Below are 225,358 nucleotides of genomic sequence, written 5' to 3' on the forward strand. Positions count from 1 at the left end.
ACGGCGGCCGTATCCCGCGCCGTCTTCTTGACGAATTCGACGAGTGCGATGTCGTCGATGATGGGATCGGTGTCCGGCATCATGATGATCGAGGTGACGCCGCCGGCGGCGGCCGCCCGGCTCACCGAGGCGATCGTCTCACGGTGTTCGCCGCCGGGTTCGCCGACATGGACGCGCGCATCGACGAGGCCGGGCGTCGCGACAAGGCCCGTGCAGTCGCGGATGACGGCTCCATCAGGCGCGCCCTGGTTCTGCGCCTTGCCGCCGGCGGCGAGAATCACGCCGTTTTCGGCAATGATCGTCCCCACCTCGTCGAGATTGCGCGACGGGTCGATGATGCGGACGTTCTTGAGGACGATCGGGTTGCTCATGCCATCATTCCATCGCTTCGGGGGCCTTGGTTCTGCGAGACGAGCAGCGTCTCCATGACGGCCATGCGCACCGCGACCCCCATTTCCACCTGTTCGGCGATGACGCTCTGCGGCCCGTCCGCCACTTCCGAAGCGATTTCGACGCCGCGGTTCATCGGGCCGGGATGCATGACGAGCGCATCTTCCTTCGCCGCTTTCAGCGTTTCGGCGTCGAGCCCGTAGAAGTGATAGTATTCGCGCACCGAAGGCACGAAGGCGCCGGACATGCGCTCGCGCTGCAGCCGCAGCATCATCACCACGTCGGCGCCCTTCAGCCCTTCCTTCATCGAATGGAAGACCTCGACGCCCATCTCGGCGATGCCGGCCGGCAGGAGGGTCGCGGGCGCGACGACACGCACGCGGGCGCCCATGGCGTTGAGCAGCAGGATATTGGAGCGCGCCACCCGCGAATGCAGCACGTCGCCGCAGATCGCCACGATGATGCGCGAAAGTTTGCCCTTGGCGCGGCGGATCGTCAGCGCGTCGAGCAGTGCCTGGGTCGGATGTTCGTGCTGCCCGTCGCCGGCATTGACGACCGAGCAGGAGACCTTCTGGGCGAGAAGGGCGGCGGCACCGGCGCTCGAATGGCGGATCACCAGCACGTCGGGGCGCATCGCATTCAGCGTCATCGCCGTGTCGATTAGCGTTTCGCCTTTCTTCACCGAGGAATTGCCAACCGACATGTTCATCACGTCGGCGCCGAGCCGCTTGCCGGCAAGCTCGAAGGAGGCCTGTGTGCGGGTTGATGCCTCGAAGAAGAGGTTGATCTGCGTCAGTCCGCGCAGCGTCGACGTTTTCTTCTCTCTCTGGCGGCTGATCTTGACGGCCTCGTCCGCCTTGTCGAGAAGATAGGTGATATCCTGCTCGGTGAGGCCCTTGATGCCGATGAGGTGGCGGTGGGGGAAAAAGACCATGACCCTGCCTCTTGCTGTCTCTGGCGGGTCTATAAAGAGTGCTGCCCGCCGGGGCAAGCATGTGCTGTGGGCAAAGGCTTATGTCCCCATGCATTTTCGCCCGAATTCCGATAGAGCAGAATGAACCGAATCATAACTTCCGGTTTCCCTTTGCCGGGTTCTTACACTAGAAGCGAATTATGACCTCCGCCAACCGGACTGATGACAAACTCGCAGAACTCAACCAGCCGAGCCTGTGGTCCGGCATCAATGCCTATCGATCTGATCCGTTGATCGTCGATCTGACGGCGGCCCTGCCGCGCGGCATCCGCGAAGACCTGGAAAACATGGGCCGCTACGTCACCTCGCCAGAGGCGCAGGAGATGGCGCGCATGGCAAACCAGGGCACGCCGCAGCTGCGCACTCATGGTCCACGCGGTGAGCGCCTCGACGTCGTCGAATTCCATCCTGCCTGGCATGCGCTGATGCGGCGCTCGATGTCGGTCGGCCTGCATTCCTCCGTCTGGGATCCCCAGGCCGATACCGAGGCCAAGGACGAGGCCCACAAGGTTCGCGCCGCGCGGTTTTATCTGACGTCGCAGCTGGAATCCGGCCATCTCTGCCCGCTGACGATGACGAGCGCTTCCGTTGCGGCGCTCTCGGCTTCGCCCGCGGTCCAGAAGGACTGGGCGCCCAAAATTCTCTCGCGCAAATATGATTCGTCGAACAAGCCCGCCATGCAAAAATCCGCCGTGACCATCGGCATGGGCATGACGGAAAAGCAGGGCGGCACGGATGTGCGCGCCAACAGGAGCGCTGCCGAAAAGGTCAGCGAGGGCATCTACCGGCTGTCCGGGCACAAGTGGTTCATGTCGGCACCGATGAGCGATGCTTTCATCATGCTGGCGCAGACGAAGGAGGGCATGGGCTGCTTCCTCGTGCCGCGCCTTCTGGAGGATGGTTCCGCCAACGGGCTGCAATTCCAGCGGCTGAAGGACAAGGTCGGCAACCGCTCCAACGCCTCCTCCGAGGTCGAGTTTACAGACACGTTCGGTTTTCTGCTCGGTGGTCCGGATGCCGGTATCCGCACCATCCTCGACATGGTGACGCTGACGCGGCTCGACTGCGCGCTGGCCTCGTCAGGCATGATGCGCGCCTCGCTCGCCGAAGCCGTGCACCACACCCGCGGCCGCAGCGTCTTCGGCAAAATGCTCGTCAACCAGCCGATCATGACGCGCGTGCTCGCCGACATGGCGCTCGATGTTGCCGCCGCGACGGCACTGTCCTTCCGTCTAGCCGACGCCTTCGACAAGGCGCGCGGCAACGCCGAGGACGCGGCCTATGCCCGCGTCATGACGCCTGTCGCCAAATACTGGTGCTGTAAGATCGCACCGGCGCTGATCTACGAGGCGATGGAATGCATCGGCGGCAACGGCTACATCGAAGAGCGTCCGATCGCCCGCCATTACCGCGAGGCTCCGGTCAACGCCATCTGGGAAGGCTCCGGCAACGTCATGGCGCTCGACGTGCTGCGCGTGCTGAACCGCGGCAAGGATCTGTTCGAAACGGTCTTCGCCGGCCTTGCCCGCGATCTCGGCCCTGCCGGCAAGAAGACGATCGACGTGCTGCGCGCTGCAATCGCGCTTTGCGAACAGGACGAGGGCGCCGCGCGCCTGCTCGTCGAGCAACTGGCGCTCGCCGCCGGTGCAGCCGAACTCTATCGCCTTGGGGCAGGGCGCATTGCCGATGCCTTCATCGAGACGCGTCTTGCCGGCGGCTGGCGATCCACCTACGGCATGCTCGATTCCCGCTTCGACGCCAGCTACATCGTCGACCTGCTCTATCCGCCAGCGGCCTGACCGCAGCGGGGTAGGCGATCCCGAGGCCAAGACGCTCGGCCATCGGATTGTCCTACGGCGATCATCGTTTATCGTCCGGCCGGTCGCGACGTATCGCGCCGAGGTCGCCTTCCCAGCCTATCCCTGCAAGATCTACGATCGGATTTTTCCGGCGGTGCCTCTCAACGAGGCTTCGCAAAGCCTGGTCGACGGTGGCCTTTTTGTCCCGTGGTGGTCATTGTTGCGTCGAGCAAGGCATCATCGATACCGATATTCGTCCGCATGATCGCGCCCCATGAGTATGATTATCATAGAGATACACATCCACGTCACGGCAGTTCAAGCTCGGCGACGATGTCATCGCCATAAACGAAAATCCGGCCGCGTCGCCGCGGCCGGATTTCAGTGTTTACGTCCAAAAATCAGCGTTCAGAAGAAGCCACGGCGCTGCCACCAGCCGGCTTTCTTCGGCTTGCCGTCATCGCCTTCGACATTCTCGACGCGGGTGGATTTCACCGTCGGCTCGGAGGAGGAGATGTTGGATTCGCGGTTGGCGCGAACCGGCTTTGCCTCTTCCTGAACCGATGTTTCGAGATCGGCGGAGGCTTCTACCAGTTCGGGTTCGGCCTCGACCGCAGGGGCCGTCTCTGCAACCGGTTCCTCAACCGGCGCTGCGGCCGGTTTGCGGCGGCCGCGGGCACGGGCGGGCTTCACCTCTTCGGTTATGACAGGCGCGCTCTCGACGGCTGCCATCGCGGCCTGGCCTTCGTCGGCCTGTTCGGCAATCGCCTCGACCGCTACGGCTTCGCTCGGAGCGCCGTCGTTCGAAACGTCGTCGCCTTCGTCCTCGTCGCCGCCATTGTCTTCACCGGCTTCGCCAGCCGTCAGTTCCGAACCATCCTCGGCGCGATTGCGACGGCCGCCCCGCTTGCCGCGACGGCGCCGCTTGCGGCGCTGCGATTCCTCGCTTTCGGCACGTGTCTCGGGCGTGGCTTCGGTGTTTTCATCACCTTCGCCACCCTCGTCGTCGCCGTCCTCATCCTCGTCGCCGGCTTCGCCTGTCGCTGATAGCGGCTGTTCGGCATTGCCGTTGCGGCCGCGGCGGCGCCTGCGGCGCTTCCGCTTGCGATTGCCGTCGGCTTCGCTTTCCGCGCGGGCCGCGACGGGCCGCTCGGAAACGGCCGGCTTTTCCTCGAGTTCCTCGTCTTCCTCCTCATCCACTTCGATGACGATGTCGTCGTCGTCATCCTCGGGAATGGCTGCGAAGTTGAAGAGGGTTTCAATCTTGACCGGGTTTTCCACCGGCTCGCCGCGATCGATCGCGAAATGTTGCGCGCCGACCGAGCCGTCCGCATCGATGATGATCGCAACGCCGAAGCGGCTCTCATAATCGATGATCGTTTGGCGCTTGTGGTTGAGCAGGTAGAGCGCGATGTCAGGCGTGGTGCGCACGGTGATGTTGTGCGTGGTGTTCTTGAGCAGATATTCCTCGATGCCGCGCAGGACATGCAGGGCGACGGAGGACTGCGAACGCACATGGCCGCTGCCGCCGCAATGCGAGCAGACCTGCGTCGTCGATTCGAGAACCGAAGCGCGGATGCGCTGGCGCGACATTTCGAGCAGGCCAAAATGCGAGATCCGGCCGACCTGGATGCGGGCACGGTCGTTCTTCAGGCATTCCTTCAGCTTCTTCTCGACGGCGCGGTTGTTGCGCTTCTCTTCCATGTCGATGAAGTCGATGACGATCAGGCCGGCAAGGTCGCGAAGGCGAAGCTGGCGGGCGACTTCGTCTGCAGCCTCCAGATTCGTCTGCAGCGCGGTGTCCTCGATCGAATGTTCGCGGGTCGAGCGGCCGGAGTTGACGTCGATCGAAACCAGCGCTTCGGTCTGGTTCATGATCAGATAGCCGCCGGACTTCAGCGTCACCTGCGGCTGCAGCATGCGGTCGAGCTGAGCCTCGATGCCGGAACGCGAAAAGATCGGATGGATGTCGCGATAGGGCTGAACCACCTTGGCATGGCTCGGCATCAGCATTTTCATGAAGTCTTTCGCTTCACGATAGCCTTCTTCGCCGGAAACGATGACTTCGCTGATATCCTTGTTGTAGAGGTCGCGGATCGAACGCTTGATCAGCGAGCCTTCCTCGTAGACGAGGCAGGGAGCGGTGGACGCCAGCGTCAGCGTGCGCACGTTCTCCCAAAGGCGCATCAGATATTCGAAGTCGCGCTTGACCTCCACCTTGGTGCGGTTGGCACCGGCGGTGCGAAGGATGACGCCCATGCCCTGCGGCACCTCGAGCAGGCGCGCGATTTCCTTCAGGCGCTTGCGGTCGGCAGGATTGGTGATCTTGCGGGAAATGCCGCCGCCGCGCGCCGTGTTCGGCATCAAAACCGAATAGCGGCCGGCGAGCGAGAGATAGGTGGTAAGGGCTGCACCCTTGTTGCCGCGCTCTTCCTTGGCGACCTGCACGAGCAGGATCTGGCGGCGCTTGATGACTTCCTGGATGCGGTACTGCTTGCGCGGCTTGCGCTGCACGCGGTCCGGCACTTCTTCCATCGCGTCTTCGGCGCCGACGGATTCGATGACTTCTTCTTCACCGTGATCGTCATCATCGTCGTCGTCATCGTGGCGACGCTTGCTGGTATCGACGTCCTCGGAGATCGAGTCGGTTTCCACCATCGCGGCCATCGCGCCGCCGGTCGAACCGTCATCCTCATTGTCGACGCTCGACGCGCCTTCGGCTTCGACGTCTGTGGGAACAGCGTCCTCGGTCGCGGTCGTTTCGGCAACCGGTTCGGCTGCCTTCTTGCGGCTGCGACGCGGCCTTGCCTTCTTGGCCGGCGCTTCCTCGGCGGCCTCGGGCGATGCCGCGGCCTCTACCGCTGCGGTCTCTTCCGTTACGGCAGCCGCTTCCGGCGCGATGCCGACATCCGGCTGATCCTGCTTGGAAAGATCGACCATCGGCGCGGTTTCGACATGCTCGACGTCTTCGTCGCGGCGATGCTCCTCGGCTTCGGCCCGAAGCAGCGCCTGACGGTCGGCAAGCGGTATCTGATAATAGTCGGGATGGATTTCGGCGAAGGCCAGGAAACCGTGCCGGTTGCCGCCGTAATCGACGAAGGCGGCTTGCAGCGAGGGTTCGACCCTCGTTACCTTTGCAAGATAGATGTTGCCGCGGATCTGCTTCTTGTGCTGGGACTCGAAGTCAAATTCTTCTATGCGGTTCCCGCGAACGACAACGACGCGCGTCTCTTCCTCGTGAGACGCATCGATAAGCATTTTGTCTGCCATGTAAGCTGTGCTCCTCGGCGTGGCCGCGAGAGCGCATTCCCGACTGCTGTTGAGACAGAAAGAATGCGGTCCACTGTAGCCGCGCCGGATAATGAAAGTCGCGCCTGATGCGAGGGGGAGGGCAGCAGCCAGACCGCAGCCGGAACCATTTCGGTCCGGGGCCTGTACACTTCAGATAAAACCTGCTGCGAAACCATCAACAACCAAGCGTGATCGACAAATACGAAGACCCGTTCGGGTCCGATGAGTTTGCTCCCTGAGAGCGTGGTGGCTGATCCACCAATGAATTCCGACAATAAGCCGGAAAATCAGGATCCAGTTCTAGGGATTAAGCGCATGAGACGGCGGACGATGACCGGTGTGGCGCCAGGTCCTGATCTGGCTGGCAGCCTTTGCGGCGACTCTATCCCGTCAACACTTTACCCTGAAATTCGTTGTATGTTTTCTGTGTCACAATAGCAAGGGAAAAGCCAAATGTGCCATAATATTGATGGATTTCGCAACGCATAGAAGCTGGGGATAAAGTGATCGCGATTCGGCAGGCTGCAGCGGGTGTTTCGTCACAGGGACGTTGGCCGCAGCCGCGTCGGGTCCATCGCAATACAGATAGGGTGTGGCGGTTTATTGTTTAAGAGGGCTCGGATCGCGGCGAAATCCGCAGCGCGGCGATCGACATTCGCAAGGCGGGTTCTGGCGGCGCTTCTGGTCGTTAGTCTGCTGCCGGCAGCTGCCAGCTCCGTCGAGGCCAAGGATCCGCTGCTTGCCTATGGCGCGCGCATCGTCGGCGACGACGCAAGGACCCGCATCGTCATTGATTTCGATCGCGAGCCGCGTTTCTCCGTCCACTATATCGCCAATCCGGAACGCATCGTCGTCGACTTGCCGGCGACCGCCTTCGGTTTTGCGGCGAAGGATCTTGCCGCCCGCGGCCTGTTCAAGGATATCCGCTACGGCAAGATGGACGAAGAGAGCGCCCGCATCGTGCTGACGACGACAGGGCCGGTGAAGCTGGCGCTTGCCAAGGTGCAGGCCGATGAGACGGGCAACGGCCATCGCCTCGTGCTCGATGCAGAGATGATCGACAAGAAGGCCTTTGCCGAACTGGTGAAGACGCAATCCTGGAGCGACCGGACTGAGGCGGCTCAGACGACGAGCGCCATTCCGGCACCGCAAAAGGCTGCGCCCGGCGATTTCGTCATCGCCGTCGACGCCGGCCATGGCGGCATCGACACCGGCGCGATCGGCGTCGACACCAAGACCGAGGAAAAGCAGGTGACGCTTGCCTTCGCGAAGGCCTTGACCGACCGGCTGAACAAGGAACCGGGCATCAAGGCTTTCCTGACGCGCGAAGATGACGAGTTCCTGTCGCTTTCGCAGCGTGTGCTGATCGCCCGCCAGAATCATGCCGGCCTCTTCATTTCGCTGCATGCCGACACGCTGAAGCAGAAGGATATCCGCGGCGCGACCGTCTACACGATCTCCGACAAGGCATCCGACAAGCTCGCCGCCGACCTTGCTGAACGTGAAAACCTCTCCGACCAGATCGCCGGCAAGGAGACGGTCGCCGAGCCGCCGGAGGTTGCCGACATCCTGCTCGATCTGACGCGGCGCGAGACGCAGGCCTTCTCGATCTCGCTGGCCGAGAGCGTGCTGAATTCTTTCAAGGATCAGGTCGGCACCATCAACAATCCGCACCGTCATGCCGGCTTCCGCGTGCTGCAGGCGCCTGACGTGCCGTCGATCCTTCTCGAGATCGGCTTCCTCTCGAATGCCGAGGACGAGAAACTGCTGCTCGACGAGGCCTGGCGCGGCAAGATCGCCGGTCTCTTGACCGACGCAGTCAAGCGATACCGCGCCGCCGTCATGGCGAATGGCGGCTGACGGCCGCCGCCTAAAGATCTGTAGCGGTTGCAGTACGGCGACATGCATGAAAACAAAGATTTAAGTGCGCCGCATGAATCAAATTCTGAGCAAGATACCTCAGATTGACGGCGGCGCCGGGCGTTGCTTGGATGTGACAGTTCTAATGAAACGCGGCCGCAGCGGTGAATGCGGCGCAGACAGCCCTATTTTGCTCACATTCACGCCGTTACTCCGGCTTATGTTTCGCAGCCTGAGGCGCGGAATTCGGCTTGTGGCGGTAGCGCTCATAGAGTAAGCCGCGCAACGTGCAAATTGCCTTGATCTGTGCAATCGTTGCGGCTGCGCCGATTGAAGATCGAAGAGACCGGTAGCTGAAATATGGTTAGACTTCTTGGATATTTCTTCGGAATGGCCTGCGTCCTGTTTCTGGTCGCGGCGGCGGGTATTGCCATCTATCTCGCCAATGTCGCGAAGGATCTCCCGGACTATGCCGTTCTGAACAGCTATGCGCCGCCGGTGACCACCCGCGTGCACGCCGGCAACGGCGCTCTGATGGCCGAATACGCCAAGGAAAAGCGTCTCTTCCTGCCGATCCAGGCTATTCCCGACCGCGTGAAGGCCGCTTTCCTGTCGGCCGAAGACAAGAATTTCTACAATCACCCGGGCGTTGATCTCACCGGTCTCGGCCGCGCAATCCTCGTCAACCTGCAGAATTTCGGTTCCGGCCGCCGCCCGGTCGGTGCCTCGACAATCACCCAGCAGGTGGCGAAGAATTTCCTTTTGAGCTCGGACCAGACGATCGACCGCAAGATCAAGGAAGCGATCCTCTCCTTCCGTATCGAGCAGGCCTACAGCAAAGACAAGATCCTCGAACTCTACCTGAACGAGATCTTTTTCGGCCTGAATTCCTATGGCATCGCCGGCGCAGCACTCACCTATTTCAACAAATCCGTCACCGAACTGACCGTCGCCGAAGCCGCCTATCTGGCATCGCTGCCGAAGGGTCCTGCCAATTACCATCCGTTCCGCCATCCGGAAGCTGCGCTCGAGCGTCGGAACTGGGTGATCGACCGGATGGTCGAGAACGGCTATGTCAGCCAGCCTGACGGCGAGGAAGCCAAGAAGCAGCCGCTCGGCGTCACCGCCCGCACCACCGGCCCCTCGCTCTTTGCTTCGGATTTTTTCGCCGAAGCCGTGCGCCGCCAACTGATCGACCAGTACGGCGAAAAGGTCCTTTATGAGGGCGGCCTTTCGGTGCGCACGTCGCTCGATCCGCAGATGCAGCTCGCTGCCCGCAAGGCGCTGCAGGACGGTCTGGTCACTTACGACGAGCGCCGCGGTTTCCACGGCCCGATCAAGCAGATCGATGCGAGCGGTGATTGGGGCAAAGCGCTTGCCGATATTCCCGCACTGTCCGATGTGCCGGAATGGCGGCTTGCCGTGGTACTCGCCGTATCCGACTCGAACGTCGACATCGGCCTACAGCCGGGCAAGGATGGAAGCGGCAAGGTTGAGGCCGATCGCCAGCGCGGCACGATCGACGCCAAGAACATGCAGTGGGCCTTCCGTTCGGCCGACGGCGCCCGCAAGACCACGAAATCGCCGGTCGGCGCCGTGTCCCCCGGTGACGTTGTCTATGTCGCAAAGCTCGGTGACAACGCGTCGACCTCCTATCGCCTGCAGCAGCCGCCGAAGGTGCAAGGTGGTCTGGTCGCCATGGATCCGAAGACCGGCCGCGTGCTCGCCATGGTCGGTGGCTTCTCCTACGCCCAGTCCGAGTTCAACCGCGCCACCCAGGCGATGCGTCAGCCGGGCTCCTCGTTCAAGCCTTTCGTCTACGCGGCGGCGATGGACAATGGTTATACGCCGGCTTCGGTCATCATGGACGCGCCGATCGAGATCGTCTCGGGCGGCCAGGTCTGGAGGCCGGAAAACTACGGCGGCGAATCCGGCGGCCCGTCTACGCTGCGTTCGGGCATCGAGCATTCGCGCAATCTGATGACGGTGCGCCTCGCCAACGATCTCGGCATGAACATCGTCGCCGAATATGCCGAGCGCTTCGGCATCTATGATCACATGCTGCCGGTTCTCTCCATGTCGCTCGGCGCCGGCGACACGACGGTGCTGCGCATGGTCTCGGCCTATTCGGTCATCGCCAATGGCGGCAAGCAGATCAAGCCGACATTGATCGACCGCATCCAGGACCGCTACGGCAAGACGATCTTCAAGCATGAGGAGCGTCTCTGCGAGGGCTGCAACGCCGGCGACTGGCAGAACCAGGAAGAGCCGAATATCGTCGACAATCGCGAAACCGTTCTCGACCCGATGACCGCCTACCAGATCACCTCGATGATGCAGGGCGTCATCCAGCGCGGCACCGCTGCCGGCAAGATCGATCTCGGCGGTCGCGACGTCGCCGGAAAGACCGGCACCACCAATGACGAGAAGGATGCCTGGTTCGTCGGCTTCACGCCGGATCTGGTCGCAGGCCTCTATATGGGCTTCGATACGCCGGCCCCGCTCGGCCGCGGCGGCACCGGTGGCGTCTTGTCCGCCCCGATCTTCAACGAATTCATGCAGGCTGCCGTCAAGGACACGCCGGAATCGAAGTTCGTCATTCCATCAGGCATGAACCTGATTTCGATCGACCGCAAGACCGGCATGGCGGCCGGCGAAGGCGATCCGAACACCATCATCGAGGCCTTCAAGCCCGGCACCGGCCCGGCCGACAGCTTCTCCGTGATCGGCATGGACAGCACCATGGCGCCGGAGGAAATCCTGAAGACTTCGCCGCAGGCGAACCAGGCCGTCCAGACCGGCACGCCCGGCCTGTTCTGACCGAGGGCCTGAATTTTATACGCCCGCTGCGGCCCTTTACATCCGCGGCGGGCGTCTCTATGTCACCAGCACCTGAAGAAGACCGAGACAGAGAAGCAGGAAAATGCGAGCGGAAATCGAAAACGTGGTCGATGAAACCAAGCAGGCTATCACCCTGCTGAGGAGGCATCTTTGACTGGGACCAAGCGATAAGACGGCTGGACTGGTTGAACAACAAGGCAGAGGATCCGAACCTCTGGAACGACGCTTCCGAAGCGCAGAAGCTGATGCGCGAACGCCAGCAGCTCGATGACGGCATCAACGGCGTCAAGCAGCTCGAACAGCAGCTGAACGACAATATCGAGCTGATCGAGCTTGGTGAGGAAGAGGGCGACCAGAGCGTCGTCAAGGAAGCCGAAGACACGCTGAAGGCCTTGAAGGCCGAGGCCGCGCGCCGCCAGGTGGAAGCCATGCTCTCCGGCGAAGCCGATGGCAACGACACCTATCTCGAAGTCCATTCCGGCGCCGGCGGCACCGAAAGCCAGGACTGGGCGAACATGCTTTTGCGCATGTACACCCGCTGGGCCGAACGCCAGCGCTTCAAGGTCGAGCTTCTCGAAGTCCATGATGGCGAAGAGGCGGGCATCAAGTCCGCGACACTGCTCGTCAAGGGTCATAATGCCTATGGCTGGCTGAAGACGGAATCGGGCGTACACCGGCTGGTGCGCATCTCGCCCTACGACAGCAATGCGCGCCGCCACACCTCCTTCTCGTCGATCTGGGTCTATCCGGTTGTCGACGACTCGATCCAGATCGAGATCAACGAAAGCGACTGCCGCATCGATACCTATCGTTCGTCGGGCGCCGGCGGCCAGCACGTCAACACCACCGACTCGGCCGTGCGCATCACGCATATCCCGACGGGCATCGTCGTGCAGTGCCAGCAGGAGCGCTCGCAGCACAAGAACCGCGCCAAGGCCTGGGACATGCTGCGTGCCCGCATGTATGAAGCCGAATTGAAGAAGCGTGAGGACGCCGCCAGTGCCGAAGCCGCTTCCAAGACGGAGATCGGCTGGGGCCACCAGATCCGCTCCTACGTGTTGCAGCCCTATCAGATGGTCAAGGACCTGCGCACCGGCGTCGCCAGCAGCGCGCCGGACGACGTTCTCGACGGCGACCTGAACGAGTTCATGGAAGCAGCACTTGCCCATCGCATCAGCGGCGCCGCCGATGCGGTCGTCGAGGATGTCGACTGATCGGATTGACGATAGATTGAAGTAACAAAGCCCCGGAGACGGGGCTTTTTTGTTTTGGAAGGCTGGCAAGTCCGGCGCGCTTCAGCGGCTCGATCGTCGAGGCGATCATAGCTCTGGTTCGGCGTAAGAACTTATCGTTTCACCTCGAGACGATGGCGGAAGGTCCGCTGAGCCGCCCTCGCATTTATATGTTCGACACTGACTTGACATTTGTCGAGTCGATGTCGAATAATGTCATTGTCGATATCGGGGCTGGAGATCACCGATGTCGATCGGCTCCCGCCAATCGGTTGCCGGTGCATGTGTGGAGGAGAAAAGGGTGGAGCTTTTGCTGGATGTGGAAGGGCTGAAGAAGTCCTTTGGTGGTGTCGCGGCATTGCGCGACGGCCGCTTCGAACTTCGCGCCGGCTCGGTCCACGCACTTTGCGGCGGCAACGGCGCAGGCAAGTCGACCTTTCTCAAGATCCTCATGGGTATCCATAATCGCGATGCTGGCTCGATCCGCCGTCGTGGCAAGGACGTAGACTTTGCCAGCCCCGCCGACGCGCTCGCCTCCGGCATTGCCATCATCGAGCAGGAGTTGAGCCCGGTTCCGCACATGACGGTAGCGGAAAACATCTATCTCGGCCGCGAGCCCTCGACACGTTTCGGCGGTATCGATTTCCGGACGATGAACCGCTCCGCCCAAGGGCTTCTCGACGATCTCGAATTCGATATCCGCGCCACCCAGTACATGATGAACCTCTCCGTTGCGCAGATGCAGCTCGTCGAGATCGCCAAGGCGCTAAGCCACGATGCCGAGGTCATCTTCATGGACGAGCCAACCTCGGCAATCGGTGAGAAAGAGGCTCAGCAGCTCTTCGCGGCCATCCGGCGCCTGAAGGGGCAGGGACGCGGCATCGTCTATGTCTCGCACCGGCTTTCGGAAATCTTCCAGATCGCCGATTCCTATACCGTGTTTCGCGACGGTGCCTATGTCGGCAGCGGAGACCTCAAGCAGATCAGCCGTCCTGATCTCATCCGGATGATCGTTGGCCGGGAACTGGCCGAGGAATATGTCAAGACCAATACGCCGACATCCGAAACCGGCCTCGAGGTTACGGCGCTGAGTTGCCCGAACAAGATCGAGGACATTTCCTTCTCCGCCCGCAAGGGCGAGATCTTCGGCATCTACGGGCTGATGGGCTCGGGCCGAACCGAGATCTTCAATTGCCTTTTTGGCCTCGAAAAATCCTCCGACGGCAGGATCGTCGTCGATGGTGCCCGCATCTCCGTGTCGAAGCCGGCGGATGCGATGGCAAATGGCCTGGCGCTGGTGACGGAGGATCGCAAGCTGACGGGCCTCAATCTCTCCGACTCCGTTCGCGCCAACATCTGTATGGCAAGCTTACCGGAGATGAGCCCTTCCTTTGCCATGAGCCGCCGTCGCGAGGCCGAGGCCAGTCGTCGGATCCAGGCGCAATTTCAGATCAAGGCCGCCCGTGACACCATGCCGGTCTCGGGCCTGTCAGGCGGCAATCAGCAGAAAGTGGTGCTCGGAAAATGGTTCCTGCGCAATCCGAAGGTGCTGCTCCTCGATGAGCCGACACGTGGCGTCGATGTCGGCGCCAAGCGCGAAATCTACCGCATCATCTGTGATTTTGCCGCGGCCGGCGGAACGGTCGTGATGATCTCATCGGAAATCGACGAAGTTCTGGGCATGTCGGACCGTATCATGGTGATGCGCGCCGGTAGGAGCGCGGGAATTTACAGCCGGGAGGAAACGGATGCCCAATCACTCGTCCACCTATCGACCTGATCAGGATCAGGTCATCCTTACGGCGCCAGAGGAGCGAGCAAGAGTGTCAGAGAGCGATGATAGCAATGCCGGCGGCTGGTTCAGTTCGGATCGGCGGCGGCTGTTGATACAGGAATACGGTATCTTTCTCGCTTTTCTGCTTCTCGTGGTGGTCCTTTCGTTCTCGAACGAGTTCTTCCTGACCGGCGGCAATATTTCCAATGTGCTCCTGCAGACTTCGATCAACGGCGTGCTTGCCATCGGCATGACCTTCGTGATCCTGACGCGCGGCATCGATCTTTCGGTCGGCTCCGTCGTGGCGCTTGCCGGCATTGTCAGCGCCAGCTTCTCGACGACCTCCGCTACGGCGGCGATCGCCGGTGCGCCCTATCCGGTGGCCATCGGACTTGCGGTCGGCATCCTGGTTGGCGTTGCCTGCGGCGCGATTTCAGGGGCGATCGTCTCGCGATTTTCCGTTCCGGCCTTCGTCGCCACTCTTGGCATGCTTTCGGCCGCGCGCGGCTTGACGCTGATCTATGGCGGCGGTCGCCCCGTTCCCGCGCTGACGCCGGCCTTCCGGTGGATCGGCACCGGCGACGTCTTCGGCATTCCGGCCCCCGTCATCATTCTCGCCGTCGTTTTCGCGGCTTCGTGGTGGATACTCAGCCGGACGCGCTTCGGCCGCTACATCTATGCCGTCGGAGGCAATCCGCATGCGGCAAAGACCTCCGGTATCGACATCGGCCGCATTCGTTTCACTGTCTATGTCATTTCCGGCGGTCTTGCCGGTCTTGCCGGCATGCTGCTCAGCGCCCGGACGGGATCGGCCCTGCCGCAGGCGGGCATTGCCTATGAGCTGGACGCGATTGCGGCGGTCGTCATCGGCGGCACTAGTCTGTCGGGTGGTGTCGGCCGGGTGACGGGCACGCTGATCGGTGCGCTCATCATCGGCGTCATGAACAACGGCCTCGATCTGATGGGGATCCAATCCTACTACCAGCAGGTCCTGAAAGGTGCCCTGATCGTCGGCGCTGTGATGCTCGACCAGAAGCGAACTTACGGGGCCTGAGCCCCATCGGAAACCGTGCCGGCCCTTGCCGGCCTGTTGCAGAGGCGAGCCATGTCGGCCGCTAAAACTTAAAGTGGAGGAGATTGAGATGAGAAAGCTTATGATTGCGCTCGCTTCGGCGACTGCTTTGCTGGCCTCGTCGGCCGTGGCCCAGGAAAAGATCAAGATCGGGGCAGCCCCTTACGGCCTCAATGCGGAGTTCATGCAGATCTGGGCGGCGGCGATGCAGGAGCACCCGGCCGTCAAGAGCGGGGAGGTCGAGCTGACTGTTTTCGACGGTCGCTATGACGCGTTGGTTCAGCAGGATCAGTTCAAGACGATGGTCACGCAGAAATACAATGCGATCATCTTTGCACCGATCGACGTCGATGCAGGCGCAGCAGCCGTACAGTCGGCGGTGGATGCCGGCATTCCGGTGATCGGTTCGAACACCCGCGTCAATTCCGACCTGCTGACCTCCTATGTCGGTTCCGACGATACCATCTCGGGCTACATGGAAGCCAAGACCGTCCTCGACAAGCTCGGCTGCAAGGGCAATGTCGTCATCCTCGAAGGCCCGGTCGGTCAGTCCGCACAGATCTCGCGCCTGGAAGGCAATAAGAAGGCGCTCGCCGAATGCCCTGACGTGAAGGTCCTCGAAGACCAGACGGCGAACTGGTCACGTGCCGAAGCGCAGACGCTGATGGAAAACTGGCTGACCGCGCATCCGAAACAGATCAACGGCGTGATCGGCCAGAACGACGAGATGGCGCTCGGCGCCATCGAGGCGATCAAGGCTGCGGGGCTCGACGAGAAGAGCTTTGCGATCGCGGGCATCGACGGCATCACCGACGCTCTTCGCGCCGTCAAGGCCGGCGAGATGACGTCGATCCTGCAGGACGCACGTGCACAGGCTCAGGGCGCTCTCGACCTGGCCATCTTCCACGCCAAGAAGGGCGACTACAAGCCGCAGTCCGATATCTGGGCGACCTACAAGGATATGCCGTGGAACGACGGCAAGGACAAGAACTACAATGTGCCGTGGACGCCGGTGACGGCCGACAATGTCGACAAGCTGCTCGCAACACGTAAATAATCCATTGTGTGGGGCGGGTGCGCCCGCCCCATTTCTCAGACAAGCCGGGAAAAGATCCATGACCGATTCAAAACAGATTGATCTGAATTTTTCGCTGGGCGGCAAGGTCGCCCTGGTAACGGGCGGCGCCTCCGGCATCGGCGATGCCATCGCATCGGCATTTGCCGCCAAGGGCGCGGTCGTCGGCGTGATCGACATCAATGAAACGGTCGCGAAATCCAAGGCCGACGCCCTCGGAAATGGCGCGAAATCCTTCGTCTGCGACGTTTCCAACCCGCAATCGGTGGAAGCCGTCATCGCTGCGGCGCAGGCGGCCTTTGCCCATATCGATATCGTCGTCAACAGCGCCGGTGTCGCCATGCTCGCCCCCGCCGAGGATCTCACCCTGGAGGCCTGGGACAGAACCATAGACATCAATCTCAAGGGAACGTTCCTCGTCTGTCAGGCTGTAGGCCGGGTCATGCTCAAGGCGGGCAGCGGCGGCAGGATCATCAATATCGCCTCGCAGGCCGGCACGGTCGCCATCGATCAGCACGTGGCCTATTGCGCCTCCAAATTCGGCGTCATTGGCCTTTCCAAGACGCTCGCCGCCGAGTGGGGGAAATACGGCATAACCGTCAATACGATTTCGCCGACGGTGGTTCTAACCGAGCTTGGAAGAAAGGCCTGGGATAACCCGCGCGGAGAGGAGCTGAAGAAGCGCATCCCGACGGGACGCTTCGCCTATCCCGAGGAGATCGCTGCGGCGGCGGTGTTTCTGGCATCGAGCGGCGCCGAGATGATCAACGGCGCGGATCTTCTGATCGATGGCGGCTATACCATTGTCTGACACGCGGAAAACAGGAGGAACCATGCAGCGGTTTATCAACAATCCGGACGAGGTCGTCGAGGATACGGTCAAGGGCTTCGTCAAGGCGCATGCCGATATGGTCAGGCTCGGCAACGGCAATCCGCGCGTCATCGTTGCGCGCCATGCGCCCGTCGCGGGCAAGGTCGGCGTCATCACCGGCGGTGGTTCCGGCCATGAGCCCGCCTTTATCGGCTATACCGGACGCAACATGCTGGATGCCGTCGCGGTGGGTGAGCTGTTTTCGTCGCCGACGGCCAAGAGTTTTCTCGATGCCGCGCGCGAGGCCAATGGCGGCAACGGCGTCGTCTGCCTCTACGGCAATTATGCCGGTGACAACATGAACGTGAAGATGGCGATCAAGCTTGCCGCCAAGGAGGGCATCACGATCGCGACCGTCGTCGCCAATGACGATGTATGTTCGGCCGGACCGGACGAGCGCGAGAAGCGACGTGGCGTCGCCGGCGAGATATTCATGTGGAAATGCGCAGGCGCCAAAGCGGAGCAGGGGGCGAGCCTCGAGGAAGTGCAGGCGACAGCGCAAAGGGCGATCGACAATTGCCGCTCCATCGGCATCGGCCTCGGTCCCTGCACGCTGCCCGCCGTTGGGCATCCCAACTTCCAGATTGCGCCGGGCACGATGGAAGTCGGCATTGGCCATCACGGCGAGCCGGGGGTCCGGGTCGAGCCGTTGAAGCCTGCCGCCGAGGTCGCACGCGAAATGGCCAGGATCGTTCTGGACGATCACGGCCTGGCATCGGGAACCGAAGTGGCCGTCATCGTCTCCGGCCTCGGCGCGACGCCCTTGAACGAGCTTTATATCCTTCACGACACGATCGAAACCGAGATTACCGGGCGCGGACTGAAAATCTACAAGACCTATATCGGTAATTACTTCACCTCGTTGGAAATGGTCGGTGCGACGCTGACCGTCATGGCGCTTGACGACGAGTTGAAGACGCTACTCGACGTCGATGTCCACTGCCCGGCAATGCCTTGATGGGAGACCAAGCGAATGCAGCAATTTGACAACGCTTCCTCAGGCGACATCGTTTTCTCGCTCGCGGATCGGATCATCGAGAATCGCGCTTATCTCAGCGAGATTGACGGCAAGATCGGCGATGGCGATCATGGGGTTAACATGGCCAAGGGATTTGGCATGGCAGCCGAACGGATCAAGGGCGCAGACATGTCGCTCGCCGAAGCTCTCGACACGCTCGGCACGGTGCTGATGACGGAAATCGGCGGGTCCATGGGGCCGCTCTACGGCGTCATGTTCATTCAGTTCGCTGAAACGATCGAAAAGGCTGCGCAGATCGATGCGGGGATGTTCAGCGCAATGCTGCACAATGGTCTTGAAGGTATTCAGGCGATCGGGTCCGCAAAAGTGGGCGACAAGACCCTTCTCGATGCGCTCGTGCCCGCCATAGAGGCGTTCGATCTGGCCAATAGCGACGGAAAGTCGTTTGCGGAATCGCTGAATGTTCTCGTCGCAGCGGCGGAGGCCGGCCGGGACAGCACCCGCGATCTGGTGGCAAGGATCGGCCGGGCAAGCAGGCTCGGCGAACGTTCGCTTGGCGTTCTGGATGCTGGCGCCACTTCCTGCGCGCTGATCCTCCAGTCGCTCGCGCTTGGCGTAGAGGCAAGGCTTCGGCCATCCGCATAAAAACAGCGGGTTTTGGTGAGAGCCCCGTGATCCTCCCGAGTATCACCTTTCCGGCTGCGTTGGCGGCCGGAAATCATTGTGCGGAGAATGTTGAAAACCGGAGCCTTTGCGCTCATCTTCGCGGGCGATTTGAACATCGCAGGGAAACCAGGAAGCATGACCGTCAAGACATCATCAGCGCGGAAGAACGGTAGCGTGCGAAACAGCGCTGACGATGCGTCGGAACCCATCCCGCTGCGGTTTGGCGATGATCCCTATGTCTGGGCCTGCTGGCTCTATTATGAGGACGGCATGACGCAGGGCGACATTGCCGATACCATGGGAATTTCGCGGGCAACGGTGAACAGCTATCTCGCCGATGCGCGCGCCCGCGGAATCGTCAATATCTCCATCGAGCCGGCGCGCCTGAGTTCGCTGACGATTGCTCAGGAGTTGAAACGGCATTTCGGTCTGCAGGACTGTCTCGTCGTTCCGAGCGACGACAATACCCGCCCGCTCATCGACCGTCTCGGGCGCGCAGGCGCTCAAGCGCTGCAGAGGCTTGTGAAATCCGGTGATACGCTGGCCGTCGTCTGGGGCCGCACGGTCATGGCGGTCGGTGAGCAGACCTCGATAAGTGGCCTGCAGGACGTCACCGTGGTCCAGGCAACCGGCGGAACCAGTGCGACATTCGCCTATACACCCGAACTTTGCGCAGCCGCCTTTGCCGATGCCGTGGACGCGCGGCTGATCAATATCGCAGCTCCGGCAATCGTATCCGCTCCCGATGTCCGCAATATCCTGTTGCGCGAGCCATTGATCGAAAGTCAGTTCGAGGCGCTTTCACACGCCAACAAGGTGATTTTCGGTATCGCCTCCATGCGCCCCAATTCGACCATCCATACCAGCGGATTCTTCGAATCGGTATCGTTGCAGCAATATCTGGCAAAGGATGCCGCAGGCATCGTCGCCGGACGTTTCATCGACGGGCAGGGCCGCCCGGTCGCGGGGCCGCTTGACGACCGCACGATCGGAATATCACTCGACATGCTGAAGAAGATCGGTCTGCGTATCGCTGTCGCCGGCGGTTTCGACAAGGTGCCGGCAATCCTCGCAGCCCTTCGCGGCGGCTATGTCAACGTGCTGATCACCGACGCCGCGACGGGTCGCGGCATCCTGCATGCGGACGGTGTGACGGAGGTCGACCAGAAGCTTTTACAGCGCCCGAGGGTCGAAATTGGCACGCCGCCGTCAGCGACCGGTTTTCGCACTCACATCAAGAAATTTCTGAACAACCCCGACGAGGTCGTCGAGGAAATGCTCTATGGCGCAGTGAAGGCGCACGCTGCCTATCTCGCGCCGGTCGACAGTTCTCGCCGTGCGCTCGTTGCCCGGACGGGACCGCGCGCCGGCAAGGTCGGTCTTGTGATCGGCGGCGGCACGGGACACGAGCCTGCGTTCTTCGGCTATGTCGGGAAGGGGCTTGCCGATGCCGTTGCTGTCGGCAATATCTTCTCGTCTCCGCCTCCCGGCCCGATCCTTCAATGCACCAGGGCGGCGTCCGGCGGAGAGGGTGTGCTTTTCGTCTACGGCAACTATGCCGGCGACGTCATGAATTTCGAGATGGCAGCCGAGATGGCGGCGGAGGAAAACATCGCGGTCCGCACGGTCGTGACGACGGACGACATCGCCTCATCGCCGCTGGAAGACAGGGAGGGCCGGCGCGGCGTCGCCGGCAATTTCTTCATCTTCAAGGTCGCCGGAGCGGCCTGCGACCGCGGGCTGTCGCTTGCCGCCTGCGAAACGGCGACGCGCAAGGCCAACGCACGGACATTTACGATGGGCGTTGCATTGGAACCGTGCTCGCTTCCCCAGACCCGTCGCCACAACTTTGAAATTGGCCCCGACGACATCGAGATCGGCATGGGCATCCATGGTGAACCCGGCGTCATTCGCGAAAAGATGATGACCGCCGATGAAATCACCGATCGGGTGATGGATCGCATATTCGCGGAAATGAAGCCGGCATCGGGCGACCGCGTCGCAGTATTGGTCAATTCCTTCGGCGCAACGCCGCTGATGGAGCTCTATATTCTCTTCCGACGTGTCGAGCAGCGGCTGAGTGCGAAAGGCATCGCGATAGAGGCGAATTGGGTGGGACACTATTGCACCTCGCTCGACATGGTCGGTGCATCCATATCGATCTTGCACCTCGATCAGGAATTGACGGAGTTGTTGCATCATCCTTGCGATACCGCGTTCCTGCGGGTCGCGAACTGAAGGTATAAGCGATGCGCCCGGCTGACACGGGCCGCATCCTGCTCGAACTGGGAGGATCATGATGTCGGAAAGCGCGGCGCGCCACCTTAGCAGGATGTTTCATCGCATCTCCGTTGCGATCACGGCGGAGAAGGACCGTCTCTCGGATCTGGACGGGGCTATCGGCGACGCCGATCATGGAATCACCATGGTGCTCGGCTTCACGGCGGTGAACGGGGAACTCGCAAAACTCGACCTCGATCACATGCTTCCATCAGAGGTGTTCACGTCGGCGGCGACAGCCTTTCTGAATGCCGTCGGTGCATCCACGGGACCGCTTTACGCCACGGCATTTCGCAGGGCTGCCCAGGTCCTGAAAGAGGACCAACACCTTTCAACCGCCGATCAGGCGGCGATCGTCGAGGCGATGACGGCCGGCATCAGGGAGCGTGGAAAGGGCCAGCGCGGCGACAAGACGATGCTCGATGCCTGGATCCCCGCGACCGAAGCCGCCGTCACTGCGCGGGCGCGGGCGGCCGGAAGCCTCGAAATGTGGACCAGCATATTGGAGGCGGCCGAAACCGGTGCGAATTCGACCCGTTCCATGGTTGCAACTCGGGGAAGAGCGGCCCGGCTCGGCGAGAGGTCGCTCGGACATATCGATCCAGGCGCGGCCTCGGCAGTCATCATCCTTCGCGCGATGAAGGAAACCTTCGCCGGTGACACTGTGAAAGAGCAGGATCGGTGACAGCATTTGCATGCAGGGTCATCTGCGCGGAGCAAATGCGTCTTACCGCCGGGGGCTCCTCAATTCGTCGTCTTTTCCGCGATGATGCCGCTGTCTTGAAACAGCGCTGCCGACAGATCGGCAATCTCTTCATGAACGGCTGCGCGCTCGATGCCCGGGGGATCGGTAAAGAGTTCTGCCGCAAAGGCAAGGCCGAGCGCCGTGCCCTCTGGCACGAAGACATAATGCCCAAGGCCGCCGCCGAAGATTTTAAGGACGCTGCGCCGCAGCCGCGCATGTAGCCACGACGAACATTCTTCGGCCGGTGCTGCCTTGTCGGCATCACCGACCAGGATAAGGGCGGGCGCATCGACAGCGTTCAGGCTTTCCTCGCTGAAACCGAGAACGGACCGACCCGGCGCGCAGATGAGGGCGGCCCTGATTCTGTCATCTCGGTAGGACTTCGACATCCGGGACCACGAATCGCGAAACACATCGCTGGTGCGCAGCAATGCCGGGATATGATCGGCAAGGTCGGGAAATTCTCTCGGTCCGCGCGCGCCACCCGGCTTCATCCTCGATGGTTCGAACTGCGAGAACTGGGCGATAGCGCCAAGCAGCAGCATCACGCCATAGGCTCCGGCCGAAAATCCGGCTGCGAAGACACTGTTCGTATCGATATGGCCTGAGAGATCGCTGAGCCACGCATCCCGGTGGTCGAGCATGTAGCTGAGATCAGGCGCCCGCTCCCAGAGGCAGGCAAAGCCTTCAGCGCGATAGGGCTCGATGCCGGTATTGCCGTGATGGCTGACGCCGAGCGCGGCAAATCCGCGATCGACCAGGCGTCGCGCCAGCCACTCCAGCCCGGCCGCGGATCCGCCGGTGCCATGCGACAACAGGACAAGGGGATAGGGCCTGGCCTCCGGCCGGATGGGTGCATCGCGGGCGACGGCCGCTTTCTGGAACCAGCTTCTTTCCGGTATATCGCTTTTCCGCGCGTCATCGGCGGCGGGGTACCAGAGGGACCAACTGATGGGTCTGGGTCCGGCGGCGTCCCAGTCCGACCTCTTCTCGTCGTAGAGGACGCCGTCGCGAAAGCCCAGTTTCATCTCTTGGATGCCCCCCTGAACAATTCCCAGCCGTTCAATTCGTCGCCTTCTCAACGGTGATGTCGCCGAATTCGTCGATCAGCACGGTCCAGCCATCCGGCTCCGCGGCGGGGTCGGTCTTCAGATAGACCGTGGCGAAGAGCCCCGGCTGCTTGATGATGCCGTTGGAATTCTCGGGGCGGATATCGGTCACGTAAGGCTTCAGGTCGCTGAACTCCTGCAACTCGATGGTCGAGGCGATCGCCGGGCCGGCCTCGGTCTGGGCAATCTGCTGCAGATAGACCTTCGAGGTTCTGTCCGGCTGGCGCACGGCAAAGAGCTTGTAGTAGCCGTGGCGCTGCGTCCCTTCTCCTTCGGAGCCGGCAACGCTCTCGGCGCCCGTCGGTGCCCGCTCGACATCAGGTGCGTTGCCGTCGTCCTCCCAATAGCCGGTGCTGGTCGCGAAAATCACCGATGCCGGCAGGAGGGCATCCTGCGCCGGCGCGGCCTGCGCTGTGATGCTCCATCCCGCAAGCAGGAGGCTGGTCATCAATATCCGTCGCATTGCCATCGTCTCAATCCTTGAACTGCTCGGCGAGAATACGGTCGGACCAGGAGCGGTCGGGATCAGAAAGAATGCGCGCCGTCACATGCTCCGACTGGGCGATGCGGATATGCAGCACCGACTTGACCTCGGTATTGTCGGCCACCGCATTCACCGGCCGCTTCTCCGGCTCGAGAATGTCGATATCGACGGTCACCTTGTTCGGCAGCAGAGCACCTCTCCAGCGCCGCGGCCTGAAAGCGCTGACCGGCGTCATGGCGAGCAGCGGCGCCTCGAGCGGCAGGATCGGGCCATGGGCGGAAAGATTATAAGCCGTCGATCCGGCAGGTGTCGCCACCATCAGCCCGTCGCAGATCAGTTCTTCCAGACGCACGCGCCCGTCCACCATAACCCTCAGATTCGCGGCTTGATAGGACTGGCGAAAAAGATAGACCTCGTTGATGGCGAGCGCCGTCGAGTTGGTGCCGTCGGCGTTGGCCGTCGTCATCTGCAATGGCCGGAAGACGTTTTCGACGGCGACGCAGATTCGTTCCTGAAGCCGGTCTGTACGATAGTCGTTCATCAGGAAGCCGACCGAGCCGCGATTCATGCCGTAAACCAGCTTGCCGGAGTTCATGGTGTTGTGCAGCGTCTGCAGCATGAAACCGTCGCCACCGAGCGCGACGATGACGTCGGCTTCGTCAGCCGGTACGTCACCATAGAGGCCAATCAACTCCTCACGCGCGGCAAGCGCCTCCGTCGTCGGTGAGGCGAGAAAGGAAAGCGTCTGAAATGAACGGCCCATGCAATGCCCTTTATGATGCTACCCTAGCTAAAGGATAAAGCCCTTGTGCGACAAGGGCGTTTTCTATCGCCAAGCGTTTTGAGCTGCAGCCGACCAGTCGACGCAGACACGGATTTCCCCTTTACAGAATCATAGAATCTGCTAGTTGGGCAATTATTGCCCTTGTAGCTCAGTTGGTAGAGCACCTGATTTGTAATCAGGGGGTCCCGGGTTCGAACCCTGGCGGGGGCACCAGCCTACGCTCCGTGAGCTTCGGCTCGGCGAGCCGAAGAGAGCAGCTAAGCGGAGGCTGTCGCGTCGTAGTTCCGTCAGGAACGAAGGCGGACTGGTTCCAGAATGCTCTGGTTGGCTGCACCATCTTTCCCCTACGATACCGCCTTCTAAACCGTAGCCTGGGTTCGACGTTGCTTCGATCGATCGCACCAGCAGACTTTTCAGACAGCACGTATCGTTTGATGAACCGCGTGTGAAGGGCTGCTTCACCGCCAATTCAGCCGCGTCCGCTTATCTTCGCCTCATCATCAACGAGGAAACAGCCATGAAGCTCGCACATCTCTTTCTCGCCGCAACCATTTCCGTCGGTGCGGCTTTCGCGTCCGTGGCACCGGCCGCCGCCATGCCGGGCGAGCGGCCGACGGTGTCGACGCAGGGCGATATCGTTCAAATTCGTGATGGCTGGCGAGGTGATCGCGACCGTGATGACCGTGGCTGGCGAGGCGATCGCGGCCGTGACAATCGTGGCTGGCGCGATGGGCGCGATTGGCGCCGATCCGACTGGCGCGATGATCGCCGTCACTCGCGGCGGTGGCGTGCCGAGCGTTGGCAGGAGCGCCGCGAGTGGCGCGATCGCGATCGTGGTATGCCGTTCTGGCTCTACCGCAGCTGACGATAAAGGCCCGGTCATCCGGGCCTTACTCATTGAGTGACGGGTTCGTTGACGCTCGCCTCTATCCTGTCGCCATTGCCGGTCTGTCCAGCGCCGGAGGGCGACATGATCGCGATGCTGAGCACGGAGACAATCATGAAGGCGACGACGGCGATCATTATACGCATAGGCGTTCAATCCTCGTTCGATTCCGGGATTAACGCATGATCGCCGTCCGCGTTCCTGCCAGTATTATTGTACCTGTCCCGGCGTCGCGGGGCCGGGCGCCGTCGGCGACAGGGGATCGGGCTGGTGGATTGGGTGCGATGTGTCCACCCAGATGATGCTGATGATAATCACGACGAAGACCGCGATGAAGAGGATACCGAAAATCAGCGGTCGAATGGCCATGATAGGGATCGTTCCTTCTTGCTTCTGAGCTGGTCGCTACAACCGGACATCGCCCGATCATAGTGCCCCGGGGCGTCATTCCAAGGCAAAAGTGGATTTTTCCGTCATCGGAGCCTGGCTGCGGGTTAGCGGCGGACGAGCGAAAGCGGCTTACCACCTTCCTCCTTCGACTTATCGAAATTGCCGTCGGCGCGCATGTCGAAGCCAAGCGACGAACCGTCACGGCCCATCAGCGTCAGCCCGAAACCCTCGATATGCCAGACTGCGAGCTTCAGTCTGGCGACATTGGCAGCGCAATCTTCGGAAAGTGACAGCAGCGCGTTGCCGTCCGCATCGACATCGCCGTTGAGCGTCACGCCGCAGAGCCTTTCGCCGTCCGGTCTTTGCATCGTCCATGTCCCGGCAAGGCTGCTGACGGTCGGCAGGCGATCGACGCCGTCAGGGGCCGCGATCAGCAACAGCGCCGCACCATCCTCCGTCTTCATCGGCGAACCTTCGTTCTCGACGAAGCGAGCGAGCACCTTGCGCGTCGCATCGATCAGGATGACGCCGCCATTGCCGTCGAAATTCCAGGAATAGGCTTCGGCAAGTGCCGGCAGCGGCTTGATGCAGGAGTCCTGACCGGAGAGCGAATAGCCGCCGATCGCTTCGCCGGTTTCCAGCGTCAGCCGGCATCCGGCTCCTCCGTCTTCCGCGGCAACGAGATATGTCCCGGCCTGCGCTTTGAGAATATCGGGATCGATATCCTGCCCGTATGCGAAACCGCAGACGAGGAGTGCTGCCGCCGAAGCCGCGAGCCTAGGGACGAAACGGATCATGACAATTCCCCTTTGTCGCGACGACAGCGCTGCGCGTCTTTTCAGACGCGCATAGGACTCTGTAGCACTTTGAATGACTGCCTGCGGGCCAGCCTATGCCTTCAGGTGGAGCCGCGCCGCATAAAGCGCGATTGCCGCTGCGTTCGAGACGTTGAGCGATTTGATCGCGCCCGGCATGTCGAGACGGGCAAGTGCGTTGACGGTTTCCCGCGTCTTCTGCCGAAGTCCCTTGCCCTCGGAGCCGAGCACCAGCGCCACCTTCTCGCCCGAGAAGGTGCCTTCGAGTGGCGCCGGCCCTTCCGAATCGAGACCGATGGTGGAGAAACCGAGCTTGTGCAATTCACCGAGCGCATCGGCGAGATTGGTCACCTGTATATAAGGTATCAGTTCCAGCGCGCCGGAGGCGGACTTGGCGAGCACGCCCGATTCGGTCGGGCTATGTCTCTGGGTGGTGATGACCGCACCCGCATTGAAGGCGACGGCCGAGCGCATGATCGCGCCGACATTGTGCGGATCGGTCACCTGATCGAGGACGAGCAGGAGAGGGCTTTCCTTCAGCGCTTCGAGCCGGCGGACCGGAAGCGGCCGTGTTTCCAGCATGACGCCCTGATGGATCGCCTCGGGGCCGAGCACCTTGTCGATCTCCTGCGGCGAGACGATCTCGAAGGGCATGCCGAGCGCTTCGACGTCGACTTCGAGGCGCGCCAGTGCGTTCTGCGTTACGAACAGCTTGATCTTCTTGCGCTCGGGATTGTCGAGCGCTGCACGCACCGTATGCAGGCCATAGAGATGCACCTGGTCGGGCGCAAGCGCCGGCGGCTTCCAGTCGTCACCGCCGCGCTTTCGCTTCTGCGGTTGAGGCGTCGGAATCTCCCCGCGTTCGCGCTTGGCGTCACGGTGGGCGCGCCGCAGAGTGGCGTAATGCGTATCCTTGGCGGATGGGTCTGTCGCGGTCTTGCCGCCGGATTTGTTGTCTTTGCTCATGCAGCTTTATAGCCATGGCGCTCGCTGCCGCATAGGCTTTCTTTCATATGCCGGCTTTCGGCGGCGAATGAAATTTTTCGTGTTTTTTCCGTTGTCATCGTGTTGACAGACTGAAATGCTCCGGTCATATACGCGGCGCAGACGACGGGCGGCAACGCTTCGAAGTCTGACGAACTTGGTCTTGCGATCCGGACGAAAAACTGGAGAGATGCCCGAGTGGTTAAAGGGGACGGACTGTAAATCCGTTGGCTCAGCCTACGTTGGTTCAAATCCAACTCTCTCCACCATTCGTCATCGGATCGGACCACCCGCGCGGGTATAGCTCAATGGTAGAGCAGCAGCCTTCCAAGCTGAATACGCGGGTTCGATTCCCGCTACCCGCTCCAGTTTCCGCTACTCGACTTCATACGACCGCTGCCGCGGTAGTCCCGAGATGTCTCCGGCGCTGGCGGAGAAGCTGACGGTTGTGGCTGTCGGCGGGCAGGGAAGGGCGCTCGACGCCGAACGTCTATGGCGCGTCTCAGGCGGTCGATGCGATTTTCTCTAAGATTTCAGCGATTTTCGAGGGGGCTTTGGCGAATCGCCTTGCAGGCGGCGAATTGTCTCCCATATGCGCTGTCAGGCCAAGAATGGCGTCTGCAATTAAGTCTTGCGCAATGTCGCCGAAAGCCTTAAACGGCGGCACTAAACCGGTTCGCCGGGGCCACCATTTTCGTTCACAGGAAGCATTCAAATGGGAAAGAGTAAGTTTGAGCGCAACAAGCCGCACGTCAACATTGGCACGATTGGCCACGTTGACCACGGTAAGACGTCTCTGACGGCAGCGATCACGAAGTACTTCGGTGAGTACAAGGCGTACGACCAGATCGACGCGGCTCCGGAAGAAAAGGCGCGTGGCATCACGATTTCGACGGCTCACGTTGAATACGAGACGCCGGCCCGCCACTACGCCCACGTCGACTGCCCCGGCCATGCCGACTACGTCAAGAACATGATCACCGGTGCTGCCCAGATGGACGGCGCGATCCTGGTGTGCTCGGCCGCTGACGGCCCGATGCCGCAGACGCGCGAACACATCCTGCTGGCTCGCCAGGTTGGCGTTCCGGCGATCGTGGTGTTCCTGAACAAGGTCGACCAGGTTGACGACGCCGAGCTTCTCGAACTGGTCGAGCTCGAAGTTCGCGAACTGCTGTCGTCCTACGACTTCCCGGGCGACGATATCCCGATCGTCAAGGGTTCGGCGCTTGCTGCTCTTGAAGATTCGGACAAGAAGATCGGCGAGGATTCGATCCGCGAACTGATGGCTGCTGTCGACGCCTACATCCCGACGCCTGAGCGTCCGATCAACCTGCCGTTCCTGCTGCCGATCGAAGACGTGTTCTCGATCTCTGGCCGCGGTACGGTTGTGACCGGCCGCGTCGAGCGTGGTATCGTCAAGGTTGGCGAAGAAGTCGAGATCGTCGGCATCCGTCCGACGACGAAGACGACGGTGACCGGCGTTGAAATGTTCCGCAAGCTGCTCGATCAGGGCCAGGCCGGCGACAACATCGGCGCGCTGATCCGCGGCGTTACCCGTGATGGCGTTGAGCGTGGCCAGATTCTGTGCAAGCCGGGTTCGGTCAAGCCGCACAAGAAGTTCATGGCTGAAGCCTACATCCTGACGAAGGAAGAGGGTGGCCGTCATACGCCGTTCTTCACCAACTACCGTCCGCAGTTCTACTTCCGCACGACCGACGTGACGGGCATTGTGACGCTGCCGGAAGGCACGGAAATGGTCATGCCGGGCGACAACGTCACGGTATCGGTCGAGCTGATCGTTCCGATCGCGATGGAAGAAAAGCTGCGCTTCGCGATCCGCGAAGGCGGCCGCACCGTCGGCGCCGGTATCGTCGCGTCGATCGTCGAGTAACTTTCGAGTTATCCGCAATTATGAAGACCCCGCTGGAAACAGCGGGGTTTTTCATTTTGATGGCTTCCTGTAGGTTTAACAGGTGTTGTAAAAATATCGTTAAGTTGGCCTGTCACAGTATTTTGTTCATCTCACGTTCAGAAACCGGTTTGTGATTGGGTCAATGTAGTCCAGACTCCTCCTTGCAAAGAGGAGAGCCCGGATGATTCCAAAGGCCACATTCGCTGCGACGATATTCGCGATGTATGTTTTCACGATGTTTTTCATCGCTGCAATACCGCAAGAAGTTGTTCAGTCTGCCGTAGTGCAGATTGGCGAGGTAAGTGTCGTCAAGTGACGACCTTTGCCGAACATCGCAGGGTTCTGCGGTGATCGGAAATGATCGGTCAGGTGCTCCCGGATAGGATGCTCCTGGCGACGCGGGGGTGAACCCTTGCAGGACGCTCGCTTGCTCTTCGCGCGGAAGCGTCTATCTATGCCTCCGATTTCATGACGCGGAGGATATTCCATGAAGAGACGTATTCTATTCACCGGCGGTTCGGGCAAGGCAGGTCGCCATGCGGTGCCGTGGCTCGTCAATGCCGGCTACGAGGTTCACAACCTCGATCTCGTGCCGCTCGATAGCCCCGGCGTCACCAATCTCATCGCCGACATCACCGATAGCGGTCAGGTCTTCAACGCGCTTTCGATGCATCGCGATTTTCCCGATCTCGACGCGGGCAGGGGCGTACAGCCCTTCGACGCCGTCGTGCATTTCGCCGCCATCCCGCGCATCCTGATCAAGCCCGACAACGAAACCTTCCGTATCAACACGATGGGCACCTATAATGTCATCGAGGCGGCGGTGAAACTCGGCATCCGGAAGATCATCGTCGCATCGAGCGAGACGACCTACGGCGTCTGCTTCGCCGAAGGCCATCGCGATTTCCACCAGTTCCCGCTAGAGGAGGACTACGACGTCAATCCGATGGATTCCTACGGCCTTTCCAAAGTGGTCAACGAAAAGACGGCGCGCGCCTTTGCCGAACGTTCGGGCTTCGACATCTATGCGTTGCGCATCGGCAACGTCATCGAGCCTGACGAATACGAGAAGTTTCCGACCTTTTTCGCCAATCCCGAGATGCGCAAGCGAATCGCCTGGAGCTATATCGACGCCCGCGACCTCGGGCAGATCTGCCATCTCTGCATCGAGAAGGACGGCCTCGGCTACCAGGTCTTCAACGCCGCCAACGACACCGTCTCGGCCAATACGCCATCGAAAGAGCTTGCGAAGCGATTCTTTCCGAACGTGCCCTTCACCCGCGAGATCGGCGAATATGAGGGCCTGCTCTCCAACCGCAAGATCCGCGAGGTGCTGGGTTTTAAGGAAGAACACGATTGGCGGAAATATGTGAAGGTCTGAATGGACCGTGGTTCCGCGACTGAAAGGCCGATCGCTCGCATATCAGGAGAATGGCCTTGAAAATCGAAAATCGTGCTTGCCAATCCCGTGTCGTCGTCTTAAAGGGAGCGCCATGCTTTTCAGCAGCGATTTGCGGGCCTTGGCCCAGGCGCTGAATGATCGGTATGAAGGGGTATAGCTCAGTTGGTAGAGCGGCGGTCTCCAAAACCGCAGGTCGTAGGTTCGAGCCCTACTGCCCCTGCCATTTTCCTGGATGCGGGACAGCGCGGACATGCTCGCGGCATTTCCGGCCGGGGATTGATTGGTGGCAAGTAATTTCGTTAAACTTCGGTTTCCCTCTTGTGTATTCGGAAATCGGTGTTTATTTAGGGTTCAACAGACACGCGGTGCGTGGGGCTGATAGTTTCAGCTTTACGCGCCGTAATTGCGTGGGCAGTCGATGGCATCCAAATCCAATCCGTTTACGTTTCTGCAGCAGGTTCGCTCCGAGACGTCCAAAGTTACATGGCCGTCGCGCCGCGAGACCATGATCTCGACGGTCATGGTGCTGGTGATGGTGGTTTTCGCCGCGCTGTTTTTCTTTGCCGCTGACCAGCTGATTGGCTGGGCTCTGAGCTTCGTGCTGAATACCGGCAACTGATACGGGTGGAGATGAAAATGGCGGCACGTTGGTACATCGTCCACGCATATTCCAATTTTGAAAAGAAGGTGGCTGAAGATATCGAGAACAAGGCTCGCCAGAAGGGGCTTGAGCACCTGTTCGAGAAGATCCTCGTGCCGACCGAAAAGGTGGTGGAAGTGCGTCGCGGCCGTAAGGTCGATTCCGAGCGCAAGTTTTTCCCGGGCTATGTCATGGTTCGCGCCAATCTGACGGACGAAGCCTATCACCTGATCAAGAATACGCCGAAGGTCACGGGTTTCCTTGGTTCCGACAATAAGCCCGTTCCGATTCCGGACTATGAAGCCGAGCGCATTCTCGGTCAGGTCCAGGAAGGTGTCGAGCGGCCGAAGGCCTCGATTACCTTCGAGATCGGCGAGCAGGTCCGCGTTTCCGACGGCCCGTTCGCTTCGTTCAACGGCACGGTTCAGGATGTGGACGAAGAGCGTTCGCGCCTGAAGGTGGAAGTGTCGATCTTCGGCCGCGCAACGCCGGTCGAGTTGGAATACGCTCAGGTCGAGAAGGTCTGATTGCAGAAACTGGAGGCTGGCCCTTGCGGCCTGTTTCCTGCGGACCTTGTCCGCATCCGCGTGGAAGGTGAGGGGTCTTAGCCGGACCCTAATGATCCGCACCACGCAACCGCAGCCGCCGGAGAGATCCGGCATCACGGGCCGGGCGACCGGCCGTTCATGAAAGGCAGAGAGATATGGCTAAGAAAGTTGCAGGCCAGCTCAAGCTTCAGGTCAAGGCAGGATCGGCAAACCCGTCCCCGCCGATTGGTCCGGCGCTTGGTCAGCGTGGCATTAACATCATGGAATTCTGCAAGGCGTTCAATGCCGCCACGCAGGAAATGGAAAAGGGCATGCCGATTCCGGTCGTCATTACCTATTACCAGGACAAGTCCTTCACCTTCGCGATGAAGCAGCCGCCGGTCAGCTACTGGCTGAAGAAGGAAGCGAAGATCACGTCCGGTTCCAAGACGCCCGGCAAGGGTGCCAAGGCCGGCTCCCTCACCAAGGCTCAGATCAAGTCGATCGCAGAAGCCAAGATGAAGGATCTGAACGCAGCGGATATCGAAGGTGCAATGGCGATGATAGAGGGCTCTGCCCGCGCCATGGGTCTGGAAGTGGTGGGTTAAGATCATGGCTGGTAAGCGCACGCAGAAGATCAACGAAGGTGTTGATCCCACCAAGCTCTACGCTCTGACCCTGGCCATTGGCATGGTCAAGGAACGGGCTGTCGCCAAGTTCGACGAAACCATCGAAGTCTCGATGAACCTCGGCGTCGACCCGCGCCATGCGGACCAGATGGTCCGCGGCGTCGTCAACCTGCCGAACGGCACGGGCCGTACGGTTCGTGTTGCCGTCTTCGCTCGTGGCGCCAAGGCTGACGAAGCCAAGGCCGCCGGTGCTGATATCGTCGGTGCCGAAGAGCTTGTCGAAATTGTCCAGGGCGGCAAGATCGAATTCGATCGCTGCATTGCCACCCCCGATATGATGCCGCTCGTCGGCCGTCTCGGTAAGGTTCTCGGCCCCCGCGGCATGATGCCGAACCCGAAGGTCGGCACCGTCACTATGGATGTCGCCGGAGCCGTCAAGGCTTCCAAGGGCGGCGCTGTCGAGTTCCGCGTCGAGAAGGCTGGCATCGTTCATGCCGGTATCGGCAAGGCCTCGTTCGACGCCAAGGCTCTGGAAGAAAACATCCGCGCCTTTGCTGACGCAGTCATCAAGGCGAAGCCGGCTGGCGCCAAGGGCAACTACGTCAAGCGCGTGGCGATTTCCTCGACCATGGGCCCGGGCGTCAAGATCGAGCCCGGCTCGGTCACCGGTGCTCCGGCTGCGTAAGTTTATGGCCGGGCTTTAAGCCCGGCGACTGAATTTCCGGCCTCGCAAGGGGCCGGAATATTCCGGAGAAATCCGGAATCCTGTCCGAGATTGCAGGTGGTTTTCCCTTAATCACTGTGCCTGCATGAGACGGGTAAGACCCGAATTGCATGAAGTTCGCTTCTAGGAACTCGGTTCGAGCCTTGGATGCCTTGTGCCTCTTTAGCCTTGATTGGCGCGAGAGCGCGGGGGGACAGGATCCTCAAGCGTCGCTTGGGATCTCGCATGATCCCAGGAGGCAAAAGGCAACCGGCGGGCCCATTTTCGGTCCCGCCAACTGGAGATAGGCAGTGGAAAGAGCGGAAAAACGCGAATTCGTCACGGAACTGAACGAAGTCTTCAAGGCTTCGGGATCAGTTGTCGTGGCCCACTATGCTGGTGCCACAGTCGCGCAGATGAACGACTTTCGTTCGAAGATGCGTGCAGCTGGCGGTACCGTCAAAGTCGCGAAGAACCGCCTGGCCAAGATTGCCCTTCAGGGTACGGAAGCGGAAGGGATGACCAATCTCTTCAAGGGTCAGACGCTGATTGCATACAGCACCGATCCGATCACCGCTCCGAAGGTCGTCATGGATTTCGCCAAGACCAATGACAAGATCATTGTTCTGGGTGGCGCCATGGGAACAACCACGCTCAACGCCGAAGCAGTCAAGTCGCTTGCGACCCTGCCTTCGCTCGATGAGCTGCGTGCGAAGCTGCTGGGCATGATCCAGACACCGGCTACCCGCATCGCTGGGGTTGTTGCAGCACCGGCAAGCCAGCTTGCCCGCGTGTTTGCGGCCTACGCCAAGAAGGACGAAGCCGCGTAAGGCGGTTTTTCGCTGTTTATAATCAACCGGTTCGAACCGAACAAAGGAACTAGTAAAATGGCTGATCTCGCAAAGATCGTTGACGACCTCTCCTCGCTGACCGTTCTGGAAGCTGCAGAACTGTCGAAGCTTCTCGAAGAAAAGTGGGGCGTTTCCGCTGCTGCTCCGGTAGCTGTTGCTGCCGCTGCCGGCGGTGCTGCTGCTGCTGTCGTTGAAGAAGAAAAGACCGAATTCGACGTCATCCTCGTCGAAGCTGGTGCCAACAAGATCAACGTCATCAAGGAAGTCCGCGCCATCACTGGTCTCGGCCTCAAGGAAGCCAAGGATCTCGTTGAAGCCGCTCCGAAGGCTGTCAAGGAAGGTGTCAACAAGGCTGAAGCTGCTGACATCAAGAAGAAGCTTGAAGACGCTGGCGCCAAGGCCGACGTCAAGTAATCTTGAACTGCTTTGGGAGGCAGTATCTTTACTGCCTCCCATTTGCCGTTTTTCTGAACGAATTACCCAAAAGCCGCGTCGAAACGGCTTTTGGGTAATGGGTTCTTCAAAAGGATGGTCTCGCACCGAGGGCAGCACAGCAATCCGAGCTGAGCGTTTTCTGGGGTCGGACGAGATTGAATTACTCATTGATTGACGGGATCGACTGGCCATCGGTTCCCGTCCGTTGCAGGCCCGGGTGCAAGATTTTGAAGGAGCGACGATGGCTCAGACCCTTTCGTTCAACGGTCGTAGGCGCGTACGCAAGTTTTTTGGTAAGATCCCCGAAGTCGCAGAAATGCCGAACCTCATCGAGGTTCAGAAGGCGTCCTACGACCAGTTTCTGATGGTTGAAGAGCCGAAGGGCGGCCGACCCGACGAGGGTCTTCAGGCCGTTTTCAAGTCGGTTTTCCCGATCACCGATTTCTCCGGCGCATCCATGCTGGAATTCGTGTCCTACGAGTTCGAACCGCCGAAGTTCGACGTTGACGAATGCCGTCAGCGCGACCTGACCTATGCAGCGCCGCTGAAGGTGACGCTGCGCCTCATCGTGTTCGATATTGACGAGGATACCGGCGCGAAGTCGATCAAGGACATCAAGGAACAGTCCGTTTACATGGGCGACATGCCGCTCATGACCAACAACGGCACGTTCATCGTCAACGGCACCGAGCGCGTCATCGTCTCCCAGATGCACCGTTCGCCGGGCGTCTTCTTCGATCACGACAAGGGCAAGAGCCATTCGTCCGGCAAGCTGCTCTTTGCTGCGCGCGTCATCCCCTATCGCGGTTCCTGGCTCGATATCGAATTCGACGCCAAGGACATCGTCTATGCTCGTATCGACCGCCGCCGCAAGATCCCTGTCACTTCGCTGCTGATGGCGCTCGGCATGGACGGCGAGGAAATTCTCGACACCTTCTACACGAAGTCGCTCTACAAGCGCGACGGCGAAGGCTGGCGCATTCCCTTCAAGCCGGAAACGCTGAAGGGTGCCAAGGCGATCACCGAGATGGTCGACGCCGATACCGGCGAAGTCGTCGTGGAAGCCGGCAAGAAGCTGACCCCGCGCCTGCTGCGCACGCTGTCCGACAAGGGGCTGAAGGCCCTCAAGGCCGCCGACGACGATCTGTATGGCAACTACCTCGCCGGCGACATCGTCAACTACTCGACGGGTGAAATCTACCTCGAGGCCGGCGACGAAATCGACGAGAAGACGCTTGGCATCATCCTGGCGAACGGCTTCGACGAGATCCCGGTTCTCGGCATCGACCACATCAATGTCGGCGCCTATATCCGCAACACGCTGACAGCCGACAAGAACGAGAACCGTCAGGACGCTCTGTTCGACATCTACCGCGTCATGCGTCCGGGTGAACCGCCGACCATGGAATCGGCTGAAGCCATGTTCAACTCGCTGTTCTTCGATGCGGAGCGTTACGACCTCTCCGCCGTCGGCCGCGTCAAGATGAATATGCGCCTCGACCTGACCGTCGAAGACACCGTCCGCATCCTGCGCAAGGACGACATCCTGGCCGTGGTCAGGATGTTGGTCGAACTGCGCGACGGCAAGGGCGAGATCGACGACATCGACAATCTCGGCAACCGCCGCGTCCGTTCGGTGGGCGAGCTGATGGAAAACCAGTACCGTCTCGGCCTGCTGCGCATGGAGCGCGCGATCAAGGAACGCATGTCCTCGATCGAGATCGACACGGTCATGCCGCAGGATCTGATCAACGCCAAGCCGGCCGCCGCTGCCGTGCGCGAATTCTTCGGTTCCTCGCAGCTCTCGCAGTTCATGGACCAGGTCAATCCGCTCTCGGAAATCACCCACAAGCGTCGTCTTTCGGCTCTTGGCCCGGGCGGTCTGACCCGTGAGCGCGCCGGCTTCGAAGTCCGCGACGTGCATCCGACCCACTATGGCCGCATTTGTCCGATCGAAACGCCGGAAGGCCCGAACATCGGTCTCATCAACTCACTTGCGACCTTTGCCCGCGTCAACAAGTACGGCTTCATCGAAAGCCCGTACCGCCGCATCGTCGACGGCAAGGTGACGAGCGACGTGCTCTACCTCTCCGCCATGGAAGAGGCGAAGTATTACGTCGCCCAGGCCAACGCCGAGATGAACGCTGACGGTTCCTTCGTCGACGAATTCGTCGTCTGCCGTCATGCCGGCGAAGTCATGCTCGCCCCGCGCGACAGCATGAACCTGATGGACGTCTCGCCGAAGCAGGTCGTTTCGGTCGCAGCCGCGCTCATCCCGTTCCTGGAAAACGACGACGCCAACCGCGCGCTCATGGGCTCGAACATGCAGCGTCAAGCAGTGCCGCTGCTGCGTGCCGAAGCCCCGTTCGTCGGTACCGGCATGGAGCCGGTCGTCGCCCGTGACTCCGGTGCCGCCATCGGCGCCCGCCGCGGCGGCGTGGTCGACCAGGTCGACGCGACGCGTATCGTTATCCGCGCCACGGAAGACCTCGAAGCCGGCAAATCCGGCGTCGATATCTACCGCCTGCAGAAGTTCCAGCGTTCGAACCAGAACACCTGCGTCAACCAGCGTCCGCTGGTCACCGTCGGTGACGAGGTCAACCGCGGCGACATCCTCGCCGACGGCCCGTCGACCGATCTCGGCGACCTGGCACTCGGCCGCAACGCGCTCGTCGCGTTCATGCCCTGGAACGGCTACAACTACGAAGACTCGATTCTGCTCTCCGAGCGTATCGTTGCCGACGACGTGTTCACCTCCATCCACATCGAGGAATTCGAAGTGATGGCGCGCGACACCAAGCTTGGTCCTGAGGAAATCACCCGCGATATTCCGAACGTTTCGGAAGAAGCACTGAAGAACCTCGACGAAGCCGGCATCGTCTATATCGGCGCCGAAGTTCAGCCGGGCGATATCCTCGTCGGCAAGATCACACCGAAGGGCGAAAGCCCGATGACGCCGGAAGAAAAGCTTCTGCGCGCCATCTTCGGCGAAAAGGCCTCCGACGTGCGCGACACCTCCATGCGCATGCCGCCCGGCACCTACGGCACCATCGTCGAAGTCCGCGTCTTCAACCGCCACGGCGTTGAAAAGGACGAGCGCGCGATGGCGATCGAGCGCGAAGAAATCGAGCGTCTGGCAAAGGACCGTGACGACGAGCAGGCGATCCTCGACCGTAACGTCTACGGCCGTCTGATCGAGATGCTGCGTGGCCAGGCCTCCATCGCCGGCCCGAAGGGCTTCAAGAAGGGAGCCGAGCTTTCGAACGCCGTCGTCTCCGAATATCCCCGCTCGCAGTGGTGGATGTTCGCGGTCGAAGACGAAAAGGTCCAGAGCGAGCTCGAAGCGCTTCGCGGCCAGTACGACGAATCCAAGTCGCGCCTCGAACAGCGCTTCATGGACAAGGTCGAAAAGGTCCAGCGCGGCGATGAAATGCCTCCTGGCGTCATGAAGATGGTCAAGGTCTTCGTCGCCGTAAAGCGCAAGATCCAGCCCGGCGACAAGATGGCCGGCCGTCACGGGAACAAGGGCGTCGTCTCGCGCATTGTGCCGGTGGAGGACATGCCGTTCCTCGAAGACGGCACGCATGTCGATGTCGTTCTGAACCCGCTCGGCGTGCCTTCGCGCATGAACGTCGGCCAGATCCTGGAAACGCATCTGGGTTGGGCTTGCGCCGGCATGGGTCGCCAGATCGGCGAACTGATCGACGCATACAAGGCCAATGGCAACATTGAGCCGCTGCGCAAGACCATCGGCGATGTCGTCGGAGACGGCCCCAAGGCCGAACAGGTCCATGAGTTCGACGACGACTCTGTTCTGCGCCTCGCCGACCAGTGGAAGCGCGGCGTTTCGATTGCGACGCCTGTTTTCGACGGCGCGAACGAAGCCGACGTCAACGACATGCTGCGTCTGGCAGGTCTCAAGGATAGTGGTCAGTCGACGCTCTATGACGGCCGTACCGGTGAGCAGTTCGACCGTCAGGTGACGGTGGGCTACATCTACATGCTGAAGCTCAACCACCTGGTCGACGACAAGATCCATGCTCGTTCGATCGGTCCTTACTCGCTCGTGACTCAGCAGCCGCTGGGTGGCAAGGCGCAGTTCGGCGGCCAGCGCTTCGGCGAAATGGAAGTCTGGGCGCTCGAAGCATACGGCGCGGCCTACACGCTGCAGGAAATGCTGACGGTGAAGTCGGACGACGTCGCCGGCCGCACCAAGGTCTACGAAGCCATCGTCCGAGGAGACGACACGTTCGAAGCCGGTATTCCGGAAAGCTTCAACGTTCTCGTCAAGGAAATGCGCTCACTGGGCCTCAGCGTCGAGCTCGAGAACACCAAGCTTGACGAGGCGCAGGCAGCTCAGCTGCCCGACGCGGCCGAGTAAGCACTTGATAGGGCGTGCGCTGCCAATGCGGCGCACGCCGGTCCCACCGGGCGCCGTATCCGTGTCGGCCCGGGAGGGAAGTTTCGCCGCATCCAGCGGTTATTCTCGTTTAAGCGAGGGAGGCGGCTCCCGGGAAATTGCCGCCGACATCGCATTTTGAGGGCGCTTTAGCCCATGAAGGAGACAGGCATGAACCAAGAGGTCATGAATCTTTTCAATCCGCAGGTGCCTGCACAGAATTTCGATTCTATTCGGATTTCGATCGCGTCTCCGGAGAAGATCCTCTCCTGGTCTTACGGTGAGATCAAGAAGCCGGAAACCATCAACTACCGTACGTTCAAGCCGGAACGTGACGGTCTGTTCTGCGCGCGCATCTTCGGGCCGATCAAGGACTACGAATGCCTGTGCGGCAAGTACAAGCGCATGAAGTACAAGGGCATCATCTGCGAAAAGTGCGGCGTCGAAGTCACGCTGTCGCGCGTTCGCCGTGAGCGCATGGGCCATATCGAGCTCGCCGCTCCCGTTGCCCACATCTGGTTCCTGAAGTCGCTGCCATCACGCATTTCGACGCTGCTCGACATGACGCTGAAGGATGTCGAGCGCGTCCTCTACTTTGAAAACTACATCGTCACCGAGCCGGGCCTGACCGCCCTGAAGGAGCACCAGCTCCTCTCGGAAGAAGAGTACATGCTCGCTGTCGACGAATACGGCGAAGACCAGTTCACCGCGATGATCGGCGCCGAGGCGATCTACGAGATGCTGGCCTCGATGAACCTCGAAAAGATCGCTGGCGACCTGCGTGCCGAGCTTGCCGACACCACGTCGGATCTCAAGCAGAAGAAGCTGATGAAGCGCCTGAAGATCGTCGAGAACTTCATGGAGTCGGGCAACCGTCCGGAATGGATGATCATGAAGGTCGTTCCGGTCATCCCGCCGGACCTGCGTCCGCTGGTTCCGCTCGACGGCGGCCGTTTCGCGACGTCGGATCTGAACGATCTCTACCGCCGCGTCATCAACCGTAACAACCGTCTGAAGCGCCTGATCGAGCTTCGTGCGCCTGGCATCATCATCCGCAACGAAAAGCGCATGCTGCAGGAATCCGTTGACGCGCTGTTCGACAACGGCCGTCGCGGCCGTGTCATCACCGGTGCTAACAAGCGTCCGCTGAAGTCGCTCTCCGACATGCTGAAGGGCAAGCAGGGCCGCTTCCGCCAGAACCTGCTCGGCAAGCGCGTCGACTATTCCGGCCGTTCGGTCATCGTCACCGGTCCGGAACTGAAGCTGCACCAGTGCGGCCTGCCGAAGAAGATGGCGCTCGAGCTCTTCAAGCCGTTCATCTATGCCCGCCTCGACGCCAAGGGTTACTCCTCGACCGTCAAGCAGGCCAAGAAGCTGGTCGAAAAGGAAAAGCCGGAAGTCTGGGATATCCTCGACGAGGTCATCCGCGAGCATCCGGTTCTCTTGAACCGCGCACCGACGCTGCACCGCCTGGGCATCCAGGCCTTCGAACCTATCCTGGTCGAAGGCAAGGCGATCCAGCTGCATCCGCTCGTCTGCACGGCCTTCAACGCCGACTTCGACGGCGACCAGATGGCCGTTCACGTGCCGCTGTCGCTCGAAGCTCAGCTCGAAGCCCGCGTGTTGATGATGTCGACCAACAACATCCTGCACCCGGCCAACGGCGCGCCGATCATCGTTCCCTCGCAGGACATGGTTCTCGGCCTCTACTATCTGTCGATCCTCAACCAGAACGAGCCGGGCGAAGGCATGGCCTTCTCCGATCTCGGCGAGCTGCATCACGCCCTCGAAAGCAAGGTCGTGACGCTGCACACCAAGATCCGCGGCCGCTTCAAGTCGGTCGACGAGGATGGCAAGCCTTACTCGAAGATCTATGAGACGACGCCTGGCCGTCTGCTCATCGGCGAACTGCTGCCGAAGAACGGCAAGGTGCCCTTCGATATCTGCAACCAGGAAATGACCAAGAAGAACATCTCGAAGATGATCGACACGGTCTATCGCCATTGCGGCCAGAAGGACACGGTCATTTTCTGCGACCGCATCATGCAGCTCGGCTTCGCCCACGCCTGCCGCGCCGGCATTTCGTTCGGCAAGGACGACATGGTCATTCCGGATGCCAAGGCCAAGATCGTTGCCGACACCGAAAACCTGGTGAAGGAATACGAGCAGCAGTACAATGACGGCCTCATCACCCAGGGCGAGAAGTACAACAAGGTTGTCGACGCCTGGGGTAAGGCGACCGAAAAGGTCGCCGAAGAGATGATGGCCCGCATCAAGGCGGTCGAATTCGATGAGAAGACCGGTCGCCAGAAGCCGATGAACTCGATCTACATGATGAGCCACTCCGGTGCCCGCGGTTCTCCGAACCAGATGCGCCAGCTGGGCGGCATGCGTGGCCTCATGGCCAAGCCGTCGGGCGAAATCATCGAGACCCCGATCATCTCGAACTTCAAGGAAGGCCTGACCGTCAACGAGTACTTCAACTCGACGCACGGCGCCCGTAAGGGTCTGGCAGACACCGCCCTGAAGACCGCCAACTCCGGCTACCTGACCCGCCGTCTCGTCGACGTCGCGCAGGATTGCATCGTCACGCATGTCGATTGCGGAACGCAGACGGGCCTCACCATGACCGCCATCGTCGATGCCGGTCAGGTGGTAGCCTCGATCGGCGTCCGTATCCTCGGCCGCACGGCGCTCGACGACATCGATCATCCGGTCACGGGTGAGCGCATCGTCGATGCCGGCAGGATGATCCTCGAGCCCGACGTCGTCGAAATCGAGAAGGCCGGCATCCAGTCGATCCGCATCCGCTCGGCACTGACCTGCGAAATCCAGACGGGCGTCTGCTCGGTCTGCTACGGCCGCGACCTTGCGCGCGGTACGCCGGTCAATATGGGCGAAGCCGTCGGCGTTATCGCTGCTCAGTCGATCGGCGAGCCGGGCACCCAGCTCACCATGCGTACCTTCCACCTTGGCGGTACGGCAACCGTGGTCGACCAGTCGTTCCTCGAAGCCTCGTACGAAGGTACGGTGCAGATCAAGAACCGCAACATCCTGCGCAACTCCGATGGCAACCTCGTTGCCATGGGCCGCAACATGACCGTCCAGATCTTGGACGAACGTGGTGTCGAGCGGTCGTCGCAGCGTGTGGCCTACGGTTCGAAGCTGCATGTCGACGAAGGCGACAAGGTCAAGCGCGGCCAGCGTCTGGCAGAGTGGGACCCCTACACCCGTCCGATGATGACGGAAGTGGCTGGTACCGTTCAGTTTGAAGATCTGGTCGACGGTCTCTCCGTTCTGGAAGCGACCGACGAATCGACTGGCATCACCAAGCGTCAGGTTATCGACTGGCGTTCGACCCCGCGCGGCTCGGACCTCAAGCCGGCGATCGTCATCAAGGATGCTAGCGGCAATATCGCGAAGCTCTCCCGTGGTGGTGACGCCCGCTTCTTCCTCTCGGTCGATGCGATCCTGTCGGTCGAGCCGGGCACGAAGGTCTCCCAGGGTGACGTTCTCGCCCGTTCGCCGCTCGAAAGCGCCAAGACCAAGGACATCACCGGCGGTCTGCCGCGTGTTGCCGAGCTGTTCGAAGCCCGCCGTCCGAAGGACCACGCCATCATCGCAGAGATCGATGGTACGATCCGCCTCGGCCGCGACTACAAGAACAAGCGTCGCGTCATCATCGAGCCGGCGGAAGACGGTGTCGAGCCTGTCGAATACCTGATTCCGAAGGGCAAGCCCTTCCACCTTCAGGAAGGCGACTATATCGAAAAGGGTGACTACATCCTCGACGGTAACCCGGCTCCGCACGACATCCTGGCGATCAAGGGCGTGGAGGCTCTGGCCTCCTACCTCGTCAACGAGATCCAGGAAGTCTACCGCCTGCAGGGCGTCGTCATCAACGACAAGCACATCGAGGTGATTGTCCGTCAGATGCTGCAGAAGGTGGAAATCACCGATGCAGGCGACTCGACCTATATCGTCGGCGACAATGTCGACCGGATAGAGCTCGAAGACGTCAACGATCACCTGATCGAGCAGGGCAAGAAGCCAGCCTATGGCGATCCGGTTCTTCTCGGCATCACCAAGGCATCGCTGCAGACCCCGTCCTTCATCTCGGCCGCGTCCTTCCAGGAAACGACCAAGGTGCTGACGGAAGCTGCGATCGCCGGCAAGACCGACGGTCTGCAGGGTCTGAAGGAAAACGTCATCGTCGGCCGCCTTATCCCGGCCGGCACTGGCGGCACCATGACCCAGATCCGCCGCATCGCCACGTCGCGCGACGAGATGATCCTCGAAGAGCGCCGCAAGGGTACGGGTGCTGCCGTTGCCACGCCGATGCTGCAGGACATGGCCGAAAAGGCTCCGGCTGCGGAATAACCCGCAGCTGAAGTCTATGAAATTGAAAAACCGCCCGGAGCGATCCGGGCGGTTTTGTTTTATCTGCTCTTATTATTTGGCGAGGAGGGAGGCTGCTTCCGCTTATGCTGCCTTGGCAGCGTCAGCAGCGGCGCCCTTTAGTTGAACCGGATGATCGCGACTTCGCCTTCGACAGCGCCTTGGTAGGCAGAGGCGTGCGGCTCTTCGGCCGGGACCTCGGTCAGCATGCCGATCTGGTCGAGATCTGCCTCGATGAAGCCTTCCTCGGCAAGGGCGTTCAAGGCCTCACGTACGGCAGTGTCGTCGTCAGGCGCCTTCAGCATGATGTGCAGGTCGATGCCTTCGCTGGCGTCGGACTCGTAGCCCTTGCCGATGATGATGAAGATCATCGGCCCGTCGAAATTATTGTCGTTATCAGGTGTCGTGATCATCGCCTGTCCTTCGGCTCTTTGACGATTCGGTCGCTCGAATCCTGCTGGGAGGGCCGAACGCCGCATTTGCTGATTCCTTAACTGCTTTTGCTGCAATGCCCAAGTTTTTATCTTGGGGCACAGCCGTGAATTCGTCTAGAAGGATGAAACAGGGCGTTCGGCCGGCATATCAAGGCGATACGGCGAGTTTATTTCTTAACCGGCCTTGACGAGACGGGTGGAAACCAGTAGTACCCCGGCCATCAGATCCCATGTGAGGCTTGGCTGTTCGGGGCGACTCGCCCTGAAGTTCACCTCAAACAAGGTTCTAAACGCACGTTGAAGTCATGATGCTGCACGCATGACGCATATTCTATGCGTCCTCTGCTCCTTGTGGTCCATCTGCGGAAGCGGATCGGGCCATATTTTGCGCATTGACGGAAAGCGCGCGTCACTGCCGGAGACGGCGCGAGTTCAAGCCCGCAAGGGTACTGAGATAAAACGTAAGGGATGGTTGAATGCCTACCGTAAACCAGCTGATCCGCAAGCCTCGCCAGGCGAACGTAAAGCGTAACAAGGTTCCCGCACTCCAGGAGAACCCGCAGAAGCGCGGCGTTTGCACGCGCGTCTACACGACGACGCCGAAGAAGCCAAACTCGGCTCTGCGTAAGGTCGCAAAGATCCGCCTGACCAACGGCTTCGAAGTCATTGGTTACATCCCCGGCGAAGGTCATAACCTTCAGGAACACTCCGTCGTCATGATCCGTGGCGGCCGCGTCAAGGACCTTCCGGGTGTCCGTTATCACATCATCCGCGGCGTTCTCGATACCCAGGGTGTCAAGAACCGCAAGCAGCGCCGCTCCAAGTACGGCGCGAAGCGTCCGAAGTAATTCGGTTTTGAATAATCCGGCGCTGCGCGAGGTCCTCCGCGTCATGAAGCGCCTTAACGGTTGAAGAGACAAAATATGTCCAGACGTCATAAAGCAGAAAAGCGCGAGATCAATCCGGACCCGAAGTTCGGCGATCTCGTCGTCACCAAGTTCATGAATGCCATCATGCTCGACGGCAAGAAGTCCGTTGCTGAAAACATCGTCTACGGTGCGTTCGACGTTGTCCAGGGCAAGGCCAAGCAGGAGCCGCTCACGGTTTTCCATTCTGCGCTGGAGAACATTGCCCCGCACGTTGAAGTTCGCTCGCGTCGTGTCGGTGGTGCGACCTATCAGGTCCCCGTCGATGTTCGTCCGGAGCGCCGCCAGGCTCTTGCTATTCGCTGGCTGATCGCTGCTGCCCGCAAGCGCAATGAAACGACTATGGTTGACCGCCTTTCCGGCGAACTGCTCGATGCGTCCAACAACCGCGGCTCCGCCGTCAAGAAGCGCGAAGACACGCACAAGATGGCTGACGCCAACCGCGCGTTCTCGCACTATCGCTGGTAATTCCGAACGGTATCGAAAGGCAGTCCACAATGGCTCGCGAATATAAGATCGAAGACTACCGTAATTTCGGTATCATGGCGCATATCGACGCCGGCAAGACCACGACCACCGAGCGTATTCTTTATTACACCGGCAAGTCGCATAAGATCGGCGAAGTTCACGACGGCGCAGCCACCATGGACTGGATGGAGCAGGAGCAGGAGCGTGGCATCACGATCACCTCTGCTGCCACCACGACCTACTGGAAGGGTCGTGACGGCAAAACGCGCCGCTTCAACATCATCGACACTCCCGGCCACGTCGACTTCACCATTGAAGTCGAGCGTTCGCTGCGCGTTCTCGACGGCGCCATCGCGCTGCTCGACGCCAACGCCGGTGTTGAGCCGCAGACGGAAACCGTCTGGCGTCAGGCCGAGAAGTACAATGTCCCGCGGATGATTTTCTGCAACAAGATGGACAAGACCGGTGCGGACTTCTACCGTTCCGTCGAGATGATCAAGACCCGTCTCGGTGCAACGGCTGTCGTCATGCAGCTCCCGATCGGTGCAGAAACCGAATTCAAGGGCGTCATCGACCTGGTCGAGATGAACGCACTCATCTGGCGCGACGAGTCGCTCGGCGCCCAGTGGGATGTCGTCGAGATCCCCGAGGACATGAAGGCCAAGGCTGAAGAATATCGCGAAAAGCTGATCGAGACGGTCGTCGACATCGACGAAGCCGCCACCGAAGCTTACCTCGAAGGTATTCTGCCCGACAACGATCAGATCCGTGCGCTGGTTCGCCGCGGCACGATTGACGTCAAGTTTCACCCGATGTTCTGCGGCACTGCCTTCAAGAACAAGGGCGTGCAGCCGCTGCTCGACGCCGTCGTCGACTACCTGCCGTCGCCGATGGACATCCCGGCGATCAAGGGCATCGACTTCAAGACGGAAGCCGAAATCGAGCGTCATGCCGATGACAGCGAGCCGCTTTCCATGCTCGCCTTCAAGATCATGAACGACCCCTTCGTCGGTTCGCTGACCTTCGCCCGCATCTACTCGGGCAAGCTCGAGAAGGGCACTTCGGTCATCAACACGGTCAAGGACAAGCGCGAGCGCGTCGGGCGTATGCTGCAGATGCACTCCAACTCGCGTGAAGACATCGAAGAAGCCTTCGCAGGCGACATCGTGGCTCTCGCTGGCCTCAAGGAAACCACGACGGGCGACACGCTCTGCGATCCGCTGAAGCCGGTTATCCTCGAGCGCATGGAATTCCCGGAGCCGGTCATCCAGATCGCCATCGAGCCGAAGACCAAGGGCGACCAGGAAAAGATGGGCCTCGCGCTCAACCGCCTGGCTGCTGAAGATCCGTCCTTCCGCGTCAAGACCGACCAGGAATCAGGCCAGACCATCATCGCCGGCATGGGCGAACTGCATCTCGACATCATCGTCGACCGCATGCGTCGTGAGTTCAAGGTCGAAGCAACCGTCGGCGCGCCGCAGGTTGCCTACCGCGAAACCATCACCCGGACGCACGAAGAAGACTACACGCACAAGAAGCAGTCCGGCGGTACCGGCCAGTTCGCGCGCGTCAAGATCGTCTTCGAACCGAACCCGGATGGCGACGAATTCAAGTTCGAATCGAAGATCGTCGGCGGTTCCGTTCCGAAGGAATACATCCCCGGCGTCCAGAAGGGCATCGAAAGCGTTCTGTCTTCGGGTCCGCTCGCGGGCTTCCCGATGCTCGGCGTCAAGGCGACCCTCATCGACGGCGCCTTCCACGACGTCGACTCCTCGGTTCTCGCCTTCGAAATCGCATCGCGTGCCTGCTTCCGTGAAGCAGCCAGGAAGGCCGGCGCTCAGCTGCTCGAGCCGATGATGAAGGTCGAAGTCGTCACCCCGGAAGATTACGTCGGCGACGTTATCGGCGACCTGAACTCCCGTCGCGGTCAGATCCAGGGCCAGGAAAGCCGTGGTATCGCCGTCGTCATCAACGCGAACGTCCCGCTCGCGAACATGTTCAAGTACGTCGACAACCTGCGCTCCATGTCCCAGGGCCGCGCCCAGTACACGATGACCTTCGATCACTATTCGCCGGTTCCGTCGAACGTCGCAACTGAAATCCAGGCAAAGTATTCCGGTCAGAAGTGACCGGAATACCAATTGACCGATAACAAGAATTAGATCCCTTCGGGGACTAGCAAAACGGAGACCCGAAAATGGGAAAGAGTAAGTTTGAGCGCAACAAGCCGCACGTCAACATTGGCACGATTGGCCACGTTGACCACGGTAAGACGTCTCTGACGGCAGCGATCACGAAGTACTTCGGTGAGTACAAGGCGTACGACCAGATCGACGCGGCTCCGGAAGAAAAGGCGCGTGGCATCACGATTTCGACGGCGCACGTTGAATACGAGACGCCGGCCCGCCACTACGCCCACGTCGACTGCCCCGGCCACGCCGACTACGTCAAGAACATGATCACCGGTGCTGCCCAGATGGACGGCGCGATCCTGGTGTGCTCGGCCGCTGACGGCCCGATGCCGCAGACGCGCGAACACATCCTGCTGGCTCGCCAGGTTGGCGTTCCGGCGATCGTGGTGTTCCTGAACAAGGTCGACCAGGTTGACGACGCCGAGCTTCTCGAACTGGTCGAGCTCGAAGTTCGCGAACTGCTGTCGTCCTACGACTTCCCGGGCGACGATATCCCGATCGTCAAGGGTTCGGCGCTTGCTGCTCTTGAAGATTCGGACAAGAAGATCGGCGAGGATTCGATCCGCGAACTGATGGCTGCTGTCGACGCCTACATCCCGACGCCTGAGCGTCCGATCAACCTGCCGTTCCTGCTGCCGATCGAAGACGTGTTCTCGATCTCTGGCCGCGGTACGGTTGTGACCGGCCGCGTCGAGCGTGGTATCGTCAAGGTTGGCGAAGAAGTCGAGATCGTCGGCATCCGTCCGACGACGAAGACGACGGTGACCGGCGTTGAAATGTTCCGCAAGCTGCTCGATCAGGGCCAGGCCGGCGACAACATCGGCGCGCTGATCCGCGGCGTTACCCGTGATGGCGTTGAGCGTGGCCAGATTCTGTGCAAGCCGGGTTCGGTCAAGCCGCACAAGAAGTTCATGGCTGAAGCCTACATCCTGACGAAGGAAGAGGGTGGCCGTCATACGCCGTTCTTCACCAACTACCGTCCGCAGTTCTACTTCCGCACGACCGACGTGACGGGCATTGTGACGCTGCCGGAAGGCACGGAAATGGTCATGCCGGGCGACAACGTCACGGTATCGGTCGAGCTGATCGTTCCGATCGCGATGGAAGAAAAGCTGCGCTTCGCGATCCGCGAAGGCGGCCGCACCGTCGGCGCCGGTATCGTCGCGTCGATCGTCGAGTAATTCGCGGCTGGGCCACCTGGCCCAAGGAAAGGATAGGGACGCCGATCTCGGTGTCCCTCTCGATCTTTGAAACCGGTGGCCCGCTAACGTAACTGAAGGTAAGCCGTGTCCCTAAGTGGTGACACGCGGATAACAGACACAAGGATAAAGTCGAATGAACGGCCAGAATATCCGCATCCGCCTGAAGGCGTTCGATCACCGGATTCTCGACGCCTCCACGCGTGAGATCGTATCGACGGCTAAGCGCACCGGTGCAAGCGTCCGGGGCCCCGTTCCGCTTCCGACCCGCATCGAGAAGTTTACGGTCAACCGGTCCCCGCACATCGACAAGAAGAGCCGCGAACAGTTCGAGATGCGCACGCATAAGCGCCTTCTCGATATCGTTGACCCGACCCCGCAGACGGTAGACGCGCTGATGAAGCTCGATCTCGCCGCCGGTGTCGATGTTGAGATCAAGCTCTGAGACCTCGGGTCTTCGGGCTGAGTGAGAAGGATTGAACCGATGCGTTCAGGTGTGATTGCACAGAAGGTGGGAATGACCCGCGTCTATAACGACGCCGGCGAGCATGTCCCGGTAACGGTACTGCGTATGGAGGCCGTCCAGGTCGTTGCCACGCGCACTGTCGAAAAGAATGGCTATACCGCAGTTCAGCTCGGTGCCGGCCAGGCGAAGGTAAAGAACACGTCGAAGGCGATGCGCGGCAACTTTGCCATTGCCAACGTCGAGCCGAAGGCCAAGGTCACTGAATTCCGCGTTTCGGAAGACAACCTGCTGGAGATCGGCACGGAGATCAAGGCGGGCCACTTCGCAGCTGGCCAGCTGGTCGACGTGACGGGTACGACGATCGGCAAGGGTTTTGCCGGCGCCATGAAGCGTCACGGCTTCGGCGGTTTGCGCGCCACGCACGGTGTGTCGGTTTCGCACCGCTCGCACGGTTCGACTGGCTCGCGCCAGGATCCGGGCAAGGTTTTCAAGAACAAGAAGATGGCTGGTCACATGGGCCAGACGCGCGTCACGACGCAGAACCTGGAAGTGGTTTCGACCGATGAAGATCGCGGTCTGATCCTGATCAAGGGTGCTGTCCCTGGTTCCAAGGGTGCCTGGATCATCGTGCGCGACGCCGTCAAGTCGGCCGCGAAGTAAGGGAGCCAGATCAATGGAATTCAACGTCAAGACCCTCGAGGGAAAAGACGCCGGGAAGGTTTCCCTTTCGGACGCGATTTTCGGCCTCGAGCCCCGCGAAGACATTCTCGCCCGCGTCATCCGCTGGCAGCTTGCCAAGAAGCAGCAGGGCACGCACAAGGCTAAGGGCCGCGCGGAAGTTTCGCGCACCGGCGCCAAGATGTACAAGCAGAAGGGTACGGGCCGCGCCCGCCACCATTCGGCTCGCGCTCCGCAGTTCCGCGGCGGCGGCAAGGCTCACGGCCCGGTTGTCCGCAGCCACGAGCACGATCTTCCGAAGAAGGTTCGTGCACTCGGCCTTCGCCACGCCCTTTCGGCCAAGATCAAGGCCGATGACGTCATCGTCATCGACAACCTGGTTGCCGCTGAAGCCAAGACCAAGTCGCTCGCGTCCGTTTTCGAGACGCTCGGCCTGACCAACGCCCTCTTCATCGGCGGCGCAGAGCTTGATGGCAACTTCAAGCTTGCAGCTCAGAACATCCCGAACATCGATGTTCTGCCGATCCAGGGCATCAACGTTTACGACATCGTGCGCCGCGGCAAGCTCGTGCTTTCCAAGGCTGCGGTTGAAGCGCTAGAGGAGCGATTCAAGTGACCGATCTTCGCCACTACGATGTGATCGTCTCTCCGGCGATCACCGAAAAGTCCACGCTGGTATCCGAAAACAACCAGGTTGTATTCAATGTCGCCAAGCAGGCGACGAAGCCGGAAATCAAGGCTGCGGTCGAGGCGCTGTTCGGCGTCAAGGTCACGGCTGTCAACACTCTGCTGCGCAAGGGCAAGACCAAGCGGTTCCGCGGTTTCGTCGGCAAGCAGAAGGACGTGAAGAAGGCTGTTGTGACACTGGCTGAAGGCCAGACGATCGACGTCTCCACCGGTCTCTGAGGTATAAGAAAATGGCATTGAAAACTTTCAATCCGATCACCCCGAGCCAGCGCCAGCTGGTCATCGTCGACCGCTCGGCCCTCTACAAGGGCAAGCCGGTCAAGGCGCTGACGGAAGGTCTGACCAAGAGCGGCGGTCGTAACAACCTCGGTCGCATCACCGCCCGCTTCATCGGCGGGGGTCACAAGCGCACCTATCGTCTGATCGACTTCAAGCGTCGCAAGTTCGACGTCGAAGGCACGGTCGAGCGTATCGAATACGATCCGAACCGCACGGCTTTCATCGCGTTGGTGAACTATGCTGACGGCGAGAAGGCTTATATCATCGCTCCTCAGCGCCTCGCTGCCGGTGACAAGGTCATCGCTTCCGAGAAGGCTGTCGACGTCAAGCCCGGCAACACCATGCCGCTGCAGTTCATCCCGGTCGGCTCCATCATCCACAATGTGGAAATGAAGCCGGGTAAGGGTGGTCAGATCGCTCGCTCCGCCGGTGGCTACGCACAGCTCGTCGGCCGCGACCAGGGCATGGCGATCCTTCGCCTGAACTCCGGTGAACAGCGTCTCGTTCATGGCTCCTGCCTTGCTTCGATCGGCGCCGTCTCCAACCCTGATCACGCCAACATCAACGACGGCAAGGCCGGTCGTACCGTTTGGCGCGGCAAGCGCCCGCATAACCGCGGTGTCGTCATGAACCCGGTCGACCATCCGCACGGCGGTGGCGAAGGCCGCACCTCCGGTGGTCGCCATCCGGTGACACCGTGGGGCAAGCCGACCAAGGGCAAGCGCACCCGGTCGAACAAGTCGACCGACAAGATGATCATGCGCTCGCGTCATCAGCGTAAGAAGTAAGAGAGGAAGTCTCCAATGGCTCGTTCAGTATGGAAAGGTCCGTTCGTTGACGGCTATCTTCTCAAGAAGGCTGAGAAGGTTCGTGAAGGCGGTCGCAGTGAAGTGATCAAGATCTGGAGCCGTCGCTCCACGATCCTGCCGCAGTTCGTCGGTCTCACCTTCGGCGTCTACAACGGCAGCAAGCATATCCCGGTCAGCGTCAATGAAGACATGGTCGGTCACAAATTCGGTGAATTCTCTCCGACCCGCACCTACTACGGTCACGGCGCGGACAAGAAGGCGAAGAGGAAGTAACAATGGGCAAGGCAAAAGCCGAACGCCGGCTGAAGGACAACGAGGCGCAAGCAGTCGCCCGCACGCTCCGCGTCAGCCCCCAGAAGCTCAACCTGGTTGCTGCGGCTATCCGCGGCAAGAAGGTCGAGCGCGCACTCGCGGAGCTGGAGTTCTCCCGCAAGCGCATCGCAGGCGCCGTCAAGAAGACGCTTGAATCTGCGATTGCCAACGCCGAGAACAACCACGATCTCGACGTCGACTCGCTGGTTGTCGCCGAGGCCTATGTCGGCAAGTCGATCGTCATGAAGCGTTTCCACGCTCGTGGCCGCGGTCGCGCGTCGCGCATTGAAAAGCCCTTCGCGCACCTGACGATCGTGGTTCGTGAAGTGCAGGCAGCAGAGGAGGCCGCATAATGGGTCAGAAAATCAATCCAATCGGTTTCCGCCTCGGCATCAACCGTACCTGGGATAGCCGCTGGTTTGCGGACAATGCCGAGTACGGCCAACTGCTGCACGAAGACCTGAAGATGCGCAAGTTCGTCATGAGCGAACTGAAGCAGGCCGGGATCTCCAAGGTGGTTATCGAGCGTCCGCACAAGAAGTGCCGCGTCACGATCCACTCGGCACGTCCGGGCCTGATCATCGGCCGCAAGGGCGCAGACATCGACAAGCTCCGCAAGAAGCTGTCGGAGATGACGAATTCGGAAACGCACCTCAACATCGTCGAAGTGCGCAAGCCCGAAGTCGATGCGACGCTGGTCGCTCAGTCGATCGCCCAGCAGCTCGAGCGTCGCGTGGCTTTCCGCCGCGCTATGAAGCGCGCCGTTCAGTCCGCGATGCGTCTTGGCGCCGAGGGCATCAAGATCACCTGCGCCGGCCGTCTCGGCGGCGCTGAAATCGCCCGTACGGAATGGTACCGCGAAGGTCGTGTGCCGCTGCACACGCTGCGCGCAGACATCGACTACGGCACGGCTGAAGCAGAAACCGCTTTCGGCATCTGCGGCATCAAGGTCTGGATCTTCAAGGGCGAAATCCTTGAGCATGATCCGATGGCTTCCGAGCGCCGCGCGATGGAAGGTGACGCCCAGGGTCCGGCAAGCCGTGATCGTGACCGCGACAGAGACCGTCGCCGCGACAACGCTTGATAGCGCGCGTGGCAGAGAAGTTCGGAGAATAAGAAAATGTTGCAGCCAAAGCGTACCAAGTACCGCAAGCAGTTCAAGGGCCGCATCAAGGGCGTCGCCAAGGGCGGTTCTGACCTGGCATTCGGCGAATTCGGCCTGAAGGCACAGGAACCCAACCGCGTCAACGCGCGCGAGATCGAAGCGGCCCGCCGCGCGATCACGCGTTATATGAAGCGCGCCGGCCGTGTATGGATCCGCGTGTTCCCGGACGTTCCGGTAACCAAAAAGCCGACCGAAGTCCGTATGGGTAAGGGTAAGGGCTCCGTTGAATACTGGGCATGCAAGGTCAAGCCCGGCCGTATGATGTTCGAGATCGACGGTGTCAGCGAAGAAATCGCCCGTGAGGCGCTTCGCCTCGGCTCTGCCAAGCTCTCGGTCAAGACGCGCTTCGTTCAGCGCATTGCAGAGTAAGGAATGAGCTCATGAAAGCCTCAGACGTTCGCGCGTTCACCGCCGACCAACTCAAGGACGAGCTTGCCAAGCTGAAGAAGGAGCAGTTCAACCTGCGCTTTCAGAAGGCGACCGGCCAGCTCGAAAAGTCCTCGCGCATCAACGAAGTTCGCAAGGACATCGCCCGCGTGAAAACCATTGCCCGCCAGAAGGCGGCAGAAGTTAAGGCCTAAAGGAAGAAAAATATGCCGAAGCGCATCCTGCAGGGCGTCGTCGTTGGCGACAAGAACGAGAAGACGGTAGTGGTTCGTGTCGAGCGTCGTTTCGCTCACCCACTGCTCCAGAAGACCGTTCGTCGTTCCAAGAAGTACAAGGCCCACGACGAGAACAACCAGTACAAGATCGGCGATACCGTATCCATCGAGGAATGCGCGCCCATCTCCAAGGACAAGCGCTGGACGGTGATTTCCGCCCAGGGCAAGTAACAGAATTTTGCGCGAGGCCTTGCGTCTCGCCGAAATATCTGTATGAAGCAGCGTCAGAACGCTCGAATGCCGGGCGTTCTTTTGCTTTGAGCGCACGGAAGGTCCCGTTCGGGAAACCACCCTGGCACGATCGACCCCGCGCTATTCAGCTATTGCCGCGTCTGTGCTGCCTCACGGCAGCTCGGCCGGCGAAAATTTTCATAAGCCGGAGTAGGGGGCTAGCCCAACCATTCCGGTAAACCAAGAAGGCGACCTGATATGATTCAGATGCAAACAAACCTCGACGTCGCGGATAATTCCGGCGCACGTCGTGTCATGTGCATCAAGGTGCTGGGCGGCTCGAAGCGCAAGTATGCCTCGATCGGCGACGTCATCGTCGTTTCGATCAAGGAAGCGATCCCGCGCGGCCGTGTGAAGAAGGGTGACGTGATGAAGGCGGTTGTCGTTCGCACCGCCAAGGACATCCGTCGTGCAGATGGCTCCGTCATCCGCTTCGACACCAACGCAGCAGTCCTCATCGACAACAAGAAAGAGCCGATCGGCACCCGTATCTTCGGACCGGTTCCGCGCGAACTTCGCGCCAAGAACCACATGAAGATCATCTCGCTGGCTCCCGAAGTACTGTAAGGAGCGAAGCGATGCAGAAGATTCGTAAGGGCGACAAGGTCGTCATGCTCGCTGGCAAGGACAAGGGCCGTACCGGCGAAGTTGTCCAGGTCATGCCGAAGGAAGATCGTGCCGTTGTTCGTGGCGTCAACGTCGTCAAGCGCCACCAGCGCCAGACGCAGACCCAGGAAGCCGGCATCATCAACAAGGAAGCCCCGGTTCACCTGTCCAACGTTGCAATCATCGACAAGGATGGCAAGCCGACCCGCGTCGGTTTCAAGGTTGTTGACGGCAAGAAGGTCCGTGTGGCCAAGCGTTCTGGAGAAGTGATCGATGGCTGAGGCAAAATATGAGCCGCGGCTCAAGAAGGAATATGTCGAGCGCATCCGCAAGGCGTTGCAGGAGCAGTTCTCCTACGCCAATGAGATGATGATCCCGAAGCTCGACAAGATCGTGATCAACATGGGTGTCGGCGAAGCGACCGCTGACTCGAAGAAGCCGACGGTGGCTGCCGCCGACCTCGCAGCGATTGCCGGCCAGAAGCCGGTCATCACCCGCGCACGTAACTCTATCGCAGGCTTCAAGGTCCGCGAACAGATGCCGATCGGCGCCAAGGTCACCCTGCGCGGCGCCCGCATGTACGAGTTCATGGACCGTCTCGTGAACATCGCGCTCCCGCGCGTTCGCGACTTCCGCGGCCTGAACCCGAAAAGCTTTGACGGCCGTGGCAACTTCGCCATGGGCATCAAGGAGCACATTGTGTTCCCTGAGATCAACTACGACAAGGTTGATCAGATGTGGGGCATGGACATCATCGTTTGCACGACGGCGACGACCGACGACGAGGCACGGGCTCTTCTGAAAGAGTTCAGCTTCCCGTTCCGTCAATAACCGTAACGACGAGCGTAGAAAAGGAACCTGACATGGCGAAGACAAGCGCAGTTGAAAAGAACAAGCGCCGCCGTACTACGGTCGCTAACCAGGCCGCTAAGCGGGCTGGGTTGAAGGCGATCATCATGAACCAGGCTCTTCCGATCGAAGAGCGGTTCAAGGCCTCGATCAAGCTGGCATCCCTGCCGCGTGATGGATCGAAGACCCGTATTCGCAACCGTTGCGAAGTTTCGGGGCGTCCGCGCGCATATTACCGCAAACTGCGCATGTCGCGTATTGCGCTGCGTGAACTCGGCAATCTCGGCAAGGTGCCGGGTATCGTCAAGTCGAGCTGGTAAGGAGCAGGTTACATGACAATGACTGATCCGTTGGGCGATATGCTCACTCGCATCCGTAACGGTGCTTCTCGCCGCAAGTCGTCGGTTTCGACGCCTGCTTCGAAGCTCCGTGCACGTGTTCTCGATGTTCTGCAGTCCGAAGGCTACATCCGTGGCTATTCCGTTGTCGATTTCGGCAATGGCAAGTCGGAACTCAGCATCGAGCTGAAATATTATGAAGGCGCATCGGTGATCCGTGAGATCGGCCGTGTGTCCAAGCCGGGCCGCCGGGTTTATGTCTCGGTCAAGTCCATTCCGCAGGTCGCGAACGGTCTCGGCATCACCATCCTTTCGACTCCGAAGGGTGTGATGGCCGATCACCAGGCTCGCGAACAGAACGTTGGTGGCGAGGTTCTTTGCTCGGTCTTCTAAGATTGGGCAGGGATCTCCATAGCGAACAGACAGGATTGAAACATGTCTCGTATCGGTAAAAAGCCCGTTCAGGTGCCTGCTGGGATCACGGCTACGGTCGATGGCCAGAAGGTGACTGCAAAGGGCCCGAAGGGCGAGCTGTTTTTCGTTGCTAACGACGAAATCAGCCTCAAGCTTGAAAATAACGCCGTCGTCGTGACGCCGGTGAACCAGACCAAGGATGCGCGGTCAAAGTGGGGCATGTCCCGCACGATGATCGAAGGCATCTTCAAGGGCGTCAAGGACGGTTTCGAGCGCAAGCTTGAAATCAACGGCGTCGGTTACCGCGCCGCCATGCAGGGCAAGAACCTGCAGCTGGCCCTCGGTTTCAGCCACGACGTGATCTACGAGCCGCCGGTCGGTATCTCGATCGTTGTTCCGAAGCCGACGGAAATCGTCGTCAGCGGCATCAACAAGCAGCAGGTCGGTCAGGTTGCCGCCGAAATCCGCGAATATCGCGGTCCCGAGCCCTACAAGGGCAAGGGCGTCAAGTACGCTGACGAGCGGATCGTCCGCAAAGAAGGCAAGAAGAAGTAAGGATCACGCGAAATGGCTAGCAGGAAAGAAGCACTTGCACGTCGTGCCAACCGCGTGCGCCGTCATCTCAAGTCGGTGGCCAATGGCCGTCCGCGCCTGTCGGTTCATCGCTCCTCGAAGAACATCTACGCCCAGGTCATCGATGACGTGGCCGGCAAGACGCTTGCGTCTGCCTCCACCCTCGAGAAGGATCTGCGCGGTTCTCTGAAGACCGGTGCCGATACCGCCGCCGCTACCGTTGTGGGCAAGCTCCTCGCCGAGCGGGCCTCCAAGGCCGGTGTTACGGAAGTCGTGTTCGACCGTGGCGCCTTCATCTATCACGGCCGCATCAAGGCTCTCGCCGAAGCGGCCCGCGAAGGCGGTCTCACCTTCTGATCAGTTTCCGGCCGGACGCCTCAAGCGCCGGCCGGATTTTCGCCGGACCGCAGGCACTCTCCGAAAGGGGAGGCTAATGCGGTCCACATTTGTTTGCCGATTGCACCCGGAAAAGAAAAAGGAAGAGGACAATGGCACAGGAAAGAAGGCCGCAGCGGGACGACCGCCAGAGCCGTGAAGAGCGCGATAGCGAATTCGTCGACAAGCTTGTCGCGATCAACCGCGTCGCCAAGGTCGTCAAGGGCGGCCGTCGTTTCGGTTTTGCAGCACTCGTCGTCGTTGGCGACCAGAAGGGCCGCGTTGGCTTCGGCCATGGCAAGGCACGTGAAGTACCGGAAGCCATCCGCAAGGCAACCGAAGCCGCTAAGCGCGAACTGATCTTCGTACCGCTGCGTGACGGCCGTACGCTGCATCACGACGTTCACGGCCGCCACGGCGCCGGCAAGGTTCTGCTGCGCTCGGCCAAGGTCGGTACCGGCATCATCGCGGGCGGTCCGATGCGCGCCGTATTCGAAACACTCGGCATGCACGACGTCGTCGCCAAGTCGACCGGTTCGTCGAACCCCTACAACATGGTTCGCGCCACCTTCGACGCTCTGAAGCACCAGGTTCACCCGAAGGACATCGCAGCTCAGCGCGGCATCAAGTATGCAACGCTGCAGGCTCGTCGTAGCGCCTCCGGCAACGCCTCTGAAGAATAAGAGGAGTTTGACAGATGGCCAAGGCTACTAAGAAGGCTGAAGCGAAGACTGTCACGATCGAACAGATCGGCAGCCCGATTCGCCGTCCGGATGTCCAGCAGCGCACGCTGATCGGTCTCGGACTGAACAAGATGCACCGTCGCCGCACGCTGGAGGATACTCCTTCCGTTCGTGGCATGATCCGTGCTGTCCAGCATCTCGTTCGCGTCGTCGACGAGAAGTGAGACGGAGGAAACGCTCATGAAACTCAATGAAATCAAGGACAACGAAGGCTCGACCCACAGCCGCAAGCGCCTCGGCCGCGGTATCGGCTCGGGCTCGGGCAAGACTGGTGGTCGCGGCGTGAAGGGTCAGAAGTCCCGTTCAGGCGTCGCCATCAACGGCTTTGAAGGCGGCCAGATGCCGATCTATCGTCGCCTGCCGAAGCGTGGCTTCAACAACATTTTCGCTTCCGATTTTGTTGTCGTGTCGCTGGCCCGTATCCAGACGGCGATCGACGCCGGCAAGCTCGATGCCAAGACGACCGTTGACGCAGCTGCCCTCAAGGCTGCTGGTGTCATCCGCCGCGTCAAGGACGGCGTTCGCGTTCTCGCCGACGGCGAGATCAAGGCCAAGATCACCATCGTCGTTGCAGGCGCCTCCAAGCCTGCCGTCGAGAAGATCGAAAAGGCCGGCGGCACCGTGACGCTGCTTTCGGCTCCCGCTGCAGCCGAATAAATAATCTGATGATATATCGCCCGGAGTGCTTCACACCGGGCGATTTTGCTCCCATATGTGGGCCTCACAAAAACTTGGCTGGCGCGCCCGCGTCATGCCGGTAAGACTCGAAAACAAGGGTGAGGCAAGGGGTTGCGCCGCAATCCGTCCTGAGCCCGGTTTTGAATAATTTCATACTGATTCCGGGTCCGGTCTGTCCCCCAGAGACGCCGGAATTGGTAGCGCGGAGAAACGCATGGCTTCTGCAGCGGAACAATTGGCATCCAACCTCAATTTTTCGACCTTCGCCAAAGCCGAGGATTTGAAGAAGCGCTTGTGGTTCACACTGGCAGCTCTCCTCGTCTATCGACTCGGCACGCATATTCCGCTTCCAGGCCTCAATCCTGAAGCCTATGCCCAGGCTTTCCGCGGCCAGTCAGGCGGCATTCTCGGCCTTTTCAACATGTTCTCGGGCGGCGCTGTTCAGCGCATGGCGATCTTTGCGCTCGGCATCATGCCCTATATCTCCGCTTCGATCATTGTGCAGCTCATGACCTCGGTCGTGCCGGCGCTCGAAAACCTGAAGAAGGAAGGCGAGCAGGGCCGTAAGATCATCAACCAGTATACCCGCTATGGTACCGTTATCCTCGGTGCGCTCCAGGCCTATGGCATTGCCGCCGGCCTTGAAAGCGGCCAAGGCCTCGTCGTCGAGGCCGGCTGGTTCTTCCGCGTCTCCACCGTTCTGACGCTGCTCGGCGGCACGATGTTCCTGATGTGGCTCGGTGAGCAGATCACCTCGCGCGGCATCGGCAACGGCATCTCGCTGATCATTTTCGCCGGCATCGCCGCCGGCCTTCCGACAGCTCTTGCCGGCACGCTTGAACTCGGCCGCACCGGGGCGCTGTCGACCTTCCTCATTCTGCTCGTCATCATCGTCGCGATCGCCGTCATCGGCATCATCGTCTTCGTCGAGCGCGCCCAGCGCCGGCTGCTGATCCAGTATCCGAAGCGTCAGGTTGGCAATCGGATGTTCCAGGGCGATACCTCGCATCTGCCGCTGAAGTTGAACACGTCAGGCGTCATTCCGGCAATCTTCGCGTCGTCGCTGCTGCTGCTGCCGGCAACGGTCGCCGGTTTCGCCAACACCTCGGCAATGCCCTCCTGGGTGACATCGATCGTCGCGGCCCTCGGCCACGGTCAACCGCTCTATATGGCGCTGTACGGCGCGCTGATCGCCTTCTTCGCCTTCTTCTATACGGCCATCGTCTTTAATCCGAAGGACACGGCCGACAATCTGAAGAAGCATGGCGGCTTCATTCCCGGCATCCGTCCGGGCGAGCGCACCGCCGAATATATCGACTACGTGCTGACCCGAATCACGGTGATCGGTGCGCTCTATCTCGTCTTCGTCTGCATCCTCCCAGAGATTCTGGTGTCGCAAACCGGCATTCCATTAGCCCTTGGTGGGACTTCGCTTTTGATCGTGGTTAGCGTAACTCTTGATACGGTTGCACAGATCCAGGGTCACCTGATCGCGCAGCAATACGAAGGCCTGATCAAGAAATCGAAGTTGCGTGGAGGAAAGAGGGGGCGATGAGACTTATCCTTTTGGGGCCGCCGGGCGCGGGTAAGGGAACCCAGGCCCAGCGGATCGTGGAAAAGCACGGCATTCCGCAGCTTTCCACTGGAGACATGCTGCGTGCTGCTACCGAAGCTGGCACAGAGGTGGGGAAACGCGCCAAGGCGGTCATGGACGCCGGCAAACTCGTCTCTGATGAGATCGTCATCGCCATCGTCTCTGAGCGAATCGATCAGCCCGATTGCGCCAACGGCTTCATTCTCGATGGTTTTCCTCGCACACTCGTGCAGGCCGATGCCACCGAGGGGATGCTAAAGTCCAAGGGTCTTGACCTCTCAGTGGTTATCGAGTTTCGCGTCGACGACAAGGAACTCATCCGTCGGGTGGATGGTCGATATACCTGCGTTCAGTGCGGCACTGTCTATCATGACACTGACAAGCTCCCGGCCAAGGAAGGTGTTTGCGACAAGTGCGGTTCGACTCACTTCAAACGCCGTCCTGATGACAACGCCGAGACCATGATCAAGCGTCTCGAGGTCTACTACAAGGAAACCTCGCCGCTGATCGGCTATTACCATGCCAAGGACAAACTCAAGTCCGTGGACGGCATGGCAGAAATCGATCAGGTGACCGCCGAGGTCGAAAGCATTCTTTCCAAGCTTTAAGGCTTTGAAAATAAACTTGGCGGAACGGTTGCTTTTCAGCAGTGATTCCGCTAAACACCGCGCCAACTCGCGACATTCCATGCGATCGGCGCGGATTTCCCAGGGAAGTCCGGGTGCGGTCGTTTTGACATGTTACGGACGTAAATCTGAACGGGCGGTTCTCAAGACCGCATAACGAAGCCCACTTGCCGGATGGCAACTGGAATGCAAGGAGAATAGGCGTGGCACGTATCGCTGGCGTCAACATCCCGACTGCGAAGCGCGTTGTCATCGCGCTGACCTACATTCACGGGATCGGTTCGAAATTCGCACAGGAAATCGTCGAGAAGGTCGGTATCCCGGCTGAACGCCGTGTGCATCAGCTGACGGACGCAGAAGTCCTTCAGATCCGTGAAGCTATCGACCGCGACTATCAGGTCGAAGGCGATCTTCGTCGCGATACCGCGATGAACATCAAGCGCTTGATGGACCTCGGCTGCTACCGCGGCCTGCGTCATCGCCGCGGCCTTCCGGTCCGCGGTCAGCGCACGCATACCAATGCCCGCACCCGCAAGGGTCCGGCAAAGGCAATCGCTGGCAAGAAGAAGTAATTTCCGGGAAACCGGGGTGGGGAGGCTGGCGGTCTGCGCCGGCCTCTTTTGAGTTTGGAGCGGGACCATATAGGCGCCGTTCCGGTGTAGCCGCTGGCATTACGGCGGTGAAGAGATCAACGAAAGGAATACCATGGCTAAGGAAGCCGTCCGCGTTCGCCGTCGCGAGCGCAAGAATATCTCGTCGGGTGTCGCTCACGTCAACTCGACCTTCAACAACACGATGATCACCATCACCGATGCGCAGGGCAATGCGATCGCCTGGTCGTCGGCTGGCGCCAAGGGCTTCAAGGGCTCGCGCAAGTCGACCCCGTTCGCTGCCCAGATCGCTGCCGAAGACTGCGCCAAGAAGGCCCAGGAGCACGGTATGAAGTCGCTGGAAGTCGAAGTCTGCGGTCCGGGTTCGGGTCGTGAATCGGCTCTGCGCGCGCTCCAGGCTGCAGGTTTCATGATCACGTCCATCCGCGACGTGACCCCGATCCCGCACAATGGCTGCCGTCCGCGCAAGAAGCGCCGCGTCTGATCATCGCTCTCGTCACCGGTGAGCGCCTGCGCGCTCCCGGTGGTTTTCAAGCTCGGTTGCCACGATTGGATGGTGGCAACGAACGGAAGGCAAACTCATGATTCAGAAGAACTGGCAGGAACTGATCAAGCCGAACAAGGTGGAGTTCTCCTCGAGCTCGCGCACCAGGGCGACGCTTGTTGCCGAACCGCTGGAGCGCGGCTTCGGCCTCACCCTCGGCAACGCGCTTCGCCGCGTTCTGCTTTCCTCGCTGCGCGGTGCTGCCGTCACGGCGGTGCAGATCGATGGCGTGCTGCATGAATTCTCCTCGATTCCGGGCGTCCGCGAAGACGTCACGGACATCGTGCTCAACATCAAGGAAATCGCCATCAAGATGGATGGCGACGATGCAAAGCGCATGGTCGTGCGTAAGCAGGGCCCTGGCGTTGTCACGGCTGGCGACATTCAGACGGTCGGCGATATCGAAATCCTCAACCCCGAGCATGTCATCTGCACGCTCGACGAGGGTGCCGAGATCCGCATGGAATTCACCGTCAACAACGGCAAGGGCTATGTTCCGGCCGAACGCAATCGTGCGGAAGATGCTCCGATCGGTCTCATCCCGGTCGACAGCCTCTACTCGCCGGTCAAGAAGGTGTCCTACAAGGTTGAAAATACCCGCGAAGGACAGGTTCTCGATTACGACAAGCTGAACATGACCATCGAAACCGATGGCTCGATCACCGGCGAAGACGCCGTCGCTTTTGCGGCGCGCATCCTCCAGGATCAGCTTGGCGTCTTCGTCAACTTCGACGAGCCGCAGAAGGAAACCGAAGAGGAAGCAGTCACCGAACTCGCTTTCAACCCGGCTCTCCTGAAGAAGGTGGACGAACTCGAGCTGTCGGTCCGTTCGGCAAACTGCCTGAAGAACGACAACATCGTCTACATCGGCGACCTCATTCAGAAGACCGAAGCAGAAATGCTCCGCACACCGAATTTTGGTCGCAAGTCGCTGAACGAAATCAAGGAAGTTCTCGCTTCCATGGGCCTGCACCTCGGCATGGAAGTGCCGGCATGGCCGCCCGAGAACATCGAAGATCTCGCCAAGCGTTACGAAGATCAATACTGAAAAAACAAAAGGCAGGCTCTTTCGGCTGCCTTTCCCCGTCAAACAGCAGGCCGATCGCCTGCATGTGCCAGGAAACGGCAGGCCCACTTAGCGTAAGGGCACCTGCATTAAAGGAGAATAGCAATGCGCCATGGTAAAGCCGGCCGCAAGCTGAATAGAACTGCAAGCCACCGCAAGGCGATGTTCGCCAACATGGCGGCTTCGCTGATTACCCACGAGCAGATCGTCACGACCCTGCCGAAGGCCAAGGAAATCCGTCCGATCGTCGAGAAGCTCGTCACGCTCGGCAAGCGCGGCGACCTGCACGCTCGCCGTCAGGCGATCTCGCAGATCCGCGATGCCGCTGTCGTCGCGAAGCTGTTCGACACGATCGCAACGCGTTACGCCACCCGCAACGGCGGCTACCTGCGCATCATGAAGGCCGGCTTCCGCCAGGGCGACAATGCCGCGATGGCCGTGATCGAATTCGTGGATCGCGACGCCTATGCCAAGGGCGCTGCAGACAAGGCCCGCGTCGCTGCTGAAGAGCAGGCCGTCGCCGCTTAAATCCTCCGCTCCGGCGGAAACAGAACAGCCGGGCTGCGAAGCCCGGCTGTTTTTGTTTGTGCACGACAGCGCCACGCTTCTTTTCAGATCAGCCGTTCAACCGGCTGAGGTGCAGATAGGACAGGTTCATTTGGGCGAAGTCTTTGAAAATCGTCGTCGAGTGCAGTTCCTCCGTCTCATAGCCCTGCTTGCGGTTATTGCGCTCGGGCTGGCGCTCAGACGGTTTGGCTATGCGGCCGATCTGCCCTTCATTGTCGTCAAATATGGTGGATCGGCACTCTGGGGAGCGATGGTCTATCTGCTCGTGGCGCTGTTTGTCGCAAGGTCACGGCCGGCAGCAATTGCTGTTACAGCGCTTTTCATAGCGATCTCGGTGGAATTGTTCCGGCTTTATCACACGCCCTGGCTCGATGCGTTTCGGCTGACCACGGCAGGCGCCCTGCTGCTTGGCCGGGTATTCTCGCTTTGGAATATGCTGGCCTATGCAATCGGCATAGCCACGGCTTGCGCCTTCGATCCCGCACATCGGGCGGCCTTGTCTCCTCGCCGCTAACCTGCCGTCTCACGAACAGACGCCACTGCGCGATTGCGCGTCCGCCCTTTGCCCTTCTGCCTGTTGCGTGCGATCGGCCGGTAGGAGCGGTAGAGGATGAGCGCGATGATCAGCCCGACATAGATATATTGCTCGAGGTCGAGGATCTTGGTCGAGAGCGCGAAGTGCAGCGCCCCGCAGGCGGCGATGATATAGACGAGGCGATGTAGCCAGATCCAGTTCTTGCCGAGGCGGCGGATCGAGAGATTGTTGGATGTCAGCGCCAGCGGAATGAGCATCGCAAGCCCGGCCATGCCGAACATGATGAAGGGGCGCTTCAGCACGTCGTTGATGACGGCGGAAATATCCATCGCCTGGTCAAGCACCATGTAGACGGTGAAATGCATCAGCGCGTAGTAGAAAGTCAGCAGGCCAAGCGCGCGGCGATAGCGCAGATAGTTCCAGCCGAAGAGCTCACGGGCAGGGGAAACGGCAAGGGTCAGGATTAGGAAACGGATCGTCCAGATGCCGAGGAAGAGCTCGAAGGTCTTGACTGGATCGGCGCCGAGCTGATCGGTCGCTCCGAGATAGAAAGTCCAGGCCGCAGGCACGAGCCCGACGACATAAAGCAGCCAGACGGAGGCGGGTTGCCAGCGCTTCGGGATGGCGAGCGACAGTTCCGCCATCAGAAATTCGCCTTCAGGTCCATGCCGGCATAAAGGCTTGCCACCTCGCCGGCATAACCGTTGAAGGGCAGGGTGGGGTGGCGGCCGGCGCCGAAGAAGCCGCTTTCGCCGATGCGCCGTTCGCTCGCCTGGCTCCAGCGGGGATGGTCGACCGCTGGATTGACGTTGGCGTAGAAGCCGTATTCCTGCGGATTGGTGACCTGCCAGGTATTCTTCGGCTGCTGGTCGGTGAGTGTGATCCTGACGATCGACTTGATGCCCTTGAAGCCGTATTTCCACGGCACGACGAGGCGGATCGGTGCGCCGTTCTGGTTCGGCAGCGTTTCGCCATAGAGCCCGACGGCCAGCAGCGCCAGCGGATGGCGCGCCTCATCGAGGCGCAGACCCTCGACATAGGGCCAGTCGAGCGACTGAAAGAAACCTTTCTGCCCAGGCATCTCCTCCGGCCGCACCACGGTTTCGAAGGCGACGTATTTGGCGCTGCCGAGTGGCTCCACCTTGTCGAGCAGCGATGCCAGCGGAAAGCCGTCCCAGGGGATGACCATCGACCAGGCCTCGACGCAGCGCATCCGGTAGGTGCGCTCCTCGATCGGGAATTCCTTCATCAACGCCTCGAGGTCGAAGGTGCCTGGCTTTTTGACCATGCCGTCAACCTTGATCGTCCACGGCAGCGGCTTGAAATCGCTAGAAAGAGCTGCGGGATCGCCCTTGTCGAGGCCGAACTCATAGAAATTATTGTAGGTCGTGACGTCCTTGATCGGCGTCGCCTTCTCGTCGACCTTGTACTTGCTCTCAACGGCGGAGAGAGCCGCAGCACTCGCCTTGCCGGCGTTGTAGAGCGCCATGGCGCCAAGCGCTGCCGCACCGAGGAATTCACGACGGCGCACATAGATCTGGCGCGGCGTAATCTCCGATGACGCGATCTTCGGTGGGCGATAGCTTGGCATGTCGAAACCTCCTCGGCGGATATCCTGAAATATAGCCCTTAAACGAACCGCCGGCATGTCTAGATTAGTGTCTAAGCCTTGAATATTGCTGACGGGAAGCCAATTTTTTGTGTTCGGTCGTGATGGAATAGGCTGTAACAAAACACCGCGTCGAACCGTATATGATCGATGGGCCTCATGGCGCTTCTCCCCGGCGTACCGGATTTGGGCTTCCCGGTAGTGACAGCCCCCGTCGATTGGATTAGGACAATTCCAAAAAGCGGCGTTTGCCCGGCCCGCAGGCTCCATGTCGCCCGGCTTCGCCTGATAATTCCGACACGTTGAGGAAGACACCGATGCCAGTTTACCGTTCCAGAACCACGACCCATGGCCGCAACATGGCGGGCGCCCGCGGCCTTTGGCGCGCCACGGGCATGAAGGATTCGGATTTCGGCAAGCCGATCATCGCGGTGGTGAATTCCTTCACCCAGTTCGTGCCCGGCCACGTGCACCTGAAGGACCTTGGCCAGCTCGTTGCCCGCGAGATCGAGGCGGCCGGCGGTGTCGCCAAGGAATTCAACACGATCGCCGTCGATGACGGCATCGCCATGGGCCATGACGGCATGCTTTATTCGCTGCCCTCGCGTGAGCTCATCGCCGACAGCGTCGAATATATGGTCAATGCTCATTGCGCCGACGCCATGGTCTGCATCTCCAATTGCGACAAGATCACCCCCGGCATGCTGATGGCGTCGCTGCGTCTCAATATCCCGACCGTCTTCGTCTCGGGCGGTCCGATGGAAGCCGGCAAGGTCGTGCTGCACGGCAAGACGCATGCGCTCGACCTGGTCGATGCCATGGTCGCCGCAGCCGATGACAAGATCAGCGACGAGGACGTCCAGACCATCGAACGCTCGGCCTGTCCGACCTGTGGTTCCTGCTCCGGCATGTTCACCGCCAATTCGATGAACTGCCTGACGGAAGCCCTCGGCCTGTCGCTGCCCGGCAACGGCTCGACGCTTGCCACCCATCTCGACCGCAAGCGCCTCTTCGTCGAGGCCGGTCATCTGATTGTCGATCTCGCCCGCCGTTATTACGAGCAGGATGACGTCAAGGCGCTGCCGCGCACCATTGCCTCCAAGCAGGCCTTCGAGAATGCCATGACGCTCGATATCGCCATGGGCGGTTCCACCAATACGGTCCTGCACATTCTTGCCGCCGCCCATGAAGGCGAGATCGATTTCAATATGGCCGATATCGACGCGCTGTCGCGCCGCGTGCCGTGCCTGTCGAAGGTCGCACCCGCCAAGAGTGACGTGCATATGGAAGACGTCCACCGCGCCGGCGGCATCATGTCGATCCTCGGCGAACTCGACAAGGGTGGTCTCTTGAACCGCGATTGCCCGACGGTCCATGCCGAGACGCTGGGCGATGCGATCGATCGCTGGGATATTACCCGCACGAACAGCGAAACCGTGCGCAACTTCTATCGTGCCGCACCCGGCGGCATCCCGACCCAGGTCGCCTTCAGCCAGGAAGCCCGTTGGGACGATCTCGACACCGATCGCGAGAACGGCGTCATCCGCTCGGTCGAGCATCCCTTCTCCAAGGATGGCGGCCTTGCCGTGCTCAAGGGCAACCTTGCGATTGACGGCTGCATCGTCAAGACCGCTGGCGTCGATGAATCGATCCTGAAGTTCTCCGGCCCCGCCCGCGTCTTCGAAAGCCAGGATTCGTCGGTCAAGGCGATCCTTGCCAACGAGGTGAAGGCCGGCGACGTCGTCGTCATCCGCTACGAAGGTCCGAAGGGCGGCCCGGGCATGCAGGAAATGCTCTATCCGACGAGCTATCTGAAGTCGAAGGGCCTCGGCAAGGCCTGCGCGCTCATCACCGACGGCCGCTTCTCCGGCGGCACTTCCGGCCTCTCGATCGGCCACGCCTCGCCGGAAGCGGCAAATGGCGGCACGATCGGCCTGGTGCGCGAAGGCGACATGATCGACATCGACATCCCCAACCGCACGATCAGCCTGCGTGTCAGCGAGACTGAACTCGCCGCCCGCCGCGCCGAGCAGGACGCCAAGGGCTGGTACCCGGTCGAAGTCCGCAAGCGCAATGTCACGACCGCGCTAAAGGCCTACGCGGCCTTCGCAACGAGTGCGGACCGCGGTGCCGTGCGCGATCTGAACGCCCGCTGAGCAGCCTCAGCTTACGAGCCGTTGATGAAAAGTCAGCAGCTCTTCCAACCGGTCGATTCAGAGCATGATGCCGAAAAGTGTGAGCGGTTTTCGGACGACATCATGCTCTCACTCTATAATGTAGAACAGGATTCAGATTTTAGGCCGACCCGGCCTAAAATCATCCTGTTCTAGAGCGGCCGGTTGATGTTTTTATAGGTCTCGCCGAACTGCTTCAGCCGCTCGTCATAGGCAGCCTTGATACACGCCGCATCAGCTCCGCATTCCTGCCGCTTTTTCAGCCAGGCCGTCTGTTCGTCCTGCAATGTTCCGCGCGAACCCATGGCCAGAAGGCCCGAGAGCAAATCGAAAGTCGTCACCATCTTCACGTCGGCATCGTTGAGTGCGCGGTTGTCGCAGATCGCTTTTTCATCCGGCTTCAATTCTTTCGCATCGCAATCGAAGCTTGCTGCCTGTGCCAGGTTCGATGCAATGAGCAGGATCGCAAAGCCGAGGGCCGCTGTCGTCGTTCTTGTCGTGATCATTCATATGTTCCTATTGCTGCCGGTCAGGCTAGCTTCCGCAGTGCCAGAGCCAGGAAGATGATGCACATGAGCCAGACGGCAAGGATGAAGATCAGTCCGACCCGGCTGGAGGGATGCTCGATGCGCCCTGTCGCCTCCGTACGAAGCTCGTTCATCACCTCTATTGGCACGAGCCGGATCGCCAGCACGATGCCGAGCGGCACGATAAGGAGGTCGTCGAGATAGCCGAGGACGGGGATGAAATCGGGGATGAGATCGATGGGCGACAGCGCATAGGCTGCAACGGCGCCGGCCACCGCTTTGGCATGCCACGGCACGCGGGAATCGCGGGCGGCAAGCCATAGGGCGACGATGTCACGCTTCAGTAACTTCGCCCAGTTTTTGGCTTTTGATATCAGTTGCATGGCCAATCTTCCTGAATCAAATTCATAATGAGTTCAACCGGTTCCTAAGACGCCCTCTCGCCTTGTTCTTCCATGCTTCCGCCCTCTTTCCTTTCTAGCGTCGGGCCGCAGAACAGGATGGTTTTAGGCCGGTTCGGCCTAAAATCTGAATCCTGTTCGCAATAAATAGTTAGAGCATGATGTCGTCCGAAAACCGCTCACGCTTTTCGGCATCATGCTCTAAAACGTTCCTCAAGAGGATTCACAAGGGATACCCATGCAAGGCCTGTTCAAGCGCGCCTCCGTCTCGCTATTCGCTCTCATGCTCGTTCTGCCGGCTGCGGCCCATGCGCAGACGGCAAAGACCGTACCCGAGAGCCAGATGCAGATGCAGCTCTCCTTCGCGCCGCTCGTCAAACAGACGTCAGGCGCCGTCGTCAACGTTTATGCGGAAAAGACCGTCCAGCGGCAGTCGCCCTTTGCTGGCGACCCTTTCTTCGAGCAATTTTTCGGCCAGCAGATGCCGAACCGTTCGGAGAAGCAGTCTTCGCTCGGCTCCGGCGTCATCGTCGAGGCGAACGGCACTGTCGTGACCAACAATCACGTCATCGAGGGCGCCGACGATATCAAGGTGGCGCTCTCGGACGGCCGCGAATTCCCCTGCAAGGTGGTACTGCGCGACGACCGTGTCGACCTTGCCGTGCTGAAGATCGACGCCAAGGAAAGCTTTCCGACATTGCCGATCGGCAATTCCGATACGGTCGAGGTCGGTGATCTCGTGCTGGCGATCGGCAATCCCTTCGGTGTCGGCCAGACGGTGACGAGCGGTATCGTCTCGGCGCTTGCCCGCAACCAGGTGATCAAGAACGAGTTCGGTTTCTTCATCCAGACCGATGCCTCGATCAATCCCGGCAATTCCGGCGGTGCCTTGATGAATATGAAGGGCGAGCTGATCGGCATCAACACGGCGATCTTCTCGCGCGGCGGTGGATCGAACGGCATTGGTTTCGCCATCCCCGCCAATCTGGTCAAGGTCTTCCTCACCTCTGCCGATGCCGGCGTCAAATCCTTCGAGCGGCCCTATGTCGGCGCGAGCTTCGATGCCGTGACCTCGGAAGTGGCTGAGGCGCTGGGGCTGAACAAAGTCCGCGGCGCGCTCGTCGTCAAGGTTTCGGAAGGTGGGCCAGCCGCCAAGGCCGGGCTGAAGGCCGGCGAAATCGTCACCGCCGTCGACGGAATTTCCGTCGAGCATCCGGATGCGCTGCTCTACCGGCTGACGACGGCCGGTCTCGGCAATTCAGTCAAGCTCACCGTCATCGAGAATGGCCGCGAGGAGCAACTGCCGCTGACGCTTGCCCGCGCCCCGGAAACCTCGCCGCGCGACCAGCGCACCATCGGCGGACACACGCCGTTTACCGGTGCCGTCGTCGAAAACCTGTCGCCGCGTGTCGCCGACGAGCTGCGCATGCCGCCCGAATCGGCAGGCGTCGTCGTATCCGAGGTGAAGGAGGATTCGCCTGCCGCCCGTCTCGGTTTCGAACCGAAGGATATCATCGTCTCGATCAACGGTACCGATGTGAAGTCGACCAGCGAACTGTCCGAGATCGCCGATAGCGACCCCGGCCTCTGGCGGGTCGAGATCGAGCGTGACGGCCAGCGCATCCGGCAATTCTTCCGATGAGCAACGATCTCTTCGCGCCGCGCGTTCCGGAGGAGGTCGCCGCCAGGCGGCCGCTTGCCGACCGGCTGCGGCCGAAGACGCTTGCCGATGTCACCGGTCAGGAACACCTGACCGGCGAGGATGGCGTGCTGAAAAGAATGATCGAAAGCGGCTCGCTCGGCTCGATGATCTTCTGGGGTCCGCCCGGCACCGGCAAGACGACGGTGGCACGGCTGCTTTCGGGCGAGGCGGGCCTGGCCTTCGAGCAGATATCGGCGATCTTCTCCGGCGTCGCCGACCTGAAGAAGGTGTTCGAGACAGCCCGTTTGCGGCGTATGGACGGCCGTCAGACGCTGCTCTTCGTCGATGAGATCCATCGTTTCAACCGCGCCCAGCAGGACAGTTTCCTGCCCGTCATGGAGGATGGCACGGTCATCCTCGTCGGCGCCACCACCGAGAACCCCTCCTTCGAGCTCAACGCCGCTCTGCTGTCGCGTGCCCGTGTGCTCACCTTCAAGTCGCATGACGAGGAAAGCCTTGAGGAACTGCTGAAGCGTGCCGAGACGATCGAGCAGAAGCCGCTGCCGCTGACGGAGGATGCCCGCGTGAGCCTGATCCGCATGGCCGACGGCGATGGCCGCGCCGTGCTGACGCTCGCCGAAGAAGTCTGGCGCGCGGCGCGCGAAGGCGAGAGCTTCGATACCGAAGGCCTGACGCGCATCGTCCAGCGCCGTGCCCCGGTCTACGATAAGGCGCAGGATGGCCACTACAATCTGATCTCGGCACTGCATAAATCCGTACGCGGCTCGGATCCCGATGCCGCGCTCTATTATCTCGCCCGCATGTTCGATGCCGGCGAGGACCCGCTCTATCTCGGCCGGCGGCTGGTGCGCATGGCTGTGGAGGATATCGGTCTTGCCGATCCGCAGGCACTGGTGATCTGCAATGCCGCCAAGGATGCCTATGAGTATCTCGGCTCGCCGGAAGGCGAACTGGCGCTTGCCCAGGCCTGCGTCTATCTCGCCACCGCCCCGAAATCGAATGCCGTCTACACCGCCTTCAAGGCGGCAAGCCAGGCCGCCAAGCAGAACGGCTCGTTGCTACCGCCGAAGCACATCCTCAACGCGCCGACCAAGCTGATGAAGGGTGAGGGTTACGGCGACGGCTATCGCTACGACCACGACGAGCCGGATGCCTTTTCCGGCCAGGATTATTTCCCGGAGAAGATGGGACGCCAGATCTTCTATGATCCGCCGGAACGCGGCTTCGAGCGCGATATCCGCAAGCGGCTGGAATGGTGGGCGAAGCTTCGCAAAGAGCGTAATCCGCGCTGAAGCCCGGCGAACCTCAGGAGGCGCGCGGCGTCTTCTGATTTGCCGGCGCGGCGATCACCTTGACGGACGATTCCGCAAGCCCGTGATGACCTTCCATATCGACGATGACATGCCAGTGACCGCTTTCCGGAACGGCGATCTTGATCGGCGATTTGCGTGCCACGCCGCCGATATATTTGAAATCGAGAACCTCAGTAAACCGCTGAAAATTCGGGGCCGTCATCAGGCGGACATTGTTCACCGCATTCAACGACACCTCGATGATCGTTCCGGCGCGTTGTTCCTTGAGATCGTAATGGGTGAAGCGGAAATTCGGTTTCGGCATCGGTCTCGCGGCGTCTGAAGTCTCTGCGCCAGGATTTTACCAGAATGTGGGTTAAGGAAAAGTTGGAAATCGGCCGTTCAGCTCATGTCTTCGTACTCCCGCTGCATGAAAACAGCGGGAGTACGGCAAGATTTAGTGGATATTCGCCGTGCCGCGCGCAAAGGGCGCGAGTTCGAGCACCATGCCTGCGGCCGCCCTGTGGATATCGGCGGAGAGGCAGTTGCATTCCCCAGCTGCGAAATGGAGGGCGGCCGCTTCATTGATGAAGAGCCCGCCGACGAGGCCGTCGCGGTCGTGGACGATCCAGCGGCCGCTTCTGTTGCGGCCGACGGTGAAGCGGGCGGAAGGCGAAAGTGCTGCAGCGGGAAGGCTGCGGCGTTGCTGTGCGTTTGCCATTGTGGTGATCCTTCGGTCCTGATGCTTCAACGGGAGATGAGGTCGAACATCATCTGGACCAGGCCAGCAAAGGCCAGCGTCATCGCAAGGCGGGGTGCAATCGCGACAAGGCCGGAGAGTATCGAATGGGAGGGATCGGCGGCGAGTGTGCTGATGTGGCCGCGTTGCAGCGGGTCGCTCTCGGCACTCGGTTCAGTCAGGCGTGACATCGGTTTGTCCTTTCGAAGTCTCAACCGCCGCTTGATCGAGCGGCGGTGTCACGCTTCAAAAATAAGCTCCGGTGGATAGGGTTTCCATTTGGCGGCGAAAACGAAAATATAAAAATCTCATAGGGATAACGCCATCCCCGCGCTGTTTTCGTCAAGGAAGGGCGCAAGCGCCTTGCCGATGGCCAAACGCACCTCCGGCTCGGCAGCGACAAGCGGAAGGCGAAGCTCGGCCTCCAGGCCGCGCATCAGCCGGAGCGCGTATTTGATCCTCGACGGATCGCCCTCCGGCCCGTGCTGCCTGCTGCATCGAGGTGAAGAGCCTTGGCAGAACGTTGGCGCCCGGCGAGATCGCGCCGTCGCCGCCAGCGATGGTGAAGGCGAGCGCGGAAGGGTCATGGCCGGAAAAGAAGCGGAAGCGCTGTCGCAGGATCGGCGAAAGGCCGGCGAAGCGAGCGATGTCGCCCGTCGCGTCGCGAATGCCGACAATCCCCGGGGATGGCGGCCAGCCTGCCGAGCGTTTCCGTCGAAAGATCGCTCGCCGTCTGCGCCGGCGCGTGGTCGACGATGACAGGCAGTCGGCTCGCCGCTGCCACCTGTTCGAAGTGGTGGATGATGCCTTTCTGCCCGGGCTTGGAATAATAGGGCACGGTGACGAGTGCGGCGGCGGCGCCGAGCGCTTCCGCCTCTCGGGTGAGCGCGATCGTGCTTTCGGTGGAGTTGGTGCCGGTGGCGGCGACGACGGGCACGCGGCCGGCGGCCGATTGGATGCTGAGGTCGATCACCTCAGCGCGCTCCTGCGGCGAAAGCGTCGGGCCTTCCCCTGACACGGAGCAGACAGCAAGCCCGTCGACGCCGCTGAGGATCTGCCATTCTGCAAGCGCCCGAAACGCCGGCCTGTCGAGGCCGCGATGGCGAAACGGTGTGACAAGAGCGGTGATCGCGCCGCCAAGGCGCGGCATTCTCGCCGTTTCCATGGCGGATCTCAGAGCGCGCCGAAAACGATGTAGAGCTCGACGCAGGCGAGCACCACGCCGAAGACGATCAGCGCCTGGGCGGTGCGCTTCTCGCGCATCTGCTTACTGCCGCGGGTGATCCTGTGTGGACGAGGGAACTGAAAACCGGAAGACATGACATCTCGCATGGCATTTGACCTTTGCAGTGATGACGAAAGGCTAATGCCGCTTGCGATAGGAAATCCATTCGGAGCGAGGCGCGAAAATATAGGAATGACATAAAGACCAATGCGAGAAATTTCGAAGTGCGGTGTCGGAAAGACATGAGCGCCGCCGTCCTTGCGGTATCGACGCAAACATGGGAGCAAGGACATGTCGAAGATGACGCTGATTTCGATGATCGCAACCGCTGCCGCATTCCTGGCCGCGCCCGATATATCAGGCGCCGACAGCAGCACGCCTGTTATCGAGGAGAAGAAGGCTGCAGCGCCGATTGTCAGGAAGGGAAGTCTGCCGGTCAACGGCATCGATTATTATTCCGAGATCCGCGGCGAGGGCGAGCCGCTGCTGCTCCTTCACGGCGGCCTCGGGCAGATCGAGATGTTCGCGCCGGTCATGCCTGTCTTCACCGACCACCGGCAGGTGATCGCCGTCGATCTGCAGGGCCATGGCCGCACCCCCCTCGGCAAGCGGCCGATCGAGCTTCCGGCCATCGGCGCCGATCTGGCAATCCTGATGAAGCAGCTCGGTTACGACAAGCTCGATGTCTTCGGCTATTCCTTTGGCGGCGGGGTGGCGTTGAACATGGCGGCGAACGCTCCCGACCAGGTGCGCCGGCTAGTGATCCTCTCGGCACCCTATGCGCAGAACGGCTTCTTCCCGGAGATGCTGCCGCAGCAGGCGGCCGTCGGCGCCGGTATGGCCGACATGATGAAGGACACGCCGATGTTCCTCTCCTACAAGGCGGTGGCGCCTGACGTTTCGGAATTTCCGAAGCTGCTCGACGCCATGGGCGCGCTGATGCGCGAACCCATCGACTATAGCGATGCCGTCGACAAGCTCACCATGCCGGTTATGCTGATCTATGGCGATGCCGACATGATCCGGCCCGAGCATATGATCGACTTCTACCACAAGCTCGGCGGCGGTCTGCGCGATGCGGGCTGGATGCGGGAAAACATGTCGAAGAACCGGCTGGCGATCCTGCCCGATCTCACCCACTACGAGACCTTCGCCTCGCCCCTCATGGCGACTATGGCGATGACCTTCCTCGATGGTGGCGGCAAGGCGCCGAACTGGGCCGAGCAGGTCGGAAAGTAAGCGAAGACGGCCGGGTTTTCCCGGCCGCCCTTCCTCCGCAATCAGCCGCCGCGCTGGTTTTCCCGATCCAATTGCGTCACCAGCGCCAGGATCGTTTCCGACACCGGCGTCGGCACTGCGCCCAGGCGTCCGAGCGCCACCACCATGCCGACCAGCGGCGTGATTTCGAGCGCCTTGCCGCCGATCAGATCCTGCAGCATCGATGTGCGCACGCCGCCGATATGGCGCGATTGTTCCAACCGCTGCTCGACGGTCATGCTGAACCGCGCGCCCAAGGCCTCGCCGACGGCGTGGACTTCACTCATCACCTTGCCGACCGTAGCCGAAAGGGCGGGATCCGCCATGATGTCGGTCATCAGCGCCCTGGTCAGCGCGCTGATCGGGTTGAAGGCGGCGTTGCCCATCAACTTGCTCCAGATCTCGCCGCGGATATCAGGTGTCGTCGTAATGTTGAGACCCGCGCCGGTCAGCACCGCGGCGATCACCTCGAGATCGGGCGAGATGTCGTCGGAGGGCTCGCCGAGCACGAAGCGGCCGTTGTGGGAAAGCTGGATCTCGCCGGGGTTGATCACCTCGGCACCCTGATAAGCGACGCAGCCGATAACGCGTTCCGGCCCGATCAGCCGCCAGAGCCTGCCGCCGGGATCGAGCTCGTCGAACTGCAGCTCGGCATGCCGGCTCTGGGTATCGCGGTGAAAATACCACCACGGGATGCCGTTGAGGATCATGACGACGCGGGTGCCCTCCTTGAGGAGGCCTGCAATGCCTTCGGCAGCGGGTGCCAGCTGATGCCCCTTGAGGCCGGTGATGACGAGATCCTGCGGCGGCAATGTCCTGGGATCGTCGGTCGCGGTGAGGCGGACATTGAGCGGCCTTTCCGCATCGGCTTCGCGCAGGCTGAGACCGTTGTCGCGGATGGCGTCGAGATGCGCCCCACGCGCGATGACGGAGATGGTGGCGTCGTTTCCGGCCTGGCGTGCCAGCTTGGCGGCGATAGCGCCGCCAAGCGCGCCGGCGCCATAGATGCAGATGGACTTGATGGACATGCTCGCCTCTTCATGGTGGTGATCGAACCTAGATCTAGGTCATTCCAGAAGTGAGGCGAATGCTAATTTGCCGCATCATGCGTTTTCCTGCGGGCAGTGCCCTTCAGGCCGAGGCCTTTGCCTCGCTTGGAAAATCCGTGGACAAAGCGAGCTGGCGCCAGACGGCAAGTTCCTGTTCGACGCTGGCATGCTGCTCCTCGATCACGGCTACCGTATCGCTGCCGAACGGCATGCGCAGCGGCGGATTGGGCGAATTGGCGAGCGTCATGATGCCGGCGGCAAGCTTGGCGGGATTGCCGGGCTGGGCATGGTTTGCGTCGGCAGCGAAACTACGCATCTTGCCGGCCGGCGTACCCTCGTAGTCCGCGATGGAGGCCGGGCTGATCGCCAGCGAGGTGTCGGCGAGGAAGTCGGTGCGGAAGAAGCCCGGCTCGACGATCGTCACCTTGATGCCGAAAGGTTCGAGTTCGGCGGCCATCGATTCCGAGAGGCCTTCGACGGCGAACTTCGTCGAGCCGTAGACGCCCCAGCCGGGATAGCCGAAGTAACCGCCGATCGATGAGAAGTTAAGGACATGGCCGGAACGCTGGCGGCGCATATAGGGCAGCACGGCGCGCGTCACTTTCAAGAGGCCGAAGACATTTGTGGCATAGAGCTTTTCGACCTCTTCGGCGGTGGCTTCCTCGACAGCGCCGAGCAGGCCGTAGCCGGCATTGTTGGCGAGGACGTCGATACGGCCGAAGCGGGCGATGCCGGCAGCCGCTGCCTCCTTGGCCTGCGCCTCGTTGGTGACGTCGAGGGCAACGGCCAGCAGGTTCGGATGCTCGCCGAACTGCTCGGTGATGGTCTTCGGGTTGCGGGCAGTGGCGATAACGGCATCGCCTGACGCAAGGGCTTCCTTGGTCATCAGCGCGCCGAAGCCGCGGGATGCACCAGTGATGAACCATACTTTCATGACGAATTCCTTTCGAGAGCTATTCGGTTGGCGTCGCATCTCTGTGCTGACCGGTTGAATTTGACCGAAAATCCGTTGCTGTATAAGATTTGTTATTCTTGAAACTATGATGAGTGACATTCAGGAATGCGCGCCACCGAACTTTCCGAACTCGCAGCCTTCGCGGCCGTCGCCCGGCACAAAAGCTTCCGCAAGGCGGGCGAGGAGAGGGGTGTCACCGCCTCCGCGGTCAGCCACGCCGTGCTCAATCTCGAAGATCGGATCGGCATCCGCCTGCTCAACCGCACGACGCGCAGCGTTTCGCTGACCGAGGCCGGCGAACTGTTGATCTCGCATCTCGACCCGGCCTTCGGCGAAATGGCTGCAGCGCTGGATGCGCTGAACCGCTACCGTGACACGCCATTCGGCAAGGTGCGGATCAACGTTCCGAACTCGATCGGCCCCTTCGTCATCGGTCGTGTCATCGGCCCGTTGCTCAAAAAGAATCCCAATTTGCAGCTGGAGATCAACGCCACGGACAGGCTGGTCGATATCGTCGAAGAGGGCTTCGATGCCGGCATCCGCTTCGGCGAACGCGTCACCGAGGGCATGATCGCGTTGCGTATCAAGCCGCGCATCCGCTTGGTCGTCGTCGGCTCGCCCGCCTATTTCGAGACCCGGCCGAAACCGGCGACACCGCACGAACTCAAGCGCCATCTCTGCATCCAGAACATGTTTCCTTCAGGCGCGCGTTACGCCTGGGAATTCGAGAAGGACGGCCAGGCGGTGAGCTTTCAGCCGACCGGACCGCTGTCGCTCGACGATCACGAGCTGATGATGCAGGCAGCGCTCGGCGGCGTCGGCCTTGCCTATGTCTGGGAGCCGCGCGTGGAGAAGGCGATCGCCAGCGGCGAGTTGATCCAGGTGCTGGACGACTGGTGCCAGCCGGAGGAACCGCTCTATCTCTACTATCCGAGCCGCCGCCACATGTCGGCGGGCTTCAGGGCGCTCATCGACGCGATGAAGGCGGAGTAAAAGAGGCCAGCATGCCGGCGATGGTCTGAAGCGCCTCGAAGTAAACCGCCAGGTCGCGTGCAGGATCCGCCGGGAGCGCGGCCGCACGGAACACCTTGCCCCCCGTCGCCTCGACCCCTCCGTCGATCATCAGGTTGTCGGCCATCCCGTGATTTTCGATCGCAATGCCATCCGGTCCGCGTGGGCGCCCGCTCGTCTCATCGATATCGAGCCCCGCATACCAGATCGAGCGAACACGCAGACCATAGTCGTCGGGGTGATTGGTATAGGCAAAGACCGCTTTTCCCAGCGCAATCATAAAGCCGATCTCGTAGACCGTACCCGGATCGGCGCTGACGCCTCGAAAGGGAGTGATGTTGGCAAGGCAGATTTCGGCTCGACGCATGGCGTCGTCGTTGCGTGCATAGATCTCTGCGGCCGTCCGCTTCACCGGCGTCTGGTTTTCGTCGCTGCCGGGACCGGTCGGCTCGAAGCCGAACTGGCGCGCCAATCGGCGTTTCTCGGCCATGATGGGCATGGCATCCGGAAGAAAGACTTCCGGGCCGGCAAGGTAAATGGTGGTCATCGGTATCCTTCACTCACAAGCAAGAAGAGGCGCCCGGGTTTAGGAGGCAGCCAGGCACGTCGTCCATTTCCGACGGAAGCGCGGCAAATGGCAAGCCGTGCAGGCAGGCATTGTTCAATTTTTTAAGCGCAGTCTGACGAATCCACAGTGAACGGGCAGCTGCCGACTTTCATTCCAGGCTGAGCGGAGGGACCTGCAGAGGAGCCGCCCTATCTCCGTCATCGAGCCGCCGCCTGATATGGGCGGCGTTCAAGGCGGCCATCGACCGCACCCCGGCCCGGACGGGTGCGGCGATGTTCGTGGAATGAAAAAGCTTGGGGTTCGCGCCTGTCACCCTTTTGACTCCGGTGGACGAACCGGCCAAAGATGCCGCCTTGGCCAGCATCGTCGGGAGAGGTTGATGAACGGTCGGATTTTGCCAGCTGGTATTCGAAGAGCCCTAAGGCGGCTCAAATGTCTGTTCCCCGCTTTGGCTGCGCTGATGCTGCTCGCCTCGGCGGCGGTCGGGCGGGACATTGGGCCGCAAAGCCCGGCCTCGCGCGAACAGGTCGAAAAACTCGTCGGCCTCTGGAAGGATCACTTTGCCGGCGCCGATAGCCTGCAGCAGCGGCGGACAGCCTTCAGGACGCTGATGGAGACGATGCCGGGGCCGACGCGCATCCAGGTTCGGCAGGTCGATGCCGACGGCGTCGACGCCGAGCTGATGTGGCCCGCTCGTCTTCATCACCCGATCGGCCAAAGGGTGATCCTCTATATTCATGGCGGCGGCTTTTCCAGCGGCTCCATTCGCACACATAGCCTGCTTGCCGGCTCGCTCGCCAAGGCCGCATCCAGCGACATTCTTCTCATTGATTATCGGCTGATGCCCGAATATGGCTATCCCGCGCAGATCAACGACGCGCTGACCGCCTATCGCTGGCTTCTCGACAACGGCTATCGGAGCGAGAATGTCATCGTGGCCGGAGACGGCGCCGGCGGCAATATCGCGATCGAGACGGTGCTGAGGCAGATGCAGGCGGCAAAGCCGTTGCCGGCGGCTGTGATTGCGCTCAGCCCCATCACCGATCTTACCGCGACGGGCGGATCCATGACATCAAACGCCGGAAGCGATCCGCTGGTCGGCAAGGACTGGATCGAGACCTTGCGCAAGACCTATCTCCGCAGCCGGTCTCCGACCGATCCCCAGGCATCGCCGCTCTACGCCGACATGACCGGCTTTCCGCCGCTGTTGCTGCAGGTCGGCTCCGGCGAAGTCCTGCTGGACGATACGCTGCGGCTCGCCGACAAGGCGCGCGTGGCGGGCGTGGACGTCACCACCGAGGTATGGCCCGGCATGCCGCATCAGTGGCAGCTGTTTCCCTCGCTGCTCGACGATGCCGATCGGTCGAGCCAGAATATCGCCGAATTTGCGATCCGGCATTTTGCGGACAAACCGCAGGAATAGGGGCTGCAGGACTAGGCGTCCTGGCGCCTCCGTCATCGCATCATTGCGCGCGAGACGGTGACGGCGCCAGAGGCCGCTCGACCTCTCGGCCTACGCTGAGCGTCTTTCGCACATTCGGCTCCAGCCGCTCGATATAGGCATGGTCGGGTGCAGCGCCCAGCGCATCCAGCATTTTCGAGAAGAAACACCGGGCCGCTGCCGCAGCCGTGACGTCGAAGACATCGGCGTCGCTCAGCCCATGTTTCTTCAGCCCGTCGATGTCCTGCTGGGTCACCGACGTCGCATCGCGAGCCACCTTGGCGGCAAAGGCCATGATCGCTCGTTCGCCGGCATCGATCGGCGCCTTGTCCGTCTCGTTGACAACAGCCGTCAGCCCGTCGCTGGTAAAACCCTCGCGTAGCAGCACCGAGCCGTGCGCCAGCATGCAATACGAGGATTTCAGCTCCTTGGCCGCCGCCAGCGTCACCAGCTCGTAGCGCCGCAAGCTCATATGGCCGCGAATGCTCGAAAGCAGCGCCGCCCAGCTCTCCATCACCTCCGGCCGATGGCCGAAGGCCCGATACATGTTCGGCAGATAACCATAATTCGCCTCGGCCGACGCATACATCGACGTCGTCTTCTCGCTGGCGGATGCATTGGGGGTGTGAATGAAAGCCATGGCGTGATCCTCCTCTATTGTGAGAAGGATAGGGTAGATATGCAGGACAGCAATCCTGAAACGTCAGGCAGCGTCATTAGCCGCGGAAACGTCGCCGTTTCTCTTGATTGGAAGAGTTACGGTGAATGTCGATCCGCATCCTCTTGCACTTCGAACCTCTATCGAGCCGTTGTGCAATTCGATGATCTGCTTCACGAGGTTGAGGCCGATACCGGTTCCGGCAATCCCGGTCGACGTCCGGGCACGAAAATAGCGCTGGAACAGCCGGGGCACGTCTTCGGCGTCGATCCCCACGCCATCATCGCTGATCGAAACTTTGACGTTTCCCGTCTCCGCCCATGCCGTGACGCGAATTTCGGAGGTTCCGGGCGCGTATTTGACGGCATTGGAAAGCAGGTTGGTAAAGACCTGTGCCAAAGTGCGGGGATCGGCATCGATGAACTCCGGCAGCCCATCGATATCCAACACAAAGCTGTGCGACTTTGCGATCGTCGACTGCCGCTCGCAGCAGGTTTTTATCAATGATCTCAATGCACAGGCGTCGTAGTTGATATCGATCTTGCCAGTATCAAGGCGTCCGGCTGACAGGATGCTCTCCATGAGATCGACAATCCGGGTCACCGATGCGCGGATTTGATCGACCTTGTCGCTGATAAATTCGGGCTCGACCGCCCCCCTTTTTCGCAGCAGCCGCTGGGCAGCAGCGTCGATGATTGCAAGTGGGGTCCTGAATTCATGCGATGCCATCGCCACGAATTGCCGCTGCAATTCGTTGATGTTCCGCTCCTGCGCCAGCATTCGCTCGAGTTCCCGCGCCTGCCGCTCGACTTCCGCCGTGCGGCTCTTCACCGTCGCTTCGAGCTGATCGTGATGCCGGCGCAGCTCTTCGGCAAGTCGCACGGTCTTTGTCACGTCCTCATGCGTGGCCACGTATCCACCCGTTTGCATCGGATTGTGGGTGATCTTGATAACGCGTCCATCGGCCAGAACGATATTTTGGCTGGCCGGCGCACCGCGTGCTGTCGCTTCAAAGACCACGTCAAAATAGGCGGCGGTATCGGCCGGACCATTTCCCTCCCGGCTGCGATAGGCCAGGATATCCACAAGTGGCGTTCCCGGTTGCGTCAGACGGTCCGGCAGATTGTACATCCGCGCGTAGGAGGCGTTGCACAATATCAGGTTCTTGGTCGAATCGAACATGCACAGCCCATGCGGCATGTTGCTGAGGGCTGCGTCGAACCGGCGATGTTGTTCGGTCAGGCTGTCTTCGACGCGAATGAGAGTCGAGATGTCTTCGTAACTGAGGATCCAGCCCCCATCCCGCGACGGAGCGCAGGTCAATGAGACCATCCCTCCGTCGGAAAGGGCAAACTGAGACGTGGGCACTCCACCAGCCATCGACCGCCGGGATGCCACTGCACGGCAGTCTGCGGTGCCCGGCAATCCGTCGATACTCATGCCTTTGCGGATAGCGCCTTGCGGAAGGCCGAGAATATCAAGCGTGCGTGAATTGAAAGCTGTCACCGTACCGGCAGGATCAAGCAGAACAATGCCCTGAGGCAGGCTCTCCAGAATGGATTCAAACGAGTGTGACATCATCCGGCCCTGCTTCAGATCTGGCGCGTTGCACGTATTCGTAGCATTCGTCACAAACGATAAAGTTTCGCTAATGTCTATCGAATCGAGGGATGTTCGAGTGCGCATCGAGAAACAAGGGACGATCCTCTCCGACCATGTCGGCGAATACTTGGAGAAGCCGTAGCCCCAGAACGGTCAACTCGGCGCGCAGTTTCATGTCTCCATGTTCTCCACTGGGTTTGTCGCAGCGTCTATGAACGCAGAATAGGAGCCCTTCCTGCTTTTGCCGGAATGTCCGCCCATTGCGCCGCATAGATCGCTTCGACGGAAGTACCGGGCGAGCCCGAATCTTCCACATTTTTGCTGCCAACGCATCGGTCGGTCGTGCGCCACGCACGATTTTGCAGGTCGAAAAATATCGACATACGCCTCTCAGTCAGGGTCATTTTTTAGATCGTTCCAATTTTTATGATGAGATTCCGGCAATCGAGGAGGCGGAAATTTGCCGAATATGCTCCCAATGGATAACGGCACGTATAAATTTCACTTGACAGAATTGGAACGTTCCAAATATTTAAAGCGATCGGTCGATCGTTGGCGCGGGAGGAAGATGTGACAAAGGCGCGGGTAACCGTCATTGACATTGCGAAAGCCGCAGGCGTCTCGAAATCGACGGTTTCGCTGGTGCTTCAGGGCTCCTCGCTGGTCAATGAGGGGACGCGTACCAAGGTCAATACGGTGATGCGCGAGCTGGGCTACGTCTACAATCGCGGCGCCGCCAATCTTCGGCAGGCCAGTGCCAAGTCGAGGATCATCGGGGTCGTCGTCAACGACCTGACGAACAGCTTCTTCGCGGAGCTGGCAGTCGGCGTCGATATGGTCGTTCAGTCGGCCGGGTTCGTGCAATTCCTGTCGAACACCAGCGAGAGCATCGATAGGCAGCGCGAGGTTGTCGCATCGATGCGGGAACATGGCATTTCGGGACTCATCGTGTCGCCGGCGCGCGCTACCGATGCCGCAGACTTCAAGCCGCTTGTCGCCGCGGGGATTCCGGTGGTGGTCGTCGTCAGAAACCTGCCTGGCGCCAAAGTCTCGTCCGTCGTCTCCGACAACCAGGCTGGCATGAGGTCCGCGGTCAAGCACCTGGCGGAGCTCGGTCACAAGCGCATCGCTTTTCTCGGCGGCTTTCCCGACACCGCTGTCTTCGACGACCGCCTTGCCGGTTACCGAAGCGGCATGGAGGCAGCCGGGCTCGACTATCACCAAGACCTTGTCATCTCGTCGGCGCCTTCGCGAGCCGGCGGGGTGGAGGCGATCGGAAAGGCAATCGGTCTTGCCGACAAACCGACGGCAGCCGTCTGCTTCAACGATGCCGTCGCCTTCGGTGTTTGTGATGGATTGCGTGCGCGCCGTCTGGAGCCAGGCTCCGACTTCGCGGTCGTGGGTTTCGACGACGTCATCGAGGCTCAGGCGGCGGTTCCTGCGCTCACGACGGTCTCGGTCGATCCCCAGGGCATCGGGCGCCGCGGCGCGCAGCTGCTTCTGAAGCAGATCAATGCGGGCAAGGCCGAGGCGGAGACGGTGACAACAGCGGTTCGGCTGGTCGTTCGCGAGAGCTGCGGCGCCCGCAAGAGCGTAAAAATCAAAACAGGACTCTGAGTAAGGCCCATGAAGAAGCATCTCACCCCGATCGAAGCAGCCGCGCTGATCCCGGATGGCGCTGTTGTAACGGTGTCTTCCTCGAGCGGTCTCGGTTGCCCGGACCTCATGCTGAAGGCGATTGGCGAGCGTTTCGATGCGACCGGCCATCCCCGTGATATCACGACCCTTCATCCTATCGCTGCCGGCGACATGAGCGGCATCAAGGGCGTCGACCATATCGCCAAGAAGGGGCTGCTCAAGCGCATCATCGGTGGTTCCTATCCGTCCGGCCCGTCGTCATCAGAGCCGCCGCTGATCTGGCAAATGATCACCAACAACGAAATCCCGGCCTACAACATTCCCTCGGGCATCCTGTTCGACATCCATCGCGAAGCCGCCGCGAAGCGGCCGGGTGTTCTGACCAAGATCGGCATCGACACATTCGTCGATCCGGAGCGGCAGGGTTGCGCGATGAACGGGCTGGCTTCGGAGCATTCGGTGGTCAAGCGCGTGAGCTTCGAGGGCGACGACTGGCTGTTCTTTCCCTCGATCGTCCCTGATGTCGCCATCATTCGCGCCACCACTGCCGACGAGCGCGGCAATCTGACATACGAACATGAAGGCGCCTATCTCGGCGGCCTCGATCAGGCGCTGGCCGCACGCAACAACGGCGGCATCGTCATCGCCCAGGTCAAGCGGATCACCAAGGAAGGCTCGCTGAAGCCTCATGAAGTCCGCGTGCCTGGAATGCTGGTCGATTATGTGGTCGTCGATCCGGAGCAGAAGCAGACGACGCAGACGCAATACGATCCGGCAATTTCCGGGGAGATCTTCCGCCCGCTCGATAGCTTCAGCGTTCCGGAGTTCAATGTTCAGAAAGTCATCGCGCGTCGTGTTGCGCAGGAACTGCAAGCGGGAAGCTGCGTCAATCTCGGCTTCGGCATATCGGCCAACGTTCCGCGAATTCTGCTGGAGGAGGGGCTCCACGGCGCGGTCACCTGGGTCATCGAGCAAGGGGCGGTCGGTGGCGTGCCTCTGCTCGACTTCGCCTTTGGCTGCGCCTCCAATGCGGACGCCTATATGCCGTCTCCCTATCAGTTCACCTATTTCCAGGGTGCAGGCTTCGATGCATCGCTGCTGTCCTTCCTCGAGATCGGCAAAGACGGTTCGGTCAATGTCTCCAAGCTTTCCTTCCGGCCGCATGTGACGGCTGGCGCCGGAGGCTTCGTCGACATCACGGCGCGGGCGAAGAAGATCGTATTCTCCGGCATGTTCAATGCCGGAGCGAAGCTTTCGATCGCCGATGGCGCTCTTCTTATCGACAAGGAAGGCAAGCTGAAGAAGCTCGTGAACGAGGTCGAACATGTCACCTTCAGCGGCAGGCGCGCGATCGAGCAGGGGCAGGAGATCACCTATGTCACCGAGCGGTGCGTGATGAAGCTGACGCCCGATGGCGTCGTGCTCACTGAGATTGCCCCAGGCGTCGATCTCCAGTCCCACATCCTCGATCAGTCGGAGTTTCCGCTGATCGTCGCGCCCGACCTGAAGATCATGGACGCCGCGCTCTTCGCGGAGGCAAAAATCGGCCTGTCGCTTCCAGAAAAAAGCGCACGGACGCTGGAGGGCAGCTTCGATGGCTAGCGGAACCGTCAGAATTGACGTCGATGGACATGTTGCGACGCTGACGATTTCTCGTCCGGAGAAGCTGAACGCGCTCGACCTCGACATGCTGAAAGCGCTGGCGGACGCGGCCGACGAGGTGGAGGCGAACGCCAATGTGCGCGCTGCCATTCTGACAGGCGAAGGAAAGGGCTTTTCCGCCGGCGGCGATATCAAGGCCTGGGGCGGAATGTTGCCTCAGGAGTTCGGCCATCTCTGGGTTCGGCATGGCCACCGTATCTTCGAAAGACTGGCGACGCTCCGGATGCCGCTGATCGCGGCTCTGAACGGCCATGCCCTCGGTGGAGGGCTTGAACTTGCAGGGGTCGCTGACATTCGCCTTGCCGAGCAGCACATCAAGATCGGCCTGCCGGAAACCGGTCTTGGAATGGTGCCGGGCTGGTCCGGGACCCAGCGTCTTGTGCGCCGGTTCGGGGCGCAGGCCGTCCGGCGCATGGCCTTGGGCGGCGAGATATTCACCGCCGAGGAGGCACGCCTGCTCGGGATCGTAGACGCGGTTGTCCCCACAGGAAACGCGCTCGTCGCCGCCAGGGAATATGCTGGGCGGATTGCCGCAAGGGGGCCGGCTGCAACCGAGATCGCGAAGTTGATGATCGCATCGGCGAATGGCGAAGACAATGGAACCGCGGTCGAAGCTCTGGGCTCGATCCTTGCTGCGAAGACCGGCGATCTGAAGGAGGGCGTCGCATCATTCAGCGAGAAGCGCCCGGCAACGTTCAAGGGAGAATGGTAATGACGGTCCTCGTCAACCCCACCGCGCTCAGCGACCACAAGGCGCGTGATTTCAAGATGCTCGTCGATGGCAAATGGGAGGCAGGCAGCCCCGATCCGATCGAGCGTGTCGCGCCGAGCCATGGTGTCGTGGTCAGCCGGTTCCCGACCGGCAGCAGAAAGGACGCCGAGCGTGCGATTTCCGCGGCACGCAAGGCGTTCGATTTTGGGCCGTGGCCCCGAATGACCGCTGCCGAACGTTCCGCGATCCTGCTCAAGGCGGCCGATCTGATCGCGGCGCGTGCAGAGGAGCTGGCATTTCTCGATGCTATCGAGGCAGGAAAACCGATCACGCAGGTACGGGGAGAAATTGCCGGCTCGGTTGACATATGGCGCTACGCGGCGGCTCTTGCCCGCGACCTCCATGGTGAAAGCTACAACACGCTCGGCGATGGCACCCTGGGTGTCGTCTTGCGCGAAGCGATCGGGGTGGTGTCGATCATTACGCCCTGGAACTTCCCGTTCCTGATCGTCGGCCAGAAGCTGCCATTCGCTCTGGCCGCAGGTTGCACGACCGTCGTCAAGCCCTCGGAACTGACCTCAGGATCGACGCTGGTGCTGGGAGAGATCCTGCAGGAGGCAGGCATTCCGGATGGCGTCGTCAACATTGTCACCGGTACGGGACCGGAGGTCGGCGCGGTCATGACGTCCCATCCTGACGTCGACATGGTGTCCTTCACCGGCTCGACCGGGGTCGGAAAGCTGACGATGTCGAATGCCGCACAGACGCTGAAGAAGGTCTCGTTGGAATTGGGCGGGAAGAACCCGCAGATCGTGTTTCCGGATGCCGATCTCGATGCGTTCATCGATGCCGCGGTCTTCGGCGCATACTTCAATGCCGGCGAATGCTGCAATGCCGGCTCGCGGCTGATCCTTCACAAATCAATCGCTTCCGAGCTCGTCAAGCGGATTGCCGAGCTGTCGAAGGCGGTGAAGGTCGGCGATCCGCTCGATCCTTCGACGCAGGTCGGCGCCATCATCACGCCTGAGCATCTGGAGAAGATATCAGGATACGTCGCCGGTGCGCGGAGCAGCGGTGCCCGCGTATCACATGGCGGCGAGACGCTCGATCTCGGCATGGGGCAGTTCATGTCGCCGACGATCCTCGAAGAGGTCACCCCTGATATGGCCGTGGCGCGCGAGGAAGTCTTTGGTCCGGTGCTTTCGGTCCTGACATTCGAGACGCCAGCCGAAGCGATCAGGATTGCGAATTCCATCGACTACGGCCTGTCGGCCGGTGTCTGGAGCCGCGATTTCGACACGTGCCTGACGATCGGCCGGTCAGTGCGGGCAGGGACGGTCTGGATGAACACCTTCATGGACGGCGCCTCGGAACTTCCCTTTGGCGGTTACAAGCAAAGCGGCCTCGGCCGTGAGCTCGGCCGCCATGCGGTTGAAGATTACACGGAGACCAAGACGCTCAACATGCATATCGGCAAACGCACCAGCTGGTGGATGCCGCAGACGGAAAAGCCGGCTTAGCCGGCGGACGAACTACGCCCGGGGAGGGCGGGTGATTGGTGCGGGAATGGGTCCCGCATCTTCCAAACTTAAGACTGGGAGGTTTTTCGATGAACAAGTTTTTGACCACGACCGCAATGATCGCATTGGCTCTGGCCGGCGCCAGCGTGTCGGCACGCGCCGCTGACGTTAAGGAAGTGCAGATGCTGCACTGGTGGACGTCAGGCGGCGAGGCGGCGGCGCTGAACGTTCTGAAGCAGGATCTTTCGAAGGAAGGCTTTGCCTGGAAGGACGTGCCGGTTGCCGGCGGTGGCGGCGATGCGGCGATGACGGCGCTGAAGGCGATGGTTGCGGCCGGCACCTATCCGACAGCCTCGCAGATGCTGGGCTATACCGTGCTCGATTATGCTCAGGCCGGCGTCATGGGCGATCTGACGGAGACAGCGAAGAAGGAAGGCTGGGACAAGTCGGTTCCGGCGGCCCTGCAGAAGTTCTCGGTCTATGACGGCAAGTGGGTCGCAGCCCCGGTCAACGTCCACTCGGTCAACTGGCTGTGGATCAACAAGGCGGTGATGGACAAGATCGGCGGCACCCAGCCGAAGACCTTCGACGAGCTGATCGCGCTGCTCGACAAGGCCAAGGCAGCAGGTGTGATCCCGCTGGCGCTTGGCGGCCAGAACTGGCAGGAAGCGACGATGTTCGATTCCATCGTCCTGTCGACCGGCGGGCCTGAGTTCTACAAGAAGGCCTTCAACGACCTCGACGATGAATCGCTGAAGTCCGACACGATGAAGAAGTCGTTTGATAACCTCGCCACGATCATCAAATATGTCGACCCGAACTTCTCGGGCCGCGACTGGAACCTTGCGACCGCCATGGTCATCAAGGGTGACGCGCTGGTGCAGGTGATGGGCGACTGGGCCAAGGGCGAATTCGTCGCCGCCAAGAAGACGCCGGATACCGACTTCCTGTGCTACCGCTTCCCCGGCACCGACGGCAGCGTGGTCTACAACTCCGACATGTTCGGCATGTTCAACGTTCCAGACGACCGCAAGGCGGCCCAGGTGGCGCTGGCAACGGCAACGCTGTCGAAGAGCTTCCAGTCGGCCTTCAACGTCGTCAAGGGTTCGGTTCCGGCTCGCACCGACGTTCCCGATACCGACTTCGACGCCTGCGGCAAGAAGGGTATCGCCGACCTGAAGGCAGCCAACGAAGGCGGCACGCTGTTCGGCTCGCTGGCGCAAGGGTACGGCGCTCCGCCGGCCATCGCCAATGCCTATAAGGATGTCGTCTCGAAGTTCGTCCACGGCCAGATCAAGACCTCCGACGAAGCCGTCAAGCAGCTCGTCCAGGCGATCGACGACGCCCGCTGAGATCACGTGTGATGACAAATGCTTCCCCGCCTGCTGGCGGGGAAGCTTCAGGCTCCGCGCCGATCATGCAGGGATGATCATGCGGGGCCGATTGCCCGGACGATTATGCAGGCAGGAGATGACATTCCATGAGCACCGTTGCGACCACCGATCCGGTTCTGACGCCGAGGCAATCGACGGGGATCTCGTTGAGGGGCCGGCTGCAGGATGCGCTGCCGAAGATCGTGCTGGCGCCGAGCTTCGTCATCACCATCATCTTCGTCTACGGCTTCATCGTCTGGACGGCCTATCTGTCGTTTACCAATTCCAAGACCTTCCCCTCCTATGCGCTGACGGGGCCACGCGCCTATCAGCGGCTGTGGCGCTGGACCTTCGAGAGCGATCCGCCGTCCTCCTGGTATACCTCGATCACCAACATGGCGATCTTCGGTTTCCTCTATGTCGGCATCTGCCTGGCACTCGGCCTCTTCCTCGCCATCCTGCTCGACCAGAAGATCCGCGGCGAGAGCGTGTTGCGGCCGATCTTCCTCTATCCAATGGCGCTCTCCTTCATCGTCACAGGCGTTGCCTGGAAATGGTTCCTCGATCCCGGCCTCGGGCTGGAACAGACGCTGCACCACTTCGGCTGGACGAGCTTCCACTTCGACTGGATCAAGAACAAGGACTTCGTCATCTACACCGTCGTCATCGCCGGCGTCTGGCAGGCGTCGGGCTTCGTCATGGCGATGTTCCTGGCGGGCCTGCGCGGCATCGACGGCGAGATCATGAAGGCCGCCCAGATCGATGGCGCCTCTGCCTTCCAGCTCTATCGGCGCATCGTCATTCCACTGCTGCGGCCGATCTTTCTGTCGGCCTTCATCGTGCTCGCCCATATGGCGATCAAGTCCTACGATCTCGTGGTGGCGCTGACCTCGGGCGGCCCCGGCGGCTCGGCCTGGCTGCCGTCCAACTTCATGTATGAATACACCTTCAAGCGCAACGAGATGGCCGTCGGTTCGGCCAGCGCCATCATCATGCTGATGACGATCTCGGCGATCATCGTTCCCTATCTCTATTCCGAACTGAAGGAGAAGGCGCGATGAGCACGATCATCTCACCGACAGCCGACAGGGCGCAAAACAGCAACAACACCCGCTGGATCGGCCGCACCGTCATCTACGGCCTGCTGCTGATCTTTGCCGTCCTCTATCTGATGCCGCTCTTCGTCATGCTCACCACCTCGTTCAAGACCATGGACGAGATCCAGAACGGCAACATGCTGGCGCTGCCGCAATCGCCGACCTTCGACCCCTGGATCAAGGCCTGGGGCGAGACCTGCGTCGGGCTCACCTGCGCCGGCATCAAGGGCTACTTCTGGAACTCGATCAAGATGGTCGTGCCGGCCGTCGCAATCTCCACCATCATGGGGGCGCTGAACGGCTATGTGCTCACCAAATGGCGCTTTCCCGGCCACACGCTGGTGTTCGGACTGATGCTGTTTGCCTGCTTCATCCCGTTCCAGTCGGTGCTGCTGCCGATGGCCACGATCCTCGGCAGCCTCGGCCGCTTCGGCATGACGCTGCAGAATACCACGGGCTTCAACTTCGGCTTCGGCAATCCGACGGTCAATCTGGTCTTCGTGCATGTCGTCTATGGCCTCGGCTTCACGACGCTGTTCTTCCGCAATTTCTACGAGGCCTTTCCGACCGAACTGGTCAGGGCCGCCCAGGTCGATGGCGCCAGCTTCTTCCAGATCTTCCGCCGCATCATGCTTCCGAACTCGCTGCCGATCATCGTCGTCACCGTCATCTACCAGTTCACCAATATCTGGAACGACTTCCTGTTTGCCTCGGCTTACGCCGGCACCGGTGACACCATGCCGATGACGGTGGCGCTGAACAATGTCGTCAACACCTCGACGGGCGTCGTCGAATACAATGTCAACATGGCGGCTGCGATGATCGCCGCCGTGCCGACGCTCATCGTCTATATCCTCGCCGGCCGCTACTTCGTGCGCGGTCTGATGGCGGGCGCTGTCAAAGGGTAATCCATGGCCTTCCTCGAAATCTCCGGTCTCAAAAAGCGCTTCGGCGCCGTCGACATTCTCAAGGGGATCGACCTCGAACTCGAAAAGGGCGGCTTTCTCGTGCTGGTCGGCCCATCCGGCTGCGGCAAGTCCACCCTGCTCAACACCATTGCCGGGCTGGAGACGATCACCTCCGGCGATATCAGGATCGACGGGCGCGACATCAGCGGTCTGCATCCCTCCAAGCGCGACATCGCCATGGTGTTCCAGTCCTATGCGCTCTATCCGAACATGACGGTGGCGGGCAACATTGCCTTCGGCATGGAGATCCGCGGCGTTCCCAAGGAGGAGCGTGCCAGGGCGATCGCCCAGGTCTCCGACATGCTGCAGATCGGCCATCTGCTCGACCGCAAGCCGAGCCAGCTCTCCGGCGGCCAGCGCCAGCGTGTCGCCATGGGGAGAGCGCTGGTGCGCAATCCGCAGGTCTTCCTGTTCGACGAACCGCTCTCCAATCTCGATGCCAAGCTGCGCGTCGACATGCGCACCGAGATCAAGCGGCTGCATCAGCGCATGGGCACCACCTTCGTCTATGTCACCCACGACCAGATCGAGGCGATGACGCTGGCGACCAAGATCGCCGTGCTGAAGGATGGCGTGCTGCAGCAGTTCGGCACGCCGGCCGAGATCTATAACAGCCCTTCCAACATCTTCGTCGCCGACTTCATGGGATCGCCGGCGATGAACCTGCTCAACGCCACCGTCGAAAACGGCGCCGGCGGGCTGGAAGTCTCGCTGGAGCGGCCGAATGCCGCCCCACTGAGACTGCCAGTCATATCAGGCAATGACGGATTGACCGCCTATACCGGCAAACAGGTGATCTTCGGCATCCGCCCGGAGGCGCTGACCGATCCCGATGGCGCCGACCGCAAGGCGCGCTCGCTGACCGAGGGCGATTGCCTGATCGAGGTGGTCGAACCCGCCGGCTCCGACACCTTCGCCGTCACCAAGCTCGGCGGCAAATCCGTCGTCGCCCGCCTGCGCGCCGATACCGGCATCGCTCCAGGACAAAACACCCGCCTCGCATTCAATCTCGATAAGGCCGTCTTCTTCGATCCCAATAGCCAGCTCAGGATCGGGTGAGGGCCAGGTGCTAACATGAGCGCTTCACCTGACATCGTCATCATCGGTTCAGGCGTCGGCGGCGCCACGGTTGCGGCCGGCCTGGCCGTGACCGGCGCGCAGATATTGATCCTCGAGGCCGGCGATCAGATCGCCGACCTTCCGGTCAACCGCGACCAACGCGCGATCTTCCAGCGGGGACATTTTCGACCGAAGGAAACCTGGTACGAGGCGAACGGCAGGGGGTTCAATCCCGGCAATTACTACAATGTCGGCGGGAATTCGAAATTCTACGGCGCCGTGCTGTCTCGCTATCGCAGGCAGGATTTCGACGTCATCGAGCACCGCGAGGGTGTTTCGCCGGCCTGGCCGTTTCCGTACGAAGTCCTGGAGCCGTGGTACTGCCAGGCGGAACGCATGTATCAGGTCCGCGGCAGTCTGGGCGAAGATCCTACCGAACCGCACCATTCGGCTGCCTACGAGTACCTACCCGTCCCGGACGAGGCGCCGATTGCCGATATCAGGGCGCGCCTCAAGCAGAAAGGCCTGCATCCGTTTTCCCTACCGCTCGGCTTGGATCTTGACGCCTGGCTCTCCAAGGCGCGCACCCCATGGGATGCGCATCCGAACGCCCGCGACGGCAAGATGGATGCCGAGACCGCAGCCCTCGCAGTGGCGCTGAGGCACGCGAACGTGCGGCTCGAAACCAATGCGCGCGTGACGAGGCTCGACACGGGCGCGGGGAGCCGGATCGACCGGGTGACCTACATCAAGAACGGGCAGACTGTGACTGTTTCGCCTGAGATCGTGATCCTCTCCGCCGGGGCGGTCCAATCATCAGTGCTTTTGCTGCGTTCGAAAAACGACCGCTTCCCAAGGGGGCTGGCGAACTCTTCCGACCAGGTGGGCCGCAACTTCATGAACCACAATGCGTCCGCCGTCATCGGGGTCTCGCCGCGGTTCAGGAACACCTCCATCTACCAGAAGACCTTTGCCTTCAACGACTTCTATCTCTCGGACGGGGAGGGAGGGCCGCCCCTTGGCAACGTGCAGCTCCTGGGGCGCATCTCTGAAAAGGTTCTCAAGGGCTCTCTGCCGCAGGCTCCGGAATGGCTTCTGCGCTTCATCACAACCCATGCCATCGACTTCTATGCGATGAGCGAGGACGTTCCAAACCCCGAAAGCCGCGTCATGGTAGATGGAGATCGGATTATTCTCCAATGGCAGCGAACCAACTGGGACGCTCATCTCGCACTTGTCGCCAAGCTGAAGGCTATACTGAAGTCAATCGGGTTTCCGATCGTGCTCTCTAGGCCGTTCGACAAGCGCACACCCTCCCATCAGTGCGGAACGATCCGCATCGGAAACGATCCCGCGACCGCGCCGCTCGACGCGTACTGCCGGTCTTATGATCACGAAAATCTCTTCGTCGTCGACGCCAGTTTCCTCCCCACATCGGCTGCGGTCAATCCTGCGCTCACCATCGCCGCCCAGGCGCTGAGAATGGCAGATCACATCGCGTCGGGGGACTTTGCAGGCATGACACAGGCACTGGCGGGCGCCAGGCCGGATGCAACAGGACAGTAAAATGGGATTCGATTACATCATCACTGGCGCCGGTCCCGCAGGATGCGTGCTGGCAAATCGGCTGAGCGAAGATCCTGATGTCAGCGTCCTCCTGCTAGAAGCGGGTGGAGGCGACTGGAATCCTCTTTTTCACATGCCCGCGGGCTTCGCCAAGATGACCAAAGGCGTCGCCAGCTGGGGATGGGAAACCGTTCCCCAGAAACACATGAAAGGCCGCGTGCTTCGCTATACGCAGGCGAAAGTCATCGGTGGCGGCTCGTCCATCAACGCACAGCTCTATACGCGCGGAAATGCGGCGGATTATGACCTCTGGGCTCGCGAAGACGGTTGCGAGGGCTGGGACTATCGTTCGATTCTTCCCTATTTCAAACGTGCGGAGGACAACCAGCGTTTCGCCGATGACTACCACTCCTATGGTGGTCCGCTCGGCGTCTCGATGCCTGCTGCGCCGCTGCCGATCTGTGACGCCTATATTCGTGCAGGGCAGGAGCTCGGCATTCCCTATAATCACGACTTCAACGGACGCCAGCAGGCGGGCGTGGGATTTTATCAGCTGACGCAGCGCAACCGCCGCCGGTCGTCGGCTTCGCTCGCTTATCTCTCGCCGATCAAGGACCGCAAGAACCTGACGGTCCGGACGGGCGCGCGCGTCGCGCGTATTGTCCTGGAGGGAGGCCGTGCGACGGGCGTCGAGATCGTGACCTCGCGCGGCTTGGAGATCGTGCGCGCTGAACGCGAAGTGCTGGTGTCATCGGGGGCGATCGGATCGCCGAAGCTGCTTTTGCAGTCCGGCATAGGACCGGCCGACCATCTGCGGTCGGTGGGCGTCCAGGTGCTCCACGATCTGCCGGGTGTCGGCGGCAACCTCCAGGATCACCTGGATCTTTTCGTCATCGCCGAATGCACCGGCGATCACACCTATGACGGCGTCGCAAAACTCCACCGGACCCTTTGGGCCGGGATTCAATACGTCCTGTTCCGCACCGGACCGGTCGCCTCGTCGCTCTTCGAGACCGGCGGCTTCTGGTATGCCGATCCCGAGGCCCGTTCTCCTGATATCCAGTTCCACCTCGGCCTGGGTTCGGGCATCGAAGCGGGGGTCGAACGGCTCAAGAATGCCGGTGTGACGCTTAACTCCGCCTATCTGCATCCGCGCTCGCGGGGGACGGTGCGTCTGTCATCCTCCGACCCGGCTGCGGCTCCATTGATCGACCCCAACTACTGGTCCGATCCCCACGACAGGACGATGTCCCTGGAAGGGCTCAAGATCGCGCGCGAGATCATGCAGCAGGCGGCGCTGAAGCCCTATGTCATGGCCGAAAGGCTTCCCGGACCGAAGGTCATGACCGACGAACAGCTTTTCGACTACGGCTGCGCCAACGCAAAGACCGACCATCATCCGGTTGGCACCTGCAAGATGGGAGCGGGACCCGACGCGGTTGTCGGGCTTGATCTCAAGGTCCATGGCCTGGAGGGCCTCAGGGTCTGCGATTCATCCGTCATGCCGCGCGTGCCGTCATGCAATACCAACGCCCCGACGATCATGGTCGGCGAAAAGGGATCGGACCTCATCCGGGGCTTGCCTGCACTTGCCCCCACCATCTTCGCCTACGAACGCAACGATGCGAGGCCTCGGGCCCGCACCGAAATCCGGTAGGCCATGTCGAGAGGAGAGACGACAATGTCTGAAGTCAGAGTTGCAGTGCTTGGCGCATCGGGCTGGATGGGAAAGGTCCACACGATGGCCTATCAGACCTTTCCGCATTTCTTCGGAGTGTCGGACGGCACGGCGCGGATCGTCGCTCTCGTCGAAGGTCCCTCGAAGGCAGCCGGGGATCTTTCCCACAGGGCGCCGGGTGCAAGAATTCTTCAGGATTGGAATCTGGCGGTCGCTGATCCTGAGGTCGATCTGATCGATATCTGCCTGCCCGACCACCTTCATTACCAAGTGGCCAAGGCGGCCTTGCTGGCCGGCAAACATGTCTATTGCGAGAAGCCATTGGCAAACACCGCCGCCGAAGCGCGGGAACTGGCCGACATCGCCAGGGAAAAGGGTGTCGTTACCCGCGTCGGACACGCCTTTCCGCGGAACCCCGTCCATGATTTGGCGAAAGATATCATTCAATCCGGCGAAATCGGCGAGATCAAGCTGTTCCGCGGCTGCCAGCACGTCGACATGTATGGCGATCCGAACGCGCCCTTCATGTGGCGGGCCGACGGAAAGCTCGCGCCGACCGGGATTGTCGGTGATACCGGTTCGCACATCTTCAGCTTCATGGATTTCCTGGTCGGCCGCGTCAGTTCCCTGATCGCCGACAATCTCATCGTGACGCCGCGCCGGCCTGTCGTTGAGGGCCTTGCCTATGGCGAGCAGGTGAAACTGACAGGCAATGAGACCTGGGCTGATATCACCAATCCCGATGCGACGAACCTGCTGTGCCGGTTCGAGAACGGCGCCGGCGGGATCGTCGATTTCAGCCGTGTCGCGACCGGCCGCAAGTTCATGCAGACCTATGAAATCTATGGAACGCAAGGCAGCATCGCCTATAGCTATGACGAGATAAACCGGCTGCGCTTCTACTCTAACGACGACCGGACGGGGCGGCGCGGTTTCCGCGAGATCGACGTGGGTCCTGAGAACCCCACCTTCAGGGCTTTCCTTCCTCTGCCGAATTTCGGCCTGGGCTACAATGAAAGCAAGATCATCGAGGTGGCCGAGGTGATCCGCTCGATCGTTGCAAACAGGCCGATGTGGCCGACATTCGATACCGGTCATCACATCTGCCAGATCGTCGACGCATGCATGCAGTCCTCCCGCGAGAGGCGCTGGGTCGACATCCCGCTGGCTGAACGCCGATGACCATAGACGTCCCGCAGGAAATTCTTGACGCACTGACCGATGTCGACATGCCGCGGCTCCCAACCGAGCCCGCCCCTTCGGACGTGATTAGGCTCGCCGGCGTCGAGGTGCCGATTTATCGGGCTGGTTGCGTCGTTGTCGGATCCGGCGCGGCAGGTCTGCGTGCCGCGGTGGAAATGAAGCGGCGCGGCGACGACGTCGTCATCATCAGCCAAAGCGCGTGGGGTGGAACCTCGGCCTGTTCTGGATCCGACAAGCAGACCCTTCACACTGCAAACACTGCCGATCAGGGCGACAATTACAAGGCAATGGCCCGAGCCATACGCAGCGGCGGCGCAATGGACGAGGACACGGCCTATGCCGAGGCTGTGGGCTCGTCGCGGATGATGGCATCACTCCAGTTCCTGGGTCTGCCGCTGCCTCAGGATCCGCTTGGCGGGACGCTCAGATATCAGACCGACCATGACGACGTTGGCCGCGCCACCAGTTGCGGCCCGCGCACCTCGCGCCTCATGGCCAAGGTGTTGGCCGAGGAGGCGATCCGGCTCGGAGTGCCGTTTTACAACCAGACCACGGCGGTAAAGATCCTCACCGAGGGCGCTGGCGCTGACCGCCATGTCGTCGGGATAATCGCCATGCGCGCCACTGATCGTACGGAGAAGAACCCGCTGGGCATCGCGCTGTTCGTCAGTGGGGTGATCGTGCTCGCCGCCGGCGGGCCGGGCGAACTCTATCGCGACAGCGTTTATCCCAACGGCTGCTTCGGCTCTCTCGGATTGGCGCTCGAGGCAGGCGTCGAACTCGTCAACCTGACCGAAAGCCAGTTTGGCATCGGAACACGCAGGGAAGGGTTCCCGTGGAATCTGTCGGGCACCTATGTCCAGGCGATCCCGCATATCTACTCGCTCGATTCCGAAGGCGCCGAGCACCATTTTCTGGCAGAATACTATCGCAGCACGCAGGAGCTGGCGTCGAACGTCTTCCGCAAGGGCTATCAGTGGCCATTTCACGCGACGCGCATGCTCGACTTCGGCTCGAGCCTGGTCGACCTTGCCATCTCTAGCGAAACCGCCGCCGGGCGCCGCGTCTTCATGGATTTCAATCGCAATCCGCTCCCCGTGCCGGGCGACCTGCCGTTCAGCCTGGAAAGACTGGATGAAGACGTCCGCGACTATCTCGGCAAGGCCGGCGCCGACCAGGACATGCCGATCGATCGATTGAAGCATATGAACCCGCTCGCGATCGAGCTCTACCGCCGCTACAAGGTCGATATTGCCGAGGAGCCGCTGGAATTTGCCGTCAACAACCAGCACATGAACGGCGGCATCATGGTCGACACCTGGGGCCGCAGCAGTCTCGGCGGCTGTTACGCTGTCGGAGAAGCATCGGGCACACACGGCGTGACGAGGCCGGGTGGAGCGGCGCTCAATGCCGGGCAAGTCTTCGGTACGCGCGCGGCAGAGCACATCAGCGCGAGCGGCAGGGCAAAGCGGTCGGCAGGAGATGACATCGCCGATATCGCAGAGGCGGGCATCGCCGACCTCCTTGCCGTCCTTCGGACCGAGAGCCCGCTCACCGTCAAATCGATCCGTTCGCAAGTGCAGGCGCGAATGAGCGAAAAGGCTGGCATCATCTGTGATCAAGAAAGCGTAGGCCGGGCCTTGATCGAAGCGCGCAAACTGAACGCTGAAATCCATGCGAACGGCATTGCCTACGGTCGCGCAGCGGAGGCCGTTCGAGGTGTGCAATGGCGGCATATGGCGCTCGCGTCGGAAGCCGTGCTCAGCGCGCTTGATTTCTTCATTCGCAATGGAGGCGGCAGCCGTGGCGCGCGGGCGATATGCGATGCCGAAGGCGAATCCCTTCCGCTGGCGCGTTCAGGGCCGTTGCAGGATTATCGTTTTCGGAAGGAACGCGAGGCGCATCGCAAGGAACAGATCGTCGTTCGGCTTGATGGCGATGAGATCAGGCTTTCAACCCGTCCGAACCGCATGCTGGATGAAAGCGCCAAGTCCTTCTTCGAGCGAGACTGGCCAGCCTGGTTGACAGGCCGCATCTACGATCTGGGCGCGGACAAATGAGGCGATGCCGGTAGGCGTCACTTCGAGACGGAGCCGTGCGGCTGATCAATCGGGATTCGAAACCGGGGGCGGAACTCCGACGCGCTCGGTGTCGTCAGAGCCTTCGGCGATAGCTTCCTCGCTTCTGCGCACCCGCCTTGGCGGATCCTTGCCTTCGACCGGCTTCGGCGACAACTGGTCGTCGGCCTGGATCTCGTCGGTGTTCAGGTAGTTCTTGCTTTCGTCCATAGCGGTTGCGTCCGGTTGGAAAATTGCGGGGCAGATGCCGTCCCGCGCTTTTGGGCTAACTCTCGGCGACATGACAGGTTCCCTCGCTCGCGAGCGGCCTGCGGCTTATAGATCGGCTCCAGCTTCGGAAACGTCGAGCTCGATCATGACGGGCGCGTGGTCGCTCGTATGCTTCCAGCCGCGCGGTTTTTTCCGGACGGTTGCCGATCGAAGCAACGGGGCGACTGCCGGACTGAGCAGGAAGTGGTCGATCCGAAGCCCTGCGTCACGTTCGAAGCTGTTCCGCCAGTACTTCCAGAAGGTGTAGATCCGCTCCTCTGGATGCAAATGCCTGACCGCATCGGTCCAGCCCTGAGCGACGAGATGAGCATAGGCCTTGCGCACTTCCGGCCTGAAGAGGGCGTCGTCCAGCCAGCGTTCAGGCTTGTAGACGTCGATCTCCGTCGGCATGACGTTGAAGTCGCCGGCCAGGATCGAAGGCACCCCGAGCTCCAGGAGTTCGGCGGCGTAGTCCTGCAGGCGACGGAACCAGCGAAGCTTGTACTCGAACTTTGCTCCCGGGAACGGATTGCCGTTGGGAAGATACAGGCATCCGACCAGAATGCCGTCGACGGCAGCTTCGATATAGCGGCTATGGGTATCATCGGGATCGCCGGGAAGACCGCGACGCGTCAGGATCGGTGTCTTGCCTTTCGCCAGGATGGCCACCCCGTTCCAGGATCTCTGCCCGTGCCAGATGGCGCCGTAGCCGGCCCGTTCGATCTCCTTTCGCGGAAACCCGGCATCGTCTGTCTTCAGTTCCTGGAGGCAGACTACATCAGGGACATCCTCCTTGAGCCAGCGCAGCAGGATGTCCAGTCGCCCATTGATCCCGTTGACATTGTAGGTTGCGATTTTCACGATGCCCTCGGAAGTCGAAGCACGGACGGGCTCTAGAAGCGCTCCTGAGTTTCGTCCTCAGGAAATCTGAGCCCGCAATCGTCCCAATGGAGGCGGCTCTCCACACCGTAATGGTCCGCCGGTCGAATCCTCTCGGGGTGATCGAGCGAGCCGACTGTCACTTGGCTCCTCAACGCGTCGCGCCGAAGACGAAGGCGATGCCGGCGACGATCGCTGCGGCTGTCAGCGGCTGCCGGCGTATGCGATCCTCGAGATCATGGACGAATGTGCGTGCTTCCGCCTTTGCCAGGCGGGCTGTTCCAGAAGCCAGCTCCGAAGCGGATTCAGCCATCCGACCGGCCTCCTTCTGAAGCGCGCGCATTTCTTCGCGATCCACATCAAATCTCTCTGAGGAGTGGGCGGTTTCGCCGCTTGAGCGCAGGGCTTGATCCACGAGTGGAAACTCCTCGTCCAGCGTGGTGGGATCTGGCTCCCGCTTCACACGCTCAGCCGCCTCGATGTCGCTGCGACCGGCAGGAATGGAGGTGTGGGTGGCTGACACCGGGTCAGACGCCGGAAAAGTATCCTCGATTGCTTTGTCGAGTTCGCCTTTTCGGGTCTGCTTCCGCTGTTCTGCCTGCTCTTTTCGCATCGACTGGACTGCGGGGGAGTCATTCGGGTTTGCCATCGGGATTTCCTCTGTTGCACTTCGACAATCAAAGCGACGACAGGCAAAGAAGTTCCATAGATGCTGCCGCGCTTAACACCGAAAGGATTGAACAGAGGTCAGCAAACTCGCGCTTACGATGACATTGCACGGCCTTTTTCCGATGACGAGCATTGCAATCGGGGCAAGCCGGACCAAAGTCTTGCCGGCGTCTACTACCTAGGTCGGTTGCATTCTTTACGCGGAACAGCGAGAAATCTCATACGTCATATATTGAACCGCGAGGAACGGACGAACGAGGCTATGGCATGAGTATCCGGAAACGCGATTTTCTAAGATTGGGCGGCGCCGGCGCGGTCGCCCTCGTCGCTGCCGCATTGCCAGCCAGTTTGAATTTCGGCGGTTCCCTTCCTGTTCTGGCGTTGGACTTTGCGCAGGCGAAGGACGGCAACAACGGGAATGGCAATGGTAATGGTGGAGGGAATGGCAACGGCAACGGCGGCGGCAATGGCAACGGGGGAGGGAACGGCAACGGCAACAGCGGTTCCGGGAATGGCAATGGCGGGAATTCCTCCGGTGGTGGAGGATCTTCTACCTCTAGCACAGGATCGTCAGCAGGATCGGGAGCGAGAGCGACAGCAGCGTCCGATGGCTCGATCGACGTCCGTCATTCGAATGGCATCACTGAAGTCCTGCAGCGCGGTCGCTACATTATGAAGGACTCGAAGGGCCGGACGATTATAAATCGACAGGCGACAGCCAACGATGCCCGCCGGCTGAGCCGCTTTCTTCGCTGAAGCGTGATAGTCGGGCGATAACCTTTTTCAGCGGCGTTCGCGCCATTGTAGAGCCGCTTCAGTCCTGTTTGAGGCGCCAAGCTTGCTCAGAATCTGCGTCATATGGTGTTTCACGGTCTTTTCCTGCAGGCTGAGGCGCAAGCCGATATGCTTGTTTGACAGGCCTTGGGCGACAAGATCCATCACCTCGCGTTCCCGGGGCGTCAGACTGTTCTTGTCGGAGGTTCCGCCATTCAGCGAATTCTCCATGACTTTTGCCGACATCGTCGGCGAGATATATCGCGAGCCACGCAGGACGGTCTGGATTGCTTCGGCGAGGCCACGCGAACCGACACCTTTCAGAACATAACCCATCGCGCCCCGTTGCAGAGCTCCCAGCAAGGTGTCCACCTCCTCGGATACCGTCAACATCAGCACTTTCGTTGTAGGGCTCCGCGCCAGAACGTCACTGATCGCAGACAGTCCGCCGCCGGGCATCGAGACATCGAGGAGCATGATGTCGGGGTGGTTGTCCGAAGCGATCATCGCGGCATCATCGCTGCTGGCCCCCTCGCCAACGACGATAAAGCCGCTGATCTCGGAGAGGCTGCGCGTTACACCCTCGCGAAAAAGCGGATGATCGTCCACGACGCCGATGGTGATTGATGTCATCCCTACTCTCCCACTTCCATTGGCTCGAAGATCATGGTCACGGTCGTTCCTCCTTCGCCTGTCTTGATGTCGAAGGATCCTCCCAGGCTGTCGATGCGCTCCCGCAACCCCACGAGGCCGAGGCTCGTTGGCCTCACCTCGGTCGGATCGAAGCCGTCGCCGCGATCGCTGACCTCGACACGGACATGACCCTTGTGCGAGACGGCCCTGACCGTCTGCTGAACGCCGCCGCCGTGGCGATAGGCGTTGTTCAGGGCTTCCTGAACGAAGCGATAGATACAGATCTTCACGGCGGGGGGAAGTTCCGGTCCATCCTCGTCGATAACAGTTTCGACATGGCTTTCGGTCTTGTGTTGATGCGCTTCGACGATCCGCGTGACGATCTCGGTAATTGAGGATTTTTCGATCTGCGGGAGTACCAGTCCGCTGCAGATATTGCGAATTTCGGTCATCGCTTCGGCAAGGCTCGAGCGTATCCAGGCAAGTTCCTTTTCGCGTGCTTCGGGCTGGGTGGACGCATTGATCAACACGTCGCTGTCCAGGCGCAATGAGGCATAGGCGATGTGCTGAGCCGGACCATCATGCAGATCGGCACCGATGCTGCGCAAATAAGTTTCGTTCAGCGCTGCCGCACGCTGGGAGGCGCGCTGCAGGCGCCGCTGAAGTCCGCGGTTTTCCGCCAGCAGCGCAGACAGTTCGGTGACCCGTTCTTTGAGATCCTTGCGCTGCGCCTCTATCGTGCGGCTGCCTCGGAACACCAGAACGGAGAGAACAAGGAAAAAGGTCGCCGTCAGAGCGGCGACGGCGCCCCAGCTCCGGAGCCTGGCATGCGCCAGACTATCGCCCAGTCCTTCTGCTGTCTCGTAAAACTCAAGGACGGCGACCGCCTGTCCGGACCATGGCTGGAGCACCGGGTTATAGATCTCCATCAGCGGCTTGCCGAGCGCGCGCTCCTTGTCGCTTTCCGGATCGCTGGCGATTTCATAGCGCGCGACGAGAGACCCTGCGAATGCCCTCTGTAGCTTGTCGCTGACCGCAAACGTCTTGCCCACCAGCTCCTTCTCGTTCGAATAGAGGATAGTGCCGTCGCTTCGCCACAGCTTGAACGAAACAAGGCGTTTGCCGAGTGCACCCTGACCGAGCGTCTCGTCCAGAGCCTGGGCACTCGCGTCGTCGAGCAGTGACTCGGTTTGCATATTGGGAAGTAGCGGCGCGATCACGCTGTCCACATACAGCGCCGTCGCCGCGCCTGAGTTGTGGATGACGGTCTCCTCTATGAGGTGGCTCACAAAAAAGCCGACCACGAACATGGCGGCAATCGAAATGAGCCCACCCGCGATGAAGAACTGGGAGGCGAGTGAGCGGGCATTCCAGCGGCGAAGCCAATTCATTTTGATACCGGTAAGAGACTGCCCGATTAACCTACCGCGTCTTTAGAGTTTTCCAAACAGCATCAGGGCACATTCCTGGTGTCGAACACCTCGGCGCCTCTTATGCTTTGGGTCAACCCGACGGTATCGCCGGATATGGCTGCGCCGAAGATGTAGAGAAGAGCGGCCAGAACGATAACAAGTGCGAAGACGGACGCATTACAGGCGTCATTCACTCGGGATCTATGACTCTGGTTCATTTTCGGATCTCCTTCAATATCGTTCGAAACGGCGCGAGTCCGACGCGCGTTCCAACCCAGGGACTTCGGTCCGACAGGGTTCGGACCAAGGTCTGACCCCGTAGACATCAGTAGATTCAAGCATATTTCCTGACCGACGAACCCGGGTTTGGAGGCTTGTGAGTGACGATTTCCATGGATATCGAAGGCGCCACCCGCGCCGCATCGGCCTCTTCTCTCGCGCCGTTCGAGGAAGGCGTCGCCGAGCTTTACGAGACCCTTCCCGTGAGCGCGCTCATCGTCGCCGGCCGCGCTCCATAACGCCCTCTGGCGTAGAGGGCTCACCGGACTTCAGCGAGTGCGCTGCGCGAAGGAAGGTTCTTGTATTGCGCGGATGACGTGCTGTTCGATCTCGAAGCATGTCTCGTCGCATTCCCGCACCAGGTGCGAATTGAATGGCTGCCCTCGAAGAGTGTCGCGCGCTTCGACTGCCATCTGGTAGGCCTCGAAGAGATCGAGTTGCAACGGGTCGCACGCTGCCATGATCAGCTTTCGTATCTGCGGCAAACGCATCGCCAGGCGCCGGCGTCCAGCTTCGCGGCGATTGGATCGTGCCATCTCCTTCAGTCTCCTGCCTATGCCCGTGTGTGCGGGGCCTTTTGATCCTGAAATAGCGCCGGCAACGGGCATTGACATGGGTTTGGGACCAAAGGCCGGGATACATCGGACTGAGGTCCGGGGCGTGGAACGACCCTGCCTCCAGCTAGTTGGTTTGGCAGCGGTCACGAAGGCCGCCTCGAAACAGAAGGAGGAGAAAAAATGATCTCCAAGCTTATCGTCGGTGCGGCAACTGCCGCGACCCTGATGTCGGGCGTCGCATTCGCCCAGTCCTCGACCGTCAACGGTGCCGCCGGTGGCGCGGTCACCGGCGCGATCGTCGGCGGCCCCGTTGGCGCTGCTGTCGGCGGCGTTGCCGGCGCAGTCGTGGGTACCGTGATCGATCCGCCGCCGCAAAAGGTCGTCACCTATGTCCGCGAGGTTCCGGCACCATCGGCGCGCGTGGTCGTGAAGGAGAAGGTTGTCGTCGGTCAGCCCCTGCCGGAGACGGTTGTCGTGACGCCTGTTCCGGATGACCCGACCTATGCTTACGCGGTGATCAATGATGAACGTGTCATCGTCGAACCGTCGTCCCGCAAGGTGATCCAGGTTATCAAGTGATCTGATCCTTCACGCGGCCTCTGCCGCGTCCTCCATCCGGAAATCATCGCTCAAAGTCCGGGAACCGCCGCACGACCGACGGCAGCGTCGTCGTGCGGCCAAAAACAGCCGATGCCCCGGCGGCGACTCCGCCGCCGGAGCGCCAACGAGGAGAGGAACATGATCTATTCCGAAGAGAAATCCCGTGGTCTGGCCGTGCCGCTGATCGCCATCCTGCTGGCAATCGCCGGCATTCTCGCCGTGCTTGTCGCCACCGGCGGCCGACATAGCAGTGCCGCCGGCCGCGTCTGGATTCCACAGGCTCAACAGCAGGGGTCGGGACGATGAAAGCCATCGCATCGGTTGCCTTTGGCATCTTAAGCTCGGTCGGGGTCTGCGTCGCTGCCGCATCTGTCGCATCCTATGTCGTGGCGGATTCCGAGCCTCACGCCTTCAAGGAGCTCGCAGCGCCCGATCTATGGACGACGACGCCGGTGAAAGTCGATCCTCGGCAGCAGCACTATGAACGAATTGCGCCTCTCTATTCCAGCTATGTGACCGAGGCGTCGGCCAGCATGGCGTCAGCGGCGAGGCCGGATTCGGCTCGCCCGCCAGCCGAACTTCAGACACCGCAGCCCAGACTTTCGGCCGCGCATCTCGCCTGGTGTGGGGAACGTTATCGCTCTTTCAATCCCGCGACCAACAGCTATCGATCCTATAACGGTGAGACCCGCGAATGCGCTTCGCCGTTCCAGCCGACTGTGGCCGAGGCCGGTGAAGGCGTCGGTACGAAAGTGAATGCACAGGCGGTAGCCCGGTGCGCCGCTCGCTACAACTCGTATCGACCGGAAGACAATACGTATCAACCATGGGAAGGACCGCGGCGCAGCTGTGACATGTCGGATCTCGTTGCGACGAGCAATTGATTATCGGCGGTGGTCGCGCGGTGCGGATGATGCTGCACCACGCTGGTGAATCGGACTTAAGTCCGTGTTGCGAACGCTACGGTTGTGATACCCGGTTGTATTAGAGTGTTGGAGATCAGGGATGGCGACGGCGCTGATAACGGAAATCCAGCAGGCGCAGACAAGGCTTCCGCTCTTGAGTCGGGCGGACCGGAGAACCCTTATCGTTCGCATCCTCCGCGAGCTGAAGACGCATCGGCGGGAGGTTCTCGGAAATGTGCCGGCCGAGCACTGTGTTTGGATCGACAGGCTGATTGCGTCCGTGTCCTCGACGATATCGGAAATCGCCAACATGCAGGACGCCGAGTTCCATCGGGTCTTGAACGAGTTCGAAAAGCTGATTGCGACGCTCGATGACATTTCGCATGCCGAGAAGCGGTCGAAGACAATTCACTGAGAGGATCACCGGCGGGCCGCCACCGGAAACCGATCGCTGCGCGTCAGCGTTTCCTTCCATGACCGAAACGAAATCCCCCGCTGATCATGACAAGGCGCCGTCCGTCGAAGACGGTGCGAAGCCGGGCGCCGACATTTCCTTCCCTTACGACCGGATGACCGTCGAGCAATTCCGAAGCCGCTTCCCCCGGGCCCGCTGGAGTGATGCCCGAAAGGCGTGGTTCGTTCCCGGACGGACGGCGTCCCGCCGCATCGGACGATGGCTTGCCGAGATCGAGGCCGAAGCCGACGCCCATGCGGATGCGAAGGGACGCGACGCTTTCGTCTTCGATCCCATCGACAGTCCATATCTTGAACTCGGCAAGGCAGGCTTTCGAATCCGCACCCCGTACTCGAAGACCGTCGTCGACGAATTGCGCGAAGTGCCATTCTCACGCTGGGACGGCGATCTCAGGATATGGCACGTTCCCTTCCGGTCCTATGAGGAACTCCGACGAAGATGGCCTGAGATCGAGGCGGCGGCTCGCAGAAACGAGCCAGAGGAAAGGCGACGTCGCGCCGAGGATCGGAAAGGGACCGAACAGGATATACGCAGCAAGCTCCGCTCTGCGGAACGAAAGCGTCATCGTTACCCGCTTCGAAGCGACGACCTGCCGCCGATAGGACGTCCTGTGGTCATCGCCTATGGAATCGTCGTCTTTACCGAAATCTCAGGCGAATTGGTCGACCCGGACGTCGTTGTGGACGTCTATCCCGGCATTACTGAGGATCACGTCTGGGGATATTGGCGGCCGCCCACATTCGAAGAACTCGTCCGCACCTGGCCCGCGAAAATGCTTCCGATTCAAAACGCCGAGTGGTGGCTGCCGACGATCGAGGAATTGAGGCCGGCCCGTCGCACGGCCAGATCGCGCGAAGCCAGGAAATACGCGAAGACGCCGTGACCGCTGCTTGCCGTAGAAAAGAGGATGACTATACCCGATGCCGACCGTCAGGTTCGGTGGCGCAGGGCGTCCACCAGCGCCACGAAAGCCGGAGAGGACTGCCTTCTGCTGGGATAGTAGAGATGGTAGCCATCCCAGTGTGGGGAAAAGGCTTCCAGCACGCGTCTCAGACGGCCTTCCGCGATATGAGGTAGCGCGACGTCTTCCGGTACGTATGCCAAGCCAAGTCCGTCCAGCGCCGCTTCCACACTCTGATAGGAGTTATTGAAGGCAAGCTGTCCCTCCACCCTGATCCTGATCTCTTTCCCGTTGTCTTCGAACTCCCAGGCCCAGAAGCCGCCATATGTGGGCAGGCGCTCGTTGATGCAGTTGTGGCGGACAAGGTCCTGCGGATGCTCCGGAACCCCATTGCCGTCGAAATATGAGGGTGCGCCGACAACGGCAAAGGGGAAATCAGGCCCGATGCGTGTCGAGATCATGTCTTTCGCCACCTGCTCTCCCATCCGGACGCCGCCGTCGAAGCGCTCGGTCACGATGTCGGACAGCCCGTTTTCGCGCATCAGTTCCACCTTGATGTCAGGGTTGTTCGGCAGGAAACGCTGGAGCTTCGGCCAGATGATCCAGTTGATCGCATGGTCGGATGCCGTGATGCGGATGTTCCCGGCCGGCTTTTCCCTGAATTCCGTGATGGTTTCGAGTTGAGCCTCGATCTCGTCGAAATGAGGCCCCACGCCTTGGAACAACCGCTCTCCAGCGTCAGTGAGCGAAACGGCCCGCGTGGTACGGGTCAGCAGCCGGATCCCGAGCCGCGCCTCGAGCTGGCGGACAACGTGGCTGAGCGCCGATTGAGACACGCCCAGCTTCGCAGCCGCCCGCGTAAAGCTCTTCTCTCGGGCGACCGCCAGAAAGGCCATCAGGTCATTGACGCTCTCGCGCGGCATTCACGAGCTCCTTCGGATCAAATGGCCGTTGTACTGAATTTGCTGAGGCTGGACATTGAAATCATCGTGAACACCCCTCTGGCTCGGGTCGCACTGGAACAAGTTGCGCCGCCGGCCATTTGTCGTCCATGAAAACAGCCCTGCCGATGTCGCTGCTCGCTCTGACCATCTCCGTTGGCGGTGCCGCCGCGCGGGAGCTCCGACCCGAAGCAATCAATACCGCGTCGATTGCGTCCATTGGGACTGAGAAGCTGGCACCGGGAGATCCGGACCCGGCGATCGTCCGCCTTCAGGTCCTGCTCGACCGTGCAGGCTCGTCTCCCGGCGTGATCGATGGCCTCTCCGGCGAAAACGTAGACAAGGCCGTGGCCGGCTTCGAGGCGATGAACAATCTTCCTGTCGATGGGAGGCTGGATCCAGAGGTCGCCTCCCGCCTTGAAGGCAATGCCGCCATCGTTGCCCCGATCGTTGAAAGCTATGTCGTCTCGGCAGAGGATGCCGCGGGCCTCGTCGACAAGATTCCCGAAGACTATGGCGAGAAGGCAAAGATGCAGAGCTTGGGATATACGAGCGTTGCAGAGAAACTATCCGAGCGGTTCCACATGGGCATCGATCTCGTGCATGCGCTCAACCTGGCTTCGCAGTTTGCTCCTGGCGATACGGTGTGGGTCGTGGATCCCGGCTCTCCAAGGCAAGGAAAGGTCAAGAAGATCGAGGCCGACAGGAAGACGGGGCAGGTGCTCGCCTATGCCGCGGATGGATCGCTGCTTGCAGTCTATCCCGCAACGATCGGAAGCGAAGACAATCAGGCGCCGTCAGGAAAACACAAGGTCAAGGGTGTCGCGAGGATGCCGGTCTACCGGTATGACCCGAAGCGCAACTTCAAACAGGGAAAGAACGACAGGGTCCTGACGATCCCGAAAGGGCCGAACGGTCCTGTTGGTACGGTCTGGATCGATCTGACCGAGCCGACTTATGGTATACATGGGACACCGGAACCGAAGCTCATCGACAAGGTTGGCTCGCACGGTTGCGTGCGGTTGACGAACTGGGATGCCGAAGAGTTGGCGGCTATGGTCAAACCAGGGGTCGTGGTGGACTTCGTCAATCGAAGTTCAGCCGCTCCGAAGTGACTGCCTTCTCCAGTCCGTCGTCGACGCGATGTGTTGGCGTCGCTCCCTATCATTCGCGATTCACGAAGCTTTGGCTTCGAAAGCCGGGGCGAAATCTCCCAGCTGTTTTGCTTTGAGGATCGTGGCCTCGATATCCTGCTCCACGATCGCTTCAAGATCGGCGAAGCTGTCGATCACATAGTAGATCGGCTGGAGGATATCGATCCGGTAGGGCGTCCGCAGCACGCTCAGCAGATCGAACGGCCGGAATTCGCACGCTTTGCCTTCCATTGCCGCTTTCGCTTCGCTGGGCGATGAGACGATGCCCGCGCCGAAGCAGCGGCGTCCCTGCGGCGTATTGATCAGGCCGAATTCGACAGTGAACCAGAAGATCCGGAACAGATGCCATGAATAGCCCTTGCCGAGGCGGACGGCGGTTTCGCCGAAATGCCGGACGAAATTGGCATAGCTCTGGTTGGTGAGCATGGGGCAGTGGCCGAAGACCTCGTGGAACAGGTCCGGCTCCTCGATATAGTCGATATGTTCGCGACGGCGCAGGAAGGTTGCAAGCGGGAATTTGCCTTGTGACAGAAGTTCATAAAAGCGTGAGGGCGGAATGAGCGCCGGCACACCTTCGACGCCAAAGCCGGTGGTCTCGTTCAGGCGTCTGTTCACATCGAGAAGCTGAGGCACCTTATCCGGCTTCAGCCCCAGCATTTTGACGCCGTCCAGATATTCGCGGCAGGCGGTATCGGAAAGCAGCGTCATCTGACGCCGGTAGAGTTCGCCCCAGATAACATCTTCATCCGGGGTGTAGTCGTACAAACCATCCGGGCCGGGCAGTTTGGCGGTATAGCTGCTTTCCTTGGTCATGTGCTGATCCTCCCGAGCAGGGCACTTTTCCTGCCATTATGGTCCGAGTTTGGAGGATTTTCTTTTCTTTCATGCTGGCTATCGCCATAATAGTGGCAAATATTCCCGAAAGCGACGCCAAAAATGAAAGAACCTGGGAATTTTCGCCGTAAGCTTCTGCAACTCGTCCAGGCCGACGGCAGCCTTTCGCTGGCCGACCTGGCGGAAAAGGCCGGCATGTCGCAGAGTTCGGCATGGCGGAAGATCCAGGAGCTTGAAGCCGACGGCGTCATCCGCAAGCGGGTGACGCTGCTCGATCCTGGAAAACTCGATCTCAAGCTCTGTGTGATCGCGCATGTGACGCTGGAGGATCACCACGAAGAGGCGGTCGCGTCTTTCGCTTCCGTGGTGCTGGAGCGGCCGGAGATCATGGAATGCTACGCCCTGTCGGGCGCCTTCGACTATATGCTGAAGATCCGGGCAAGCGACGTGGAAAGCTACGAAGCCTTCATGACCCGCTATCTCATGCGCAACCCGCATGTGCGCACCGTGGTCTCGAGCTTCGTGCTGCGCGAGTTGAAATTCTCGACCGAACTGCCGCTCTGACTGACGCTTACAACCCGGATTACCGCGTGCTGTCACCATGCCAACCGCCTGGCATGTGTATCGGAAAGCCTTCGAATGTCTTCAGCGTATCGAGAACGATCGACGTCTTCACGTGCTGCACCGACTCGTGGGGCAACAGGACGTCGTTGACGAATTTCGAGAGGTCGGCGAGCCCGCGGGTCGCGACCGTCAGGTGATAGTCCATTTCACCGGTCAAGGCATAGGCTTCGAGAACTTCCGGCAGTCCGTTGATCAGTTGCGAAAACCGGCGGGCATTGTCTCTGTTGTGGGTCGCAAGCGTCACGGAAATGACCACCAGCATATCGAGACCCAGCTTCTGCCGATCGAGGTAGGCGCGGTAGCTGCGGATATATCCTTCAGCCTCCAGTCTTGTGCGCCGGCGCGAACATTGCGACGGTGAAAGCGCGATCCGCTCGCCCAACTCGTTGTTCGTCAGCCTGCCATCCTTTTGAAGTTCCTGGAGCAGGCGCAGATCCAATTTATCGAGCGGCTCATCCATTGCACGAAATCTCCAAAACGCTCACAGATCGTGCATGATCTCCTCCTGAAGCATAAAGAATGCAAGAACTTTGCACGCGTTTTGGGCCACACTTTGCATATCAAATGCAATCTCCTCTGGAGGAAAGAAAATGGGTCCGTTCCCGCATGACGCGCCGCCCTCGGAAATCACCGCCGACAATCCGGCCGGCACCGACGGCTTCGAATTCGTCGAATTCGCCCATCCCGAGCCCGAAACGCTGCGCGAACTCTTCACACGCATGGGCTATGTTGCGGTCGCCAAACACAAGACGAAAGATATCACCGTCTGGCGACAAGGCGACATCAACTATGTCCTGAACGCCGAACCCGGCAGCCATGCCGCGCGCTTCGTCGCAAATCACGGTCCCTGCGCCCCATCGATGGCCTGGCGCGTCGTCGACGCCCAACACGCGTTCAAGCATGCGGTGTCAAAAGGCGCTGTCCCGTATGAAGGGGACGACAAGATGCTCGATGTTCCGGCGATTGTCGGCATCGGCGGCTCGCTGCTCTATTTCGTCGAGACCTATGGTGCCAAGGGATCGGCCTACGAGGCCGAGTTCGATTGGCTCGGCGAGCGCGACCCGCATCCCCAGGGGATCGGCTTCTATTATCTCGACCATCTGACGCACAACGTCTTTCGCGGCAACATGGACAAGTGGTGGGATTTTTACCGCAACCTGTTCAATTTCAAGCAGATCCACTTCTTCGATATCGATGGGCGCATCACCGGTCTGGTGAGCCGCGCCATCACCTCGCCCTGCGGCAAAATCCGCATTCCGCTGAATGAATCGAAGGACGACACCAGCCAGATCGAGGAATATCTGAAGAAGTACAAGGGCGAGGGCATCCAGCATATCGCCGTTGGAACGGAGGATATTTACGACGCCACCGACAGGCTGGCCGACAACGGCCTGCGTTTCATGCCGGGTCCGCCGGAGACCTATTACGACATGTCCTATGAACGCGTGAACGGCCATAGTGAACCTGTCGAACGCATGAAGAAACACGGTATCCTCATCGATGGCGAAGGTGTGGTGAATGGCGGCATGACGAAAATCCTGCTGCAGATCTTCTCCAAGACCGTCATCGGCCCGATCTTCTTCGAATTCATCCAGCGCAAGGGCGACGAGGGTTTCGGCGAAGGCAATTTCCGGGCTCTCTTTGAGTCGATCGAGGCCGATCAGATCAAGCGTGGTGTCATCGGGACTGCAGCGGAGTAAACTCACTAGCGCCGCGCATCTTTCAGACGCGCGGCGCTGGAGTGTTCGGGGAGGAGTGAGCATGGACCAGACATCGATCCAGACGTCGGATGGTGAAGCCGCGACAGCAAACACGCTGAAATATATGCCGGGGTTCGGCAATGACTTCGAAACCGAGTCGCTTCCCGGCGCCTTGCCGCAAGGCCAGAACAGTCCGCAGAAATGCAACTATGGTCTCTATGCGGAGCAGCTTTCCGGCTCGCCGTTCACCGCGCCGCGCGGGACCAACGAAAGGTCCTGGCTTTACCGCATCCGCCCGAGCGTGCGTCACACCCGCCGCTTCTCCAACGCGTCCTATCCGCTCTGGAAAACCGCGCCGTGCCTCGACGAACATTCGCTTCCCCTCGGCCAGCTTCGCTGGGATCCCGTCCCGGCGCCCTCGGAGAGACTGACATTCCTCGAAGGGGTGCGGACCATCACGACGGCAGGTGATGCCGCCACCCAGGTGGGCATGTCAGCCCATGCCTATGTCTTCAATGAGGACATGGTCGACGATTACTTCTTCAACGCCGATGGTGAATTGCTGATCGTGCCGCAGCTCGGCGCCATCAGAGTGTTCACCGAAATGGGCATCATGGATGTCGAGCCCCTGGAAATATGCCTGATCCCGCGCGGCATGATGTTCAAGATCATGAGGGGTGGCGACCAGACGGTCTGGCGTGGCTACATCTGCGAGAACTACGGCGCGAAATTCACCCTGCCGGACCGCGGACCGATCGGCGCCAACTGCCTGGCAAACCCGCGTGACTTCAAGACGCCTGTCGCCGCATTCGAGGATAAGGAAACGCCGTGCCGCGTGCATGTGAAGTGGTGCGGAAAATTCTATGTCACCGACATCGGCCATTCGCCGCTGGATGTGGTGGCCTGGCACGGCAACTACGCCCCGTTCAAATACGACTTGCGGACGTTCTCGCCGGTCGGCGCTATCCGCTTCGATCATCCCGATCCGTCGATCTTTTCGGTGCTGACCGCGCCGACCGAAGATGCGGGTACGGCGAACGTCGATTTCGTGATCTTTCCGCCGCGCTGGCTGGTCGCCGAACATACGTTTCGACCGCCTTGGTACCACCGCAACATCATGAGCGAATTCATGGGCCTGATCCATGGCCAATATGACGCCAAGGAGGAGGGCTTCGTGCCGGGCGGCATGAGCCTGCACAACATGATGCTTCCCCACGGGCCGGACGCGCTCGCCTTCGAAAAGGCATCCAATACCGAGCTCAAACCCGTGAAGCTCGATCACACCATGGCCTTCATGTTCGAGACCCGGTACCCGCAGCAACTGACGAAATACGCAGCCGAGCTCGAAACGCTGCAGGATAATTACCTGGAATGCTGGGACGGCCTGGAACGCAAGTTCGACGGAACCCCCGGCATCAAGTGATGCATCAACTGAAGTCATCCTCCTGCACGGAATTCGGACATGAAACTTGCGACGTTAAAAGACTCCACGCGGGACGGCCGGCTCGTCGTCGTTTCCCGCGACCTGACCCGCTGTTCCGAGGTCGGTCATATCGCCCGCACATTGCAGGCAGCACTCGATGACTGGGAGCATGTGGCTCCGAGGCTCGCGCTCATTGCCGAAGGCGTCGAGACCGGCGCCCAGCCGACGATCCGGTTTCACGAACATGACGCTACGTCACCTTTGCCGCGCGCCTATCAATGGGCCGACGGCTCCGCTTACGTCAACCATGTCGAACTGGTGCGCAAGGCACGCGGCGCCGAGATGCCGGCGAGCTTCTGGACCGATCCGCTGATCTATCAGGGCGGGTCGGACGCTTTCCTTGCGCCGCGCGACCCGATCGTGATGGCCGACGAGGCTTACGGGATCGACATGGAGGGCGAGGTCGCCGTCATAACCGGCGACGTTGCCATGGGGTCCAGCCCGGAGGCTGCACGCGGCGCCGTCCGCCTGCTGATGCTCGTCAACGACGTTTCGCTGCGCGGTCTGATCCCGGACGAATTGGCGAAGGGATTTGGCTTCTTCCAGTCCAAGCCGGCATCGGCATTTTCTCCGGTCGCGGTGACGCCGGATGAGCTTGGAGATGCGTGGGACGGTGGCAAGCTGCATCTCCCGCTGCTCGTCAGCCTGAACGGCAAGCCATTCGGCAAGGCCAACGCCGGCATCGACATGACCTTCGACTTTGGCCAGTTGATCGCCCACGCCGCCAAAACCCGCAATCTCGCGGCCGGCACGATCATCGGCTCGGGAACGGTGTCCAACAAGCTCAACGGCGGCCCGGGCAAGCCGGTGGAAGACGGCGGAAGCGGCTACTCCTGCATCGCCGAACTCAGGATGATCGAGGCCATCGAGACCGGATCGCCGAAGACCGCCTTCATGAAGTTCGGCGATCAGGTCCGCATCGAGATGAAGGATAAGGCCGGCCATTCGATCTTCGGGGCGATCGAGCAGACGGTCGAGAAATACAGCGGAGCCGGGCCGCAATGAAGGAGGTCGTTCTCTACGACTACTGGAGATCATCGGCGAGCTATCGCGTCCGCATCGCGCTCAATCTCCTGGGCATCGATTATCAGACCGTGCCCATCAACCTGTTGGAGGGCGCGCACAGGACGCCGGAATATCTGGCGCTCAACCCGCAGGGGCTGGTGCCGACATTGGTGCTTGACGGGAAAACACTGACGCAGTCGCTAGCGATCATCGAATATCTGGCCGAGCTACGGCCGAAATGCGGATTGCTGCCATCGGACATCGCCGATCGCCAGAAAGTGCGCGCCCTTGCCTATGCGGTCGCCATGGACATCCATCCGATCTGCAACCTGCATGTCGTGTCGCACCTGATGACCATGACGGAGAAGCCCGATGCCCGCGAGGAATGGATGAAGCATTTCATCAGCGACGGACTGGGCAAACTGGAAGCGATGATCGGCAAAGCCGATGGCGCGTTCAGTTTTGGAAATACGCCGACGATGGCGGACCTCTGTCTTGTTCCCCAGCTCTACAACGCCCGCCGCTGGGGCGTTGAGTTGACCGCTTTCAAGCGCATCGTCGACATCGACGCCGGATGCGCAGACCTGCCGGCCTTCCAGGCGGCGCATCCCGACCGCGTGAAGCCGTAACGGCAGAGCGGGACCCGGGACGAAATTCGAAGAAGCATCCCCTTCTTCCTGCGGCTCTCGCATCAATGGCCGGCACACACCAGATCGCGTGGACTGGGATCTCACGATCGCGGCGAATGCGATGCCAATTCCTGTAGGTATGAAGAGTAAGCATCGCCGGTCCGCGGGCGAGGTGCGGTAATTTGTCTAGCAGCCATCAAGCGCCTTGATCCTCGAGACCAGGGTCTTGCCAAACACGTAGGTGGTCTGGACATCGGCACGACCCTGGCAGCGACGTCCATCATTGGTGACGTATTCGTACGAAACCCGGACATCATCATTGCCGCGTAGTGCCGTTCCCGTGAGTTTGAGCGGCTCCGACATCGCGCCGAAGAAGGCGTGGATCGACACTTCGTTGAATGGGCCTTGGCCGCGTTTCTCCGGAACGACCAGCGCTGAGGCGGTTTCACCATCGGCTGCGGCGAGCGCGGAGTAGAAGGCCGTCACCGTGCCCATGGGATCGTGGGGAAACGTCTTGCCCGCCTCGGACGCCGGATCAGGTCCGTCCTCGTCAATCGCGTCGTAAGTGATGCCCACCATCTGCGCCTTCGCGGCCGTCAGCCACGCGATGCCTTCAGGCGGTGCCGACGTCACGTAGGCGATGGCAGTCTCGGACAATCCCAACTGGTTGAGATAAGCTCCGACCAGTGCGTTGGCGACACCACTCTCGCTGGCCTTTCCGTCGACCACGCGATAGGCGGCATGGAAACCGATATTGGATTCGGGCTGAAGAAACCGCTGCGAACCGGCAAGCCAGGTCAGGGCGCAAGCCGACGCGCACAAGGTCCCCGGCGGGGTGGCAGTGGCAAAGCCTCGAAGGCGGATGGCACGTCCGATCTCAATCCCGGCTTTGAGATCACCGCCCTCGCTGTTTAGAAAAACAAGGGCTTTGCTGGAGGCGGCGGCCAGGTTTCTGAAGACAATTTCGTCGCCTTCGTTCAAGACGCCCGTGACGGAGATCAGGTCTGTGTCGCCCTCCAACGGCTCTCGCGTGATCTCCGCCGCAGACAGAGGAAATGCGCATAGAAACAACAACCCAGCCACGATGTAACGCATCGATTCCCCCGCGTTTACTGTAACTATTCAACATTGCGACGAATGTTCTTGCAAGCCTGCTCGTAGCTCACCAGGCAGGCTGTAGGAGAAGTGAGAAGACCGCGGCGTCTATCTCGAGCTTCAAACGAGTGGCGATCGTCTCGGCCAAAAAAAGCCGCCGCAGCTGACTGTCGGCGGCTTTTCACTATCGATCAATTTTTCTCGGACGCCTTCGGGTGGCGCTACACAACCACCGCCTACTCAGCTGCACCCGCTCGTAGCACCGCACGTGTCGCACTTCTCACAAGTCCCATTCCGCACCATCGTGAAGTTCTGGCACTCCGAGCACATGTTGCCGGTATAGCCCTGCATGATCGAGCGCTGGCGGCGTTCGGCTTCCCGCTTTTTCGCCTCGGATTTCGCCGTTGCCGCGTCGGCTGCCGCCTTGTCGGAGAAGAGGGCCGTTGCGTCGCTGGTGAGTTCCTCGGTCACCTCTTCGGCGATCTCTTCCGCCAGCTCCTTGGCGCGCTCCTCGTAGTCGCGCTTGAAGGCGACGATTTCGGAGGTGGAGACGGCAATCGTCGGCTCCAGCTTGCGGGCAGCGGCGCCTGCAAAGGCAGTAACGGTGCCGGTGGAGGCGGCGCGGGCAGGGGCGGCGGTCGCCGCACCCTTGGGTTCGCCTGCCTGGCGTTCGCCGCCGGTGCCGGACACCAGTGTCGGCTTGTAGCCGCGGGTCCAGCCGGTGGAGAGCAGGTTGGTCTTGCCTTCCTGGATGCCCTTGCCGAGCGCGGTGTTCGAGAAGTCCGACGTATCGACATGCGCCAGGTCATGGCGGCCGAGATAAGAGACGGCAAGCTCGCGGAAGACATAGTCGAGGATCGAGGTGGCGTTCTTGATCGCGTCATTGCCGATGACCATGCCGGCCGGCTCGAACTTGGTGAAGGTGAAGGCCTCGACATATTCCTCGAGCGGCACGCCATATTGCAGGCCGAGCGAGATGGCGATGGCGAAATTGTTCATCATCGCACGGAAGGCAGCACCTTCCTTGTGCATGTCGATGAAGATCTCGCCGATGCGGCCGTCGCCGAATTCGCCGGTGCGGAGATAGACCTTGTGTCCGCCGACGGCGGCCTTCTGGGTATAGCCCTGGCGGCGGTTCGGCAGCTTCTCGCGTTCGCGCGAAACTCGTTCGATCACCCGCTCGATGATCTTCTCGGTGACGGTAACGGCCTGGGCGGCCAGCGGCGCCTGCAGCAGTTCCTCCAGCGCATCCTCGTCGTCTTCGTCCTCGATCAGCGAGGAATTGAGCGGCTGCGACAGTTTCGAGCCGTCGCGATAGAGCGCGTTGGCCTTGAGGCCAAGCTTCCAGGAGAGCATGTAGGCGTTCTTGCAATCCTCGACGGTCGCCTCGTTCGGCATGTTGATCGTCTTGGAAATTGCGCCGGAGATGAACGGCTGGGCAGCCGCCATCATGCGGATATGGCTTTCGACCGAGAGGTAGCGCTTGCCGACCTTGCCGCAGGGATTGGCGCAATCGAAGACCGGCAGGTGCTCATTCTTGAGGAAGGGCGCGCCTTCCAGTGTCATCGCACCGCAGACATGGATGTTGGCGGCTTCGATGTCCTTCTTCGAGAAGCCGATATGGTCGAGCAGGCTGAAGCTCATGTCGCCGAGCTGTTCGTCGGAAACCTTCAGCGTCTCCTTCAGGAAGTCGGCGCCGAGCGTCCACTGGTTGAAGACGAACTTGATGTCGAAGGCGCTCTTCAGCGCGGCGTTGACGGCTTCGACCTTCTCGTCGGTGAAGCCCTTGGTCTTCAGCGTCGACGGATTGACAGCCGGTGCCTGGTTCAGGTTGCCGTGGCCGACGGCATAGGCCTCGATCTCGGCGATCTGGCTTTCCGAATAGCCGAGCGTGCGCAGCGCGTCGGGCACGGCGCGGTTGATGATCTTGAAGTAGCCGCCGCCGGCGAGCTTCTTGAACTTGACGAGGGCGAAGTCGGGCTCGATGCCGGTCGTGTCGCAATCCATGACGAGACCGATCGTGCCGGTGGGCGCGATGACCGAAACCTGGGCATTGCGGTAGCCATGCTGTTCACCAAGCTCGAGCGCCTTGTCCCAGGCCGATTTGGCGTGGGCGACGAGATCCTGGTCCGGGTTTTCCGAATGGATCAGCGCGACCGGGTTGATCGACAGCGCCTCATAGCCGGAGCTCTCGCCATGCGCCGCACGGCGATGGTTGCGAATGACCTTGAGCATGCTCTCGCGGTTCGGCGCGAAGTTCGGGAAGGGCCCAAGCTCGGCAGCCATTTCGGCCGAGGTGGCATAGCAGATGCCGGTCATGATCGCGGTCAACGAGCCTGCAATGGCGCGGGCCTCAGTGGAGTCGTAGGGAATGCCTGTTGACATCAGCAGACCGCCGATATTGGCGTAGCCGAGGCCGAGCGTGCGGTATTCGTAAGAGAGTTCGGCAATGCGCTTCGACGGGAACTGCGCCATCATCACCGAGACTTCGAGCACGACGGTCCACAGGCGAACCGCATGTTCGTAGTCGGCGATGTTGATGCGCTTGGTGGCCTTGTCCTTGAACTGCAGCAGGTTCAGCGAGGCAAGGTTGCAGGCCGTGTCGTCGAGGAACATATATTCCGAGCATGGGTTCGAGCCACGGATCGGGCCGCCGGCCGGCGAGGTGTGCCAGTCGTTCATCGTCGTGTTGAAGTGGATGCCCGGATCGGCCGAGGCCCAGGCAGCGTAGGAAATGGTTTCCCAGAGATCGCGTGCCTTCAGCGTCTTCATCACTCGGCCGTCCTTGCGGGCGGTCAGGTTCCATTCGCCATCATTCTCGACGGCGCGCAGGAAGTCGTCCTTGATCGAGACGGAGTTGTTGGAGTTCTGGCCGGATACCGTGAGGTAGGCTTCCGAATCCCAATCCGTGTCGTAGGTCTTGAATTGGAGATCCTTGTAGCCCTGGCGGGCAAACTGGATGACGCGCTGGACGTAGTTCTCGGGAACCTGGTCCTTCTTGGCGGCGCGGATTTCGCGCTTCAGGGCAGGGTTCTTGTTGGGGTCGTAGCAATCGCCGTTGTCGCCGCCTTCGCAATTGAAGCAGGCCTTCATGATCGCCTTCAGATGCTTGGCGACAACCTTCGAGCCGGTCACGAGAGCCGCAACCTTCTGCTCTTCCTTGACCTTCCAGTTGATGTATTCCTCGATATCGGGATGGTCGATGTCGACGACCACCATCTTGGCGGCGCGGCGTGTCGTGCCGCCCGATTTGATGGCGCCGGCGGCGCGGTCGCCGATCTTCAGGAAGCTCATCAGGCCGGAGGAGCGGCCGCCGCCGGAAAGCTTTTCGCCTTCGCCGCGCAGCATCGAGAAGTTGGAGCCGGTGCCGGAGCCGTATTTGAAGAGGCGCGCTTCACGCACCCAGAGGTCCATGATGCCGCCTTCGTTGACGAGATCGTCCTCGACAGACTGGATGAAGCAGGCATGCGGTTGCGGGTGTTCGTAGGCCGACTTGGACTTGGTCAGCTTGCCGGTGAAGGGATCGACGTAGAAATGACCCTGGCCGGGGCCGTCGATGCCGTAGGCCCAATGCAGGCCGGTGTTGAACCACTGCGGCGAGTTCGGGGCGACACGCTGGGTGGCGAGCATATAGGCAAGCTCGTCCTTGAAGGCCGAGGCATCTTCCTCGGAGGAGAAATAGCCGCCCTTCCAGCCCCAATAGGTCCAGGTGCCGGCAAGACGGTCGAAGACCTGGCGCGCATCGATTTCGGAGCCGGTCTGTTCGTCCTTGGACAGGGTCTTCAGCGCAGCATCGTCGGGAACGGAGCGCCACAGGAAGGAAGGAACATCGTTTTCCTCGACCTTCTTCAGTCGGGTGGGAACGCCGGCCTTGCGGAAATACTTCTGCGCCAGAACGTCGGTCGCGACCTGGGAGAACTGCGCGGGAACATCGATATTCTCGAGGCGGAACACGATCGAACCGTCGGGGTTCTTGATCTCGCTCGTCGCCTTGCGGAATTCGATATCCGCATAGGCGCCTTGGCCGGCCTTCGTGAAACGACGTTCGATGCGCATTGTCTTGACCTCGTGTTGGCGCCTGGTCCCCGCGACCTCGGCGCAAAATTCCTATCCGGCGGCACTTTGTCGTCGCGCAGCCAGTCTCGTTTCCGTATTGTGACAGGGGTGTCATCCGGAGATGTCCTTCCTGTATCTTGTGGTGATGGTGGCTGCAAACACTAAATATAGTATTAACAGCTTATTATCGCCAGCCCCGATGTCACTTTTTTTGGAGGCTGAAAACCGCGCAAAAATCCTGTCGGGCCTGAACTGTTTCCGGTCCATCGCCCTGATTCCGCGTCCTAATTTTCAAAAGGGAACCGGGCTCGTTACCTCCGGTCCTGTCGCCGCCGCAACATCAGGATCAGTAAAGTTTGAAACAGCTGATTCCGTCAAGGGCTGGCTTTTAATTGATTGCTAACCACAACATGTTGTGGATGCGCCTGTGGAGATTGGGGAAAGCCGGGGAGCGCTGATATTACAATGGCTTGCAGGTGTTGCCGGCTAAGGAAAAGGTCGAAACGGCAAAAAAGCGTCATGCGGCAAATCTTGTGATGGCATTTCCGCCGCAAATGAGCATGCCGATTCGCCGGTGAAATCAGTGCTCCTAAAGCACGTCGTTATCGCAAAAGCGCAAACTTTTGCGCGACATGCTGTTAGAGCGCATCGATGGCGATGGTGACGATGGCGACGCCGATCGGCCTGTTCTCTTCGTCCATGACGACGAAGCTCGCCTGCGTCTCGAGGTTCTGGGTGGATTCGTTGCGTTCCGCCCGGTCGATGAAGATCTCGCGGGAGCCGCTGGCGAAGGTTTGGAGATATTTCTCCTCGTCGCCCTGCCAGAAGTCGGCGGTGATGGTGCTCTGCCCGACATTCAGCCCATGCGAGTCCGTGACGAAAAATTCGAGAATCGCGCCCTGCGAAGCATCCTGATTTTCCCTCAGGTACTGCGACACGGATTTGTCGAGCAACAGCTTGACCATCTGCAGGTGGTGCTGATTGACTTCCGACCGGTAGGCCTCATCGAGTACCCGCATATCCATTTCGCTGACATTGCCGAATTTCGCGTTCTGCTCGGCAATGGCCTTCAGTACCAATGGCGTTTCCACAATTGGTCGGATCCGCTTCTCGACGTAGTCGTGCACGAGGGGAACGTAGGCAGGCTCAGCATGGACGGGCGCCAGCGGCAACAGAAAGGTCCCCAGCCCGACAGTCACAACCGCTCCTACATGCCCCCATCGAGCCATCTTGCTTCCCTATACCCGTATTGTTCGCCGCACGCTTGAGGCGCAACCCGACACGATTCGCATCTGTCGATTTTATGAGCAAAAGATAAAATAGATGTGCAGATCCCGATAGCGGATTCCGAAGACCTCGCTGACAAAATCTGGAACAATTTCAAGTGGTAAATACGATTGTCGCGCGCTTTGGTCTGTAACGATCAGCCCGCGCCCTTGGCGATCGGCTCCTGATAGGTGAAACCCATGTCCCAGGGGAAATAGATCCAGGTATCCTGGCTCACCTCGGTGATGAAAGTGTCGACCGTCGGCACGCCCTTCGGCTTGGCGTAGACGCAGGCGAAATGTGCTTTCGGCAGCATAGTGCGCACCTGTGCGGCGGTCTTGCCGGTATCGGTCAGATCGTCGACGACCAGCACGGCTTCGCCGCCATTCTCCATGAGTTCGGGCGCTATTCCCTTGAGCAGCACCATGTCACCCTGGTTCACATAGTCATGATAGGACGCGACGCAGACGGTCTCGATCAGCCGGATGTTCAGTTCACGCGAGATGATCGCGGCCGGAACGAGGCCGCCGCGGGTGATGCAGACGATCGCCTTAAATGTCTGATTCAAGCCGGCAAGCCGCCAGGCAAGGGCGCGCGCATCGCGGTGGAACTGATCCCAGGAAACGGGAAAGGCTTTATCGGGAAGGGACATCGGGCTGCTCCGCGGCATGAAAAAACGACACGCCGTTGGCCGGCGACCGGACAGGCTTGAAGCGGCGATTGGCAAAACGCAAATCGCGCAGCCGGAACTGCGCGAGAGGGGGCCGAGCTCGAAGCTGTCATCGGTCGCCGCAATTAGCGGGATTTGCCGGCAAAAGGCAAGAGCAGCCAATCAACGCGACAACAGGGTCAGCGCCGTCATCGATTGCAGCAGGGTCTTGGTCGTGCCGCCGAAGATCATCTGCCAGAGCCAGGAGTGCGTATAGGCGCCCATGACGAGAAGATCGATGCTGCTGTCCGAAAGCCGGTTCTCGATGACATGCGATGCGCTTTTGTCCACACTTTGTGCCGTCGAAAGCGTCGTCTTCACGCCATGACGCGCAAGCGTCGCGGCGATGTCGGCGCCTGCCGTCAGCGGCGATTGCAGCGCCGTGTCGGCCGGATCGACCGAAAAGATCTCCACCTCGTCGGCGGCTTTGAGGATCGGCAGCGCGTCGAAGGTCGCGCGCGCCGCCTCCTTCGAACCGTTCCAGGCGATCAGCACGCGCTTGATCGGCTTCGGTTGGCGGATGATATAGGGGATCATCAGCACCGGCCGACCGGTTTCGAAGAGAAAGCTGTCGACGTCGACGTGGCTGTCGGAAGGTCTGGCCGGGTCGGCCTGCGAGGCGATCAAGAGGTCGGCGCTGCGCGCACTTTCGATCAGCGGCGCGGAGCCGTATCCGGTCGATGTGGCAAAGCTGCGCCACTCGGAGGAGGCGCCTGATGCCTCCGCTTTCGCCCTGAAGATGTGCTCAACCGCAATCGTTTCGCTATGCGCCATGTCCTGCAGCGCCTGCACGGCAACGGGATCGGGGATTTCCATCGGCGCCACCAGCGGCACGGCGGAGATGATTTCGGCATGCAGGCCGATCACATGGGCGCCGCTTTCAGCAGCGATGGCAAATGCGAAATCGGCAACCGCGGTACTATTGTCCGATGTATCAAGAATGGCGAGAATGGTTTTGTAAGACATATCAATTCTCCTTGCGCTGAAATGGCTTGCGCGAGGGAAGGAATGCGCCGGACCGTTCTCCTGTTCCTTGATAGGGATCAAGGATGCCCCAGGTTCCGGCGTTGCCCTCAAGCCTCGGCGGAATGGTTTTCGGCAATGTCCTTCCTTTGGCGGATAGTGTCGATCATCGCCCGCACCTCGGTGCCGGCTGCATCGATAACCGCCTGGGAGCGGCCGCGTACGACGATCTCGGTCGAGAATTTCTGGCCGATATAACGCGGGTAGGAGCCGATGCTGGTTTCCGGATGTGCCTTCTGGATCGCGGTCAAGGGCGTACCGATCTCACCTTCGCCGTAAGGGCAGGCGATGGCGAGCGAGAGCACCGGCGTGCCGGTTCGAAGCGTCGGCAGCACATTGTCGACCATCGCCTGGAAGACCTGCGGCACACCGGCCATGACGTAGACGTTGCCGATGATGAAGCCGGGCGCGGTCGAGACCGGATTGGGAATATGGGCAGCCCCGCGCGGCATGCGCGCCATGCGCTGGCGCGCCTCGGTGAATTCCATTTCACGGCGCCGATACATCTCGGCAAGCAGCGTCATCGCCGTCTCGTCATATTCGCAGGGCACGCCGAAAGCCTTGGAGATGGCGTCGGCGGTGATGTCGTCATGCGTCGGCCCGATACCGCCCGAGGTGAAGACATAATCATATTTGCCGCGAAGCGCGTTCAGCGCCTCGACGATCGCGTCCTCGTCGTCGGCGACGATGCGCACTTCCTTGAGATCGATGCCGGAAAGCGTCAGCAAATCGGCGAGATGGCCAATATTTTTATCCTTGGTGCGGCCGGAGAGAAGTTCGTCGCCGATGGCGAGCATGGCGGCGGTGACGACGATGTCTTGGCTCATAGGATGTTCCGTGATGTGAGGCTGGGGAATAGGTAGCGCCGTTCGGTCGCTTTGCAAACACCAAGAGCATGATGCCGAAAAGTGCAGGCGGGTTCGGACGACATGATGCTCTAACTTTTAAATTCGGGCGATGCGTCATTTTTGCCGAAATGAAAACCGCAAGCGAATTTTCGTCTCCGGGTGTTGAACACTGAGTTCTTGAGGGCGGGGCTTTGTTCAACCAGGCGCGCTGATAGAAGTCACGTCGGGCACGAAATTCAACGATGTTTCAAGGAAGATAGAAGATGGCGAAGGTTCTCGTTCTTTATTACTCGGCTTACGGCCATATCGAAACCATGGCCTATGCCGTCGCCGAAGGCGCGAAATCGGCCGGTGCCGAGGTCACCGTCAAGCGCGTACCGGAACTGGTTCCGGAAGACGTCGCCAAGGCTTCCTATTACAAGGTCGACCAGGCCGCTCCGATCGCCACCGTCGATGAACTGGCGGACTATGACGCCATCATCGTCGGCGCCGGCACCCGATTCGGTACGGTCGCCTCGCAGATGCGCAATTTCTGGGATCAGACGGGCGGCCTCTGGTTCGCCGGCAAGCTTGTCGGCAAGCTCGGTTCGGTCTTCACCTCTTCGGCAACCCAGCACGGCGGCCAAGAATCGACCATCCTCGGCTTCATCCCCACCTTCCTGCACCAGGGCATGGTCGTTGCCGGTCTGCCTTATGCCTTCCAGGGCCAGATGGGCACAGAGGAAGTCAAGGGCGGCTCGCCTTACGGCGCCTCCACCATCACCAACGGCGACGGCTCGCGCCAGCCTTCCGAGATCGAGCTGGAAGGCGCGAAATACCAGGGCGCCCACATCGCCAAGCTTGCTGCCAAGCTCGCCTGATCTTTGATGCTGGAATAATGAAGGCGCGGCGGGCGTGGAACTCGCCGCGCCTCTTTTTGTCCACAGACTGGCGGCCCTTGATCGGTGGCGGCTTTCGAGCGGAAATGCTTGGCCGATCATTCGTCGGTGCTGCCGGCCAAAACAGGCGCGATTTTTACGCCTCCCGGCTCTTCCCATCGCCCATGACGCAAGATATTGAAAATGCCGCAAGCGGGCGTGGCGAAACTGGTAGACGCAAGGGACTTAAAATCCCTCGGCCTTGGCTGTACGGGTTCGACCCCCGTCGCCCGCACCACAACTATCCACTTTGAATCTGCCCGTATCTGCGCGTAAAAGCGTGTTTTTGCTTGACAATGACATTTTCGATGCAAGGATTGCGCCGCGACAGTAAGGCGGTTGAGTAAGTATTGTCTTGTGGGAGTAAGACGATGGTTTACGATTGGAATGGGACCAGGGTTCGGCGCATCCGGATCTTCAAGACCAGCGTCGCACTTGTTCTCGGAACTGCGATAGCTGCGATACCACTGTTCTTCTGGGCAGTGCAGTTGAGCGATTTCTAACTCGAGATAATCAGCGTTCTGCGAAAGGAAGCGCGTTTGGCGCTTTGGTCTCGCGCCACCTGTTGATCACCCAGCCAGCCAGCAGCCCGAAGGCTGCGCCCATCGCCTTGATGCTCGCGTCATGCAGGCGCGGATGGCGGGTAGGCGCGAGATATTGCAGATATTCGATGGCGAATGCGCCGACGATCAGCAGCACCGCCACCATCTTCCACTGTTTGGGATAACCGAGCGCAAAGGCCAAGCCGACGAGAAGATAGGCGGCCGCACGGTCGACATCGACCGTGGTGACCGTGTCCGGCCTCTCTCCGATCGGGGAAACCGTAGCGAAGATGATGAAGGCGAGCAGCAGCCAGGCGAGCGGTTTTGCGAATTTGAAGATCATCATAGCTTCATATAAGTGGCCGCCCTTTTCATTGACAGTTAAAATCAGTTCATGTGCCGCCAATTTCGCGATTGGCTTAAGAAAGCCTTCCTCGGAGCGAACCGGTCCGGGAGAGAACCGGAAATGACCGAAACGGGCTTTCTTTTGCCGGTCCGGCTATGCCATAGCGGCAGCGGTTACTCATGAGAATGGACCACGCCCGTGACGAGACTTGATGTCGAAAGCGCCGAAGAGGCAATGCGCAGCCTGTTTCCGGCAACGCCGCTGCAGCTCAACGATCATCTGTCGGCCCGCTACGGTGCCGATATCTGGCTGAAGCGCGAGGATCTGTCGCCGGTGCGCTCCTACAAAATCCGCGGCGCCTTCAATTTCTTCCGCAAGGCGATCGGGCAGGGTGCGGCCGGCAAGACCTTCGTCTGCGCCTCGGCCGGCAATCACGCTCAGGGCTTTGCCTTCGTCTGCCGCCATTTCGGCGTACCGGGCGTCGTCTTCATGCCGGTGACGACACCGCAGCAGAAGATCGACAAAACGCGTATGTTCGGCGCCGAATTCATCACCATCCGGCTGTTCGGCGACTTCTTCGACCAGTGCTACCAGGCCGCGCGCGAACACGTAGAGGCGGTCGGCGGTGTCATGGTGCCGCCTTTCGACCATGCCGACATCATCGAAGGCCAGGCGACGGTGGCCGCCGAAATCATGCAGCAGCTGCCGGAAGGAACGGTGCCAGACATGGTCGTCCTGCCGGTCGGCGGCGGCGGACTTGCTGCCGGCATCACCGGCTATCTCGACGGCACCGTGCCAAAATCGGCTTTTGTCTTCACCGAACCAGCCGGCGCGCCGAGCCTTAAGCGCAGCATTGAGGCGGGCGCGGTAGTGACACTTGCCAAGGTCGACAATTTCGTCGACGGCGCGGCGGTGGGGCGGATTGGCGACCTGAACTTCGCCGCTCTTCGCGATTTCCCGGCAAGCCAAGTGCAACTGATGCCGGAGAACGCCATCTGCGTCACCATTCAGGAAATGCTGAATGTCGAAGGCGTCGTGCTGGAGCCGGCCGGCGCCCTGTCGCTGACGGCGATCGCCGCGATGGACGGCCAAGCGATCCGCGGCAAGACCATCGTTGCTGTCGTCTCCGGCGGCAATTTCGATTTCGAGCGCCTGCCTGACGTAAAGGAAAGAGCCATGCGTTACGCAGGGCTGAAGAAATATTTCATCCTGCGCCTCGCCCAGCGCCCCGGCGCGCTGCGGGATTTCCTCAATCTGCTCGGCCCCGACGACGATATCGCCCGCTTCGAATATCTGAAGAAATCGGCGCGCAACTTCGGCTCCATCCTGATCGGAATCGAAACCAAGGCGCCAGAGAATTTCGCCCGGCTGATCGGAAATTTCGAAGCAGCCGGCATGGGTTACGAGGATATCACCGAAAACGAGATCCTCGCCAACCTGATCATTTGACTTGGCGACAGCGATATCGTCGTGCTAAAGGCGGAGCATGGCTTCGTTCATTTCAAATATCTTTTCGATGTTCTCCGGCGGCGGCAAACCGGCTTCGGAGGCAGCAGGCCCTTCCGGCGAGCCGCAGCTTTACGGCGATTGCACGATCTATGCCGAGCCGCGCAAGGAAGGCGGCCAGTATCGCCTTGCCGGCCGCATCGAAAAGAAGGTCGGCGACGAGGTACTGGTGCGCAATTTCATCCGCGCCGATCTGTTTTCCTCCTCCGATGACGCGCTCGAATGCACGGTGCGCAAGGCGCAGCAGATCATCGATCAGCATGGTTCGTCGCTCTTTGGCGACGGCGAGAAGCTTCGTCAGGTCTGAAATCGGGATCCGGGGATGGGTCCTTGATACCGGCTGTAACTATTCCTGTGTGACCGGGGTGCTCTCCAGCGAGCGCGTTCTCACTCACGCAATCTTAAAGGATTGCGCTGAAAGGTATCGCCTGCAGGATTTGCAGGACACCCCCGTGTTTGACTGTTTCGGACGATTGACCAAAGGATTCTCTGTCGCGATCACCGCGCCAGCAGGAGGCCGAACGTCCGGAGCCGAGGTCTCATGATGGAGACACTCAACCTCCTTCTCTTCGTCGTCGAAGCCATCGCCTATTTCGTGCTGATGGTGACGCTTCTGCATTTCCGTCACCGGCTCGGTCTCGGGGTTTTCCTGACGGCGCTCGGCGTCATGCATTTCATGGAGACCTATCTGGCGGCGGTGTTTTATGTTTCGCTGCCGTTCGGGGATGTGTCGCCGGGCTCATCCGTCTTCTTCTCCGGCAAGCTGATGATGATCCTGATGCTTTACCTGCAGGAGGATGCCGCGACGGTGCGCCAGCCGATCTACGGTCTCTTCCTCGGCAACCTGCTCACCGTCGGTATTGCCTGGGTGCTGCAACTGCATCAGCCGCTGCAGATATCGACCAACCTCACACCCGACGTCGATTTCCTCAAGGAGATGGGCTGGCTGATGGTCTGGGGCACGGCGCTGCTCTATGTCGATTCGCTCGGCATCATCCTGCTTTACGAAAAACTCGGCGATTTCTTCCGCCGCCGGGTCGTCCTGCGTTTCCTGATTTCGGGGTTCGCGCTGTTGACCTTCGACCAGATCGGCTTCTTCGCCGCGCTGCATTACTTCCTGGATGTGCCGATCGCCGCATTCTGGGGCGGATGGAAGGCAAAAATGCTTGCCGTCTGCCTCTACGCGGCGATGTTCGCATTCTATGAGTATCGTATTCGCCGTGTCGGTGCGGGCGGGTCCGCACGCTCCATCAGCGACGTGTTCGGCGACCTGACGTTCCGCGAGCGCTATAACGACCTTCTGGAGCGCACCGGCCGCGACATGCTCACCGGCGTTTACGATCGGACGCGCATGGAGGTTGAAGCGCCGCTGATGCTGCGTGAGGCGCTGAGGCAGGGGCTATACGCCACCGTTCTTATTCTCGACGCCGATCACTTCAAGGATGTCAATGACGGCTACGGCCATCTCCAGGGCGACGAGGTGCTGAAGGCGATCGCCGCCCGATTGGGCACGACGTTGCGCTCGAGCGATCGCGTCTTCCGCTTCGGCGGCGAGGAATTCGTTGCCGTCTGTCCAGGCACTGACCACGAGGAAGGTCTGCTGCTTGCCGAGCGCCTGCGCTGGACGATTGCAACCAGCGTCAAGACGCCGGATGACAGGCCGATCACGGTCAGCATCGGTGTTGCGACTGCCGACGAGGACGGCGTCGATTTCACCGCCGTGCTGACGGCTGCCGACGGCAGGCTCTATGTGGCCAAGAAGAGCGGCCGCAACTGTGTCGTCGGCCGCTCCGGCGTGGTGAAACTCAGTTAGACCTGGTGGGCTCGTCGATCAGCGCAGCGCGGTCGGCCGCGGGTGTTTAGGATGTTGCGTAAACAGCAACACATTCCCGTATATTTACGTATTTTCAACATGTTATGAGAGCCATAAAAACGGCTTGTTAGCATAACACAAACGTGATCTCCATTGCCGCAGCATTCCGGATGAGCTTTCCTGCGAGGGGCGTGGACATGAGTGATTCAGTTGCAGCACAGAAAGTCGATGGCGGCGAGTTTGCCGTTTTGTGCATCGGAGGGTTTCTTCTTTCGATTGCCTATGGCGTGACCTTTCTGATCCCGGTGCTGGTTGGCCAGCGTGGTGGCGACGAGGCGCTGGCCGGCCTGATCATTTCGGCTGCGACTGTCAGCACCGTCATTCTCGTGATCCTGTCCGGCCACATCGCGGATGCCATTGGCTCGGCGCGGGCGGTGGCTGTTTCGGGATTGTTTCTTGCCGCGTCAGCGCTGGGATTCGCCATGGTTCCCTCAGCTGGGCTGAGCCTGATGGTGGTCGGTTTCATCCTCGGCATAGGCTGGGGCACCTTCTATGCGCTCGGCCCTATTCTGGTCGCCGCGATCGTCGAACCCGAACATCGGATCCGGTTTTTTGCCCTGCTTTCGGGATCGATGATGTCGGGCATCGGAGCCGGACCGATCATTGGCCGCATTGCTACCAGCTGGTCGATGCCGATCGAGGCGGCCTTCGCATTTGCGTTCCTTGCCAGTCTCGCCGGCGGTGCGCTTTACTTTTTGCTCCATATCCGGCTGACCAATGCCGGCAAGATTTTGCCCCATGTTAACAAGATCTCATTTGGCTCAGCACGCGAGGTGATCGGCTCGCGGGCCATCTATTCCATCGTCATGGTCGGCATCGGCGGCGCGATTTTCGGCGGGCTGTCCAGCTTTCAGACCAGCTACGCCAAGGCGCACGGATTCGACTACTCCCTGTTCTTCATCGGCTTCATGTCCGCCGCGATTCTGAGCAGGCTGTTCGTGGCGGGATATGTGGTCAAGAAAGACCCACTCTATTCGCTTGTGGTCCTGACAAGTCTGACGCTGGCATCGATCGTGCTGTTCCTGATGCTGACATCAAATCAGTTTGCCTATCTGGGAGGCGCGGCGATGCTGGGAGTGGGCTATGGCTTGACTTATTCCGTCATCAACGGCCTGGCGGCCAATGAGGCTCCCGCCGGCCTTATGCCGCAATCGCTGCTGTTATTTTCGCTCGCCTATTCCATCGGCGTCTTCGGCTTTCCACTGATCGCCGGCAATCTGATCGTTTCCTCCGGCGTGCAGACCATGCTGTACGTCGTGCTTCTGCTTGCCGTCCTGAATTTTGCAATCGTCTTGTTTCGTGTTGCCCACCGTGCGACGCAAGAACGAAACAAAGGATCCGTAGGAGACAATACAAGCACTCTATGACGGGTGGCCGAGGCCGACGAAGGGGCCGGGCAAGTTTGACCTGCCCAGCCCGGCTCACTTAGGCAGCGCGGAAGATCTTGGCGCCGGAGGGGGCACTCGTCATGCCGCCGTCGACGGTGATCTCGATGCCGGTGACATTGGCCGCATCATCCGAAGCCAGATAGAGCGCCGCCTTGGCGATTTCGTCGGCTTCGCTCATGCGGCCGAGCGGGCTCATGCCTCCGATGCGCGCCTCGAGCGCCGACATGGCGTCTTCCGTCTGGGCCATCGGCGACCAGATCGGCGTTTTCGTGCCGCCGGGCGTTACCTGATTGACGCGGATGCCGCGCGGTGCGAGCTCGGATGCCATATTGCGCGTCATGGCCCGGACTGCCGCCTTGGTCGCCGCATAGGCTGTCCAGCCGGGAGCGCCGAGCACGGCATGCACGGAACCGTTGAGGATCACGGAAGCGCCGTCATTGAGGTGCGGCAGGGCCGATTGCACGGTGAAGAAAACCGCCGTGAGATTGGTGCTGATGATCTGGTTGAACTGCTCCAGTGATGTCTCGCCGAGCGGCGTCGCGCCGCCGATGCCGGCATTGGCGAAGATGATGTCGAACTTGCCGACCTTTCCGGCGGCTTCCGCAAAGGCCTTCTCGGTGGCGGCGGCATCGGTGACATCGACCTTCAGCGCCAATACGCCGGCTCCCAGCGCCTTTTCGGCGGCAGCGAGCGTTTCCGGGTTGCGGCCGGTGATCACCACCCTGGCACCCTCGTCGATGAAGACCCTGGCGGTCGCAAGACCGATGCCGCTGTTTCCGCCGGTGATCAGGGCAACCTTGTTTCTTAGACGCATGATTCTGCTCCTCTTGGAATTGACAATGATATAGATTATGATCGTTATCTATAAGGATTATGATAATAATCTACATGAGTCAATAGGCAGTGCCGGGGAGATGTCCGATGGGCCGTTCGCAGCTGGAAAAACAGAAGACGCACGAGAAGATTATCGAGATCGCGTCGAAGCGACTACGCGAAGAGGGGCTCGAAGGTATTGGCGTCGCCGATCTGATGAAGGAAGCCGGGCTGACCGTCGGCGGCTTCTATAAGCATTTCGCCTCCCGTGACGATCTGGTCGCCGAGGCGATCCAGTCCGCTTTCGATTCATGGGGGCGCAAGCTGGAGGCCGAGGGGGTGAACCCGGCGGAGATGACGGCCGCCGATGTCGCCGACCGTTATGTGAGCGCCTATCACCGCGACAATCCGGGTGAGGGCTGCCCTTTTGCCGCGCTGACCTCCGATATATCACGCAGCGGTGAGAAGGCGCGGGGGATCGCGACGGAGGGGCTCAGGCGTAATTTCGCGTCATTGGCGGGCAAGGCTGCGGGAGCGGACGAAGGAGAAAGGCGGCGCAAGGCGATCATGGCCTTCGCGATGATGGCCGGCGGCGTCGGCCTTGCCAGGATTTCGTCCGACGAAGAACTCTCGGCCGAGATCCTGGCAACGGTCCGGGATTTTGTCGCCGATATCGACAAATGAAAAACGGCCGGCAAGGCCGGCCGTTCCATGCAGCATTTGAGAGCCGATCAGGCCGCCAGCGCGATTTCCTGGACGCGCGACTTGGCGGCGTCGATCGCCTTTTCGGCAGCTTCCGGACCGAAGGCCAGGCCTTCGACATAGATGGTCTCGATATCGCTGATGCCGAGGAAACCGAGAACCGACTTCAGGTACGGCACGGCATGGTTCAAGGCGGCGGCCGGTCCCTGCGAGTAGACGCCACCCGAGGCGAGTACCACATAAACCTTCTTGCCGGTTGCGAGGCCGACCGGGCCGCTTTCCGTGTACTTGAAGGTCAGGCCGGCGCGGGCGACATTGTCGATCCAGGTCTTCAGCGACGAATAGATGTTGAAGTTGATGAGGCCGGTGCTGATGACGATCGTATCGGCAGCGAGCAGTTCGTTGACGAGTTCGTCGGAAGTCTTGACGGCCACGGCTTCCTCAGCGGTGCGGGCCTCGGCCGGCTTGCGGATCGCGCCGGTGAAGAGGTCATCGATATGCGGCAGCGGGGTGGCGGCAAGGTCGCGGCGGACGACGACGCTGCCCGGATTCTGGTTCTTCAGCTTTTCGGCGAGATCAACGGCGATCGGCGTCGAGAGCGATTCGGCACGCGGGCTGGACGTCAGAAGAAGGATGGACGACATGGTGCATTTCCTTTCGAATGGGATTTGACGGCCCGTTGCTGGGAGGTGAGCCGTAGTCTCGATGAGGAAAATAGGTCTGGCCTGCTATCGAAAAAACGGTGATAATGTCGATCGAAACTATCGATGGAATGGATAGAAGATGCTGCCGAACCCGACTCTGGACCAATTGCAGGTGTTTCTGACTGTTGCCGAGACTGGCAGCTTCTCGGCCGCTTCGCGGGCGCTGAACCGGGCGCAGTCGGTCGTCAGCTATACGATCGCCAATCTGGAAGCACAGCTGGAAGTGCCGCTTTTCGAGCGCTCCGGCGCGCGTCAGCCGAAGCTGACGGAGGCGGGCAAGGCGATGCTGGAGGATGCGCGGCGCATTCTGGGCGACCTGCAAGTCATGCGGGCGCGCGTCAAGAGCCTGAGGGAAGGGCTCGAAGCGGAGGTATCCGTCGCCATCAGCGTTATGGTGCCTTCACGAGCCCTGGTGGATGTACTCCACGAATTCCGCGAGATGTTTCCATCCGTTTCGTTGAGCCTCAATGTCGGCGAGCTCGGAATGGTCATGGATCTCGTCCTCAGCGGCAAGGCGACGATCGGGATTGGTGGCGCGGTCGTCCAGCAGGACGATTCGATCGTCACGGAGCGGATCGGTCATTCCTTCATGTTGCCGGTTGCCGCGCGCAACCATCCGCTTGCCGGGATCGGCCGGCCGCTGACGCTTGGCGACGTCCGCGAGGAAGTGCAGCTTGTCGTCACCGATGCGTCGGGCCGGACGAAGGGGCGCGATTTCAACGTTCTCTCCTACAAGACATGGCGTGTCAGCGATATAGCGACGAAGCACCAGCTCATCAAGGCCGGCCTTGGCTGGGGCGGCCTTCCGGCTTCCGTGATTCATGGCGATCTCGTCAGCGGCACGCTCGTCCATCTTGATCTGGATGCCTACGAACAGGGGGAGTATCCCATATATTCGGTGCGCCAGCTCGCCAACCCGCCCGGACCTGCCGCCACCTGGATGATCGACGCATTCCGCACGCGGCTTTCCCATTGCCCGAACCAGGCCGATTTCCATGCTCAGATGGCGGAACTCCAGGAACCCGCGACACCGCTCGCGGCCGAATGACGAAGGCGCGGCGGGCGCGCCTTCGCCGGCATCCTCTTCGGCCTAAAGAACCAGCCTGAACTTCGAGAAACCGTCGGCCCCTTCGCCGGCATCCTCGATCTTGACGCTTTTGACCTCGGTGAGGAACTGCTTTGCCTTCGGGCCGCTTTCAAAGGTCGCGGTCGTGCCCGGAAGCGGCTTGAAGGTCCAGTTTGCGTCGGCCGACGGATTGATCGTGCCCTGATCATGGATATAGCGGACGATGACGTCGCGGTTGGTATCAGGCGCCTGGAAGATCACCTTGTCCGCGGTGATCTCAGGGAAATTGCCGCCGCCACCGGCGCGGTAGTTGTTTGAGACGACGACGAACTTCTGGGCCGGATCGATCGGCTTGCCATTGAAGGCGAGGTTCTGGATACGATTGGCGTCCGGATGGATCGGCTTGCCTGATGAATCATATTTCGGCGGCTGCGACAGGTCGATCTGGTAGGTGACGCCGTCGATCACGTCGAAATTGTAGGAGGGGAAATCGGTATTGAGCAGCGCCGCATCCTTCGAGCCGGCCTCGATGTGATTGAACATGCCGGCTGACATTTCGAGCCAGTTCTTCACCTGGGCGCCGGTGATGGCAACAGCCTGCACCGTGTTCGGGTAGAGATAGAGGTCGGCGACGTTCTTGATGGCGATATCGCCGGCCGGAACATCGGTATAGTAATCGGCGCCGCCGCGACCGCCGGCCTTGAAGGGAGCCGCCGCCGAAAGCACCGGCAGGTCCTTGAACTCGGTGTCGGCGAGCATCTGCTTGATGTACCAGGTCTGGGCTTGGCTGACGACCTGCACCGAGGGATCGTCGGCGACGAGTGCGAAGTAGGAATAGAGCGGTGCTGACGTCTTGCCGACCGGGGTGCGGACATAGGCAAGTGTCGCCTCGTGCTCGGCCTTGGCGGCTTCGACCACGTCCTTCTTGTCGGCGTAGTCGGCAACCACCTTCTTCTTGTCGTCGCGATGATAGATCGGCCGTGCTTCCGAGGTGAAATCGACGATCTTCCAGCTGTTGCCGTCCTTTTCGAGCAGCAGGTCGATAAGGCCGAGATGCGAGCCCCAGAAGCCGGCCATCACGGCGGGCTTGCCGTGCAGCGTACCCTTGACGGGGTCGGCATTGGCGACGCCGTCCCAGCTCTTCGGGCCGGGGAAGACGAGATGCTGGTGGCCGGTGAAGATCGCGTCGATCCCATCGACGGCGGCGAGATGCAGCGAGGCGTTCTCCATCTTTTCGGATGGTGCGCTGCCGTCGATGCCGGAATGCGAGAGCGCAATGATGATATCGGCGCCGGCTTCCTTCATGGCGGGAACCCAGGCCTTGGCGGCCTCGACGATGTCGCGCGTCTGCGCCTTGCCTTCGAGGTTCTTGATGTCCCAGAGCATGATCTGCGGCGGTACGAAGCCGATGAAGCCGATTTTGACGGGGCTCTCATTGCCGGCGCCGTCTTTGATCTGCTTTTCCAGAATGATGTAGGGCTTGAAGAAGAGATCGTCCTGCTTCGGGTCCGAGGCGAGCTGGCCCTTGGTCAGGTTGGCGCAGACGAAGGGGAAGTTCGCGCCTGATAGGACCTTGAACATGAAGTCGAGGCCGTAGTTGAACTCGTGATTGCCGAGCGTGCCAACCGTATAGCCGAGCGTGTTCATCGCCTTGATCACCGGATGGACGTCGCCGTCCTTCATGCCGTGCTGATAGGCCATGTAGTCGCCCATCGGATTGCCCTGCAGCACGTCGCCATTGTCGATCAGCAGTGAGTTGATAGCCTCGGCGCGGATGCCGTCGATGATCGTCCCGGTGCGCGCAAGACCCATCGTGTCGTTCGGCTTGTCGGCATAATAGTCATAGGGGAAGACATTAACGTGAATGTCGGTCGTTTCCATGAGCCTGAGATGCGCCTGGTTGGCGCTGGCGCGGGCGCTGAAAGGATGCAGCAGCACCAGGGCGGAAGTGGCGGCGAGGCCGCCGAGCAGGGAACGGCGGCTCATTACGCCAACATCGAAATTGGAAGACATGGAAACTCTCCTTCAGGGTCATGCATCGTCCGGCCCGTCAGAATTAGGACGATTTGGCGAGGAGTACACTGCGAAAATGACAGGACGTGAAAACAATCCGCCGGAAAAGCGTCATGGCTCTGAAATGCAATTTATGGTTCAGTCACTCGGCGCCAGGCTGCCGCAAACGCAAGGCGCGGTCATCCTCGGCGTCAGCGTCAACCGCAGCCGCTGGAGCATCTCAGCCGCTCCTTCGGCGCAAAGGCCGGGCAACCTTACGAGTTTGGCGTCGATGTTGTTAAGTGGGGCGTCCGCTCGACGTTGACGGCGGTTCTAACCAGCGGGCGTACTGCCAGTACCGGCCGCATCTCCTTATGGAAAAAGCGGAAATAGGAGGAGATCTGCGCCCGCGCATTCGAATTCACGTCGAACTGGATGCCGACGCGGCCATTATGCTTCCAGCGGATGATGCCTTCGAGCAGCCCGAGGTTTTCGGCCTCGATGCGCACCTTGCTGCCGGAGGCAGCATGGAGCGGCCCCTTCATCTCCAGGGCGGCACCGGTTGGCGATAGGTTGAGGATGCGGGCATCCACCTGGCTGTTCAGGTATTTGACATGCCCGAACACGCGGCAGTTTTTCCGATCGGCCTTTCGGGCTGTGATTTTCAAGTTGCGGGTCATACTGTCTCCCTTGATATAGCCAGGGAGCATAGCGCCGGAAAATTGAAATGGTTTTAGGGGCTTGGCTAAAATTGCAGTGAAACGTCAATTGGCAGCAGCGGCCCTGCGTCCCACCACATGTTCGCGCCAGACGGTGAAGATGCCGGCGGCGACCACGATCGCCGAGCCGACGATCATGTTGAAGCTGAGCGTTTCGCCATAGATCACCATGCCGAAGATAGAAGCGTAGACAAGTGACAGATAGGTCAGCGGCTGGACGGCGGCGGCATCGAGAACATCGTAGGCGCGGATCAGGAAATAATGGCTGGAGATGCTGGTCATGCAGACGAGCGCCATCCAGCCCCAGTCGCCCGGCGCCATCCAGCTCCAATAGAACGGCCCAACCAGCGTCATCGTGACGCCGCCGACGACGCCGGTATAGAAGAAGCTGGTCATCGACGAGTCGTCGCGGCTGACCAGGCGGGTGGCGATGACGTAGAAGGCGAAGTTGAAGCAGGAAAGGACGGCGAGAAGCAGCTTAAGGTCGAAAAATTCGCCTTCGGGCTTCAGGATCAGCAGCACTCCGAACAGTCCGGCGCCGATCGCTGCCCACCGCCGCCACCCGACCCGTTCGCCGAGGATCGGCATCGCCAGCAGCGCGATCAGGATCGGCGTCGCGGAAAAGATCGCCTGTGAACGGGCAAGGCCGATCACGGCAAAGCAGGTGATGGCCAGAACCACCTGGACTGCAAGCAGAACGCCGCGCGTCACCTGCAGGAAGGGGCGTTTGGTGCGGGCCGTCGCCTTGATCCCACCGCGCATCTTCGAAGCGAGGATGATCGTGAAAAGGGCAAAGGCCCAATAGCGGATCATCGTCACGAAGATCGGCGGATAGGCCGTCGCCAGATGTTTCGAGATGGCGTCCTGCAGTGAAAAGATGGTGAGCGCCAGCAGAACGAAGATATAGCCTTGGGTCTTCGATGTCATGACTTGCCATTGAGTGGAAGCGCCCGCGCGCGCCGAAAGTCTGGGCAGGCTTTCGGCAAAGATGCAAGGCCTCAAAGGCCGACATTCGGCTTGTCGATGATTTCTCTGAGCGCGAAGCTGGAATTGATCTTGACGACGTGGGGAAGGGCCGACAGCCAGTCGCGGTGGATGCGCTCATAGTCCTCGAGATCACGGGCGGCGACCCTGAGGATGTAATCGTATTCGCCCGACATCAGGTAGCAGACGAGCACGTTCGGGCAGAGCTTCACCGCTGCCTCGAATTCCGCCAGTGTCTTGGCGAACTGGCCGGAGAGCGAGATATGCACGATGGCGATCATCTTGTAGTCGAGCGCCTTGTGTGAAAGCCGCGCGTGGTAGCCGCCGATGACGCCGCTTCTTTCCAAGATGTCGAGCCGGCGCGAACAGGCCGAAGGCGACAGTCCGATCCTTTCGGCAAGCTCGGCATTGGTCATGCGGGCATTGGCCTGCAATGCCCGGAGAATCGCAAGATCGATGGTGTCGAGATCGGCCATTCGAAGAACCTTCGAAAAAAGATAGGATAAATGCAATAATCGCCGAAAAATCGCGTCTTCGCAAATCGTCTTTGCAAGGACATTTCACTGTCTTGATGGTTGGATTCCTCATCTGAAAAATCCGCGGCCGCGGAGATAAAATTGAGAGGAACGCGCATGCGTGTCGGTTGCCCGAAGGAAATCAAGAATCATGAATATCGCGTCGGCCTGACGCCGGCTTCGGTGCGCGAATATGTTGCCCACGGCCACGATGTCTGGGTGGAGACCAAGGCAGGCGTCGGTATCGGCGCTGACGATGCCGCCTATGCCGCGGCTGGCGCCAAGATCGCCGCCTCCGCCAAGGATATCTTCGAAAAGTGCGATATGATCGTCAAGGTGAAGGAGCCGCAGCCCGCCGAATGGGCGCAGCTCCGTGACGGCCAGCTTCTCTACACCTATCTGCATCTGGCGCCGGATCCTGAACAGACCAAGGGTCTCATCGCCTCCGGCGTTACCGCGATCGCCTATGAGACCGTGACCGACGAGCGCGGCGGTCTGCCGTTGCTGGCGCCGATGTCGGAGGTCGCCGGACGCCTGTCGATCCAGGCAGGGGCGACCGCGCTGCAGAAGGCCAATGGTGGCCTCGGCGTCCTGCTCGGCGGCGTACCTGGTGTGCTGCCGGCCAAGGTCGCGGTCATCGGCGGCGGCGTTGTCGGCGTGCATGCCGCCAGGATGGCCGCCGGCCTCGGCGCCGATGTCAGCATCCTCGACAAGTCGCTGCCGCGCTTGCGCCAGCTTGACGATATCTTCGCCGGCCGCATCCACACGCGTTATTCCAGCATCCAGGCGCTGGAGGAGGAAGTCTTCTCGGCCGATCTCATTATCGGCGCCGTGCTGATCCCGGGCGCTGCCGCTCCGAAGCTCGTCACCCGCGAGATGCTCTCCGGCATGAAGAAGGGCTCCGTCATCGTCGACGTCGCCATCGACCAGGGCGGCTGCTTCGAGACCTCGCATGCGACGACCCATTCCGATCCGACCTATGAAGTCGACGGCGTCGTGCACTATTGCGTCGCCAACATGCCGGGCGCCGTGCCGGTCACCTCGGCGCACGCGCTGAACAACGCCACATTGGTTCATGGCCTGGCGCTTGCCGATCGCGGCCTGCGCGCCATCGCCGAAGACAAGCATCTGAGGAACGGCCTCAACGTCCACAAGGGCCGCATCACCAGCAAGCCCGTCGCCGACGCGCTGGGCTACGAGGCCTTCGCGCCGGAGAGCGTACTGAACGTAGCGTAAGCTTGCTGACTCCAGGTCAGGCGCCGGCCTCCACCAGGGCCGGCGCCTTTACTTTGTCGATCCGGCATTGGAAGCAGTTGTTGCGCGCTGAGCGCACATGCACATAGGCGATACCAGATCGTCCCAGCAGCTCTTCGCCATAGGCTGGAATATCGCCGATAGCGGTCACCGCGCCGGTGCCGTAGACGATGCGGTCGTTTTCACTATAGCCGCGGACGATGAAGTCGCGGCTCGTCGTCAGCACCGGCGGCATGATCTCTTCGGCGGCATAGCGTGCACAAGGCTGCTTGTGCAGGAAGACCGGGCCGGTTTCGGCATAGGGCTGCAGTTCGGGGAAGGGCCGGTAGGCGAAGACCAGCAACGCCTCGCCCGCATCGATATTTTCGAGGCAATGGCGGCAGGGATGACCGGGACCATCGGAAACGATCGTCTCGGGCAGCCTGTCATAGGCGTCGCGGCCGCCGTTCCAGAGGTGTTCGGCGTCGGTCGTCGGCATGGCAACAAAACGAATGGCGGTCACGATAGATCTCCTTTGTATTGCCATGAAATGCACCTCGACGAGCGCGCAAGCCACCCGATTCTTGCGCGCCGCAGGCATTGGGCGATCGAGTGAAACGCGGAATATGCTTCGTCCTCAAAGCGCACGCTTCCACCCTCCGCGTAACCTCAGACACTGCGGGAGTGCGCCAAAAGCGGGTCACCACGGGTCGCCCCCAAGCGGGTCGACGCCTGTCATGGACCAGCTTTCTTCTCGCTGCTCGTCGGCTCGATCGTGTCTCTCGTCGCTGCGCCGGGTATGTCTGGCGTCTTCATACCGTGGTACACGATCGGGTGGCACAGGGTCGGGCCGCTGTTCGGTTTTGAGAGGGTGCGCTGGCTGGCGGCCTCACGAATTTCGGTTTGGAGGGACAGATGATGGCTGAAGAAGCAGCATTGAACTTCGCGGACTTCTATGATGCCGAGCTTGCTCTCCATAACGCGCATTTTCGGGTCGCCGCCGCGGTGGGGCGGTCTGATCGTGTTCTCGATATCGGTTGCGGCGCCGGACAAACCACACGTGACGCCGCGCGCGCTGCTGAAGCAGGACGAGCGCACGGAATAGACCTGTCCGTCACGATGCTGGAGATTGCCCGCCGGCGCAGCGCCGAGGAGGGATTACCCAATGCGACGTTCGAAGTGGCGGATGCACAGAACTACCACTTCGCAAAAGGGGAATTCGACCTTTGCATCAGTCGATTTGGCGTCATGTTCTTCGCCGATCCGGCGGTGGCTTTCGCCAACATCGCCAACGCCGTACGCCCGGGTGGGCGTTTCATTTTCATGGTCTGGCAGGACAGAGACCGCAATGAGTGGGCGACCGCCATACATGAGGCGCTTGACCCGGATTCAACCGGTCCGGTTGCGGCCAGCAAAGCCTTTTCGCTGAGCGAACCCTCGGTTACGTCTGGACTGCTCGAAACGGCAGGGTTCGCTACCATCGAGTTTCGTGAAATCAACGAGCCTGTGTTCTACGGTCCAGATCCCGAGACTGCATTGGCGACGATTCAGACATTTGAAAATGTGAAGAACGCCCTCGATCGTTCCGTCGCGACAGCCGAAATACGGGCGCGGCTGCTCGACATGCTGGAGGCGCACCAGACACCCCACGGAATTCAATTCGATTCGCGCGCATGGCTGATCAGCGGCCGCCGGTACGGCGACAGTCCCTCGTGCGTTATGTGATTTCCGCTCAGCGTGAATGTCGGCTTTGGGTCAAGCCGACATTGCTGGCATTTGCTATCGAATTCCGCAAAACTGCATGACGAAAAGGAGAAGCCCTTGCCCGACATCGATCTCGCGCTGCTGGCGCAACAGAATGCGGAAATACTGGAAGAGCTCAGGGCTCGGCGCCGGGAAGTGGCGGAACTGAAGGAGCAGTCGGGCCGCACGCTCGATTTCGAGCGCCGCAACGACCCACGCCGCCCGAACAGCCTGACGCAGCGTTAGTTGCCTCTGGCTACGTCAGGGAAAGAAGCCGTCAGCTTTTCCGCGCAATCTCCAGAAGCTCCTTGTCGCTGAGCGGCCGGACGATGCCGGTGCCGGTCGAGACGGGGGAGAAGCCGTACATCTGGTAGAGCTGCAGCGCGCGCGGATGGTCGAGGTTGTTGGTGGTGGTGGTGACCCGCTTCGGATTGAGCGACCAGATGGCATAGAGCGCCTGCAGCAGGAACCACTTGCCGATGCCGAGACCGAGCGCATGTTCGATCAGGCCGAAATGGCTGAGCTCGACCATATCCTCGTCTTCGCAGAAATATTCGTAGAAGCCGGCGGGCGCGCCGTTCACGTAGAGAACGCTGATATTGTTGCGCTTGTCGTTCAGCGTCTCGGCAAGCTGCTCGTCGCTCATGCGCAACCGATCCACCCATTGCCAGCGGGCACCCACCTGCCGGTAGAGATAGCGGTAGAAGGGCAGCGGGATCTCGGGAGCGCGCATGATCGCCGTCTGGATATTGACGGGCACCGGCATGCTTGCCTTTGGCGGCGCCGTCATTTCGAGCCGGGTGATGTGAGCTTTCAGCGAAGCGGGTGCCTTTCCCATGGCGATCAGGCTTTGACCGGCGTCGGCGGACCGGTAACGATGGGTGTATCGTCACGGCTGCCCCATTCGCTCCACGAGCCATCATAAAGCTTGTTGTCGTGATGGCCGAGCGATTCCAGCGCCAGCGTGATGATCGCGGCGGTGATTCCCGAGCCGCAGGAGGTGACGACGGGTTTTGAAAGATCAATGCCGGCATCCTCGATCGTCTGCCTGAGTTCGGGCAGCGACTTGAAACGGCCCTGACTGGCGAAGACACCGGAGGGCAGGCTGCGGGCGCCGGGCATATGGCCGGAGCGCATGCCGGCACGCGGTTCGGGTTCGGCGGCTGCGAAGCGGCCGGCGCTGCGGGCATCGGCGATCTGCATCGCGCCGCTGGAGACGATGTCGCGCATCCTATCGAGCGTCACCACGCGGCTTTCATCGAAGCCAGGCGTGAAGGTCGCCGGCGCACGATTGGGTGCTGCGGTTTCCAGCGGACGGCCCTCGGCCTTCCAGCCGTCGAGACCGCCATCGAGCACGAAGACATTTTTCGCGCCCATCACCCGGAAAAGCCACCAGACGCGGGGCGAGGCGAACAGACCGATACCGTCATAGACGACGATCCGATCATTCTCGCTGATGCCGAGCCGGCCGACTTCGGCGGCGAAATAATCGGGCGAGGGGATCGTGTGCGGCAGCGATGTCGAATGGTCGGCGATCTTGTCCTGATCGAAGCGGATGGCGCCGGGAATATGGCCGGCAGCATATTCGGCATCGGCATCGCGCTTCTGCGCCGGCAGATAGAAGGAGGCGTCCAGCACCCGAAGGTCAGCTTTGCCGAGCTCGGACTGCAGCCAGTCGGCCGAAACGACGAAACGGCTCTTGGTCTCACTCATGATGGTCTCCCTTGATGGTCAGGCTTCGTCGCCGGGCGTGCCGAAGCGGATGCGGAAGCGCCGGTTCTCTTTGCCCTTCTTCTCGATTTTGGCGATATGGATCCGGCCGACTTCCTGAGTCTCGGAGACATGTGTGCCGCCGCAGGGTTGGCTGTCAATCGAGGAGTTCTCGCCGATGCAGACGAGGCTGACGCGCCCGAGCCCCATCGGTGGGCGCACGTTCTTCGATTTGACGATATCGGGATTGGCCACAAGCTCCTCGTCGGTGATCCATTGCAGAGTGACCGGATGATTCTGCTCGACCAATTGCATCAGCTTGACCGTCACCGCGTCCTTGTCGATCGTCTCGATCATGTCGAAATCGACGCGGCTTTCCTCTTCGCCGACGGCAGCCCCGGTGATCGGATAGGAGCAGACGACGGAAAGCAGGTGGCAGGCCGTGTGCATGCGCATCAGCCTGTAGCGGCGCGGCCAGTCGACATGCAGCACCAGCGTCTCGCCGACCACGGGCCGCGGCGCACCTTCGAGCGGCACATGGATGATGACATCTTTGCTTGGACCATGCTTCGTCTGGCCGAGCGCGATCTTGCTGCCGTCGGCGCGTTCGAGCTCTCCGGTGTCACCAGGCTGGCCACCTGATGTCGCATAGAAGCAGGTCTGGTCCAGTTCGATGCCCCCGTCTTCGTGAACGGCGGTGACGACCGCATCGCACGTCGAGAGATAGAAGTCGTCACGATAGAGGGCATTGACGGACATGGGGTCTCACACGGGCTCGTAGGGAACGTGGATATCGGGCGACTTGGCCATCCAGCCCGGAACGGGCAGCCCCTTCGAGGTGAGGAAGTCCGGGTTGAAGAGCTTGGACTGATAGCGGTTGCCGTAATCGCAGAGGATCGTCACCACCGTGTGACCAGGTCCAAGGTCCCGGGCGAGATTGACCGCGCCGGCAATGTTGATCGCCGTCGAGCCGCCAAGGCAGAGGCCCTCGTTCTCGACAAGGTCGAAGAGATAGGGAAGCGCTTCGGCATCCGAGATCCGATAGGCATAGTCAGGCGTGAAACCCTCGAGATTGGCGGTGATGCGGCCCTGGCCAATGCCCTCGGTGATCGAGGATCCCTCGGATTTCAGCGCGCCGTTCTGGTAGAATTCATAGAGAGCAGCGCCATCGGGATCGGCGATGCCGATCTTGACGGCAGACCTGAAAGCCTTGAGGCCGGCCGCCACACCTGCCAGCGTGCCACCGGAGCCGACCGAGCAGACAAAGCCGTCGACCTTGCCGTCGGTGTCTTTCCAGATTTCCTTGGCGGTTGTTTCGATATGCGCCTGACGGTTGGCGACGTTGTCGAACTGGTTTGCCCAGATTGCCCCGTTCGGCTCGGTCTTCGCCAGTTGCTCTGCCAGCCGCCCGGACACCTTCACGTAGTTGTTCGGGTTCTTGTAGGCAACGGCGGGTACTTCGACGAGTTCGGCGCCGAGCAGCTTCAGCGCGTCTTTCTTTTCCTGGCTCTGCGTTTCCGGGATGACGATGACGGTACGATAACCGAGCGCCTTGGCGACCAGCGTCAGCCCGATGCCGGTATTGCCGGCCGTACCCTCGACGATGACGCCGCCCGGACGAAGCAATCCCTTCCGCTCTGCGTCGCGGATGATGTAGAGCGCGGCCCGATCCTTCACCGACTGGCCGGGGTTCAGGAACTCCGCCTTGCCAAGAATGGTACAGCCGGTCACCTCTGAGGCGCCCTTGAGTTTGATTAGGGGCGTGTTGCCGATGGCTTCAAGGACGGAGGGGTGGAAGGTCATGGAATCTGCCTCTATTCGAACTCTTACTTTAGGAACGGTCTTTTCCCTTCACAAGGCTGAGTTGGCAAGAAAAGCTATTCCACACCTCTGTCGGACGCGATAAAATTTGGCTTTCCTCCCCCGAAATGACGCATGGCTGGCAATCCAGCGGTGTGAGAGGTGATCCGAAGATTGACTTTCCCCGTACGGATGACGACAAAGCGAAAACGGAGCGCGGCAACAGGGCGTGACCAAAACCGACATGGTTCACGAGCAGATCGACACGATCGATGCATTGATGGCGCATTATGTTGCCGGCTCCTTGCCCGAGCCGGCGCGTGTGTTGGTGCAGTCTCATCTCGAAATGAAACCGGATAATCGCAGCCTGGTGAACAGCCTCGAGCTGCTGGCCGGCGAAGCTCTGGAAAACGCGCCTGAAGTCGCCATTGCCGATCGCGACGGGCGGCTTGCGGCGATCTTTTCCTCTGCGTCTCCCGTCACGGCGCCGCAGACGGCCGCGCGGCCGGAGAACGCGCTGTTTCCCCAAGCGTTGCGCAATCTCTTGGGCTTCGAGGCCGAGGACGTTCGCTGGCGTCGGCGGTTGCCCGGTTTCAGGGAATATTCGCTCGACATGGACGGCTGCGAGGTCAGCCTGATGTGGATCCGGCCGGGCCGAGCCTTGCCGGCGCACACCCACAAAGGCATGGAACTGATCCTCATTCTCGACGGCGCCTTCAACGATGAACGCGGCCGTTTCGGTCCCGGCGACATCTCCATTGCCGACGAGACGGTCGACCACCGGCCGGTAGCCGAAAAGGACAGGCCTTGCATCGCCTTTGCCGTCTCGGATGGACCGGTCAAGCTCACCGGATCCTTTCGTCAGATGATCGGCGACTTGATCGGCTGAAAGCAGCCACAATGGTGTGATAGAGCCGTAAATCCGGCGGGGTTGAGGAACTTCCGGACCTGTTTTTGCATTGATCAGGCAGCCCGGAGGAACATGTCATGCGTGACTTCATTGCCCATCCCGAACATGGAATCGTCTGGATTTCGGGCGCGAGCTCAGGCATCGGCCGGGCGCTTGCACTGAGGCTCGTCGGCGAAGGATACAAGGTCGCCGTCACGGCCAGAAGCCACGAAAAGCTTGTCGAACTGCAAGCCGAAGCCAATGGCCTCTCGGGCAGTATCATTGTGCTCGACGGCGACGTCACCGATGCCGAGGACATGGAACATGTCATGGCCTCCATCGAATATGAGCACGGCACGCTCGCCATGGCGATCCTCAATGCCGGCGTCTACCTGCCTGTCCATGCCGAGGATCTGAATCGCACCGATTTCGAGAAGAGCTTTGCCGTCAACCTCTCCGGCGTCGTCAACTGTCTGCTGCCGGCGATCCGCCATATGAAGGCGAAGGGGCAGGGACAAATTGCCATCGTTTCCTCCGTCACCGGTTATGGCGGCCTGCCGACGGGGGCTGCCTATGGTGCTACCAAGGCGGCGCTGATCAATATGGCCGAAAGCCTGAAATTCGATCTCGACAAGATGGGCATCCGCATCCAGCTCGTCTGCCCGGGCTTTGTCGATACGCCGGCAACGAGGAAGAATGCCTTTCCGATGCCGTCGCTGGTATCGGTCGAGGAGGCCGCCCGGGAGATTGCCGCCGGGTTGAAATCGCAGGCCTTCGAGATCACGTTTCCGAAGCGCTTCACCACCATGCTGAAGCTCGCGCGCTTGCTCCCCTACAGCGCTTATTTCACGCTGGTGAACCGCGTGACCGGCTGGCGGGAGCGACCGCCATCGGCTGGTCGCCACCCGGTGACACCGCATGCGGCGGAATGATCAACGGCGCGAGAACACGACTTGGCGCACATCTATATTGCGGGCACGGAAGCCGGCCTCGCAATAAAACAGATAGAATTCCCAGAGCCGCTTGAAACGCTCGTCGAAGCCCATCGGGCGGATGCGTTCCCAGACCGACCAGAAACGCTCGCGCCATTCGGCCAGCGTGCGGGCGTAATCGAGCCCGAAGCCGAAGTCCTTGACCAGCGACAGGTCGACCTTGCCGGCAAGTTCGGCCAGATGATTGCGCGTCGGCAGCATACCGCCGGGAAAGACATATTTCTGGATGAAGTCGGGGTTGCTGCGATACTGGTCGAAGGACTCGTCCTTGATCGTGATGATCTGCAGCCCAGCCTTGCCGCCCGGCTTCAGACATTGCCTGAGCTTGGAGAAATAGGACGGCCAGTATTTCTCGCCGACCGCTTCGAACATCTCGATCGAGACGATCCGGTCGTAGAGCCCTGCCTCATCGCGGTAATCCTGAAAGCGGAATTCCACGCGGTCATCGAGGCCGGCTTTGCGAATGCGCTCCTCGGCAAAGGCGAGCTGCTCGCGGCTGATCGTCAGCCCCGTCACCTTGCAGTTCAGCTCACTCGCCGCAAATTCGGCAAACCCGCCCCAGCCGCAGCCGATCTCCAGCACATGATCGCCAGGCCCGATGCCGGTCGCCTCGGCAAGCGCCCGGTATTTGGCGTTCTGGGCCGATTGCAGATCGTTGGCGCCGGTCGAATAGAGTGCAGAAGAATAGGTCATGCTCGGATCGAGCCATTCCCTGTAGAAATCGTTGCCGAGATCGTAATGAGCGGAAATGTTGCGCTTCGAGCCCGTCTTGGTGTTGGTGTTCATCCAATGGCGGACGCGCTCGAACAGGCGGCCAAGACCGCCCTTGCCATGCGCATAGCTGTATACGGCCTCGCCGTTGACGAGGAAGAGTTCGAGGAAGGCGGCGATATCAGGGCTGTCCCAATCGCCGTCCATATAGGTTTCGGCGACCCCGATCGTGCCGCTCGTCAGCGCTCGATAGGCAAGGTTCCAGTTGTGGAGGCTGAGCGCCGCCTTTGGCCCGGCCTTCTTGCCCTCGACCAGCAGCCTGCGGCCGTCGGGAAGGGTAACGGCAAGCGAACCGTGCTGCATATGCAGAAGTCCGCGCAGCGCCAGCTTTGCCTTGAAGGGCAGACCCTTCACCATGCGGGACATGTTTTCGGCCGTCAGCGTCACAGCATCACGAGCCAGCAGATTCCAGTCCTGCGCCTTGCTCATTTCTCTTCCTCCTCCAGCATTTTCCTGCCGGTTAGGGACGAAGCCACCCTTGATGATACACGCAGCCGCCCCCCGGCCATTGCATCGAACGCTAATGTCATTCCGCCGCTTCCGCAAGCGGGCGGGTTTGGCGGACGCTGACTTCAGGTGGGGGCGCAGGACGCCTGACATACCGCGCGCCCTTCAGCCACAATTTGAGTGCTTCCCAATGAATTCCGGTCATGATCTTGAAAGTGAGGATGGGTATGCGCGCCGTCAAGCCCAGCAGCGAAGCGTTTGTCAAAGGCACCTGCCGTCCGGAAAATGTCGCCGAGAGCAGCGGTCCTTCACTATCTGTTTCAAGGATGCGCCAGCGGATCTCTTTACCGGGCGGCAGCATGCGGAAATGATAGCGCGCCGCCATGCCGATAAAGGGCGAGACGTGAAAGAGCTTGTCGCAGCTCTGGCGAAGCCCGCTTTCCGACATCTCGCCACGGCCGACGGGACAGACATAGCTGTGCCGCTCGCCGAAAGTATTGCGCACCTCGTAGATCATCGCGATGACTGCGCCAGCGGCATTATAGGCGTGATAGACGGAAAGCGGATTGAAGACATAGCCGAGAATGCGGGGATAACAGACAAGCAGGATCCTGTCGGCGCGGTCGAGCCCCGCCTCGGCGAGCAGCCGGTCGGCATAGGCGCGCAGCGACGTATTTCTGGTTTCGGCGTGGTCCTTTTCCTGGAACGAGACGAGATTGCGCCCGTTGACGGAAAACAGCATCGATAGCCGGCCAGCCTCGTCCAGCCTGTCGAGATCGACAAGCAGCGAGAAGACTCGGTAGCGGAAGCGATGGCCGAAGGGTTTCATGCGTTGATGCATGATCTCGCCGACATAGAGTCCTGCGGCGGCATCCGGTGGAGGGCCGTTGGCCACCGCGTTCATGCCACGCTTTTCGCCGAGCCCTGTCATGCCGCCACGTCCGGTTGAGGTTCCCAGGTTCGGGCCGTCCGCCAGGGTATGATCCCGCCCAAGGCTTCTGCCGCCGCCAGACCGGAAACCAGTCCATCCTCGTGAAATCCGTATCCCGTCCAGGCACCGGCGAAATAGCAATTGTTCTGTCCCTGAATGGTGACAAGCGCCTGTTGCGCAGCCATGGCGTCCGCCGAGAACTGCGGATGTTCGTAGGTGAATTCGGCAAACATCTTATGGGGGTCCGGCTCGCGGTCGGGATTGAGGGTCACGAACAGCGGGAATCTGTTGTCGATGCCTTGCAGCCGGTTCATCCAGTAAGTCACGGCGACGTCGGCCTTTCCATCTTCACGGCTGGAACGGAGATAATTCCATGAGGCCCAAACCTTGCGTCGCTGCGGCATTAGCGACTGGTCGCGGTGCAGGACGACGCGGTTCGGCTGATAGGGGATGGCGGCGAGCAGCCTGCTTTCCCGATCGGTGGCATCGACAAGCAAGCGGGCTGTCTGATCGCTGTGGCAGGCGAAGATCACCTTGTCGAACGGGTGTTCGCCGCCCGTTTCGTCGATGATCGTGACGCCGCGTTCGGAGCGGATGACCCCGCGCACGCCGCAGGAAAGTCTCACGCGTTCGCCGAGCGGCTGAAGCAGCCGGTCGAGATAGGTGCGGCTGCCGCCGGTCACTGTGCGCCACTGGTGCTGCCGGCGGTAGATCAGCCGGTGATTGTCGAAGAAATTGACGAACTGCTCGGCGGGAAACTGCAGCATGCGGGCTGATGGTGTCGACCAGATCGCCGCCGCCATCGGCACGAGATAGTTGTTGGTGAAACCGGGCGAGAAGCCGCGCCAGTCGAGATAATCGCCGATCGAGCGCGAGGCGAGATGACCGGCGGTGCGATCTTCGAGGCAGGTGCGGTTGAAGCGGAGGATCTCGCGGATCATCCACAAGAACGAGGGCCGCAGCAGGTTGCGCTTTTGCGCAAAGACTGAGGACAGCCCGCCGCCGCTCCATTCCAGTCTGCCGCGGTCGAGCGAGAGCGAAAAGCTCATATCGCTTGCATGCGTCGCGATGCCGAGTTCGGCAAAGAGCGCCGTCAGATTGGGGTAATTCTGTTCGTTATAGACGATGAAGCCGGTATCGACCGCAATCTGAACCCCGTCGTATTCCACGTCCACCGTCGCCGTATGGCCTCCCGCCCGCGCCTGGCTTTCGTACAGCGTAACGTCATGCACCTGACACAGTGCCCAGGCTGCGGAGGCGCCCGAGATGCCAGAGCCGATGACGGCGATCCTCAGCCGGCGGGGAGCGGGACAGAAGTGCGCGTTCATGCGGCATCCCTTATTGCTTTGTAGGCGGCAAGCGCCCGGTTGCGGGCGCTCGCGTGATCGACGATCGGTTTCGGATAGGTTTGGCCAAGCGTGATGCCGGCCTCGTCGAGCATGCTCTTCGGCGCCTCGAACGGCCGGTGGATGTATTTTGGCCCGAGTTCTCGAAGCTCCGGCACGTAGGTCCTGACATAGTCGCCGTCGGGATCGAACTTTTCGCCCTGCAGCACCGGATTGAAGATGCGGAAAAATGGCGAGGCATCGGCTCCCGAGCCCGCCACCCATTGCCAGCTTGCGGCATTGTTGGCGGGATCGGCATCAACGAGCGTATCCCGAAACCAGGCCTCGCCCCGGCGCCAGTCGATCATCAGATCCTTGATGAGGAAGGAGGCGACGATCATGCGCACGCGATTGTGCATCCAGCCATGGCGCCAGAGCTGGCGCATGCCGGCATCGACGATCGGATAGCCGGTCATGCCGCGGCGCCACGCCTCGAAATCTCCGCTGTTGTTGCGCCATTCGAAGCCGTCGAAACGATCGTTCCAGTTGGCAGAGGCAAGACGCGGGAAATGGAAAAGCAGGTGATAGGAAAATTCGCGCCAGGCGATCTCCTTGCGAAAATGCACGATGTCAGCCGCCGGCACGCGTTGCGACAGGCCGCGTGTGGCATCCCAGATGCGGGCAGGGGATATCTCGCCCAGCGCCAGATGCGGCGACAGCATCGACGTCGCCGGCCTCGCTGGATAGTCTCGGTTTTCCTTGTAGCCCTCGAGCGCGTCTTCAACGAAGACGTGGAGTCTCTGCTGGGCACCCTCTTCGCCGGGTGTCCAGAGATCAACGAAATCGCCTGCCCAGTCCGGCTTCGTCGGGAGCAGCTTCCAGCTCCCCAGCACTTCTGATTTCGGTTGCGACGCAAGCCGCAGTTTTGCCGGCGCGTCCAGCGGCGGCTCCGGTTCGCCGCCGCCCTCCAGCGCGCGCCAGAATGGCGTGTAGACGCGATAGGGCGTGCCGTTGCCGGTCATCAGCCGGGAAGGTTCGTGCAGCAGCTGGCCGCCAAAGCTTCTTGCCTCGATCGCCTGCTTTTCCAGTTCGTGCTTGATACGGGCGTCGATGGAGATTCCGGCTGGATCGTAGCGCCGGTTCCAGAAGACGGCTTCGGCAGCGCTTTCCTTGATAAAGGCGCAAAGCACTTCGAGCGCCTCGCCGCTTGCCAACACCAACCGTCCATTCAGCTTTTGCAGCGACCTGTTGAGCGCTTCCAGTGAATGATGCAGCCACCAGGCCTGTGCAGCACCCAGCGGACCGGTGCCTGCTGCCGCCGGTTCTCTAATATAGAGCGGGATGATCGGCCGCCCGGAGCGATGGGCGGCGGTGAGTGCCTGATTGTCGTCAAGGCGCAGGTCCTTGCGAAACCAGAGGATGACCGGTTTTGCCGCGTCCTTTGCCAATGAAGCCGTTCCCCGCTTGTGTTCTTTTCAACCCGCTACGCATGTACGGAACGCCCGGATCAAAAGTTTCATCCGGTGGAAAAAAGCTTTCACGGCTGTCGGCGGCATGAAAAAGGCCGGTGTGAACCGGCCTTTTTCTGAAAGCGGAAGTCTGTCGCTTAGTTGTCGTATTCGCGGCAGGCTTCGCTGATCGATGCGCCGCTCTGACCGCCGCGCGTGTCGACGCCGGACATCTGTTGCGGCATGCCGGGGCATTCCATCGTCTGCGGTCGGCCGATGCTCTGTGTCGTCGTCGGATCGACCGGCGAGACCGTTACCGGACGAATGCCGTTGTCACTATTGGTGTAATCGGACGAATAGGTGCCGGAACTCGGATCGGTCGAGCCGCCGTTCGTTGGCCCGATCGGATCCGGGTTCGATTGGGCAAAGGCCGACGACGCCATCCCGATGGCAAGCAGCGAAGCGGCGATGAGGGATTTAGTCATAAGATATCCTCCTTTGATTTTCATCTTGGATGACCCTTGGGTAACTGCCAGGCGGAATCATTGTTCCGAAATTTGCTAAAAACCTGCATTCACGCGCGGCCTGTACGGCATGGTTATGCGTAAACCTTAACGGGCGATGTCGCTGGATCGGCGCCGGCGCATGCCCTACTTGCATGCGGAGATACTAAAAAACCGTGGCATGAGGCCGCTATGTTCATCTCCTTTCGCGAAGCCGCAGATCTCGGTCTCCAGATCGTACTTGCACTCACCTTGACGCTGAGTGGCATGGCGGTCGCCTCCTACGCCGTCAGGAATGACAAGGCTAAAATTTCGGCAATCGACGTCAGCCGTCCCTCACTCTGGACCGCCGCTCCGATGCGCGTCGATCCGGCGACGCAAGCCTACCTGCGCGCCGATGTTTCGGCCGCACTGGAACTCGCCGATGGTGCCGACGACCTCTGCCACGACCCGATCGGCCTGCGGCTTTCCTGCGACTTGATCGTGACCTCCGGTACGGCGGCTTTTTAGGTGAAGGCGGTCGGGAGGCGTCACCGCCATCCCCGAAAGCTTGCAAAACCCAATGATTTGCCGTTTCATCGCGATAGCGACCACCGTCCGACTCTTTCCCTGAAGGATTCAGCCTTTTGTCTATGCCGATGCCCCGTGGCTTCGAGAAGCCCTATGCCGCCTTCCTGTTCGATATGGACGGCACCATCCTCAATTCGATCCATGCGGCCGAGCGTGTTTGGAGTGACTGGGCAAGGCGCCATGGGCTCGATGTCGCCACCTTTTTGCCGAAGATGCATGGGTCGCGCGGCATTGACACGATCACCCGGCTGAACCTGCCGGGAGTCGATCCCGAACATGAATCGAAGCTGGTGACCGAAGCCGAAATCGTCGATGTCGGCGACGTCGTTGCCATTTCCGGCGCCGCGACCTTTCTGAGTTCATTGCCCCCGGATCGCTGGGCGATCGTCACCTCCTCGCCATTGCGCCTCGCTCACCGGCGACTGGAGGCAGCAGGTCTGCCGGTGCCGAGATTCATGGTGACGGCGGAGGACGTGAAGGTCGGAAAACCAGACCCGCAATGTTATATTCTGGGCGCCGAGCGCCTCGGCGTCAGTACCCAGGATTGCCTGGTGTTCGAAGATGTCGCAGCCGGCATTACCGCCGGCGAGGCGGCGGGGGCCGATGTCATGGTCATCACGGCAACACATCACCAAAAGATGGAGACGCCGCACCCGACGCTTTCATCCTATGACGAGATCTCGGTCCGCATCTCCTCCGATCACAGGATGCTGATCGTCCCGAACGCGGCCTGACAGTGCTCCCCTGCTTGCTTCTGCGCGGTTCACTCCGCGGCTGCGGCAAGACAGCGATCGATGATGCTGCCGATTTCGCTGCGGCAGGAGCCGCAATTGGTTCCAGCGCTGGTTTCCTTGCCGACCGCCTCGACGCTGTGACATCCGCCGCGCACGGCAGCCGCGATCTGGTTGACCCCGACACTGAAGCAGGAGCAGACGGTGGCGCCCGGATCTGGCCTGCCTGCTCCCGGACGACCCGCAACGAGCGCAAAGCGTTTCCTGAGGTCGCCATGCGAGGCTGAAAGCTGCGAGATCGCCCAGTTGCGCGCGACGGCGACGGGCTCGCGTGCCAGAAACAGCGCCGCAAGCAGGACCTCGCCGTCGAAGAAGGCGAGCCTGAGGTCGCCGGATTGCCGGTCGGCATAACCAAGCGGTTCGATCTCGGCCGGAATGGCGAAAACCGCGCGGCACCAGGCCGTCCAGTCTTCGACGGTTTCGCCGAAGGCAAGCTCCAGCCGCCAGCCGCCGGCGGCTTTCGCCAGCGCCCAATAGGCGGCATCAGGCGCGGCGGGTTTTGTGGCAGAGACGGCGAAACCGTAATGGGTGGCGCGGAAGGGCCGGACGGCGACGGCAACGTTCTTCGACGCCGGCTGACCGGAAACGGGATCGGTTATCGGCGCGACCACCGCGTCGATCCGCGCTTTTGCAGCAAACTGGTCGTTCCAGTGCATCGGCGCAAAGATGCCGCCGCGTGCCTGGCGATCGGTGACCAGCGCCCTGACGATTGCCTTGCCGTGCGGGCTGTCGATCTCGACCAGGCCCGCGCTTGATATGCCGGTCTCGATCGCGTCGCGCGGATGGATCTCGGCAAAGGGTTCGGCGATATGGGCGGAAAGCCGCGCACTCTTTCCGGTTCGGGTCATCGTGTGCCACTGGTCGCGGATGCGTCCGGTATTTAGCGTGAAGGGGTACTCGGCATTGGTGCGATCGGTTGCGGGCGGTTTGACCGCGACGAAGCGCGCCTTGCCATCAGGATGGAAGAAACCACCCTCGGCGAAGAAGCGGGTGATGCTGGGTTCTGTCCCTGCCGCCTGCGGCCACTGGAAGGGCGACAGCTCGTCATAGGCGCTGCCGTTTATGCCTGCGCGCGCGCCGATATCGAAATCGCGGCTGCCGTTATTTTCGAAGGCGGAAAGCGCGGCGTGCTCCGCAAAGATTGCGTCCGGCGCATCAAAATCGAAGGCGGCGGCAAATCCCATGCGGCGTCCGACCTCCGCAAGCTGCCACCAGTCGGCCCTTGCATCGCCGGGGATGTCGAGAAACGGCCGTTGCCTTGAAATGCGCCGTTCGGAATTGGTGACGGTGCCATCCTTCTCGCCCCAGCCGAGCGAGGGCAAAAGCACATCTGCGTGCCGGGTCGTATCCGTCTCTTTCAGGATGTCCGACACGACGACGAAAGGACAGGCGGCGATCGCGCTTTCGACGCTATCGGCATCCGGCATCGAGACGACGGGATTGGTCGCCATGATCCACAGCGCCTTGATGCGTCCGTCGGCTACGGCTTGGAACATGTCGACCGCCTTCAGGCCGGGCTTTGCTGCGATGACGGGCGAGTTCCAGAAGCGCTGCACGCGATCCCGGTCTTCGGCATTCTCGATTGCCATATGGGCGGCAAGCATATTGGCGAGACCGCCGACCTCGCGCCCGCCCATGGCGTTCGGCTGTCCGGTCAGCGAAAACGGTCCCATGCCGGGGCGGCCGATGCGGCCGGTCGCCAGGTGGCAGTTGAGGATCGCATTGACCTTGTCGGTGCCGGAGGAGGATTGGTTGACGCCCTGGCTGTAGCAGGTCACGACCTTCGGCGTCGTCTCGAACAGGCGGAAGAACTCCCTGATCTGCATGGCGGGCAGGCCGGTCCGTTCCAGGAGATCGTTGATATCAAGCGCGGCGGCGGCCGCAAAAGCGTCGCCGAAACCTTCGGTATGGGCGCCGATATAATTCTGGTCGATTGCCGGACTTGTCACGAGATGGGCAAGCAGCCCCATGAACAGTGCAACGTCGCCATCAGGACGGATGGCGAGATGCAAGTCGGCGATGTCGCAGGTCATCGTCCGGCGCGGATCGATGACGACGATCCGCATATTTGGCCGCGCCGTCTTTGCGGCGGCAAGCCGCTGGTAGATGACGGGATGACACCAGGCAAGGTTGGAGCCGGTCAGGATCACCAGATCCGCAAGTTCGATATCCTCATAGGTCCCGGGCACCGTATCGGCGCCGAAGGCGCGGCGATGCCCCGCTACGGAAGACGACATGCAGAGCCTTGAATTGGTGTCGATATTGCCGGAGCCGATGAAGCCCTTCATCAGCTTGTTGGCGACATAATAATCCTCGGTCAGCAACTGGCCTGAGACGTAGAAGGCAACGGCGTCAGGCCCGTGTTCGGCGATCGTTTCAGAAAAACGGCGGGCGACCAGATCAAGCGCCTCGTCCCAGCCGCTCTGTTTGCCTTCGATCTCGGGATGGAGAAGCCGGCCATCGAGATCGATGGTTTCGGCAAGGGCTGAACCCTTCGAGCAGAGCCGGCCGAAATTCGATGGATGTTCCGGATCTCCTTTCACGCTGACTGCGCCTGCCTCATCGACCGTGGCGACAACGCCGCAGCCGACACCGCAATAGGGACAGGTGGTCTTGACCTCAGCCGCCATCTATTCCGCCGCCATCATCAGGCTTTCCAGGGCGATGAACAGCCTGCCGTCTTCGTTCAGCACCGATATCGTCCGGACCTCGCCTTCGTCGGCGCCGAGCGCCTTGCCGGTTTCCAGCGAGATCACCCAGTTGTGCAGCGGGCAGGTGACTGACTTAGCGTGGACGATGCCCTGGGAGAGCGGGCCGCCCTTGTGCGGGCAATGATCCTCGATGGCGAAGACTTCGTTTTCGGCGGTGCGGAAGACGGCGATCTTGCCCTGCGGTGTCTTCACGCAACGCGCGCCGCGCAGCGGGATGTCGGAGATGTCACCGATTGCGATCCAGTTCATGTCCATCTCCTTACTCTGCAGCCTGCGGATAGCCGATCGTCGCCATCGGCTTGAACTCGTGCTTGTCCTTGCCGGAAACACGCTCCGACCAGGGGTCGACCTGGGCAAATTTTTGGCTGAAGACGAAGCGCTCGTAATAGGCTTTGCGCTTTTCGGCATCACCCATGATCTGGCGGCGGATTTCCTCCAGGCCGACGCGCTTTGCCCACTTGTAGATGCGCTCGAGGTAACGGGCCTGCTCACGGTACATCTGCGTCAGCGCCACGATATACTCCAGCGCCTCCTCCTCGGTCCGGACAAGCCCGAGGACCTCCGTGCCCTTGATGTCGAGGCCGGCCGCACCGGCGAAATGGATCTCGAAACCGGAATCCACGCAGATCACGCCGATGTCCTTGCAGGTTGCTTCCGCGCAGTTGCGCGGGCAGCCGGACACAGCCAATTTCAGCTTGGCCGGCGTCCAGGAACCCCACATGAACTTCTCGATGCGGATGCCGAGGCCGGTGGAATCCTGGGTGCCGAAGCGACACCAGTCGGAGCCGACGCAGGTCTTCACCGTCCGCAAGCCCTTGGCATAAGCCTGGCCGGAGACGAAACCGGCCTTGCCGAGATCGGCCCAGACGGCGGGCAGGTCTTCCTTCTCGATGCCGAGCAGGTCGATACGCTGGCCGCCGGTGACCTTCACCATCGGGATCTCGAACTTGTCGACGACATCGGCGATAGCGCGCAGCTCGTTCGAATTGGTGACGCCGCCCCACATGCGCGGAACGACGGAGTAGGTGCCGTCCTTCTGGATGTTGGCATGCACGCGTTCATTGATGAAACGCGACTGATAGTCGTCGGCATATTCGTCCGGCCAGTCGCTGACCAGGTAATAGTTGAGTGCCGGCCGACATTTGGCGCAGCCGCAGGAGGTCTTCCACTCGAGCTCCTGCATGACGGCAGGGATGCTCTTCAGACCCTTGGCCTTGATCAGCCGGCGAACGTCGTCATGGCCGAGTTCGGTGCAGGTGCACATCGGCTGGACCGCAGTCGGATTGTAGCTGTCGCCGAGCGTCAGCGCCATGAGTTGTTCGACAAGGCCGGTGCAGGAACCGCACGAGGCGGATGCCTTCGTGTGAGCGCGTACGTCGTCGAGCGACGTCAGCCCCTTGCCTGAAATCGTCGAGGTGATCTTGCCCTTGCATACGCCGTTGCAGCCACAAATCTCCGCGTCATCCGGCAAGGCTGCAACGGCCGCCATAGGGTCCAGCGGCGACCCTCCCTGATAGGCCTGTCCGAAGATCAGCGTCTCGCGCATCTCCGAAATATCGGTCGCCTTCTTCTTCAGGTCGTTGAACCAGGCACCATCGGCGGTTTCGCCGTAAAGCACGGTGCCGATGATCTTATTGTCCTTCAGCACCAGGCGTTTGTAGACGCCGGCGCTGGCATCGCGCAGCACGATCTCCTCGCGGTCGTCGCCATCGGCGAAATCGCCGAGTGAATAAAGCTCGATGCCGGTGACCTTGAGCTTGGTCGGCGTATCCGCGTGAACGAAGGCCGGCGAGCGATCGCCGGAGAGATGCGCGGCGGCGATGCGGGCCATTTCATAGAGCGGCGCAACGAGACCATAGACCATGCCGCCCACCTCGGCGCATTCGCCGAGCGCGAGAATATTGCCGTCCGAGGTCTGCATGCCGGCATCGACGACGATGCCGCGATTGACCGCAATGCCGGCGTCCTTTGCCAGGCCGACGCTTGGACGAATGCCGACGGCCATGACGACCAGCGTTGCCGGGATGATGCGGCCGTCGTCAAGCTCGATGCCCTCGACCTTGCCGTTGCCGACGATCGCCTTGGTATTGGCCTTGCAGATGACCTTGATGCCGCGTTCCTCGACTGCCTTCTGCAGCAGATAACCGGCGGCGGGGTCGAGCTGGCGCTCCATCAGCGTCGGCATGACGTGCAGCACGGTGACGTCCATGCCGCGCTGGGCAAGGCCGGCCGCCGCTTCCAGGCCAAGCAGGCCGCCGCCGATGACGACAGCCTTTTCGCGCGACTGAGCGGCAAGCAGCATCGCCTGCACGTCGTCGAGATCGCGATAGGTGATGACGCCGGGCAGATCCTTGCCGGGAACAGGGATGATGAAAGGCACGGAACCGGTTGCGATCACCAGCTTGTCGTAGCTTTCGGTGACGCCGTGGTCGGAGGTGACGGTCTTGGCGGCACGATCGATGTTGACGATCTTGTGGCCCTTGTAGAGCATGATGCCGTGCTTGATATACCAGCCGTCACCGTGAATGATGATCTGCTCGTAGTCCTTTTCTCCGGAGAGAACCGGCGACAGCATGATGCGGTCGTAATTGACGCGCGGCTCGGCATTGAAGATCGTAACTTCATAGCGTCCCGGCGCCTGCTCGAAGAGGTGCTCCAGCATGCGCCCGGGCGCCATGCCATTGCCGATGATGACGAGTTTTTCGGTCATATTTCCAGGTCCTTAGATCAGGTTGCAGCCACGGGCGCCGAATGCCCTTGGCGCGACAGTTGCTTTACGGACAGGTGCATCCAGATGAGAGAGATCACGACGATCGCGAAGAGCAGCAGGAAACAGCTGGACCAAAGGCCGGTCATGTCCTTGAGGAGGCCAAAGGCAATCGGGAGGATGAAGCCGCCAAGGCCGCCCATCATCCCGACGACACCGCCGACTGCGCCGACGTTTTCGGGGTAGTAGGCCGGAATGTGCTTGTAGACGGCAGCCTTGCCGAGGCTCATGAAGAAGCCGAGCACGAAGATGACGACGATGAAGATGACAGGGGTGATGCCGAACGCCGGACCCGCCCCGCCACCAGAAGCAGCCGGCAGCGAAAGGATGAGAGTGGCGACGGCCGACACGGCAAGCATCGTATACATCACGCTGCGCGCGCCCTTTTTATCCGACAGCACGCCGCCGAAGGCGCGGAAGATGCTGCCCGGGATGGAATAGGCGGCGGCGACCATGCCGGCGGTTTCCAGGTTGAAGCCGTAGACGCCGACCAGATAACGCGGCAGCCACAGCGACAGGGCGACGAAGCCTCCGAAGGCGAAGAAATAGTAGAGCGAGAAGCGCCAGACCTGAACGTTCTGCAGCGGCGCGAATTCCTGCGCGAAACTCTTGGAGACAGCGCGGCGTTCGCGGCGGAGACGGAAGGCCGGATCATCGGTCGTGGTGAACCAGAAGACGATTGCCATAAGCGCCAGACAGACGGCCCAGATCTCCGCAACCGCCTGCCAGCCCCATGCGAGCAGCACGAAGGGAGCGGCGAACTTGGTCACGGCGGCGCCGACATTGCCGGCACCGAAGATGCCGAGCGCGGTTCCCTGCTTCTCAGCCGGGAAGAAAGGCGAGACATAGGCGACACCGACCGCGAAGGAGCCGCCGGCGAGGCCGACGCCGAGGCCGGCGATCAGCATCTGCGTATAAGTCTGGGCGTAAGAGAGCAGGAAGGTCGCCAATGCGGCGGCCAGCATGGTCAGCGTGTAGACGAGACGGCCGCCGTAACGCCCCGTCCAGATGCCAAGGACGATGCGCACGAGCGAACCGGTGAGCACGGGGGTGCCGACCAGCAATCCGAACTCGGCCTCGTTCAGGCCGAGATCCTGCTTGATGCGAATGCCGATGATCGCGAAGATCGTCCAGACGGCAAAACAGAGGGTGAAGGCTACAGTGGAGATCCACAATGCCTTGGCTGGTTCGCCGGCGGACATGAACTGTGATTTCTCGATGACAGACATAACTTCTCCGAGGCCCGACAAGGTCGTGCCGATCCATCGCTGAGGGTTAAAACAAAAAGCCGCTGGTCAGGACGCGCATACCCGAGGCGCGCAAAATATCCTGATCAGCGGCTTTGCTGGTGGCGCCCGCCGTTGGACGCCGAATTCTTGGGCCTTCTGGCCCACTTGCCTGGAAGCAATCCGTTGGCCGGATTGCTCAAGCTAAAAACCTACCTCTTCAAACCGAAGAGCAGTCTCTGTATCTTCCGCGAGCGTCTATCACTCACTCTGCACTGATCGCCATTGACCGGTGCAATAAAGATCATGCAAACTGCGTGCCAGTTTTGTGATCTGCGTTCAATCCACTGAATACAAATGATATTTTACGAAACGCGCCGCCTGCTTGTTTTTCGGGCCACCACCCGCTCATGCAAATATTTTGTGCGCTTGTCGTGAGGCGGGCAGATACTTGCTGGCGTTTTGTGCAGGCCGGCATCGGTTAGACCTCGTCGTCGGAAACGAAGGCGAGGGCGCTTTTGACGGCAAAACCTGCGACGTAGTCCGGCAGCCTCGCCGGGTCGAAGACGTGGCCGTCCATGAAACGGTCGCCCTCGTCACTGCCTTCGATGCGGATATCGGCATCTTCAGGTGATTTGTCGTCACCGAGAGCCGTGCGATAGAGATCCGGGCGGTAAGCGGATGCTGCGGCCCTTGCCATGTTGAGGCTGATCTCGGCCTGTCCCCAGCGGATCATCTGGCTGTAGATCCAAAGCGCCTGGCTTGGCCGGGGATAATTGGCGAAGCCGGAATGGAACATGAAATAATCGGCGATGATGCGGCGGTTACCCTTTGCGTCGAGGCTGAATTCGCCGGCGAGCACACGGCGAATGATTTCGACGGGGGCAGCGATATAGCGCGGGTCGGCAAGAGCTGCCGCCAGCGCATCGTGATTTTCCGACCGATCGCACCACTGGGCTGCCGCGTCGAGCGCCACGATCAGCCGGGAAACGGTTTCCGGATGGCTTTCCGCCCAGTCCGGCCGCATGCCGATCACCTTTTCAGGTGCCGACGGCCAGATATCCTGTTTGGCGGCGACGATGCGGCCGACGCCGCGCTCTGAAGCGACCATGTTCCACGGCGCACCGACGCAGAAACCGTCGATCGCACCGGCCGCCAGCGCATCCGAAGTCATGGGCGGCGGCACGACGACGAGCTTGACATCCTTGTCGGGATCGATGCCGCCGCCTGCCAGCCAGTAGCGGAATTCGTAATTGTGCGAGGAGAAGGGGTAGGTGACCCCGAAAGTCGGCAGCGGCTCGCCGCGGGCCTTCATTGCCGCCAATGTTTTTGCCAGGGCGCGGGCATTGTCGAGCGCGCTTGCCGTTTCCGGCAATCCCACGTCATTCCGCATCCTGTCGAAGAGCCGCGTCGATAGCGTGATCGCGTTGCCGCCGCGCCCCAGCGAAAATGGCGTGATCGTCGGTGAGGGATTGGAGCCGAGACCGAGCATGGAGGCGACGGGCATCGGTGACAGCATGTGGGCGATGTCGAACTGGCGGAATGCCAGGCGGTCGCGCACATTCGCCCAGGAGACGTCCTTGACGAGATCGAGCGTCAGGCCTTCCTTCCGCGCGAAGCCGAATTCCGCCGCCGCAATCAGCACCGATGCATCGACGAGCGGAATGAAACCGGCCCGCAGCACTTTCGGTCCTTCGCTGTTCACCCGCACGGGCGACGGCATGTCGTCGCCGGAGTTGGAGGTCGTTGTCATCATATCCACTCCGGTTTCCTCCGGAAATTCATCAGGTCGGCCATTACATCAACAGCCCCGCGGCAGTGACGACGCTCTGGGCAATTTCCGACATCTTCTTCTTTTCGTTCATCGCTGTCTGGCGCAGCAGGGCGAAAGCCTCTTCCTCGGAGAGGCCGCGCATCTTCATCAATATGCCCTTGGCGCGCTCGACCAGCTTGCGTTCCTCCAGCGCGGAGCGGGCATCGGCAAGCTCCCGCCGTAGCCGGTTGAAGGCATTGAAGCGGCTGACGGCCATGTCGAGGATCGGTTTGACGCGTTCCTTCTTCAATCCGTCGACGATATAGGCCGAGACGCCGGCATCGACGGCAGCCTCGATCGAGGCTGTGTCGGAGCGATCGACAAACATGGCGATCGGGCGGCTGACGGTGCGCGTCAGCTGGAACAGGTGCTCCATCATGTCGCGGTTGGGATTCTCGATATCGATGATGATCACGTCGGGCATCAGCGTTTCGATGATTCGCGCGATGCCGTTGACCTCATGCACCACGGTGACGCGCACATGCCCTGCCTCGCGCAGGCCTTCTTCGATGATGGAGGCGCGAATGGCATTTTCGTCGATCACCAGAATTGTCAGATCGAGATGCGTCATTGCTATATTCATGACGCAGTGCAGCAAATTTAGCAAGGCGTTCGCCTGAAAAATGTGCAAAAATAGGTGTGCGCAAAAAATAATCAAATTGCCGAAATTTCGGGCGGGATCAATATACCGCGTCGGCAAAGTCTTCAGGGCCGCGGTATTTCGGATGTGAAATGGGGAACGTCATAGCCGCGCTTGACCTGTGGCCGCGCCGCAAGCCTGAGATACCATCGTTTGACGTTCGGGAATGCATTCAGGTCGATCTCGTGGCGCCTAAAACGGGAAACCCAGGGCCAGACCGCCATGTCGGCGATGGAATAATCGTCGACGAGATAGTCGCGGCCTTCGAGCCGCACGTTCAACGTCTCGTACAGGCGGCGGGTATCCCTGCGAAAGAGATCCTCTGCGAACGGCGCTTCACCTGCATTGTAGGTCAGGAAATAATGGGCGTTGCCGAGCGTCGGCCCGAAGCCGCCCATCTGCCACATCAGCCATTCGATCGTGTGATGCCGGGCGGCACCCTGCGGGGGCAGGAAGCGGCCGGTCTTTTCGGCGAGGTAGAGCAGGATGGCGCCGGATTCGGCAAGCGTGATGCCGGTCTCGTGATCGACGATAACAGGAATCTTACCGCCCGGATTGATGGCGAGATAATCCTGCTGGAATTGATCCCCCTTGGTGATGTCGATCGTGTGGGGGCGGTAGGCGAGGCCGAACTCCTCGAGTGCGATCGAGACCTTCAAGCCATTCGGCGTGATCCAAGTATAGAGGTCGATCATCCCAGGTTCAATCGAACATCATTTCGTCGACCGGCAGCTTCGTCATTCCGAAGCGCCCGGTGACATCGTCGAGGCCAGAGAACATGTCCCGCAGAGTTTGCACGATTGTCTCGACGCGCGGATCGATGACGCGATAGACGATCGCCTTGCCGTCGCGGCGTCCTTCGATCACACCGGCCTCGCGAAGCTCGCTCAACTGCTGGGAAAGCGTCGGCTGGCGGATACCGAGTTCGTCCTCCATCCCAGAGACCGAGGCTTCCGTCTCCATGAGGTAGCAGACGATCGCCAGGCGGTTGGAATTGGCGATCAGCTTCAGCAATTCGCTGGCTGCTCCGACATCGCGGCAGACTCTTGAGGAAACGGGCTTCGTCAACGGCATCGTCCTTGAATGTTCTATAAAAAAGTAAAGTGACGGAGGTGAAATTTCAACTGCCAAGAAACCCACTTCGGTCAAACCGATAAAAGATTTTATTGCCTCTAGATTTTATGGAATATGCAATCCGATTTCCGCTCGTCGATGACAATCGCTTCCTAGTAATCAATTTATAAAAAAGTAAATTGATTACTAGGAGCCACGTCATCGGTCGCACAGAATGAAAATTGGTGTTCATCCCAACAATCTGCATCTTCGCCTCGCGCGGCTCTGGCCCGGCGCTTTCGTCGATCTGCAGCCGATATTCATCTCCTATGCCGAAGGCCGCGATACGGCGGCGCTGCTGGAAAGTGGCGACATCGATCTCGGCGGCACGGGCTCCACGCCGCCGATCGAGGCGGATATGCGTGGGCTCGGCGTCGAATATGTCGCTGCCTCGGCGCCGCGCCCTGCCAACGGCGCCGTCTTCGTCAGGCGCGGCAGTCCGATCGGCTCCGTCGCTGAACTGAAAGGTCGTCGGATTTCGCTGATCGACGGTTCGTTTCACACCTATCTCCTAGCCCGCAGCCTGGAAGGCGAGGGACTGAGCCTGCCGGATGTCGAGCGCGTCGAAAGCGGCGCGCGCGATTCGCTCGCGGACCTGCTCGAAGGGCGCGTCGATGCCTGGGTTGCCATGTCGCCGCGTCTCGAAAAGGCGCTGGAGCGCGATGACGTCAGATTGATCGTCCGCTGTGGCGCGGCCATTCCCAACCGTTCTTTGTTCTGGACATTGGAGCGGAACGGCCTTTCCGCGGAGGAGATCCGGTCAATCGTCTCCGAGCTCAGCCGGATCGGCGTCAAGATCACTGCCGATCCGCGTGCCGCCGCCCGGCTTCTTGCATCTGGCGACCGCGGCGGATCTGGCGACCGCGGGAGAACGGATATCGACGCCTGGGAAAAGGTGGTGCGTTCGCGCGATTTCACGGTCTTTCCGATCGACGATGAGATCATCGCCGAACAGCAGGAAGAGGCCGACACGCTGCTGCGTCACGGCCATTTCTCCAAGCCCATCCTGCTGAAACGCCGGGAAACGACGAGATAACAAGGAATCAGGCGATGAACGTTTTCTGGTACATGTGCGCGCCCGACGGCGCCTATCCCTGGCAGCCGGAAGGCTCTCGCCAGGTCGACTACGGCTACTACAAGCAGCTTGCCCAGGCCTATGACCATCTGGGTTACACCGGCGCCCTGTTTGCGACCGGCGCCCACGACGTCTGGGTGCTGGCCAGCGCGCTGCTTGCCCACACCGAGCGGCTACGCTTTCTCGTCGCCATCCATCCCGGTCTCGTCGCGCCGACATTGCTTGCCAAGATGGCGGCGACCTTTCAGGAATTCGCCCGCGGCCGGCTGCTGATCAATGTCGTCTCGGGCGACGCCAAGATGCTCGGCGCTTATGGCATGACGCTGCCGCATGACGAGCGCTACGACATGGCGGACGAATATCTTCAGCTATGGCACCGGCTCTTTGCCGGCGAGAGCGTCACTTATCAGGGCAAGTATTTCTCGACCGACGGCGCCAAGCTCGCCTTGCCGGTCGGCGAGAGCATCGCACCGCCGCCGCTCTGGTTCGGCGGCTCCTCGGACAAGGCGCTGGAGGTCGCGGCAAAACATGTGGACACCTATCTCTCCTGGGGCGAGACGCCCGCCCAGATCGGCGAGAAGGTCGAGGCGGTGAAGGCGCGCGCCGCCCACTACGGGCGTGAACTCGAATACGGCATCCGCCTCTATGTGATCGTTCGCGACACCGACGAAAAGGCCTGGGAGGCGGCGGCCGATCTCTATGGTCGCATGGACGATGCGGCGATCGCCGCCAACCAGCGCTTCGTCGCAAGAAGCGATTCCGTCGGCCAGCAGCGCATGACCGCACTGCATGGCGGCCTCAAGCCGGAAAACCTGCGCGATCTCGAAGTTGCGCCGAACCTCTGGGCCGGGATCGGTCTGGTCAGGCCAGGCCCGGGTACGGCGATCGTCGGTTCGCCGGATACGGTTCTGCGCACGCTCGAAGCCTATCAGAAGGCTGGCGTCGACACTTTCATTCTTTCTGGCATGCCGCTGCTTGAGGAAGCCTATCGTTTCGGCGAAAAGGTGCTGCCGCGGCTCGATGTCAGCAGGGAAGTCTCGAAGGCGCGGAACTACACTTGGTCGACGCTCTTCGATCGCGATCTTTCGACCGTCAAGAGCGCCTGATCCTCTCGCCAGAAGGTAAGTTTTGTGGCCACCAGTGAATTTCATCCGATCGAACAAACCGCTCCGGATAGCGGGGTGGCGGCGCGCCTGCTGCGGGCGATCGAGGCGATTCTCGGCATTGCCGCGGCAGTCGTTCTGGCCGTGCTGCTCGTGATGGTGCTCGTCACCGTCTGCCTGCGCTATTTCTTCAGCGCCGGCTTCATCGGTGCCGAGGATCTCGGCATCTGGCTGCATGTGGGCCTGATCGCGCTCGGCGCGCCGCTCAGCCTCAACAGCGCGCTTGCCATGCGCCTCGACGTCTTCGTCAAGATGCTGCCGGAAAGCCTGCAGAAGGTCACGCCGATCGGCGCCGACGTCTTCACCGTGCTTTCGGCGCTGATCCTGAGCTTCGGCGGCAGCGAGATCATGACGATGCTTGGCGGCGTCTCGCCGACGCTCGGCGTGCCGGAATGGATCCGCTTCGGCTTCCTCGGCGCTGGCGGCGCACTGATCCTCGTCGTGCTGCTTCTGCAGCGCATCGCCGAAGGCAAGATCCTGCCGGTTGTGATCTCGCTTGCCGTCGGTGTCGCGCTCTATGCCGGCATCCCGCATGTCTCGCTCGATCTCGACTGGCCGCCGAGCATCTTCCTGGGGTTGATCGCCGCGGTCGGCCTCGTGCTTGCTGCGCCGCTGCCGCACGCCTTTCTTGCCGCGGCCTATGTCGTCATCGCCTTCGGCAGCAGCCTGCCGGAGCCGGCGATCGTCTCCGCGACGGTCACCGGCGTCTCGAAATTCCTGCTGCTCGCCATTCCCTTCTTCCTGCTCGCTGGCGGTCTTCTCACGGCTTCCGGCGTCGCCAACCAGCTCGTGCGCTTCGCCGCCGCCATGGTCGGACATCGCCGGGCCGGGCTGGCGCAGACGACACTGTTGACCAGCGTCCTCTTTTCCGGCGCTTCCGGCTCGTCCGTCGCAAATGCCGCCTTCGGCGCCTCGACCTTCCAGCCCGAGCTGGTCAAACACGGCTATCGGCCGGCGCAGGCGGCGGCGATCATCGCCTCGACATCGGTTCTCGACAATGTCATCCCGCCGTCGATCGCATTTCTCATCCTTGCGACGGCCACCAATCTTTCCGTCGGCTCGCTGCTCGTCGGCGGCTTCTTCGCCGGCGGCCTGATGGCCATATGCCTGGCGGTCGCCATCCACCTGACCGTGCGTGAGCAGGTGCCTTTGCCGCGCGCAAACGCGAGACAGCGCTGGCAATCGGCGGTTCAGGCAATCCCGGCTTTCGGGCTCGGCGTCATCGTCGTCGTCGGCATCCGCATCGGCATCGTCACGACCACGGAAGCCGCCGCTCTTGCCGCTTTCTACACGCTGCTGCTGGGCATCGGTGCACGCCTCGGCATTCTCTCGCTCTATGCCGCCTTCCGCCAGGCAGCAGTCGAAGCAGCGGCGATCGGCCTTCTCATCGGCACGGCCGGCCCCTTTGCCTTTTTGCTGGCGGTCGACGACGTGTCCGGACTGATCTCGCATCTGACGACGGTGCTCGGCGGCAGTGCGCTTGCAGTCATCCTGCTGTCGAACGTCATCCTGCTGGTCGTCGGCCTCGTTCTCGATATCGGCGCCGCGATCCTGCTCTTCGGCCCCATCCTGCTGCCGGCAGCGGTCGCCGCCGGCATCGATCCCATTCAGTTCGGGGTGATCATCGTCGTCAACCTGATGATCCACGGACTGACACCGCCGCTCGGCATGCTGATCTTCGTCGTCAGCGGCGTCACGCGCATTCCCGCCTCAGAGCTCTTTCGGGCGGTCGTTCCCTATCTGCTCGCTCTCCTGGTCTCGCTCGCAATCCTCTGCGCCTGGGCCATCATCTTCTCGTAAACAGGACAACCCCATGGACAATTTCAACCGACGCAATTTCCTGAAGACCGCAGCTCTCGCCGGAACGGCGCTTGCAGCGCCCGCCTTCGTCCGCACCGCCGCTGCCCGCACGACGACGATCACGATCGCCTCGCTGCTCGGTGACGACAAGCCGGAAACGAAGATCTGGGTGAAGATCGGCGAACTGGTCGAAGCGAAACTCCCCGGCCAGTTCAAGTTCAATATCGTCAGGAACGGCGCGCTCGGCGGCGAGAAGGAAGTGGCCGAAGGCGTGCGCCTCGGCTCCATCCAGGCCAGCCTCTCGACGGTCTCGTCGCTCTCCGGCTGGGCGCCGGAACTGCAGATCCTCGATCTGCCCTTCCTCTTCCGCGATGCCGACCATGTTCGCCGGACCGTCGCCGGCGATGTCGGCGCCGATCTCAAGCAGAAACTGCAGGCACAGAATTTCGTCGTTGGCGATTTCATCAATTACGGCGCCCGCCATCTCCTGACCAAGGAACCGGTGACGCGGCCCGAGCAGCTCAAGGGCAAGCGCATTCGCGTCATCCAGAGCCCGCTGCACACTAAGCTCTGGAGCGCATTCGGCACGACGCCGATCGGCATTCCGATCACCGAGACCTATAATGCGCTCGCAACCGGCGTCGCTGACGCGATGGACCTGACCAAGTCGGCCTATGCCGGCTTCAAGCTCTATGAGGTCGTGCCCGATATGACCGAGACCGGCCACATCTGGGCATCCGGCGTCGTCTATTATGCCTCGACCTTCTGGGCCGGCCTCAGCGACGAGCAGAAGGCGGTGTTCCAGCAGGCTTCCAGCGAAGGGGCTGCCTATTTCAACCAGCTGATCGTCGACGACGAATCCAAATCCGTCGAGACGGCGCTTGCCAACGGCGGAAAGCTCTTGAAGCCGGAAGCCTTTGACGAATGGCAGAAGGGCGCCCAGGGCGTGTGGGACGATTTCGCGCCGGTTGTCGGCGGCATCGACAGGATCAAATCGGTCCAGGCCGCCTGAGCGAGGGGCAGGGCGGTTCTCCTGCAGCTTGTGACGGGACCGATGGAAAAACCATCGGTCTCTTCATCGCACGCACTTGCCGGAAAAATAATGCCGGAGCAGGCCGGAAATCGAAAGAGCATGCCTTCGGTGATCGTGGTATATAACTTACTTAAAATCCTGGAATGGGAAGTTTTTACCTCCGGCCGGTGCGATCCTGTTGACCGCAATGTTGCTACCGCTTCCGGCGGACGGATCCCATGGCCTCGATTTGAGATAAACAACATTGAACACAAGGCTTTGGAGGGCCGACCATGAGCTTACGCATCAACGATATTGCCCCCGATTTTACCGCCGATACCACCCAGGGACCGATCAGCTTCCATGAGTGGATCGGCAGCGGCTGGGCCGTCCTGTTCTCGCATCCGAAGAATTTCACGCCGGTTTGCACGACCGAGCTCGGCGCCATGGCCGGCCTGGCCGGGGAATTTTCCAAGCGTGGCGCCAAGGTCATCGGCATCTCCGTCGATCCGGTGGAAAGCCACGCCAAATGGAAAAACGACATCAAGACCGCCACCGGCTTCGACGTCGAATATCCGCTGATCGGTGACAAGGACCTCAAGGTCGCCAAGCTCTACGACATGCTGCCGGCCGGCGCCGGCGAGAGCTCGGAAGGCCGTACGCCTGCCGACAACGCCACCGTGCGTTCGGTCTTCATCATCGGTCCCGATAAGAAGATCAAGCTGATTCTGACCTATCCGATGACGACGGGCCGCAATTTCAATGAGATCCTGCGCGCCATCGATTCCATCCAGCTGACGGCCAAGCACCAGGTGGCCACACCGGCGAACTGGAACCAGGGCGAAGACGTCATCATCACCGCCGCGGTTTCCAACGAAGACGCGATCACGCGTTTCGGCTCCTTCGATACGGTTCTGCCCTATCTCAGGAAGACCAAGCAGCCGACGGCCTGACTACTGCTTTCAAGCCATTCCTCAAGCCGCCGCGAAAGCACTTCGCGGCGGCTTTTTATTGATCAGACTAAGCGATGGCTTTATGAGCTCTCACCGCATCGCCGAATGCCTGAAACAGCGCACGATTAACAGGGTTGGTTTGCGGATCGTATTCGGCATGCCATTGCACACCCAGAGCAAATCCCGACGCGTCCTTGAACCGTATCGCCTCGATCGTCCCGTCCTCGGCAATGCCTTCGGCAACGACCCTCTCACCAAGTTCGAGGATTCCCTGTCCATGCAGGGAGTTCACCCGGATCGTCTCCCGGCCGAGGATGCGCGCAAACATCCCGTCCTCTATAAGTCGAACATCGTGACGATCGCCGAAAACGATGGTGGGGTCGGGATGGATCTCGCCGGTCTCAAGGCGCGGCATCCGGTGGTTCATGCGTCCGGGCAATTCCCGGATTTCGGGATGCAGCGAGCCCCCGGCGGCGACATTCATTTCCTGAAAACCGCGGCATATGCCGAAAATAGGAACGCCTTGCGCAACACAGGCTTCGATCAAGGGCAGCGCCAGCCCGTCACGATCCTCATCATAAGGCTCATGCTTGGGATCCGGCACCATGTTGAATCGGCTGGGATGGACATTGGCTCTGGCACCCGTCAGCAGAATGCCGTCGACGACAGCCAGCAGATCCGCGATATCGGCCAGTTTAGGATTGCCGGCAAACATCAGCGGCAACGCTTCGGCGACATCGGCCACAGCCCGCAAATTGTATTCTCCGACAAGCTGGGTCGAGAATCGGCTTTCGATGATGCGGGCGTTCCCGATGATGCCGATTACAGGTCTTGCCATTGCTTGTCACACCCCAAGTCGCAACGCCAGCTGCTACCCAAGCCGCCTGGCCCCTCGGGCAGGTGATTTGCAACGCCGCGAAACCGGAACCGGCCCCGGGCTGACTGCCGGCTCGGTTGTCACTATATGGTTATCCTTGGTCGCGATGCAGGTGCAAGAGCTTTTGCGACCGCCAAGGCAGGTCCGTAAAAAGCCTGAACAAGGCGAAGCTCGGAGAAGCGAATTTCCTTGGCCGAGCCGATGCTCAATCCGGAACGGGAAGGGCGCGCTGGTTGTAGAGGATCTTGCGGATGCGTGCCTGTTCCTCTTCTGAGAGCTTACTGTTGTCGGTGCTAAGATCGGCGCCGACCGCAAGGCCGCGCTGGACGCCAGGTCTTGCGCCGACCTCCTCGAACCATCGCTTGAAATGCTTGAACTCGTTGATGTCCTGACCCTGTGCCTGCCAGTTGACGGTCCATGGATAGCTGACGATATCGGCGATGGTGAATTCGTCACCGGCCAGATAGCGCCGGTCGCGAAGCCGCATGTTGAGAACGCCGTAGAGGCGGTTGGCTTCGTCGGTGAAGCGCCGCACCGCATAGGACTGATCGCCTTCGCGATCGCCAAGGCGACGGAAGTGACCTGCCTCGCCGAGCTTCGGCCCCTGGTTCGCCATCTGCCAGATCACCCATTGCGTAACCTCGTATTTGCCGCGCAGATCCTGCGGCCAGAATTTGCCGGTCTTCTCGGCGAGATAGAAGAGGATCGCGCCGGATTCGAACACGCTCAACGGACCGCCGCCATCGGCAGGCTCGTGATCGACGATGGCAGGCATGCGGTGATTGGGGTTGAGTTTGAGATAATCAGGCTTGAACTGGTCGCCTCGGCCGATATTGACCGGCACCAGCCGGTAGGGCGTGCCGGTTTCCTCCAGGAAGATCGAGACCTTCTTGCCGTTCGGCGTCGGCCAGTAGTGGAGATCAATCATCTGCGTATCCTCGTTCGCTCGGGACTTCCTGGCAAACAGGATGCCGCTACGACCATGGCAGGTCGAATATGTTTGTTCCAAAATCGATGGCGAAATTAGAAACCTGTGACCGTCCGTGCCAACAACCGAGGTGCAGATATGGAAATGGGGAAGCGTCGCGCCTTGATCGATGGTATCTAGAATCCAGCGTCGCGATGGAAGTTCGAACCTCATGAGATCCGATGACACGCCGAAAACGTCAGTCCGACATTGGGAAGAGATTGGCCAAGGCCATGCTTTCGCTCTGTCTTCTGTTTTCCCAAGTGGACACGGTAAAGGCCCAGCCTGAGGGGAGCGTCGGGCCGGCGGCCTGCTTGTATTCGGGACCTTCGGCGTTGGGATCCGGTGAGACGCTCTGCATCCGGAAAGATAGTTTCAACCGCGATCTTTGCGTCGCGATCGAGCATTTCGCCAGCGCCAGTCACTTGCCGCCGGATTATTTCGCCCGTCTCATCTGGCGGGAAAGCACCTTTCGCCCCGATGCCGTTAGCTTCAAGGGAGCGCAGGGGATTGCGCAATTCATGCCCGGAACGGCGAAACTGCGCGGTCTCGAGGACAGCTACCAGGTATTGGAAGCCCTGCGGAAATCGGCGCAGTATCTCAACGAATTGCGCAATCGTTTCGGCAATCTCGGCCTTGCCGCCGCTGCCTACAATGCCGGCGAAAATGGACTTTCCTCTTACCTTACGTCAGGGAGATTACCTTACGAGACGCGCGGTTACGTCCTGGCAATCACCGCGCATACGGTCGAGGAATGGAAGGATAATCCGCCGGAAGACGCGGCTGCCCCGCTCGACAAGGACAAGTCCTTCCTGGACGGCTGCGTGGCGCTTGCGGAGAGACGGACGTTGAAGGACACGCCCTGGCGTCAGGAGGGTGAATGGGCGCCCTGGGGCGTCCAGATCGCCGCGAATGCGAATGTCGCGATAGTCAGGCGAATGTTTCTCGATGCCGTGCAGGATCTGCCCGCGCCCCTGAATGCGGAGCAGCCGCTGATCTTGCGCCAGCGTGATCGCAGCTTTGGTTTTCGCCCACGTTATGCTGCCCGCATCGGCCGGCAGACGCGCATGGACGCCAACAACCTCTGCAACCAGATCCGCAAGCACGGCGGCACCTGCCTTGTTTTCAAAAATCGATAGCGGGCCTGGTCCAGCGCCTTGATCACGAAAAGTCCGCTTGCAGGATCACCCAAGCGCAGCATATTCAACACGGAAATGCCAAGGGAGGAACGATGATGCGGGTTTTGGTAATCGGAGCAACGGGCCATGTCGGAACCTATCTCGTTCCCCGTCTGGTGGAAGCCGGTCACGACGTCGTCACGATCAGCCGCGGCACGGCAAAGCCCTATACGGCAAACCACGCCTGGGCTGCCGTCGATCAGCGTCAGATGGATCGGGCAGCGATGGAGCAGACGGGTGATTTCGGCCCGGCCGTGCGTGGTGTGAAAGCCGACATCGTCATCGACATGATCTGCTTCTCGCTGGAAAGTGCCGAGCATCTGGTGACGGCGCTGTCGGGGCATGTCGGTCACTTCCTGCATACCGGCACGATCTGGACGCATGGCCATTCGACGGTCGTACCCACGCTGGAGGAGACGCCGAAATTTCCCTTCGGCGACTATGGGACGCAGAAAGCGGCAATCGAAACCTATCTGCTGCAGCAGGCAAGGCTTCGCGGATTTCCGGCGACCATCATCCATCCCGGGCACATTGTCGGTCCCGGCTGGACGCCGCTCAATCCGGCCGGGAATTTCAACCTGCAGGTCTTTTCAACCCTTGCCCGCGGAGAGACCTTGGCGCTGCCCCATTTCGGCTTGGAGACCGTTCATCACGTCTATGCCGATGACGTGGCGGCGATGTTCATGGATGCGATCGCCAACTGGAATGCGTCGACCGGCGAAAGTTTCCACGCGGTTTCGGAGCAGGCATTGACCCTTCGCGGTTATGCCGAATCCATGTCTCGCTGGTTCGGGCACGAGCCGAAGCTCAGCTTCGCCCCATTCGACGCCTGGGCCGAAAGTCAGACAGCTGAGGATGCGAAGGCGACCTGGGAGCATATCGCCCGCAGCCCGAACTGCTCGATCGCGAAGGCCCAGCGGCTGCTCGGTTATACCTCGAGATACACCTCCCTGCAGGCGGTGCAGGAATCCGTGGGTTGGCTGGTCGGGCAGGGGCGGATCGAGACCTGATCCGCCAGCGCCGCGCGTAGCGGTCGGCTGCTTTTATTTTACGCAATTCCGGACGGGAAACCGCTTCGCACTTTTCCTGAAATTGCTCTAACGGATCAGGATAGCCCTGAAATCATTGACATTGGTTCCAGTCGGGCCGGTTTCGAAGAGATCGCCGGTGGCCGCAAAGCCCGAATAGCTGTCATTGCCGTCGAGCAGCCGGCGCGGATCGAGCCCGGCGGCGCGCAGGCGCCTCACCGTGCCGCCATCGGCAAAGGCGCCGGCATTATCCTGCGAGCCGTCGATCCCGTCGGTATCGGCAGCGAGGACATGAATGCCCTCCTGTCCGTCGATCGCAAGCGCCATGGCGAGCGCGAATTCGCCGTTGCGTCCGCCCTTGCCACCCTTGGTTCTCAGCGTCACCGTCGTCTCGCCGCCGGAAAGGATGACGACCGGCTTCGGAAACGGCCGGTTCCGGCCCGACACTTCGCGGGCGATGGCCGCATGCACCAGCGCCACGTCGCGCGATTCCCCCTCGATCGCATCCGAAAGAATGGCCGGCTCGATCCCCTGCGACTTCGCCAGGGCGGCAGCCGCCTCCAGCGAAACGCCGGCGGAGGCGATGATGTGATGCGCGTGCCGCAAGAATATCGGATCGTCCGGCCGCGGTGCATCGGCTTTCGGCGAGTTCAGATGGTCGAGTGCTGCCTGCGGCAGCTGCAATCCGTATTGTCTGATGATCTCGAGCGCATCGTGCCGTGTCGAACCATCAGGCACCGTCGGCCCGGAGGCGACATGAGCCGGGTTGTCGCCGGGAATGTCGGAGACGATCAGACTGACGACCCTCGCTTTGGTCGCTGCCGCAAGTCTTCCGCCTTTGATGGTGGAGAGATGCTTGCGCACGACATTCATCGCCGAAATCGGCGCGCCCGAGGCAAGCAGCATTTCGTTGAGCGCGATCTCGTCTTCAAGGGTCAGCCCGTCCGGTGGGGCGGGCAGCAGCGCCGAGCCGCCGCCGCAGATCAGCGCGATCACCAGATCGTCTTCCGTCAGCCCGTTCACCGTCTCGGTCAGCCGCTTTGCGGCGGCAAGGCCAGCCGCATCCGGCACCGGATGGGCGGCCTCGATAATCTCGATGCCGCGTGTCTCGCAGCCATAGCCGTAACGGGTGACCACCACACCTTCGAGCGGCCCGTCCCAGACGCTTTCGAGCGCCCGCGCCATCTGCGCGGCGCCCTTGCCGGCACCGATCACCACGGTCCTTCCCTTCGGCCTTTCAGGCAGATGCGCCTTGATGCCGGTCAGCGGATCGGCGGCGCGAACCGCCGCGTCAAACAGGCCTTTCAGGAAATCGCGGGGAGCGGTTATCGTCATCGGTGGTCTCTGCTGCCTCGGTGTCGATGGTGATGTGGGGCGCTTGCTGCACCATAGCCTACTGCATAATGCAGCAATTCAAAGTGTTACAGCGTCCTTTGCCGCTCTCGAAAAACCGCGCGGCGCGATACACCCGCGTCAGTCGGCGAGGGCCGCCAGGATGCGAACCCAGGATCGTATGCCTTTGTGGAAGCTGGAGAGATCGTATTTTTCGTTCGGGCTGTGGACGCGGTTGTCGAAGCGGGCGAAGCCGACCAGCAGGGCATCGCATCCGAGCCGCCGTTTGAATTCGCCGATGATCGGGATCGAGCCTCCGGTGCCGGCAAGGGCTGCTTCGCATTGCCATTCCGTCGAAAGCGCCTGAAGCGTCCTGGTGAGAAACGGACTGTCTATCGGCATGACGGTTGCCGGCGAAAGCCCGTAATCCCTGAAGCTGACCGAACAATCTCTTGGGATTCGCTCGCGCACGTGCCGCTGGAAAGCATCGCGGATCGCGTAAGGATCCTGTCCCTCCACCAGGCGAAACGAAATCTTGGCGCTCGCCTTTGCCGGAATGACCGTCTTAAAGCCTTCGCCGGTATAGCCGCCGCTCACGCCGTTGATTTCGCAGCTCGGGCGCGCCCAGATCTGTTCGAGGACGGAACGGCCTGCCTCGCCGGCCGGATCTCTCAGGCCGATATCGCGAAGAAAGGCCTTCTCGTCGAAGGGCAGTCTCTTCCACAGCGCCTTGATGGAGTCGGGGAGTTCTTTCACGTCATCATAGAAACCCTCGACCGCGACGCTACCGTCGGCGCGCCGCAGGCTCGAAACGATATCTGACAGTACCTGCAGCGGATTGCGCGCGGCATTGCCGAACATGCCGGAATGAAGGTCTTGATCGGCGCAGGTGATCTCGATTTCCGTGCTGAAGATACCGCGCAGCATCGTCGTGACGGCAGGCGTTTCGCGATCCCACATATCCGTGTCGCAGACGAAAACCGCATCGGCCTTCAATTCTTCTGCCGTGGTATCCAGAAAGGGTGCGAGGCTCGGACTGCCGGCCTCTTCCTCACCTTCGAACAGCACGCTCACCTGCACTGGCAGTTTCCCGGTGACACTTTTCCAGGCGCGGCAGGCTTCGACGAAGGTCATCAACTGCCCCTTGTCGTCGGACGCACCGCGCGCCACGATCGCAGTGTCGCCGTTTGGCAAGGCTTCCATGCGCGGCTCGAACGGATCGCTCTTCCACAGCGCCAGCGGATCGACCGGCTGGACATCGTAATGGCCGTAGAACAGCAGATGCGGTCCGGACGCCGCCTTTTCATGGGCGACGACCATCGGATGGCCGGTCGTTTTGCGCACCGATGCTTCGAAGCCGATGTCCGTTAGGTCTCGGCTCAGCCATTCGGCGGCAGTGCGGCATTGTTCGCGATAGGCCGGATCGGTCGAGATGCTCGGAATGCGGATCAGGTCGAAAAGCCGCGCCAGGCTGTCATCGAGGCTCCGGTCCACATGGGCAAGAACGGCATCGATATGCTGATTGTTGGCACTGGTCATCGTTACTCCTCAGCGGCTCAATCTTCCGGGTCGAGAATGCAGCATTGCTCGGCCACGGGTGTCAACACGGCGGACGCGCCCGTTTCCAGCGGGTCGGACAGCGCGCCATTGGCGGTGATCTCTCCTGCTGATGTCATGCATTTGTACTGATAGGCCCGGCCGAGATAGGTGCGCGTGCCGAGCACGGCCGCGATGCCATCACCGTCACGGCTGACGGCAAGACCGTCTGCACGGCAGGCCAGTATGAAGTCGTCCTTGATTGGCCCGAATGTTTCCTGAGACAGCTGCAGCCGCGCGCCGCCGGTTGTTTCGGCGGTCACAAGCGCGCCGTTGCGCGCGGTCACCTTCATGCCGATCAGGTTCTCGAAGCCGACGAAGCGGGCGACGAAAGCGTTGGCCGGCTGGCGATACAGCACCTCCGGTGCGTCAAGCTGCATGATGCGCCCCGCATTCATGATCGCAACCCTGTCGGAGATCGAGAATGCCTCCTCCTGGTCATGGGTGACGTAAAGCGAGGTCGTGCCGTTGGCGCGCTGGAGCTGCCTGATCTCGACGCGCATGTCGATCCTGAGCTTTGCATCCAGGTTGGAAAGCGGCTCGTCGAACATCAGAAGCGGCGGCTCGATGACCAGGGCCCGGGCGAGAGCCACACGCTGTTTCTGGCCGCCTGACAGAGCCGACGGCAGGCGGTCGGCGAGGGCGGCAAGTCCGACACGCTCCAGCATGGCCATCGTTCTTTTCGTCCGTTCCGGCAGGGGAATACGACGCTGCCTCAGGCCGAAGGCGACATTGTCCTGCACGCTCAGGTGAGGAAAAAGCGCGTAGTTCTGAAAGACCAGGCCGATGTCGCGCGCATGTGCGGGGAGGCCGGTCAGGTCGCGCTCGCCGAGCTTGATGCTGCCGCTGCTCGGCTGCAGAAAGCCGGCCACGAGGCGCAATGTCGTCGTCTTGCCGCAGCCGCTGGAGCCGAGCAGGGAGACCAGTTCCCCGGCCATGATTGAGATCGACAGGTCTTTGAGCACCTGCGTGCTGCCGTAATGGGCGGAGATGGAATCGATGGTGAGGGATACGGTCAAGAGCGTTCTACTTTGTCAGGAAGGTGAGGCCGAGCGTGGCCTCGACGACGGCCATGACGCCGACTGTGACGAACATCAGCAGTACCGATACCGACGCGATTGTCGGATCGAAGAATTGTTCCATATGCGCAAGGATCTGGATCGGCAGCGTCGAGATGCCCGGCCCCGTCAGGAAGACCGAAACCGACACGTCGTTGATCGAGGTGATGAAGGCGAGGATGAAGGCGGCAATGACGCCGGCGCGGATGTTCGGCAGGACCACGGTCAGGAAGGTTTTCAGCGGCGGGCAACCGAGGCTGATCGCCGCCTCCTCGACGGAAAAATCGAAGGCCGCCAGGCTGGCGCCGACGACACGCACCGAATAGGGCAGGATCAGCAGGGCGTGGCCGACCAGCAGGCTGATGAAGATCGGCAGCCCGAGGCCGATCGTCACCGATTTCATTAGCGAGAATCCGAAGACGATTTCCGGCACCAGGATCGGCAGCACGAAAATGGTGGACAGCCAGCGCGGCAATTCCACCCGATAGCGGTTGATCGCATAGGCGGCCGGGACACCGATCAGCAGGGAGAGCGCCGTGCCGAGAAAAGCGACCTGCAGGCTGGTGATCGCGGTGGTGCGGAAGGCCTCGATTTCGAAGATATTGACGAACCACCGCAACGTCAGGCCCTGCGGCGGGAAAGTCAGATAGGTCGTGTCGCTGACGGCCGCACCGATGATGATGACCAGCGGTGCGAGCAGGAAGAAGAAAACGCAGGCCGCGAAGGCGGCGAGGATCGGGTGAATGCGCCTCTCCATCACACCGCCATCGGATTGAGCCGGCGCGCGATGCGGCTCATGATGAGGACGACGCCGAGCGTCAGCACCACCATGATGGCGGCGATCGTCGATGCACCGACCCAATCGAAAGTCACCATGGCGCGCTGGTAGAGGAAGGTCCCCATCATCATCTGCTTTTCTCCGCCGAGCAGTTGCGGTGTCGCATAGGAGGTGAAGCTGCCGGTGAAGACCAGGACCGCGCCGACGATGAGGCCGGGTGTCGCGAGCGGCAGGATCACCTGAAAGAATGTCATCAGCGGCCTCGCGCCGAGCGAGGAGGAGGCGTCGATCAAATCGCGCGGGATGCCTTCAAGCACGCCGACCAGCGTCAGGATCATCAGGGGAACGAAGAGATAGACCATGGCGACGATCACCGAACCTTCGGTATAGAGCATCGAAAGCGGCTCCCCGATAATGCCGGTCGAGATCAGCATGGCGTTCAGGATGCCGTTCTTCCCGAGAATGATCAGCCATGCGAAGGATCGGACGACGACACCCGTCAGCAGCGGAAAAACCGCTGCGACGATCATGATGCTCTTCGCGCGACCGGGCATCTGCGCGATCACATAGGCCGTGATGAAACCCACAGTGAGTGAAATCGCCGTCGTGACCAGGGCGACCTCCAGCGTCCGATAAAGAACCGCCCGGCGAAAACCGCTGCTGAAGAATGTCACATAAGGCGCAAACACGCCCGTCGGTTCCGCAAACGTCGCGGCGATAGTGATGGCGACGGGAATGATGAGAAGCACAACGACGGCAATCGTCGCCGGCATCGTCAATCCCCATCTGGCAAAATGCTTCATCTCAAAACTCGTGGCATGTCCTGATATCAGGAGCGCCGCATCTCGGATTCGGATGTGCGGCGCTTCCAGGTCAGCTCGGCAATAAACCGGCCTCAGGCCGGATATCGCGCAGCTTACTGGCCGAAGACTTCGTTCCAGCGGTCGATCCAGTCGGCCTTGGCAGCGTTCATCTTGGCATAGTCGATGCGGGTGAGGCCGGCGACCATATCCGCGCCATAGGTCCAGATCTTCGCCTGGTCCGGCGTCAGGCTGACCTTCGTCGAGATCGGCGCATCGACGCCTTGTTCGGCTTCAGCCTGCTGGACTTCTTTGGACAGAATGAAGTTGATGAATTGATGCGCGAGTTCGACATTTTCCGAACCCTTCGGGATGTTCACGGTATTCAGCGTGGCGATATCGCCGTCCGTAAGCTTGGCCCATGTCATCGTCGGAACGGCCGCCTGCATCGACGCCAAGGTAAAGTCCTGGGCCAGCGCGACGCGCACTTCGCCTGTTGATATCAGGTTCACCAGTTCGGAGCCGGTGTTGTAGTTCTTGACGACATTGGGCTTCAGCGCCTCGATTTCCGAGAAGGCTTTGTCGGTGTCTTCATAGGCATCTGCGCCACCATGCTTGCCGGCTTCCAGCACGACCAGCGGGCCGGCCGTGGTGGTGATGCCGGGCAGGGAGACGGAGCTTTTCAGATCGTCGCGCCAGAGATCGCCCCAGGCGGTGATCGGCGGGTTGACCTTGGCGGAATCATAGACGATGCCGACGCGCCCGATTGTGTAGGCGGGGCCGTATTTGCCTTGAGGCGCCTTGCCCAGCTCGTAGATATCGGCGAGGTTGGGGATCTTCGACGGATCGACTTCCTGGAACAGCCCCTGTTCGATGCCGAGCTGCGAGAAGCTGTCGGTGAGATAGATGACATCGACGCCTTTGCCATCGCGCAATTTCAGCTTGTTGAGCCGGTCGGCATTGTTGCCGGTCTCGAACACGATCTCGCAGCCGCAGATCTTCTTGAAGGGCGTGATGATGTTCGCATTCATCTTCTCGCCGTTATAGCCCCACCAGGAGATGGTCAGCGTCTTCGATTGCGCCTGTGCCGCCGCGGTGCTGCCGACGGCGGCAAGCAGCGCAAGAGACAGGATTCGGGCAAAACGGCTGGCCTTCATGAGCAATGTCCTTCTGTGAAAAACGGCGTTGATAATCGGGATCATACCCCCTGGATTTTAGGGATACTATTTTTTGATCGGTCGGGTCGCAAGCTCAATACTTGGGCAAATACGCTCTTGTGCCGAGAATTTTCCAAGACCGGAGCATCGCTTTACACATCGGCGTGTGGTCTTTACGGTCCGGCGGTTCCAGCTTCTCACGGGCATTTCATTCATGGCCACTTCGCGCACTGCTCTTCCCGACGATCTGCTGATCAACGCGTCCGACGAGGTGCTGACGCGCCAGGATCTCGTGCTGACGGCGCTCGGACGCCGGCCCGCCGACAGGTTGTTGCGGGTCGGCAGGTTGCTCGATGTCCATTCGAGGACATGGCTCGACGATCAGGAGATCGTCATCAAGGGCCGCCGCATCGCCTATGTCGGCCCCGCCGGCAGTTACGCAGGCGAGGTGAACGAGCGGTTCTCCGAGCCGGATCTTGCCGCCGTGCCGGGCTTCGGCGAGGCCCATAAACATATTGAAAGCTCTCATCTGACGCCTGAGTGGGAGGCGGCTCTGGTGATGCCGCATGGCGTGACCTGGACATGCGAGGCGAGCCACGAATTTTCCAATGTCAACGGCGCACGCAACCTCGAATTCTGGCTGGAAGCGCGCCGGCGCGGATCGCCAATGAAAATCTTTCCTCTGCCTGGCTCCGCCGTCCCGCCGACCGCCTATGAATGGGGTGGCGGCTGGTTCGGCTACGATGAGCAGAAAGCCTTCCTATCCGAGAGCCTGATGGTCGCCGGGCTCGACGAGGTCATGGACTGGCCGTCCATATCCGATCCCGGCAATCCCTCCTACGATCGGCTGTGGGGCATGATCGGCGCGACCTTCGAGCAGCGCGGTGTGGTCGAAGGCCACGGTGCCGGACTGCGCGACATCGCCTCGATCAATGCCTTTGCCGCGGCAGGTCTCGCCTCCGATCACGAAGGCTGGTTTCTCGATGAAATCTGGCAGAAACTTCTCCACGGCCTTTTCATCGAGCTCAGGCCGCATTCCCTGCCGGAGGTCATCCGCGGTCTGATCGACAAGGGACTGACGGACTGGTCGCAGATCGCCCTGGTGACCGACGATCGCAGCGCCTCGGACACACTGAAAATCGGTGCGACCGACCACAATGTCCGGCTCGCCATTGAAAACGGCCTTGCGCCGGAGGTTGCCATCCAGTGCGTCACCCTCAATCCGGCACGCCATATGCGGCTGACGCCTTGGGTCGGATCGATCGCGCCGGGCCGCTTCGCCGATATTGTTCTTCTCAGCGACGTCGCCAGCCTGTCGATCGAAAAGGTATGGGCCGACGGGCGTCCTGTGTCCGAGGGCGCGACATTCATTGGCGTGCGTCCCGAAATCGACTGGCCGCAATGGGCGACGCGGACCGTGAAAATAGACCGGACGGTCACGGCTGACGATTTCCGCATCGAGGCGCCGACGAACCGGACCACGGTGAACGCAGCACTTTTGCGGCCGTTTCACTGGCACGACGATTTCATTACCATGGAATTGCCGGTGGAAGAGGGCGCCGTGCAGCGGGATCCCGCGCGCAATGTCACCAAATTCTCGATTGTCGACCGGTTCTCCGGGGAGGCCAAGGTCTCCAGGATGTTTTGGCTGGGCACCGGGCCGCGCACGCCGGAGACGGCGCTTGCCTCCACGCTCGGGCACGACAAGCACAATATCTGGACGGTCGGCTCATCGGACGAGGCGATGGCGATATCAGTCAATGCCCTGAACGAGCAGCAGGGCGGCTGGGTGCTGATATCCGCCGGCAAGATTCTCGCCCGCGTCCGCTACGAAATCGGCGGCCTGATGACGGCGCGTTCGGCCGAAGTTCTCGATGCGGAGATGCAGGCTCTTTATGCCGCCGGTGCCGGGATCGACTGGATGTACGAGCCGACATTTTCGCCTCGATGGTGGCCGGGATTTCCCGAGCGCCTGTCGTTTGCGACGCTGACCTGTTCGCCCTGGCGCTGGGTGCTGGTCGCGCCCTCGGAGCTGGCGCCGCAGGGGTTCGTGAACGTGCTCACCGGCAAAACCCATCCGATTGTCTGGTGACATTGCCGCCCGCTAAATTTCCACCTGATTGATCTTCTTACTGTAACAAATAGAAAGCATTAACCATAGTCCCGTAGACAACGAACAGGATCAAAGGAACCTGTGTTCGATGGCTACTGAAATGACCCGCCGGCCTGCCGGCGCCAATGAAGGCAAGATTATTGCCTTTCCCGCTGGAACCGGAACTGCCAACATTGAGCGCTGCGCGCGCGAACTTGGCCGGCGGCATGGCGCAGATGCGATAGAATTCTGGAAGGCCGAATGCCGCAGGCTTGCCGATCAGCTTCTGGCGGCCGGTATGCCGGAGAGCGAAGTCGGTCAGCGGGTGCTGCAGTTTCAGCAAGATGTCCAGAGCGAACTCGTCTTCAGCCATCAAAACGGACCACTGCCCAAGTCTCAAAACCGATAGTGGCGATCTTCGGGGAGGTCTGCCGAATCTGAGTGGTCGTCCTATCCCTCTTCGTAAACCGCCTCCGGCGGCAACGCGAGCAGGCGGTCCGCCATCTCCTGCTTTAGCCAGGCGAGACGCTCCTCTTCCTGGGGTGTCCGGTCGGGCTTGCGGCCGAGCATGATGAATTCCTCGCGGACATGGCCGTCGCACAGTTGCAGGGTGACGGTGCGGCCACGATAGCTGAGCTCGAAGACGTAGCGGGCGAGGATATCGCCGCGCTCCGGCCGATCGAGCAAGGGGTCGACGCTATAGCGCCCTTCCGTCAATGCGCGTGTCACCATTTCGAAGGCGTCACGCCCGCCCGGGCCGCGAAAGGCCGTGCGGATCGAGATTTCGCGGCGCTCCGGCGGTCCGTCGGCGCTGAGCAGCGGAAAGGCGCGCTCCATCACCTTGAAGGCATGGGCGACACCACCGGGAAAACCATAGCCGTGATAATGCATGATGTCGGCGAAGCCGTAGGCAAGCGGCTTGCCGTCTTCGAGGACTTCGATCTTCGTTTCGTTCATTCCGATTTTCCCTTGTCCAGTTCCTTGCGCATCCAGGGAAGGAAACCATCCAGGAAGCGCGTCGTCGCCGGCATGAAATGCGATCCGTGGTGGAAGCAGGGGTCGAGGCTGGTGATCACCATGCGCCCCGCCGTCGTGACCTCGTCTACATAGAGGATCGGCTTGCCTTCCTCGTTCACTGCCAGAACCTCGACGCCCTCTGGTGGAGCGAACCAGCCATGAAGGTGCCAGGTCAGATCGTCCTGCCTGAGATGTTCGAACAGCGAATGGCCGGGTGCTGCGATCCTGACGCCGAGATCGGCGCCCTCGGTCAGCCACCACCACCAGTTTGTCGGTTGCGGCGTGAAATGGATCGCCGGCAGGAACGCTTCCCATGCCGTCTCGCCGGTCGCAATGATCGTGCCGCCCTGGTCGAGATAGGCGCGCAGCTGCGCCGCATGCGGCGCCATCCGGTCCGCCGGCGTCCGGCAGGGAATGAACAGCACCTGGTGTTCGCTGAGTTCGACCGACGGCAGCTCCTCCGGGCGCACCAGCCTGTCGAAATGATGCCGGTAACGCGGCGCTTCCAGCGTCTCGATGTGGTAGTAGGCGCCGGGATGGATCGCGAGCACGCTCATCGGTTCAGCTCCCCCGCCAGCCAGGCGACAACACGGCCGGCCAGTTGCTTTTTGATGTCGGGATCGTCTCCGCAGCCCCAGAACTCGTTTCCGGCATGCGACAATATTTCTCCGCCCGCCGGCCGCGCCCAGATCCAGTCGACGGGAACCGCAGCCGGTCCCAACGTATTGATCGCAACGGCGCCTGATGGCATCGGGTTGTGTCCGCGGCCGTAGAAACCGGCGACGCCGCGGTTCGTTTCCAGCATCCTCTGGTCGATGCCGGCAAAAACAGGATGATCGAATTGCCTGACCTGTACGAAGTCGGCTCTTTTCGGCTGCGGCATCGGGATATAGGCGCCGAGTTCCGGCAGGATCGGCCGAAGCATGTGGCCGCTGAAGATCCACCGGCCGCCTCGGTCGAGGAAGGACGCCACCGCCGGCGCGTATCTGAGGAAGCCGACCTGATCGAGATGGGTGGTGGTGATGAGGCCGCTTACGGCGGCGAAATGCGCCTCGGTCAGCTCCATCTCGCGTACGGTGATCAGCTTGCCCTGCGCGGTCGCCTCGGCGAAAGCCGGCGGGCTCATGCCGAAAGGGTCTTGATAATGCGATTGGATCAGAAGGATGCTCATGCGGCGCAAATTCCTGCAAAGGCGGGCAGAACCGCCTGATGCCTGTCGCCTGTCGGGCCGATAAGCTCGACCACCCGCATCGGGACACCGTAAAGCCGTTCCAGATGTTCCGGCGTGATCGCCTCCGCGACCGGACCGAACAGCGATTGACCATCCGGCATCATCAGCAGCGCATCGTCGGCGGCGGCAAGCGCATGGTTCGGATCATGCGTCGTGAAGGCGATCGCCTTGTCGCGCGGTTCGCGCAGGCTTTTGAGCAGGTTCAGCAGCCGCTCCTGGTTGCGAAGGTCGAGTGCCGCCGCCGGCTCGTCGAGGACGATCGCCTGCGACCCGGTGGCGATCGCTCGCGCCAGAAGCACGAGTTGCCGTTCGCCGCCGGAAAGCCGGTCGAAGAAATGATCGGCAAAGCGGGCCGCTCCCGCCCGCTCGAGTGCTGAATGGGCAATCTCGAAATCGGAAGGGCCCGGTTGCCCGAACAGGCCGAGATGCGCTGCCCGCCCCATGACGGCGACGTCGATGGCGCGGTAGCGCTGGTTGCTGCTTCCGGTCTGCGGGACGTAGCCGACGATGGCGGGCGCGACGCGGCCGCCTTCGTCCAGCCGCTGAAAGCCGAGCATGGCTTTCAGCGTGGTCGTCTTGCCACGTCCGTTGGGGCCAAGAATGGCGAGCGACCGCCCGACGGGAACAGAGAAACTCAGGCGGTCGAGGATGGTGCGCGGCCCGAACCTGACGACCGCATCCGTCAATCCGATCATGATCCGGTCCTTTCGCGATAGTGATGGCGCAGGAGAGCCGCAAAGATCGGCGCGCCGACAAGGGCGGTGATGACGCCGAGCGGGATTTCCGCGGCCGTCGCCGTGCGGGCGAGGGTGTCGATGCAGACCATGAATCCTGCGCCGAGCACGGCGGCTGCCGGCAGCAGCGCGCGGTGATCATGGCCGACCAGCAGGCGGGCGGCGTGGGGAATGACGATGCCGATCCAGCCGATGATGCCCGAAACCGCGACCTGGCTGCCGACGATGACGGCGATGAGGCAGAAGACCAGCCATCTCTCGCGTATCGTATTGGCGCCGAGGCTGCGGGCTTCGGCTTCGTCGAGCGACAGGATGTTGAGCCGGAAGCGGAGCATCCACAGGAAGCAGCTTCCGAGGATGAGGCCGGGTGCCGCCACCAGCGTGCGTTCCCAGGTGGCTGTCGCAAAGGACCCCATCAGCCAGTAGACGATGGCGGGAAGGGACGTATTGGGATCGGCGATGAACTGCAGCAGCGAGACGACCGCCGAGAACATCGAGCTGATGACCAGCCCCGACAGGATCACGGTGACCGTTTCCGACCGGCCGTTGATGCGCGAGAGCAGCCCCACCAGGATGACGGCCACCATGCCGCAGAGGAACACCATGGCAATCAGCGGAAATCCCCAGATGCCGAGCATGATCGCCAGCGCGCCGCCGAAGGCGGCACCCTGGGAAATGCCCAGTATGTCTGGCGAAACCAGCGGATTTCGAAACACGCCCTGAAGGCCGGCGCCCGAGATCGCAAGCCCGGCGCCGGCAAGTGCAGCAAGCACGACACGCGGCGCACGCACCAGCAGCACGATGCGTTCGTCGATCCCGGCAAGCTCCCCCGAGGGATCGCTGATCCCTTGCCAGATCAGTTCCAGCGCGCGTCCAGCCGGCACGGAGAACCGTCCGACGCAGAGGCTGACGGTGAAGGCGATCACTAGCAGCGCCAGCAGCAACGTGAAGACCAGTGTCTGCCTGGCGAGGTGAATCCGGCGGGCAGCCGGCGCCGTCTCCTCCTGCGTTATCGTCGCCATGACGTCACTTCGCCTCGAACTGCGCGTAGTCGGCGGCAGCGCCCTGTTCCTTCAGCCAAAGGATATTGTCGATATCGCTATCGGCCAGGTCGTAGTTGTAAAGCGTCTTGTAGGCCGTCTTCATTTCCGTCCGCAGGTCGTATTTGAAGATCTGGGGATGGAGCAGGTTGGCCGTCCACATCCAGGACAACGGCGATTCCTGGCTCGGCGGATCCCAGCGATAGCCGCCGAGCGGCATCTTGTAGACCCGCTTGGATTTGGCGGCATTGGTCAGAGACAGGATCGGATCGTTATAGACCCAGTCGACATTCAGCTTTGCCTCGAATGCATTGAGGAAGATGACGTCGGGGTTCCACGCTGCGATCTGTTCCTTGTTCACCGAGACCGTGCCGTTGAGTTCGTCCGAGGCGTTTCTCCCGCCCGCAAGCTCGATGGACCAGGCATTGTAATTGCCCTTGGTGCCGGAGGCGCTGATATCGGAGAGCGCACGGCCGAGGTAGAGAACATTCGGCTTCTTGTCATCGGGGATAGCAGTCGTCTTGGCCTCGATATCCTTCTGGACGCGATCACGCCATTCCACCAGTTCGTCGATCCGCTCCGGCTTGCCGATCGCCTTTGCGGCCATGGTCATATAATCGCGGGTCAGCTCTTCCGTGCCATAGAGGATCAGCATCGTGGTGAGCCCGGCATTGGTGATGGGTGCGACGATATCGGCGCCGCGATCGCCCCATTGGATGACGAGATCGGGATTGGCGGCGGTGAGCGCCTCGACATTAGGCACGAAATTCGGCGCCGTCACATCAGACGGAATATCCTTCGCCTCGGGGAAGATCTTTCCGAGAATCCCTTCGACCACGGCGCTCTTTGCCGTCGGGTTCATCCCAATGAGCTTCCGGGTGCTGCCATCCAGCGCGATGACGGTGGAAGCCATTGGGATGACGATCGAGACGACACGTTCGGCAGCCTTTGCCAGCCGCACCTCGTGGTTCCCCTGATCCTTGAAGACGATCTCTTCGGCAAAAGCTGCAGGTGCCAACAGCGCGGCGGCAAGTGCAGCCGCCATGCGGCGGCGCGAAGCAGTTGTGATGAAAAGCGAAAGCGGAACCATGGTGTCTCCCCGTATGACGATGAGCGCCATTCCTATTCCGCGTATTTATTCTTGTCTACAAATCTCCACTTTAATTAGCGATATGACTACCGCATCAGCCCAGCGGACCGGAGGGCATCTTCAATGACCTTCTGAATGCCGCCCCGGTCGCTGCCCGCGCCGAATGGGCCTGCGGCGTTTTCCGGTTGCGCAGCCGAGGGTTTTGCGTCGCGCCGTTTTTCAAATGAGGGGACCAGACCCCAGGACCTGGCAGTTTCGACGGTCGATGAAATTCCGACGTCAAGCATGAAGGGGCCGCTTGCGCCGTAGCCGGTGTCGACATCGAGCGGCGTGCCGTGATCCATCCCGGCAATCGTATAGAGCTCGATTACATCGACACCGTGAGCATCGGTCCAGACCTTTCGCTGGTGTCGTCCGATATCTGCGACGCGCCCCGGCGATGCGTCGACGCCGTGGATATTTCTCCATTGCTCCACGATCGCATTTGCATTGGATGGCACGACGGTTCTGTCTGCGCTCCCCTGCCAGAGCGATAATGTCGGCCATGGGCCTTTGTGCCCTGAAGCGTTTCTCAATCGCAGTTCAAGCTCCTTGGCAGTTGGGCTGCCGTGACCGCGCATTCGGTCGAATGCCTCGGGAATGGTCCCGGCACTTGCATATGGCAGGCCCGCGATGATCGCGCCGCCCGCAAAAATCTCGGGATAGGTGGCGAGCATGGCTGCGGCCATGGCGCCGCCGGCCGAAAGCCCGGTCACGAACACGCGCCTGCCGTCGATACCGTGTTCCGCAACGACCTTTGCGATCATCTGGCGAATGGAAAATACCTCGCCGTGATCGCGGCTTATGTCCTCCGGGTTAAACCAATTGAAGCAGAGGTTTGGATTGTTTGCCCGTCGTTGCTCGGGAAACAGCAGCGCGAAGCCGTAGTCCTCGGCCAATCGCGACCAACCGGACCCGATATCGTACCCGGCGGCAGTCTGGGTGCAGCCGTGCAGGACGACGACCAGGGCCAGGTTTTTCCCGCGCTTCGACGGCAAATAGGTGTAGCCCCCCAAGGCGCCGGGGTTTGAGCCAAACGCATCCAAGGCGACCAGGTCGGGGTTGTTCTGCGTGGGTTGGGCGCGAAGGGTTCCTCGCAGCGCAGCAAGGCGTGCGAGCGTGTCTGACATAGATCTCATGAAAGTCTCCGCCAATCAGCAGCCGGGATGGCGGGTGATGCTGAACTAAACGCGTCAATCTACGAAAAGGTTGCTGCGGTGCACAATGTTTTTCGTGCCATCGAGCTTCTCAATACACTCTGCCCGTGTGCTCATTTCAGCAGTCAGCGGGCCATGAACATTTTGATCCTGAATGTAGGCGAAAGATCCCAAGACCTGCGGAAAAGCTGCGAACGTCTTCGCCATGACTTCTGATTACAAATCAGCCGGAACAGGGTGCCTGACCGGCGCCCTTGATCGATCTCCACTGGGAACGGGACGGTCGACGCCACGTCGCTCGCGCCGCCACTGCCCCGGCGCCACGCCGGTCGCAGCTTTAAAAGCGCGGCTGAGGGCGATGTCGGTGCCATAGCCGGTCTGCGCGGCCGCCGCTGAGATTGAGTGGCCGGCGGCGAGAATGAGTTTCGCACGATAAATGCGCCAAGTCGTGATGTAGGTCAGCGGCGGCACTCCGACGACCGACTTGAACAGCACTGCAAAGGTGGAGCGCGACATCCCCACATCGCGGGCGAGCTGCTCCAGCGTCCACGGGTGCGCCAGATCGGCATGAATCCGGTGCAGCGTTTGCGCCAACTGGCGATGGGTCAGTCCGGCGAGCCAGCCCTCGGGCATATTCCCCTCCGAACTGGCCCAGCTTCGGATCGCTTGGATGAACAGCACGTCGAGCAGCCTGCCGACGACATAGGAGCCGCCAAGCGACGCCTGCGCCTCCTCTTTTCCGATCTGTTCGAGGATCGAGACCATCCGCCCTGCGTCGGACTTCGCCATGGCGACATGAACAACATCGGGCAACAGCGCCGACAAGGGCTCGCCCGCAGCGTGGTCGAACGTAAACAGGGTCGAGAAGAACTCGCACGCTTCGCCGTCTCCACCGAAGGACACCGTCTCGCCCGTCACATGGTCGGCAATCTGCCAGCAGGGCACTGCGACCCGGTCCGGAGCGTCGCCCAATATGCCCATGACCCCCTGCTTGATGATGAGGCAGTCGCCTTCCTCGACAACGACCGGGGGGTGGCCGACTTGGGTGAACCAGCCCCGGCCCTTAGCGATGACGATCAGCCGCGCCTGACCGCCGCTATCGAACGACATCGCCCATGGTGCATGAGCACGCATGCGGACGAAGAGCGAGCTTTGGAGCTGCATGGCGCTGAGGACGGAATCGAAGGGGTCCATGGGAATCTCGGACGATAGGTTATAAAATGCATACTCCACGTAATAGATGATCCCGTCAATCTCCACCATATCACTTACACAATCTGGAGGTTGCGCATGAAGATCTATCGTTTGCAGAAAATCGGCTCCGTCAACGGCCTGGAGTTACGCGAAGAGCCCACGCCAAGTCCCGGTCCGGGCGAAGTCCTCGTTAACATCAAGGCGACCTCGCTCAATTTCCGCGACCTCACGATCATCAACGGCTGGTCGCCCTTTCCGCTCGAAGAAGGGCGGGTGCAGCTGTCCGACGCCGCCGGGATCGTCGAGGCGGTCGGCTCGGGGGTCGTCCGTTTCGCGGTTGGCGACCGGGTGGCGAACAATTTCATGCCGGGCTGGCATGCGGGACCATTTCGTGAATTTGTGCCCCAATATGGCACCCAGATTGATGGCTGGATGGCCGAATATCGCACCGTCGACCAGAACGAGCTGGTCGCCATTCCCGATTCGATCAGCTTCGACGATGCCGCGACTCTGCCATGCGCCGCCGTCACCGGGTGGAATGCGGTCGCCGGCGTCGGTCCGCAGCACCGCGTGCTGACGCAGGGAACCGGAGGTGTGTCGTTGTTCGCGCTGCAGTTCGCCAAGGCGCGCGGCGCGGAAGTGATCGCGACGACCTCGTCGAACGAGAAGGCGGAGCGTCTGCGCGCACTCGGCGCCGACCATGTGATCAACTACGCCGAGAATCCCGATTGGGGCGAGCTAGCCAAGGCGCTCACCGGCGGGCGTGGCGTCGACCGCGTGGTCGAGGTTGGCGGCCCCGGCACATTCAACCAGTCGTTGAAAGCGGTGGCACTTAGCGGCCAGGTGTCGATGGTGGGAGTGCTGTCGCAGGGGGAGATGCCCGGCTACCTCGACATGTTCCTCACCTTCGCGCGGTTCCAGACGATCGCCACCGGCAATCGTCTGGATCTGGAAGACGTGATCGCCGCCGTCGCGCAGAATGGCATCCGCCCGGTGATCGACAGCCGCTTCACGCTCGCCGACGGCAAAGCCGCATTCGAGCATTTCGGCAAACGCAACGTGTTCGGCAAGGTCGTCATCACCAATGAGGGCTGAGAGATCTGCATCCCAGGGCGGTATATATCGCCCAGAAAGCAATCTAACCGCGCAGTTCCGACGCGCTTTATCCCACCTTCTCATCACATGGAGCATACGAAATGGCAAAACTGACTGACAAGGTCGCCGTGATCACCGGCGGCGGGAGCGGCATCGGCCTGGCGTCAGCCAAGCTCTTCGCCCAGGAAGGCGCAACGGTCGTCATCGTCGGGCGCAATAAGGATGCGCTCGACAAAGCCGCCGCCGAAATCGGCGGCAGCGCGGCGGCGATCGTCGCGGATGTCGCGGACCTGGACGCGCTGGACGCGCTCTATGCGGAGGTCGGCAAGCGTTTCGGCAGGATCGACGTGATCTTTGCCAACGCGGGCGTCAACAATCTCGCGCCGTTCGAGGCGGTAACGGTTGAGGATTTCGACACCCAGTTCAACGCCAATGTTCGCGGTCTCTTCTTCACCGTGCAGAAGGCGCTGCCGCTGCTCAGCGATGGGGCATCGGTGATTCTCAACGCCTCTGTGGCGCATGGCAAGGGTACCCCGATGCACTCGGTCTATGCGGCGACCAAGGCGGCCGTACGGTCCTTTGCACGCAGTTGGACGACCGACCTCAAACATCGGAAGATTCGCGTCAACTCGCTCAGCCCCGGGCTGGTCGAGACTCCGATCTTTGGCAAGCTGGGCGTCCCGGCCGAGGCCATCAAGGAAGGGCTACCTGCGATGCTTGCCCAGATGCCGATGGGCCGGGTCGGCAGGCCGGAAGAGGCGGCCACCGTCGCGCTGTTCCTGGCAAGCGCAGACAGTTCGTTCGTGACCGGCATCGACCTTCCCGTCGATGGTGGAATGGGACAGGTATAAGCTCTAGGCGGCTGGAAAGGTGAGAACAGGGTGCGTTGTCGGCGATTCCGCCGTTAAGCCTCCTGGCCTGCTGCAAGGTTTCCTAGGACCGGAGCCCACACGGCGGCAACACAATCAGCGTGAGATAAAACCCGCGTTTCCGCGGGTTTTATGATTACAACGGGCATTCCCGGGCGCGGACGGCGGCGACGAGACGGTCAATTCAATTTGACCGATGGCTCTCGACCCCAGACACGCAGTTTGCCAAGCGCCTTGATAAAAGCCGTGACATCCTTCGCCGCTCCGAGCGCAATCACGCCCTCATCCAGGGAATCGGCAATTCCAGCCTTCTGCATCAACGGCAGCGCTGTTTCCACATAGCCGATGAACTTGCAGTGCAGGAAGGCATCCGCCACGAAATCGCGGGCCGTTGCCTCCTTCAGCAGGTCGCCGGTTCCCTCGGCCGAGGGGAGGAGGGCGACGGCGTCGTAAAGCACTGAAGGTCCGCCGTCGATCATCTGATGCGCCTCGATCCAGTTGCCGTCCGAGAGCGTCACACCGCCGATCTTTGGTGCGATCACTTCGAACGCTGCTTTCTGCTCGGTGATCTCGGCAAGCAGCGCCTTGAAGATAGCGGCATCGGCGCCATCGCTGACAAGAATGCCGAGTTTGCGTCCTTCGAACCGCTTCGGACCGCGCTCTATGATGCTGAGCGCCGGCGACGGCTCGAGATCCTGCCGCGTCGGCATGGCGGCATCGGCAGGCTTCGGCATCGATTTGAAGCCGAGGGCATGGCCGACCTTACTGGCCAGCGTCTCATCGATGTTCAAGAGATGCGAGACCATACGCTCACGAATGACCGGCGTTTCGACCTTGCTCAGTTCGAAGATCAGTGCCGCGGCGATATGGCGTTGTTCCGGTGGAGTCTGGCTGATGTAGAACTGTCGGGCCTGGCTGTAATGATCGGCAAAGCTTTCCGGCCGCAGCCGAACCTTGGGACCCTGCTCCTCGGCCGGGAAGTGCCGGTAGCCTTGAACCGGGGATTCCCGCGGCCCCTGATTCCAGGAATTCGGCTGGTAATTGACGCGCCCGACGGGATTGCGCATCGCCATAAGGCCATCCTGCTGAAAATTGTGGAAGGGACACTTCGGCGCGTTGATCGGCAGATGGGTGAAATTCGGACCGCCCAGGCGTTTCAGCTGCGTGTCGAGATAGGAGAAGTTTCGTCCCTGCAGCAGCGGATCATTGCTGAAGTCGATGCCGGGGGGAACGTTCTGCGTCATGAACGCGACCTGCTCGGTCTCCGCAAAGAAATTCTCGGGCATTCGGTCGAGCACGAGACGGCCGATCGGTTTGACCGGAAGGATCTCCTCGGGAATGAGCTTCGTCGGATCGAGGATGTCGAAGTCGAACGTGTCGGCGAAGTCCTGATCGAAAAGCTGCACACAGAGCTCCCATTCCGGGAAGGCTCCCGACTGGATCGACTGCCAGAGGTCGCGGCGATGGAAATCCGGATCCGCACCATTGATCTTGACCGCCTCGTTCCAGGCGACGGACTGCAGGCCGAGTTTCGGTTTCCAGTGAAATTTGACGAAGGTCGATTCGTCAGCTGCGTTGACGAAGCGGAAGGTGTGAACGCCGAAACCCTCCATGAAACGGAACGACCGCGGAATGGCGCGGTCCGACATCACCCACATGATCATGTGCATGCTTTCGGGCGTCAGCGTAATGAAGTCCCAAAAATTGTCGTGCGCCGACTGCGCCTGCGGAAATTCCTTGTCGGGCTCCGGTTTTACGGAATGAATGACGTCGGGAAACTTGATCGCGTCCTGAATGAAGAAAACCGGGATATTATTGCCGACCAGGTCCCAATTCCCCTGCTGGGTGTAAATCTTCACGGCGAAACCGCGCACGTCGCGCGCCAGATCGAAGGAACCCTTGCTGCCGGCAACGGTCGAAAACCGGACGAAAGCCGGCGTCTTTTCGCCGGGCCGCTGGAAAAGATCGGCCCGGGTATAGGCGGCCAGGGATTCATATGTTTCGAAGTAGCCATGGGCGCCGTAACCGCGCGCATGCACAACCCGCTCGGGAATGCGCTCGTGGTCGAAATGAAAGATCTTCTCGCGGAAATGGAAGTCATCGATGAGCGCGGGGCCGCGGGCGCCAACGCGAAGCGTATTCTGATCGTCGGAAACCGGACCGCCTTGCGCTGTGGTCAGAACCGGCATCCCGTCTTCGGCAAACTGATGAAGCTCGCCGCCTGCACCCCGGTGCAGTTTCTGATCGTGGATCGTTGCGTTGTCCGAGGGCGAGGTTTGGGAGGTCTTTTTGGCCATCTTCATTCTCCGGAAAGGGATTTACCTAACCGAAGCTCGCCAACGGCCACATGTTCCGCCCGATGCGAAATAAACCGCCATGGGAAAAAGCCTTGCAGCGGACGATCAATCCAACCGCAGCAGAGCCGGGGATGGCTCCACATAATGGGCGCGGGGCCTTTCGACCCCGCGCCCCAATTTCCGTTGATCCTGAGCCTTAGATCCGGGCCTTGACGAGGAGGTCTTCCTCTTCGTCGCGTTGCGACCCGCCAAAGGCTGCAGCGGCAGAGGCGATGAAAGCCCCAATCAGAAGTGACAACGCGCCGAGCAATGCCGTGGTGGAGGCAGCCTTGCGTGCCTCATCGGCAGCTTTCTGGGCGGCGACCTTGGCGTCGTCGATGCGCTTCAGCACAGTGTCGACGCGGGTGCGCGCATCGGCCTCGGAAAGACCGGTGCGAGCAGAGACGATGGTGGCAAGATAGGCCTTGTCATCATCCGGGATCTGGCCGGCGACAGCACCGTTGAGTAGGATGCGGGAAACCTCAGCCGTTGCTGCGGTATCATCGGATGTTGCTCCTGTGCGGGCCTGTTCAGGACGCAGCAAAGCGTCGGTAAAATAGGCGGTAGGCAGATCCGCGGTCGATACCGTCGATGACGCCGCCGTACCTGCGGCGGTAGCGGCCGAACCCACGGCTTGTGCGCCCGCACCGGCAAGCGAGGTCAGCGACGAGGCTAGAAAGCCGGCAACGAAGATCGTCGCCAGCGCCCAACTGATGAAGCCATGCGCGGTATCGCGGAAGAACACCTCGTCGGTATGGACGGCCGCCCACTTGGTGCGCAGCCGGCCGGTGATATAGCCACCGAGCCCGGAGGAGAGCCATTGGACGACAACCAGCCAGATCGCCGCCGTCACCCCGACCGTGCCGAGCGAACTGCTTTGCCCCGACCAGGGCGACACCATCGTCAACCCAACCCCGGATCCAAGCAGCAAAAGAATGAGGGTCACTCCGATGGCAGCCGCGGCGCCTCCGAAGATAGGCCCCCACGTCATGGCGGATTTGGAAGATTCGACCGGAGTAGCAATCTCTCCGGAATCTGTCATTGAAACCGACATGATCTGTTCCTATCGCACAAACAGAGCAAGAAGGATGATGATCGGCAGTGGAACACCAAGCAGCCAAAGCAGAATACCGCGACCCATGAAAGACCTCCTGTCAGAAACTGACGTAACGTGGTTGATGCCACTCAACTTTGAACCACGGTCTTTGTTCCCGGCCGGCTTGGTCATCGACGATCTTCATGCGGAGCTGATCGAGATCGATGAGAATTCTTGCGCGCTCGGAGCTAACGCCAGCCGAAGAGCGCGCCTATATCTTGAAGCGAATGTGATCTGCGAGGAGAGAGGAGAGGCTCTCATCACTCGGTCGCGGCGTAAACGGGAGAAGCATCGATGAAGAGATTTCGGGCATTTGTAGCAGCCGGAGCAATCAGTCTTGCCGCCATGACCTCGGCATGCTCGACGCCGCCGAATTCATATGGCTCGGCATCGGGATATCAGCCGGGAGATTCGATGAACCCGGCCTGCGCCGATGGCTTCCGACCCGGTGACGGCCGTTCGTGCAGCTATTAGAGGTGGTCGCCTTGCCCGTACAATGAACGGGATCGTCCGGAGCGTCAGGCGGGCGGTCATTTCCGTTTGATGACAGCCCCGACGGCGGCGCCGATCGCGGCGTCATCGAACAGCGTCGGCCCGACTGCGGCGCCTATTCCGATTCCTATCGCCATACCCAAAGCCATGGCCGTGATTTATCCCGGTGCTGTGGCGATAGTATGTGTTTCGCTGCGCCCGGCGGAGCGTCGGCGGTCCTATTGACTGCCGATCCACTTCATTACGGTTTTTTCCGGAGGTCACCTGGTAAAGCATCAATGAGTTGATGCACTTTTCCGGTGGCGAATACGATGTCCTCGCGCGGCAGATGGACTGTTATCTCAATCTCTTCCCACCTGCCGCCATGGTCTTTTGCGAATCTGACGGCGGCTTCCAAAGACGTGAATTGCACGGCCGGTGCGTTGGCGGTCCAAAACTGCACGCTGCAGTCCGCCGCACTGTAATCTAAAAATGCTTTTTCAGGATCTAGCGCCATGGCGTTTGCTTTACACCGCCGGCGGTTGGTTGGCCAGCGGTTGCCTACCCATCGTTAATGCACATGACTAGGCCGCCGGCTTGACGGCGATGTGCGCGCGGATGGCGACCCGGGCAGGGATGGTCTTGGATAAAAGAAAGGGTCGGGCGAATGCTCGCGCCGACCCTTCTTTGATTGCATTAGCAGGGTGCCAGTACATCCGTGGTCACCAGCAAAAGCCATCTGATAGATTGAATTTATCCGCCTCGTGAATTTTCGCAAGGATTAGGGGGGTGCTGATTTAGGGCTAGGTGAGGGAGGCGCAATAACCAGGGTACGACGAGAAGCGCGACACGCGCTTTGAGGGCGCTAGTTGCCTGGCTGATCGGTCAGTCGATCGAAAGACAGTGCGATTGCATGGACCGGCCCAACGCTCTTAACCTTGGCGACAGACAATCCTACAGTGCGATCCGCTGCCAGTAGCGGATTTAAGATTCAGGAGAAATTAATAAGAAAAATTTGTTGAGCCCCATTTCGAAAAATCAAATCTCAAAACCGGGGAGGGAAGTGGGGAAGAAAACGCCTGCTTTCGGATTATCAACGAAACAGGCGATTACTTGAAAAAATGGCTCCCCGGGCCGGATTCGAACCGGCGACCTGTCGATTAACAGTCGAATGCTCTACCGCTGAGCTACCAGGGATCACTGCTTGGCGCGGTGTGAGTGGGCTAATACAAACGCTTTCCCGATTTGCCAAGCGGTTTTTTCAAAAAAATGAAATGAACTTGTATTTGGGATGCCTGCGCCCATCTCTGGGGAATGACAAATGTGAACGATCGTGAGGAGACGAGAGGCGGCAAGAAGCGCGAGGCACGGGCAGTGCGCTTCGGCATCGATCATGCAAGCGGCAGGCTTGTGCTTGGCTCTTTCAGCATCGGCATGCCGCGCTCGCGCATCGCGCGGATGGCACTCGGCATGGCCCTCATTTTCTGCGGCGTGTTGGGTTTCCTGCCCATCCTCGGCTTCTGGATGCTGCCGCTCGGCTTCCTCGTGCTTTCGCACGATCTGCCGTTCGCGCGCCGGCTTCGGCGGCGGCTGGCTGTCTGGTGGCACAGACGGCGAAAATCGGCTGGCTGATCGGCAAGGAGGGCGTGGAACTGTGGATCGCTTTTCGCATTCGTGGTTTATGAATGTAAAACGCAAAATTGCGTCAAAATGGTCCAGGTGAGGAAATGAAGGTATCCTTTGTTGTCGTCCTGTCGGCAGCGGCGCTTCTTTCAGGCATTTCCGCCGAGGCCCAAGCCATCGACAGCCGCGGTTTCGACGCTCGCGGCATCTGTCGCCGTCCCGAAGGCTGCGTGGTCGATCACGGTCAAGGCGGCAGCTACAACGGGCCTCGCAACTATCGCAATTTCAACGGCCGGAATGAGCGCGATGGGAGGAACGACCGCGAGCGGGATAATCGGCGCTACCGTTCTCAGAACAGGAGCGACAATTTCGACGCGGGAACCAGCCGCCTTGTCGCAGGCCCTGAGATTGGGCTGCAAATTTGCGTCTAGTTGGATCTGAGTTCGCTTTCCTCGAAAGTTCCGCCATGGTCCGGATCGAGGCCGGTCGTCATCAGCAGGCTGCAGGCGGCAAGGAGGAGGACGAGCTTCACTGCGTAGGACGCCACGGAGACCGGCTGTCGAGGGCGGCCCGGTGATACGCGAGACGGCGCTATATAGTACTGGTAATAGAAGTATGGATCATCCGTTTCCAGCAGGTTCTGGTGGACGTGCGGCGGAATATCCGCATGTTTCACCGGCGGAGAACCAGGGAATTTTACATGCAGATCCCGGGTTTCGGCGTCGTATGCTGCACGCACGCGCTTCGATTTGAGGGCAGCCCAATCCATCTCAAGCTCCTATACCCTCCCGTGGGCAATTGAGTCCCGGACGGTGATCGAAGTCAAGTCAAGAATTTGTTTCAAATGCCATCATTGGCAGGAAATGGGGCATCGTCACGGCCGCGGAAATTCCAGCCCGCGCCCGCTCCGTTTCGGGATGGAAAAATGGTCGTTTCGACAACCGCGGAATAGCGTTTTTCCGAAATGCCCTCTTGCGATTTCCTTACGATCATTCTAAACGCTCGCCACGGCTCAGATAACGAGCGCGTGAGGCCTCGTGGCGGAGTGGTGACGCAGAGGACTGCAAATCCTTGTACCCCGGTTCAATTCCGGGCGAGGCCTCCAAACATCTTCCACAAGACATAATCTATGTGAACCGCTGATGGCACGGCGTTGGCGCCTGACGCGCGATGCTACCAGACCCGCTGGCCGGGCGAAAAATCGAACTGTAACGGATTGATTCCCGTGAGGCGGTAGAGCGCCTTCAGGCCGCCTTTCCGGATTTGCGCCTGATATTGCAGATCGCTCAATTCGGGGCCGTTATCGATTTCGGGGCCGGCGCCGAGAAGCCGCCGCATGCCTTGCGGCGAAATGCGGGTGAAGCTGCGAATGTCGCCGCTGCTGTATTTGATCAGCAGCAGGCGGGCATCGGCATTGTAGTGAAGCGCTTCTATGCCGCGCGATTGGATGATCAAGGTTTGCATGCGCACAGCCATAGCGCAAGGCGAGGGCGCTGCAACAAAATGGTTGACGTAACGTTAATGCGCGTGCGGCTGTCGGGGCTGGATTTCAAGGGAAACGAGCGCGTGCCGGACCAGCGCCGGGCATGATTGCCGCAGACGCCATGCAGGGGTATCGAGCGCGTTTCGTCGCCCTATCGCTTCCACGTCGTTTCGCCGTCCAGCAGCCCGCAGCAGAATATGGCGATGAGCGCTGCGACGATGAAGAAATCGAACAGCGTGAAATACTCGAAAATCGCAGACATGGCCTGCTCCTCCTATTTCCTCCGGTGGAAATCATAACATGAAGGGGCAAAAGATTCCACGCTGGAGTTGCAGCGTCCATCCTGCCCCTGTGGCGCGGAAGAGGCGCCGTCCGGATTCTTTTCGCCGGCGCCTGCCAAGCCTTGAAAGCATCCGTGGCGGGGATTAAGAGACGAGGGACAGGAACCGCTTTTCAAGAGCGAGAGGACATGATGGATTTCGAAGCAGCGCGCGTAAAGATGGTCGATACCCAGGTTCGCACGACGGACGTTACCTCGCATTCCGTGCTGACGGCGTTTCTCACGGTGCCGCGTGAGGCTTTCGTGCCGGAGAAGGCGAAGCTGCTGGCTTATATCGACAACGACGTCGAGATCTCCGCAGCCGCATCGGGAAAGCCGGCCCGCTTCCTGATGGAAGCGTCGCCGCTTGCCAAGCTGTTGCAACTGGCCGCGATCACCAAGGACGACTTCGTGCTCGAGGTTGGATGCGGCACGGGTTACACTTCGGCGCTGTTGTCGATCGTTGCCGGCTCCGTCATCGCGCTCGAATGCGACGAGACGCTGGCCACTGAAGCGAAGGCGCAGCTTACCGGCTACGCCAAGGTCGAGGTCGTGACCGGCCCGCTCGAACAGGGCTACGCTGCCGGCGCTCCCTATGATCTGATCTTCATCAACGGCGCGGTCGAAGAGGTTCCGGCCGCTCTTCTCGGTCAATTGCGCGATGGTGGCCGTCTGATCACCGTCGAAGGTTACGGCAATGCCGCTCGCGCCAAGGTCTTCGTCGCCGAGCGCGGCGCCATTTCGGAAAACGTCTTCTTCAATGCCTCGGTCAAGCCGCTGCCGGGCTTCGCCAAGGCGCGCGAATTCGTTTTCTGACATCGTTCTTGTCTACGACGTTCAGCGACGGGCGCCATGGGCGCCCGTTTTTTTTTGTCAGCGCCGCTGGAAAGCCTTCATAAACATCGCTTATCCTGACGCCGCCACGGCCGATCGGACGGATGTTATGCGCTTCAAATTCTGTTTCATGGGATGTCGCCGCCGCAAAATCGCGATAGGCTTTGCGGGTGGCAAACATCAGGTAACAAAACTGTGCATGGCCGCATTCATTTGATTCGCGATGATTTTTTTCACGCCTGGGGTATTCTAAGGTCGTGGTGATTCGGATGAATGCTCCACACCATCCGGTCGTTGTTTTGGGATAACGGGGATAGAAATGGCTCAGCCAAGTGTAGCGCGTGAACCGTCCATGGAAGAAATTCTGGCCTCCATCCGCCAGATCATCGAAAGCAATGAGCCCGGCGCCGGCAAGGCGATTTCCGCGTCACTCCCGCCGGTCTACGGCGCCGACGAGGATGACAACGGCTCCGAAATTCATCTGACGGTCGACGACACCTATGCCGGCGTGGAATTCCCCGAACCGGTCATGCGCTCCTCCGATCCGCGTTTCGTCGCCGCCAATTCGGCCGGCACCGCCCCCGAAGCAGAAGTTCCGGCCCGTGCTATGTCGCTGGCCGATGTCGCCGCCCGCGTGCGCGCCGCCTCCGAGCGCAGCGCCGTGCAGGCCGGTCAGGCTTTGCGTGAAATTCCGAGCGGCTTCCGTCAGCCCGAACCGCAGCCGGCCGTTACGCCGGAGCCGCCGCGCGCCGCGGCACCGCAGCCGCAGCCGGCACAGTCTGTTTTCCTGGATGCCGCAGCGCCCGTTCAGCATGTTGCGACCCAGCAGCCGGCCGAGCCGGTGTTTACGGAAACGCAAAGAGTGGCCGTCGCAGAGCCTGCGCCGGCCGTCGAAACAACGCTGCCGGCCATGGAACCCGCTCAGTCTTCGACCGACCGTTTCCTGCCAAGCGTCATGGACGAGGTCCAGCCGACGCTGCTTTCGGAGGATGCCGGCCTGCAGATCAGCCGCTCCTTTGAGGAGCTCGCCGCCGCGATCGACGGTGCCGAGCGCCGCTCGCTGGATGAGATCGCAGAGGACATGCTGCGCCCGATGCTGCGCGAATGGCTTGATGATAATCTGCCGACACTGGTCGAGCGGTTGGTGCGCGAAGAAATTGAGCGCGTGGCGCGCGGCCCGCGCCGCTGATCGGATTGCTTTTTCCTGAAAAGCCGCTCCGGTCTCCGGAGCGGCTTTTTTATTGACTTGGTCGTGACCATCCTATTTACAAACGGCCATCCTCGAACTTCGAAATTGGTCAGAAAATGCTCGACAAGACCTATGATTCCGCCGCCGTCGAACCGAAAATCGCCGCGAAATGGGATGAGGCGGACGCTTTCCGCGCCGGCGCGAACGCCAGACCGGGGGCCGAGACCTTCGCCATCGTGATCCCGCCGCCGAATGTCACTGGTTCGCTGCACATGGGGCACGCACTGAACAACACGCTGCAGGACATCCTGGTGCGCTTCGAGCGCATGCGCGGCAAGGACGTGCTCTGGCAGCCGGGCATGGACCACGCCGGCATCGCCACCCAGATGGTCGTCGAGCGCAAGCTGATGGAACAGCAACTGCCGGGCCGCCGCGACATGGGCCGCGAAGCCTTCATCGACAAGATTTGGGAGTGGAAGGCGGAATCGGGCGGCCTGATCTTCAACCAGCTGAAGCGTCTTGGCGCGTCATGCGATTGGTCGCGCGAACGTTTCACCATGGACGAGGGCCTGTCGAAGGCGGTTATCGAAGTTTTCGTCACCCTCTACAAGGAAGGTCTGATCTACAAGGACAAGCGCCTGGTCAATTGGGATCCGAAGCTGCTGACGGCGATTTCCGATATCGAAGTCGAGCAGCACGAGGTCAAGGGCAATCTCTGGCACCTGCGCTATCCATTGGAAAAGGGCGTAACCTACCAATATCCGATTGCATTTGATGAGGAAGGCAAGCCGACCGAATTCGAGACGCGCGATTATGTGGTCGTCGCAACGACACGACCTGAGACCATGCTGGGCGATACCGGTGTTGCCGTCAATCCGAAGGACGAACGCTATCAGGGCATTGTCGGCAAGCATGTCATTCTGCCGATCGTCGGCCGCAGAATTCCAATCGTTGCCGACGATTATGCCGATCCGGCTGCCGGCACCGGCGCGGTGAAGATAACGCCCGCGCACGATTTCAACGACTTCGACGTCGGCAAGCGCGCAGGCCTTCGCGTCATCAATATCATGAACGGCGACGGCACGATCGCCATCAAGGACAATGAGGACTTTCTCGAAGGTCTCGACAATCCGGCGGCGCTGCACGGCGCCTGGGACCGCCTGGAAGGGCAGGACCGCTTCTATGCGCGCAAGGTCATCGTCGAGATTTTCGAAGAGGCGGGCCTCGTCGACAAGATCGAGCCGCACAAGCATATGGTCCCGCACGGCGATCGCGGTGGCGTGCCGATCGAGCCGCGGCTGACCGAACAATGGTATGTCGATGCCAAGACGCTCGCCGAGCCGGCGATCGCCTCGGTCCGCGAGGGCCGCACCAAGATGGTGCCGAAGAGCTGGGACAAGACCTATTACGAATGGATGGAAAATATCCAGCCCTGGTGCGTCTCCCGCCAGCTCTGGTGGGGGCATCAGATTCCCGCCTGGTACGGCCCGGACGGCCAGGTCTTCGTCGAAAAGACCGAGGAAGAGGCGCTGCAGGCGGCGATCCAGCACTACCTCTCGCATGAGGGGCCGATGAAGGCCTATGTCGAGGACCTGCTCGAAAACTTCAAGCCGGGCGAAATCCTGACGCGTGACGAGGACGTGCTCGACACCTGGTTCTCCTCAGCACTCTGGCCTTTCTCGACGCTCGGCTGGCCGGACGAGACGCCCGAACTGGCGCGTTATTACCCGACCAACGTTCTCGTCACCGGCTTCGACATCATCTTCTTCTGGGTCGCGCGCATGATGATGATGGGCCTGCACCTTATGAAGGATGAGGATGGCGAACCCGTCGAGCCCTTCCAGACCGTCTATGTCCACGCGCTGGTGCGCGACAAGAATGGGCAGAAGATGTCGAAATCGAAGGGCAACGTCATCGATCCCTTGGAACTGATCGACGAATACGGCGCCGACGCGCTGCGGTTCACCCTGGCGATCATGGCGGCGCAGGGCCGCGACGTGAAGCTCGATCCGGCCCGCATCGCCGGCTACCGCAATTTCGGCACCAAGCTCTGGAACGCCACACGCTTCGCCGAGATGAACGGCGCGAAGAGCGATCCGCATTTCGTGCCCGAAGCCGCCGAGCTCACCATCAACCGCTGGATCCTGACGGAACTTGCCCGTACGGAACGTGACGTTACGGAAGCGCTCGAAGCCTTCCGCTTCAATGATGCTGCCGGCGCGCTCTACCGCTTCGTTTGGAACGAGGTCTGCGACTGGTATCTCGAACTGTTGAAGCCGGTCTTCAATGGTGAGGACGAGGGCGCCAAGGCCGAAGCCCAGGCCTGCAGCGCTTATATTCTCGAAGAGATCTACAAGCTGCTGCATCCCTTCATGCCCTTCATGACCGAAGAGCTTTGGGCCCATACGGCAGGCGAAGGCAGAGAGCGCGACACATTGGTCTGCCACGCCGAATGGCCGGCGCCGTCCTATGCCGACGACGGGGCCGCCGACGAGATCAACTGGCTGATCGACCTCGTTTCCGGCATCCGCTCGGTGCGTGCTGAAATGAACGTGCCGCCATCGGCGACAGCCCCGCTCGTCGTCGTCAAGGCCAACAACCTGACGCGTGAAAGGCTGTTCCGCCACGACGCCGCCATCAAGCGCCTTGCGCGCGTCGAGGCGATATCGCTGGCTGACGATGCGCCAAAGGGTGCCGCTCAGATCGTCATCGCCGAGGCCACCATCTGCCTGCCGCTTGGCAAGCTGATCGACCTTTCCGCCGAAAAGGCTCGTTTGGAAAAGGCGATTGCCAAGATGGAGGGCGAGATCTCCCGCATCGACGGCAAGCTCTCCAACGAGAAGTTCGTCGCCAACGCCAATGCTGAAGTGGTCGAGGCCGAGCGCGATCGTCTCGAGGAAGTGAAGGGGCAGATCGCGAGCCTGAGGATCGCTCTTTCCAGGGTAAGCGAAGCCGGGTAAGTTTCGCCGATCCTTTTTGGTAAGTTATTTCAAAGACGCGCCCTCTGCCGGCGCGTCTTTTTATCGTTCTGGGCGCATGCGATTCGGTCGTGAAACGGCTGGTTTCGGGCGCGGAGCCTGTGGATTGTGGCTGAACGGGCATCCAGCGGGCGAAAACTGCCACTGTTGTCGGATTGATACAGCTTCTGCAATGTTTGGAATGAAAACCCAAAAGCCCACCTGAAATTCGACAGGACTGGAATAAAATTTTATTAACCAGGTTTTTTGACGTGTCCGTCAATTTCTTTACGTAAGTTAGCCACTGCAATGCCTGGGAGCGCTGCCGTGGGGCGCGTTGCCATATCACGCGAACACTTACTAGAGTGGGGTCACATCAATTGCTGGAGTGGGGGAGACACAATGGCATCTCGTAGGTTTTCCAAGGGCATAACATCGCTCGTTCTTCTTTCGTCGCTTGCATCGCCGTCCTTCGCGGGCGGTCTGGAGCGCGGCGGCTATAACATCGATCAGTTGTTCGACACGTCGCCTTTCTCGTTTCAGTCGGGCGTTACCTACGTCACGCCCCAGCGCAAGCTGAAGGACGTCCGTGACACGGACACATCGACATCTCCGGGCGGTGGAAATCTGAACAGCCGTCCAAACACCGCTGACGATAGCTCAAACTACACCATCCCTTATATTGGCTTTAAGGCTGGTTTTGGCGATGCAATCGACTGCCTGGTCGACTATTCAGAGCCCTTCGGCGGGCATACCGACCCCGGTCTGAACTGGGCCGGTGCCAACAATAACATTGAGACAGAGATCAAAACCCGCAACTATGGTGGCACCTGCTCCTATCGTTTTGATGTCGGCCCTGGTCAGCTTCGGTTTATCGGCGGCGCTTTTTATCAGGAAGTCGAAGGCTTCAAGGAACGTCTGGTTTCAACCGTTCCCCTTCTGGTCGGTACCGGCAACGGCGTCGGCCGCCTCGATCTCGAAGATAGTGGCTGGGGCTGGCGCGCCGGTCTCGCCTACGAGATTCCGGAATATGCAATGCGAGCGAGCCTCGTCTATAACAGCCGCGTAAAATACGACAATCTGACCGGTACGGTGGATCTGACGCAGGTGACTGCACCATTTGCACCGCTGAATGGCGCTCCTTATGGAAGGGTCACAGACGTCTTCGGCTCTGCCGAAGCGCCGGATTCGCTTGAGCTTAAGTTGCAAAGCGGTATCGCTCCGGATTGGCTTGCGTTTGGCTCGCTAAAGTGGACCAACTGGAGTGTCCTGCAGTCCGTGCCTTTCTGCCCAAAATCGACCAAGGGCTTAGTCGCCTGCACCTCCGGCGGTGCGACGGAGCTGACGTCGCTCGACCTTCTTTACCAGGACGGCTGGACGATCACCGGTGGTGTTGGCCACAAATTCAACGAGCAATGGGCAGGTGCCGTCAGCCTCACCTGGGATCGCGGCACTAGCCAGGGCTATGGCGCGCAGACCGATAGCTGGACGCTGGGGCTCGGTGCAGCCTTCACGCCGACCGAACATATCGAATGGCGCGTTGCCGGCGCCGTGGGCGTGTTGACGAGCGGTTCGTCTGGCGTCGTGACCCAAAACGGCGTCACGTTTGGAGATGATGTCTCCTATTCCTTTGGCAACGATCTGGTCGCTGCGCTGTCGACGAGCCTAAAGATCAAGTTCTAATTCCCCGATTTGAAGAATTGAGGAGCCCGGCACTGCCGGGCTCTTCTTTATTTGCGCCCGTTAATCATGCCATTTCCCGGTCTCGTTTTGTGACGATTCAGCAACACATTTTTACGACGTTTGGCGTATGGTGGTGGTGGGGCGAATTTGTCCATTTCCCGCCACAAAGAGGGCGCAGCGCTATTTGCGGGCGAGGTGATGGCAGGCGTACGGTGCGTGTAAATAGTAGTATGGGTCGATTTTTTTCCGGTAGCACCAGGTCGTACGGCGCGATTGGCGACAGTCGTTTGATTGCGGTCGTTTCGCTTTCCGAACAAGGCTGTTCGGGCTGCCGATCCAGCCTCGCGATGAAGTCGTCGATCCATGCATTGTCGTTATTTTTGACCCGCTCGGATGAGCAGCCCGGCTTCGCCGGACATGTCGATACCGGTTTCGTCACATTTTCTGTTTACGAATACGACAGAGGCGGGAAGGCGGATGCCGCGCCTGCCGAACGAATGCCACGGAGATTGCAGTCGAGCCATGCCGGGAGCCGGGTGGTTCGATGTGCTGAGAATACCGCCTTTGAGAAAAGGCCAGTGGGCTGGATGCGACGCGGGCAAAGGAGCCATGGAGCTCGCCGCGGGATCGCTCGCCTCGAAGGAATACATCCGCGGGATGCACGGCATGAGCGCCGTTGCCGCCTGCCTGGGATGAACGAAAGAAATCGGTTGAAATGGTGACGTCCGAGTTCAAACTTTTCAAATTCATGCTGATGGGCATGTCGATAGCCGTAGCGCTGGCGCTGTCCGGTCCATGCCGCGCATTCGACATTAAAGGTGGCGTCAGCAAGGAATCCGGACCCTTCGACCTCTTCAAGTTCGGCTTCAAGGCCTATAAGAACGGACAGAAGGAAGAGGCGGTCGAAGCCTATAAATACGCCGCCGAAAAGGGCCACACCGGCTCGCGCTGGGCGCTCGCCAACATGTATGCCGATGGCGACGGTGTCACGCAGGATGATTTCGAAGCCTTCAAGATCTACAGCGAGATCGCCCAGCAGGGCGTCGAACCCGGTTCGGAAGACACGGGCTTCTTCGTCAACGCGCTGCTCTCGCTCGCCAGCTATTACAAGCACGGCATTGCCGACAGTCCGGTCAGGATCGACCTCAGCCAGGCGCGCCAGCTTTATTTTCAGGTGGCTTCCACCTTTGGTGTCCCCGAGGCGCAGTTTCAGCTGGCGCAGATGATGCTGGCCGGCGAGGGCGGCAATGCCAGCCCGCAGCAGGCGAAGAAATGGCTGAACCAGGCCCGCAAGAGCGGCCATCCCGGCGCCATGGCGGTCTTCGGCAATATTCTTTTCGACGAAGGCCAGACGGCCCGCGGTCTGGCGCTGATGACGGCAGCACTCGACCGTTGCAAGCCCAAGGACTGCGGCTGGATGGAAGCGCTGCAGGAGCAGGCCTTCTCGGTTGCCAACGAGGCCGACCGCCGCACGGCGGTATCGCTGTCGCACTCCATCGCGAGCGGTACCGACGACTGAGGTGAGGCGGAAGGCTTCAGCCCGCGAAATCGAAATAGGCGATGACAGGCACGTGGTCGGACGGCTTTTCCCAGGCCCGCACATGTTTTTCGATCGCAGCTGACGTCATCCTGTCGGCAGCTTCTGGCGACAGCAGCAGATGGTCGATGCGGATGCCGTTATTCTTCGGCCAGGCGCCGGCCTGATAATCCCAGAAGGAATAGAGCTGCGTCGCATCCGTCGTGGCGCGCAGCGCATCCGTCAGGCCGAGATTTTCGAGCCTGCGGAACGCCTCCCGTGTCTGCGGCAGAAACAGTGCATCGTTTTCCCAGACCTTGGGATCGAAGCAGTCGTGCGGTTCCGGGATGACATTGTAATCGCCGGCAAGAACCAGCATCTCTTCATAGGCCAGCCGTTCGGCGGCGAACGTCCGCAGGCGCTCCATCCAGGCGAGCTTGTAAGGATATTTCTCCGTTTCGACAGGATTGCCGTTCGGCAGGTAGAGGCAGCAGACGCGCAGGATTCGCGTGTCGGACAGGGTGAACGCCGCTTCGAGGAAACGCGCCTGTTCGTCCAGCGGATCGCCGGGAAGGCCGCGGTTCACTTCGAAAGGTGAATTTTTGGAGAGAATCGCGACGCCATTGAAGCCCTTCTGGCCGTGCGTCTCGACGTGATACCCAAGCGCCTCGATCTCCAGCCGCGGGAAACCTTCGTCGACCGTCTTGATCTCCTGCAGGCAGACGATATCCGGATCGGAATCCTTCAGCCATTGCGTGAGATTGTCGATGCGCGCCTTGACGCCGTTGATGTTCCAAGTCGCGATCTTCATCTCTTCGCCCTGTTCGCTGCGTGCGCTTCTTTTATCGCGGTCTTTCGCCGGCGGACAAGACGATAAACCGGCCGGAAGCAAAACTTCGGCCGGTTCGATGGGGACAATGCCGTGCGTTCAGATATTCAGATCGAGAAACTGGTGCCGCAGCCGCAGCTCGCCACCGCATTCGGGTTCTTGATCTGGAAGGACTGGCCAAGCAGGTTGTCGACGAAGTCGATCTCCGAGCCCGCCATGTAGACGAGCGACAGGCTGTCGATCAGCACTTTGGCATCGTTCTTTTCGACGATGATGTCGTCGTCGCCGGCGCCGTCGGCAAGATCGAACTTGTAGGAAAAGCCCGAACAGCCGCCGCCTTCGACGGAAACGCGCAAGGCGCTCTTGCCGGTTTCAGCGCCGACGATCGCAGCGATACGCTTTGCCGCGGCATCTGAAAGGGTTACACTCGTATCCGTCATGTTTCCTCCTGCCGGGGTCAAGATCCGGAGAGAATGGGTTTTGGCACTTGAATGTTCAAATGCCTGATATCAAAGAAACTTACCATGATATTCGCGAAAAGGCGATGATGCGCCGAAGCGGTTAAGAAAGCGCCTCTTTGCCGTTTCATCGACCTATAGGTATGAAGGGCGATAAGCGGCGTCAATGGGTAGATGCGGCAACATGCAGGATGACGGTGAAGAATGACGATCGATACGCGTGCTTTGGGTTTCGGCAGCAGTGAGAGGGCGGTCTTTGCGGCCGACCCCTGGACGACGCGCGGGCGGCTCTATCAGGAGGACGGTAGCCCGACGCGCTCCGATTTCCAGCGCGACCGCGACCGCATCGTCCACACCACCGCCTTCCGCCGGCTGAAGCACAAGACCCAGGTCTTCATCGCCCAGGACGGCGATCATTACCGAACCCGGCTAACGCACACGATCGAGGTGGCGCAGATCGCTCGCGCGCTTGCCCGCGCCCTGAAGCTCGACGAGGATCTGGCCGAAGGCGTGGCGCTCGTGCACGATTTCGGCCATACGCCGTTCGGTCATACTGGCGAGGACGCGCTGCACGAAGTGCTGCTGCCCTATGGCGGCTTCGACCACAATGCCCAATCGCTGCGCATCGTGACCAAACTGGAGAGGCGTTATGCCGAATTCGACGGCATCAACCTGACATGGGAAAGCCTCGAAGGTCTCGTCAAGCACAATGGCCCGCTTCTGACGCCGGATGGAGTAGGCACGCGCGGTCCCGTGCCGCAGCCGATCCTCGATTATTGCGAGCTGCACGATCTCGAGCTTGCAACCTATGCCAGCCTTGAGGCCCAGGTCGCGGCGATCGCCGACGACATCGCCTACAATACCCACGATATCGACGACGGCCTGCGCTCCGGCTACCTGACTTTCGATATGCTGGAGGAAATCCCGTTTCTTGCCGGGCTGATGGCCGAGGTGAGGGCGCGATATCCGCATCTGGAGCCGAGCCGCTTCACCCATGAGATCATGCGCCGCCAGATTACCCGCATGGTTGAAGACGTGATCGGCGTCGCGCAGCAGCGCCTGTCGCTGCTGCGCCCTGAGAGCGCTGCCGACATCCGCGCTGCCGGCCAGGTTATCGCCACCTTTTCCGAGGGGATGGCCGAGACCGACAGGCAGATCAAGGCGATGCTCTTCAAACGCATCTACCGCAATCCCGATATCATGCGCATCCGCGCCGGTGCCGCCCAGATCGTCACCGATCTCTTTGCTGCCTACATGGCCAATCCCAAGGAGATGCAGAGCCATTACTGGGTAGATCATATCGCCGGCCTGGCCGATGCGCCGAAGGCCCGCCATGTCGGCGATTATCTCGCCGGCATGACCGATACCTATGCGATCAGCGCCCATAGGCGGTTGTTTGACCACACTCCGGATTTGCGATAGGCAGCGGTCGCCCACGCCGAGGGCCGATTTGAGCCTTTGGCACAGCCTATGCATGGAAGAGTGCGATGAACCTTTTTACCGACTTCGAAGCCCGGATCAAAACCGCCCTTGAACAGATCGATCTGGTCAGGGAAAAGCGATCTGAGCTCGATTTCGGCCGCATCACCGTCGAGCCGCCGCGTGACGCGAGCCATGGCGATGTGGCGACCAATGCCGCAATGGTGCTGGCAAAAGTGCTCGGAACCAACCCGCGCGCGCTGGCCGACGTCATCATCACCAAGCTCAAGGAAGATGCTGACGTCGCCGATGTCTCGGTCGCGGGTCCCGGCTTCATCAACATCCGTCTCGCCGTCGGCTACTGGCAGCGGCTGCTCGCCTCGATGATCGGCGCCGGCACCGATTACGGCCGCTCGTCGCTCGGCAAGGGCAAGAAGGTCAATGTCGAATATGTCTCGGCCAATCCGACCGGCCCCATGCATGTCGGCCATTGCCGTGGCGCCGTCGTCGGCGACGCGCTTGCCAACCTGCTCGCTTTTGCCGGTTACGGTGTCGAGAAGGAATATTACATCAACGATGCCGGCTCGCAGATCGACGTGCTCGCCCGTTCCGTCTTCCTGCGCTACCGCGAAGCGCTCGGCGAAAAGATCGGCGAAATCCCCTCGGGTCTCTATCCCGGCGACTATTTGGTGCCCGTTGGTCAGTCGCTTGCCGCCGATTACGGCGTGCGGCTGCACAACATGCCGGAAGACCAATGGATGCCGATCGTCAAGGACCGCACGATCGACGCGATGATGGTGATGATCCGCGACGATCTGGCGGCGCTGAATGTCCATCACGACGTCTTTTTCTCCGAACGCACCCTGCATGCGAATGGTGCGGCCGCGATCCGCACGGCGATCAACGACCTGACCTTCAAGGGCTATGTCTACAAGGGCACGCTGCCGCCGCCGAAGGGCCAGCTTCCCGAGGATTGGGAAGATCGCGAACAGACACTGTTCCGTTCGACCGAGGTGGGCGACGATATCGACCGGCCGCTGATCAAGTCGGACGGCTCCTACACCTATTTCGCCGCCGACGTCGCCTACTTCAAGAACAAGTTCGACCGTGGTTTCGACGAGATGATCTATGTGCTTGGCGCCGACCATGGCGGCTACGTCAAGCGCCTGGAAGCGGTTGCACGCGGCGTTTCGGATGGTCAGGCGAAGCTGACGGTCCTGCTCTGCCAGCTCGTCAAGCTCTACCGCAACGGCGAGCCGGTGAAGATGTCGAAACGCTCGGGCGATTTCGTTACGCTTCGGGACGTCGTCGAAGAAGTCGGCCGTGATTCGGTCCGGTTCATGATGCTTTACCGCAAGAATTCCGAGCCGCTCGACTTCGATTTCGCCAAGGTGACCGAACAGTCGAAAGATAATCCTGTTTTTTACGTGCAGTATGCGCATGCTCGCTGTATGTCGGTCTTCCGGCAGGCGAGGGAGGCCTTTGCCGACCTTGATGTTTCGCCGGAAAATCTCGCGAAAACCGTTGCAGGCATTGGCGATCCGGCCGAATTGCAGCTCGTCGCCAAGCTTGCAGAATTCCCGCGTATCGTTGAGGCGGCGGCCCAGTCGCAGGAGCCGCATCGCGTCGCTTTTTACCTCTACGACGTCGCCAGTTCCTTCCACGCGCACTGGAACAAAGGTAAAGATCAGCCGGAATTACGATTTGTTAATGATAAAAACCGAGAATCAAGTATTGCCAGACTTGGGCTGGTGTACGCCGTCGCGTCGGTTTTGAAGTCGGGACTCGCCATTACAGGCACTGCCGCACCGGACGAAATGCGATAACGTCACCATTTCCCCACAATGCGCTGGCATTTGAGCGTTGGCGTTTGCGAGTGGGAATAAGCATGGCTGATAAACAACTTGCGTATGATACGCGCGGAAAAAACGACCTGTTTGCCGACGATGATCCGTTGGCTGAACTTGCCCGGATCGTCGGCTTCGAGCCGCGTGTTGCGGCGAATACGGTGACTGAGACCGCACGCCGCGAGCCCGCCCTCGATCTCGAAGACGAGCTTGGGCGCGAGTTCGACCGCTACGATTCGCCACGTCCGCTCGCAGAGCTCGATCGGCCGGCCGAGCCGATCTCTGATGATCTCACGCCTGAAGATTACGTCGAGCCCGTTCTCGATGCTTCTCCCGCTGCCGAACATGCGGAGGCTCCTGAGCCGGTTTCGGCTTCCGTCGCCGCCTTTGAGGCTGAAGAAGCAGCTTTGCCCGCCGCAGGCAATGGCGACGCATCTGTCGCCGACTGGGCGGAGCAGCTTTCTCCTGAGCCCGATGCGTCGGTGCAATCGGCCTTCGGCGGTGCGCGCGACCTGATCGAGGAGCTTGAGCTGTCGATCGGCGCAGCACCCGTCTCTTCGCTGGCGCAGCCCACCAAGGCGCCGCAATGGTCGGCTGCCAGCATCAGGCTGCCGCTTGCCAATTTCCATGCTCCGAAGCGCGAGGAACCGGTTGTTTTGCCGGAACCTGTGGCCGAAACGGTCGCGGCACCGGTTGCTGAAGCACCGTCCGCCGATCTTCCTGTAGTCGAGCCTCAATCTGTCATCGAGCCGCCGGCGCTTGTCGCCGCTGTCGAGCCTTCCGAGGAATTCGAATCCGCTTCGCCGTCACTTGGCTTTCCCGCCGAGCTCGATCGCCATGATGAGGTGATCGCGCCGGAAGAGACCGCCGAGGCCGAAGAATTCGTCGAAGTCGAGGAAGAGCTGGAGGATTTCGGGTCCGACGCCGGTTTCGATCTCATCGCCGCCGCCGTCGAAGGCGAGATCCGGGCCGATGCCGCGCTGACCGAGGTCGTGCCTGATGTTCCGCACACCGCCGGCACGTTCGATCTCGACGATCTGCTCGCCGACGTCTCGCGTTATCCGGTACCGCAACGTGCCAATCCGGCGCCCGTCTCGCCGCAGCCCGCATCGATCGAGGCAGCGCCCGTTCCGGCCGCCCCTGTGGCCGCCGAACCTGTTCAGTCCGAGGTGATTGCGCCCCCGCCGCTCGCCGCGGCACCCGTCCGGCCTGCTCCGGTCGAGCCGGCAACGGTCTATGCCGAAGCCGCAAGACCGGTCGCGCCGCAGCTTGCCGAGGTCGTTACGCCCCAGCCTGCCGTGACGGCATATTCGCCGGCGCCGCAGCCGGTACCGGAAGCCGACGACCCCTTCGCCGGCCATGATTTCGAACTGGATCTTGCCGGCATCGAGCTGGAACTCACCGATCTCGATTTCTCCGAGCCGTCCGAGCCGGCACCGCAGCCTGAGCCGCCAGCCCCTGCTCCCCAGCAGGCCGCGGCCGTCGCTCCTCGGCCCGCTCCCGTTTTTGCTCCTGAGCCGCCGGCTCCTGCTTTTGAGCAGGCCGCTGACGCTCCTGCGCGGTCCGCTCCGGCCTTCGTTCCCGAACCGCATGCTCCAGCTCCGACTTTCAACTGGGCGCCTGTTTCGGACACGACCGAAGACCTGCCATTCGATCCGGCGATGATCTCGGATCCGGAGGATCGTCCCGAGGCCGTCGACGACATGCACGTGCCGGCGCTGCCGCCGGTCGAGCAGCCCGCGCCGGTCGCGAAATCTGCGGATTTCGATTTCGATCTCGACGCCGAGATCGCCAGCTTCTTTGAACCGGCCAAACCGCGGCAAACGTCGGCACCGGTCAGGGATACCGCCGCCGCTGCCGCAAAGCCGGTCAAGCCCACCATCGCTGATGGCCTCGATGATTTCGAACGGGCGCTGGAGGAGGATTTCCGCCGCAGCGTGCGCGAGCCGGTCGAGCGCCGCGAGACCTCCGAAGTCCGTATCGAATCGGCAAGCCAGGCCGCTGATTTCAGCCGCGCCCGGTCGATGCGCCAGCTGCTTGCCGGGGCCGTCGTGCTCGTGGTCTTCGCCGGCGTCGGTTATGGCGTCTATTCCTCCGTCTGGAACGGCGAGGGGCTCGGCATTGTCGCGTCCGGCGAGCCGCGCGTGATCACCGCCGACAAGGAGCCGGTCAAGGTCGTTCCGGAAAATCCCGGCGGCAAGACCGTGCCCAACCAGGACAAGGCGGTCTACGACCGCGTTGCGGGTTCTGCCGAAGAGCCGAAGCAGAAGGCGCTCGTTTCTTCCGATGAGGCGCCCGTCGATGTCGTCCAGCGCACGCTGACACCGGAAGCGCTGCCCGAGGACGACGAGAACGCCAACGCTGACGATCAGGTCACGCCGACTGCGGTCGGTGAGACGGAGGATCCGCGTCTGCTGCCAACCCAGGACAACGCCGACAACGCTCCGGCAACCGACGCCGACAAGACGCCGTCCGTTTCTCCGCGCAAGGTTCGCACAATGATCGTCAAACCTGACGGTACGTTGGTTGCCCGCGAGGAACCAGCGCCCGTCGACCAGCCGACACCGTCTGCCCCGGCGACGCAGTCTGCCCCGGCGACGCAGTCTGCCCAGGCGACCCAGTCTGCCCAGGCGACGCCGCCGGCTCAGCCGCCGTTCACGGCTCCGTCGACCCCGCCCGTGCCGCCCGTCGGTGGAACGGCCGCAAGCTTCCCAGCAAGAGCCGAGGTTGCTTCCGCCGATGCGCGTTCCGCAGCCCCCGTCGAAACCGCGCCGGTACAGCCGCCGCTCGCCGGCAGTGCTGACGCACAGGCCGCAAATCCCGCTCAGGTCGCTCCGCCGGTGCGTCCGGTCAAGACCTCGGCCACTGCCGATACCGCTCCAATCCCGACCGCCCGTCCGGTTGACCAGCCCGTCAACGTCGTAGGCACAGTGACCGAGAAGGGCAATGTCCGCCCGCCTGCCCAGCAGCCGAAGCCCACACAGCAGCCGAAGACGACTGAAGTCGCGGCCGCAGCACCTGTCGCCGCAAAGCCGCAGCAGGCCGCATCCGCCGGCGGCTACGGCATCCAGATCGCCTCGCTGCCTTCGGAAGACGAGGCGACCAAATCCTATGCCAACCTGTCGAAGAAATTCGCCAGCGTGCTTGGCGGCCGCAGCCACGAGATCCGCAGGGCCGATATCGCCGGCAAGGGCACTTTCTACCGTGTCCGCATTCCGGCCGGTTCCAAGGACGAGGCCGCAGCACTCTGCGAACAGTATCGCGCGGCGGGCGGAAGCTGCTTGATCTCCAAGTAAGGATCAGGTCCTGAATATGAGAGCGGCGGGCTGGATCGGTCCGCCGCTCTTTTTTGTGCATCGGGCCGAAAACCTGCTCCTGTAGAATGCTTCAATCTGACCAGGAAAGGCTCTAAGATTCGGATATGACCGAATCAAAAGCGATGATCCTTGGCTGCAACGGCCTTGCCCTCACTTCCGAAGAGAAGGCCTTTTACCGGGGCGAACGACCCTGGGGCTTCATCCTCTTCGGGCGCAACATCTCCGAAGCGCGGCAGATCGCCGACCTCGTCGCCGAACTGCGCGACAGCGTCGGCTGGCATGCGCCGGTGCTGATCGACCAGGAGGGCGGCCGCGTCCAGCGCATCCGTCCACCCGTTCTGGCGCGTTATCCTTCCGGCCAGGCGCTCGGCGAGCTCTATCGCCGCGATCGGGCACTCGGCCTGCGCGCCGCCTGGCTGATGTCACGGCTGCACGCCTTCGACCTTTCGAGCCTCGGCATCGATGTCGATTGCCTGCCGGTGCTGGATGTGCCGGTCGAGGGCAGCAGCAACGTCATCGGCGACCGCGCCTATGGCGCCGATCCCGAAACCGTCATCGCGATGGGAAGGGCGGCTGCCGAGGGGCTGAAGGCCGGCGGCCTGTTACCTGTCATGAAACATATGCCCGGCCATGGTCGCGGCTTTGCCGATTCACATCTGGAACTGCCTGTTGTCACCGTCTCGCGCGACGAGCTGGAGCTCCATGATTTTCCGCCTTTTGTCGCGATGAAGGACGAGTTGATGGCAATGACCTGCCATCTCGTCTTCACCGCCATCGACCCGGACAATCCGGCGACGTGCTCGCGCAAGGTGATCGACGGCATCATCCGCAAGCACATCGGCTTTAACGGTCTGCTGCTCTCCGACGACAGCTCGATGAACGCTCTTTCCGGCACGATCGGTGAACGCGCGGCGAATATCATTGCAGGCGGATGCGATATTGTGCTGCATTGCAACGGCAATATGGACGAGATGCTAGATGTCGTGGCAAATGTTCCGCCGCTCGCCGGCATATCGCTTGCCCGCGCAAAAGCGGTGGAAGCAGGATTCGCGGCGGCGGATACTTCAGATGAAGCGGAATTGAGGGCGGAATTCGAAGCGATGTTTGCGACGGTCTGATCGTAAGGGAGCAGTTAGGTGAACACGGTCAAGGGCACGGAACGTCAGCAGGCGGCAACGCCGATGGACAAGTTGTGGCAGGATAACGGTGCCGAGCGCGCCACCCACGAGCCGGCGCTGGTGATCGACGTCGCCGGCTTCGAAGGTCCGCTCGACCTGTTGCTCTATCTCGCCCGCAACCAGAAGGTCGACCTGTCGCGCATTTCGGTGCTGGCGCTCGCAGAGCAATATCTGCTGTTCATCGAAAGCGCCCGGCGGATCCGCATCGAGCTCGCCGCCGATTACCTCGTCATGGCAGCCTGGCTTGCCTATCTCAAGTCGAAGCTGCTCATTCCCCAGCAGATCAAGGATGACGGCCCTTCCGGCGAGGAGCTGGCGGCAACGCTTGCCTTCCGGCTGAAACGCCTCGAAGCCATGCGCCAGGCGGCGGACGGCCTCGTCAATCGCAACCGCCTCGGCCGCGATATCTTCGTGCGTGGGGCGCCCGAGCATATTCCCGACCGGCAGCAATCCGCTTATGCGGCGAGCCTCTACGATCTCTTGACCGCCTATGCGGCACTACGCCAGCGCCATGCCGTCACCCAGGTAACGATCGAGCGGCGTACCGTCTGGTCGCTGACCGATGCCCGCGAGCTGCTGACCAAGATGATCGGCGAGGTCGCTGACTGGACGGCGATGGAGCATTATCTGCTGCGGTATCTCGCAGCGCCCGAGGAACGCGTCACCGCAATCGCCAGCGCCTTTGCCGCTTCGTTGGAGCTGGTGCGCGAGGGCAAGCTCGAAATCCGCCAGGACGGCGCTTTTCAGCCGATATACATGCGCCGCGGTCCCAAACATGCCACGCTGCAAGTGGTCGAACAGGAGCAGCCGGCTTGATCGATCCGAAGAGCGAAGAGGATTTCGAGGACAATTACGAAGACAGGGGCCGCGACCTGCAGGCCGAGATCGAGGCGGAGCGTATCGCCGAGGCGCTGGTCTTCGCCTCCTCGCAGCCGGTCTCCGAAGCCTTCCTCGCCGAGCGCCTGCCTGAGAAGACCGATGTGCATGCGATCATGCTGCGCCTGAAGGAGCAATATGCGCCGCGGGGCGTCAATCTCCTGCAGGTCGAAGGCGCCTGGGCCTTCCGTACCGCCGCCGACCTGTCCTTCGTCATCCGCCGTGATGACAATGAGGTGAAGAAGCTGTCGCGCGCCGCACTGGAAGTGCTGGCGATCATCGCCTATCACCAGCCCGTGACACGTGCTGAAATCGAGGATATCCGCGGCGTCCAGACCTCGCGCGGCACGCTCGACGTGCTGATGGAAGCCGGCTGGGTGCGGTTCCGTGGCCGCCGCCGCACACCGGGCCGGCCGGTGACATTGGGCACGACACGCGATTTCCTCGACCATTTCGGTCTCGAAGAGCTGCGTGACCTGCCTGGTCTCGAAGAGTTGAAGGGAGCGGGCTTGCTGTCGGGCCGCATTCCGGCAAACTTCAATATTCCCTCGCCGTTGATGAACGACGAACTGACCGAGGACGAAGACCCGATCACCCAGATGGACCTCGAGGAACTGGGGTTGCTGGCGCCACGCGGCACCTCCGAAGATTGAGGGGCTTGCGTCTTGCTTTTGCCATGCATGGCGAAAACAATGGAGCCAGCACTTTTCGATGGGTCAATGGCTTGTCACAAAGGGCGATACCGTGACATTAAGCTCAGTTCAAAGAGCTTGATGTTGGAAATGATGTGGGAAATCCCCACATCGTGGGAACATAGAAACAGGGAGTAAGCGTAATGATGGGTTCTTTTAGCATGTGGCACTGGTTGATCGTTCTGGTCATCGTGCTGTTGTTGTTCGGTCGCGGCAAGATCCCGGAGCTGATGGGCGACGTTGCCAAGGGCATCAAGAGCTTCAAGAAGGGCATGACGGACGACGACGCGCCCGACACGGCAAAGACCGTCGATCACAAGGCCGACGAAACGAAGTAACCAAGTCCGGGAAAAAGCGCAGCCCCCGCGCTTCCCGTCCAGGAGCCTTGCATGTTCGATATTGGTTGGACCGAGCTTTTGGTCATCGCGGTCGTACTGATCGTGGTCGTCGGTCCCAAGGATTTGCCGCCGATGCTGCGCGCTTTCGGCAAGATGACGCAGCGTGCCCGCAAGGTGGCGGGCGATTTCCGCGCGCAGTTCGATGAAGCGTTGCGCGAAGCCGAGCTTGACGATGTCCGCCAGACGATCAGCGACGCCCAGAAACTGAACCCGGTCAACAGCCTGCGCGAGGCGATGAACCCGCTTCGCCAGATGGGCAACGAGATCAAGGCCGACCTGCAGAAGTCGACCACCGTCACGGAAAACAAGACCGAGGTGCCGCCCGATGCTGTCGCAGCCCCGACGCCGTCGATGAGCCTGCCGGAAACGCCGCCATTGGTCGCGACACCTGCGCCGTCGGAACCGGTCGCAGCAGCGATCGTGCAGGCCGATATGGTTGCCGCCAAGCCGAAGGCCGTGCGCAAGCCGCTCGTCAAGGCTGCCGACAAGGTCGATTCTGCGGCCGCTATTGCCATGCCTGTGGAAAAACCGAAGCGCACGACGGCAGCCAGGAAGCCTGCAACGCTGAAGACGCCGGCGCAGACAAAGAAGGACGAGGCATGAGCGGTGATACCGAAGATAAGCCGCAGCCGTTGATCGAGCACCTGATGGAGCTGCGCAGGCGGCTGATGTGGTCGATCGGCGCGTTTTTCGTCGCCTTCATCGCATGCTTCTTTTTTGCCAAGCATCTCTTCAACTATCTGGTCATTCCCTACAAGACAGCCGTAATTTGGGCGCATCTTGACGTCGAGAAAGCCCAGCTCATCTATACCGCGCCGCAGGAATTCTTCTTCACCCAGGTCAAGGTGGCGATGTTCGGCGGCCTTGTGGTCGCTTTCCCGATCATTGCCGCCCAGGTCTACAAGTTCGTGGCGCCGGGTCTCTACAAGAACGAGCGCCAGGCTTTCCTGCCGTTCCTGATCGCCTCGCCGGTGCTGTTCCTGATGGGCGGCGCGCTCGTCTATTTCTTCTTCACGCCGATGGTCATGTGGTTCTTCCTGTCGATGCAGCAGGCGCCGGGTCATGACGAGGTGGCCATCTCGCTGATGCCGAAGGTCTCGGAATATCTGAGCCTGATCATGACGCTGGTCTTCTCCTTCGGCCTCGTCTTCCAGCTTCCCGTCGTCACTACGCTGCTCGCCCGTGTCGGTCTTCTGACGTCGCAATGGCTCGCCGAAAAGCGCAAGTTTGCCATCGTGCTCGCCTTTGTCGTGGCCGCCGTGCTGACGCCGCCGGATCCGATGTCCCAGATCGGCCTTGCGATACCGACGATCCTTCTCTACGAGATTTCCATCCATGCGGCGCGACTCGTGGAGCGTCAGCGTGCCCGGCAGGCGGTCGAAAAGGAAACCGGATCCGCAGATGTTGCCAAGACGGACAGCGTCTGAGCTGCGATCTCGAAATCCCTTCATGAACGCCGTCGACTGCTTAGTCCTTAAATCGGAATCGGTTTAAGGAATTATGCAGCAATTCAAAGTGTTACAGTGTCCCTTGTGCGTCTGAAAAGTCGCGCGGCGCTGTAACATCCGGTCGAGGCCCGATCTGGCTTTGGCCGGGTCACCTCTGTTGCAACGACCTGGAACGACGATGCTCGATATCAAATGGATCCGTGAGAATCCCGAAGCGCTCGATGCCGCCCTTGCCAAGCGCGGCGCGGAGCCTCTGGCCCAAAGTCTCGTTGCTCTCGATGAAAAGCGCCGCTCTGCCGTGCAGAAGGCACAGGACTTGCTGTCCCGCCGCAACCTCGCCTCCAAAGAGATCGGTGCGGCGATGGCCCAGAAGAATGGCGAGCTTGCCGAGAAGCTGAAGGCGGAGGTCTCTGAACTGAAGACCCTGCTGCCGGCGATCGAGGAAGAGGACCGGCAGCTGACGGCCGAACTCAACGACGCGCTCTCGCGCATCCCGAATATACCTTTCGACGACGTCCCTGTCGGCAAGGATGAGCATGACAATGTCGTCACCCGCACCGTCGGCGAAAAGCCGCGCTGGAACCACGCGCCGAAGGAGCACTTCGAAATCGGCGAAGCGCTCGGCTATATGGATTTCGAGCGCGCCGCCAAGCTCTCCGGCTCGCGCTTCACGGTTCTGACCGGGCCGCTCGCCAGGCTCGAGCGCGCGCTCGGCCAGTTCATGATCGATCTCCACACGAGCGAGCACGGGTATAGCGAAGTCAGCTCGCCGCTGATGGTGCGCGACGAGGCCGTTTATGGCACCGCCCAGCTGCCGAAATTCGCCGACGATCTCTTCAGGACGACTGATGGACGCTGGTTGATCCCGACGGCCGAGGTGACGCTGACCAATCTCGTGCGCGAAGAGATCCTCGATCAGGAAAAGCTGCCGCTCCGCTTTACCGCATTGACGCCGTCCTTCCGCTCGGAAGCGGGCTCGGCCGGCCGCGATACGCGCGGCATGCTGCGCCAGCATCAGTTCTGGAAATGCGAGCTCGTCTCGATCACCGATGCCGAGAGCGCCGTTGCCGAGCATGAGCGCATGACCGCCTGCGCCGAGGAAGTGCTGAAGCGCCTCGGCCTGCATTTCCGCACCATGACGCTTTGCACCGGCGACATGGGTTTCGGCTCGCGCAAGACTTACGATCTCGAAGTCTGGCTGCCGGGGCAGAATGCCTTCCGTGAAATCTCGTCCTGCTCGGTCTGCGGCGATTTTCAGGGCCGGCGGATGAATGCGCGCTACCGCGGCAAGGAAGATAAGAACAACAAGTTCGTGCACACGCTGAATGGTTCCGGCACTGCCGTCGGCCGCTGCCTGATCGCCGTCCTTGAAAATTATCTGAATGAGGATGGTTCCGTCACGATTCCGGACGTTTTGCTGCCTTATATGGGCGGATTGACCAAAATCGAACGGGCGGCCTGAGGCGATGCGCATCCTGCTTACGAATGACGACGGCATTCACGCCGAAGGTCTTGCCGCGCTGGAGCGGATCGCGCGCACGCTGTCCGACGATGTCTGGATCGTCGCGCCCGAGACCGACCAGAGCGGCCTTGCCCATTCGCTGAGCCTCTCCGAACCTCTGAGGCTGCGCAAGATTTCCGAAAAGCATTTCGCCTTGCGCGGCACGCCGACCGATTGCGTCATCATGGGTATCAGGCAGGTGATGGACATCAAGCCGGATCTCGTCCTGTCCGGCGTCAATTCAGGCTCGAACGTCGCCGACGACGTGACCTATTCCGGCACGATCGCCGGCGCCATCGAGGGCACCATGCAGGGCGTGCGCTCCTTCGCGCTGAGCCAGGCCTATCTCTATGAGGACGGCGCGCGCATCGTCCCCTGGGAGGTCTGCGAGACGCATGCGCCGGCTCTTCTGGAAAAGCTGATGGTCCTGGACCTGCCGGATGGCACGTTTCTCAATCTCAACTTCCCGAACTGCCGTCCCGACGAAGTCGACGGTGCCGAGGTGACCATGCAGGGCAAGCTCGCCTTCAATCTGCAGGTCGATGCCCGCTCCGACGGCCGGGGATTTCCTTACTACTGGCTGAAGTTCGGCGAACGCGCCGGCGCCTTCGTCGAAGGCACCGATATTCACGCCCTGAAGCATAATAAGATTTCGGTAACGCCTTTGAAACTGGATCTGACCGATTATTCCGTGACGGACCGCGTGGCGCGGGCCTTGGGATACGGAGCACAAGTTTGACGGCAAGACTGGCGGAGAAGGAGGGCTTTGCTGCGCTCGTCCTCAGATTGCGTGCCGAAGGCATCTCCGATCTCGATCTGCTGACGGCAGTCGAGCAGACGCAGCGCTCGCTGTTCGTGCCGCCGCAATTTGCCGACGACGCCTATTCGAGGCGGACGATCCCGATCGAATGCGGCTCCTTTCTCGAAGGCATCGATTTTGCCGTCCGCATCCTGCATCACCTGAAGCTCAAGCCCGGCCAGCGCGTCCTGGAGATCGGCACCGGAAGCGGCTTTACCGCCGCCGTGATGGGCCGCCTGGCCGAGCGTGTCCTGTCCATCGACCGCTACAAGACGCTGACGACGGCAGCGCAGCGGCGCATGGAATCGCTTGGTTTGCGCAGCGTCGTCATCCGTCAGGCCGACGGCAGCGCCGGCATGCAGGGAGAGGGGACCTTCGATCGCATCCTGGTGACGGCCGCTTTCAACGCGATGCCGCGCTTTTATACCGACCAGCTCGTTTCCGGCGGCTCGATGATCGCGCCGCTGATGATTTCCGAGAACGAGTGTCGCATGGTGCGGCTGACGAAAACCGGTAGCCGTTTCGAACGCGAGGAACTGTTCGACGCTCCCTATCTGCCGATCGTTCCGCGCCTTGCCTCGCTGCTGTAGATGTGGATGATTTCAGGCCGCATCGGCCTGAAATCCGACCATCAAAACAACAGCGCATGAGGTTATGCGAAAGCCGCTCAGGCTTTTTGGCATCATGCTCGGCACACTGCAATTTTTCACCCGTAAGCTATGGTTATCAATTTCTCAAAAATATCGTACTGATTCCAGCATCTTAACTGCGTGGTAATACTAACGCGTTTTAATAGACTCACAAATGGTTGCGTTCTCAGTGGGTCGAGTCATGCGTTTCAGTCTTTCGCCAAAGTTCGGGAAGTCGGCCGGTAATCTTCTGGTTGTTAGCCTGCTGGCAAGTGCCGCAACAGGCTGCAGTTCCGATGTGACACGGTTTGGCGGCTTGTTTTCCTCCTCCGGGCAGGACCAGATCACCACAAGTTCCATTCCGCGCAGGAATATGAACGGTTCTCAAGGTGATCCGGTGCCGCGCGCCGATCTTGGCGGTTCGGCCGTTGCCAGCCAGTCGGGCTACGGCGGCGGCAATGATGCGCTGAATCAGCCTTATCCCGTCCGCCAGGGTTACGATCCGACCCGCACGTCGAGCTCGAGCGCACGTCTCGCTTCCGCGCCGGTCTCCGTGCAGCGTTCAGAATTGGCCGCGCCGACAGCGGCGGCACCCTCCCGGCAGCGGGAAAAGGAAGTCGCGCTCGCTCAGCCTTTCCCGACTGCGCCGCAAGCCGAAAGGCCCCGATTGGTGGCGCCGGCTGCGCCGAAGATGACGCCCGATACGCTGACGACCGGCACGACGCCGAAGGTTTCCGGCTGGTCTGCCACCAACGCTCCGTCGGTGACGCTGCGTCCGGGTGAAAGCATCGCCACCCTCTCCAGGCGTTTTGGCGTACCGGAAAAGGAAATTCTGCGCGTCAATGCTCTGAAGACGGCATCTGCCGCCCAGCCCGGCCAGGCGATCCTGATCCCGACATTCAACGGCGGCAATGCCGCCAAGGCGGCATCGCAGGCGGCTGACCTTTCCAAGCCCGGCAAGATGCCGGATGCGCCGAAGGCGCCTGAGCAGAACGTTGCCGTCATTCCGGGCGCCAATTCCGCCCGCGACAAGACGCTGGCGAGTGCCGATGTCACCGGTAAACTTCCCGCCGGCGCCGGCAAGGATCCGAAGGCGCCTGCCGGCACCTATGTCGTCAAGCAAGGCGATTCCCTGGCAAAGATTGCCAAGGCGACCGGTAGCAATGTCGACGACCTTAAAGCCGCCAACAATCTGTCGGCCAGTTCGCTCCGCATCGGTCAGGCCCTGAAGATCCCGAACGGCACCGCCGACAATATCAAGACCGCCTCGATCCCGGCCGAGAAGGTCGATCCGAAGCCAACTCAGCCGGCGGCTCCCCAGCAGACGGCTTCCGTTCAGCCCGCGCCCTACAAGGCGCCGGCCGCCACCCAGACCGTCGACGATGTCGAGAAGAAGTCGGACGTCAGCTCAGCCGCGCCGGAATCGACCGGCATCGGTAAATATCGCTGGCCGGTGCGCGGCCAGGTCATTGCCTCATACGGTGCCAACGTCAACGGCAACCGCAATGACGGCATCGACATCTCGGTCCCGCAGGGCACGCCGATCAAGGCTGCCGAAAACGGCGTCGTCATCTATGCCGGCAACGGCCTGAAGGAACTCGGCAACACGGTTCTTGTCCGTCACGACGACGGCACCGTCACCGTCTACGGCAACGCCGATACGCTGAGCGTCACCCGCGGCCAGAAGATCCAGCGTGGCCAGACCGTCGCCGTCTCCGGCATGAGCGGCGACGTCAAGCAGCCGCAGGTCCATTTCGAGGTGCGCAAGGATGCGTCCCCGGTCAACCCGATGACTTTCCTGGAATAGGTATTGCGTACCAGGAAACGCAAAAGCCCGGCCACCAGCCGGGCTTTTGTCATTTGATGGATACCGCCCAAAAGTGTGCAGCGGTTCTGGGAGGACGACGTGCAGAAGAAAAAGATCGAAAGTGCCTTGCATGAATCAAGTTCGATGCGACGTGCTTTAGATGTTTAGTCCCGGTCGATGTGAACCCGCATGCGTCCGGCCAGATCCTGAATATATTGCCAGGCGACGCGGCCGGAGCGTGCGCCGCGCGTCGTTGCCCATTCCAGCGCTTCGGCATGCATCTTGTCGCGTTCGAGCCCGAGCTTGAAGTGATCGGCATAGCCGTCGATCATGCCGAGATAATCCTCCTGGCTGCATTTGTGAAAGCCGAGCCAGAGGCCGAAGCGGTCGGAAAGCGAAACCTTCTCCTCGACCGCCTCCGACGGATTGATCGCCGTCGACTGCTCGTTTTCCATCATGTGGCGCGGCAGCAGATGGCGTCGGTTGGAGGTGGCGTAGAACAGCACATTGTCCGGCCGCCCTTCGACGCCGCCGTCGAGTGCCGCCTTCAGCGACTTGTAGGCGGTGTCGTCGTGATCGAAGG

225 protein-coding genes, 7 tRNA genes and 1 pseudogene (2 of these 233 only partly in view) are annotated in these 225,358 nt (G+C 60.9%); 141 read left to right on the top strand and 92 right to left on the bottom strand.

The window, feature by feature from the left end:
- Positions 1-371: the beginning of a dihydroorotase gene (locus AC245Y_RS07050; protein ID WP_012756991.1), read on the bottom strand. It extends 919 nt beyond the left edge of the window; only the first 371 of its 1,290 coding nucleotides appear in the window; it begins with the start codon at positions 369-371; its stop codon lies off the left edge, out of view.
- The gene (locus AC245Y_RS07055) at positions 368-1,324 is read right to left on the bottom strand and encodes an aspartate carbamoyltransferase catalytic subunit (RefSeq protein ID WP_012756992.1); all 957 of its coding nucleotides are present in this window, start codon (positions 1,322-1,324) and stop codon (positions 368-370) included. Before AC245Y_RS07055 ends, AC245Y_RS07050 begins: the two co-directional genes overlap by 4 nt.
- Before the next feature lie 179 nt (positions 1,325-1,503).
- Here AC245Y_RS07055 and AC245Y_RS07060 point away from each other — a divergent pair, with 179 nt between their 5' ends.
- Positions 1,504-3,162 carry an acyl-CoA dehydrogenase family protein gene (locus AC245Y_RS07060; protein WP_017993634.1) on the top strand — a complete coding sequence of 553 codons (1,659 nt, stop codon included), beginning with the start codon at positions 1,504-1,506 and terminating at the stop codon, positions 3,160-3,162.
- A 408-nt stretch (positions 3,163-3,570) separates the two neighbouring features.
- Here AC245Y_RS07060 and AC245Y_RS07065 read toward each other — a convergent pair whose 3' ends face one another.
- Positions 3,571-6,432, bottom strand: coding sequence for an Rne/Rng family ribonuclease (locus tag AC245Y_RS07065; RefSeq protein ID WP_012756994.1), 2,862 nt, complete (start codon positions 6,430-6,432; stop codon positions 3,571-3,573).
- A gap of 624 nt (positions 6,433-7,056) precedes the next feature.
- Here AC245Y_RS07065 and AC245Y_RS07070 point away from each other — a divergent pair.
- The 11 genes from AC245Y_RS07070 (at position 7,057) to dhaL (AC245Y_RS07120) (ending at position 21,788) form a co-directional block, all read left to right on the top strand.
- The gene (locus AC245Y_RS07070) at positions 7,057-8,313 is read left to right on the top strand and encodes an N-acetylmuramoyl-L-alanine amidase (RefSeq protein WP_017993635.1); all 1,257 of its coding nucleotides are present in this window, start codon (positions 7,057-7,059) and stop codon (positions 8,311-8,313) included.
- A 360-nt stretch (positions 8,314-8,673) separates the two neighbouring features.
- A complete protein-coding gene (locus AC245Y_RS07075; RefSeq protein WP_017993637.1) occupies positions 8,674-11,133 on the top strand; it encodes a penicillin-binding protein 1A in 2,460 nt (819 codons plus the stop codon).
- A gap of 103 nt (positions 11,134-11,236) precedes the next feature.
- A protein-coding gene (prfB, locus tag AC245Y_RS07080; protein ID WP_012756997.1) for a peptide chain release factor 2 occupies positions 11,237-12,368 on the top strand; the annotation gives its coding sequence in 2 pieces (ribosomal slippage) (positions 11,237-11,305 and positions 11,307-12,368; 1,131 coding nt in all).
- A gap of 319 nt (positions 12,369-12,687) precedes the next feature.
- Complete coding sequence (locus AC245Y_RS07085) at positions 12,688-14,166, top strand: sugar ABC transporter ATP-binding protein (RefSeq protein ID WP_012756998.1); 1,479 nt, start codon at positions 12,688-12,690, stop codon at positions 14,164-14,166.
- A 43-nt stretch (positions 14,167-14,209) separates the two neighbouring features.
- Positions 14,210-15,214, top strand: coding sequence for an ABC transporter permease (locus tag AC245Y_RS07090; RefSeq protein ID WP_011651405.1), 1,005 nt, complete (start codon positions 14,210-14,212; stop codon positions 15,212-15,214).
- Between the two features lie 88 nt (positions 15,215-15,302).
- Positions 15,303-16,289 carry a substrate-binding domain-containing protein gene (locus AC245Y_RS07095; RefSeq protein WP_012756999.1) on the top strand — a complete coding sequence of 329 codons (987 nt, stop codon included), beginning with the start codon at positions 15,303-15,305 and terminating at the stop codon, positions 16,287-16,289.
- 58 nt (positions 16,290-16,347) lie between these two features.
- Entirely contained in the window at positions 16,348-17,118 is a 771-nt protein-coding gene (locus AC245Y_RS07100; protein WP_012757000.1) for an SDR family oxidoreductase, read from the top strand.
- Between the two features lie 22 nt (positions 17,119-17,140).
- Positions 17,141-18,136, top strand: coding sequence for a dihydroxyacetone kinase subunit DhaK (locus AC245Y_RS07105; protein WP_012757001.1), 996 nt, complete (start codon positions 17,141-17,143; stop codon positions 18,134-18,136).
- 15 nt (positions 18,137-18,151) lie between these two features.
- Complete coding sequence (dhaL, locus tag AC245Y_RS07110) at positions 18,152-18,802, top strand: dihydroxyacetone kinase subunit DhaL (RefSeq protein WP_012757002.1); 651 nt, start codon at positions 18,152-18,154, stop codon at positions 18,800-18,802.
- A gap of 156 nt (positions 18,803-18,958) precedes the next feature.
- On the top strand, positions 18,959-21,061 hold the full coding sequence (locus AC245Y_RS07115; RefSeq protein WP_012757003.1) for a bifunctional sugar-binding transcriptional regulator/dihydroxyacetone kinase subunit DhaK: 2,103 nt from the start codon (positions 18,959-18,961) through the stop codon (positions 21,059-21,061).
- A gap of 61 nt (positions 21,062-21,122) precedes the next feature.
- Positions 21,123-21,788, top strand: a complete 666-nt coding sequence (dhaL, locus tag AC245Y_RS07120) for a dihydroxyacetone kinase subunit DhaL (protein ID WP_012757004.1) — start codon at positions 21,123-21,125, stop codon at positions 21,786-21,788.
- Positions 21,789-21,847: 59 nt separating this feature from the next.
- Here dhaL (AC245Y_RS07120) and AC245Y_RS07125 read toward each other — a convergent pair whose 3' ends face one another.
- Genes AC245Y_RS07125 through AC245Y_RS07135 form a run of 3 tightly spaced genes read right to left on the bottom strand, consistent with a single transcriptional unit; the run spans position 21,848 to position 24,204 of the window.
- Positions 21,848-22,876 carry an alpha/beta hydrolase family protein gene (locus AC245Y_RS07125; protein ID WP_017993641.1) on the bottom strand — a complete coding sequence of 343 codons (1,029 nt, stop codon included), beginning with the start codon at positions 22,874-22,876 and terminating at the stop codon, positions 21,848-21,850.
- A 34-nt stretch (positions 22,877-22,910) separates the two neighbouring features.
- Positions 22,911-23,426, bottom strand: a complete 516-nt coding sequence (locus AC245Y_RS07130; RefSeq protein ID WP_012757006.1) for a hypothetical protein — start codon at positions 23,424-23,426, stop codon at positions 22,911-22,913.
- 4 nt (positions 23,427-23,430) lie between these two features.
- On the bottom strand, positions 23,431-24,204 hold the full coding sequence (locus AC245Y_RS07135; RefSeq protein ID WP_017993642.1) for an NAD kinase: 774 nt from the start codon (positions 24,202-24,204) through the stop codon (positions 23,431-23,433).
- A gap of 158 nt (positions 24,205-24,362) precedes the next feature.
- On the opposite strand from AC245Y_RS07135, the gene AC245Y_RS07140 reads away from it, so the two are divergent.
- Both AC245Y_RS07140 and AC245Y_RS07145 read left to right on the top strand, forming a co-directional pair.
- Positions 24,363-24,438, top strand: a tRNA-Thr gene (locus AC245Y_RS07140).
- A gap of 232 nt (positions 24,439-24,670) precedes the next feature.
- Positions 24,671-25,090 (top strand): hypothetical protein, encoded by a 420-nt coding sequence (locus AC245Y_RS07145; RefSeq protein ID WP_017993643.1) that lies wholly within the window; start codon positions 24,671-24,673, stop codon positions 25,088-25,090.
- A 29-nt stretch (positions 25,091-25,119) separates the two neighbouring features.
- Here AC245Y_RS07145 and AC245Y_RS07150 read toward each other — a convergent pair whose 3' ends face one another.
- The 4 genes from AC245Y_RS07150 to rlmB all read right to left on the bottom strand — a co-directional run bounded on the left by AC245Y_RS07150 (position 25,120) and on the right by rlmB (position 27,282).
- A complete protein-coding gene (locus AC245Y_RS07150; protein ID WP_017993644.1) occupies positions 25,120-25,257 on the bottom strand; it encodes a hypothetical protein in 138 nt (45 codons plus the stop codon).
- 64 nt (positions 25,258-25,321) lie between these two features.
- A complete protein-coding gene (locus tag AC245Y_RS07155) occupies positions 25,322-25,480 on the bottom strand; it encodes a hypothetical protein (protein ID WP_003558513.1) in 159 nt (52 codons plus the stop codon).
- A gap of 125 nt (positions 25,481-25,605) precedes the next feature.
- Positions 25,606-26,298 carry an AprI/Inh family metalloprotease inhibitor gene (locus AC245Y_RS07160; RefSeq protein ID WP_017993645.1) on the bottom strand — a complete coding sequence of 231 codons (693 nt, stop codon included), beginning with the start codon at positions 26,296-26,298 and terminating at the stop codon, positions 25,606-25,608.
- Between the two features lie 93 nt (positions 26,299-26,391).
- Positions 26,392-27,282 (bottom strand): 23S rRNA (guanosine(2251)-2'-O)-methyltransferase RlmB, encoded by an 891-nt coding sequence (gene rlmB / locus AC245Y_RS07165; protein WP_017993646.1) that lies wholly within the window; start codon positions 27,280-27,282, stop codon positions 26,392-26,394.
- Positions 27,283-27,484: 202 nt separating this feature from the next.
- Here rlmB and AC245Y_RS07170 point away from each other — a divergent pair.
- The 13 genes from AC245Y_RS07170 (at position 27,485) to rpoC (ending at position 43,178) form a co-directional block, all read left to right on the top strand.
- Positions 27,485-27,569 (top strand) — tRNA-Tyr (locus tag AC245Y_RS07170).
- Between the two features lie 25 nt (positions 27,570-27,594).
- Positions 27,595-27,668: transfer RNA gene (locus AC245Y_RS07175), tRNA-Gly, on the top strand.
- 347 nt (positions 27,669-28,015) lie between these two features.
- Positions 28,016-29,191 carry an elongation factor Tu gene (gene tuf, locus AC245Y_RS07180; RefSeq protein WP_012757012.1) on the top strand — a complete coding sequence of 392 codons (1,176 nt, stop codon included), beginning with the start codon at positions 28,016-28,018 and terminating at the stop codon, positions 29,189-29,191.
- A 508-nt stretch (positions 29,192-29,699) separates the two neighbouring features.
- Positions 29,700-30,593, top strand: a complete 894-nt coding sequence (locus AC245Y_RS07185; RefSeq protein ID WP_012757013.1) for an NAD-dependent epimerase/dehydratase family protein — start codon at positions 29,700-29,702, stop codon at positions 30,591-30,593.
- Between the two features lie 168 nt (positions 30,594-30,761).
- Positions 30,762-30,837 (top strand) — tRNA-Trp (locus AC245Y_RS07190).
- Between the two features lie 195 nt (positions 30,838-31,032).
- The gene (gene secE / locus AC245Y_RS07195; RefSeq protein WP_003558522.1) at positions 31,033-31,233 is read left to right on the top strand and encodes a preprotein translocase subunit SecE; all 201 of its coding nucleotides are present in this window, start codon (positions 31,033-31,035) and stop codon (positions 31,231-31,233) included.
- A 17-nt stretch (positions 31,234-31,250) separates the two neighbouring features.
- Positions 31,251-31,781, top strand: coding sequence for a transcription termination/antitermination protein NusG (nusG, locus tag AC245Y_RS07200; protein ID WP_003547516.1), 531 nt, complete (start codon positions 31,251-31,253; stop codon positions 31,779-31,781).
- Positions 31,782-31,957: 176 nt separating this feature from the next.
- Complete coding sequence (gene rplK / locus AC245Y_RS07205) at positions 31,958-32,389, top strand: 50S ribosomal protein L11 (protein ID WP_003547518.1); 432 nt, start codon at positions 31,958-31,960, stop codon at positions 32,387-32,389.
- 4 nt (positions 32,390-32,393) lie between these two features.
- The gene (gene rplA, locus AC245Y_RS07210; protein WP_012757015.1) at positions 32,394-33,095 is read left to right on the top strand and encodes a 50S ribosomal protein L1; all 702 of its coding nucleotides are present in this window, start codon (positions 32,394-32,396) and stop codon (positions 33,093-33,095) included.
- Positions 33,096-33,424: 329 nt separating this feature from the next.
- Entirely contained in the window at positions 33,425-33,943 is a 519-nt protein-coding gene (gene rplJ, locus AC245Y_RS07215; protein ID WP_012757016.1) for a 50S ribosomal protein L10, read from the top strand.
- Positions 33,944-34,000: 57 nt separating this feature from the next.
- Positions 34,001-34,378 carry a 50S ribosomal protein L7/L12 gene (rplL, locus tag AC245Y_RS07220; RefSeq protein ID WP_003547523.1) on the top strand — a complete coding sequence of 126 codons (378 nt, stop codon included), beginning with the start codon at positions 34,001-34,003 and terminating at the stop codon, positions 34,376-34,378.
- 262 nt (positions 34,379-34,640) lie between these two features.
- Positions 34,641-38,780, top strand: coding sequence for a DNA-directed RNA polymerase subunit beta (gene rpoB, locus AC245Y_RS07225; RefSeq protein ID WP_012757017.1), 4,140 nt, complete (start codon positions 34,641-34,643; stop codon positions 38,778-38,780).
- Positions 38,781-38,969: 189 nt separating this feature from the next.
- Positions 38,970-43,178 carry a DNA-directed RNA polymerase subunit beta' gene (rpoC, locus tag AC245Y_RS07230; protein ID WP_003558528.1) on the top strand — a complete coding sequence of 1,403 codons (4,209 nt, stop codon included), beginning with the start codon at positions 38,970-38,972 and terminating at the stop codon, positions 43,176-43,178.
- Positions 43,179-43,315: 137 nt separating this feature from the next.
- Here the strand turns inward: rpoC and AC245Y_RS07235 are convergent, their stop codons facing one another.
- Positions 43,316-43,609: a hypothetical protein gene (locus AC245Y_RS07235; protein ID WP_003547528.1), complete on the bottom strand. Its 294-nt coding sequence runs from the start codon at positions 43,607-43,609 to the stop codon at positions 43,316-43,318.
- Positions 43,610-44,106: 497 nt separating this feature from the next.
- On the opposite strand from AC245Y_RS07235, the gene rpsL reads away from it, so the two are divergent.
- From rpsL to AC245Y_RS07395, 32 genes are all read left to right on the top strand, one after another.
- The gene (gene rpsL, locus AC245Y_RS07240) at positions 44,107-44,478 is read left to right on the top strand and encodes a 30S ribosomal protein S12 (protein WP_003547537.1); all 372 of its coding nucleotides are present in this window, start codon (positions 44,107-44,109) and stop codon (positions 44,476-44,478) included.
- Between the two features lie 75 nt (positions 44,479-44,553).
- Positions 44,554-45,024: a 30S ribosomal protein S7 gene (rpsG, locus tag AC245Y_RS07245; protein ID WP_011651422.1), complete on the top strand. Its 471-nt coding sequence runs from the start codon at positions 44,554-44,556 to the stop codon at positions 45,022-45,024.
- Positions 45,025-45,053: 29 nt separating this feature from the next.
- On the top strand, positions 45,054-47,153 hold the full coding sequence (gene fusA, locus AC245Y_RS07250) for an elongation factor G (protein WP_017993648.1): 2,100 nt from the start codon (positions 45,054-45,056) through the stop codon (positions 47,151-47,153).
- A 68-nt stretch (positions 47,154-47,221) separates the two neighbouring features.
- Positions 47,222-48,397, top strand: a complete 1,176-nt coding sequence (tuf, locus tag AC245Y_RS07255; RefSeq protein ID WP_012757012.1) for an elongation factor Tu — start codon at positions 47,222-47,224, stop codon at positions 48,395-48,397.
- Positions 48,398-48,551: 154 nt separating this feature from the next.
- A complete protein-coding gene (rpsJ, locus tag AC245Y_RS07260) occupies positions 48,552-48,860 on the top strand; it encodes a 30S ribosomal protein S10 (RefSeq protein WP_003547547.1) in 309 nt (102 codons plus the stop codon).
- Positions 48,861-48,899: 39 nt separating this feature from the next.
- A complete protein-coding gene (gene rplC / locus AC245Y_RS07265) occupies positions 48,900-49,541 on the top strand; it encodes a 50S ribosomal protein L3 (protein ID WP_003558542.1) in 642 nt (213 codons plus the stop codon).
- A gap of 13 nt (positions 49,542-49,554) precedes the next feature.
- Positions 49,555-50,175, top strand: coding sequence for a 50S ribosomal protein L4 (rplD, locus tag AC245Y_RS07270; RefSeq protein WP_003547549.1), 621 nt, complete (start codon positions 49,555-49,557; stop codon positions 50,173-50,175).
- Positions 50,172-50,465, top strand: coding sequence for a 50S ribosomal protein L23 (locus AC245Y_RS07275; RefSeq protein ID WP_003547550.1), 294 nt, complete (start codon positions 50,172-50,174; stop codon positions 50,463-50,465). Before rplD ends, AC245Y_RS07275 begins: the two co-directional genes overlap by 4 nt.
- An 11-nt stretch (positions 50,466-50,476) precedes the next feature.
- Positions 50,477-51,313 (top strand): 50S ribosomal protein L2, encoded by an 837-nt coding sequence (rplB, locus tag AC245Y_RS07280; RefSeq protein ID WP_012757021.1) that lies wholly within the window; start codon positions 50,477-50,479, stop codon positions 51,311-51,313.
- A gap of 15 nt (positions 51,314-51,328) precedes the next feature.
- Entirely contained in the window at positions 51,329-51,607 is a 279-nt protein-coding gene (rpsS, locus tag AC245Y_RS07285) for a 30S ribosomal protein S19 (protein WP_003547552.1), read from the top strand.
- Positions 51,608-51,609: 2 nt separating this feature from the next.
- Positions 51,610-51,999, top strand: a complete 390-nt coding sequence (rplV, locus tag AC245Y_RS07290) for a 50S ribosomal protein L22 (RefSeq protein WP_003547553.1) — start codon at positions 51,610-51,612, stop codon at positions 51,997-51,999.
- Positions 51,999-52,730: a 30S ribosomal protein S3 gene (gene rpsC / locus AC245Y_RS07295; protein ID WP_003547554.1), complete on the top strand. Its 732-nt coding sequence runs from the start codon at positions 51,999-52,001 to the stop codon at positions 52,728-52,730. Before rplV ends, rpsC begins: the two co-directional genes overlap by 1 nt.
- A gap of 36 nt (positions 52,731-52,766) precedes the next feature.
- Positions 52,767-53,180: a 50S ribosomal protein L16 gene (gene rplP, locus AC245Y_RS07300; RefSeq protein ID WP_003547555.1), complete on the top strand. Its 414-nt coding sequence runs from the start codon at positions 52,767-52,769 to the stop codon at positions 53,178-53,180.
- Between the two features lie 11 nt (positions 53,181-53,191).
- Positions 53,192-53,392: a 50S ribosomal protein L29 gene (gene rpmC / locus AC245Y_RS07305; RefSeq protein WP_003558545.1), complete on the top strand. Its 201-nt coding sequence runs from the start codon at positions 53,192-53,194 to the stop codon at positions 53,390-53,392.
- Positions 53,393-53,404: 12 nt separating this feature from the next.
- Positions 53,405-53,644 carry a 30S ribosomal protein S17 gene (gene rpsQ / locus AC245Y_RS07310; protein ID WP_003547557.1) on the top strand — a complete coding sequence of 80 codons (240 nt, stop codon included), beginning with the start codon at positions 53,405-53,407 and terminating at the stop codon, positions 53,642-53,644.
- Between the two features lie 258 nt (positions 53,645-53,902).
- Positions 53,903-54,271, top strand: a complete 369-nt coding sequence (gene rplN / locus AC245Y_RS07315; protein ID WP_003547558.1) for a 50S ribosomal protein L14 — start codon at positions 53,903-53,905, stop codon at positions 54,269-54,271.
- An 11-nt stretch (positions 54,272-54,282) separates the two neighbouring features.
- On the top strand, positions 54,283-54,591 hold the full coding sequence (gene rplX / locus AC245Y_RS07320; protein ID WP_003547559.1) for a 50S ribosomal protein L24: 309 nt from the start codon (positions 54,283-54,285) through the stop codon (positions 54,589-54,591).
- Positions 54,584-55,141: a 50S ribosomal protein L5 gene (gene rplE / locus AC245Y_RS07325; RefSeq protein WP_003547560.1), complete on the top strand. Its 558-nt coding sequence runs from the start codon at positions 54,584-54,586 to the stop codon at positions 55,139-55,141. Before rplX ends, rplE begins: the two co-directional genes overlap by 8 nt.
- Before the next feature lie 32 nt (positions 55,142-55,173).
- The gene (rpsN, locus tag AC245Y_RS07330) at positions 55,174-55,479 is read left to right on the top strand and encodes a 30S ribosomal protein S14 (RefSeq protein ID WP_003547561.1); all 306 of its coding nucleotides are present in this window, start codon (positions 55,174-55,176) and stop codon (positions 55,477-55,479) included.
- Positions 55,480-55,491: 12 nt separating this feature from the next.
- Positions 55,492-55,890, top strand: coding sequence for a 30S ribosomal protein S8 (gene rpsH, locus AC245Y_RS07335; protein WP_003547562.1), 399 nt, complete (start codon positions 55,492-55,494; stop codon positions 55,888-55,890).
- A 42-nt stretch (positions 55,891-55,932) separates the two neighbouring features.
- Positions 55,933-56,466 (top strand): 50S ribosomal protein L6, encoded by a 534-nt coding sequence (rplF, locus tag AC245Y_RS07340; RefSeq protein WP_003547563.1) that lies wholly within the window; start codon positions 55,933-55,935, stop codon positions 56,464-56,466.
- A gap of 12 nt (positions 56,467-56,478) precedes the next feature.
- Positions 56,479-56,841, top strand: coding sequence for a 50S ribosomal protein L18 (gene rplR / locus AC245Y_RS07345; protein ID WP_003547564.1), 363 nt, complete (start codon positions 56,479-56,481; stop codon positions 56,839-56,841).
- A gap of 131 nt (positions 56,842-56,972) precedes the next feature.
- On the top strand, positions 56,973-57,542 hold the full coding sequence (rpsE, locus tag AC245Y_RS07350) for a 30S ribosomal protein S5 (protein ID WP_003547565.1): 570 nt from the start codon (positions 56,973-56,975) through the stop codon (positions 57,540-57,542).
- 14 nt (positions 57,543-57,556) lie between these two features.
- On the top strand, positions 57,557-57,766 hold the full coding sequence (rpmD, locus tag AC245Y_RS07355; RefSeq protein ID WP_003547566.1) for a 50S ribosomal protein L30: 210 nt from the start codon (positions 57,557-57,559) through the stop codon (positions 57,764-57,766).
- Positions 57,767-57,782: 16 nt separating this feature from the next.
- Entirely contained in the window at positions 57,783-58,259 is a 477-nt protein-coding gene (gene rplO / locus AC245Y_RS07360; RefSeq protein WP_003547567.1) for a 50S ribosomal protein L15, read from the top strand.
- A 235-nt stretch (positions 58,260-58,494) separates the two neighbouring features.
- Positions 58,495-59,835, top strand: coding sequence for a preprotein translocase subunit SecY (secY, locus tag AC245Y_RS07365; RefSeq protein ID WP_012757022.1), 1,341 nt, complete (start codon positions 58,495-58,497; stop codon positions 59,833-59,835).
- Entirely contained in the window at positions 59,832-60,482 is a 651-nt protein-coding gene (locus tag AC245Y_RS07370) for an adenylate kinase (protein ID WP_012757023.1), read from the top strand. The genes secY and AC245Y_RS07370 overlap by 4 nt, the downstream gene beginning before the upstream one ends.
- A gap of 221 nt (positions 60,483-60,703) precedes the next feature.
- Positions 60,704-61,072: a 30S ribosomal protein S13 gene (gene rpsM / locus AC245Y_RS07375; protein WP_003547573.1), complete on the top strand. Its 369-nt coding sequence runs from the start codon at positions 60,704-60,706 to the stop codon at positions 61,070-61,072.
- A gap of 133 nt (positions 61,073-61,205) precedes the next feature.
- Positions 61,206-61,595, top strand: coding sequence for a 30S ribosomal protein S11 (rpsK, locus tag AC245Y_RS07380; RefSeq protein ID WP_003547577.1), 390 nt, complete (start codon positions 61,206-61,208; stop codon positions 61,593-61,595).
- A gap of 97 nt (positions 61,596-61,692) precedes the next feature.
- Complete coding sequence (locus AC245Y_RS07385) at positions 61,693-62,703, top strand: DNA-directed RNA polymerase subunit alpha (protein ID WP_003547579.1); 1,011 nt, start codon at positions 61,693-61,695, stop codon at positions 62,701-62,703.
- A 123-nt stretch (positions 62,704-62,826) separates the two neighbouring features.
- Positions 62,827-63,249, top strand: coding sequence for a 50S ribosomal protein L17 (gene rplQ / locus AC245Y_RS07390; RefSeq protein ID WP_003547581.1), 423 nt, complete (start codon positions 62,827-62,829; stop codon positions 63,247-63,249).
- 160 nt (positions 63,250-63,409) lie between these two features.
- The gene (locus AC245Y_RS07395; RefSeq protein WP_017993649.1) at positions 63,410-63,802 is read left to right on the top strand and encodes a ribosomal maturation YjgA family protein; all 393 of its coding nucleotides are present in this window, start codon (positions 63,410-63,412) and stop codon (positions 63,800-63,802) included.
- Here AC245Y_RS07395 and msrQ read toward each other — a convergent pair.
- A complete protein-coding gene (msrQ, locus tag AC245Y_RS07400; protein ID WP_012757025.1) occupies positions 63,799-64,467 on the bottom strand; it encodes a protein-methionine-sulfoxide reductase heme-binding subunit MsrQ in 669 nt (222 codons plus the stop codon). The two genes, AC245Y_RS07395 and msrQ, sit on opposite strands and share 4 nt — an antisense overlap.
- Positions 64,467-65,414: a protein-methionine-sulfoxide reductase catalytic subunit MsrP gene (gene msrP, locus AC245Y_RS07405; protein WP_026157320.1), complete on the bottom strand. Its 948-nt coding sequence runs from the start codon at positions 65,412-65,414 to the stop codon at positions 64,467-64,469. The genes msrQ and msrP overlap by 1 nt, the downstream gene beginning before the upstream one ends.
- Before the next feature lie 335 nt (positions 65,415-65,749).
- Between msrP and ilvD the strand changes: the two genes are divergently transcribed.
- The gene (ilvD, locus tag AC245Y_RS07410) at positions 65,750-67,588 is read left to right on the top strand and encodes a dihydroxy-acid dehydratase (protein ID WP_012757027.1); all 1,839 of its coding nucleotides are present in this window, start codon (positions 65,750-65,752) and stop codon (positions 67,586-67,588) included.
- 170 nt (positions 67,589-67,758) lie between these two features.
- On the opposite strand, the gene AC245Y_RS07415 is transcribed toward ilvD, so the two are convergent.
- A complete protein-coding gene (locus AC245Y_RS07415; protein WP_012757029.1) occupies positions 67,759-68,112 on the bottom strand; it encodes a lysozyme inhibitor LprI family protein in 354 nt (117 codons plus the stop codon).
- Between the two features lie 23 nt (positions 68,113-68,135).
- Positions 68,136-68,516 (bottom strand): YkvA family protein, encoded by a 381-nt coding sequence (locus tag AC245Y_RS07420; protein WP_012757030.1) that lies wholly within the window; start codon positions 68,514-68,516, stop codon positions 68,136-68,138.
- Positions 68,517-68,772: 256 nt separating this feature from the next.
- On the opposite strand from AC245Y_RS07420, the gene AC245Y_RS07425 reads away from it, so the two are divergent.
- A complete protein-coding gene (locus tag AC245Y_RS07425) occupies positions 68,773-70,176 on the top strand; it encodes a DegQ family serine endoprotease (protein ID WP_012757031.1) in 1,404 nt (467 codons plus the stop codon).
- Positions 70,173-71,489, top strand: coding sequence for a replication-associated recombination protein A (locus AC245Y_RS07430; protein ID WP_012757032.1), 1,317 nt, complete (start codon positions 70,173-70,175; stop codon positions 71,487-71,489). Before AC245Y_RS07425 ends, AC245Y_RS07430 begins: the two co-directional genes overlap by 4 nt.
- Positions 71,490-71,502: 13 nt before the next feature.
- Here AC245Y_RS07430 and AC245Y_RS07435 read toward each other — a convergent pair whose 3' ends face one another.
- From AC245Y_RS07435 to AC245Y_RS07455, 5 genes and pseudogenes are all read right to left on the bottom strand, one after another.
- The gene (locus AC245Y_RS07435) at positions 71,503-71,814 is read right to left on the bottom strand and encodes a DUF1883 domain-containing protein (protein WP_003547605.1); all 312 of its coding nucleotides are present in this window, start codon (positions 71,812-71,814) and stop codon (positions 71,503-71,505) included.
- A 132-nt stretch (positions 71,815-71,946) separates the two neighbouring features.
- The gene (locus AC245Y_RS07440; RefSeq protein WP_012757034.1) at positions 71,947-72,210 is read right to left on the bottom strand and encodes a hypothetical protein; all 264 of its coding nucleotides are present in this window, start codon (positions 72,208-72,210) and stop codon (positions 71,947-71,949) included.
- Positions 72,211-72,236: 26 nt separating this feature from the next.
- A complete protein-coding gene (locus tag AC245Y_RS07445; protein ID WP_012757035.1) occupies positions 72,237-72,419 on the bottom strand; it encodes a hypothetical protein in 183 nt (60 codons plus the stop codon).
- Positions 72,420-72,536: 117 nt separating this feature from the next.
- Positions 72,537-73,393, bottom strand: a pseudogene (locus AC245Y_RS07450) (dihydrodipicolinate synthase family protein).
- 8 nt (positions 73,394-73,401) lie between these two features.
- Complete coding sequence (locus tag AC245Y_RS07455; RefSeq protein WP_164902823.1) at positions 73,402-73,548, bottom strand: hypothetical protein; 147 nt, start codon at positions 73,546-73,548, stop codon at positions 73,402-73,404.
- A gap of 196 nt (positions 73,549-73,744) precedes the next feature.
- Here AC245Y_RS07455 and AC245Y_RS07460 point away from each other — a divergent pair, with 196 nt between their 5' ends.
- Positions 73,745-74,692, top strand: coding sequence for an alpha/beta fold hydrolase (locus AC245Y_RS07460; protein ID WP_017993654.1), 948 nt, complete (start codon positions 73,745-73,747; stop codon positions 74,690-74,692).
- A 41-nt stretch (positions 74,693-74,733) separates the two neighbouring features.
- Here the strand turns inward: AC245Y_RS07460 and AC245Y_RS07465 are convergent, their stop codons facing one another.
- Together AC245Y_RS07465 and AC245Y_RS07470 are read right to left on the bottom strand one after the other, a co-directional pair.
- Positions 74,734-75,738, bottom strand: a complete 1,005-nt coding sequence (locus AC245Y_RS07465) for a ketopantoate reductase family protein (protein ID WP_017993655.1) — start codon at positions 75,736-75,738, stop codon at positions 74,734-74,736.
- 103 nt (positions 75,739-75,841) lie between these two features.
- Entirely contained in the window at positions 75,842-76,693 is an 852-nt protein-coding gene (locus AC245Y_RS07470) for an oxidoreductase (protein WP_017993656.1), read from the bottom strand.
- A gap of 126 nt (positions 76,694-76,819) precedes the next feature.
- Between AC245Y_RS07470 and AC245Y_RS07475 the strand changes: the two genes are divergently transcribed.
- Positions 76,820-77,707: a LysR family transcriptional regulator gene (locus AC245Y_RS07475; RefSeq protein ID WP_017993657.1), complete on the top strand. Its 888-nt coding sequence runs from the start codon at positions 76,820-76,822 to the stop codon at positions 77,705-77,707.
- Here AC245Y_RS07475 and AC245Y_RS07480 read toward each other — a convergent pair.
- Positions 77,682-78,272 (bottom strand): nucleoside 2-deoxyribosyltransferase, encoded by a 591-nt coding sequence (locus AC245Y_RS07480; protein ID WP_017993658.1) that lies wholly within the window; start codon positions 78,270-78,272, stop codon positions 77,682-77,684. The genes AC245Y_RS07475 and AC245Y_RS07480 overlap by 26 nt on opposite strands.
- A gap of 469 nt (positions 78,273-78,741) precedes the next feature.
- Here AC245Y_RS07480 and AC245Y_RS07485 point away from each other — a divergent pair, with 469 nt between their 5' ends.
- A complete protein-coding gene (locus tag AC245Y_RS07485; protein ID WP_017993660.1) occupies positions 78,742-79,716 on the top strand; it encodes an alpha/beta hydrolase in 975 nt (324 codons plus the stop codon).
- 40 nt (positions 79,717-79,756) lie between these two features.
- On the opposite strand, the gene AC245Y_RS07490 is transcribed toward AC245Y_RS07485, so the two are convergent.
- From AC245Y_RS07490 to AC245Y_RS07500, 3 genes are all read right to left on the bottom strand, one after another.
- Entirely contained in the window at positions 79,757-80,374 is a 618-nt protein-coding gene (locus AC245Y_RS07490; protein ID WP_012757044.1) for a carboxymuconolactone decarboxylase family protein, read from the bottom strand.
- A 63-nt stretch (positions 80,375-80,437) separates the two neighbouring features.
- Entirely contained in the window at positions 80,438-81,973 is a 1,536-nt protein-coding gene (locus tag AC245Y_RS07495; RefSeq protein WP_017993661.1) for a sensor histidine kinase, read from the bottom strand.
- 230 nt (positions 81,974-82,203) lie between these two features.
- Positions 82,204-82,377 (bottom strand): hypothetical protein, encoded by a 174-nt coding sequence (locus tag AC245Y_RS07500; protein WP_017993663.1) that lies wholly within the window; start codon positions 82,375-82,377, stop codon positions 82,204-82,206.
- 187 nt (positions 82,378-82,564) lie between these two features.
- Between AC245Y_RS07500 and AC245Y_RS07505 the strand changes: the two genes are divergently transcribed.
- From AC245Y_RS07505 to AC245Y_RS07560, 12 genes are all read left to right on the top strand, one after another.
- Positions 82,565-83,611, top strand: coding sequence for a LacI family DNA-binding transcriptional regulator (locus AC245Y_RS07505; protein WP_017993664.1), 1,047 nt, complete (start codon positions 82,565-82,567; stop codon positions 83,609-83,611).
- Positions 83,612-83,620: 9 nt separating this feature from the next.
- Positions 83,621-85,234: an acyl CoA:acetate/3-ketoacid CoA transferase gene (locus AC245Y_RS07510; RefSeq protein WP_017993665.1), complete on the top strand. Its 1,614-nt coding sequence runs from the start codon at positions 83,621-83,623 to the stop codon at positions 85,232-85,234.
- Positions 85,227-86,006, top strand: coding sequence for an enoyl-CoA hydratase/isomerase family protein (locus AC245Y_RS07515; protein WP_017993666.1), 780 nt, complete (start codon positions 85,227-85,229; stop codon positions 86,004-86,006). The genes AC245Y_RS07510 and AC245Y_RS07515 overlap by 8 nt, the downstream gene beginning before the upstream one ends.
- Positions 86,006-87,526: an aldehyde dehydrogenase family protein gene (locus AC245Y_RS07520; protein WP_032996312.1), complete on the top strand. Its 1,521-nt coding sequence runs from the start codon at positions 86,006-86,008 to the stop codon at positions 87,524-87,526. Before AC245Y_RS07515 ends, AC245Y_RS07520 begins: the two co-directional genes overlap by 1 nt.
- 89 nt (positions 87,527-87,615) lie before the next feature.
- Entirely contained in the window at positions 87,616-88,878 is a 1,263-nt protein-coding gene (locus AC245Y_RS07525) for an ABC transporter substrate-binding protein (RefSeq protein WP_017993668.1), read from the top strand.
- A gap of 128 nt (positions 88,879-89,006) precedes the next feature.
- Positions 89,007-89,960 (top strand): carbohydrate ABC transporter permease, encoded by a 954-nt coding sequence (locus AC245Y_RS07530; protein ID WP_017993669.1) that lies wholly within the window; start codon positions 89,007-89,009, stop codon positions 89,958-89,960.
- Positions 89,957-90,904 (top strand): carbohydrate ABC transporter permease, encoded by a 948-nt coding sequence (locus tag AC245Y_RS07535; RefSeq protein ID WP_017993670.1) that lies wholly within the window; start codon positions 89,957-89,959, stop codon positions 90,902-90,904. Before AC245Y_RS07530 ends, AC245Y_RS07535 begins: the two co-directional genes overlap by 4 nt.
- A gap of 3 nt (positions 90,905-90,907) precedes the next feature.
- The gene (locus tag AC245Y_RS07540) at positions 90,908-92,023 is read left to right on the top strand and encodes an ABC transporter ATP-binding protein (RefSeq protein ID WP_017993671.1); all 1,116 of its coding nucleotides are present in this window, start codon (positions 90,908-90,910) and stop codon (positions 92,021-92,023) included.
- Between the two features lie 15 nt (positions 92,024-92,038).
- Entirely contained in the window at positions 92,039-93,589 is a 1,551-nt protein-coding gene (locus AC245Y_RS07545; protein ID WP_017993672.1) for a GMC oxidoreductase, read from the top strand.
- A gap of 1 nt (position 93,590) precedes the next feature.
- Positions 93,591-95,246, top strand: a complete 1,656-nt coding sequence (locus tag AC245Y_RS07550) for a GMC family oxidoreductase (RefSeq protein WP_017993673.1) — start codon at positions 93,591-93,593, stop codon at positions 95,244-95,246.
- A 24-nt stretch (positions 95,247-95,270) separates the two neighbouring features.
- Positions 95,271-96,449 carry a Gfo/Idh/MocA family protein gene (locus tag AC245Y_RS07555; protein WP_017993674.1) on the top strand — a complete coding sequence of 393 codons (1,179 nt, stop codon included), beginning with the start codon at positions 95,271-95,273 and terminating at the stop codon, positions 96,447-96,449.
- Positions 96,446-98,530, top strand: a complete 2,085-nt coding sequence (locus tag AC245Y_RS07560) for an FAD-dependent oxidoreductase (RefSeq protein WP_017993675.1) — start codon at positions 96,446-96,448, stop codon at positions 98,528-98,530. The genes AC245Y_RS07555 and AC245Y_RS07560 overlap by 4 nt, the downstream gene beginning before the upstream one ends.
- A gap of 45 nt (positions 98,531-98,575) precedes the next feature.
- Here AC245Y_RS07560 and AC245Y_RS07565 read toward each other — a convergent pair whose 3' ends face one another.
- The 3 genes from AC245Y_RS07565 to AC245Y_RS07575 all read right to left on the bottom strand — a co-directional run bounded on the left by AC245Y_RS07565 (position 98,576) and on the right by AC245Y_RS07575 (position 100,325).
- Positions 98,576-98,758, bottom strand: a complete 183-nt coding sequence (locus AC245Y_RS07565) for a hypothetical protein (protein WP_017993676.1) — start codon at positions 98,756-98,758, stop codon at positions 98,576-98,578.
- A gap of 105 nt (positions 98,759-98,863) precedes the next feature.
- On the bottom strand, positions 98,864-99,658 hold the full coding sequence (gene xth / locus AC245Y_RS07570) for an exodeoxyribonuclease III (RefSeq protein WP_017993677.1): 795 nt from the start codon (positions 99,656-99,658) through the stop codon (positions 98,864-98,866).
- A 169-nt stretch (positions 99,659-99,827) separates the two neighbouring features.
- Positions 99,828-100,325 carry a hypothetical protein gene (locus tag AC245Y_RS07575; RefSeq protein WP_017993678.1) on the bottom strand — a complete coding sequence of 166 codons (498 nt, stop codon included), beginning with the start codon at positions 100,323-100,325 and terminating at the stop codon, positions 99,828-99,830.
- A gap of 287 nt (positions 100,326-100,612) precedes the next feature.
- Here AC245Y_RS07575 and AC245Y_RS07580 point away from each other — a divergent pair, with 287 nt between their 5' ends.
- Positions 100,613-101,101 carry a hypothetical protein gene (locus AC245Y_RS07580; RefSeq protein ID WP_017993679.1) on the top strand — a complete coding sequence of 163 codons (489 nt, stop codon included), beginning with the start codon at positions 100,613-100,615 and terminating at the stop codon, positions 101,099-101,101.
- A 27-nt stretch (positions 101,102-101,128) separates the two neighbouring features.
- Here AC245Y_RS07580 and AC245Y_RS07585 read toward each other — a convergent pair whose 3' ends face one another.
- From AC245Y_RS07585 to AC245Y_RS07595, 3 genes are all read right to left on the bottom strand, one after another.
- Positions 101,129-101,752, bottom strand: coding sequence for a response regulator (locus AC245Y_RS07585; protein ID WP_017993680.1), 624 nt, complete (start codon positions 101,750-101,752; stop codon positions 101,129-101,131).
- Between the two features lie 2 nt (positions 101,753-101,754).
- Positions 101,755-103,143 carry a sensor histidine kinase gene (locus tag AC245Y_RS07590; protein WP_017993681.1) on the bottom strand — a complete coding sequence of 463 codons (1,389 nt, stop codon included), beginning with the start codon at positions 103,141-103,143 and terminating at the stop codon, positions 101,755-101,757.
- A 62-nt stretch (positions 103,144-103,205) separates the two neighbouring features.
- Positions 103,206-103,382, bottom strand: a complete 177-nt coding sequence (locus AC245Y_RS07595; protein ID WP_026157321.1) for a hypothetical protein — start codon at positions 103,380-103,382, stop codon at positions 103,206-103,208.
- A gap of 162 nt (positions 103,383-103,544) precedes the next feature.
- Between AC245Y_RS07595 and AC245Y_RS07600 the strand changes: the two genes are divergently transcribed.
- Entirely contained in the window at positions 103,545-103,682 is a 138-nt protein-coding gene (locus AC245Y_RS07600) for a hypothetical protein (RefSeq protein WP_245274007.1), read from the top strand.
- A gap of 30 nt (positions 103,683-103,712) precedes the next feature.
- Here the strand turns inward: AC245Y_RS07600 and AC245Y_RS07605 are convergent, their stop codons facing one another.
- Complete coding sequence (locus AC245Y_RS07605) at positions 103,713-103,979, bottom strand: hypothetical protein (protein ID WP_017993684.1); 267 nt, start codon at positions 103,977-103,979, stop codon at positions 103,713-103,715.
- A gap of 201 nt (positions 103,980-104,180) precedes the next feature.
- On the opposite strand from AC245Y_RS07605, the gene AC245Y_RS07610 reads away from it, so the two are divergent.
- The 5 genes from AC245Y_RS07610 (at position 104,181) to AC245Y_RS07630 (ending at position 106,863) form a co-directional block, all read left to right on the top strand.
- Entirely contained in the window at positions 104,181-104,579 is a 399-nt protein-coding gene (locus AC245Y_RS07610; protein WP_026157322.1) for a DUF1236 domain-containing protein, read from the top strand.
- Between the two features lie 159 nt (positions 104,580-104,738).
- Positions 104,739-104,906 carry a hypothetical protein gene (locus AC245Y_RS07615; RefSeq protein WP_012757068.1) on the top strand — a complete coding sequence of 56 codons (168 nt, stop codon included), beginning with the start codon at positions 104,739-104,741 and terminating at the stop codon, positions 104,904-104,906.
- Complete coding sequence (locus tag AC245Y_RS07620) at positions 104,903-105,484, top strand: BA14K family protein (RefSeq protein WP_017993686.1); 582 nt, start codon at positions 104,903-104,905, stop codon at positions 105,482-105,484. Before AC245Y_RS07615 ends, AC245Y_RS07620 begins: the two co-directional genes overlap by 4 nt.
- Before the next feature lie 121 nt (positions 105,485-105,605).
- Positions 105,606-105,920 (top strand): hypothetical protein, encoded by a 315-nt coding sequence (locus AC245Y_RS07625; protein ID WP_017993687.1) that lies wholly within the window; start codon positions 105,606-105,608, stop codon positions 105,918-105,920.
- A gap of 58 nt (positions 105,921-105,978) precedes the next feature.
- Entirely contained in the window at positions 105,979-106,863 is an 885-nt protein-coding gene (locus tag AC245Y_RS07630) for a hypothetical protein (RefSeq protein ID WP_017993688.1), read from the top strand.
- A gap of 47 nt (positions 106,864-106,910) precedes the next feature.
- Here AC245Y_RS07630 and AC245Y_RS07635 read toward each other — a convergent pair whose 3' ends face one another.
- On the bottom strand, positions 106,911-107,804 hold the full coding sequence (locus tag AC245Y_RS07635) for a LysR family transcriptional regulator (RefSeq protein ID WP_017993689.1): 894 nt from the start codon (positions 107,802-107,804) through the stop codon (positions 106,911-106,913).
- 119 nt (positions 107,805-107,923) lie between these two features.
- Here AC245Y_RS07635 and AC245Y_RS07640 point away from each other — a divergent pair, with 119 nt between their 5' ends.
- On the top strand, positions 107,924-108,937 hold the full coding sequence (locus AC245Y_RS07640; RefSeq protein ID WP_017993690.1) for a L,D-transpeptidase family protein: 1,014 nt from the start codon (positions 107,924-107,926) through the stop codon (positions 108,935-108,937).
- Positions 108,938-108,997: 60 nt separating this feature from the next.
- On the opposite strand, the gene AC245Y_RS07645 is transcribed toward AC245Y_RS07640, so the two are convergent.
- Positions 108,998-109,789 (bottom strand): phenylalanine 4-monooxygenase, encoded by a 792-nt coding sequence (locus AC245Y_RS07645; RefSeq protein WP_017993691.1) that lies wholly within the window; start codon positions 109,787-109,789, stop codon positions 108,998-109,000.
- Between the two features lie 123 nt (positions 109,790-109,912).
- Here AC245Y_RS07645 and AC245Y_RS07650 point away from each other — a divergent pair, with 123 nt between their 5' ends.
- Complete coding sequence (locus tag AC245Y_RS07650) at positions 109,913-110,374, top strand: Lrp/AsnC family transcriptional regulator (RefSeq protein ID WP_003547665.1); 462 nt, start codon at positions 109,913-109,915, stop codon at positions 110,372-110,374.
- 19 nt (positions 110,375-110,393) lie between these two features.
- On the opposite strand, the gene AC245Y_RS07655 is transcribed toward AC245Y_RS07650, so the two are convergent.
- On the bottom strand, positions 110,394-110,894 hold the full coding sequence (locus AC245Y_RS07655) for an Lrp/AsnC family transcriptional regulator (RefSeq protein ID WP_017993692.1): 501 nt from the start codon (positions 110,892-110,894) through the stop codon (positions 110,394-110,396).
- Between the two features lie 130 nt (positions 110,895-111,024).
- Here AC245Y_RS07655 and hppD point away from each other — a divergent pair, with 130 nt between their 5' ends.
- The 4 genes from hppD to maiA all read left to right on the top strand — a co-directional run bounded on the left by hppD (position 111,025) and on the right by maiA (position 115,251).
- On the top strand, positions 111,025-112,134 hold the full coding sequence (gene hppD / locus AC245Y_RS07660; protein WP_012757076.1) for a 4-hydroxyphenylpyruvate dioxygenase: 1,110 nt from the start codon (positions 111,025-111,027) through the stop codon (positions 112,132-112,134).
- A gap of 61 nt (positions 112,135-112,195) precedes the next feature.
- Entirely contained in the window at positions 112,196-113,557 is a 1,362-nt protein-coding gene (gene hmgA, locus AC245Y_RS07665) for a homogentisate 1,2-dioxygenase (protein ID WP_017993693.1), read from the top strand.
- A 39-nt stretch (positions 113,558-113,596) separates the two neighbouring features.
- A complete protein-coding gene (locus AC245Y_RS07670) occupies positions 113,597-114,622 on the top strand; it encodes a fumarylacetoacetate hydrolase family protein (protein WP_017993694.1) in 1,026 nt (341 codons plus the stop codon).
- Entirely contained in the window at positions 114,619-115,251 is a 633-nt protein-coding gene (maiA, locus tag AC245Y_RS07675) for a maleylacetoacetate isomerase (protein ID WP_017993695.1), read from the top strand. The genes AC245Y_RS07670 and maiA overlap by 4 nt, the downstream gene beginning before the upstream one ends.
- A gap of 186 nt (positions 115,252-115,437) precedes the next feature.
- Here maiA and AC245Y_RS07680 read toward each other — a convergent pair whose 3' ends face one another.
- Both AC245Y_RS07680 and AC245Y_RS07685 read right to left on the bottom strand, forming a co-directional pair.
- On the bottom strand, positions 115,438-116,346 hold the full coding sequence (locus tag AC245Y_RS07680; protein WP_012757080.1) for a COG3904 family protein: 909 nt from the start codon (positions 116,344-116,346) through the stop codon (positions 115,438-115,440).
- Between the two features lie 240 nt (positions 116,347-116,586).
- Positions 116,587-120,402 carry a vitamin B12-dependent ribonucleotide reductase gene (locus tag AC245Y_RS07685; RefSeq protein WP_017993696.1) on the bottom strand — a complete coding sequence of 1,272 codons (3,816 nt, stop codon included), beginning with the start codon at positions 120,400-120,402 and terminating at the stop codon, positions 116,587-116,589.
- Between the two features lie 121 nt (positions 120,403-120,523).
- On the opposite strand from AC245Y_RS07685, the gene AC245Y_RS07690 reads away from it, so the two are divergent.
- Entirely contained in the window at positions 120,524-120,805 is a 282-nt protein-coding gene (locus AC245Y_RS07690; RefSeq protein ID WP_157628321.1) for a hypothetical protein, read from the top strand.
- A 235-nt stretch (positions 120,806-121,040) separates the two neighbouring features.
- Here the strand turns inward: AC245Y_RS07690 and AC245Y_RS07695 are convergent, their stop codons facing one another.
- The 4 genes from AC245Y_RS07695 to AC245Y_RS07710 all read right to left on the bottom strand — a co-directional run bounded on the left by AC245Y_RS07695 (position 121,041) and on the right by AC245Y_RS07710 (position 124,227).
- Positions 121,041-121,631, bottom strand: a complete 591-nt coding sequence (locus AC245Y_RS07695; RefSeq protein ID WP_017993699.1) for a hypothetical protein — start codon at positions 121,629-121,631, stop codon at positions 121,041-121,043.
- 194 nt (positions 121,632-121,825) lie between these two features.
- The gene (gene gpt, locus AC245Y_RS07700; protein ID WP_017993700.1) at positions 121,826-122,320 is read right to left on the bottom strand and encodes a xanthine phosphoribosyltransferase; all 495 of its coding nucleotides are present in this window, start codon (positions 122,318-122,320) and stop codon (positions 121,826-121,828) included.
- Positions 122,321-122,500: 180 nt separating this feature from the next.
- The gene (locus AC245Y_RS07705; RefSeq protein ID WP_017993701.1) at positions 122,501-123,343 is read right to left on the bottom strand and encodes a universal stress protein; all 843 of its coding nucleotides are present in this window, start codon (positions 123,341-123,343) and stop codon (positions 122,501-122,503) included.
- Between the two features lie 107 nt (positions 123,344-123,450).
- On the bottom strand, positions 123,451-124,227 hold the full coding sequence (locus AC245Y_RS07710) for a competence/damage-inducible protein A (RefSeq protein WP_017993702.1): 777 nt from the start codon (positions 124,225-124,227) through the stop codon (positions 123,451-123,453).
- 284 nt (positions 124,228-124,511) lie between these two features.
- Between AC245Y_RS07710 and wrbA the strand changes: the two genes are divergently transcribed.
- From wrbA to AC245Y_RS07725, 3 genes are all read left to right on the top strand, one after another.
- Positions 124,512-125,108, top strand: coding sequence for an NAD(P)H:quinone oxidoreductase type IV (wrbA, locus tag AC245Y_RS07715; RefSeq protein ID WP_017993703.1), 597 nt, complete (start codon positions 124,512-124,514; stop codon positions 125,106-125,108).
- A gap of 210 nt (positions 125,109-125,318) precedes the next feature.
- Positions 125,319-125,403, top strand: a tRNA-Leu gene (locus tag AC245Y_RS07720).
- A 133-nt stretch (positions 125,404-125,536) separates the two neighbouring features.
- On the top strand, positions 125,537-125,668 hold the full coding sequence (locus tag AC245Y_RS07725) for a hypothetical protein (RefSeq protein WP_017993704.1): 132 nt from the start codon (positions 125,537-125,539) through the stop codon (positions 125,666-125,668).
- Positions 125,669-125,678: 10 nt separating this feature from the next.
- Here AC245Y_RS07725 and AC245Y_RS07730 read toward each other — a convergent pair whose 3' ends face one another.
- Positions 125,679-126,113 (bottom strand): VanZ family protein, encoded by a 435-nt coding sequence (locus tag AC245Y_RS07730; RefSeq protein WP_017993705.1) that lies wholly within the window; start codon positions 126,111-126,113, stop codon positions 125,679-125,681.
- A gap of 138 nt (positions 126,114-126,251) precedes the next feature.
- On the opposite strand from AC245Y_RS07730, the gene ilvA reads away from it, so the two are divergent.
- The 4 genes from ilvA (at position 126,252) to AC245Y_RS07750 (ending at position 130,799) form a co-directional block, all read left to right on the top strand.
- The gene (gene ilvA, locus AC245Y_RS07735; protein ID WP_017993706.1) at positions 126,252-127,502 is read left to right on the top strand and encodes a threonine ammonia-lyase; all 1,251 of its coding nucleotides are present in this window, start codon (positions 126,252-126,254) and stop codon (positions 127,500-127,502) included.
- Positions 127,503-127,539: 37 nt separating this feature from the next.
- Positions 127,540-127,866 (top strand): HlyU family transcriptional regulator, encoded by a 327-nt coding sequence (locus tag AC245Y_RS07740; protein WP_003538786.1) that lies wholly within the window; start codon positions 127,540-127,542, stop codon positions 127,864-127,866.
- A 234-nt stretch (positions 127,867-128,100) separates the two neighbouring features.
- Positions 128,101-129,372: a GGDEF domain-containing protein gene (locus tag AC245Y_RS07745; RefSeq protein WP_017993707.1), complete on the top strand. Its 1,272-nt coding sequence runs from the start codon at positions 128,101-128,103 to the stop codon at positions 129,370-129,372.
- 197 nt (positions 129,373-129,569) lie between these two features.
- On the top strand, positions 129,570-130,799 hold the full coding sequence (locus AC245Y_RS07750; RefSeq protein ID WP_026157324.1) for an MFS transporter: 1,230 nt from the start codon (positions 129,570-129,572) through the stop codon (positions 130,797-130,799).
- Between the two features lie 58 nt (positions 130,800-130,857).
- Here the strand turns inward: AC245Y_RS07750 and AC245Y_RS07755 are convergent, their stop codons facing one another.
- A complete protein-coding gene (locus tag AC245Y_RS07755; protein WP_012757162.1) occupies positions 130,858-131,634 on the bottom strand; it encodes an SDR family oxidoreductase in 777 nt (258 codons plus the stop codon).
- 107 nt (positions 131,635-131,741) lie between these two features.
- Here AC245Y_RS07755 and AC245Y_RS07760 point away from each other — a divergent pair, with 107 nt between their 5' ends.
- Positions 131,742-132,317, top strand: coding sequence for a TetR/AcrR family transcriptional regulator (locus AC245Y_RS07760; protein WP_017993709.1), 576 nt, complete (start codon positions 131,742-131,744; stop codon positions 132,315-132,317).
- Positions 132,318-132,364: 47 nt separating this feature from the next.
- Here the strand turns inward: AC245Y_RS07760 and AC245Y_RS07765 are convergent, their stop codons facing one another.
- The gene (locus tag AC245Y_RS07765; RefSeq protein ID WP_017993710.1) at positions 132,365-132,979 is read right to left on the bottom strand and encodes an FMN-dependent NADH-azoreductase; all 615 of its coding nucleotides are present in this window, start codon (positions 132,977-132,979) and stop codon (positions 132,365-132,367) included.
- Between the two features lie 139 nt (positions 132,980-133,118).
- Between AC245Y_RS07765 and AC245Y_RS07770 the strand changes: the two genes are divergently transcribed.
- Positions 133,119-134,087, top strand: coding sequence for a LysR family transcriptional regulator (locus tag AC245Y_RS07770; protein ID WP_017993711.1), 969 nt, complete (start codon positions 133,119-133,121; stop codon positions 134,085-134,087).
- Between the two features lie 42 nt (positions 134,088-134,129).
- On the opposite strand, the gene AC245Y_RS07775 is transcribed toward AC245Y_RS07770, so the two are convergent.
- The 4 genes from AC245Y_RS07775 to AC245Y_RS07790 all read right to left on the bottom strand — a co-directional run bounded on the left by AC245Y_RS07775 (position 134,130) and on the right by AC245Y_RS07790 (position 138,276).
- Entirely contained in the window at positions 134,130-136,118 is a 1,989-nt protein-coding gene (locus tag AC245Y_RS07775) for a bifunctional 2',3'-cyclic-nucleotide 2'-phosphodiesterase/3'-nucleotidase (RefSeq protein WP_017993712.1), read from the bottom strand.
- A gap of 254 nt (positions 136,119-136,372) precedes the next feature.
- Entirely contained in the window at positions 136,373-136,777 is a 405-nt protein-coding gene (locus AC245Y_RS07780) for a PilZ domain-containing protein (RefSeq protein ID WP_017993713.1), read from the bottom strand.
- Between the two features lie 84 nt (positions 136,778-136,861).
- Positions 136,862-137,743: a DMT family transporter gene (locus tag AC245Y_RS07785; protein WP_017993714.1), complete on the bottom strand. Its 882-nt coding sequence runs from the start codon at positions 137,741-137,743 to the stop codon at positions 136,862-136,864.
- Between the two features lie 71 nt (positions 137,744-137,814).
- Positions 137,815-138,276 carry an Lrp/AsnC family transcriptional regulator gene (locus tag AC245Y_RS07790; RefSeq protein WP_017993715.1) on the bottom strand — a complete coding sequence of 154 codons (462 nt, stop codon included), beginning with the start codon at positions 138,274-138,276 and terminating at the stop codon, positions 137,815-137,817.
- A 156-nt stretch (positions 138,277-138,432) separates the two neighbouring features.
- On the opposite strand from AC245Y_RS07790, the gene ald reads away from it, so the two are divergent.
- Entirely contained in the window at positions 138,433-139,551 is a 1,119-nt protein-coding gene (gene ald, locus AC245Y_RS07795) for an alanine dehydrogenase (RefSeq protein ID WP_017993716.1), read from the top strand.
- 16 nt (positions 139,552-139,567) lie between these two features.
- Here the strand turns inward: ald and AC245Y_RS07800 are convergent, their stop codons facing one another.
- On the bottom strand, positions 139,568-140,071 hold the full coding sequence (locus AC245Y_RS07800; RefSeq protein ID WP_012757171.1) for a DUF1203 domain-containing protein: 504 nt from the start codon (positions 140,069-140,071) through the stop codon (positions 139,568-139,570).
- Between the two features lie 392 nt (positions 140,072-140,463).
- Here AC245Y_RS07800 and AC245Y_RS07805 point away from each other — a divergent pair, with 392 nt between their 5' ends.
- Together AC245Y_RS07805 and AC245Y_RS07810 are read left to right on the top strand one after the other, a co-directional pair.
- Complete coding sequence (locus AC245Y_RS07805; RefSeq protein ID WP_017993717.1) at positions 140,464-141,273, top strand: class I SAM-dependent methyltransferase; 810 nt, start codon at positions 140,464-140,466, stop codon at positions 141,271-141,273.
- Between the two features lie 96 nt (positions 141,274-141,369).
- A complete protein-coding gene (locus tag AC245Y_RS07810; protein ID WP_172643733.1) occupies positions 141,370-141,537 on the top strand; it encodes a hypothetical protein in 168 nt (55 codons plus the stop codon).
- Positions 141,538-141,568: 31 nt separating this feature from the next.
- On the opposite strand, the gene AC245Y_RS07815 is transcribed toward AC245Y_RS07810, so the two are convergent.
- Genes AC245Y_RS07815 through AC245Y_RS07830 form a run of 4 tightly spaced genes read right to left on the bottom strand, consistent with a single transcriptional unit; the run spans position 141,569 to position 144,804 of the window.
- Positions 141,569-142,129 (bottom strand): GNAT family N-acetyltransferase, encoded by a 561-nt coding sequence (locus AC245Y_RS07815; RefSeq protein ID WP_017993718.1) that lies wholly within the window; start codon positions 142,127-142,129, stop codon positions 141,569-141,571.
- 5 nt (positions 142,130-142,134) lie between these two features.
- On the bottom strand, positions 142,135-143,004 hold the full coding sequence (sseA, locus tag AC245Y_RS07820; RefSeq protein ID WP_017993719.1) for a 3-mercaptopyruvate sulfurtransferase: 870 nt from the start codon (positions 143,002-143,004) through the stop codon (positions 142,135-142,137).
- An 18-nt stretch (positions 143,005-143,022) separates the two neighbouring features.
- The gene (locus AC245Y_RS07825) at positions 143,023-143,760 is read right to left on the bottom strand and encodes an alanyl-tRNA editing protein (protein ID WP_012757175.1); all 738 of its coding nucleotides are present in this window, start codon (positions 143,758-143,760) and stop codon (positions 143,023-143,025) included.
- A gap of 6 nt (positions 143,761-143,766) precedes the next feature.
- Positions 143,767-144,804: a cysteine synthase A gene (locus AC245Y_RS07830; RefSeq protein ID WP_012757176.1), complete on the bottom strand. Its 1,038-nt coding sequence runs from the start codon at positions 144,802-144,804 to the stop codon at positions 143,767-143,769.
- 226 nt (positions 144,805-145,030) lie between these two features.
- On the opposite strand from AC245Y_RS07830, the gene AC245Y_RS07835 reads away from it, so the two are divergent.
- Together AC245Y_RS07835 and AC245Y_RS07840 are read left to right on the top strand one after the other, a co-directional pair.
- Positions 145,031-145,690 (top strand): ChrR family anti-sigma-E factor, encoded by a 660-nt coding sequence (locus AC245Y_RS07835; protein WP_017993720.1) that lies wholly within the window; start codon positions 145,031-145,033, stop codon positions 145,688-145,690.
- A gap of 98 nt (positions 145,691-145,788) precedes the next feature.
- Positions 145,789-146,622, top strand: a complete 834-nt coding sequence (locus AC245Y_RS07840) for an SDR family NAD(P)-dependent oxidoreductase (RefSeq protein WP_012757178.1) — start codon at positions 145,789-145,791, stop codon at positions 146,620-146,622.
- Here the strand turns inward: AC245Y_RS07840 and AC245Y_RS07845 are convergent, their stop codons facing one another.
- From AC245Y_RS07845 to AC245Y_RS07865, 5 genes are all read right to left on the bottom strand, one after another.
- Entirely contained in the window at positions 146,623-147,882 is a 1,260-nt protein-coding gene (locus tag AC245Y_RS07845; protein WP_017993721.1) for an SAM-dependent methyltransferase, read from the bottom strand.
- Positions 147,883-147,979: 97 nt separating this feature from the next.
- Positions 147,980-148,831, bottom strand: a complete 852-nt coding sequence (locus tag AC245Y_RS07850) for a DUF1365 domain-containing protein (RefSeq protein ID WP_017993722.1) — start codon at positions 148,829-148,831, stop codon at positions 147,980-147,982.
- Positions 148,828-150,159, bottom strand: coding sequence for an NAD(P)/FAD-dependent oxidoreductase (locus tag AC245Y_RS07855; protein WP_012757181.1), 1,332 nt, complete (start codon positions 150,157-150,159; stop codon positions 148,828-148,830). The genes AC245Y_RS07850 and AC245Y_RS07855 overlap by 4 nt, the downstream gene beginning before the upstream one ends.
- Positions 150,156-151,604 (bottom strand): cryptochrome/photolyase family protein, encoded by a 1,449-nt coding sequence (locus AC245Y_RS07860; RefSeq protein ID WP_017993723.1) that lies wholly within the window; start codon positions 151,602-151,604, stop codon positions 150,156-150,158. Before AC245Y_RS07860 ends, AC245Y_RS07855 begins: the two co-directional genes overlap by 4 nt.
- A gap of 158 nt (positions 151,605-151,762) precedes the next feature.
- Positions 151,763-152,089 carry a hypothetical protein gene (locus AC245Y_RS07865; RefSeq protein ID WP_017993724.1) on the bottom strand — a complete coding sequence of 109 codons (327 nt, stop codon included), beginning with the start codon at positions 152,087-152,089 and terminating at the stop codon, positions 151,763-151,765.
- A 210-nt stretch (positions 152,090-152,299) separates the two neighbouring features.
- On the opposite strand from AC245Y_RS07865, the gene AC245Y_RS07870 reads away from it, so the two are divergent.
- Both AC245Y_RS07870 and AC245Y_RS07875 read left to right on the top strand, forming a co-directional pair.
- Positions 152,300-152,617 carry a hypothetical protein gene (locus AC245Y_RS07870; protein WP_012757184.1) on the top strand — a complete coding sequence of 106 codons (318 nt, stop codon included), beginning with the start codon at positions 152,300-152,302 and terminating at the stop codon, positions 152,615-152,617.
- Between the two features lie 116 nt (positions 152,618-152,733).
- Positions 152,734-153,411 carry an HAD family hydrolase gene (locus AC245Y_RS07875; protein WP_017993725.1) on the top strand — a complete coding sequence of 226 codons (678 nt, stop codon included), beginning with the start codon at positions 152,734-152,736 and terminating at the stop codon, positions 153,409-153,411.
- A 29-nt stretch (positions 153,412-153,440) separates the two neighbouring features.
- On the opposite strand, the gene AC245Y_RS07880 is transcribed toward AC245Y_RS07875, so the two are convergent.
- The 8 genes from AC245Y_RS07880 to AC245Y_RS07915 form a co-directional block, all read right to left on the bottom strand.
- Positions 153,441-156,098, bottom strand: coding sequence for a nitrate reductase (locus AC245Y_RS07880; RefSeq protein WP_012757186.1), 2,658 nt, complete (start codon positions 156,096-156,098; stop codon positions 153,441-153,443).
- Positions 156,099-156,434, bottom strand: coding sequence for a nitrite reductase small subunit NirD (nirD, locus tag AC245Y_RS07885; RefSeq protein ID WP_017993726.1), 336 nt, complete (start codon positions 156,432-156,434; stop codon positions 156,099-156,101). It lies immediately after the preceding gene.
- Between the two features lie 4 nt (positions 156,435-156,438).
- Positions 156,439-158,889, bottom strand: a complete 2,451-nt coding sequence (gene nirB / locus AC245Y_RS07890) for a nitrite reductase large subunit NirB (protein WP_017993727.1) — start codon at positions 158,887-158,889, stop codon at positions 156,439-156,441.
- Positions 158,890-158,906: 17 nt separating this feature from the next.
- A complete protein-coding gene (locus AC245Y_RS07895; RefSeq protein WP_012757189.1) occupies positions 158,907-160,175 on the bottom strand; it encodes an MFS transporter in 1,269 nt (422 codons plus the stop codon).
- Between the two features lie 478 nt (positions 160,176-160,653).
- Positions 160,654-161,934, bottom strand: coding sequence for a CmpA/NrtA family ABC transporter substrate-binding protein (locus tag AC245Y_RS07900; protein ID WP_017993728.1), 1,281 nt, complete (start codon positions 161,932-161,934; stop codon positions 160,654-160,656).
- Between the two features lie 34 nt (positions 161,935-161,968).
- Entirely contained in the window at positions 161,969-162,556 is a 588-nt protein-coding gene (locus AC245Y_RS07905) for an ANTAR domain-containing response regulator (RefSeq protein ID WP_018241751.1), read from the bottom strand.
- A gap of 134 nt (positions 162,557-162,690) precedes the next feature.
- The gene (locus AC245Y_RS07910) at positions 162,691-163,320 is read right to left on the bottom strand and encodes a glutathione S-transferase family protein (RefSeq protein ID WP_017993729.1); all 630 of its coding nucleotides are present in this window, start codon (positions 163,318-163,320) and stop codon (positions 162,691-162,693) included.
- Between the two features lie 7 nt (positions 163,321-163,327).
- Positions 163,328-163,693 carry an ArsR/SmtB family transcription factor gene (locus tag AC245Y_RS07915; RefSeq protein WP_012757193.1) on the bottom strand — a complete coding sequence of 122 codons (366 nt, stop codon included), beginning with the start codon at positions 163,691-163,693 and terminating at the stop codon, positions 163,328-163,330.
- A 220-nt stretch (positions 163,694-163,913) separates the two neighbouring features.
- Between AC245Y_RS07915 and AC245Y_RS07920 the strand changes: the two genes are divergently transcribed.
- From AC245Y_RS07920 to AC245Y_RS07945, 6 genes are read left to right on the top strand one after another with little or no spacing between them, the layout of a single operon-like run.
- Positions 163,914-164,774 (top strand): ABC transporter substrate-binding protein, encoded by an 861-nt coding sequence (locus AC245Y_RS07920; protein WP_017993731.1) that lies wholly within the window; start codon positions 163,914-163,916, stop codon positions 164,772-164,774.
- A gap of 14 nt (positions 164,775-164,788) precedes the next feature.
- A complete protein-coding gene (locus tag AC245Y_RS07925; RefSeq protein WP_012757195.1) occupies positions 164,789-165,919 on the top strand; it encodes an LLM class flavin-dependent oxidoreductase in 1,131 nt (376 codons plus the stop codon).
- 24 nt (positions 165,920-165,943) lie between these two features.
- Positions 165,944-167,776: a TRAP transporter large permease gene (locus AC245Y_RS07930; RefSeq protein WP_017993732.1), complete on the top strand. Its 1,833-nt coding sequence runs from the start codon at positions 165,944-165,946 to the stop codon at positions 167,774-167,776.
- A 13-nt stretch (positions 167,777-167,789) separates the two neighbouring features.
- Positions 167,790-168,788 (top strand): TRAP transporter substrate-binding protein, encoded by a 999-nt coding sequence (locus AC245Y_RS07935; RefSeq protein WP_017993733.1) that lies wholly within the window; start codon positions 167,790-167,792, stop codon positions 168,786-168,788.
- Positions 168,789-168,830: 42 nt separating this feature from the next.
- On the top strand, positions 168,831-169,085 hold the full coding sequence (locus tag AC245Y_RS07940; protein ID WP_245274008.1) for a hypothetical protein: 255 nt from the start codon (positions 168,831-168,833) through the stop codon (positions 169,083-169,085).
- A complete protein-coding gene (locus AC245Y_RS07945) occupies positions 169,082-169,741 on the top strand; it encodes a peroxiredoxin (RefSeq protein ID WP_003538881.1) in 660 nt (219 codons plus the stop codon). Before AC245Y_RS07940 ends, AC245Y_RS07945 begins: the two co-directional genes overlap by 4 nt.
- A 67-nt stretch (positions 169,742-169,808) precedes the next feature.
- On the opposite strand, the gene AC245Y_RS07950 is transcribed toward AC245Y_RS07945, so the two are convergent.
- Both AC245Y_RS07950 and AC245Y_RS07955 read right to left on the bottom strand, forming a co-directional pair.
- Complete coding sequence (locus tag AC245Y_RS07950; protein WP_017993734.1) at positions 169,809-170,579, bottom strand: gamma-glutamyl-gamma-aminobutyrate hydrolase family protein; 771 nt, start codon at positions 170,577-170,579, stop codon at positions 169,809-169,811.
- 244 nt (positions 170,580-170,823) lie between these two features.
- Positions 170,824-171,546, bottom strand: coding sequence for a glutathione binding-like protein (locus AC245Y_RS07955; RefSeq protein WP_012757198.1), 723 nt, complete (start codon positions 171,544-171,546; stop codon positions 170,824-170,826).
- A 221-nt stretch (positions 171,547-171,767) separates the two neighbouring features.
- Between AC245Y_RS07955 and AC245Y_RS07960 the strand changes: the two genes are divergently transcribed.
- A complete protein-coding gene (locus AC245Y_RS07960; protein ID WP_017993735.1) occupies positions 171,768-172,724 on the top strand; it encodes a lytic transglycosylase domain-containing protein in 957 nt (318 codons plus the stop codon).
- A 92-nt stretch (positions 172,725-172,816) separates the two neighbouring features.
- A complete protein-coding gene (locus AC245Y_RS07965) occupies positions 172,817-173,773 on the top strand; it encodes an NAD-dependent epimerase/dehydratase family protein (RefSeq protein WP_017993736.1) in 957 nt (318 codons plus the stop codon).
- A gap of 87 nt (positions 173,774-173,860) precedes the next feature.
- Here the strand turns inward: AC245Y_RS07965 and AC245Y_RS07970 are convergent, their stop codons facing one another.
- The 6 genes from AC245Y_RS07970 to AC245Y_RS07995 form a co-directional block, all read right to left on the bottom strand.
- Positions 173,861-175,126, bottom strand: a complete 1,266-nt coding sequence (locus AC245Y_RS07970) for a glycerate kinase type-2 family protein (protein ID WP_017993737.1) — start codon at positions 175,124-175,126, stop codon at positions 173,861-173,863.
- Between the two features lie 138 nt (positions 175,127-175,264).
- Positions 175,265-176,662, bottom strand: a complete 1,398-nt coding sequence (locus AC245Y_RS07975; protein ID WP_017993738.1) for a dipeptidase — start codon at positions 176,660-176,662, stop codon at positions 175,265-175,267.
- A 17-nt stretch (positions 176,663-176,679) separates the two neighbouring features.
- Positions 176,680-177,738 carry an ABC transporter ATP-binding protein gene (locus tag AC245Y_RS07980; RefSeq protein ID WP_012757203.1) on the bottom strand — a complete coding sequence of 353 codons (1,059 nt, stop codon included), beginning with the start codon at positions 177,736-177,738 and terminating at the stop codon, positions 176,680-176,682.
- Positions 177,739-177,745: 7 nt separating this feature from the next.
- Positions 177,746-178,537, bottom strand: a complete 792-nt coding sequence (locus AC245Y_RS07985; RefSeq protein ID WP_017993739.1) for an ABC transporter permease — start codon at positions 178,535-178,537, stop codon at positions 177,746-177,748.
- Positions 178,534-179,358 carry an ABC transporter permease gene (locus tag AC245Y_RS07990; protein ID WP_017993740.1) on the bottom strand — a complete coding sequence of 275 codons (825 nt, stop codon included), beginning with the start codon at positions 179,356-179,358 and terminating at the stop codon, positions 178,534-178,536. Before AC245Y_RS07990 ends, AC245Y_RS07985 begins: the two co-directional genes overlap by 4 nt.
- A gap of 113 nt (positions 179,359-179,471) precedes the next feature.
- Positions 179,472-180,512 carry an ABC transporter substrate-binding protein gene (locus tag AC245Y_RS07995; protein ID WP_026157325.1) on the bottom strand — a complete coding sequence of 347 codons (1,041 nt, stop codon included), beginning with the start codon at positions 180,510-180,512 and terminating at the stop codon, positions 179,472-179,474.
- Between the two features lie 73 nt (positions 180,513-180,585).
- Here AC245Y_RS07995 and AC245Y_RS08000 point away from each other — a divergent pair, with 73 nt between their 5' ends.
- Positions 180,586-182,604, top strand: coding sequence for an adenine deaminase (locus AC245Y_RS08000; RefSeq protein WP_017993742.1), 2,019 nt, complete (start codon positions 180,586-180,588; stop codon positions 182,602-182,604).
- A gap of 109 nt (positions 182,605-182,713) precedes the next feature.
- Positions 182,714-183,013 carry a DUF6074 family protein gene (locus AC245Y_RS08005; protein ID WP_017993743.1) on the top strand — a complete coding sequence of 100 codons (300 nt, stop codon included), beginning with the start codon at positions 182,714-182,716 and terminating at the stop codon, positions 183,011-183,013.
- Positions 183,014-183,054: 41 nt separating this feature from the next.
- Here the strand turns inward: AC245Y_RS08005 and AC245Y_RS08010 are convergent, their stop codons facing one another.
- The 8 genes from AC245Y_RS08010 to AC245Y_RS08045 form a co-directional block, all read right to left on the bottom strand.
- A complete protein-coding gene (locus AC245Y_RS08010) occupies positions 183,055-183,561 on the bottom strand; it encodes a hypothetical protein (protein WP_017993744.1) in 507 nt (168 codons plus the stop codon).
- Complete coding sequence (locus AC245Y_RS08015; RefSeq protein WP_017993745.1) at positions 183,558-184,178, bottom strand: hypothetical protein; 621 nt, start codon at positions 184,176-184,178, stop codon at positions 183,558-183,560. The genes AC245Y_RS08010 and AC245Y_RS08015 overlap by 4 nt, the downstream gene beginning before the upstream one ends.
- On the bottom strand, positions 184,175-184,792 hold the full coding sequence (locus AC245Y_RS08020; protein WP_017993746.1) for a hypothetical protein: 618 nt from the start codon (positions 184,790-184,792) through the stop codon (positions 184,175-184,177). The genes AC245Y_RS08015 and AC245Y_RS08020 overlap by 4 nt, the downstream gene beginning before the upstream one ends.
- The gene (locus AC245Y_RS08025) at positions 184,789-185,547 is read right to left on the bottom strand and encodes an ABC transporter ATP-binding protein (protein ID WP_017993747.1); all 759 of its coding nucleotides are present in this window, start codon (positions 185,545-185,547) and stop codon (positions 184,789-184,791) included. The genes AC245Y_RS08020 and AC245Y_RS08025 overlap by 4 nt, the downstream gene beginning before the upstream one ends.
- The gene (locus AC245Y_RS08030) at positions 185,544-186,608 is read right to left on the bottom strand and encodes a FecCD family ABC transporter permease (RefSeq protein ID WP_017993748.1); all 1,065 of its coding nucleotides are present in this window, start codon (positions 186,606-186,608) and stop codon (positions 185,544-185,546) included. Before AC245Y_RS08030 ends, AC245Y_RS08025 begins: the two co-directional genes overlap by 4 nt.
- A gap of 4 nt (positions 186,609-186,612) precedes the next feature.
- Positions 186,613-187,746, bottom strand: a complete 1,134-nt coding sequence (locus AC245Y_RS08035) for an ABC transporter substrate-binding protein (protein ID WP_017993749.1) — start codon at positions 187,744-187,746, stop codon at positions 186,613-186,615.
- A 56-nt stretch (positions 187,747-187,802) separates the two neighbouring features.
- A complete protein-coding gene (locus AC245Y_RS08040; RefSeq protein WP_017993750.1) occupies positions 187,803-188,894 on the bottom strand; it encodes an extracellular catalytic domain type 1 short-chain-length polyhydroxyalkanoate depolymerase in 1,092 nt (363 codons plus the stop codon).
- A gap of 234 nt (positions 188,895-189,128) precedes the next feature.
- Complete coding sequence (locus tag AC245Y_RS08045; protein WP_012757215.1) at positions 189,129-190,175, bottom strand: AraC family transcriptional regulator; 1,047 nt, start codon at positions 190,173-190,175, stop codon at positions 189,129-189,131.
- 27 nt (positions 190,176-190,202) lie between these two features.
- Between AC245Y_RS08045 and AC245Y_RS08050 the strand changes: the two genes are divergently transcribed.
- Positions 190,203-191,201 carry a zinc-dependent alcohol dehydrogenase family protein gene (locus AC245Y_RS08050; protein WP_017993753.1) on the top strand — a complete coding sequence of 333 codons (999 nt, stop codon included), beginning with the start codon at positions 190,203-190,205 and terminating at the stop codon, positions 191,199-191,201.
- A 101-nt stretch (positions 191,202-191,302) separates the two neighbouring features.
- Complete coding sequence (locus AC245Y_RS08055) at positions 191,303-192,052, top strand: SDR family oxidoreductase (RefSeq protein WP_012757217.1); 750 nt, start codon at positions 191,303-191,305, stop codon at positions 192,050-192,052.
- A 197-nt stretch (positions 192,053-192,249) separates the two neighbouring features.
- Here the strand turns inward: AC245Y_RS08055 and katE are convergent, their stop codons facing one another.
- Both katE and AC245Y_RS08065 read right to left on the bottom strand, forming a co-directional pair.
- On the bottom strand, positions 192,250-194,367 hold the full coding sequence (gene katE / locus AC245Y_RS08060) for a catalase (protein WP_017993754.1): 2,118 nt from the start codon (positions 194,365-194,367) through the stop codon (positions 192,250-192,252).
- A 196-nt stretch (positions 194,368-194,563) separates the two neighbouring features.
- Positions 194,564-195,460 carry a hypothetical protein gene (locus tag AC245Y_RS08065; protein WP_017993755.1) on the bottom strand — a complete coding sequence of 299 codons (897 nt, stop codon included), beginning with the start codon at positions 195,458-195,460 and terminating at the stop codon, positions 194,564-194,566.
- Positions 195,461-195,796: 336 nt separating this feature from the next.
- Between AC245Y_RS08065 and AC245Y_RS08070 the strand changes: the two genes are divergently transcribed.
- Positions 195,797-195,976: a hypothetical protein gene (locus AC245Y_RS08070; RefSeq protein ID WP_017993757.1), complete on the top strand. Its 180-nt coding sequence runs from the start codon at positions 195,797-195,799 to the stop codon at positions 195,974-195,976.
- Positions 195,977-196,235: 259 nt separating this feature from the next.
- On the opposite strand, the gene AC245Y_RS08075 is transcribed toward AC245Y_RS08070, so the two are convergent.
- Positions 196,236-196,490 (bottom strand): hypothetical protein, encoded by a 255-nt coding sequence (locus tag AC245Y_RS08075; protein ID WP_017993759.1) that lies wholly within the window; start codon positions 196,488-196,490, stop codon positions 196,236-196,238.
- 605 nt (positions 196,491-197,095) lie between these two features.
- Positions 197,096-197,170 (bottom strand) — tRNA-Asn (locus AC245Y_RS08080).
- 117 nt (positions 197,171-197,287) lie between these two features.
- Between AC245Y_RS08080 and AC245Y_RS08085 the strand changes: the two genes are divergently transcribed.
- Positions 197,288-197,605: a membrane protein gene (locus AC245Y_RS08085; protein ID WP_017993760.1), complete on the top strand. Its 318-nt coding sequence runs from the start codon at positions 197,288-197,290 to the stop codon at positions 197,603-197,605.
- A gap of 95 nt (positions 197,606-197,700) precedes the next feature.
- Complete coding sequence (locus tag AC245Y_RS08090; RefSeq protein ID WP_017993761.1) at positions 197,701-198,027, top strand: hypothetical protein; 327 nt, start codon at positions 197,701-197,703, stop codon at positions 198,025-198,027.
- Here AC245Y_RS08090 and AC245Y_RS08095 read toward each other — a convergent pair.
- Positions 198,024-198,365 (bottom strand): KTSC domain-containing protein, encoded by a 342-nt coding sequence (locus AC245Y_RS08095; protein WP_017993762.1) that lies wholly within the window; start codon positions 198,363-198,365, stop codon positions 198,024-198,026. The two genes, AC245Y_RS08090 and AC245Y_RS08095, sit on opposite strands and share 4 nt — an antisense overlap.
- Before the next feature lie 262 nt (positions 198,366-198,627).
- Here AC245Y_RS08095 and AC245Y_RS08100 point away from each other — a divergent pair.
- Positions 198,628-198,701, top strand: a tRNA-Cys gene (locus tag AC245Y_RS08100).
- A gap of 68 nt (positions 198,702-198,769) precedes the next feature.
- On the opposite strand, the gene AC245Y_RS08105 is transcribed toward AC245Y_RS08100, so the two are convergent.
- Entirely contained in the window at positions 198,770-199,072 is a 303-nt protein-coding gene (locus tag AC245Y_RS08105; protein ID WP_017993764.1) for a hypothetical protein, read from the bottom strand.
- A gap of 476 nt (positions 199,073-199,548) precedes the next feature.
- On the opposite strand from AC245Y_RS08105, the gene AC245Y_RS08110 reads away from it, so the two are divergent.
- The 5 genes from AC245Y_RS08110 to exoR all read left to right on the top strand — a co-directional run bounded on the left by AC245Y_RS08110 (position 199,549) and on the right by exoR (position 207,580).
- Positions 199,549-200,214, top strand: a complete 666-nt coding sequence (locus AC245Y_RS08110) for a protein-L-isoaspartate O-methyltransferase family protein (RefSeq protein WP_017993766.1) — start codon at positions 199,549-199,551, stop codon at positions 200,212-200,214.
- Between the two features lie 337 nt (positions 200,215-200,551).
- Positions 200,552-201,421, top strand: a complete 870-nt coding sequence (locus AC245Y_RS08115; protein ID WP_017993767.1) for a PopZ family protein — start codon at positions 200,552-200,554, stop codon at positions 201,419-201,421.
- A 116-nt stretch (positions 201,422-201,537) separates the two neighbouring features.
- Positions 201,538-204,381: a valine--tRNA ligase gene (locus AC245Y_RS08120; protein ID WP_017993768.1), complete on the top strand. Its 2,844-nt coding sequence runs from the start codon at positions 201,538-201,540 to the stop codon at positions 204,379-204,381.
- A gap of 399 nt (positions 204,382-204,780) precedes the next feature.
- Complete coding sequence (locus AC245Y_RS08125; RefSeq protein ID WP_017993769.1) at positions 204,781-206,061, top strand: OmpP1/FadL family transporter; 1,281 nt, start codon at positions 204,781-204,783, stop codon at positions 206,059-206,061.
- Between the two features lie 715 nt (positions 206,062-206,776).
- Complete coding sequence (gene exoR / locus AC245Y_RS08130; protein WP_026157326.1) at positions 206,777-207,580, top strand: exopolysaccharide production regulator ExoR; 804 nt, start codon at positions 206,777-206,779, stop codon at positions 207,578-207,580.
- 16 nt (positions 207,581-207,596) lie between these two features.
- On the opposite strand, the gene xth (AC245Y_RS08135) is transcribed toward exoR, so the two are convergent.
- On the bottom strand, positions 207,597-208,388 hold the full coding sequence (gene xth, locus AC245Y_RS08135) for an exodeoxyribonuclease III (protein WP_012757231.1): 792 nt from the start codon (positions 208,386-208,388) through the stop codon (positions 207,597-207,599).
- A 125-nt stretch (positions 208,389-208,513) separates the two neighbouring features.
- A complete protein-coding gene (gene erpA / locus AC245Y_RS08140; protein WP_012757232.1) occupies positions 208,514-208,846 on the bottom strand; it encodes an iron-sulfur cluster insertion protein ErpA in 333 nt (110 codons plus the stop codon).
- A 222-nt stretch (positions 208,847-209,068) separates the two neighbouring features.
- Here erpA and AC245Y_RS08145 point away from each other — a divergent pair, with 222 nt between their 5' ends.
- From AC245Y_RS08145 to AC245Y_RS08205, 13 genes are all read left to right on the top strand, one after another.
- Positions 209,069-210,286 carry a deoxyguanosinetriphosphate triphosphohydrolase gene (locus AC245Y_RS08145; protein ID WP_012757233.1) on the top strand — a complete coding sequence of 406 codons (1,218 nt, stop codon included), beginning with the start codon at positions 209,069-209,071 and terminating at the stop codon, positions 210,284-210,286.
- A 65-nt stretch (positions 210,287-210,351) separates the two neighbouring features.
- Positions 210,352-212,109: an arginine--tRNA ligase gene (argS, locus tag AC245Y_RS08150; protein WP_017993771.1), complete on the top strand. Its 1,758-nt coding sequence runs from the start codon at positions 210,352-210,354 to the stop codon at positions 212,107-212,109.
- Between the two features lie 62 nt (positions 212,110-212,171).
- A complete protein-coding gene (locus tag AC245Y_RS08155) occupies positions 212,172-215,426 on the top strand; it encodes an SPOR domain-containing protein (RefSeq protein ID WP_026157327.1) in 3,255 nt (1,084 codons plus the stop codon).
- Positions 215,427-215,551: 125 nt separating this feature from the next.
- Entirely contained in the window at positions 215,552-216,565 is a 1,014-nt protein-coding gene (gene nagZ, locus AC245Y_RS08160; RefSeq protein ID WP_012757236.1) for a beta-N-acetylhexosaminidase, read from the top strand.
- An 18-nt stretch (positions 216,566-216,583) separates the two neighbouring features.
- On the top strand, positions 216,584-217,441 hold the full coding sequence (locus tag AC245Y_RS08165; protein WP_017993773.1) for a segregation and condensation protein A: 858 nt from the start codon (positions 216,584-216,586) through the stop codon (positions 217,439-217,441).
- Positions 217,438-218,154: an SMC-Scp complex subunit ScpB gene (scpB, locus tag AC245Y_RS08170; RefSeq protein WP_012757238.1), complete on the top strand. Its 717-nt coding sequence runs from the start codon at positions 217,438-217,440 to the stop codon at positions 218,152-218,154. The genes AC245Y_RS08165 and scpB overlap by 4 nt, the downstream gene beginning before the upstream one ends.
- A 185-nt stretch (positions 218,155-218,339) precedes the next feature.
- A complete protein-coding gene (locus tag AC245Y_RS08175; protein WP_012483600.1) occupies positions 218,340-218,531 on the top strand; it encodes a twin-arginine translocase TatA/TatE family subunit in 192 nt (63 codons plus the stop codon).
- A 51-nt stretch (positions 218,532-218,582) separates the two neighbouring features.
- Positions 218,583-219,194: a Sec-independent protein translocase protein TatB gene (tatB, locus tag AC245Y_RS08180; protein WP_017993774.1), complete on the top strand. Its 612-nt coding sequence runs from the start codon at positions 218,583-218,585 to the stop codon at positions 219,192-219,194.
- Positions 219,191-220,018 carry a twin-arginine translocase subunit TatC gene (tatC, locus tag AC245Y_RS08185; RefSeq protein WP_012757241.1) on the top strand — a complete coding sequence of 276 codons (828 nt, stop codon included), beginning with the start codon at positions 219,191-219,193 and terminating at the stop codon, positions 220,016-220,018. Before tatB ends, tatC begins: the two co-directional genes overlap by 4 nt.
- Positions 220,019-220,217: 199 nt before the next feature.
- Positions 220,218-221,501, top strand: a complete 1,284-nt coding sequence (serS, locus tag AC245Y_RS08190; protein WP_012757242.1) for a serine--tRNA ligase — start codon at positions 220,218-220,220, stop codon at positions 221,499-221,501.
- A gap of 4 nt (positions 221,502-221,505) precedes the next feature.
- A complete protein-coding gene (gene surE / locus AC245Y_RS08195) occupies positions 221,506-222,279 on the top strand; it encodes a 5'/3'-nucleotidase SurE (RefSeq protein WP_012757243.1) in 774 nt (257 codons plus the stop codon).
- A complete protein-coding gene (locus AC245Y_RS08200; RefSeq protein WP_017993775.1) occupies positions 222,276-222,929 on the top strand; it encodes a protein-L-isoaspartate(D-aspartate) O-methyltransferase in 654 nt (217 codons plus the stop codon). Before surE ends, AC245Y_RS08200 begins: the two co-directional genes overlap by 4 nt.
- 241 nt (positions 222,930-223,170) lie before the next feature.
- Positions 223,171-224,775 carry a peptidoglycan DD-metalloendopeptidase family protein gene (locus AC245Y_RS08205; protein ID WP_026157328.1) on the top strand — a complete coding sequence of 535 codons (1,605 nt, stop codon included), beginning with the start codon at positions 223,171-223,173 and terminating at the stop codon, positions 224,773-224,775.
- 164 nt (positions 224,776-224,939) lie between these two features.
- On the opposite strand, the gene AC245Y_RS08210 is transcribed toward AC245Y_RS08205, so the two are convergent.
- Positions 224,940-225,358, bottom strand: partial view of an ATP-binding protein gene (locus AC245Y_RS08210; RefSeq protein WP_012757246.1) — the final stretch only. It continues 454 nt past the right edge of the window; 419 of the gene's 873 nt are visible here — the last part of the coding sequence; its start codon lies off the right edge, out of view; the stop codon is at positions 224,940-224,942.

The sequence above is a fragment of the Rhizobium sp. SRDI943 genome, assembly GCF_057653695.1.

Excerpts from the sequence above, each read along its gene's own strand:
- AC245Y_RS07055 (WP_012756992.1), bottom strand. The coding sequence starts at position 1,324 with ATGGTCTTTTTCCCCCACCGCCACCTCATCGGCATCAAGGGCCTCACC.
- AC245Y_RS07060 (WP_017993634.1), top strand. The coding sequence starts at position 1,504 with ATGACCTCCGCCAACCGGACTGATGACAAACTCGCAGAACTCAACCAG.
- AC245Y_RS07065 (WP_012756994.1), bottom strand. The coding sequence starts at position 6,432 with ATGGCAGACAAAATGCTTATCGATGCGTCTCACGAGGAAGAGACGCGC.
- AC245Y_RS07075 (WP_017993637.1), top strand. The coding sequence starts at position 8,674 with ATGGTTAGACTTCTTGGATATTTCTTCGGAATGGCCTGCGTCCTGTTT.
- AC245Y_RS07095 (WP_012756999.1), top strand. The coding sequence starts at position 15,303 with ATGAGAAAGCTTATGATTGCGCTCGCTTCGGCGACTGCTTTGCTGGCC.
- AC245Y_RS07100 (WP_012757000.1), top strand. The coding sequence starts at position 16,348 with ATGACCGATTCAAAACAGATTGATCTGAATTTTTCGCTGGGCGGCAAG.
- AC245Y_RS07105 (WP_012757001.1), top strand. The coding sequence starts at position 17,141 with ATGCAGCGGTTTATCAACAATCCGGACGAGGTCGTCGAGGATACGGTC.
- dhaL (WP_012757002.1), top strand. The coding sequence starts at position 18,152 with ATGCAGCAATTTGACAACGCTTCCTCAGGCGACATCGTTTTCTCGCTC.
- AC245Y_RS07115 (WP_012757003.1), top strand. The coding sequence starts at position 18,959 with ATGACCGTCAAGACATCATCAGCGCGGAAGAACGGTAGCGTGCGAAAC.
- dhaL (WP_012757004.1), top strand. The coding sequence starts at position 21,123 with ATGTCGGAAAGCGCGGCGCGCCACCTTAGCAGGATGTTTCATCGCATC.
- AC245Y_RS07125 (WP_017993641.1), bottom strand. The coding sequence starts at position 22,876 with ATGAAACTGGGCTTTCGCGACGGCGTCCTCTACGACGAGAAGAGGTCG.
- AC245Y_RS07130 (WP_012757006.1), bottom strand. The coding sequence starts at position 23,426 with ATGGCAATGCGACGGATATTGATGACCAGCCTCCTGCTTGCGGGATGG.
- AC245Y_RS07135 (WP_017993642.1), bottom strand. The coding sequence starts at position 24,204 with ATGGGCCGTTCATTTCAGACGCTTTCCTTTCTCGCCTCACCGACGACG.
- AC245Y_RS07150 (WP_017993644.1), bottom strand. The coding sequence starts at position 25,257 with ATGCGTATAATGATCGCCGTCGTCGCCTTCATGATTGTCTCCGTGCTC.
- AC245Y_RS07155 (WP_003558513.1), bottom strand. The coding sequence starts at position 25,480 with ATGGCCATTCGACCGCTGATTTTCGGTATCCTCTTCATCGCGGTCTTC.
- AC245Y_RS07160 (WP_017993645.1), bottom strand. The coding sequence starts at position 26,298 with ATGATCCGTTTCGTCCCTAGGCTCGCGGCTTCGGCGGCAGCACTCCTC.
- rlmB (WP_017993646.1), bottom strand. The coding sequence starts at position 27,282 with ATGAGCAAAGACAACAAATCCGGCGGCAAGACCGCGACAGACCCATCC.
- tuf (WP_012757012.1), top strand. The coding sequence starts at position 28,016 with ATGGGAAAGAGTAAGTTTGAGCGCAACAAGCCGCACGTCAACATTGGC.
- AC245Y_RS07185 (WP_012757013.1), top strand. The coding sequence starts at position 29,700 with ATGAAGAGACGTATTCTATTCACCGGCGGTTCGGGCAAGGCAGGTCGC.
- secE (WP_003558522.1), top strand. The coding sequence starts at position 31,033 with ATGGCATCCAAATCCAATCCGTTTACGTTTCTGCAGCAGGTTCGCTCC.
- nusG (WP_003547516.1), top strand. The coding sequence starts at position 31,251 with ATGGCGGCACGTTGGTACATCGTCCACGCATATTCCAATTTTGAAAAG.
- rplK (WP_003547518.1), top strand. The coding sequence starts at position 31,958 with ATGGCTAAGAAAGTTGCAGGCCAGCTCAAGCTTCAGGTCAAGGCAGGA.
- rplA (WP_012757015.1), top strand. The coding sequence starts at position 32,394 with ATGGCTGGTAAGCGCACGCAGAAGATCAACGAAGGTGTTGATCCCACC.
- rplL (WP_003547523.1), top strand. The coding sequence starts at position 34,001 with ATGGCTGATCTCGCAAAGATCGTTGACGACCTCTCCTCGCTGACCGTT.
- rpoB (WP_012757017.1), top strand. The coding sequence starts at position 34,641 with ATGGCTCAGACCCTTTCGTTCAACGGTCGTAGGCGCGTACGCAAGTTT.
- rpoC (WP_003558528.1), top strand. The coding sequence starts at position 38,970 with ATGAACCAAGAGGTCATGAATCTTTTCAATCCGCAGGTGCCTGCACAG.
- AC245Y_RS07235 (WP_003547528.1), bottom strand. The coding sequence starts at position 43,609 with ATGATCACGACACCTGATAACGACAATAATTTCGACGGGCCGATGATC.
- rpsL (WP_003547537.1), top strand. The coding sequence starts at position 44,107 with ATGCCTACCGTAAACCAGCTGATCCGCAAGCCTCGCCAGGCGAACGTA.
- rpsG (WP_011651422.1), top strand. The coding sequence starts at position 44,554 with ATGTCCAGACGTCATAAAGCAGAAAAGCGCGAGATCAATCCGGACCCG.
- fusA (WP_017993648.1), top strand. The coding sequence starts at position 45,054 with ATGGCTCGCGAATATAAGATCGAAGACTACCGTAATTTCGGTATCATG.
- tuf (WP_012757012.1), top strand. The coding sequence starts at position 47,222 with ATGGGAAAGAGTAAGTTTGAGCGCAACAAGCCGCACGTCAACATTGGC.
- rpsJ (WP_003547547.1), top strand. The coding sequence starts at position 48,552 with ATGAACGGCCAGAATATCCGCATCCGCCTGAAGGCGTTCGATCACCGG.
- rplC (WP_003558542.1), top strand. The coding sequence starts at position 48,900 with ATGCGTTCAGGTGTGATTGCACAGAAGGTGGGAATGACCCGCGTCTAT.
- rplD (WP_003547549.1), top strand. The coding sequence starts at position 49,555 with ATGGAATTCAACGTCAAGACCCTCGAGGGAAAAGACGCCGGGAAGGTT.
- rplB (WP_012757021.1), top strand. The coding sequence starts at position 50,477 with ATGGCATTGAAAACTTTCAATCCGATCACCCCGAGCCAGCGCCAGCTG.
- rpsS (WP_003547552.1), top strand. The coding sequence starts at position 51,329 with ATGGCTCGTTCAGTATGGAAAGGTCCGTTCGTTGACGGCTATCTTCTC.
- rplV (WP_003547553.1), top strand. The coding sequence starts at position 51,610 with ATGGGCAAGGCAAAAGCCGAACGCCGGCTGAAGGACAACGAGGCGCAA.
- rpsC (WP_003547554.1), top strand. The coding sequence starts at position 51,999 with ATGGGTCAGAAAATCAATCCAATCGGTTTCCGCCTCGGCATCAACCGT.
- rplP (WP_003547555.1), top strand. The coding sequence starts at position 52,767 with ATGTTGCAGCCAAAGCGTACCAAGTACCGCAAGCAGTTCAAGGGCCGC.
- rpmC (WP_003558545.1), top strand. The coding sequence starts at position 53,192 with ATGAAAGCCTCAGACGTTCGCGCGTTCACCGCCGACCAACTCAAGGAC.
- rpsQ (WP_003547557.1), top strand. The coding sequence starts at position 53,405 with ATGCCGAAGCGCATCCTGCAGGGCGTCGTCGTTGGCGACAAGAACGAG.
- rplN (WP_003547558.1), top strand. The coding sequence starts at position 53,903 with ATGATTCAGATGCAAACAAACCTCGACGTCGCGGATAATTCCGGCGCA.
- rplX (WP_003547559.1), top strand. The coding sequence starts at position 54,283 with ATGCAGAAGATTCGTAAGGGCGACAAGGTCGTCATGCTCGCTGGCAAG.
- rplE (WP_003547560.1), top strand. The coding sequence starts at position 54,584 with ATGGCTGAGGCAAAATATGAGCCGCGGCTCAAGAAGGAATATGTCGAG.
- rpsN (WP_003547561.1), top strand. The coding sequence starts at position 55,174 with ATGGCGAAGACAAGCGCAGTTGAAAAGAACAAGCGCCGCCGTACTACG.
- rpsH (WP_003547562.1), top strand. The coding sequence starts at position 55,492 with ATGACAATGACTGATCCGTTGGGCGATATGCTCACTCGCATCCGTAAC.
- rplF (WP_003547563.1), top strand. The coding sequence starts at position 55,933 with ATGTCTCGTATCGGTAAAAAGCCCGTTCAGGTGCCTGCTGGGATCACG.
- rplR (WP_003547564.1), top strand. The coding sequence starts at position 56,479 with ATGGCTAGCAGGAAAGAAGCACTTGCACGTCGTGCCAACCGCGTGCGC.
- rpsE (WP_003547565.1), top strand. The coding sequence starts at position 56,973 with ATGGCACAGGAAAGAAGGCCGCAGCGGGACGACCGCCAGAGCCGTGAA.
- rpmD (WP_003547566.1), top strand. The coding sequence starts at position 57,557 with ATGGCCAAGGCTACTAAGAAGGCTGAAGCGAAGACTGTCACGATCGAA.
- rplO (WP_003547567.1), top strand. The coding sequence starts at position 57,783 with ATGAAACTCAATGAAATCAAGGACAACGAAGGCTCGACCCACAGCCGC.
- secY (WP_012757022.1), top strand. The coding sequence starts at position 58,495 with ATGGCTTCTGCAGCGGAACAATTGGCATCCAACCTCAATTTTTCGACC.
- AC245Y_RS07370 (WP_012757023.1), top strand. The coding sequence starts at position 59,832 with ATGAGACTTATCCTTTTGGGGCCGCCGGGCGCGGGTAAGGGAACCCAG.
- rpsK (WP_003547577.1), top strand. The coding sequence starts at position 61,206 with ATGGCTAAGGAAGCCGTCCGCGTTCGCCGTCGCGAGCGCAAGAATATC.
- AC245Y_RS07385 (WP_003547579.1), top strand. The coding sequence starts at position 61,693 with ATGATTCAGAAGAACTGGCAGGAACTGATCAAGCCGAACAAGGTGGAG.
- rplQ (WP_003547581.1), top strand. The coding sequence starts at position 62,827 with ATGCGCCATGGTAAAGCCGGCCGCAAGCTGAATAGAACTGCAAGCCAC.
- msrQ (WP_012757025.1), bottom strand. The coding sequence starts at position 64,467 with ATGGCGGAACTGTCGCTCGCCATCCCGAAGCGCTGGCAACCCGCCTCC.
- msrP (WP_026157320.1), bottom strand. The coding sequence starts at position 65,414 with ATGCCAAGCTATCGCCCACCGAAGATCGCGTCATCGGAGATTACGCCG.
- ilvD (WP_012757027.1), top strand. The coding sequence starts at position 65,750 with ATGCCAGTTTACCGTTCCAGAACCACGACCCATGGCCGCAACATGGCG.
- AC245Y_RS07415 (WP_012757029.1), bottom strand. The coding sequence starts at position 68,112 with ATGATCACGACAAGAACGACGACAGCGGCCCTCGGCTTTGCGATCCTG.
- AC245Y_RS07420 (WP_012757030.1), bottom strand. The coding sequence starts at position 68,516 with ATGCAACTGATATCAAAAGCCAAAAACTGGGCGAAGTTACTGAAGCGT.
- AC245Y_RS07425 (WP_012757031.1), top strand. The coding sequence starts at position 68,773 with ATGCAAGGCCTGTTCAAGCGCGCCTCCGTCTCGCTATTCGCTCTCATG.
- AC245Y_RS07430 (WP_012757032.1), top strand. The coding sequence starts at position 70,173 with ATGAGCAACGATCTCTTCGCGCCGCGCGTTCCGGAGGAGGTCGCCGCC.
- AC245Y_RS07435 (WP_003547605.1), bottom strand. The coding sequence starts at position 71,814 with ATGCCGAAACCGAATTTCCGCTTCACCCATTACGATCTCAAGGAACAA.
- AC245Y_RS07440 (WP_012757034.1), bottom strand. The coding sequence starts at position 72,210 with ATGGCAAACGCACAGCAACGCCGCAGCCTTCCCGCTGCAGCACTTTCG.
- AC245Y_RS07445 (WP_012757035.1), bottom strand. The coding sequence starts at position 72,419 with ATGTCACGCCTGACTGAACCGAGTGCCGAGAGCGACCCGCTGCAACGC.
- AC245Y_RS07455 (WP_164902823.1), bottom strand. The coding sequence starts at position 73,548 with ATGTCTTCCGGTTTTCAGTTCCCTCGTCCACACAGGATCACCCGCGGC.
- AC245Y_RS07460 (WP_017993654.1), top strand. The coding sequence starts at position 73,745 with ATGTCGAAGATGACGCTGATTTCGATGATCGCAACCGCTGCCGCATTC.
- AC245Y_RS07465 (WP_017993655.1), bottom strand. The coding sequence starts at position 75,738 with ATGTCCATCAAGTCCATCTGCATCTATGGCGCCGGCGCGCTTGGCGGC.
- AC245Y_RS07470 (WP_017993656.1), bottom strand. The coding sequence starts at position 76,693 with ATGAAAGTATGGTTCATCACTGGTGCATCCCGCGGCTTCGGCGCGCTG.
- AC245Y_RS07475 (WP_017993657.1), top strand. The coding sequence starts at position 76,820 with ATGCGCGCCACCGAACTTTCCGAACTCGCAGCCTTCGCGGCCGTCGCC.
- AC245Y_RS07480 (WP_017993658.1), bottom strand. The coding sequence starts at position 78,272 with ATGACCACCATTTACCTTGCCGGCCCGGAAGTCTTTCTTCCGGATGCC.
- AC245Y_RS07490 (WP_012757044.1), bottom strand. The coding sequence starts at position 80,374 with ATGGCTTTCATTCACACCCCCAATGCATCCGCCAGCGAGAAGACGACG.
- AC245Y_RS07495 (WP_017993661.1), bottom strand. The coding sequence starts at position 81,973 with ATGATGTCACACTCGTTTGAATCCATTCTGGAGAGCCTGCCTCAGGGC.
- AC245Y_RS07500 (WP_017993663.1), bottom strand. The coding sequence starts at position 82,377 with ATGTCGATATTTTTCGACCTGCAAAATCGTGCGTGGCGCACGACCGAC.
- AC245Y_RS07510 (WP_017993665.1), top strand. The coding sequence starts at position 83,621 with ATGAAGAAGCATCTCACCCCGATCGAAGCAGCCGCGCTGATCCCGGAT.
- AC245Y_RS07515 (WP_017993666.1), top strand. The coding sequence starts at position 85,227 with ATGGCTAGCGGAACCGTCAGAATTGACGTCGATGGACATGTTGCGACG.
- AC245Y_RS07520 (WP_032996312.1), top strand. The coding sequence starts at position 86,006 with ATGACGGTCCTCGTCAACCCCACCGCGCTCAGCGACCACAAGGCGCGT.
- AC245Y_RS07525 (WP_017993668.1), top strand. The coding sequence starts at position 87,616 with ATGAACAAGTTTTTGACCACGACCGCAATGATCGCATTGGCTCTGGCC.
- AC245Y_RS07530 (WP_017993669.1), top strand. The coding sequence starts at position 89,007 with ATGAGCACCGTTGCGACCACCGATCCGGTTCTGACGCCGAGGCAATCG.
- AC245Y_RS07535 (WP_017993670.1), top strand. The coding sequence starts at position 89,957 with ATGAGCACGATCATCTCACCGACAGCCGACAGGGCGCAAAACAGCAAC.
- AC245Y_RS07540 (WP_017993671.1), top strand. The coding sequence starts at position 90,908 with ATGGCCTTCCTCGAAATCTCCGGTCTCAAAAAGCGCTTCGGCGCCGTC.
- AC245Y_RS07545 (WP_017993672.1), top strand. The coding sequence starts at position 92,039 with ATGAGCGCTTCACCTGACATCGTCATCATCGGTTCAGGCGTCGGCGGC.
- AC245Y_RS07550 (WP_017993673.1), top strand. The coding sequence starts at position 93,591 with ATGGGATTCGATTACATCATCACTGGCGCCGGTCCCGCAGGATGCGTG.
- AC245Y_RS07555 (WP_017993674.1), top strand. The coding sequence starts at position 95,271 with ATGTCTGAAGTCAGAGTTGCAGTGCTTGGCGCATCGGGCTGGATGGGA.
- AC245Y_RS07560 (WP_017993675.1), top strand. The coding sequence starts at position 96,446 with ATGACCATAGACGTCCCGCAGGAAATTCTTGACGCACTGACCGATGTC.
- AC245Y_RS07565 (WP_017993676.1), bottom strand. The coding sequence starts at position 98,758 with ATGGACGAAAGCAAGAACTACCTGAACACCGACGAGATCCAGGCCGAC.
- AC245Y_RS07575 (WP_017993678.1), bottom strand. The coding sequence starts at position 100,325 with ATGGCAAACCCGAATGACTCCCCCGCAGTCCAGTCGATGCGAAAAGAG.
- AC245Y_RS07580 (WP_017993679.1), top strand. The coding sequence starts at position 100,613 with ATGAGTATCCGGAAACGCGATTTTCTAAGATTGGGCGGCGCCGGCGCG.
- AC245Y_RS07585 (WP_017993680.1), bottom strand. The coding sequence starts at position 101,752 with ATGACATCAATCACCATCGGCGTCGTGGACGATCATCCGCTTTTTCGC.
- AC245Y_RS07590 (WP_017993681.1), bottom strand. The coding sequence starts at position 103,143 with ATGAATTGGCTTCGCCGCTGGAATGCCCGCTCACTCGCCTCCCAGTTC.
- AC245Y_RS07595 (WP_026157321.1), bottom strand. The coding sequence starts at position 103,382 with ATGAACCAGAGTCATAGATCCCGAGTGAATGACGCCTGTAATGCGTCC.
- AC245Y_RS07605 (WP_017993684.1), bottom strand. The coding sequence starts at position 103,979 with ATGGCACGATCCAATCGCCGCGAAGCTGGACGCCGGCGCCTGGCGATG.
- AC245Y_RS07610 (WP_026157322.1), top strand. The coding sequence starts at position 104,181 with ATGATCTCCAAGCTTATCGTCGGTGCGGCAACTGCCGCGACCCTGATG.
- AC245Y_RS07615 (WP_012757068.1), top strand. The coding sequence starts at position 104,739 with ATGATCTATTCCGAAGAGAAATCCCGTGGTCTGGCCGTGCCGCTGATC.
- AC245Y_RS07620 (WP_017993686.1), top strand. The coding sequence starts at position 104,903 with ATGAAAGCCATCGCATCGGTTGCCTTTGGCATCTTAAGCTCGGTCGGG.
- AC245Y_RS07625 (WP_017993687.1), top strand. The coding sequence starts at position 105,606 with ATGGCGACGGCGCTGATAACGGAAATCCAGCAGGCGCAGACAAGGCTT.
- AC245Y_RS07630 (WP_017993688.1), top strand. The coding sequence starts at position 105,979 with ATGACCGAAACGAAATCCCCCGCTGATCATGACAAGGCGCCGTCCGTC.
- AC245Y_RS07635 (WP_017993689.1), bottom strand. The coding sequence starts at position 107,804 with ATGCCGCGCGAGAGCGTCAATGACCTGATGGCCTTTCTGGCGGTCGCC.
- AC245Y_RS07645 (WP_017993691.1), bottom strand. The coding sequence starts at position 109,789 with ATGACCAAGGAAAGCAGCTATACCGCCAAACTGCCCGGCCCGGATGGT.
- AC245Y_RS07650 (WP_003547665.1), top strand. The coding sequence starts at position 109,913 with ATGAAAGAACCTGGGAATTTTCGCCGTAAGCTTCTGCAACTCGTCCAG.
- AC245Y_RS07655 (WP_017993692.1), bottom strand. The coding sequence starts at position 110,894 with ATGGATGAGCCGCTCGATAAATTGGATCTGCGCCTGCTCCAGGAACTT.
- hppD (WP_012757076.1), top strand. The coding sequence starts at position 111,025 with ATGGGTCCGTTCCCGCATGACGCGCCGCCCTCGGAAATCACCGCCGAC.
- hmgA (WP_017993693.1), top strand. The coding sequence starts at position 112,196 with ATGGACCAGACATCGATCCAGACGTCGGATGGTGAAGCCGCGACAGCA.
- AC245Y_RS07670 (WP_017993694.1), top strand. The coding sequence starts at position 113,597 with ATGAAACTTGCGACGTTAAAAGACTCCACGCGGGACGGCCGGCTCGTC.
- maiA (WP_017993695.1), top strand. The coding sequence starts at position 114,619 with ATGAAGGAGGTCGTTCTCTACGACTACTGGAGATCATCGGCGAGCTAT.
- AC245Y_RS07680 (WP_012757080.1), bottom strand. The coding sequence starts at position 116,346 with ATGCGTTACATCGTGGCTGGGTTGTTGTTTCTATGCGCATTTCCTCTG.
- AC245Y_RS07685 (WP_017993696.1), bottom strand. The coding sequence starts at position 120,402 with ATGCGCATCGAACGTCGTTTCACGAAGGCCGGCCAAGGCGCCTATGCG.
- AC245Y_RS07690 (WP_157628321.1), top strand. The coding sequence starts at position 120,524 with ATGTCCTTCCTGTATCTTGTGGTGATGGTGGCTGCAAACACTAAATAT.
- AC245Y_RS07695 (WP_017993699.1), bottom strand. The coding sequence starts at position 121,631 with ATGGCTCGATGGGGGCATGTAGGAGCGGTTGTGACTGTCGGGCTGGGG.
- gpt (WP_017993700.1), bottom strand. The coding sequence starts at position 122,320 with ATGTCCCTTCCCGATAAAGCCTTTCCCGTTTCCTGGGATCAGTTCCAC.
- AC245Y_RS07705 (WP_017993701.1), bottom strand. The coding sequence starts at position 123,343 with ATGTCTTACAAAACCATTCTCGCCATTCTTGATACATCGGACAATAGT.
- AC245Y_RS07710 (WP_017993702.1), bottom strand. The coding sequence starts at position 124,227 with ATGAGCCAAGACATCGTCGTCACCGCCGCCATGCTCGCCATCGGCGAC.
- wrbA (WP_017993703.1), top strand. The coding sequence starts at position 124,512 with ATGGCGAAGGTTCTCGTTCTTTATTACTCGGCTTACGGCCATATCGAA.
- AC245Y_RS07725 (WP_017993704.1), top strand. The coding sequence starts at position 125,537 with ATGGTTTACGATTGGAATGGGACCAGGGTTCGGCGCATCCGGATCTTC.
- AC245Y_RS07740 (WP_003538786.1), top strand. The coding sequence starts at position 127,540 with ATGGCTTCGTTCATTTCAAATATCTTTTCGATGTTCTCCGGCGGCGGC.
- AC245Y_RS07745 (WP_017993707.1), top strand. The coding sequence starts at position 128,101 with ATGATGGAGACACTCAACCTCCTTCTCTTCGTCGTCGAAGCCATCGCC.
- AC245Y_RS07750 (WP_026157324.1), top strand. The coding sequence starts at position 129,570 with ATGAGTGATTCAGTTGCAGCACAGAAAGTCGATGGCGGCGAGTTTGCC.
- AC245Y_RS07755 (WP_012757162.1), bottom strand. The coding sequence starts at position 131,634 with ATGCGTCTAAGAAACAAGGTTGCCCTGATCACCGGCGGAAACAGCGGC.
- AC245Y_RS07760 (WP_017993709.1), top strand. The coding sequence starts at position 131,742 with ATGGGCCGTTCGCAGCTGGAAAAACAGAAGACGCACGAGAAGATTATC.
- AC245Y_RS07765 (WP_017993710.1), bottom strand. The coding sequence starts at position 132,979 with ATGTCGTCCATCCTTCTTCTGACGTCCAGCCCGCGTGCCGAATCGCTC.
- AC245Y_RS07770 (WP_017993711.1), top strand. The coding sequence starts at position 133,119 with ATGCTGCCGAACCCGACTCTGGACCAATTGCAGGTGTTTCTGACTGTT.
- AC245Y_RS07775 (WP_017993712.1), bottom strand. The coding sequence starts at position 136,118 with ATGTCTTCCAATTTCGATGTTGGCGTAATGAGCCGCCGTTCCCTGCTC.
- AC245Y_RS07780 (WP_017993713.1), bottom strand. The coding sequence starts at position 136,777 with ATGACCCGCAACTTGAAAATCACAGCCCGAAAGGCCGATCGGAAAAAC.
- AC245Y_RS07785 (WP_017993714.1), bottom strand. The coding sequence starts at position 137,743 with ATGACATCGAAGACCCAAGGCTATATCTTCGTTCTGCTGGCGCTCACC.
- AC245Y_RS07790 (WP_017993715.1), bottom strand. The coding sequence starts at position 138,276 with ATGGCCGATCTCGACACCATCGATCTTGCGATTCTCCGGGCATTGCAG.
- ald (WP_017993716.1), top strand. The coding sequence starts at position 138,433 with ATGCGTGTCGGTTGCCCGAAGGAAATCAAGAATCATGAATATCGCGTC.
- AC245Y_RS07805 (WP_017993717.1), top strand. The coding sequence starts at position 140,464 with ATGATGGCTGAAGAAGCAGCATTGAACTTCGCGGACTTCTATGATGCC.
- AC245Y_RS07815 (WP_017993718.1), bottom strand. The coding sequence starts at position 142,129 with ATGGGAAAGGCACCCGCTTCGCTGAAAGCTCACATCACCCGGCTCGAA.
- sseA (WP_017993719.1), bottom strand. The coding sequence starts at position 143,004 with ATGAGTGAGACCAAGAGCCGTTTCGTCGTTTCGGCCGACTGGCTGCAG.
- AC245Y_RS07825 (WP_012757175.1), bottom strand. The coding sequence starts at position 143,760 with ATGTCCGTCAATGCCCTCTATCGTGACGACTTCTATCTCTCGACGTGC.
- AC245Y_RS07830 (WP_012757176.1), bottom strand. The coding sequence starts at position 144,804 with ATGACCTTCCACCCCTCCGTCCTTGAAGCCATCGGCAACACGCCCCTA.
- AC245Y_RS07840 (WP_012757178.1), top strand. The coding sequence starts at position 145,789 with ATGCGTGACTTCATTGCCCATCCCGAACATGGAATCGTCTGGATTTCG.
- AC245Y_RS07845 (WP_017993721.1), bottom strand. The coding sequence starts at position 147,882 with ATGAGCAAGGCGCAGGACTGGAATCTGCTGGCTCGTGATGCTGTGACG.
- AC245Y_RS07850 (WP_017993722.1), bottom strand. The coding sequence starts at position 148,831 with ATGACAGGGCTCGGCGAAAAGCGTGGCATGAACGCGGTGGCCAACGGC.
- AC245Y_RS07855 (WP_012757181.1), bottom strand. The coding sequence starts at position 150,159 with ATGAACGCGCACTTCTGTCCCGCTCCCCGCCGGCTGAGGATCGCCGTC.
- AC245Y_RS07865 (WP_017993724.1), bottom strand. The coding sequence starts at position 152,089 with ATGACTAAATCCCTCATCGCCGCTTCGCTGCTTGCCATCGGGATGGCG.
- AC245Y_RS07870 (WP_012757184.1), top strand. The coding sequence starts at position 152,300 with ATGTTCATCTCCTTTCGCGAAGCCGCAGATCTCGGTCTCCAGATCGTA.
- AC245Y_RS07880 (WP_012757186.1), bottom strand. The coding sequence starts at position 156,098 with ATGGCGGCTGAGGTCAAGACCACCTGTCCCTATTGCGGTGTCGGCTGC.
- nirD (WP_017993726.1), bottom strand. The coding sequence starts at position 156,434 with ATGGACATGAACTGGATCGCAATCGGTGACATCTCCGACATCCCGCTG.
- nirB (WP_017993727.1), bottom strand. The coding sequence starts at position 158,889 with ATGACCGAAAAACTCGTCATCATCGGCAATGGCATGGCGCCCGGGCGC.
- AC245Y_RS07895 (WP_012757189.1), bottom strand. The coding sequence starts at position 160,175 with ATGTCTGTCATCGAGAAATCACAGTTCATGTCCGCCGGCGAACCAGCC.
- AC245Y_RS07905 (WP_018241751.1), bottom strand. The coding sequence starts at position 162,556 with ATGACGCATCTCGATCTGACAATTCTGGTGATCGACGAAAATGCCATT.
- AC245Y_RS07910 (WP_017993729.1), bottom strand. The coding sequence starts at position 163,320 with ATGATCGACCTCTATACTTGGATCACGCCGAATGGCTTGAAGGTCTCG.
- AC245Y_RS07920 (WP_017993731.1), top strand. The coding sequence starts at position 163,914 with ATGAAAATTGGTGTTCATCCCAACAATCTGCATCTTCGCCTCGCGCGG.
- AC245Y_RS07925 (WP_012757195.1), top strand. The coding sequence starts at position 164,789 with ATGAACGTTTTCTGGTACATGTGCGCGCCCGACGGCGCCTATCCCTGG.
- AC245Y_RS07935 (WP_017993733.1), top strand. The coding sequence starts at position 167,790 with ATGGACAATTTCAACCGACGCAATTTCCTGAAGACCGCAGCTCTCGCC.
- AC245Y_RS07940 (WP_245274008.1), top strand. The coding sequence starts at position 168,831 with ATGGAAAAACCATCGGTCTCTTCATCGCACGCACTTGCCGGAAAAATA.
- AC245Y_RS07945 (WP_003538881.1), top strand. The coding sequence starts at position 169,082 with ATGAGCTTACGCATCAACGATATTGCCCCCGATTTTACCGCCGATACC.
- AC245Y_RS07950 (WP_017993734.1), bottom strand. The coding sequence starts at position 170,579 with ATGGCAAGACCTGTAATCGGCATCATCGGGAACGCCCGCATCATCGAA.
- AC245Y_RS07955 (WP_012757198.1), bottom strand. The coding sequence starts at position 171,546 with ATGATTGATCTCCACTACTGGCCGACGCCGAACGGCAAGAAGGTCTCG.
- AC245Y_RS07960 (WP_017993735.1), top strand. The coding sequence starts at position 171,768 with ATGACACGCCGAAAACGTCAGTCCGACATTGGGAAGAGATTGGCCAAG.
- AC245Y_RS07965 (WP_017993736.1), top strand. The coding sequence starts at position 172,817 with ATGATGCGGGTTTTGGTAATCGGAGCAACGGGCCATGTCGGAACCTAT.
- AC245Y_RS07970 (WP_017993737.1), bottom strand. The coding sequence starts at position 175,126 with ATGACGATAACCGCTCCCCGCGATTTCCTGAAAGGCCTGTTTGACGCG.
- AC245Y_RS07975 (WP_017993738.1), bottom strand. The coding sequence starts at position 176,662 with ATGACCAGTGCCAACAATCAGCATATCGATGCCGTTCTTGCCCATGTG.
- AC245Y_RS07990 (WP_017993740.1), bottom strand. The coding sequence starts at position 179,358 with ATGAAGCATTTTGCCAGATGGGGATTGACGATGCCGGCGACGATTGCC.
- AC245Y_RS07995 (WP_026157325.1), bottom strand. The coding sequence starts at position 180,512 with ATGAAGGCCAGCCGTTTTGCCCGAATCCTGTCTCTTGCGCTGCTTGCC.
- AC245Y_RS08005 (WP_017993743.1), top strand. The coding sequence starts at position 182,714 with ATGGCTACTGAAATGACCCGCCGGCCTGCCGGCGCCAATGAAGGCAAG.
- AC245Y_RS08010 (WP_017993744.1), bottom strand. The coding sequence starts at position 183,561 with ATGAACGAAACGAAGATCGAAGTCCTCGAAGACGGCAAGCCGCTTGCC.
- AC245Y_RS08015 (WP_017993745.1), bottom strand. The coding sequence starts at position 184,178 with ATGAGCGTGCTCGCGATCCATCCCGGCGCCTACTACCACATCGAGACG.
- AC245Y_RS08020 (WP_017993746.1), bottom strand. The coding sequence starts at position 184,792 with ATGAGCATCCTTCTGATCCAATCGCATTATCAAGACCCTTTCGGCATG.
- AC245Y_RS08025 (WP_017993747.1), bottom strand. The coding sequence starts at position 185,547 with ATGATCGGATTGACGGATGCGGTCGTCAGGTTCGGGCCGCGCACCATC.
- AC245Y_RS08030 (WP_017993748.1), bottom strand. The coding sequence starts at position 186,608 with ATGGCGACGATAACGCAGGAGGAGACGGCGCCGGCTGCCCGCCGGATT.
- AC245Y_RS08035 (WP_017993749.1), bottom strand. The coding sequence starts at position 187,746 with ATGGCGCTCATCGTCATACGGGGAGACACCATGGTTCCGCTTTCGCTT.
- AC245Y_RS08040 (WP_017993750.1), bottom strand. The coding sequence starts at position 188,894 with ATGAGATCTATGTCAGACACGCTCGCACGCCTTGCTGCGCTGCGAGGA.
- AC245Y_RS08045 (WP_012757215.1), bottom strand. The coding sequence starts at position 190,175 with ATGGTGGAGATTGACGGGATCATCTATTACGTGGAGTATGCATTTTAT.
- AC245Y_RS08050 (WP_017993753.1), top strand. The coding sequence starts at position 190,203 with ATGAAGATCTATCGTTTGCAGAAAATCGGCTCCGTCAACGGCCTGGAG.
- AC245Y_RS08055 (WP_012757217.1), top strand. The coding sequence starts at position 191,303 with ATGGCAAAACTGACTGACAAGGTCGCCGTGATCACCGGCGGCGGGAGC.
- katE (WP_017993754.1), bottom strand. The coding sequence starts at position 194,367 with ATGGCCAAAAAGACCTCCCAAACCTCGCCCTCGGACAACGCAACGATC.
- AC245Y_RS08065 (WP_017993755.1), bottom strand. The coding sequence starts at position 195,460 with ATGTCGGTTTCAATGACAGATTCCGGAGAGATTGCTACTCCGGTCGAA.
- AC245Y_RS08070 (WP_017993757.1), top strand. The coding sequence starts at position 195,797 with ATGAAGAGATTTCGGGCATTTGTAGCAGCCGGAGCAATCAGTCTTGCC.
- AC245Y_RS08075 (WP_017993759.1), bottom strand. The coding sequence starts at position 196,490 with ATGGCGCTAGATCCTGAAAAAGCATTTTTAGATTACAGTGCGGCGGAC.
- AC245Y_RS08085 (WP_017993760.1), top strand. The coding sequence starts at position 197,288 with ATGACAAATGTGAACGATCGTGAGGAGACGAGAGGCGGCAAGAAGCGC.
- AC245Y_RS08090 (WP_017993761.1), top strand. The coding sequence starts at position 197,701 with ATGAAGGTATCCTTTGTTGTCGTCCTGTCGGCAGCGGCGCTTCTTTCA.
- AC245Y_RS08095 (WP_017993762.1), bottom strand. The coding sequence starts at position 198,365 with ATGGATTGGGCTGCCCTCAAATCGAAGCGCGTGCGTGCAGCATACGAC.
- AC245Y_RS08105 (WP_017993764.1), bottom strand. The coding sequence starts at position 199,072 with ATGGCTGTGCGCATGCAAACCTTGATCATCCAATCGCGCGGCATAGAA.
- AC245Y_RS08110 (WP_017993766.1), top strand. The coding sequence starts at position 199,549 with ATGATGGATTTCGAAGCAGCGCGCGTAAAGATGGTCGATACCCAGGTT.
- AC245Y_RS08115 (WP_017993767.1), top strand. The coding sequence starts at position 200,552 with ATGGCTCAGCCAAGTGTAGCGCGTGAACCGTCCATGGAAGAAATTCTG.
- AC245Y_RS08120 (WP_017993768.1), top strand. The coding sequence starts at position 201,538 with ATGCTCGACAAGACCTATGATTCCGCCGCCGTCGAACCGAAAATCGCC.
- AC245Y_RS08125 (WP_017993769.1), top strand. The coding sequence starts at position 204,781 with ATGGCATCTCGTAGGTTTTCCAAGGGCATAACATCGCTCGTTCTTCTT.
- exoR (WP_026157326.1), top strand. The coding sequence starts at position 206,777 with ATGGTGACGTCCGAGTTCAAACTTTTCAAATTCATGCTGATGGGCATG.
- xth (WP_012757231.1), bottom strand. The coding sequence starts at position 208,388 with ATGAAGATCGCGACTTGGAACATCAACGGCGTCAAGGCGCGCATCGAC.
- erpA (WP_012757232.1), bottom strand. The coding sequence starts at position 208,846 with ATGACGGATACGAGTGTAACCCTTTCAGATGCCGCGGCAAAGCGTATC.
- AC245Y_RS08145 (WP_012757233.1), top strand. The coding sequence starts at position 209,069 with ATGACGATCGATACGCGTGCTTTGGGTTTCGGCAGCAGTGAGAGGGCG.
- argS (WP_017993771.1), top strand. The coding sequence starts at position 210,352 with ATGAACCTTTTTACCGACTTCGAAGCCCGGATCAAAACCGCCCTTGAA.
- AC245Y_RS08155 (WP_026157327.1), top strand. The coding sequence starts at position 212,172 with ATGGCTGATAAACAACTTGCGTATGATACGCGCGGAAAAAACGACCTG.
- nagZ (WP_012757236.1), top strand. The coding sequence starts at position 215,552 with ATGACCGAATCAAAAGCGATGATCCTTGGCTGCAACGGCCTTGCCCTC.
- AC245Y_RS08175 (WP_012483600.1), top strand. The coding sequence starts at position 218,340 with ATGGGTTCTTTTAGCATGTGGCACTGGTTGATCGTTCTGGTCATCGTG.
- tatB (WP_017993774.1), top strand. The coding sequence starts at position 218,583 with ATGTTCGATATTGGTTGGACCGAGCTTTTGGTCATCGCGGTCGTACTG.
- tatC (WP_012757241.1), top strand. The coding sequence starts at position 219,191 with ATGAGCGGTGATACCGAAGATAAGCCGCAGCCGTTGATCGAGCACCTG.
- serS (WP_012757242.1), top strand. The coding sequence starts at position 220,218 with ATGCTCGATATCAAATGGATCCGTGAGAATCCCGAAGCGCTCGATGCC.
- surE (WP_012757243.1), top strand. The coding sequence starts at position 221,506 with ATGCGCATCCTGCTTACGAATGACGACGGCATTCACGCCGAAGGTCTT.
- AC245Y_RS08205 (WP_026157328.1), top strand. The coding sequence starts at position 223,171 with ATGCGTTTCAGTCTTTCGCCAAAGTTCGGGAAGTCGGCCGGTAATCTT.